The organism is Humibacter ginsengiterrae (assembly GCF_054780115.1).
Window position 1 is genome coordinate 57,470 of record NZ_BAAGWY010000002.1, and the last position, 230,686, is coordinate 288,155.

Genomic DNA, 230,686 nt, shown 5'->3' on the forward strand with positions numbered 1-230,686 from the left:
TCGCGCCCGCACTGGCGCTGGAGGCCATGCTCGTGACCGCGCGACGACCGCGATCCGCCGACGGGGCGAGAAGGGAGATCCGATGACGCGATCGAGGCGCTGGCGCCGCGTGGGGGTGGTCGCCGCGATCGCGGTGGCGCTGTCGCTGGCGCTGAGCGGATGCTTTCCCGCGCACCCGCCCGTCACCTCGACCCCGCGGCCGGAGAAGGTCTCGTCTGCGCTGGCACCGTTCTACGGGCAGCACGTGGACTGGAGCACGTGCGGCAAGTTCCAGTGCGCGAAGGTGAAGGTGCCGCTCGAGTGGTCGGATCCCTCGTCCGGAAGCATCGAACTGGCGCTGATCAGGCACTACGCCACCGGAAAGCGACTCGGTTCCTTGCTCGTCAATCCGGGCGGCCCCGGGGCTTCCGGCGTCGACTTCGTTCGCGACAGCCTGGACTACGCGGTCGACAAGAACCTTCAGGAGCACTACGACGTCGTCGGTTTCGACCCGCGCGGAGTGGGTGCCTCCACGGCGGTCAAGTGCTACGACGCCAAGCAGATGGACGACTACCTGTTCGGCATCACCCCGGGGCAGCGCGGATCCGACGCGTGGATCCAAGCATCCACGCGCGAAGCGACGTCGTTCGCCGCGGCATGCAAGCAGAACACCGGCTCGTTGCTGGGTCAGGTCGGCACGACGAGCGCGGCGCGCGACCTCGACGTGCTGCGTGCTGTGCTCGGCGACGCCAAGCTCAATTACCTCGGCTACTCCTACGGAACTCTGCTCGGGGCCACTTACGCCGGCCTCTATCCCAAACGGGTCGGCCGCATGGTGCTCGACGGCGCGCTCGATCCATCGTCGACGAGCTTCGACGTGAACCTCGGTCAGTCGAAGGGGTTCGAGCAGGAACTCAGCGCCTATCTGACGGATTGCCTCAAACGCAAGGGATGCCCGTTCTCCGGCTCGCTCGACGATGCCTTGTCGACCGTGTCGAACCTCCTGGCCTCACTGGATGCCAGCCCCATCCGCAACTCCGACGGCCGCGAGCTCGGTGCCGACACCATGGTCACGGCGATCATCTACCCGCTGTACGACGCATCGGCCTGGAGTGCCCTGGACAGCCTCTTCAAAGACGTCATGCACGGCAGCGCGCGGGCGGCGTTCATCCTCGCGGACGCGTATTACGACCGGAACTCGGACGGCACGTACTCCGACAACTCGACGGAAGCCTTCACGGCGATCAACTGCCTCGACTACTCATCGGATGCCAATCCGGCCACGATGCGCAAGCAAGCGGCCGAGCTGACGAAGGCGGCCCCGGTCATCGGCCCGTACATGTCGTACGGAGACATCGGGTGCGCGGTCTGGCCGTACAAGCCAACCCGGCAGGAAGCGCCGATTCACGCGGCGGGCGCTCCGCCGATCATCGTGGTGGGCACCACCGGCGACCCGGCGACCCCGTACCAGTGGGCGGTCAACCTGTCCCATCAACTCGAGAGCGGACACCTCGTCACGTATCACGGGCATGGACACACGGCGTACAACAAGTCGAACTCGTGTGTGAATGACGCGGTGGACGGGTTCCTGGTGAACGGCACGGTGCCGAAGAGCGACCCGGAATGCTGATGGCCCGGCGGCGGTCAGGCATTCTCGCCCGGACTTTGCACTGACTGCAATAATGGACACGTGATCGCCACCACCCCTGCCCCCGAGCGCAGCGGTGTGCGGGAGCGCAAGCGCCTCGCCACCCGCAACGCGATCCAGCGCGCGGTGCTGGCGCTCGCGCTGGAGCGTGGATTCGACGGCGTGACGGTCGAGGAGATCAGCCACGTGGCCGGTGTCTCGCCCCGCACGTTCTTCAACTACTTCCCCACGAAGGAAGCGGCCGTCATCGGCGACGTTCCAGAGATGCCCGATGAGGAGGCGATCGAGCGTTTCGTGGCGGCCGGACCGGAGCAGCCGATGCTGGAGGGCATCCGCGAGCTGCTGCTGTCGACCGTCGACCAGGAACCGAACCCCGACGGCGCCGACATCGAGACGCTGCGACGCAAGCTGTTGCGCGAGCATCCGCATCTCTTCAGCCTGCGCATGGCGAGCATGAAGCAGCTCGAGCTGGAGCTGGTCTCTGTGATGGAGCGGCGCCTCACGCGCGACGACGGGTTGCTGGCCGAGGACCCGGAACGCCTGCACAGCAGAGCGCGGCTGGTGACCTATGTGGCGTTCGCCGGCATCCGGCACGCGTGGACCTGCTGGGCAGAGACCGGCGGCCACGGATCGCTCGCCAACCGGCTGACGGACTCGTTCGGCGAACTGCACGAGCTGGTGAGCGACGAGTCGCGGTAGAGGCGATTGGGGTGAGAGCGATGCGAGCTTGCTCGCCTCGCCGAACCGATTGAGGCTATGAGCGGCGTCAGCCGCGATAGCCGGCCGCCCTTGATCACAGCGGTCGCCGAGATCTGCTCTGGCTGGTCTGAAGCGCCTTTGGTATCCGCTAAGCTTGTCTGCTGTGCGCGGGCGACCGTGCTACGCCGCCTTAGCTCAGTCGGCAGAGCGATTCACTCGTAATGAATAGGTCGTCGGTTCGATTCCGACAGGCGGCTCCCAGCACGAAGAGGGTCCCGGAAGGGGCCCTCTTCGTGGCTTTCGGCTCGAGCACGACGGGGGAGCGATGAGCGGCATCCGATGGGGCATCCTGGGCACCGGCGGCATCGCCCACACCTTCACGAAGGAGCTGCTCGACGACGAGCACGACGTCGCGGCGGTCGGATCCCGCACCAAGGAACGGGCGGATGCCTTCGCCGACGAGTTCGACATCCCCACCGCATACGGTTCGTACGAGCAGCTCGTCGCGGATGACGACGTCGACATCGTGTACATCGCCACGCCGCATCCCGAACACGCCGCGAACGCCGAACTGGCCCTGCGCGCAGGCAAGCACGTGCTCGTGGAGAAGCCGTTCACGCTCAACGCGGCGGAAGCGCAGCGGGTCGTGGACCTGGCGGCCGACCTCGGGCTCCTCGTGCTCGAGGCGATGTGGACCCGGTTCCTGCCACACGTCGAGCGCATCCGCGAGATCGTCGCGCAGGGCACGCTCGGTGACGTGCGCGAGGTCTGCGCCGACCACATGCAGCTGTTGCCGAGCGATCCGCTGCACCGCATCAACGCGCTCGAGCTGGGAGGCGGCGCGCTTCTCGACCTCGGCGTGTATCCGATCTCGTTCGCCTCGATGCTGCTCGGCGAGCCCGAGACGGTGAAGGCATCCGCTCGATTCGAGGCCACGGGAGCGGATGCCGCCACCGACGCGATCTTCGGCTACGGCGACAGGGCGCTCGCCGTGACGCGCTGCGCACTCGACCTGCGCGGCGTGAACACGGCGACGATCGTGGGAACGGATGCCCGCATCGAGATCGACCGCGTCTGGTACACCCCCACGAACTTCCGTGTCGTCGGCGCCGGAGACGAGGTCGTCGAGGAGTACAAGACGCGGATCACCGGCGCAGGCAAGCAGTTCCAGGCGCGCGAGGCGGAGCGACTGATCGCCGACGGGCGCATCGCGAGCGAGATCATGCCGCCCCAGGAGTCGGTCTCGATCATGCGAACGCTCGACGCGGTGCGCGCCCAGATTGGGCTGGTGTACCCGCAGGAGCGCTGACCGGCGTCCTCTGACAGCACACTCAGCGGGTGGGCGATCGGTCCCGAACTCTCTCAGGAGCCCTCGGTACACTCGGCGGAATGCACGACGAGTCCCCCCAGTCGCGCCGTGATCGTCGCCCTGGCGATCCCACCGAATCGGCCTTCGACGCGCTCGGTCTGAGCGAACTGTTCGGCGACCCGACACAGGAGAACCCTGTGGTCGAGCCCGCCGCAATTGCGAAGCCGGCGCAGCCTGCCACGCCGCCCGTTGAGTCGACAGAGCCCGCTACGCCGTTGATGTCGCCGCCAGGGCCGGCCACGCCGCCGGAGCAGCCCACCGCGCAGGAACCGGCGACGCCGCCGACCGGGCCCGACTCGCAGCCACCGGTTGAGCCGGCCTCGCCGTCGAACTGGCCGACCGCACTGCCGTCGGGCCGGCCGGCCGAGCACGCACCGGAACTGCACTCGTTCTCCCGGCTCGCATCCGATGCTCCTGCATCCGGCGACTCGCAGCCCGCGCATTCGGCCGACGTCGCACCGTCGTCGCCGCAGCCAGAGCCGGTCACCCATGCCGTACAGGTTCCACTCCGGGCGCGCGACATCGCCGCAGCGGAATCGGCTGCGCCGGATGAGGCGAACGACGCACCCGAGCGAGCAATGGACACCGGCGCAAGCAAGGGCTGGTTCGCACATGCCGTCGCCGCGACGGGTGCCGCGTTCGCCTCGATCGGCCGGAGTGCTGCGTCGGGCGGCTCGGAATCAGGCGGTTCGGGGGGCTCCGGCTCCGGCGGGTCAGGCTCGGCCGGTAGCGGCGCAGGCGCCGGTTCGGGCGGCCGGGGTTCCGGTGGGCGCGGTTCCGGCGGTCCCCGATCAGGCGGCACCGGGGGATCGGGACGCGGAGGCGGACCGCGGGCCGGCATCCTCGCCTGGATCCGCAACAACCCGCGCACCTCGCTCATCGCCGGCGTCGCCGCCGGGGTGGTCGTGCTCAGCGGCCTCTCGTTCGGCATCGGAGCTGCCACATCGCCCGCGCGAGCGGCCAGCGTGAACGCGTCGACGAAGCCGAGCCCCGCCCCGACCGTCAGGCCGACCGTGCGGCCGACGCCGAGTCCGGCGCCCGCGGCCAGCAAGATCCGCACCTGCTCCGTGGCGTCGTACGCCGGCGACAGCGGATTCGGAACGCTCGAGGCGCAGGTGATGAACGCATCCACCGGTGAGGTGCTGTTCGACCGCAATGGCTCGAATCCGGCCCCCACGGCCAGCGTGCTCAAGATGCTCACCGCCGCCGCCGCGTTCAGCGTGCTCGGTCCCGACTACCGCGTGCCGACGACCGTGGTGAAGGGATCGCAGCCCGGCCAGGTCGTCGTGATCGGCGGCGGGGACGTCACACTCACCCGGCTCCCCACCGGTGAGCAGTCGTTCTACACGAACGCGCCGCACCTCGACGACCTGGCGAACCAGGTGAAGCAGGCGTGGGCATCCGACCCGTCGAACGCGGGCCAGCCGATCACCTCCCTGGTCGTCGACACGTCGCTGTACTCGGGGCCCGTCTGGCTGCCGAGCTGGGACGAGCACGAAGAGCGGGTGGTCGAGGGATCCACGCCGTACATGACGTCGTTCATGGTGGACGGCGACCGCAACGATCCGACCGCGGTGGAGTCGCCGCGCAGCACCGACCCGGTGGGGCGTGCGGCGAACGCGCTCGCCGACGACCTGGGCGGCAACATCTCGATCAGCCAGGGCACCGCTCCCGCCGGTGCCAAGCAGCTGGGCCAAGTGCTTTCGCAACCGGTGTCGGCGCTGGCCGAACAGGCGCTGACGTACTCCGACAACACGATCATGGAGGAGCTCGCGCGACTCGTCGCGATCAAGACCGGTGCGGGCAACAGCTTCTCGGCGATCAACGCTGGCACGCTCAAGGGGCTGCAAGCGTACGGCATCTCGGAGAACGGGCTGTACTTCGCGGATGGATCGGGGCTGAGCGCCGACAACAAGGTTCCGGCGTCATATCTCACGCAATTCCTGGTGAAGGTGCTGAACCGGCAGGGCTCGCTCGGCGACATCTACGACGGGATGCCCATCGCAGGCAAGACGGGCACCCTCGGTCCCGGTTACGACCGGTTCGACGGTTCGTTCTCGTCGAATGCCGTCGGACACGTGAACGCGAAGACCGGGTGGATCAACACCTCCCGCACTCTCGCCGGCGTCATCCATGCGAAGGACGGCACCAACCTCACGTTCGCGATCTACGCGCTGAACTACGGCAGCGACGACGCGGCATTGAACGCGATAGACAACCTCACGACCGCTTTCTACGAGTGCGGCAACAATCTGTCGAACAACTGATTGAAGCGAGCTTGCTCGCTTTGCCGAGCCGATTGAAGTTGTTGAGCGGCGAGGCCGCGAACACAACTGATTGAGGCTGCATCCCCATCCTGTTCAAGTCGCACAGATGGTCCTTTTGGACGCTCCAAAACGGCCATCTGTGCGACTTGCGGTGACTGACTGTCGATCGACGGCGAGAGCGATCGTCACCACCATGAACGGCCGCAGCCCGTGGCCGGATGAGAGGATGACGAAATGCGGTACGCACTGCTGTTGCACAGCCTGGAAGCCCAGGATGCCGGCATCTCCGAAGAAGACATGGCGCCCTTCAGGGTCGCATTCGACGAGTACGGCAAGGCGCTCGCGAAGGCGGGCGTTCTGGTGGCAGGCGAGATCCTGCGTCCGGTCGCCGACACCACGCAGGTGACGCTGCGAAACGGCGGGCTGACCGTTCAAGACGGCCCGTTCGCCGACACGAAGGAGAAGCTCGCCGGAACCTTCGTGATCGATGTGCCCGACCTCGACGCCGCGCTCGCCTGGGCGGAGAAGTGCCCCGGGGCGCAGTACGGGGTGATCGAGGTGCGACCCTCCGCGATCTCGCTCGTGGACGGCCAGTGGGTGTGGCCGAGCTGAGGGATCCTGGGGCGGGCGGCGACGCCGCGAGCGACGTCGCCGGTCGCACTGCCGACACCGCGGGCAGCGCGGCGCAGGCATCCGCCCGAGAAGCACTCGACGTTACGGTGCAGGAGTCGTACGGGCGGATGCTCGCGGTGCTGGCCGCCGGCACACGCGACATCGCGCTTGCGGAGGATTGCCTGCAGGATGCCTTCGAGCGGGCGCTGCGCTCCTGGCCGGTCGAGGGCGTGCCCCGCAATCCGGCCGGCTGGCTCGTCGTGACGGCCAGGCGGAGGATGCTGGACCGCTTCCGATCCGCGGAGCACCGCAACGCCTCGCTGAACACGGGCGTCGATGGGGAGCCTCGCCACGAACCGGCGACGCTCGAGCCGGACGCGCCGGAGCCGGACGAGATCCCGGATCGCAGGCTTGCGCTGCTGTTCGTGTGTGCGCATCCGGCCATTGATCCAGCGGCCCGCACACCACTCATGCTCCAGACCGTGCTCGGGGTGGACGCCGAGCGCATCGCTCGTGCGTTCGCCGTTCCGGCGCCGACCATGGCGCAGCGTCTCGTGCGGGCGAAGCGGCGCATCAAGGAGACGGGCATCCCGTTCTCCGAGCCGAACACCGACGCGCTCGCCGATCGGCTGCCGGCCGTGCTTGAGGCGATCTACGGCGCGTACGCGATCGATTGGCCGCTCGTCGCGGGCACGGCCGAACGCGACACCGAGCGAGGGGGAACAGGCTCCCTCGGCGATTCGCTGAGCGCCGAGGCGCTGGCGCTCGCCGAGATCGCCGTGCGGCTCCTGCCACGCGAGCCCGAGGTGCTGGGACTTGCGGCGCTGCTCTGCCTGTCGCTGGCGCGGGCATCCGCTCGGCTTGATCGCCGCGGTCGTTTCGTGCCGGTCGACGAGCAGGACGTCGACCGGTGGGATGCCGACCTGATCGCCCGAGGAGAGCGGCATCTGCTGACCGCCAGCCGCCTCGTGATCGACGAGCACGGACAGCTGCGAACCGTGGGGCGGTTCCAGCTCGAGGCGGCCATCCAGTCGGCGCACGACGACCGTGCTCGTAGCGGACGCGTTGACCGCCGCACCCTCGTCACGCTGCACAGGGCTCTGGTCGCCGTCGCGCCCACCCTTGGCGCCCGGGTGGCGCTCGCCGCGTCGATCGCCGAGGTGGACGGTCCGGGCGCCGGCCTCGTCGAGCTCGATGCGATCGACGACCCGGCAGTCGCGCGATTCCAGCCGGCCTGGGCGACCAAGGCGCACCTGCTGGCACGTGCGGACCGGCTCCGCGAAGCAGATGCCGCATTCGAGCGAGCGATCACCCTCACCCTCGACCCGGTGCTGCGCGCTCACCTCGAACGGCGTCGCGCGGAGATCGCAGCCGCGACCACCTGTGTCGACCTGCTCGGCCATGCCCTCCGGGTCGCGGTCGCGGAACTCGACGAATACGTCGCGGGCATACCGGCGAACGTTCCGGATGCCCTGCACCAGGCGCGCACACGCATTCGCACCGTGCGCAGCATCCTTTCCGTGTATCGGTCCGTGTTCGACAGAGACGCCGTCCGTGCGGTCGGCCCGTCGCTTACGGCACTCGGGACTGTTCTCGGGACCGCCCGCGACGCCGAGGTGAGAGTCGGGGCTCTGCGCGAACGCTCGGATGCGTCGCCCGACCACGAGCTGCGCTCGACGCTGGCGGGCGTCGTGGCAGAGGCGGAGAGATGGGCTGAGGAGTCTCGGGCGCGCGCGGCCGCGCACCTGGACTCCTCGAGCGGGCAAGCGGACCTGCGCTGTCTTCGAGCCTTCGCGGAGCATCCGGAGCCCGGATCGGATGCCGGCGCCAGGCCGCTCGGCGTGGTGAGGCCGGCACTGGCCAGGGCCGCCGACGAGGTCGCCCGGGCCTCGCGGCGGGCGAAGCGGCGCGGGCTCGACGAGCTGCACGCGCTGCGCAAGGCGGCGCGGCGCCTGCGGTACGCGGGTGAGGCCGTGGAAGGACTGCGCCACGTGCATCCGGAAGCGCTGGACGGAATCGAGGCTCGGGCCCGAGCGGCCGAGGCCGTACAGGACCTGCTCGGCACCCACCGGGACGACACCCTTCTCGCGCTGCAGCTGCAGGAGTGGTCCGACAGTTCCCCGGAGCCGGCGGCCGCGCGGCTCGCGGCGCTGGCGCGAGACATCCGGCTCGAGGCGGAACAGCGACTGGCCGACCTCGACGACCTCGTCGACGCGGTGTCACGCGCCGCGCGAACGACGCTGTGAACGCATTGCGCGTTTCACACCTCCGTTCCGCGGTCACGAATTGCGGGTCGCGGTGCGACGAACCCGCAACACGTGACCGCGGAGTGAGGTGGATGCCGTGCCTGGGACGCGGCAAGGTCGAGCGGGGGCCCATCGCTAGTCTTGAGGGATGAGCGTCGAAGAGGCCGTCATCGTCGATGTTGTGCGCACCCCGAGCGGGCGCGGCAAGCCTGGAGGTGCGCTGAGTGGCGTGCATCCGGTGGATCTGCTGGGCGACCTGCTCGCCGAACTCGTGAGGCGCAACGACCTCGACCCAGGCACAATCGACGACGTGATCGCCGGATGCGTCGGTCAGGTCGGTCAGCAGTCGTACAACACCGCGCGCAACACGGTACTCGCCGCCGGATTCCCCGAGCATGTGCCGGGCACGACCATCGACCGGCAGTGCGGATCGAGCCAGCAGGCCGCGCACTTCGCCGCGCAGGCGATCATGGCCGGCGTGCAGGACGTCGTGATCGCGTGCGGGGTCGAGTCGATGAGCGCCGTTCCGCTCGGAACGTCCACGCTGGGCCGCGACCCACGCGGCAGCCGCGTCGCCGCCCGCTACCCGGACGGCCTCGTAGGGCAGGGCGTCTCGGCCGAGCTCATCGCGCAGAAGTACGGTTTCGGGCGCGACGAGCTCGACGAGTTCAGTGCCAGGTCCCACCAACGGGCGGCCGAGGCGGCCGAGTCGGGCCGGTTCGACCGCGAGCTCGTCCCGGTGCAGGTGACCGATGCCGACGGGGGCGCTCGAGAGGTCGCCGCCGACGAGACGGCGCGGCCAGGCACGACGGTAGAGGGTCTCGCCGGCCTGAACCCGTCATTCCGCACGGATGCCCTCGCCGACCGCTTTCCCGATGTGGACTGGAAGATCACGCCGGGCAACTCGTCCCCGCTCACCGACGGGGCATCCGCGGCGCTCATCATGAGCGCCCGTCGCGCCGAGCAGCTCGGGTTGACGCCCCGGGCCCGATTCCACGCCTTCGCGGTGACCGGGAGCGACCCCCTCTACATGCTCACCGGCGTGATGCCGGCTACCGAGCGCATCCTGAAGCAGACCGGTCTGAACCTCGACGAGATCGACGCGTATGAGGTGAACGAGGCGTTCGCGCCGGTGCCGCTGGCATGGTTGAACGAGTTCGACGCTGATCCCGAGCGGCTGAACGCCGACGGCGGGGCGATAGCGCTCGGGCATCCGCTCGGGGCCACCGGCACTCGGCTGCTCGGCACATTGCTCGCGCGGCTCGAACGCACCGGCGGCCGCTACGGGCTGCAGACCATGTGCGAGGGCGGCGGCATGGCGAACGCCACCATCATCGAACGGCTCTGACGCGGAACACGGCTTCGGCCGCCCGGTAACACACCACGGAGGGATATATGCGGATTCAGGAATGCAGTGCGATCGTCACCGGCGGCGCATCCGGACTCGGCAACGGCACGGCGCACGTGCTGGCCGAAGCAGGAGCGAAGGTCGTCATCGTCGATCTTCCGTCGTCGCGCGGCGAGGAGGCCGCTGCGGAACTCGGCGGAGTGTTCGCACCTGCGGATGTGACGGATCCCGAGCAGGTGCAGGCAGCGGTCGAGACCGCCCAGGCACTGGCGCCCCTGCGCATCACCGTGAACTGCGCCGGTATCGCCACGGCGGGTCGCACCGTGGGGCGCGAGGGAGCGCTCGGCCTCGACGGATTCGAGCGCACCATCCGCATCAACCTGATCGGCACGTTCAACGTCACGAGACTGGCGGCAGCGGCGATGGCGCAGAACGACCCCGTCGACGCGCAATCGCTTCCCGGTGTGCCCGCCACGAACGAGCGCGGCGTGATCGTGAACACCGCATCCGTCGCCGCCTACGACGGGCAGATCGGTCAGGCTGCATATTCCGCGTCGAAGGGCGGGGTCGCATCCATGACCCTGCCGATCGCCCGCGACCTCTCCAAGCTGCTCATCCGCGTGATGACGATTGCGCCGGGCATCATGAAGACGCCGATGATGGCCGGGATGCCCGAAGACGTGCAGCGCTCGCTCGAGGAGCAGATCCCGCACCCGTCACGCATGGGCACGCCCGCCGAGTACGCAGCGCTCGTTCGGCAGATCGTGGAGAATCCGCTGCTGAACGGCGAGGTGATCCGGCTCGACGGCGCCATCCGCATGCAGCCGAAGTAGCGCTACGCTCCCAGAGGCCCCGGTCGTGACAGCAGGTCTACTCTCCGAGGGGGCCGGAGTGCGCGTCCAGGAACGCGTACAGCTCCGCGTCGTCGACGCCGGGAAAAGCGCCGGTGGGCAGCGGCGACAGGATGTGCGCGTGCAGCCTGGCGCTCGGCCACGCGTTGTCGGCCCAGGACGACTCGAGTGAGGCATCCGGAACCCGGCAGCACGACGGATCGGGGCACGTCGAAGCCGCACGCTGCGTCGTCTCCCGCCCGCGGAACCACTTGGCGTCCGCGAAGGGCACGCCGATCGTGATCGTGAAGCTCCCGTCGTCGCCGCGCCCGGTCTGGGTGGCGCACCAGTACGTGCCTGCAGGGGTGTCGGTGTACTGGTACAGCTCCGTGGTGCGGTTCGTCTGCGCGAACGCGTCGCGGGCGCTCCACTTCTTGCACACCGGCTGGCCTTCGATCGCCCCGGTGACGTCTTTCGGCAGCGGCAGTCCGTCGTTCTCGTACCCCTTGTAGAGCGCGCCATCCTCGCCGACGCGCAGGAAGTGCATCCGCATCCCCAGGTGCACGGTGATGAGGTTCGTCAGGCGCAGGGATGCCGCTTCGTGCGTGACGCCGAACGCGTCGCGGAAGTCCTCCACGGCAAGATCGCGGTCTTTCTTCGCCTCCTGCAAGAACGCGACTGCGGCGCTCTGCGGCATGAGACAGCAGGCCGCGAAGTAGTTGATCTCCAGCCGCTGGCGCAGGAACTGGGCGTAGCTGTCCGGCCGCTCGTGACCGAGCAGCCGGTGTGCCAGCGCCTGCAGGGCCATCGACCGCAGACCGTGGCCGCCAGGAATGGATGCCGGTGGCAGGTAGATGCGCCCGTTCGCCAGGTCGGTGATCGAGCGGGTCGAGTTCGGCAGGTCGTCGACATACACCAGCTGAAAGCCGAGCCGCTTGGCCATGACGCTCACCTCGCGGTGGGTGAGCGCGCCGGAGACGTGCCCGGATGCCTTCACCTGCTCCTCGGCGAGAAGCTCGATCTCGGGCAGATAGTTGTCGCGGCCGCGCATCCATTCGCGCAATTCGGTGTTCGCACGCCTGGCCTCCTCGGGCGTCGCGATCGCCTTGCTCGCCTGCCGTGCGAGCTCGCGGTGCAGGCCGACGAGTGCCGCCAGCGTCTCGGTCGGCGTGCCCTTCGTGGGTTTCACGGAGGGGAGCCCGAGCGCAGTGTAGAGGGAGGATTCCTGGGCGCGGCGCAACTCGAGTTCGTAGGCCGTGCGCTCGTCCGGCGGCTCGGCGACGAGCAGTGTCGCGAGGTCCACGCCGATCGCGGTCGCGATGGACTGCAGCACGGTCAGCTTCGGCTCACGCTTGCCGTTCTCGATCATTGACAGCTGGCTCTGCGAGAGCCCGACGAGGTCGCTCACGCGTTCCAGGGTGAGGCCGGAGCGGGTGCGGAAGTGACGGATTCGGTGACCGATGGTGGCGATGTCGGCGGTGTCAGCATCCATTCGTTCACGGTAGCAAAAGAATCGCGATTCTTTAGTCCTCGTACCCGCTGCGGAGTCGTGGATGTGGCGTGAGAGTGAAGAGGAAGGCCAGACAGGGCCACAGCAACAGCGCAACGGAGCACGCCGACAGCGTGCTTCACGACACGAGCTGAGACGAGGACGAGCGGGCATGACCATCATCCAGCGGCCGAAGAAGGCGCAGAACTCGACGGCACAGAACTCGAAGACGCAGATCTCGACCGCGCCGGACTCGGCAAAGCCGCGGAACTCGTACGCGTCCGCGCCGCGACTCAGCCAGACCACACAGACCAGCCGGGCGGATGGCGAGGGCACCGACATCCGCCCGGCTTCACCATCGACGGGCAACGGGTCGGCCGCTTCGGCCGGCGCGGCGCGCGCAGGCGAGGCCACGGGCACGACCGACCCCGCGCTCGCCGCCTGGGTCGCCGAGATCGCGCAGCTGACGCAGCCCGACGAGATCGTCTGGTGCGACGGGTCGCGCGCTGAGGCCGACCGGCTGTTCCGGCTTCAGGTGGAGAGCGGCCAGCTCATCAGGCTGAACCCCGAATGGCGGCCCGGCAGCTACCTCGCCCGCACCGACCCCGGCGACGTGGCCCGGGTTGAGACGCGCACCTTCATCTGCTCTGAGCACGAGCACGACGCGGGACCGACGAACAACTGGCGCGAGCCCGCCGAGATGCGCGAGGAGCTGCGCGGAGTGTTCGAGGGCAGCATGCGGGGCCGCACCATGTATGTCGTGCCGTTCTCGATGGGCCCGCTCGGCGGCTCGATCTCACAGCTCGGGGTCGAGATCACCGACTCCCCGTACGTGGTCGTCTCCATGGGCATCATGACCCGCATGGGCAGCCGCGCCCTCGAGCTCATCGAGGCCGGGCAGCCGTGGGTGCGCACCGTGCACAGTGTGGGGTACCCGCTCGTGGATGCCACGGGCATCCGCCGCGAGGATGTCCCGTGGCCGTGCGACGACACGAAGTACATCGTGCACTTCCCGCAAGACCGCGAGGTGTGGTCGTACGGCTCGGGATACGGCGGCAACGCGCTGCTCGGCAAGAAGTGCTTCGCCCTGCGCATCGCCTCGCAGCTGGCACGCGAGGAGGGCTGGCTGGCCGAGCACATGCTCATCATCAAGGTGACCTCTCCGGCCGGGCGTCAGCACCACATCGCGGCTGCGTTCCCGTCCGCGTGCGGCAAGACGAACCTCGCCATGCTGCGCTCGCAGCTGCCGGGCTGGACGGTCGAGACCATCGGCGACGACATCGCCTGGCTCAAGCCCGATGCAGACGGCCGGCTTCGCGCGATCAACCCGGAGCGCGGCTTCTTCGGCGTCGCACCGGGCACGGGGGAGTCGACCAACCGATCGGCCGTTGAGACCATGTGGGGCAACACGATCTTCACCAACGTGGCGCTACGCGACGACGGTGACGTGTGGTGGGAGGGGCTCACCGACGAGCCGCCCGCGCACCTGATCGACTGGCGCGGCGAGGACTGGACGCCGGACTCCGGGCGCCCTGCAGCGCATCCGAATTCCCGGTTCTGCGTCGCGGCCGAGCAGTGCCCGACCATCGCCGACGACTGGGAGGACCCGGACGGCGTGCCGATCGACGCCATCGTCTTCGGCGGGCGCCGAGCATCCAACGTGCCGCTCGTTCTGCAGGCCAGGGACTGGAAGCACGGCGTGTTCCTCGGCGCGACCATCGCGTCGGAGCGTACCGCCGCTGCGGAGGGAACCGTCGGCGAGTTGCGCCGCGACCCGTTCGCGATGCTGCCGTTCTGCGGCTACAACATGGCCGACCACTGGGCGCACTGGCTGAACATCGGCGAGACGCTCGGCTCCGGCGCACCGGCGGTGTTCCAGGTGAACTGGTTCCGCAAGGGACCGGACGGCTCGTACCTGTGGCCCGGATTCGCCGAGAACATGCGTGTCGTCGCGTGGATCGTCGGTCGGCTCGAGGGCACTGCGGGCGCCGTGGACACCCCCGTGGGCCGGGTTCCTGTGCGGGCTTCGCTCGACGTCGACGGGCTCGATCTGGCACCGGATGCCCTCGACCGCCTGTTCGAGATCGACCCGGACGCCTGGCTCGCCGAGTGCGACCTCACCGAGCACTTCTTCACCCGGTTCGGCGGCCGTGTGCCGGCCGCATTGACGGCCGAGCTGGAGTCGCTGCGCTACCGCCTGCGGCACTGACGGCCGCTCCCCCTAGCCGGTGACGTCGTCGAGCACCTGCAGAACGTGGCGGTACTCGCGACCGGTCGCGCGGGTCATCCCGAGCTCGCAGGTGCGGTTGAGGGACGCGTGCTCCGTGCTGCCGATGCGGGCGACCTCGGCCGCCTCGGCCCGGGTGGCGCTGGCGGTGAGTTCCGGATGCAGCATGCCCCGGTCGCCGGCGAACGCGCAGCATCCCCAGTCCTCCGGCACGGTCACCCGCTCGGCCGCCGCCTCGGCGACGCGCACGAGGGCCGTGTTCGCGCCGATGCGGGTCGATGAGCAGGTGGGGTGAAGGGTGAGGGAGTCGATCTTCTGCCCGGCCGGCAGCTTCGGCAGCACGTGCTCGTCGACGAACTCCACCGCATCGACGACCCGGATGCCGTTCGCCGCGGCAGCGGACAGCATGACGTCGAGACCCTCGCTGCACGAGGACGCGTCGCACACGACCGGCAGCCTGCCGGCATCCGTCGCCGTCAGCAGCGCCGCGACCACGCGTTCCGTCATGGACGCGTAGCCGTCGGTGAGGCCCTTGGACTTCCACGGCGTTCCGCAGCACAGCGAGGGGATGCCCTCGGGCGTCGCCACCTGCACGCCGGCGCGCTCGCACAAGCGCAGGAACGACTCGGAGACCCCGTCGCCTCCCACGGGACCGAACATGGTGTTGGTGCAGCTAGGGAAGTAGACGGCCGCGGGGTCCGCGCTTTGGACAGGTCGCCGCTGGCTACCGCCACCGGGGAGCTCGGGAGAGTACTGCGGCACGGTGTCGGTGCCGAGCACCGATCGAGCGGTCCGGGTTGCCAGCTCGGGGAGCACAGCGGGCATCGCCTTCGCGACCGACAGCGCCGCACCGCCCGTGCGGGAAATCGTGCCCCAATGCTTCGCCGTCGTCGACCACATGGCCTGTTCCACGCGACCGTTCGCTTCGGCGCGCAGGTGGCGCACGAGGTCGCCGGTGTTGATCAGCACGGGACACGCGGTCTGGCACATGCCGTCGACCGCGCAGGTCTGCACGCCCTCGTACCGGTACTCGCGCTCGATCGTGTCGACTAGCTCGGCATCGCCCGCAGCACGTGCCCGCTGCAGCTCGCGGCGCATGACGATGCGCTCCCGGGGGGTGAGCGTGATGTCCTTGCTCGGGCAGACGGGTTCGCAGTACCCGCATTCCACGCACCGGTCGACCTCGGGCTCGACGGTGGGCGCCACCTTCAGGTGCTTCAGGTAGCCCTCGGCTTCATCCGTCAGCAGCACCCCGGGGTTCAGCGTCATGCCTGGATCGATGAGCCGCTTCAGCTCCCACATCACCTCGTACAGCTCATCGCCGTATTGGCGCCGCACGAACGGCGCCATGATGCGGCCGGTGCCGTGCTCCGCCTTCAGCGTTCCGCCCTGTGCGAGCACCAGGTCGACCATCTGCTCGGTGAACGCGCGATAGCGCTCGATCGCCGCCGGCCCGTCGAAGCGCTCGTTCACCAGGAAGTGGATGTTGCCGTCTTTCGCGTGCCCGAAGATCACCGATCCCTCGTAGCCGTGCTCCTCGAACAAGGCGATGAGACGAGTGCAGGTCTCGTTCAGCCGGTCGACGGGCACCGCGATGTCTTCGAGCAGCGCGGTCGTACCGGAGGGCCTGGCCCCCGCCACAGCCGTGTACAGACCCTTGCGGATGTGCCACAGATCGGCGCGGGCACGGGCGTCGGTGGTGAGGGCCGCCGGGTGATCCAGCGGTAGACCGGCCAGGAGGTCACGAGACCGCGCGATGCGGGCATCCAGTGCCTCGGCTGTCTGCTCCTGGAACTCCACGAGCAGCGCGGCGTGGTCGACGACGTTCAGCTCTCGCAGCTCGTCGGTCGCCTCGGGGTCGCGCTGTGCGACGCGGAGCGAGGCGGCGTCCAGCAGCTCGATGGTCGCGAATCCTGCATCGACCAGCGCGGGCAGCGCCGCGGTCGCCTGGGCCAGCGAGGGGAACACGAGCAGCCCCGTCGCCGCGTGCGGCAAGACGGGAACCGTGTGGAACGTCGCCTCGGCGACGAACGCGAGCGTGCCCTCAGAGCCAACGACGAGGTGCTCGAGGATGTCGACCGGCTCGTCATGGTCGAGGAACGAGTTGAGGCCGTAGCCCATCGTGTTCTTGATGGAGTGCAGCCTGCGGAGCGTCGCGACCGACTCGGGGTTGCTCCGCACCCGGTCGCGCAGTTGCCACAGTCCCTGCTCGATGCGCGGCTCCTCCGCGCGCAGAAGCTCGGCCGCCTCCGGCGCGGACGTGTCGATGACGGTACCGCTGGGCAGAACGAGCACCGCGCTCTGCAGGGTGCGGTACGTGTTCGCGTGGATGCCGCACGACATCCCGCTGGAGTTGTTGGCGACGACGCCGCCGATGGTGCACGCGATCTCGCTCGCCGGATCAGGACCCAGCCGGCGGCCGTGCCGCGCCAGCCGAGTGTTGACGGCCCTCACGGTCGCTCCCGGTTGCGTGCGCACGCGCTCGCCGTCGTCGAGCACCTCGATCGCGCGGAAACGCCGTCGGGTGTCGATGACGACGCCCGCGCCGCCGGCCTGACCAGACAGGCTCGTGCCGCCCGAGCGGAACGTCACGGGAACCCCGTGCGCGCCGCAGACGGCGAGGATGCCCGCCACCTGATCCGCATCACCCGCGAGCGCGACGGCCTGCGGCACCAGCCGGTAGTGGGATGCGTCGTGCGCCGCGGTGAGCCGATCTGTGGCGGTGATGCCGACGTGTGCGGAGACCCTCCCCAGGCTGCTCAGCAGGCCGGGGGCATCCGGCACGGTCTGCGGCTTCCTGCCCAGTGACACGTCAACCTCCACGCTCGTGTTGTGCGATCCGAACCCATCGTCTACCCGATCGGGGGCGTCGTAGAATCGCCGAGACGACGCACCCGTTCGAAGAGGTCGTCGCTGCCGACCTGGCCGCCCTTGAGGAGCAACTCGACGCCATCGATCGCGGAGCCCGGCGCGTGGCCTCGGAGGAGCACGATGTTGCCCCACGGGTTCGCGGCGATGGAAAGCGACCGGATGCCGAGCATCCTCGTCACGCGGCTCGACGTATCGCCACCGCAGACGATCACGCGACTCGTCGCTCCGGCTTCGGTCGCCGCCGTGACGATGGCGGCTGCGCTCTCTGCGATCGACCCGAGCGCATCCTCCACGGGTTCGACGTCGCTGTCGTGCGATGTGAGGGCGACGCTCTCGCCCGCAGTCAGGGCAGACACGACCCGATCGGAGGTTCGTGCGATCGCGTCGGCGTCGCCGAGCGGAAGCGCGAAAACCTGCCACCCGGCAGCGTGCGCGGCCTGCAGCTGACGTGCAGTCTGAGCCGACCTGCTTCCGGAGACGGCGAGCGTGGGCCCAGGGGCAGAGAGCTGGCCGGCGATCGGTTCGTCATCGATGTGATGCTCGGAAGTGAGCGCTTCGGCCAGCGCCCGGCTGAGTCCTCCGGATCCGAGTGCGAAGACGGGGCGCGGCAGCGCGAGCACCGCTTCGCCGAGCAGACGCAGCTGGTCGTCGCTGAACGCATCGAGCACCACGGCACCGGCAGGAGACGTGGCGAGCCGGACATCCAGCGCCGACCCCGAGGCATATTCCGTGAACGGAATATGGGCGACCTGCAGCTCGGTCTGTTGCGACAGGTGAAGCGCCAGGTCCGACTCGTGCATCGGGGTCGATGGATGACTCGACATCGTCGGCTGCCGGTCCAACCGGTAGACCGTCCCGCCCTCGGTGGCGAAGTGATGTCCGAAGACCGTGTAGCGGCCGAAGTCGGGCTGCGCGAAGAGCACCGGAACGGGGCGCGATGCCACGAGCATCCTGCCGAGTTCGATCACGCGCCCCAGGCTCCCGATGGCCGGTGAGGAGTCCGCCGTCGAACACGCCTTGTACTGCACGACGCGCGCTCCGAGGGCGACGAACGCCTCGAAGACCGGGGTGAGCTCATCCGCCAGCAGTCCGGTCGGCAGCGACCGTGCGATACCGGCGACGCCCACGACGTCGCAGGCGGTCGCGGCGTCCGTCAGCTCGTTACGGGAGGGCAGACCGACGAAGAGCCGTCCGCTCAACCCGCGCCGGGAGAACTGCAGCAGCGCGTCGACGCTTCCGGTGAAGTCGTCGCCGTAGAACGCGATCAGGTCGTCAGACACGCACCGGCCCGAACGTCTCCGTCGCCCGCCGCAGCGGTGTCGACCGCTCGAGCGCGCTAGTCACGTCGTCGCCGCGCGCTGCCGACTCCCAGGCATCCCGCATGCTGGCGACGCCTGCCGCGACGCCGTCCGGGTGTCCGTGGATGCCGCCGCCGGCGAGCACCAGCAGGTCTGTGGTGCCGACCTCGCGGAATGTGGCGTGGGCCAGGCCGCCCCACTGCCCGGACGACAGCACGGGGACCATCGAGGTGAGCCCGAGCAGCGGGGCCCGCACCGCCGCGATCGAGTCGAGCACCTGGTCATCCGTCTCGTAGAACTTGTTGCTGATGCCGTTGGTGTGAAGGTGGTCGGCGCCGCACAGCCGCACCAGCTTCTGCCACGCCCGAAACCCTATCCCAAGCTGGTCCGAGCGCGAGAAGGCGCCGAACATGGCGCGGTGCCCGTGGATGGGGACCTGTGAACGACGCCGCAGATAGTCGAGGCCCGCGAGCCCGATCATGTTGACGCACGTCATCACACAGGTGCCGCCTGCCGCGACGACGAGATCGTGATTGGCCTCGAGCCGGTCGATGTCGTCGGTGATGTTGAAGGCGTACATCGGTTTCACGCCCGTGCGATCGGCGTGTCGTTCGAGCACGGGCATCACGGCCCTGACCCGCTCCGCCAGCGGCGCCTTGCGACCGTTGCCCTGTAGCTCGTCGTCCTTGATGAAGTCGATGCCGGCACCGGCAAGCTCGTCGACCACCTCGGCGAGCTCCTCGGGCGAGAGCCCGATGCTCGGCTTGATGATCGTGCCGAGCATCGCGCCCTGCGGTCGGCTGACCAGTCGCCGGGTGCCCTCGACGCCGAACTGCGGTCCCCGGTACCGTTCGGCGAACTCCTGGGGCAGTTCGAGGTCGACCAGCTTGACCGCCGCCAGTTCCTTGATCTCGAAGAGGTTCCCCGCCACCGCGGCGAGCAGGTTCGGAATCGACGGGCCGAAGTTGTCGAGCGGAAAGCGCACGACGACGCGTGCTCTGCGGCGATCGGCCGGGTCGCCTACTGTGCCGGGCAACGGCGAGGATCCGGTCAGCGGCAGCTCCGTGACCTCGACGGCCGTCGCGGCGAACTCGGCGCGTAGCTCCGCGGATTCGCGGCCGACGCGCACGAAGGTTCCTGTCGACTGTTCACCGGCGAGCACATCCACGGCGCGCTGCAGGGGAAGACAGGTCTCGACGACGTACGTCGCCGTCACGAATCGTTCGTTCGCCATCTCACCACACCACCGGGAGCCAGACCGACATCTCCGAGGGGCCGCGATTGCCCCAGGCGAAGTACGGGATGAGCCGAGACCGCGTCGACGTGAGTTCGGCGCCGTCGATGTCTTCGTAGAGACCGCCATTGCCGCCTTCCGGCAGCACGGTCAACTCGAGGGGGATGACTCGCAATTGATGTCCTTCGACCTCGCCTTCGACGGCCTCGAGTCGCGCATCGCGACGCAGTGCGAGTCGCTCCAGCGGGATGTCTCCCACGACGTCCGTGCTCTCCAGGCAGTACACGACGGGACCGCGCTGCACGGCCACCTGGTTCGTGATCTCTTCGGCCAGCCGGTTGGCGCGCAGGATGCGAACCGGCATCGGGAGCAGCAAGTCGATCGTGTCGCCGACCCGCCATTCGCGGTCGATCACGGTGTAGCGCCCCGCCTTCGGGTCGGGAACCGTTTCGCCGTTGACGCTCAGCCGGGCCGAGCGAGCCCAGCCCGGGATGCGCACGTGGAAGGGCATCCCGCCGTCCACGACCTCGGTGACGGTGAACGTCACCGATTCGTCCCACGGATAATCGCTGGTCTCGCTCACGGCCAGTACCCGGGAGCCCTGCTCGAAGCGCAGCTCGGCTCCGCCGTACAGGTGCACGTACGCGCCGCCCTCGGAGACCGAGCCGGCGAGTTCGTGAAGCCGGGCGAGCGTTCTGGCCGTGTTGGGCGGGCAGCAGAAGCAGCTGAGGTACTCCTGCCGGAGACGCGCATCGGAGGGCGGCGGAGCCGGCGTCGGATGCAGCGCGGTGTCGCCCGGCCTGCGCAGCGGATACGGCAGCGCGCGAACCTGCCGGAGCGGGTTCGTGTAGAAGTGGTCGGTCCCCGAGAGCCCGACGCCCGCGAGCAGGCTGTTGTAGGCGACGAGCTCGACGACGTCGGCGTAGCGGGCGTCGCCGGTGATCGCGAGCATCCGCTCGCTCCACAGGATCATGCCGATGTTGGCGCACGACTCGTTGTGCGCCGTCGTGTTCGGCAGCTGGTAGGCGCGGCCGTACGCCTGATGGACGCGACTGATCTCGGATTGCCAGGGCGAGGCATCCGGTGATGCGCCGTCGTAGAGGGCGCCGCATCCGCCGGTGACGTACAGCTTCGAGTCGACGACATCGTTCCAGAGCGTCTGAAGCACCCCGACGAGTTCGTCGTCTCCGGTTTCGATGGCGAGGTCGGCGAGCCCGGCGTACAGATAGTTCGCTCGGACCGCGTGCCCCGCGACGGTGCGCTGTTCGCGCACGGGCAGGCGGTCCTGGTTGTCGTCGCCTCCCTCGTCGAATTCGTCGCGCACGCGCACGAACGCCTCTGCCAGGCGCAGGTACCGGTCGTCGCCCGTCTCGCGGTACAGGTCGATCACCGCCATGTAGTGGGAGGGGCAGATCGCGCTGCGCGCCAGTTCCAGGGGCTTGTCCGCTGCCAGGTGCTCGAGGAAACTTGCGGCTCTGCGTGCGACGGCGAGAAGCGTGTCGGACCCTGTAGCCCGGTGATGCCGTACGCCCGCCGTGATGAGGTGGCCGAGGTTGTAGGTCTCGAACTGGAATCGGTCGGCGAGCTCGACGGACTGCTCGCGATTCAGGGCAGCGATGAGCGTCGGCGTGTGCAGGTATCCGTCTTCGCGCTGCACGGATGCGATCAGTCGCGCAACGTCGTCGACCAGCGTCGCGAGCTCCGGGTCCTCCTCCACCTCGAGCCGGGTGATCGCCGCCTCGAGCCACTTGTAGAAGTCGCCGTCCATGAACGGCGGACCCTGGTGCTCGCCCTTGATCTCGCCGGCGGCGATACGGAAGTTCTGCAGTCCGGGGCTCACGGCCGGATCGCTGAGCGAGCGCCACATCGCAGGGATGCTCGCGTCGAAGGTGCGCCGCTGAATGTCATGCCAGAACCCGCTGGTCCAGCTCGCGTCACGGGCGTGCAGGGGCCGCAGAGGCGGCCTGTTGAGGGTACTGGTCGGCATGGAGGTCTCCCGTGCATCGGCGCTGGTCGAATCGAGCTCGCGAAAAAGGTCACGCGGCTGCATGGATGTGCATCGTAGCGCGATTCGCCTGTGAAGTGAATAGAATTTCAAGCCTGAGTATTGACACGACGCCGGGTCGTGCCTAATGTCGCTGTCAACAGACCCCCATGCCTGATTCACCTCGTCAAGGAGGACGTCATGATCAATCGACGACACCGCCGCACCGCCCTGGCGGCCGGTATCGCCCTCGCCGCGGCGGTTTCGCTCGCCGCCTGTTCGAGCGGCGCCTCGAACGCCGGTTCGACCTCCGGTGGGGGCGCCACGGGCAAGGACCCGGCGAAGTTCACGGTGCTCACTGCGAACGAGAATCCCGCCCTGGCCACCGAACTGAAGAACCTCGCGGCGGGCAAGTGCAAGGCGGAGAACACCGCACTCCCGTTGGTCGACCAGACCGTCGCACAGGCCGACGTCGTGCAGAAGATCACGCTTCTCGCGAGCCAGAACGCGCTTCCCGTGCATTTCATCGCGGGAACCTCGATGGTGCGGCCCGACGGCGATCTCGGCAAGAACGGCCTCGTGCTGAACTACGAGACCGCGCTGAAGAAGCTCGGCGCATGGGACGACATCCTCCCCGCCGCCGCATCCACCGTGAACTCGGTCTACGGGCAGATGGTCTCGCTGCCGTACCAGTACAACATCGAGGGCATCTGGTACAACAAGGCGATCTTCGACAAGCTTGGCCTCTCTGAGCCGACGACGTTCGACCAGCTGTGTCCGACGCGGCCAAGATCAAGGATGCCGGCTACACGCCGTTCGCTACCGACGGCGCCGACGCGTGGCCGGTCACCCGACTCATCGGCATGTACATCTTCCGAAGCCTCGGTCCTGACGCGATGAAGAACATCCAGAGCGGAAAGGCGAAGCTCACCGACGCGAAGTACGTGAAGGCCGCGCAGGAGGTCCAGGACATGGCGAAGAACGGATACTTCGGCACCGGGTTCATCTCGACGAACGCGGCTCAGGCGAACAACCTCTTCCTGACCGGCAAGGCCGCGATGATGTACGACGGTTCGTGGCTGCTGAGCAACATCAACGACAAGTCGCAGGACGTGATCGGCGCCGACAACGTCGGGCTGATGCCGTTCCCGGCCGTTTCCGGTGGTGCGGGGAGCATTGACCAGTGGCCGGCGAACGCCGGTGCGGCGATGGCGATGACGCCGAAGTCGTACGGACCCAAAGTGGCCGCGTGGCTCAAGTGCATCGCGCAGAACTACGGTTCGCAAGCGCTGCAGGATTCGGGGATCGTCTCCGGCTTCAAGATCAACACGCCGGTGAAGAACATCGACGCGCCGACCAAGATGGTTCAGCAGAAGGTCTCCGGCATCAAACAGACTGTTCTCTGGTTCGAGGCACTGATGGATGCCAAGTCCACGGCACTGGCGCAGTCGAACGTCTCGCTACTGACGACGGGGCAGATGTCGGCGCAGACCTACATGTCCCAGTTGCAGTCGAGCATCGAGGCCAACAAGTAGGACCGTTCAGTCGTGCCCGGCCCGGACGATCGCCGTCGGCGAGAATCCGGGCCGGGCAAGTGTAAGGGAAGCGAATGAAACGCGTGTTCGGCGATCGCAAGACGATCGCCATCCTGCTCGGGCCGACGCTGATCGTCTACGTTCTGCTCAAGCTGGTGCCGGTGTGCTGGTCCCTTGGGCTCTCGTTCTTCACCGGCAATACCCTGAGCGGGTTCACGTTCATCGGCTTCGCCAACTTCGTGAAGTTCGTCGGCGACCCGGCCGCGATCCAGTCGCTCATCGTCAGCATCGTCTTCGCTGTGCTGGCGACGGTCGGCCAGATCGTGCTCGGCTACCTTCTCGCGCTGCTGTATGTGTTCGTGCTGCGGAAGGGATCGGCGTTCGTGCGCACGGCCGTGTTCTTCCCGATGGTGCTGCCGACGGTCGCGGTGGCGCTGCTGTTCCGCAACTTCGTGTCGGTGGGTGCCAACCAGGGGCCGATCAACGACATCATCAACTTCTTCGGCGGCAAGAGCGTCGAGTTCCTCGCCTCCACGATCGGCACGATGGGCGTCGCGCTGGCGATGACGCTCTGGAGCTCCATGGGCTTCTACGCCGCGCTGCTTTACACCGGGCTGCTGGACATCCCCGACGAGATCATCGAGTCCGCGCGCCTCGACGGTGCCAACGGACCGCGCCTGGTGCGGCACATCGTGCTTCCGCTCTCGATGCCGATTCTGCTGTCGTCCGTGATCTTCAGCCTGAACTCGACGCTCAAGGTCTTCGACAGTCTCCTCGCGCTGAACAACGGCGGCCCGGGCACGTCGACGTCACCGCTGACGCTGTACATGTACCGCACGGCCTTCGACTACGGCGACTACGGCTACGGGAGCACGATCGCACTGGTGCTCACGCTGCTCTGTCTCGCATTCACCTTGACGGTCTTCCGTTCCTCGAGCCGGAAAGCGGATGCCTGAGATGACGTCGACGCAGCAACTCGTCGCTCCGAGCGCAACCGGGCGTTCGCGGGTCAAAACGACAGCATCGCGCCGAGCCGTGCGCATCCTTCGCCGCATCCCGGTCTGGATCCTGGTGGCGGTGCTCCTGATCGTGGTGCTGTACCCGCAGTTCTGGGTGCTGATGGGCTCGTTCAAGTCGCAGACCGAGTTCCTCTCCAGTCCGACCTGGAGCCTCCCGACGCATTTCGACCTCAGTAACTACGTCGAGGCGTTCACCCGCGGAAACGTCGCCGTCAACTATCGCAACAGCATCCTCGTCACCATCCCATCGGTTGCGCTCATGATCGCGCTCGGCGTCGCCGCGGGCTACGCGCTGGAGATCATGATCTGGCGCGGACAGAAGGCGCTGCTGCTGCTCATCCTCGGCGGCATCATGGTTCCCGGGCAGATGATCCTGGTGCCGCTGTTCATCGTCTACTTCAAGGTCGGCATCACCGGCTCGCTCTTGCCGATGATCCTCACGTACACGGTCATGGGGCTGCCGCTGACCACGTTCCTGATGGCCGCGTACTTCCGATCCGTGCCGCGCGAGCTGTTCGAGGCCGCCACGGTCGACGGCTGTGGCCCACTGAAGTCGTTCTTCCTGATCGGCTTCCCTCTCATGCGCAACGCCATTCTGACCGTGGCGCTGGTCGAGTTCTTCAGCGTGTGGAACGACCTGCTCGTGGCGCTGACGTTCACCACCGATCCCTCGCTGGCCACCATTCAGGTGGGCCTGCTCAGCTTGAACGACCAGTATGGGTCGACGCAGTACGGACCGCTGTTCGCGGCGGTCAGCATCAACATCATCGTGTTGATGATCGTCTTCATCTTCCTCAACAAGAAGATCATGGCCGGCCTCGCCGCTGGCTCTCTGAAGGGATGAGAAACGTGACACGAGTCGCCTTCCTGCACACCGGAGCCGTCGTCATCCCCCCGGTGATGGAGCTGGCCGGCCGGCTTCTTCCGGATGCCACGGCGATCAACTACCTCGACGACCGCATCGTGGCCGACCTTTCTGACGCCGAGCGGGCGGCGTCGGTTCCCGAGCGCGTGACAGACCTGGTGCAGGCGGCGCAGAGCGCGGGCGCCGAGGTCGTGATGCTCACCTGCTCCTCCATCTCCCAGCTGGCCGGTGCCGCCGCCGAGCGGGTGGGCATTCCCGTGCTGCGCATCGACGAGGCGATGGCCGACCAGGCGGTGCAGGCGGGGGAGCGGATAGCCGTGCTCGCGACGCTGCCGACCACCTGCGAGCCGACGGTCGCGCTGATCCGCGAACGTGCGGAGCTCGCCGGGGTCGAGAGAATCGTCATGAGCGAGGTCATCGACGGTGCCTTCGCCGCGGTGTCCGGCGGCGACCGGGAGACCCACGATCGCCTGGTCGGCGAGGCGATCGAGCGGGTTGCGCCGCACGCGGACGTGGTCGTGCTCGCCCAAGCGTCGATGGCGAGCGCGGCGGGTGCGGTGAAGGTCGACGTGCCGGTGCTGACGAGCCTCGAGCCGGGCATCCGGCGTCTCCGCGAGCGGCTCGCCGCCGGAAAGGGATGAGTGGCTACTGGGAATCGTTCGCTCCTGGCGCCGGAAGGCGCGAACCGCGAGCGGATGTCGTAAGCGACGCACGCAGGTTGTCCCTGAACGGCACCTGGACGTTCCGGCTGTCTGCGACCGCCGCGGGCAGCGGCGACGAGTTCATGCTCGACGGCTTCGACGACTCCGCGTGGGACCGCATCTCGGTTCCGTCGCATTGGGTGTTGCAGAAAGTGACGCCGCCGGGTGAGAGTTCGCCGTGCTCGCTGCTCGGTACCGCTGACGGGCCTCGGTACACGAACACGGCCTATCCGATGCCGATCGATCCGCCGCGGGTGCCCGACGAGAACCCGACGGGTGACTACCGGCTGCGCTTCACCGTTCCGGACGACTGGACGAACGCGGTTCTGAGGTTCCAGGGCGTGGACTCCTGCGCGAAGGTGTGGCTGAACGGCGAGGAGCTGGGCTGGTCGACCGGCAGCCGACTGCCCTTCGAATTCGACGCACCGATCGCGCGGGGCGAGAACGTGCTCGCGGTGCGAGTGCACCGGTGGTCCGCAGGAAGCTACCTGGAAGACCAGGACATGTGGTGGCTCCCCGGCATCTTCCGCGACGTCGAACTGATCGAGCGAACCGCTGCATCGATCGACGATCACACCGTGCACGCCGCGTTCGATCACGAGACCGGCATCGGAATGCTCCGGGTCGACGCGAGCGTTCCGGCCGTCGTCGAGGTGCCCGAGCTCGGGATCCGGATGCCTGCGGGAGAGCCGGTAACGGTGCCCGTCGAGCCGTGGAGTGCGGAGCATCCGCGCCTCTACCGCGGCACTCTGTGCTCGGCCACCGAGACCGTCGAACTCGCCATCGGCTTCCGAACTGTCGCGATCGTCGACGGCGTGCTCACCGTCAACGGATGCCGGGTCTTCTTCCGCGGCGTCAACCGGCACGAATACGACTGGGAGACGGGGCGCACGCTCGAGCGGACGACGATGATCCGCGACATCGAGCTGATGAAGCGGCACAACATCAATGCGGTGCGCACGTCGCACTATCCGCCGCATCCGGAGTTCCTGCGGCTGTGCGACGAGTACGGGCTCTGGGTGGTGGAGGAGAGCGACCTCGAGACGCACGGCTTCATCTACTCCGGTTGGGAGGGCAATCCACCCCGCGATCCCCGGTGGGAGGATGCCTTCCTCGACCGCACCCGGCGCATGGTGGAGCGGGACAAGAACCGGCCGAGCGTCGTGATCTGGTCCCTCGGCAACGAGAGCGAGGGCGGTGAGAACTTCGACGTCGCGGAGAGGTGGATCCGTGAGCGCGACCCGTCACGACCGATTCACTACGAGCGCGACCGCACCTACCGCAACTCCGACGTCCACTCCGTGATGTACCCGTCCCTCGACGACCTCGAGGCGATCGGCCGGCGCGAGGAGGAACCCTACGAGGGGGTGAGCGAAGCGGATGACCGTCGTCGCCGAGGCCTGCCCTTTCTGCTCTGCGAGTACGCACACGCGATGGGGAACGGACCGGGCTCCCTCGTCGACTACGTCGGCATCCTGTCGTCGTCGGACAGGTTCTGCGGCGGCTTCATCTGGGAGTGGATCGACCACGGCTTCCGCGCGGTCGACGAGCACGGCCGCGACTTCGTGATGCACGGTGGCGACGTCGCCGCGACGCCGAACGGCGGACGATACTGCCTCGACGGCCTGCTCTTCGCCGATCGAACGGCCTCTCCGGCCTTGGCGGAGGTCAAAAAGGCGTACGAGCCGATCGCCATAACCGTGACCGACGTCATCGAGATCCTGAACAGGTTCGACTCCGCGTCGACGCAGCGGCTCGAGTTCGCGTGGCGGCTCGAACGCGATGGGGAGCCGTCGGAGTCCGGCGTGCTGCACGTGCCGGCACTTGCCCCCGGTGAATCCGTCGCCGTGCCGCTGCCCTGCGCGCCCTGCAAGGTCGACGGAGAGTGGTGGCTGACCGTCGAAGCACGCCTCGCTCACGACACCGCATGGGCATCCGCCCGCCACGTCATCGCCTGGGGGCAGGGATGCCTGCAATCAGGCACCCCGCCGGCGCCCCTGGAGCCGGTCTCGGCGGGCGTCTGCCCTGCGGCTCCGCGCCCGACATCTGCGCATGGCGATCGTCTTCGTGTCGGCGACGCGCTGTTCGACGCCGCGACGGGACGCCTGCTTCGCTTCGGGCCGGTCGAACTGAATGGCCCGGACCTCGACCTGTGGCGCGCACCGACCGAGAACGACCGCGGCCAGGGCGGCAGGAACGACCTCGCGGCCGTCTGGCTCCGCACCGGCCTCGACGACCTGGTCACCACCACCCGGTCGGTGACGCACGAGGGGAACAAGGTCACCGTCACCGGACGCGCGGCGCCTGCCTCGCAGCCGTTCGGGCTGCTGTACCGGCTTGCCTGGCGGGTGGAGAGCGAGGCGGTCGAGCTGAGCGTCCACGTCGCCTTCGACGGGCCCTGGTCCGACACTCCGTACGGGCACCACGACGTCGTTCCGCCGCGGCTCGGCCTGCTGTTCCGGCTGCCGGGGGAGTACCGATCAGCGGCATGGTTCGGGCGCGGACCGCACGAATCGTACGTCGACTCCTGCGCGTCGGCAGCGGTGGGCTGCTTCGCAGCCGAGATCGACGAGCTGCAGACGCCCTATCCGTATCCACAGGAGAACGGCAACCACCTCGACACCCGCGCGCTCGAACTCACCGGGAGTGGATGCCCTGGCCTGCGCGTCACGGGCGACCCCACGTTCGCGTTCACCGCCAGGCGGTGGTCGAGCAAGGCGCTCGCCGAGGCGGAGCATCCCGCCGACCTGGCCGACTCGGGGCAGATCTGGCTGAACCTCGATCACGCCCAGCAGGGGCTCGGGTCCGCATCGTGCGGGCCGGCTCTGCCGGCGCGCTACCGCATCCCGCTCGAACCCGCATCGTGGCGGCTGCGCTTCAGTTCGTCTGCGTTGTGATCGTCTGCTGGGCTCGTCCTGTCTTCTGGGCTTGCTCCGTCTGCTGGGCCGGCCCTGCCAGCTCCTCCGCGGTCTGCAGGTCGGTGACCAGGGCGTTGACCCACCCGCCGGACAGCGCCCCCCTGATCGCCTCCCGCTTGCGCTTTCCGCCCGCGATCCCGATGCGACGGGCGATCCGGCGAAGATCCTCGACCGGGATCGCGATGATGCGGTCATCCACTGCGCCGGTGATGGCGGTGCCGTCGGCGCGGAAGATGCGGTGACAGATGTCGCCGACCGCGCCGTCGGCGATAAGCCGTTCGCGATCGGAAGCGGCGAACGCGTTGCCGCTCACGGCGAGGATGTCCGACGGTTCGATGCTGCCGATCCCCATCACCGCCATCGTCAGGTCGCGCCAGTGGCGGGCGACCTCCTGCATCGAGGGATCGCCGAGAAGGCTGTCCCGGATGGCGGAGCTGGCCACGACGCCCGGCGCCTGCACGTACACCGGATCGGCGCCGAGGATGCGCGCGAGGTCGCCGAGTAGGCGGTGCGAGTGGCTCTGCACCTCCGGCGACCCGACCCCGCCGAGCAGCTGGACCACCTCCGTCGCGCCGCCCGTGGTGAACGGCCGCATGTGCTCCGTCATGGCCAGCAGTGTCTGACTCCACGATGAGACGCCGATGCGGTCGTTCCCGCTCAGCGTCGCCTCTAGGTAGGCGGCCGCGCCCGCGCCGAGTGCGCCGATCGTCTCGTGCTCGTCGGCGTCAGGGTCCACGTCGACGACGACGGCTTCGGCAATGCCGAAACGCTGCTCCAGCCGTTCCTCCAGCTCGGCGTGCACACCGGGCGCGACCGTGACGGTGGTGCGGATGATGCCGACGGTCTCCGCGCGCTTGAGCAGGCGCGACACCTTCGCCTGAGAGATGTTGAGCGAAGTGGCGATGTCCGCTTGCCGGATGCCGCGCTCGTGATACATGCGGGCTACCTTGGTCATGAGTCTGACCTGGCCGTCGGCGGCTCGCCCGTAGTGAGGCACTGACACGAGGGCTCCGTTCGGATCGGCGGATGCCTGCTGGATGCGCATTCGCTTACGAAAGGATATTCAACCCCGGCCCGTGGCGCCAGCCTCCCGTGCCAGTTGCGGCATTCTGCTAGAGCTCGGGCCGGATCGACACGGATCGCCGGTGCGTTCCCGGCTCGAGTTCCTCGGGCTCTGCGATGCCGGAGTCGAACACCGCCCGAGTGCCGAACGGCACGGTCATCGTCGCCTGCAAGAGGTCGCCGTCGAGTGACCACGAGATCGCCGTCTCGCCGTACGGGGTGGTGTGCCGGGCGCTCGCCGAGGTGAGTCCTCCGCCGGGGCGAGGAGCGAAGTGGATGCGCCGGTAGCCCGGCTCTGCAGGCGCGAGCCCGCCCACGACGCGGTACATCCAGTCGGCTACTGCACCGAGTGCGTAGTGGTTGAACGACGTCATCGTGCCGGGGTTCACCGTGCCGTCCGGCAGCAGCGAGTCCCAGCGCTCCCATACCGTCGTCGCGCCCATGTCGATCTGATAGAGCCAGGACGGACATCCGCGTTCCAGCAGCAGGTCGTAAGCGGTGTCGAGGTGTCCGGTCTCGCTCAGGGCATCGCTCACCAGAGGCGTTCCGACGAAGCCGGTCGCGATGCGGTTGCCGGCCTCCGCGACCAGCTCGGCGAGCCGGTCGCCCGCTGCTGCGCGCCTGCGGGCATCCGGAATCAGATCGAACCTCAGCGCCAGCGCGTAAGCGGTCTGCGCGTCGCTCGACATGCGGCCGTTCTCGCCGAGGTACGCCTCGGCGAACGCGGCGGCCACCTCGTCCGCCACTCGGTCGTACGTCGCCTGGTCTTCCGGCAGCTCGAGCACCTCCGCCATACGCGCGACGACGCGTGCCGAGCGCGCGAAATACGCGGTCGCCACGAGGTGCCTGTCCGTTCTGGCGTCGGCCGGATCGTGCGGGGGAGCCGCGGGATCGAGCCAGTCGCCGAGCTGGAAGTCCGAGTCCCACAGCCGGGATTCGCCCGCACGCCTGGCCATCAGATCGACCCAGGCGCGCGCGCTCTCGTACTGGTCGGCGAGGACGCCGACATCGCCGAACCGCTGATACAGCGTCCACGGCAGCAAGGTAGCCACGTCGCCCCACGCGGCGCCCGGCCGGATCGGTGTCCACATGTGGTGGGCGGGGATCACCGGCACGTACCACGGCACGGTGCCGTCGGGCAGCTGCTCGATCGCGACATCGCGCAGCCAGCCGGCAAGCATCCCGGACACATCGAAGAGCGTCGACGCGGTCGGGCCGAACACCTGAATGTCGCCGGTCCAGCCGACTCGCTCGTCGCGCTGCGGGCAGTCGGTGGGGATATCGACGAAGTTGCCGCGCAGGCCCCAGACGACGTTCTCATGCAAGCGATTGAGAGAGGGGTCGGATGTCTCGAGCCAGCCCGTGCGTTCGAGATCCGTGTGGTAGACCCGCGCAACGACCGCCCCGTACGCCACGTCGGCCCGCAGGTCGCCGGGCCAGCCGCTCACCTCGACGTATTGGAAGCCGTGGAAAGTGAACCGTGGCTCCCATTCCTCGCCCTGGTCGAGTCCGGCGAGGGTATAGCTGTCCGACGACCTCGCGCCGCGCAGCGGGCGGGTGTAGAGCTCGCCGTCTTGCAGCACCTCCGCCGTGCGCAGCGTGACGGTCTGTCCACGGGAACCGTGCACGCGAATCCGCACACGGCCGACGAGGTTCTGCCCGAAGTCGATGACGAGCTTGCCCGACGGTGTGGTGGCCACCTCGACGGGCAGCACCTCCTGAGTGCAGCGCACCGGCGGAGCGGTCGGTGCCACGAGGGTAGCCGGGTCGCGGCGGCGCACGGCCACCGGCTGCCAGGAGGAATCGTCGAAGCCGGCGGTGCTCCATCCGCTCTGCTCCTGACGGGCGTCGTAGTCCTCCCCGTCGTAGATGCCCGAGCGCAGGATCGGACTCTCGGCGCAACGCCAGGACGTGTCGGTGGCGATCGTGTCCCGTGACCCGTCCGCGTACTCGAGCTCGAGCTGGGCCAGGAACGAGAGGTCGTCGCCGAAGACGTTGCGGAATCCGCCGCGCCAGCCGAGGCGCCCTCGGTACCAGCCGTCGCCGAGCCACGCGCCGATCGCATTGTCGCCGGGCGCGAGCAGGCCGATTACGTCGTAGGCGCGGTACCGCAGCCGCTCCCGGTAGACGGTCCAACCGGGGGAGAGCGCGTCGTCTCCCACGCGCCGGCCATTGAGCTCGGCCTCGTAGAGCCCGTGAGCCGTGGCATAGAGCCGGGCGCCAACGAGGCCCTCGCGCACCGTGAACGTGCGTCGCACGAGCGACGGGCGGCGGTCATCCGAATCGGGATCCTCGTTCCAGAACGCGCCGACCGGGAGTGCGGACCAATCGCCCGGCGTAAGGAGGCCCGCCTCGAGGTGGACGACGGGCGACCACGCGGACCACTCCGCGTCGCCGCCACGAACGGACACCCGCAGGGCTGCCCGCTCCCGGGAGGCGAGCGCCGGGCCTGGCCAGGGCACGAGGATCTGATCTGCGGAGTCGACCTCGTACACTTCCTCCACCTCCCCGCGCGTGACGCCGAGGCGATAACTGTGTTGCGTCCACCCGATAGGAGCGGTACGGATGGCCCAGGAGATGCGCGGTCGGTCCTCGCCGATGCCGAGTGGATGACGGTGGTGTTCGATCCGAGGAGTAGCGATGGCGACCGACATATTCCTACATTTCTTGCAGTGTCGAATGAATATGCAATAGCCTAGCGGGCATGATCATCGGGGTCACGGGCAGCGGCGGCAAACTCGGGCGAGCCACCGTTGCGCGTCTTCGCGAGGAGGGCCATCGCGTCGTGGGGTTCGATCTCGCAGGACCCGTCGGTCCGGGGTTCACACGTGTCGACCTGGGTGACTACGGCCAGACGCTCGACGCCCTGCTGTCGGTCACTGCGCGACACGATGGCCTCGACGCTCTCGTGCATCTCGCTGCCGTTCCGGTGAACGGCATCGTGCCCGACGCGACGACGTTCCACAACAACGTGACGGCATCCTTCAACGTGATGTTCGCGGCGCATCGTGCCGGCATCGACCGCATAGCGTTCGCCTCCAGCATCACGGTGATGGGCTTCCCGTTCGATGAGGCGCCGCCCGCGCTGCCCGTCGAAGAGACGTTCACGAAGGCGAACAACACGTACGGACTGGGCAAGGTCGCCGAGGAGGCCATCGCCGCGCAGCTCGCCGGATGGCGTGAGGATGCCGCCATCACGGCACTGCGGTTCACCAACGTCGTCGCCGAAGACGAGTACGGCACCTTCGAGCGGGCCGCCGACCCTGGCTATCGCCGCGATCTGATCGGTACGTGGGTCGACGCGCGCGACGGTGCGAAGGCGGTGGCGCTCGCGCTGGCCAAGCCGGAGCCCGGATTCCGGGTCTACAACGTCGCGGCCCCCACCTCCGCGTCGCGCATCCCTTCGCGGCAACTCGCGGCCGCATGGTTCCCGGGTACGCCGGTGCCCGACGATCTCGGCGAGTTCGAGTCGCTCGTCTCCACGCGCAAGATCCAGCGGGAACTCGGCTTCTCCGCCGACCACGACTGGCGCTGAGCGCAGACGAGCCGTCTCAGCCGGCGGTGCGCCACGATCCGGCGTCGACGACCACGCTCGTGCTCGCGGAGTCGGTGACGACCGCCACCTCGCGTCGCCGATCGTCGAGATTCGCCACGAGGAGCGTCTCCCGCTCGCCTGAGCGCGCGCCGATCGCCCAGATAAGGCCGTCGGCCGAGTCGCCGTGCAGAAGCTGCGCTCCGGAGAGTTCCGCGAGAGAACGCACCGCGGCCGCCACCGGGTATTCGGTACCACCGGCATCCGTGATGCCGCGCGGGCCCCACTCCTCGTAGTACGTGAGGCTCGCCACGCCCGGCACGGCGAGGGCGGCGGCGCTGGCGATCGTCCAGGCGGCCAGTTCCGGCGCGGTCTGACGCGGATCGTCCGCGTGAGCGAACTGGGCGCCGTAGCCGTCGCGCAACGTCGTGCCGGTCGCGTGCGGCTGAGGCGAGGTGGCCACGTCGTTGAACCGCGGACGCAGGGTGACCGGGCCGACGTGAACCGGCGCATCGGCGTTCTCCGCCACGGCCTGTGCAGCGACGATGCGCTGCATGGCGAGCGAGCGCACGAGCTGACGGGTGCCGAGCTCGTGGAAGAGGGGAGTGGTAGCGAACACCACGCCGTCGAGGTCGCGCGGCAGGCGATGACGTTCCCGGTTCAGTTCGGTGAAGTGCGAGCGGGCACCTCCCACGACCGGGCTGCTGACGCCGGCCTGTGCGAGGGCGTCGCGGAGTGCGGCCACCGCGGGAGCGTCCGAGACGTGACGCGCGGGCCCGGCGCGGTTGAACGCTGCGACGCGCACCAGACGTAACCCGGCGAGCATCCGCGCGGCGTCGTCGAGCGAGTGCGGATGGTCATCGTCGAGCACAATGCGCGCGTCGAGGGGGAGGCCGCTCGACGCGGCACGATCCAGCGCGGCCGGCCAGTTCGGGGTCGCGAGGTCCAGCTCGACCACGCGGAACGATCCGATCGGGACGTTCGCCCGCGGCGCGGGATCGGGTGCGGTGGATGCGCCGAGCCCGATCGCTGGAAACGTGCCATCTGCGTCGAGCACGATGCGGTCACGCGAACTCGAGTGCGGCCCTACCGTTGCGACGGCTCGCTGGGGCGAGCCCTCTTCCACCTCGAGCCGCACGGTCTGCCGCACACGTGAGCCGGCCCCGAGCAGGTACGGGAAGGGGAGAGCCAGCGGCCTGCTGTACGTCTTGAACGAGGCATCCGTCCAGTTGCGCTGGTCTTCCATCTCGAACACGTCGCCGTCGAATCGCAGCGCCGCGTCCAAGTCGCCTGCACGCCAGGCCAGCGTGGCGATGTCGAAGACCGGCTGGTGAGGGCTGACCGCGACCGGGAATGCGGTTCGCTGCACGGAGCCGTCGGTGTGCTCGACCGTGAGCTCTGTGCCGCTCAGCGAGGCGGAATGCAGCACCACGAGTCCGACGCGGTTCGTCTCGAAGTCGGAGCCCACCGTGAGGTCGAGCGCGACGCTCAATGCTCGACCCGAGGCATCGAACTCGAGCGAGCCCTCGAGCTGCACGCCCGGTTCGGGGCATCGCAGCGTCAGGCGCAGGGAGCTCCCGATCTGCTCCTTCGCGTCGACCTCGAGAGCACACGTGTTCCAGTCGTGATCCCGGACGACGGCGCGGACGCCGGTCAGCACGAGCGTGTCGCGGAACCGAACTCCTGCGATCCCCGCACCGTCGAGCTCAGCCGACCATTCGCCGCTGCCCCAGAGCGCGCCCGCGACGACCCAGGGCGCTGACCCGTTCTCGGATGCCGCCACCGTCATGCCGTTGTCAGCGCTCGATGTGGTCGAGGTGCAGCATCTTGGCAAGATTCTTGTCGAGCTCGTCGTCGCGGAAGATCTTCTTCCAGTCCTCCTTGATGATGCTCTGGCGGCCGTAGTCCATCGCGATAAGGCACGCGTCGCTGAAGGGATTGTCACCCCGGAGACCGTTCGCGAGGGCGACCTGGGTGTGGCCATAGAGGATGCTGCGCGCCGCCTGTTCCGGAACGCCCATCGTGTTCACAGCCTCCTGCAGCGCCTCGTTGAGGAGCGAGCCGATCATGCAGGCCACGGTCTCGACGAGCGTCGGCTCGAGCTGGGCGAGCTGCTTCACTGTCACGTAGTGCACGTCGACGACGGGGGCGTAGATGGCGCGCACCGTCGCATCCAGCACCGCCTTCTTCTCCGGGTCGTCCGACTCGATGGCGGCGATAGCATCCTGCGGGGCGGCGATGCCGCCGAACGTGTCGGCGTACTCCTCCTCCGTCGTGCGCTTCAGGAAGATCGACGGGTGGCACGGATGCGCGACCGCGCGCACGACGTCGTCGCGCTCTGTCAGCAGCCCGGCGTACGCGGCGGCGGGGTCGAGCGTCAGCGCGATCGAGCCCGGTTTCATCTGCGGAACGAGCTCAGCGGTCACCGACTGCAGAGCGAGGTCGGGCACGGCGAACACGACGATGTCGGCGTCGGCGACGGCGGTCGGGGCATCCGTCAACTCGCGACCGGCGTCGAGGGTGCGTTGCTGCCCTGCGGGGGAGTTCTCCACGTACCGGACCGTGTGGTCGGTGCGCGCGAGGTTGTTCGACACCCGCATGCCCATCTTGCCGCCCGCTCCGATGACGGCGATGGCGTGGGTGCTGGTCGTGGTGGTCATGTGGTGCTCCTCAGGTATTCCACGGCGGTGCGGGTCCAGTCCCGCTCGGTTCGGATGGTGGTCTCGGCGTCGCCCTGCCAGGGCAGCCAGTGCTCGACGATCTCGTCGATACCGCGGTCTCGCGGCCTTACCGTGCGCAGCAGGTGCGGATAGTCGTGCAGCCCGGCTCCCAGCGGCGCGCCGGAGTAGGTGAATCCGACCCAGCCGGGCTGACGGTCGAACGCGAAGTCCTTGGCATGCACGTTGTTCACGTGCGGCGCCGTGAGCTCGACGCACTCGCGGGGAAGTTCAAGCCGAGCGACCACGTTGGCTGGGTCGAGGCAGATGCCGAGGCGCGGGCTGCCGATCCCCTCGACGAGCGAGACGAGCTCCGCGGTCGCGACCTGTTCGTAAGTCTCCAGCGCGAGCGAGACTCCGGATGCCTCGTAAGACGGCAGCACTCGCCTGAGCTGCTCAGCGGCTTCGGCGGCCGAGGGCCGGGAGTCCGGGCCGAACAGCATGCTGCGCACGAGCACGGCATCGAACGCGTTCGCCAGCCGGAGGTAGCGGTCGAGCCGCTCGGTGTCGACACCCTTCGTGCCGAGCTGGACCGTCAGACCAAGATCCCGTGCCGCCGCGGCGGCGTTCGCGATCTCGCGCTCGGACATCGTCTCCAGCGGTGCGTAGTCGCAGATCTGAAACAGCTCGACGCCGAGTTCGCGGGTCGCCTCGAAGGCGCCGACGAGCGAGAGCGGCTCCGGGGCGCGGTCCGAGTGCTGCCAGAAGAAGGCGTATGTGCCCAGGCCGATCACGCGGCGCTCCTGCCTTCGGAGAGCGCGGCCGCCTCGTCGATGACGGCGACCAGCGCATCGGGGTCATGGGCGAACCGGCCGAGGAAGAGGCCGTCGACGTCGTCGCCGAGCCGGGCGAGCAGGCCGGGCCCGGCGGATCCGCCGTAGATGACGACGCTCTCGGCCCTTGCCGGTTCGTCGAGTTCCGCCATGAGCGCGCGAGTGACGGTGCTGATGTGGTCCGGGTCGGCCGGTTCTGGTGCACCGATCGCCCACACCGGTTCGTACGCCACGACGACAGGGCCGGCCGGGGCGGGTTCGAGGTCGGCGCGCAGCTGGGCGACGGTCGTGGTGGCCGCGGTGCGGGCATCCGCTCGTTCCGTCTCGCCGACGCACAGCACGGGAACGAGCCCCGCGGACAGGGCGGCAGCGGCCTTCGCCGCCACGACCTCGTCGGTCTCGCCGAAGAGCCGGCGCCGTTCCGCGTGGCCGACCTCGACGCAGGTGACGCCGGTCTCCGCGAGTTCGGCGGCCGTGATCTCGCCGGTATACGCGCCGCGAGGATGCGCAGAGACATCCTGCGCGCCGACGGCGACGCCCGTCCCGGCGAAGGCGGCGAGGGCATCGTCGATCTGCAGGTAGCTGGGGATGACGAACATCTCGACGAGTCCGTCACGCACGGCGGCGTGGCTTCGAACGCGCCCGGCGACGTCGTCGAACCAGTCGCGTGCCTGCTGCCGCCCGAAGTACGCCTTCAGGCTGACCCCCACCGTAACCCGTCGCATCCGCTCAGCAGCTTCCCGTCGACTCGTACTCCGTGAGCACGGCCACCTTGTCGGCAGAGGCCGACGACGTGTCGAACCGGTACGTGAGCCACTCGCGCACGAGCCGGCGGGCGAGCTCGATGCCCACGACTCGCTGACCCATCGTGAGCACCTGCGCGTTGTTGGAGAGCACGGAGCGCTCCACCGAGAACGAGTCGTGCGCAGTGACGGCACGGATGCCGGGCACCTTGTTCGCGGAGATCGCGACTCCGAGCCCGGTTCCGCAGATCAGCAGGGCACGGTCGGCCTCGCCGGCGGCCACCAACTCCGCCGCGGCGATCGCGACCTTCGGGTACGGGGTGTGACCGTCGGCATCCACCCCTACGTCCACAACGGATGCGACGCCCGGGTTGCCCTCGAGGTCGCGCTTCAGGATCTCCTTGTAGTCGAAGCCGGCATCGTCGGCTCCGACGACGATGCGCAGGGGCTCGTTCGTGGTGCTGGACTTGCTCATCGGTCACCTTCCTTCCGGTCGCGGTCACGGAGTACATCGCCGATCGCGGTCGCGATCAGCGCGAGGGAGTGGGCGCCCGGGTCCGGAACGCCGAGAGCGTGCTCACCGTGCGTGCGGGCTCGTCCCATGCGCGGCAGGAGGTCGGCTGTGGCGGCGGCAGAGCACGTGGCGAAGTTCGCGGCATCGCGCCAGGCATCGGGCAGGGTCTCCCCGGCTCCGACCCCAGCATTCAGCTCCCTGGCGAACGGAACCAGCGCATCGACCATGGTCTTGTCACCGATTTCAGCCTTGCCATACGCCATCACGCCGGAGGCGCTCGCGGCGACTCCGGCGACAATGTCGCTCGGAGCCGGCGTCCCGTTGTCGCCCAGCCGGGCGGCGACGGAGTTCAGGATGACGCCCCACAGCGCGCCGGAGGTCCCACCCGCCCGATCGGCCCACGCATCGGCTGCCCGGCTCAGGGCCGTGCCGGCTCCGGCTCCAGCCTCGACGGCCGCGGTGGCGGCGGCCAGGGCAGCATGGGCGCCGCGCTGCATTCCGATGCCGTGATCGCCGTCGCCGGCGATCGCATCGATGCGGCCGAGCTCGTCCGCGTTCGCGTCGATCGTCGTGACGATCGTCTCCAGCACGGTCCGAACGGTGGCGGCGCACTCCCGGGAGGCGTCGTCGGCGGGAGGGACGGCCTCTTGTTCATCGACGGCCCGGTCCTCGGTCGCGCGTTGCGCGCGGGGTGCGACCGCACCGCGGCGATACGCGGGCGTGTCCACGGGCGTCTCCCACAGTCGGGCGAGCTCATCGTTCAGCCAGTACAGGGTCAGCGAGGTTCCCGCCATGTCGAACGAGGTGCAGTACTCGCCCACGTGCGGGTCGACGATCTCCAGCCCCGCGTCGCCGAGGAGTTCGGCGATGCGGCGGTAGACGACGAACAGCTCCTCGTATTTCAGTGATCCGAGCCCGTTCAGGATCGGCACGACCCGTCCGTCCGCGCCGTCCGGCCGCTCGGCCAGCAGCCGGGCCACGAGCAACTCGGCGAGGCCGTCGGCGGTCGGGATGTCCGTCTCATCGATCCCGGGCTCGCCGTGGATACCGAGGCCCACGGCCATCCGCCCCTCCGGAACACTGAACAGCGGCGCTTCAGCGCCCGGCAGGGTGCATCCGGTGAAGGCCACGCCGAACGACCGGGTGCGCTCGTTGGCCAGTCGTGCGACGCGCGCCACTTCGGCGAGGTCGTACCCAGCCTCCGCGGCGGCTGCGGCGGCGCGGAACACGGTCAGATCGCCCGCGATGCCGCGACGCTTGTGCCGTTCGGATGCCGGTGCCGACGAGACGTCGTCGGTCACCGTGACCGTCTCGCACGCGATCCCTTCGGAACGGAGGCGCTCCTGCGCCGCGTCGAAGTTGAGCACGTCTCCCGCGTAATTGCCGTAGCTGTAGAGCACGCCGGCACCGGCATCCGCGGCGCTGGCGACGGATGCCACCTGCTGGGCCGACGGCGACGCGAACAGGTTGCCCATCGCCGCGCCGTGCGCGAGACCCTGCCCGACCAGTCCGCCGAACGCCGGGTAGTGGCCGGAGCCACCGCCGATCACGACGGCTACCTGGCCGTCCGGGACGACGGTCGAACGCACCACGCCGCCCGGCACCCGCCGCACGTACCGCGCGTTCGCCGCGACGAAGCCGGCGATCAGCTCGTCGGTGAAGTCGGCGGGGTCGTTCCAGAGCCTGGTCATGACGCAGCCGTCTCCAGGTCGGCAGCGGCGGGTACGGCATCCCGCTGCCTGCCGCTGCGTGCCAGCAGCACCATGAGCACGGCCGACAGCAGCATGAACGCGCCCACCACGATCATCGGAACGACGTACTGCGGCTCGCCCTTGCCGTTCTTGGTCAGGTCGGCCAGGAGGCCAGTGATGTACGGCGCGCTGAAGCCCGCCAGGTTGCCGATGGTGTTGATGAGCGCGACGCCCGCTGCCGCAGCGACGCCGGTGAGGAACCGCGTCGGGAGCGTCCAGAAGTTGGGCAGGGCGGCGAAGATGGCGCACGCCGTGACCGTGATGACCGCGATCGTGGCCGCGGGGGAGCCGGTGAAGAGCGCCAAGGGGATAGACACCGCGCCGGCGATCGCCGGTACGACAATGTGCCAGGTCTTCAGCCCGCGCCTCGAGGCATCACGTGACCAGAAGTACATGACGATCGCGGCGGGCAGATAGGGGATGGCGGTGATGAGGCCCTTCTGGAAGACGTCGAACGAGGTGCCGAACTCCTCCTGGAAGCCCCCGATGATGGTCGGCAGGAAGAAGGCCAGTGCGTAAAGGCCGTAAATGAACCCGAAGTAGATGAACGACAGCAGCCAGACGCGTCCGCTGGAGAAGGCCATGCGGATCGACGGATGCTTCTCCCTCGCCTCCGTCGCGACCTTCTCCTTTTGCAGTGCGTCGGTGAGCCAGGTCTGCTCGGCCGGGGTGAGCCACTTGGCGTCGGCCGGCTTGTCTTTGAGGTAGAACCAGGCGATGACGCCGATCACGATCGCCGGGATGGCGACGCCGAAGTACATGAAGCGCCATCCCTCGAGGCCGAAGAAGACGCCGTGCTGCCCGATGAGCCAGCCCGCGAGAGGAGCACCGATGACCGTCGTGAGCGGCTGCGCCAGGTAGAAGAGCATGAGGATGCGCCCGCGATACTGCGAGGGAACCCAGAGGCTGAGGAAGAGGATGGCTCCGGGGAAGAACCCGGCCTCGGCCACGCCGAGGAGGAAACGCAGTAGGGTCAGCTGCTCGAAGTTCTGAACCCAGGTGAAGAGCAAGGCGACGATGCCCCAGCTCACCATGATGCGGGCGAGCCAGCGGCGCGCCCCGAACTTGTGCAGTGCGATGTTCGACGGCACCTCGAGCAGGATGTAGCCCACGAAGAACACGCCCGATGCGAAGCCGAACTGGGCGGCCGACAGTGCGAGGTCGCCGTTCATGCCGTTGGGCGCCGCGAAGCCGATCGCGGTGCGGTCGAGGTAGTTGATGAAGAACATCAGGGCGACGAAAGGCACGAGACGAACAGCGACCTTGCGGATCGCGGAGCGCGCTACGGGCGAGGTGTCGAGCTGGTTCTGGTCCACATTGACTCCTGGAAGCGGCGGTGGTCGTGAGGTACGGCAGGCGCCGTCCGCCATTCCCAGTGTGACAAACCGGTTGACCAATTGCAAGGCGAGCGCGCTTGCTTCCATCCAGCTGCAGGACCGCTGTTAGGTTGTTCGCATGCCCGCGTATTCCGATGGATCCGCCGTCGACATCGCTGCGGCGCTCGGCCAGCTGCCCAGCGGAACGCCGGTCTCCGAGGTCGCGCGTCGGCTGCTCGAGCTCTTCACGAGTGGGTCGATCGAACCGGGAACTCGACTCCCGCCGGAGCGACAGCTCTCCGAAAGCCTCGGCGTCGGACGCTCGGCGGTCAGGGAGGCGCTCGCCGCACTGGAGATCCTCGGCATCGTCGACGTGAGGCCCGGCTCGGGCACCTACCTGCGTGGTACGGCGAGCGAATTGCTGCCGCAGACCCTTCGCTGGGGTCTGCTGATCGGCGAGCGCAACACCGGCGAGCTTCTCGAGCTGCGCTCAGGGCTGGAGATCTACGTGGCGCGACTGGCCGCCATCCGCGCTGACGATGCGGCCAAGGCAGCGCTGTCCGCTCAGCTCGAGCGGATGCGCGTGGCGACGCACGACCTGAAGAAGTTCGCCGCAGCCGACCGCGAGTTCCATCAGGGCCTCGCGAACGCGGCGGGGAACGCGGCGCTCATCGACATGCTGCACGTCGTGCGATCGCTTCTCCAGGTCTATGCGGATCGCGCGGTGTCGAGCGAGGACGAGGCCGAGGCGGCGGTCGTGGAGCACGACCGGATCTTCCGCGCCATCCAGTCCTCAGACGACGACGCCGCGGCATCCGCGATGGCCGCCCACATGGTGACCGCGGCGTCCCGCCTGTCGGCGGAAGCCGTCGAATAGGGCGTCACACCAGCAGCTGGTGCTTCGCCAGCTCCCGGTACAGCGGCGTGGACTCCACGAGCTCCGAGTGCGTGCCGACACCCACGACGCGTCCCTTCTCGAGCACCACGATCTGATCGGAGTCGACCACGGTCGAGAGGCGGTGCGCGATGACGATCAGCGTGCGGTTCTCCGCGACAGCGTCGATCGCGTCGCGCATGAGCTGTTCATTGCGGCCGTCCAGACTCGAGGTGGACTCGTCGAGCAGCAGGATGGGCGGTGCGGCCAGCAGCGCCCGGCCGATCGCGAGCCGCTGGCGCTCGCCGCCCGAGAGCATGACGCCGTCCTCGCCGACCGGCGCGTCCAGGCCGAGCGGGCTGCGCTCCAGTACCTCGGTGAGGTTCACCGCGTGCAGCACGTCGATGCATTGCGCGTCGGTCGCGTTCGGCGTCGCGAGCGTGAGGTTGTCGCGGATCGAACCGGCCAGCACCGGCGCATCCTGCTCCACGTAGCCGATCTGCGCACGCAGCTCCGTGCGGTCGAGCGTGCGGATGTCCAGGCCGCCCATCGAGATCACGCCACTCTCCGGGTCGTAGAACCGCTCGATCAGTGCGAGGATCGTGCTCTTGCCGGCCCCGGACGGGCCGACGAGCGCGGTGCGCTTGCCGCGCGGAGCCGCGAAGCTCACGCCATGCAGCACGCCCTCCTCCGGAACGCTGGTATCGGATGCCGTCAGTCCGGTCACCGAGACGCCGCCCGCGACGGCTTCCGCCTCCGCGACGACGTCGCGTCCCTCGAACGCCTCGAGTGCGTCCTCGGCCACGGGCGCGGCGCGTCGACCTCGTTCGCGCCCGGATGCGCCTTCTGCCGACTTCTCTGCATCCTTGACGTCGTCGCGCGAGCTCCGGGCCGCGACGACCGCGTCGGGGTACGCGAACCGCACGTCGTCGAAGGCGATCGCCGGGGCATCCGGATTCACGGCGGCATTCGCAGGTCCGACCATCACGGCACGCTGCTCGGGCGGCAGGTCGCTCGCGTCCTCGCTCGGCAGGTCGACGATCTCCTGGATGCGCCCGAGCGCGCCGAGCGCCGAGTTCACCGACGTGAACGCGCCGAACGCCTGCCCGAGCGGCAGGATCATCATGAACAGGAACAGGATGAACGCCACGAGGTTCGCCACGGTGATGGCGCCGGAAGCGACGCGGTATCCGCCGACGCCGAGCACCACGAGGAACGACACCTGCATCGCGATGCCGGCCACCGGAACGACGAGCGCCGAGATCTTCGCGACCTTCACGCCCATGCGATAGGCGCCCGCGGCATCCTCTTCGACGCCCTCGATCTCGCGATCGGTGGCTCCGGCGGCGCGGATCGTGCGCACCGAGCTGATGGCCCGCTCGACGGATGCCGCCAGGTCGCCGACCCGCTCCTGCGCCTTGCGGCTGGCGACGCGGATGCGTCCGGACAGCAGCACGACCACAGCGATCGAGACCGCGATCACGAGAACCGTGAGGCCGAGCAGCACGGGGTCGATGATGAGCATCGCGATCAGCGCGCCGATGAACGTGAGCGTGCCCCCGATCGCCTCGACGAGGCCCTGCGTCAGAACGGCGCGCAGCAGGGTCGTGTCGCTGCCGACACGGGAGACGAGGTCACCGGTGCGGCGCGCATCGAACTCGCTGATCGGCAGGTTCAGCATGCGGGCGACGAGACGCTTGCGCGAGGAGAGCACGACGCTCTCGCCGGTGCGCTGCAGCAGGTAGTGCTGGTATCCCGAGATCAGTCCCGAGATGACGACCAGGGCGACGAGTGCCCAGACCAGGCCGCCGAGCGCCTTTCCACCCTGCACGATCCCGATCACCTGGCTGACCAGCAGCGGCTGGGCGAGGCTGGCGGCCGCGCCGAGCACACTGAGCACGACGACCACCGTCATGGATGCCTTGTGCTCGAAGATGTAGGGCAGCAGCTGCCCGAAGGTGGCGCGGGGGCCGTCGTCCTTCTCCGGACGGCCGAACCGGCGGCGCGTGGTGGCGGGTGAGCTCATGAGGGACTCCGAATCGGGGGTGGCGGCGAAAAGGGTACCAACGCCGCCTGCAGGAACCCCGCGCCACTGTCACCCGTGCGCGTTACGTTGGTGAGCGTGTCTTCGCCGGTGATCGTCGCATCCGACCTCGTCAAGCAGTACGGGGAGGTGACTGCCGTCGGCGGCATCAGCTTCGAGGTGGCGCCGGGGGAGTCCTTCGGCCTGCTCGGCCCGAACGGGGCGGGCAAGTCGACGACGATGCGCATGATCGGCGCGGTCTCCACGCGCACGAGCGGACGGCTGGAGATCCTCGGCCTCGACCCCGACCGGTTCGGGCCGGAGATCCGGTCGCAACTGGGCGTCGTACCGCAGTCCGACAACCTCGACGAAGAACTCCGGGTGCGTGAGAACCTCGTCGTCTACGGTCGCTACTTCGGGCTGCCGATGGCGAAGGTGAAGACGAAGGCAGACGACCTGCTCGCGTTCGCACAACTGCAAGACAAGGCGAAGGCGAAGGTCACCGACCTCTCCGGAGGCATGAAGCGCCGGCTCACGATTGCGCGCGGTCTCATGAACGATCCGCGCATCCTGCTGCTCGACGAGCCGACGACGGGACTCGACCCGCAGGCGAGGCACATCCTGTGGGATCGGCTGTTCAGGCTCAAGGAACAGGGCACAACCCTCGTGCTCACCACCCACTACATGGACGAGGCGGAGCAGCTCTGCGACCGTCTGATCGTCGTCGACAAGGGCACGATCATGGCCGAGGGCACTCCGGCCTCACTGATCAGGGAGTACTCGACGCGCGAGGTACTCGAGCTGCGCTTCGGTGCCGACCGCAACGCCGAGATGGCGGAGCGGCTGCAGGATGCCGGCGACCGGGTGGAAGCACTTCCCGACCGTGTTCTCGTGTACACGGCCGACGGCGAGGCCGAGCTGGCGCGGCTCACCGAGGCGGGCATCCGTCCGCTCACCTCGCTCGTGCGCCGTTCCAGCCTGGAGGATGTCTTCCTGCGGCTGACCGGAAGGTCGCTGATCGAATGACCGCCGTCGAGACAGCGCAGGGGGCGCTTGAGAGCAGCGCACGAAAGCCGCGCCGGTTCGGTGCATGGTATGTGGCGGAGCACCGCCTGCGCGTGATGCGTTCCTACGTCTCCACCGTTCTCATCGGCGCCGTAGGGACGCCGCTGCTGTACCTGTTCGCGATGGGGATCGGCCTCGGGGCCCTCGTGAGCGCAAACCTCGGGCCGCATGCGGTCGACGGCGTGAGCTACCTGCAGTTCGTCGCGCCCGCGCTGCTCTGTACGGCGGCGGTCACCGTGGCCTCCGAGGAGTTCACCTACCCGGTCATGCTCGGGTTCAAGTGGAATCCCACGTTCCTCGGCATCAGCGCATCGCCGATCACTCCGGGGCAGATCATCGACGGCATGGTGATCTCCGTCGTCGTGCGCCTGGTCGCCTCGAGCGTCGTCTACTGGCTGTTCATGCAGCTGTTCGGTGCGACGCCGTCGGGCACGGCGTTCCTCGGCGTGCTCATCGCCACGCTCGTCGGGCTCGCCTTCGGTGCTCCGATCATGGCGTACGTCGCCACCATTCAGACGGACTCGGGGCAGATCGCCATGCTGATGCGCTTCGTGCTGCTGCCGCTGACACTGTTCTCGGGCACGTTCTTCCCGCTGACGTCGATGCCGATCTACCTGCAATGGATCGGCTGGCTCTCGCCCATCTGGCACGGCACGCAACTGGCGAGGATCGTCTCCTACGGTGCTCAGGTGCCGCCGTGGCTGATCGTCGTGCACGTCCTCTACCTGCTCGTGCTGTTCGTGCCCAGCTGGCTGCTCGCCCGCCGTATCGCGAGGCGGAGGCTCTACACATGACCGGCGTCGATGTCGAGGCGCCCGTGCAGGTATCCGGCCGCCGCAGAGGGGTCGGATCGCTGTACGCGGGCAACGCGCGGTCCGTCGTGTACCGCGGATGGCTGGCCACCAAGTCGACGAACTGGCTGGTCGTGGTCTCCGGCGTCTTCGAGCCGGTGTTCTACCTGCTGTCGCTCGGCATCGGGCTCGGCGCATTCGTCGGCACGGTGTCGGCCGGTGATGGAAGGCACATCTCGTACGCCGCGTTCATCGCGCCGGCGCTGCTGGCGACCGCCGCGATGAACGGCGCCGTGTACGACTCCACCTGGAACGTGTTCTTCAAGATCCGCTTCGCCAGGCTCTACGAAGGGATGCTCGCCACTTCGCTCGGTCCGCTCGACGTGGCGTTCGGCGAGATCGCCCTCGCCCTGCTGCGAGGCGCAGGCTACGCCGTCGCGTTCATGATCGTCATGCAATTCGTCGGGCTGAACCTGTCGTGGTGGGCGCTGCTGGCGTTGCCCGCAGTGCTGCTGGTGGCCTTCGCGTTCGCCAGCTTCGGCATGGGTATCACGAGCTACATGAAATCGTTCCAGCAGATGGACATCATCAACTTCGTCATGCTGCCGATGTTCCTGCTCTCCGGCACGTTCTACCCGCTGTCGGTCTACCCGCAGGGTGTGCAGGTGGTGATCCAGGCACTGCCGCTGTGGCAGAGCGTCGACCTCGTGCGCTCGCTGACGACGGGCGCGGTCGGCGCAGGCGTCTTATGGCACGTGCTGTACCTCGTGGTCATGGCCGTGCTCGGCATGATCCTGACCACCAGGCGGCTCCGCGCCCTTTTCCTCGACTGACAGACACCGCTTCTCTACCGCTCGGCGTGCACGTTCAGCGAACTCACACCTGCCGATAGTCTGGAGCCATGGACGTGGCGAACGTGATTCTGGGCATCCTGCATGTGGCGGCGGCGGTCTTCATCGTCGGACCGATGGCCATTCTTCCGATGACCGCGATGCGTGCGATCAGGGCAGGCTCCCCGAACCAGGTGCGAACACTGGCGCGGTCGACGAATGTGTTCAGCCTGCTGTCGCTCGCGGTCTTCATCTTCGGATTCGGTGCTCTCGGCACCTCGGACCCCAAGTACCACACGAGCATCTCGTCGACGTGGATCTGGCTGTCCATCGTTCTGTACGTCATCGCGCTGGGTCTCACCCTGTTCGTGGTCGTGCCCGCGATGCGGCGCGCCGCAGACGCGATCGAGGGCGAGGAGGCCGTGGAAGAGGAGGACCCGGCCGCCAAGCCCGCCCCGCCGGCGGCGAACGGCGGCTATGGTCCGCTGGCCGCCACGAGCGGCATCTCCAGCCTGCTGCTCCTCGCCGTCGTCGTGCTCATGGTCTGGAAGCCTTGACGGCTCAGTCCGCGGCGCGCCACGACGAGACGAGCCGCGTGACGTCGGCGGTCAGGCGGTCGTTGCTGTTGCCGCACTGGTAGGTGTCGAGCTTCGCAGACGACCCGTCGCCGAGCCGCATGGCGAGGTGCGTGGTGACCCCACCGGCGCAACCGTTGCCGGATGCCTGCCTTGCGTCGCCCGGATGCCATCCGTCGTCGTGCAGTACCCGCTGCAGGGCCGCGAGCCGGTCGGCGTCTGTCGTGGTGCGGGTCGAGTCGTCGAAGTTCGGCTCCGCCTGCGACTGGCTGTATGCGACCGAGGTCAACGTGCCGTTCCAGGCACCCGGGCGTGCGACGACGATCACGATGACGACGACGATCGCGACCGCGACCACCGCCCCACCGACCCAGAGAACGAACTTGCGCGCGTTGCTCACATGCTCAGCATAAGCGCGGCTCTCAGGTTCCTTGCCGCAGCTCCCGCAGGGCGATCGCGGTGGCGATCGCGGCGTGCGCGGCCTCCGCGCCCTTGTCCTCCTTCGAGCCGGGCAGCCCGGCGCGATCGAGGCCCTGCTGCTCGTCGTCGAGCGTGAGCACGCCGAATCCGACGGGTTTCCCGGTGTCCAGCGCAACCCGGGTGAGTCCATCGGTGGCCGCCGACGAGACGTACTCGAAGTGCGGAGTCCCCCCGCGGATGATCACGCCGAGTGCCACGACCGCGTCGGCGCCGGCATCCAGTGCAGCCTTGCTCACCACCGGCAGCTCGAAGCTGCCGGGAACCCGCACCAGCTTCCAGTCGGCTCCTGATGCCGTGAGCTCGCGTTCGGCCCCCGCGACGAGTCCGTCGCCGATAGCCTCGTGCCACGTTCCCGCGATCACCACCACCCGCAGGCCCTCGGCGTTCAGGGTCTCGTGGTCGGGTGCGCCGGCTCCGCTCATCGGGTCGCGCCTTTCTGCTCGGGGGTCGGAATCGTCTTCGTAGCGACGTGGTGTGCGATCAGTTCGTCATCGGAGGCGGCGGCATCCTGTTCGAAAGCGCCGTCCAGGTCACGCAACTCGGCGTCCGTGACGGGCAGAAGGTGTCCCAGCCGGTCGCGTTTCGTCTTGAGGTACTGCTCGTTCAGCGCACCGAGGCCGACGACGAGCGGCACCCGCTCCTCGACGACGACGCCGTGCTCGTTGAGCTGGTTGACCTTGTCGGGGTTGTTCGTGAGCAACCGCACGGAATGCATCCCCAGATCCGAGAGGATCGCGGATGCCGCGCCGTAGTCCCGTGCGTCGATCGGCAGTCCGAGCGCGAGGTTGGCGTCGAGGGTGTCGAGCCCGTCCTCCTGCAGCCGGTACGCGCGCAGCTTGTTGATCAGGCCGATGCCTCGGCCCTCATGGCCGCGCAGGTAGATCACCACTCCGCCGTCCCGCTGGATCGTGTCGAGTGCGGCATCCAGCTGCGGACCGCACTCGCACTTCAGGGAGCCGAACGCCTCGCCTGTCAGGCACTCGGAGTGCACCCGCACGAGCGACCCGGATTCGCGGGGTTCGCCCGCGATGATCGCGACGTGGTCGGCACCGGTCATGCGGTCGCGGTAGGCGCGCACCCGGAACGGCCCGTGCGTCGTCGGAATGGTGGTCTCGACCTCGAAGATGACGCGCGAGCTCTCGGGAACCGGGGCGACTGCCTCGAGAGGCGTGTCGCAGTGGAACTCCTGCAGGTAGGCGATCAGCGCCTCGATCGTGATGACCGGCACGTTCTCGCGAGCGCCGAATTCGATCAGCTCGGGCAGGCGCATCATCTCGCCGTCGTCGGCGACGACCTCACCGATCGCGCCGACCGGTGTCATGCCGGCGAGCTTCAAGAGGTCGACCGTTGCCTCGGTGTGCCCGTCGCGCTCCCGCACTCCGCCGTCGACGGCCCGCAGCGGAACGATGTGGCCGGGGCGATGCAGGCTGCGAGCGGTTGACGACGGGTCCGCGAGCACGCGGAGCGTGTGCGCGCGGTCCGCCGCGCTGATGCCGGTGGAGAGCCGGTCTGCGGCGTCGACCGTGATCGTGTAGTTGGTGCCCCTGGAGTCCTCGTTGTCCACGACCATGACCGGGAGCTCGAGCTTGTCTGCGAGCTCGTTAGTCAGCGGTGCGCAGATGAAGCCGGAGGAGTGCCGCACCAGCCAGGCAACCCATTCCTGCGACGCGGTCTCGGCGGCGAGCACGATGTCGCCCTCGTTCTCGCGGCTCTCGTTGTCTGCTACCAGTACCGGTCGTCCGGCGCGCAGAGACTCCAGCGCCTCGGGGATCGTCGCCAGTGTCATGCTTCGCTCCTCACAGCGGTGTCCCGGTTCGCACCGGAGACGCGACTCGTATCTGCGTCGCGACGTTCATCGGAGACGCGGTGCCGGGGGGATGCCTGCTCGAGTGCGAGCATCCGCTCGACATGCCTCGCCAGGATGTCCGTCTCGACGTTCACCCGATCGCCCACCTCCCTGCCGCCCAGGGTGGTCGCCGCGAGGGTCTCCGGGATGAGGGAAACCTCGAACCACTGCTGCGGGGCGCCTGGGTCGCTCACGGCGGAGACGGTGAGTGAGACACCGTCGACCGCGATGGATCCCTTGCGTGTGACGAGGGAGGCGATCTCGGGGGAGAGACTGAATCGCACCACTCGCCACGCCTCACCCGGCGTCACGGCCAGAACGGTCGAAATGCTGTCGACGTGGCCCTGCACGATGTGTCCGCCGAGCCGATCGCCGACGAGTGCGGCGCGTTCCAGGTTGACCGGGATGCCCGCTGCCGCGTCGTCGAGCGTGCTCACGGCAAGCGTCTCGGCCATCACGTCGGCGGTGAAGGAGTCCTCCGTCTGGTCGATGACGGTGAGGCAGACACCGCTCACGGCGATCGAGTCGCCGTGCCGGGCGCCCTGCACGGCGAGTGGGCCGCGCACCGTGATGCGTGCCGCGTCGGCACCGCGTTCGACGGCCGTGATCACGCCGAGTTCTTCGATGATTCCAGTGAACATCCTCACGCTCCTTGGGTGGGCAGTTCGGGGGTGGGCAGTTCGGGGGTTGGCGGTTCGGGGAAGCGCGTGCGGTCGGGCCGCGCCTGCTGCGTCGCGTCGTCGACGTGCCGCGGATTGAGCGTGCGTGCTGCAGGGTTGGTCGCCACGACGAGCAGGTCGTTGCCGAGCCGCTGAAGGCCGTGCAGGCACAGATCTCGTTGCTCCGCGATGGAGTGCACGCCGATCTCGTCGAGGGCAGTGCGAGGGCCACCCAACAGCGTGGGAGCCAGGTAGACGTGGAACTCGTCGACGAGCCCCTCGCGCACGAAGGCGCTGGCCAGCATCGGCCCGGCCTCGACATAGGCGGTGCGCACTCCGCGCTCCCGCAACTCGAAGAGCGCGCGGGCGAGATCGTGACCGGACAGGAAGATCGGTGGATTCGGATGCCGCCGCACGGCCGCGTCGTCCGGCACAACGCGGTCGCCGAGCACGACCGGTACCGGCTGGTGCGACAGCAGCTCGCCCGCGTCGCCGCGAGCCGTGAGACTCGGGTCGTCGGTGAACACCGTCCCGGTACCGACGATGATCGCGTCGGATGCCGCTCGCCGTTCGTGCACGTGCTGCCGCGCCGCGGAGCCCGTGATCCACCTGCTGGTGCCGTCGGATGCGGCGACGCGGCCGTCCAGGCTGCTCGCCCACTTCAGCGTGACGTACGGGCGGCCGAGGCGCGCGGCCACGAGCCAGTCCTGCAGGAGCCGCGTCGCGGCATCCGCTTCGACACCGGCGATGACCTCGACGCCGGCCTCGCGCAGCCGCTTCGCACCGCCGTGCGAGGCGTGACCCGGGTCGTCGACGGCGTAGACCACGCGCGCGATGCCGGCGCCGATGAGTGCTTCACTGCACGGCCCGGTGCGGCCGGTGTGGTTGCAGGGCTCGAGGGAGACGACGGCCGTCGCTCCGGATGCCTGCTCCGGCGTGAGCTTCGACAGTGCGTCGACCTCCGCATGGGGCGTGCCGGCCCCGCGGTGCCAGCCTTCGGCCAGCACCTCGCCGCCGGGGGAGAGAATGACGCATCCGACCCGGGGGTTCACCCCGCGTGCAGGACCGAGAGCGGCCAGTTCGAGCGCGCGGCGCATCGGCGCCTCGAAGCTCTGCGCCTCGAACCCGATGTCGGTCATCCCGGTCTCCGTCTGTCCTGCTCCGCCTATCTGGCGGTGGGCGGACCCCGGGGTTTCCTCGGATACATGCCGACGGCACGGATGCTGACGCAACCGTGCGTGTGCTGCCTCCCATCCGGACTCTGTCGCGTTGGGCTTCCACTGCCGAAGCAGCCGAAGCTCAAAGCGACATCACCGTCGGTGCCGGGATTCCACCGGCTCAACCTCGCCGCCCGCTGTTGCTTTCACACAACGACTGACGCCTCGGCTCGCGGACTTTCACCGCCGGTTCGGACTCTCACCGACCCCGGAGCACTGCCTACATGCTACCAACGCGTGCTCGGCCGCCGTATTCCCACGTCACTCGGCGACGCGGGGCCGGCGCCGTCGCCCGGGCCCAACCGCCCCTGGGGTCACTCGCCGGCACGCCCAGTCCACCGGTTCGTAACTCCTGCAGATTGTCGGCAAGGAGGCGGCAACTGGCGAGTCTGCGCCTGTGCAGTTGAGGATCTGCAGGAGTTACGAACGGTGGGATGGCGTGGGCGCATCGCGCGGGTCGCTTACTCTTGTCCTCCCCAGCGGTATCTCCGGCGGTTGTTTTCACAGTTCTGCTTCGTCGCGAGCCACCATGTCGTTCGCCCGTCAAAGCTGGCGCGATGGGTTGGGATGACGCGTTCCGAATGACGGGCCGAGACGTGCTGAGTCGAGCAGAACTCATCGGCTTGGGTGCGACCAGTCGCTCGCTGACCGCCGCCGTTCGCGGCGGCGCTCTACGCCGCCCTCGGCGCGATCACTATTGCCTTCCATCGCTTGACGCGGACGGCCGTTCAGCGGTTCGCATAGGCGGCCGGCTCACCTGCGTCTCGGCGCTGAGGAGCTATGGTGTTTTTGCGGTGAAACCTCGTGCACCGCACGTCCACCTGAGCCGAGCCGCGAGTCGGCTACGGGCGCCCGACGAGAAACGTCAGCGCCTGACGAAGGAGAACCGCGGCGGAGCTGTTCTGCACTGGCAGCCGCTCATAGTCTCCACAGCAGGTGACGATCATCGCGTAGGGCTTCTAGATGCTCTTGCACACGTCGTTCGCTGTCAGCAGTCGTCCCTCGCGATCGCATCGATCGACAACGCATGGCACCTCGGCCTGATCGATGAGGACGCGATCGCCGAGCTATTCGCTCGGCTGCCGCAGTGCTACGCGTGGATGCGATCACGACTCAATCCCCTTGCCGAGGCAGGACAGGAAACTGTCTTGCGTCTCATCGTCGAGGGCCTTGGGCTGCGCTACGAGATTCAAGTTCACTTGGACGGCCTTGGCCGGGTCGACATCGTGGTCGAAGACGTGCTCGTACTCGAAGCGGACAGCCGTGCTCATCATGACGGCTGGTCGCTACATGTACGAGACCGTGAGCGAGACCTTCAAGCGGCGCGTCTCGGCTACGCGTCGCTCAGGCCGGCGTACCAGCACACGATGGAGCAGCCTGAACTGGTGAGCGCAGCCATCGAACGCTTGGTCGCCCTGCTGAAGCGGTAGCCGAATTGCCGATTCGCCCGACGCTCGCCCTCTGCTGGGTTCGTAACTCCTGCAGAATGGCCTTGCCTTCCGCCAGATCCGGATATCCAGGACGCGAAGCGCAGTGCCCAGACCAATTCGCAGGAGTTACGAACCTGAGGACGCGATGCGAATGCGGGAATAGGGCAGGCAGATGATCCGTCAGAGGTCCAGCGCGGCGGGCAACGCCGGGAGGCCGGTGATGCGCGCCACGCCGAGCTGCTCGGCCGCTGCGTGTTCGGACTCGGACACCTCGGCGCCATACCGATCGATCCACACGCCGGTGAGGCCCGCGCGGGCCGCGCCGATCGCATCGGTGCCGAGCCGGTCGCCCACATACGCGGCCTGCTCCGGCTCCACTTCGAGCCGGGTACACGCCAGCTGGAAGATGCGCACGTCCGGCTTCGTGATGCCTACGTCGCCCGAGGCCACGATCGCATCGAATCGATCCCGGATGCCGATCGCGTCGATCTTGCGCAGCTGGTAGTCCAGCTCGCCGTTCGTGACGATACCGAGACGCACACCGGGCAACCGGGCACGAAGGGAGTCGAGGCAGGGGAGCGCGTCGTCGAACAGGCCCCACTCGTCCGTGTAGTGCTCGAAGTAGTCCGAGAACCATGCAGCGGCCGCCTCCGGCGTGAGCGTCACGCCGTGCCGCGCCGCATACTCCCGCGCCCTCGCCCGCCGCTGCTCCTCGTGGCTGAGCTCGCCGCCGAGATACCGGTGGTAGTGCTGCTCCTCGAGGCGGCGCCAGAACGCGGTCTCGGCGTCGGCGTCCGACGCATCGTACGGATGTCCGAGCCCGCGCACATACGCCAGCAGACCGCGCTCGACCGCGTCTCGGTGCGCGAACAGCGTGTCGTCGAGGTCGAAGAGCACGGCACGGGTGCTCGTCGCAGCAGGCATCCGTCTCGTCAGAGCCGCACGCGACGCAGGAATCCGACCCGCTCGTACGCCTTCGCCAGTGTCGCCTCGGCAACCTCGGATGCCCGCTGTGCGTTCGCCGCCAGCAGTCGGTCCAGCTCCGCCGGGTCGCCGAGCAGCTCGAGAGCGCGCGCACGTACCGGCTCGAACTCGCCGATCACGACCTCCGCGAGCCCCTTCTTCAGGTCGCCGTAGCCGCGCCCGTCGTACTCGTTAGCGACCGCCCCGATGCTCTGTTCGCTGAGCGCCGCGTAGATCGCCAGGAGGTTGGAGACGCCGGGCTTCTCCCCCCGGTCGAAGCGCACGACGGAGTCCGTATCGGTCACCGCGCGCATGATCTTCTTGCGTGTGACGCTCGGCTCGTCGAGCAGCAGGATGAGCCCGGCCACCGAATCGGACGATTTCGACATCTTCGACGTCGGACTCTGCAGGTCGTAGATGCGGGCGCTGTCCTTCTGGATGATCGCCCGCGGCACCACGAACGTCTCACCGAATCGCGAGTTGAAGCGCTCCGCCAGGTCGCGGGTGAGCTCGACGTGCTGCCGCTGGTCGTCGCCGACCGGCACGTCCACGGCGTCGTAGAGCAGGATGTCCGCAGCCATCAGCACCGGATACGTGAACAGGCCGACGCTGGTCGAGTCCGTGCCGTACCGCGAGGACTTGTCTTTGAACTGCGTCATGCGCCCGGCCTCGCCGAACCCCGTGATGGTGTTCAGCACCCAGGCGAGTTCGGCGTGCGCGGGCACGTGCGACTGCACGAACAGCGTCGAAGCCGTCGGGTCGATGCCGGCGGCGATGTACTGAGCGGCCGTGCGCCGGGTCTTCTCCGCCAGTTCCTTCGGGTCCTGCGGTACCGTGATGGCGTGCAGGTCGACGACGCAGAAGAACGCGTCGTGGCTGCTCTGCAGCTCACGCCACTGCAGCAGCGCGCCGATGTAGTTGCCGAGGTGCAACGAATCGCTCGACGGCTGGATGCCGGAGAAAAGGCGTGGCTTGCTCATGGGTTCCTTACGTGTGGTGCTGTCTTCAGAGCGCGTAGTCGACGACGACGGGGGTGTGATCCGACCATCGTTCCGCGTACGACGGCGCCCGGTCGACGTGGTAGTCCACGACCTTGCCGGCGAGCTTCGGCGTCGCGAGCTGGTAGTCGATGCGCCACCCGGTGTCGTTGTCGAACGCCTGGCCACGCCAGGTCCACCAGCTGTACGGGCCGTCGACCTCACCGGCCCACTTGCGGCCGACGTCGACCCAGCCGTACCCGGCGCCGTCGTTGTAGTGCTCGTCGTCTTCCGCACCGAGGATCTTGTCCAGGTACGCGCGCTCCTCCGGCAGGAACCCGGCGCGTTTCACGTTGCCCTTCCAGTTCTTGATGTCGAGGGTGCGGTGGCCGATGTTGAGGTCGCCCATCACTGCGGCCAGCTCGTTGTGCTCGGGCAGTGCCTTCATGCGGGCATCCATCGCGTCGAGGAACCGGTACTTGTAGACCTGCTTCTCGGTGCCCGCCTCTCCGGAGGGCACGTATGCGCTCACCACCGTGACGATGCTTCCGTCGACCTCGTAGTCCGCCTCGAGCCAGCGCCCGGCGGTGTCGAAGTCCTCGTCGCCGAGTTCGACACGGTGAATGGATGCCTTGCCCCGGCTCGCCAGCGCAACCCCGGCTCGCCCCTTCGCGGTGGCCGCATCGTGCAGCACATCCCACTCCTCACCGAGCAGGCCGGTCAGGTCGTCAGTGGTGGCGCGCACCTCCTGCAGAGCGAGGATGTCCACACCGCGCTTGTCGAGCCACGCGCCCATTCCGCGCCGGAATGCGGCTCGAATGCCGTTGACGTTGACCGTGGCGATGCGGAGCGTGCGGCGGGAAGGCATGCGTAAAAGATTAGCCGGGGCCGCCGACATCCTTCGTGCGGTGATCGTCGACGGCCTCCGGCCGCTCCGCCTTGCCGTCGGCGGTGTCCATCCACCAGCTGCGCTTCTTCGGCGGCGTCGGCGCTGGTTCGCGGGCGGTGTGTTCCAGCCGCTGGCGTGCGTCGCGCACCGCCCGGTTCGCGAACCACTTGGCCAGACCTCGGGCTGTCGCAGCCTTCCGCTCGGCGTCCTCCACCCCGGTCTGGGCGACCAGCAGCCTCGCCGACCATTCGGCCAGCGCCTTCTCATAGGCGAGCTGCTCCTGCGTGCGTCTTCGCGGCTCGATGCGGTGGTCGGACATCCCGACCGCGATCCATGCCGCGGAGAGCAAGATCATCCGGCAGATCATGTTGAACCACAGCAAGAGCCCGACGAACACGGCGAACGTCGCCAGCAACGGGTTGCGGGTGACGCCACCGATCAGCAGGCCGCCCAGAACGCTGAGACCGCTGAGCGCGACAGCACCGAGCAGCGGACCGAGCACGAGGAACCGCCACGGGATGATCACGCGGGAGAGCACGCGGTACATCGCCACGAGCACGAAATAGTTCAGTGCGATCGAGACCGCGAAGCCGACCACCCGGGCGAAGAAGTTCGGCCAGAAGCCGCTGTCGATGCCGAACAGGCCGAGCACGAACGTGATCGCCTCGGTGGTGATCAGGGTGATGGATGCCGAAACGATGAGCACCACACCGAACACGATCGCCAGGCCGAGATCGGTGATCTTCTGCAGGGCGTAGTTGCGTTCGTCGCGCTCGAGGTCGAACATCGCCCGCACGGCCTGGCGGGTGTAGTACAGCCAGGCGATCGCGGTCCAGAGCAAGCCGATGAGCGCGATGATGCTCGTCCAGCCGAAGGTCGTACCGAGCGATTGAAGCGCATCCTGGCTGATCACGCCCTCGTGCCCGTCGGTCCCGATCAGGCCTGGCACGGCCTCGTTGATGATCTTCACGAGCGCCCGGAAGAGGTCCGTGTTGCTCGTGAGCCAATATCCGGCGATGGAGAAGCCCACCCAGAGTGCGGCGAAGATCGCGAACAGCGACTGGTACGACATGCCCGCCGTGCGGAGATTGCCGTCGTTGTGCGAGAACTGGATCCACACCCGGTACGGCTTCAGCGCGGTGACCCAGCGCCACCAGCGGTTGACCTTCCGCACGGGCCTGGCCAACCTGTCGCGCAGCGGGTCGGCGAACTCCTCCAGCCGTTCCGTGAGTTGTTCCCGCTCGTGCTGGGCCTCAGCGCGGAGCCGCTCGATGCGGGCGTGCTCGGCTGGATCCGGATGAGCGACAACGGATGCCTGTGCCCCGGCTCCCGCGCCCGTCCCGCGTCCCCCGGGCGGAGCATCCGTCGACTTCGCGTTCCGCCGCGCCACGGCCTCAGCCTACGGGCGATCGAAGGTCGGCGATGGGAGCGAGCGGCGACGATCCACCGGATCGTCGCTTATAGCTCCACGGCGCGCGGCATAGGCTGGGACCCGTGTCGATCCAGATCGCGGGCATCGGCGTTGGCCGCGGCGTCGCCGTCGGCCCCGCCCTGCGCATGCCCGACCCGATCGGCGAGCCCGACGACGTGGAGTCTCACGCGGAGGCATCCGACGAATACCGCCGGGTCGTCTTGTCGTTGGAGGCGGTGACGGGCGAACTCGTCGAGCTCGGGCACCAGGCCGGCGGTGACGCCGAGGAGATCCTCGAGGCGCAGTCGCTGATGGCGCAGGATCCGGCGGTGGTGGATGACATCCGGCAGCGGATCGGCGACGGCAAGACCGCCGAACGCGCCGTTTTCGAGGCCTACGAGGAGTACGCGAAGGTGCTCGAGGGCCTGGGCGAGAACCCCGCGGCTCGCGGCGCCGACGTGCGCGACGTCGCCAGGCGTGTGATCGCTAGGCTGCGCGGAGTCGCCCTCCCCACGGTTCCGCGCTCTGACGCACCGTTCGTGCTCGTGGCGCACGACCTCGCGCCGGCCGACACGGCCACTCTCGACCTCAGCAAGGTGCTCGGGGTAGTCACACGCGACGGCAGCAACTCGTCGCACACGGCCATCCTCGCCCGCAACAAGAACCTCGTCGCCGTCGTCGGAGCCGCGGGCAGCGACGCCATCGTCAACGGCCAGACGGTGATCGTCGACGCCGAACACGGCCGGGTGGTGATCGATCCGGATGAGCAGTCCGTCGCCGCCGCCGCGGAGCGGGGCGGCAACGTCGCGGCCCCCCGCCCTCTGACCCCCGGCGCGCTGGCGGACGGCACACCCGTTCCGCTCCTGGCCAACGTCGGCGCCCCGGAGGAGGCCGCGCCGGCCGTCGCGCTCGGAGCCGAGGGCGTCGGACTGTTCCGCACCGAGTTCCTCTACCTGGATGCCCGCAAAGCGCCGCCCGTCGACCTCCAGCGGTCCCGCTACCGCGACCTCATGGCCGCGTTCAGGGGTCGCAAGGTCGTGGTGCGTGTGCTGGATGCCGGCGCCGACAAGCAGCTCGCCTTCCTCGGACACACGCACGAGGAGAATCCCGCGCTCGGGCGCAGAGGCATCCGTGCCCTGCGAGAGCACGAGGGCGTGCTGCGCGACCAGCTCGCGGCGCTCGCCGGCGCCCAGGAAGACACCGGCGCCGACCTGTGGGTGATGGCACCGATGGTCGCGGACGTCGCCGAGACGGCCTACTTCGTGGAGCTCGCCCGCTCACTCGAACTGAGCACAGTGGGCATCACGGTAGAGGTCCCCTCCGCGGCGGTGCTCGCCGACCAGCTCGTGCCCCTGTGCGACTTCGTCAGCATCGGCACGAACGACCTCACGCAGTACGCGCTGGCCGCCGACCGAATGCTCGGATCCGTCGCGCAATACCAGAATCCCTGGCATCCCGCCGTGCTCCGCCTGATCAAGATGATCGGGGATGCCGGCCGCGCATCGGGCACGCCCGTCGGCGTGTGCGGTGAGGCAGCATCCGACCCGCTGATGGCCGTCGTGCTGGTCGGGCTCGGCGCAGAAGACCTCTCCATGTCGCCCGGCGCGCTCGCCGACGTGCGGGCCACGCTCGCCAAGGTCACCCTCGAGCAGGCCCGCGGTCTGGCCGCACGCACACTGGCGCAGACGAGCGCAGCGGATGCTCGTGCCGTCGTCGCCGAGGCCCTCGCCTGACCATCGCGCCCATAGTCTGGATCGATGGACGCCAAGCAACAGCCCCTCGACCGCACCTCCGCTGACGCATTGCGCGCCGAGGGCCTTCGTCTCGGACTCGTCGACGGCAGTGACCGCGCCGCGCTCGCCGCGTGGGACGAGGCCGACTACCGAGGGTTCCACGACCGTCGCCCGGAGCCGGAGACGGTCGACGAGCACGTGCGGCACACGGCGTACCGCCGCATCGTGGGCGTGTGGGACGACGGCATCCCGGAGTCTGACGTTCCGGTCGCGACGGTCTCCACGTGGGTCGGCGATCTCACGGTGCCCGGCGGCGCGGTGCTGCCTTCCTGGGCGGTCAGCTCCGTCACCGTTGCCCCGACGCATCGCCGCCGCGGCGTCGCCCGCGCGATGCTCGAGGGAGAACTGCGCACCGCGGCGGCGGCCGGAGTTCCGATGGCCTCGCTCACGGTGTCGGAGGCGACCATCTATGAGCGCTACGGATTCGGGCCGGCCACGCAGACGGCCGACCTCACGATCGACACGCGGCGTGCAGGGTGGGCGCATCGGCAGGCATCCGCCGGCCGGCTCGCGTTCGTGTCGTTGCAGACGATCGCCGACACCTGCCGCGACGTCTTCGAGCGCGCCCGGCTGAAGACCCCGGGCGAGATGACGCTCGACGACTTCATCTGGGGCCAGCGTGCCGGAGTCCTGGGCGACCGCGACAAGAAGAGCGCTTCGCTGCGAGCGGTGCGCTACGACGACGAGCACGGTGTGCCGCAGGGCTTCGTCGTGTACTCGCTCAAGGCGGACAGCAGCGACTTCGCGAACCACACGGTCGACATCCGCTACCTGCGTGCGGCGACCGACGAGGCGTACGCGGCGCTCTGGCGCTTCCTCCTCGAACTCGACCTCGTCGGCACGGTCAACAACGAGGTCGCAACCGCTGACGAGCCGGTGCTGTGGATGATCCGCGACCAGCGGGCCGCGACCGTCGTGCTCCGCGACCACCACTGGCTGCGTGTCCTCGACGTGAAGACCGCGCTCGAGGCACGACGTTACGGCCGGCCAGGATGGCTGACCCTCCGCATCGAGGACCGCCTCGGCTTCGCGTCCGGCACGTACCGTGTCGATGTGCAGGCCGACGGCTCGGCGGCCGTCGAGCAGACGGATGCCGCACCCGACCTCAGCATGGATGTCGCGACGCTCTCTGCGCTCTACCTCGGCGCGTGGCGCACCTCGACGCTCGCCCGTGCCGGACGCGTGACCGAGCTCACACCGGGCGCGGCCCAGCGCTTCGATGCGGCATTCCGCGCCGACGAGGCGCCCACGCTGAGTTTCTGGTACTGAGTTTCTGGTACTGAGTTTCTGGTACTGCGGGCTGCCGCTCAGCGCTTCCCGCGCATGATCGCCTGCTTCACCTCGGCGATCGCCTGCGTCACCTGGATACCGCGGGGGCAGGCATCCGTGCAGTTGAAGGTCGTGCGGCAGCGCCACACGCCTTCCTTGTCGTTGAGGATGTCCAGGCGCACCTGCGCGGCGTCGTCGCGCGAGTCGAAGATGAAGCGGTGTGCGTTCACGATCGCGGCCGGACCGAAGTACTGCCCGTCGGTCCAGAACACCGGGCACGACGACGTGCACGCCGCGCAGAGGATGCACTTCGTGGTGTCGTCGAAGCGCGCCCGGTCGGCGACGGACTGGATGCGCTCCTTGCCCTCCGGCGGAGCCGAGTTGGCCTGCAGGAACGGCTGCACCTCGCGGTAGGAAGCGAAGAACGGCTCCATGTCGACGACGAGGTCCTTCTCCAGCGGGAGTCCCTTGATGGCCTCGACGTAGATCGGTTTCTGAACGTCGAGGTCTTTGATCAGGGTCTTGCAGGCGAGCCGGTTGCGGCCGTTGATGCGCATGGCATCCGACCCGCACACACCGTGCGCGCAGGAGCGACGGAACGTGAGCGAGCCGTCCTGCTCCCACTTGATCTTGTGCAGCGCGTCGAGCACGCGGTCGGTCGGATACACCTCGACGTCGAAGTCCTGCCAGTGCGGCTCGGTGTCCACATCAGGGTCGAAGCGCCGCACGATCAGCGTCACGATGAACGACTTGATTGCGTCGGACGAGTCGGATGCCTGTGCCTTCTCGGGCGCGTCGGTCGAGGCGTCGGCCACGGCGGTGGACATCAGTACTTCCTCTCCATCGGCTGGTAGCGCGTCACGACGACGGGTTTCCAGTCGAGCTTGATGTGGTCTGCCGCGTTCGACGAGTGCGGGTCGCCGGTGAGGTAGGCCATGGTGTGCTTCATGTAGTTCTCGTCGTCGCGCTTCGGGAAGTCGTCGCGCATGTGACCGCCGCGGCTCTCCTTGCGGTTGCGCGCCGAGAACACGACGACCTCGGCGAGGTCGAGCAGGAATCCGAGCTCCACGGCCTCGAGCAGGTCGGTGTTGAACCGTTTGCCCTTGTCTTGCACCTGCACGTTCCGGTAGCGCTCGCGGAGGGCGTGGATGGTCTCGGTCACCGCGGCCAGGGTCTCGTCGGTACGGAAGACCTGCGCGTTGCGGTCCATCTGGTCCTGGAGCTCCTTGCGGATGGCTCCGATGCGCTCGGTCCCGCTGGAGTTCCGCAGGCCCTCGAGCATGTTCCGCACGTCGGCGGCCGGGTCATCCGGAAGCGGAACGAAGTCGGCCGTCTTCACGTACTCGACCGCGTTGCGGCCGCTGCGCTTTCCGAACACGTTGATGTCCAGCAGCGAGTTCGTGCCGAGGCGGTTCGATCCGTGCACAGACACGCACGCACATTCGCCGGCGGCGTACAGACCCGGCACCACCGTGGTGTTGTCGGCGAGCACCTCGGCGTTGTTGTTGGTCGGGATGCCGCCCATCGCGTAGTGCGCGGTCGGCATCACGGGAACCGGCTCGACGACCGGGTCCACGCCCAGGTAGGTGCGGGCGAACTCGGTGATGTCGGGCAGCTTCGTCTCCAGCACCTCGGCACCGAGGTGCGTGCAGTCCAGCAGCACGTAGTCCTTGTGCGGCCCGGCGCCTCGGCCCTCGAGCACCTCCTGCACCATGCTCCGGGCGACGATGTCGCGCGGCGCGAGGTCTTTGATGGTGGGGGCGTACCGCTCCATGAACCGCTCGCCAGAGGCGTTGCGAAGGATCGCGCCCTCGCCACGAGCGCCCTCGGTGAGCAGGATGCCCAGACCGTACAGCCCAGTCGGGTGGAACTGGAAGAACTCCATGTCTTCCAGCGGCAGCCGCTTGCGCCAGATGATGCCGACGCCGTCGCCGGTGAGCGTGTGCGCGTTGGATGTCGTCTTGTAGATCTTGCCGAAACCACCGGTCGCGAAGATCACGGCCTTCGACTGGAACACGTGCAGCTCGCCGGTGGCGAGCTCGTACGCGACGACACCGGCCGGACGGCGCTTGCCGTCGACCTCGTTCATGACGAGGTCGAGCACGTAGAACTCGTTGAAGAAGTTGATGCCGAGCCTGACGCAGTTCTGGAACAGCGTCTGCAGGATCATGTGCCCGGTGCGGTCTGCGGCGTAGCACGCGCGGCGTACGGCGGCCTTGCCGTGGTCGCGGGTGTGGCCGCCGAAGCGACGCTGGTCGATCTTGCCTTCGGGCGTGCGGTTGAAGGGCAGACCCATGTTCTCGAGGTCGATGACCGCGTCGATGGCCTCCTTCGCGAGGATCTCGGCGGCATCCTGATCGACGAGGTAGTCACCGCCCTTGACGGTGTCGTAGGTGTGCCACTCCCAGTTGTCTTCCTCCACGTTCGACAGCGCGGCGGCCATGCCGCCCTGCGCAGCACCGGTGTGCGACCGGGTGGGGTAGAGCTTGGAGATGACGGCCGTCTTCGCGTGCGGCCCGGCCTCGATGGCCGCGCGCATGCCTCCGCCTCCGGCGCCGACGATGACGATGTCGAACTGGTGGTAGTGCACGCCGTCGATCACGGCTCCGTCTGCGATCTGTTCAGTCACGTGGATGTCCGTAGCTTTCGGTTCTCTTGCGCCGTCGCGGGCTTACTTGGTGATGGTCGAGCAGAACTGCGGCAGCAGGTGCGCGGGCGTGCCGCTCGGGCACGGGTTGAAGACCGTCACCGTGTACGTGCCCAGCACGATCAGAACGATGACCGCGAGCAGGATCAGCACCTTCAGCGTGCGGTTCACGGTCTTGCCGCGCGCGTAGTCGTTGACGAGCGTGCGCATGCCGTTGCCGCCGTGGATGAGCGCCAGCCACAGCATCAGGCCGTCCCAGACCTGCCAGAACGGGTCGGCCCACTTGCCGGCGACGAACGCGAAGTCGACCGCCTTGATCCCCTGACCGAGCACGAGGTTGACGATGAGGTGCCCGAAGATGAGCACGACGAGCAGCACGCCCGAGACGCGCATGTACACCCATCCCCATTTCTCCCAGTTCACGCCCTTCGAGCGCACGGGACGGGACGGGGAGCGGGGAGCCTCGATGGTGGTCACGACGCGGCCCCCTCGGTGAAGACGTTGTGCAGCTGAACGGGCACGAAGCCGATCATGAGGATGACCCACAGCACGATGACGGTCCAGAACATGAACCGCTGGTACTTGGCGCCCTTGCTCCAGAAGTCGATCAGGATGATCCGGATGCCGTTCAGCGCGTGGAACGCGATCGCCGCGACGAGCGCGGTCTCACCGAGGCCCATGATCGGGTTCTTGTACGTGCCGATGACGGCGTTGTAGGCCTGGGGGCTGATGTTGAGCACGACCGAGTCGAGGATGTGCACCAGCAGGAAGAAGAAGATGGCCACGCCGGTGATGCGGTGCAGCACCCACGACCACATGCCTTCCCGACCCCGATACAGCGTTCCCCCGGGCCGATGAGTGGTCGGCTCGAGAGTGTCTGCCGTTTCTGCCGACACGGACAACCCTCCCTGGTAGGTAGCTTGTGAGCGCTTCTCGCGGCATGGATGCCCGCGGATCCGGCGCGCAGTCAGTTTACGTCCCGCGTCCGCCGCCTCGCTCCTAAGGCCAGCCTAACTGTCTCGACGTCGAGACACTTTCCCAGCATCCCCGGTGGCACGCAGCCCAGACCGCCGCCGCCGGCGCATCTGGCCATTCAAGTCGCGAAGTCGGTCGCTATGAGCGCTCATAACGACCGACTTCGCGACTTGAACCGGGAAGCGTGGTTCGGTCAACGCGCCAGCGCGCGGCGCACCCGGTCCACGAGTTCGGCGGGCTTCGCCAGGAGCGGTGCCGTCACCTCGATGACCTCCCAGCCGGCGGCGCGCAACGCTGCGAGGCGCTCGACGTCGCGCGCCCAGGATGCTCCATGCAGCATCCCGAGGTACTCGATGGCGACCTTCTTCTCCCGGTAGACCATGTCGACGCAGCCGAGGAACCTTCCGGACGCATCAAAGACGTCCACGTTCAGTTCCGGCTCGGGCAGACCGGCGCGAACGAGTTCGAAGCGCACCGCCGACTCCCGGGGCGACCAGGAGTCGAGGCGTATGAACGTGAGCGCCTCCCTGAGGTTCGCAGCGCCTCTGCGACGTCCGGCTGCAGCCGCTGCCCGGAGCTGGTCGAGTGTCGTCAGCGGTGCCTTGCCCACGTCCGGTCGCCCGATCCCCGGGCGCCAGACCCGGCAGAAGTAGTCCCCGAGGGCGATGAGGTCTCGGAGGCCGAGAGTGCCGAGGCTCGCCCATGTGGTCGCCGGTGATGAAACCGGCAGACCGTCCACTTCGCGCATGGTCGCCATCTTCGGCTCAGCGCGGTGGCGCACGATTCCCTGCGTCCGTGGCACCGGACCCGAGCCGAGCACGCTGACATGGAGGTCGAGGTCGCAGCCGTCGGCAGGGTCGCCGAACTCGGTGAAGACCAACGGCAGGGGAGCGCCGTAAGCCGACGCGGCGGTCTGGTGGCTGAAGAAGTGTCGTGGCCGCATGAGCGGCAGGTACTGCCTGGCACGAGCGAGCCGTGCTCGCCTCTGCAAGGCATAAGGGTCGAGTTCCTCCTCCTGTGGGTCGTCCTGAATCAGACTCCGTACTCCGTAGAACGGCCGTGACAGGTCCGACCCGCGCAGGCGCCTGAGGGACGCTCCGGCATGCACCGCCTGCGCGACGCTGAACTCCGCCGCGATGCCGTCTGGAAGCGCGCCTCGGGTCCTCATCGCTCCACCATGGCCGAATGCCTGCTCGCCCACCCGGGTTATCCACCGACCACCGCGGTCAGCGCCGACCCGACGGGTTCAAGTCGCGAAGTCGGTCGTTATAAGCGCTCATAACGACCGACTTCGCGACTTGAACCGGAGGGACTCAAGCGCTGGAACGGCGGCACCGTCGGCACAATGGGGACATGGCTCTTGCGGATGTCTCCATCGGCATCGCCGGCGCGCTCGGTCCCGAGGCGCTTGCGCGGCTCGCACCGGTCGTCGAACGCTGCGGCTTCCGGTCGCTCTGGGTGAACGACACCCCCGGCGGCGACTCGCTGGCAGCGCTGGCGGCGGCAGCGGATCCCACGAGCCGGCTCACGCTCGCAACCGGCGTCATCCCGGTCGACCGCAGGCATCCCGACGAGGTCGTCGGCGCGGTGAAGCGGCTGCAGCTCCCCGAGGATCGACTGGTGCTCGGGATCGGCGCCGGCGCGGCGCGGAACGGCGCGCTCTTCCTGGTGGAAACCGCGGTCGCCGAACTCCACGAGGGAACCCGGGCTCCCGTGCTGGTCGGTGCCCTCGGGCCGAAGATGCGACGGCTCGGAGCGGAGCGGGGCGACGGCGTCCTGCTGAGCTGGCTGACGCCCGAGGTCGCGGCCGAGCAGGCGTCGACCGCACGGTCGTCCGCCGCGGCGAACGGAGCATCCGGATGCCGCGTCGCGCTCTATGTGCGCACCGCCCTCGATGCGTCGGCCGATGACCGCCTGGCTGAGGAAGCCGGTCGATACGCCGGATATCCGGCGTACGCGGCGAACTTCGAACGGTTGGGCATCCGTGCGCAGGACACCGTGCTGGACGCCTACACCTTCGGTGATCGCATCGGTCGCTACCGGGACGCGGTCGATGAGGTCGTGCTGCGGGTGATCGCGCCGTCCGATTCGGTCGACGATCACATCCGATTCGTGGAGGCGGCAGCGGACCTGCTCAGCTGACAGCTCCGCCGCACACCTATCCTGAGAGGCATGAGCGCGCTGCCCCTGCAGGACTTCTACTGCATCATTCCCGCCGGCGGTGTCGGGTCTCGGCTCTGGCCGCTGTCCCGCGCCGACGCGCCGAAGTTCCTGCACGACCTCACGGGTTCGGGCTCGACGTTGCTGCGAGCCACGTGGGACCGGCTCGCGCCGTTGAGCGGCGCACAGCGGGTCATGGTCGTCACCGGCCGAGCGCACCGCGCCGCGGTCGAGGGGCAGATCCCCGCGCTCGCCGACGCGAACATCGTGCTGGAGAGCGAGCCGCGTGAGAACACCGCGGCCATCGGGCTCGCCGCGGCCATCCTTGAGCGGCGGGAGCCCGGCGTGATCATCGGCTCGTTCGCCGCCGACCACGTGATCGGCAACGAGCCGCTGTTCCGGGCTGCCGTCATCGAGGCGGTCAAGTCGGCCCGCGCCGGATACATCACCACCATCGGCATCACGCCGACCGAACCGGCGATCGGCTTCGGCTACATCCACGTCGGCGAGCCGCTCAAGATCGAGGGCGCCACATCGGCCCGGCAGGTGATCTCGTTCGTCGAGAAGCCGAACCTGAAGACGGCCACGAAGTACCTGAAGAGCGGCGACTACCTCTGGAACGCGAGCATGTTCATCGCGAAGGCGTCGGCGCTGCTCGATCAGATCGGCTCATCGCAGCCGGAACTCCTGGCGGGATTGCTCGAGCTGGCCGAGGCCTGGGACGACCCGGCCACGCGCGGACCGGCCGTCGACCGCATCTGGCCCGGCTTGAAGAAGATCGCGATCGACTACTCGGTTGCAGAACCTGCCGCCGCGGCGGGCAAGCTGGCCGTCATCCCCGGTCACTTCGCGTGGGACGACGTGGGCGACTTCGCCTCCCTCGCCAAGCTGAACAGCGGCGGCCGGGCGACCGACCTGGCCATCCTCGGTGAGAACGCCCGTGTTCTCTCGGATGCCTCCAGCGGCATCGTCGTCAGCCAGACCGGCCGCGTGATCAGTCTGATCGGCATCCAGAACGTGGTCGTCGTCGACACCCCGGATGCCTTGCTGGTGACGACCAGCGAGAACGCGCAGCGCGTGAAATCGGTGGTGGAGGCGCTGCGCCTGACCGGTTCGACCGAGGTCTTGTAGCCGGCACTGCGTGCACTTTTGAGCATCAGATTGGCTGTCGCTGCTCAAAAGAAACAAGATGATAACGGCGGCGGCAGGAACTCCATACCGGAATCCAAGGCGTTCGTAACGTTGAGTAACGTCGCTTGGGCGGCGTCTCGCGCGCACGCGCATCTTCTTCTACGTGGAGGACAACGTGACATTCAAAGTACGCAAGGTAGCGCTCGCGGGACTCGCCGCAGCCAGCGCGCTCGCGCTCCTGGCCGGCTGCGGTCAGGCGCCGTCGTCGAGCAGCACGACGAAGGCGGCATCCAAGTTCCTGCCTTGCATGGTCTCGGACAACGGCGGGTTCAACGACCACTCGTTCAACCAGCTCGGCTACGAGGGACTGGTCGACACCGCCAAGAAGCTCGGCACCACGTACAAGAAGGCGGAGTCGAAGACCGCCAGCGACTATGCGCCGAACATCAACAGCATGATCGACCAGAACTGCAACCTGATCATCACCGTCGGCTTCAACCTCTCCGATGCCACGAAGAAGGCGGCTGCGGCAAACACCAGCACCGACTTCGCGATCATCGACGACAACGAGTTCACCGCCCCGAACGTGAAGTCGATCATCTTCAACACGGCGCAGGCGGCATTCCTCGGCGGCTACGCTGCGGCCAGCTACTCCAAGACCGGAGTCGTCGGCACGTTCGGCGGCATGCAGATCCCGACCGTGACCATCTTCATGGACGGCTTCGTCGACGGGGTCAAATACTTCAACCAGCAGAAGGGCAAGAACGTCCAGGTCGTCGGCTGGAACGTCGACAGTCAGAAGGGCTCCTTCACCGGTGGATTCGACGCCAACGACACGGCGAAGCAGGTCGCGCAGGGCATCATCGACCAGAACGCCGACGTGATCCTGCCGGTCGGTGGTCCGATCTATCAGTCGGCCGCACAGGCGATCGACGAGGCGAACAGCTCTGGCAAGAGCATTGCCATGCTGGGCGTCGACGCGGATGTCTACAACACCGACCCGAGCGTGCGCTCGATCCTGCTGACCTCGGTCATGAAGGGCATCAAGCCGTCGACGTCCGCCGTGATCGAGCAGGCCGCCGCCGGCAAGTTCTCGAACGCTCCTTACGTCGGAACCCTGAAGAACGACGGCGTTGGCCTCGCACCGTTCCACGATTTCGCGTCGAAGGTCGACCCGAACCTGAAGTCCGAACTCGACAAGATCAAGTCCGGCATCATCGATGGTTCGATCAAGGTCACCTCGCCGGCGTCGCCGAAGTCCTGATCGGCACCTTCGTCAACCAGGCCGGGAGGGCCTCGATAACGAGGCCCTCCCGGCGCTTACGTCGCACCCCAGGACTGAGGGAGCGCCGTTCTTGCGGTCGCAACGGAGCGACCCCCGAAAGGTAGATTGACCCCATGAAGCTCGAACTTCGCGGCATCACGAAGCGATTCGGCTCCCTCACCGCCAACGATCACATCTCGCTCACCGTCGAGCCGGGTGAGATCCACTGCATCCTCGGCGAGAACGGCGCGGGCAAGTCCACGTTGATGAACGTGCTCTACGGTCTGCTGCAGGCCGACGAGGGCGAGATCCTCCTGGACGACGTCGTGCAGCACTTCGACGGACCGGGCGACGCGATGAAGGCCGGCATCGGCATGGTGCACCAGCACTTCATGCTCATCCCGGTGTTCACCGTCGCCGAGAACGTGATGCTGGGCAACGAGAGCACCGGTTTCGCCGGCTTCCTCAACCACAAGGATGCTCGCACGCGCGTGCAGGAGATCTCGTCGCGGTTCGGTTTCGACGTCGACCCGGACGCGCTCATCGAGAACCTGCCGGTCGGCGTGCAGCAGCGTGTGGAGATCATCAAAGCGCTCTCCCGTGACGCGAAGGTGCTGGTCTTCGATGAGCCGACTGCGGTGCTGACTCCGCAGGAGACCGACGAGCTCATGGCCATCATGAGGCAGCTGAGAGACGCGGGCACCGCCATCGTCTTCATCACCCACAAGCTCCGCGAAGTGCGCGAGGTCGCCGACCGCATCACGGTCGTGCGGCTCGGCAAGGTGGTGGGCGAGGCATCCCCGGCCGCGAGCAACGCGGAGCTCGCCTCGCTCATGGTCGGCCGGACCGTGGAGCTGAAGGTGCAGAAGGAGGCGGCGAAGCCGGGCGCGGCCGCTCTGCAGGTTCGCGGCCTCACGGTCGTCGACCATCTCGGCCAGCTCGTGGTCAACGACGTCGACTTCGAGGTGCGCGCCGGCGAGATACTCGCCATCGCGGGTGTGCAGGGCAACGGCCAGACCGAGTTGACCGAGGCGCTGCTCGGACTGCAGGAACACGTCGAGGGCGAGATCGTGCTGGACGGCAAGAAGATCAGCGGAGAGGGCGTACGCAAGGTGCTGGAGGCCGGCGTCGGCTTCGTGCCAGAGGACCGCAACGAGGACGGCCTGGTCGGCGGGTTCTCGATCGCCGAGAACCTCATGCTCGACCGTTCCGACTCCGCGCCGTTCGTCAAGGGCGGCGGGCTCCAGCTCGGCTACCGCGCCAGGTTCGCCGCCGAGAAGGTGCGTGAGTTCGACGTGCGGGCGCAGGGCATCGATACGCCGGTCGGCACGTTGTCCGGCGGCAACCAGCAGAAGGTGGTGCTCGCTCGCGAACTGAGCCGCGACCTGCGTCTGCTCGTCGCCGCGCAACCGACCAGAGGTCTCGACGTGGGATCGATCGAATTCGTGCACAAGCGCATCGTGGAGGCTCGCGACTCCGGCATCCCGGTCATCGTCGTCTCCACCGAACTCGACGAGGTCGACGCCCTCGCCGACCGGATCGCGGTCATGTACCGGGGTGGCATCGTGGGCATCGTCCCTGCCGGGACCGATCGTGAGACGCTCGGCATCATGATGGCGGGCGAGCATCCGGATGCTCCGCACGAGCCTCCGCCCGCGCCGCGCGATCTGGACGACGCGAGCGACGACGCCGGGTCGAGAGGAGAGGCCGCGTGAGCGACCAGAACGCGGCGGACGCCGCGGGCAGAGCGGATGTCGCACTCGAGACGGGTGCGCGGGTTGCGCCCGACGACCAGCAGCCGAACCGGTGGAACGACGCGCTGCGACAGATCGTCGGGGGAAGCGTCGTCATCTCGATTCTTGCCGTCGTGCTCGCCCTCATCGTCGGGGCCATCCTGATCGCGGTCACCGATCCGGGAGTGCAGAAGGCCGCCGGCTACTTCTTCGCCCGTCCGGGCGACACCTTCCAGGCGATCTGGAACGTCGTCTCCGGCGCCTACACCTCGCTCTTCCAGGGAGCGATCTACAACTTCGGGCGGCCGACGTTCGCGGCGGGCATCCGTCCGTTCATGGACACGCTCACCTACGCGACGCCGCTCATCGTCGCGGGGCTCGGCGTCGGGCTCGGGTTCCGTACCGGCATCTTCAACATCGGCGGCCAGGGCCAGATGCTGATCGCCGCGGCGTTCTGCGGGTGGATCGGCTGGTCGTTCCAGCTGCCCCCGGTGCTGCACCTGATCGTCGCGATCGCCGCCGGCTTCGTCGGCGGAGCGTTCTGGGCTGCGATAGCCGGTGTGCTCAAGGCACGCACCGGGGCGCACGAGGTGATCGTCACGATCATGCTCAACTGGATCGCGTTCTACCTCATCTCCTACCTTCTGCGCACGCCCGGCGCGCTGCAGGCGTATGGATCGAACAATCCGAAGTCGCCCGCGATCCTGCCGAACGCGGTGCTCCCGCCGCTGTTCGGCCCGCAATACCAACTGCACTGGGGCTTCGTGATCGCCATCGCAGCGACCGTCGTCGTCTGGTGGCTGCTCGAGCGATCCAGCCTCGGATTCAAGTTCCGCGCAGTCGGCGAGAATCCGAACGCGGCCAGGGTCGCCGGAATCAGCGTGAACGCCGCCATCGTCTGGTCGATGGTCATCGGCGGAGGCCTCGTGGGACTCGCCGCCGTCGACCAGGTGCTGGGCACGACCAGCGGTGGCTTCGGATCATCCATCGACGCCGGTATCGGTTTCGACGCCATCACCGTCGCGCTGCTCGGTCGTTCCCGTCCCCTCGGCATCTTCATCGCCGGCGTGCTGTTCGGCGCGTTCAAGGCGGGCGGGTTCCTTATGCAGGCCGCCAACGGCATCCCGATCGACATCGTGCTCGTGGTGCAGTCGCTCATCGTGCTGTTCATCGCAGCCCCGCCGCTGGTGCGTGCCATCTTCCGACTTCCGACTCCCGGTAGGCGACCGCCGCAGAAGAAGGCGCCGGCGACGCCGGCCTCCCTGGCACCGAAGGAGGTGGCAGCGAAGTGACGACCACCGTCGACCACACGATCCCGGATGCGTCTCCGATCGTTCTCGAGAAGAAGGTCGTGCGCAGCTTCAAGACGCCGATCATCCTCACAGTCGTGACCGTGCTCGCGATCGTGCTCTTCGTGATCTTCCGCCGCGGCGGTGACACAACGTTCACGTTCGCCGGAGGGCGGATCGCGCCGAGCCTGCCGGAGCTCGTGCTTCCCACCACGCTGACGTGCGTCATCCTCACTCTCGTCCTGGCGGTGATGGCGGCTGCGAGCTGGTGGCTCCTCGTGCGCTTCGCCAGGGTGCCGTTGTGGTACTCCGCGGTCTTCTCCTTCTTGTTCGTGGTCTCGTTCCTCACCTGGGCGGCCGGTGACAACTCCAGGCCGCTGCCGATCACGAGCCTGTTGCTCGGAACGGTCAGCCTGAGCGTGCCGTACATCTTCGGCGCGCTCGGCGGGGTCATCTCCGAACGCAGCGGCGTCGTCAACATCGCTATCGAGGGTCAGCTGCTCGGCGGTGCGTTCCTCGGAGCGGTCGTGGCGAGCATGACCCGTTCGCTGTGGCTGGGTCTGCTCGCGGCGCTCGTCGCCGGCGTGCTCGTATCGTTCGTGCTCGCGGCCTTTGCGATCAAGTACTACGTCGATCAGGTGATCGTCGGCGTCGTCATCAACGTTCTCGTGCTCGGTCTGACGAACTTCTTCTACAGCCAGGTGCTCACGAAGGATGCGAGCCTCCTGAACGATCCACCGTTGTTGCCGGCCATCCCGATTCCGGGGTTGAGCGCGATCCCGGTGATCGGTCCCGTGCTCTTCGACCAGTCGATCATCGTTTACCTGATGTACATCGCGGTGGCCGCGGTCTACGTCGGCCTGTTCCACACCAGGTGGGGGCTCCGTCTGCGGTCGGTGGGCGAGCATCCGCAGGCCGCCGACACGGTGGGCATCAACGTGACGGGCACCCGGTTCTGGAACGTCTCGCTGGCCGGCGCCATCGTCGGCCTCGGCGGTGCGTACTTCACGCTCGGCTCGGTCGGCTCGTTCAGCCAGGACATGACGGGAGGCCAGGGCTATATCGCGCTCGCCGCCGTCATCTTCGGCCGCTGGGATCCGATCCGCGCCACCCTCGCCGCCCTGCTATTCGGTTTCGCGAGCAACCTGCAGTACACGCTCGCGGCGGTCGGATCGCCCGTGCCGAGCGAGTTCCTGCTCATGCTGCCCTACGTGGTCACGATCCTCGCGGTCGCGGGCTTCGTGGGATACGTGCGCGGGCCGGCGGCATCCGGAAAGCCCTACATCAAGTCGTGAGCGACGAGGCACGAGGAGTGACCAAGCAATGAGTGACGATACGACGCCCTTCTCGGGCGATATCGACTGGGGCGCGCTGCGCGCCGAGGCCGAAGAAGCCATGAGGAGGGCGTACGTTCCGTACTCCCGTTTCCCGGTGGGGGCCGCGGCACTCGCCACGGATGGCCGCGTGATCGCCGGCTGCAATGTCGAGAACGCGAGCTACGGGCTCACGCTGTGCGCGGAGTGCTCGCTCGTCTCGATGCTGCACATGACCGGCGGCGGCCAGCTCGTCGCGTTCACGTGCGTGAACGGCGAGGGTGAGGTCATCATGCCGTGCGGCCGGTGCCGTCAGCTGCTGTACGAGCACTCGGTGCCGGGCATGCTTCTGGAGACCGTGTCGGGCATCCGCTCGATCGACGAGGTGATCCCGGATGCGTTCGGTCGCCGGGACCTCGAGGAGTTCCATGGCTGAGCGGTTCGACGCTGCGCGCTGGAGCTTGGAGCGACGGTCCGGTGGACCGTCGCCGCGACGCCAGCGCCTCGACGGCTATGCCGGAGAGGTGGTACAGAAGTGAGCGAGCGGTTCGACGCAGTCGACGTCATACGCGCCAAGCGCGATCACGGCGAGCTCTCCACCGCCGAGATCGACTGGCTGGTGGATGCCTACACGCGCGGCTTCGTCGCCGACGAGCAGATGTCTGCATGGGCGATGGCCGTGCTGCTGAACGGGATGTCGCGGCGCGAGATCCGCGATCTCACGCTGGCGATGATCGCCAGCGGCGAGCGGATGAGTTTCGCCGACCTCGGCAAGCCGACCGTGGACAAGCACTCCACGGGCGGTGTCGGCGACAAGATCACGCTTCCGCTGGTGCCGCTCGTGGCATGCTTCGGCGTCGCCGTGCCGCAGCTCTCCGGCCGTGGCCTCGGGCACACCGGCGGCACGCTCGACAAGCTGGAGAGCATCTCGGGGTGGCGGGCATCCCTCAGCAATGAGGAACTCATGGCCCAGCTCCGCGACGTCGGCGGCGCGATCTGCGCTGCTGGCGCCGGTCTCGCGCCGGCCGACAAGAAGCTGTACGCGCTGCGCGACATCACCGGAACGGTCGAGGCGATCCCCCTCATCGCCTCGTCGATCATGAGCAAGAAGATCGCGGAGGGAACCGGCTCGCTCGTGCTCGACGTCAAGTTCGGCGCTGGTGCGTTCATGCGTGATCTCGACAAGGCCCGCGAACTGGCGCGAACCATGGTCGGACTGGGACAGGATGCGGGCGTCGCCACCTCCGCGTTGCTCACCGACATGAACGCGCCGCTGGGCAGGGCGATCGGCAACGCGAACGAGGTGCGCGAGTCGGTCGAGGTGCTTGCCGGCGGGGGACCTGCAGACATCGTGGAGCTCACGCTCGCACTCGCGCGCGAGATGCTGCTCCTGGTCGGCCAGCCCGATGCGGACGTCGAGGATGCGTTGAAGTCGGGCCGGGCCATGGATTCCTGGCGCGCGCTCATCCGTGCGCAAGACGGCGACCCGGATGCCCCGCTGCCGCACCCCAGGGAGACACACACGGTCACGGCGCAGCGGTCCGGTGTCGTGGCGCGGCAGGACGCGCTCGCGTTCGGCGTCGCCGCCTGGCGGCTGGGCGCAGGACGCGCCAGGCAGCAGGATCCCGTGCTGCACGCGGCCGGCATCGACCTGCACGCGCAGGTCGGCGACCGGGTGTCGGAAGGCGACGCGCTCTTCACACTCGGCACGGACGACCCGGTGCGCTTCGAGCGGGCACTCGAAGCGCTCGAGGGTGCCTGGGACATCGCGGACATCGACCCCGGCCGAGCCGCACCGCGACGCGGCCCGCTCGTGGTCGAGCGGATCGGATGACCGCCTATCCAGCGATGCCAGCGACCCATAATCTGGAGCAATGAGCGAACAGCCCGCCCCCACGGACAGTCCCAACGCCCACCACGTCGTCGACGGTGTCGACGTGCAGACCCTCCCCAAGGTGTCGCTGCACGATCACCTCGACGGAGGCTTGCGGCCGCAGACCATCATCGAACTGGCCGACGACATCGGCCTTGACCTTCCGGAGACGGATGCCGATGCGCTCGGCGAGTGGTTCACCGGGCAGTCGGACTCGGGCTCGCTCGTGGAGTACCTGAAGACGTTCGACGTCACGACCGCCGTCATGCAGACCCGTGACGGGTTGGCGCGGGTCGCGCGCGAGTTCGTGCTCGACCTCGCCGCCGACGGCGTGGTCTACGGCGAGATCCGCTGGGCGCCCGAGCAGCACCTGGGTCGTGGCCTCAGCCTCGATCAAGCCGTCGAGGCGGTGCAGAGCGGCCTGGAGCAGGGCGTGGCGGATGTGCGTGCCAGCGGTGGGAGCGCAGGTGCGAGCATCCGAGTCGGTCAGCTCGTGACGGCGATGCGCCACGCGGATCGTGCGCTGGAGATCGCTCAGCTCGCCGTGCGGCACCGCGACGCAGGGGTGGTCGGCTTCGATATCGCCGGTGCCGAGGCGGGCTTCCCGCCGAGCAATCATCGGGTCGCGTTCGACTATCTCGCCGAGCAGTACTTCCCCGCGACCGTGCACGCGGGCGAGGCGGACGGGCTGGCGAGCATCCAGAGCGCTCTCATCGACGGTAGGGCGCTGCGACTCGGGCACGGCGTGCGGCTGGCGGAGGACATCACGATCGAACGTCAGGACGACGAGAACATCTACGTCTCGCTCGGGCGGCTGTCGCAATGGGTGAAGGACCGCGAGATAGCGCTCGAGCTGAGCCCGTCGTCCAATCTGCAGACCGGTGCCATCGCTGCGTGGGGCGACGAGCTCATCGACCACCCGTTCGACCTCTTGTACCAGCTCGGATTCCGGGTGACCGTCAACACCGACAACCGGCTGATGAGCCACACCACCCTCAGCCGCGAGCTGGCCATCTTGGCGGATGCCTTCGGCTACGAGCTCGACGACCTCGAGACGTTCCAGCTCAACGCGGCACGCTCGTCGTTCCTCCCGCTGGAGGACCGGGAAGACATCGCCGAAGCGATCTCCGCCGGATTCGACGCAGCGTAGAAAATCACAGCGTCCTCGCAGGCACGTAACGCTCAAACCCGGCGGGCCTTGACGGAGGGTCGCGATACGCTTGTGATCATGTCGCTTCCGCCGCTGCCCGACTCTGCCATCGACCTCGGTGTGCACGCAGCGGATTGGCGCGCCGCCGTGCGGTTCGCGGGCAACGCACTGCGTCGTTCCGGAGCCACACGCGACAGCTACACCGAACGCATGATCCAGGTCATCGACGAGTTCGGCGCCTACATCGTGATCGCTCCTGGCCTCGCGCTCGCGCATGCGCGACCGGGTCCGGATGTGCTCGCCGACGGGCTCTCGGTTGTCACGCTCGCGACTCCGGTGACGTTCGGGCATCCGCACAACGATCCGGTGAGCGTGGTCCTCGGCTTGGCCGTGGAGACGCCGGATGCCCACGTGCACTCCGTCGCGGAGCTCGCCAACGTGTTCAACGATCCGGAGGCCATTCCTGCGCTGGCCAGCGCATCCAGCGCGGACGACGTGTGGCGGGTGATCGGTGCATCCGATCTGCCGAGCGACGTCAGCGCTGCCCGGTGAAGCGGGCTGCCCGGTGAAGAAGGCGAAGGGCTGATGAAGATCGTCGCGATCTGCGGTGCAGGCGTGGGAACATCCGCGATCCTGAAGGTGAACGCCGAGCGGGCGCTCGAGCGCCTGGGGCTCACGGCCGACGTCAGCGCGTCCGACGTCGCGAGCCTCACGACGACGGGATCGGATGCGCAGGTCATCCTCACGTCCCCCGAGCTCGTCGAGCGCATCCCGCGCACGAACGCGGACATCGTCGTGATCGACAACTACTTCGACGTCACAGAGCTGGAGCGCAAGCTCGAAGAGGCCATCGGCTGAGGGCCGCGCATCGGTGGGTCGGGCGCGCTGTAGTAGGTTTGTAGTCGTGGAGGCGGTAGACACTGGCAGCATTGCGCTGAGCACATGGGGGGAGCGTCACCAGATCACTGTTTCCGAGGCGAACGAAGCGCTCGCAGACGTCGATGCGGTGTGGTTCGATCCGGATCCCTCAGCCGATCTGGGCGCGGCGTTCGCGTTCTTGGTTATAGGCACAGCAGACGCCCAGTTCTCACGGTCATCCTTGTGCGTCGCGAGAATGGTGCGGGCTACTGGGGAGCGAACGGGTGGGCAGCTAACAGCTCCGATCGGCGCCGGTACGAAAGGGGCGAGTGATGAGCGCTAAGGGTGATGTGGAGGCGGTACAGGCGGAGTCCGAGGTGAACCGGGATCTCGCGCTGCCCGATCAGGTTCATGGACAGCGCCGCGGTCGTTCGGTGGTGCAGTCAGTGCGCCTGCCAGAAGCCGAGTTCGCCGACATCGAGCGCCTTGCTGGTCAACTCGGCGTACCGGTCAGCGCGTTGATCCGCGGCTGGGTCTTGACCGGGCTTGCCGAGGAACGCAGCACATCGTTGCGCAGCGCTATCGAGCGTCTGGCTGGCGATGCCGACCGACTTCGCCGACTGGCAGCCAGCAGTAACGTTGCCTGAACTCAAACGCGGTCGGTGAGGGTGCGTATCGCTGCGCCCAGCGTCGCAACGCGCGCTTGCGCAGCAGATCGGCGGCCGGCCACGTTCGGCGCGGCGTCGTCGAACGCGTCGATGTAGATCTTCAGCTTCGGCTCGGTGCCGCTGGGGCGCACCATGACGCGCGATCCGTCCTCGAGCACGATGCGCAGCACATCGCTCGGCGGCAGGTCGGCCGATCCGTCGCGCAGGTCGTCGATATGCGACACCGCGACCTCGCCGAGCACTGCCGGTGGCTGGGCGCGCAGACCGGCCATGACGCGCCCGATGCGCTCGAGGTCGGTGACACGGATCGAGATCTGGCCGGACGCGTACGCGCCGAAACGTTGCGTGAACTCGTCGAGGCGGCCTGCGATCGTCCTTCCCTCCGTGTGCAGTTGCGTCGCAAGCGCGATAGCCGCCGTGGCAGCCGAGATGCCGTCCTTGTCGCGCACGGTGTCCGGGTTCACGAGGTATCCGAGCGCCTCCTCGTAGCCGAAGACGAGCCCCGGAACGCGGCTGACCCACTTGAATCCGGTGAGCGTCTCCGCGAAGCCCAGGCCGTAGGCATCCGCGATTACACGCAGTGCGGGGGAGGAGACGATGGATGCCGCCAGCACGCCGTTCACGCCCGCCGCGTGCGCCCGTTCCGCGGCGGCCCATCCGAGCAGCGTTCCCACCTCGTTGCCGCTCAGCCGCCGGTACCCCTGTTCGGATGCGTCCGGGATGCCGATGGCGAGCCGGTCCGCGTCGGGGTCATTGGCGACCACGAGGTCGGCCTCTGTCTCGCGGGCGAGAGCGAACGCCAGGTTGAGCGCGCCAGGCTCCTCCGGGTTCGGGAACGACACGGTGGGGAAGTCCGGGTCGGGCTCGGCCTGCTCGGCGACCGTGACGGGCGCAGGAAGATGGGCCGCCTCGAACACCGCGCGCGCCGTGGACCATCCGACGCCGTGCATGGCCGTGTACACGACACGTAACGGCGACGAGGCGGATCCGGCCGTCGACGGCGGCCCGGCGACCGCAGCCGTAGCGGCGATATACGCGTCGACCAGGGACTCATCGGCTAGCTCGTAGGCATCCGATCGTGGCAGGTCGGAGACGCGACCCTGTGCCACCCGGTCGATGCAGGCTGCGATGTCGGCATCCGCAGGCGGGACGATCTGCGAGCCCTCGTCGGCGCCGCCGAGGTACACCTTGTAGCCGTTGTCCCTTGCCGGGTTGTGGCTGGCGGTGACCATGACACCGGCGGATGCGCCGAGGTGCCGCACGGCGAACGCGAGCACCGGCGTGGGCAGCAGACGGGGGAGCAGCACCGCGCGAACGCCGGCGCCCGCCATCAGCTCCGCCGTGTCGCGTGCGAAGACGTCTGAGTTCTTGCGTCCGTCGTAGCCGATGACTACCGATGGCTGCATGTCGTCGCCGGAAGCGGATGCCTGCTCGTTCAGGTACGCCGCCAGCCCGGCCGCAGCCTGGGCGACGAGCACCCGGTTCATGCGGTTCGGCCCGGCAGCGATCTCACCGCGGAGGCCGGCCGTGCCGAACGCGAGGCGGGTGTCGAACCGCGAGTGCAGGTCCTCGAGCGCGTCGGACGACCCGGTGGCCGCGTCATCCACGATGGCCTGCAGCTCGGCGCGCGTCTCGGCATCCGGATCGTCCGCGATCCAGGCGCGCGCCGCCTCGACGACGTCGACGGCGGCCGTGGTCTGCGCCGCCGCAGATCGCGCCGCCGCGTTCTGCCCCACCCCGCTCTGCCCCGCCGCGTTCACAGCCGCTCCACGATGCGGGCGAGCAGGGCGCTGATCACCGGCTCAGCTGCCTGACCGGCCTCGATGACCTCGGCATGGCTGAGCGGCTGGTCGGAGATGCCCGCCGCAAGGTTCGTGATCAGCGACATGCCAAGCACCTCCATGCCGGACTGCCGCGCCGCGATCGCCTCCAGCGCTGTCGACATGCCCACGATGTGGCCGCCGATGGTCTTCGCCATCTGCACCTCGGCCGGCGTCTCGTAGTGCGGACCGCGGAACTGCACGTACACGCCCGTCTCGAGTGAGGCATCCACCTCGCGGGCGAGGTCGCGCAGTCGCTTCGAGTAGAGATCCGTGAGATCGACGAAGGTCGCGCCCTCCAACGGTGACGATGCCGTGAGGTTGATGTGGTCGCTGATCAGCACCGGAGTGCCGGGCCCCCACGTCTGCTTGATGCCGCCCGCGCCGTTGGTGAGGATGATCGTCTTCGCGCCGGTCGCGGCCGCCGTACGCACGCCGTGCACCACGGAGCGAACGCCATGGTCCTCGTAGAAGTGCGTGCGCGCACCGAGCACGAGCGCATGCTTGCCGTTCGGCAGCCGCACCGACCGCAGCGTGCCGACGTGCCCTGGCACGTCCGGCGGACGGAACCCGAGGATGTCCGTCGCCGGCACCGTGGCCACTGTCTCGCCGACGAGGTCGGCGGCTTTGCCCCAGCCGCTGCCCAGTGTCAGGGCGATGTCGTGGTGCTCGACGCCGGTGCGTTCCGCGATCTGCCCGGCCGCGATGCGCGCGATCTCGAACGGATCGGCCGCCGGGTCGTCGAAAGGATGAGCTGCGTCCTCGGATGCCATTGCACCACTCTAAACAGCGCCGGAGGTCGACCCGTGCGACCCGCTCACCTGCGCGCATCCGTCCGGGCGCCGCCAGGGCGTCTGAGAGAATGGATGCCATGGCCTTCGAGTTCGAGCGCAAGCAGAGTATCGCCGTTCTCGGGGGCGGCCCCGGCGGGTACGAGGCGGCGCTCGCCGGTGCGCAGCTGGGCGCCGAGGTGACGCTCGTCGAGCGCAGCGGCGTGGGCGGCGCCGCCGTGATGACGGATGTCGTGCCCTCGAAGACCCTGATCGCCACCGCGGACGCGACGCGCGCGATCGGCGACGCGGCCGACCTGGGCGTGCAGTTCTTCGGACGCACCGAGACGGGGCGGCCCATCCGCCCCGAGGTCGCGGTCAACCTCTCCGCCGTGAACAAACGGCTTCTCGGCCTGGCGAGGCAGCAGTCCGAGGACATGCGCAGTGAGCTCGTGCACGCCGGCGTGCGCATCGTCACCGGTGAGGGACGGCTGGACGGGCCGGGCGCGGTCATCGTCTCCACCTCGAAGGAGAACGGCACAGACTTCGACCGCGTCGAGGCCGACACGATGGTGATCGCGGTGGGCGCCAGCCCGCGACTGCTTCCGTCGGCGATGCCGGACGGGGAGCGCGTCCTCACCTGGACCCAGCTCTACTCGCTGAACTCCGTTCCGGAGCACCTCATCGTGGTCGGTTCCGGCGTCACCGGCGCCGAGTTCGCCAGCGCCTACACCTACCTCGGCGCCAAGGTCACGCTCATCTCCAGCCGCGACCGCGTGCTGCCCGGCGAAGACGCGGATGCCGCGACCGTGCTCGAGAAGGTGTTCCGCCGCAACGGCATGACCGTGCTCTCCAAGTCGCGCGCGGAGTCCGTCGAGCGCACCGAGAACGGCGTGGTCGCCACACTCACCGACGGCCGCACCGTCGAGGGCTCCCACTGCCTCCTCGCAGTCGGCTCGATCCCGAATACGGCAGGCATCGGACTCGAGGAAGCCGGCATCCAGCTCACCCCGAGCGGTCACATCCGGGTCAACCGGGTCGCACGCACCTCGATGCCGAGCGTCTACGCGGCGGGGGACTGCTCGAACGTGCTGCCACTGGCATCCGTCGCGTCGATGCAGGGCCGCACCGCGATCTTCCACGCGCTGGGCGACTCGGTGACGCCGATCGAGTTGCGGAACGTCGCATCCAACATCTTCACCACGCCCGAGATCGCCACGGTCGGCTGGAATCAGCGCGAGATCGAGGAGGGCATCGCACAGGGCGACATCTACAAGCTGGCGTTGAAGTCCAACCCTCGCGCGAAGATGCAGGGCATCAAAGACGGGTTCGTCAAGCTGTTCGCCCGCACCGGGAGCGGCACCGTCATCGGCGGCGTCATCGTGGCGCCGCGGGCGAGCGAACTCATCCTCCCTGTCGCGCTCGCCGTGGAGCACCGGCTCACCGTCGACCAGGTGGCGAGGGCGTTCTCGGTGTACCCGTCGCTGTCGAACTCGATCACAGACGCCGCACGGGCGATGCACATCGTTCTCTGAAGCCTGTTCGTATCCTGTGCGCTGCCTCAGCGCAAGCGCGTGAAAAAAGCGTCGCCGGAGGAGTAACGTCCGAACCGGGACGGCGCGTTCTCTCGTGAGCGCGGGCGTCCGTATGCGCAATCCGTGAGGATCCGTACGTGAGGAGACGACGATGTCGAGCACACTGAATCAGCCGAAACCGCCCACCGAGGAGGTGAAGCTCAAGCGACATGTCGGCCCGATCGGCCTGCTGTTCGCGGCGATCGGCTCCATCATCGGGTCGGGGTGGTTGTTCGGAGCGTTCAACGCCTCCGTGATCGCCGGCCCTGCGGCGATCTTCTCCTGGCTCATCGCCGGGGTGATGATCATGCTGATCGCCCTCTGCTACGCTGAACTCGGGCCGATGTTCCCGATCTCCGGTGGTGTGGTCAGGTATCCGCACATGGTGTGGGGCTCGTTCGGCAGCTACACGATGGGGTGGATCACCTGGATCGCCTCGGCGGCCGTTCCGGCGATCGAGGTCGAGGGGGCGCTCACCTACGGCACCCAGTACGCGCCGTTCACGGTTCTCGCGAAAGACAGTGGGGCATCCGCTCACGTGCTGACCCCGCTCGGCATGGTGGTGGCGATCATCCTGCTGGCCGTGTTCGCGGTGATCAACTACTTCGGCGTTCGGCTGTTCGCCCAGGTCAACACGGTGGTCGTGTGGTGGAAGGTGTTCGTGATCTGCCTGGTGGTCGTGGTGTTCATCATCACAGCGCTGGCCACCGCATCGTCGCAGGCGATCGGCAACTTCGGCTCGCACGGGTTCGCTCCTAAGGGATTCGCCGCGATCTTCGTCTGCATCGCCACCGCAGGCATCACGTTCTCGTTCCTCGGCTTCCGGCAGGGCATCGAGCTGGCCGGTGAGACGACGAACCCGCGGCGCAACATCCCGTTCGCCGTGATCGGGTCGGTCGGCATCACCGCGATCCTGTACGCGCTGCTGCAGGTGGCGTTCACCATGATGGTGCCCGCCTCCGCGCTGTCGCACGCGGGCGGATGGATGGGCCTGTCGTTCAAGAACGACTTCGGCCCGCTGGCGGCTCTGGCGACCATCGCCGGGCTCGGGTGGCTGGCGTACATCCTGTACTTCGACGCGATCATCTCGCCGCTGGACACCGGCCTCATCTACACCACGGTGACCTCTCGCGTGTCCTACGCCGTCGGGCGCAACGGCAACGGGCCCCGGTGGCTGGCCACGAACAACAAGCACGGCGTTCCGTACTGGAGCCTGCTGCTCTCGTTCCTGGTGAGCATCGTGCTGCTGCTGCCGTTCCCGAGCTGGCAGCAGCTGGTGGGCTTCATCACCAGCGCCACCGTGCTCTCGTTCGGCACCGGTCCGCTGGTGCTGGCCGTGATGCGGCGCAAGCTGCCCGACCATGAGCGGCCGTTCAAGCTGCCGGGCGGTCACATCATCCCGTTCCTGGCCTTCTATTGCACGAACATGATCGTGTTCTGGGCCGGCTGGGCGACGAACTCGAAGCTCGCGATCTCGATCGCCATCGGGTACGTGTTCCTCATCATCTACGAACTGGTCGCGTGGAGGCGTCCGAACCGGCCCAAGTTCGACTTCAGGGCGAGCGTGTTCTGGGTGATCCCGTGGCTCATCCTGATGTTCCTGGTGAGCTGGCTGTTCGACCCGACGACGCCCGTCATCAAGGGCGGGTTCTTCTGGGTGTTCCTGATCAACGCGGTGATCGCCGCGGTGATCTACGTGGTGGCCGTCACGATCACGCTGCCGACCAAGAAGATCGAGGAGTACATCGAGGAAGCCGCGAACGAGTCGGAGATCGAGGAGGAGACTCTCGCCGGCGGTGCCATCGGCTGAGCCTCTCACGCGATCGGCTGACCCGTTCTGGCGAGGTCGGCCGGAAATCGAACAATGCGCCGGAGAGATCGCAAGATCATCTCCGGCGCATCGTTCGAAATGCGGTGAAGCGTGTGCCCCGTCAGACGATGTTCAGCAGCAGGTGGCCGCTGGAGACCGTGGCGCCGACCTGCGCGTTGACATCCGTGACCGTGCCGTCCTTGTGAGCGGTGAGCGGCTGCTCCATCTTCATGGCCTCGAGCACGAGGATGAGATCGCCCTTCACCACCTGATCGCCCTCGCCGACCGCGAGCTTCACGACGGTGGCCTGCATCGGAGCGGTCACCGAGTCGCCGGTCGCCGTGGCGATCGCGTGCGAGGCGCCCTTGCGCTTCGGCGCGTGCCCGACCGTGGCTGTGCCGCCGCCCGCGATGAGCAGCTTCGTCGGCAGGCTGACCTCGACGCGCTTGCCGCCCACCTCGACGACCACGCTGTGCCGCGCCTCCGCCTCGGCCGGCTCCGTGGATTCGCCGCTCCACGGCTCCAGGTCGTTCACGAATTCGGTCTCGATCCAGCGCGTGTACACGCCGAACGGATGCCCGCCCTCTGGCGCGAACGCCGGGTCGCGCACGATCGCGCGGTGGAACGGCAGCACGGTGGCGAGGCCCGCGACCTCGAACTCGTCGAGGGCGCGACGTGACCGCTCCAGCGCCTCCTCGCGGGTGGCACCGGTGACGATGAGCTTGGCGAGCAGCGAGTCGAACGCGCCGGAGATCACGTCTCCGGACTGCACGCCGGAGTCGACCCGAACGCCCGGTCCAGACGCGGGCTTGAACACGTGCACCGGTCCGGGTGCCGGGAGGAAGCCCCGTCCCGGGTCCTCGCCGTTGATGCGGAACTCGAACGAGTGCGCGCGCGGCTCCGGGTCGTCGTAGTCGAGAACCCCGCCCTCAGCGATGCGGAACTGCTCGCGCACCAGGTCGATTCCGGTGACCTCTTCGGAGACCGGATGCTCGACCTGCAGTCGCGTGTTCACCTCGAGGAACGAGACGGTGCCGTCCTGCCCGATGAGGAATTCGCAGGTGCCGGCACCGAGGTATCCGACCTCCTTGAGGATCGCCTTCGACGAGGTGTACAGCTTCTCGCGCTGCTCGTCCGTGAGGAACGGCGCGGGCGCCTCCTCCACAAGCTTCTGGTGGCGACGCTGCAGGGAGCAGTCACGGGTGGAGACCACGACGACGTTGCCGTGGGCATCCGCGAGGCACTGCGTCTCGACGTGCCGGGGCTTGTCGAGGTACTTCTCCACGAAGCACTCGCCCCGCCCGAACGCCGCGATCGCCTCACGGGTGGCGGACTCGAAGAGCTCGGCGACCTCGTCGCGCTCGCGGGCCACCTTGAGACCGCGACCGCCGCCGCCGAAGGCGGCCTTGATGGCCACGGGGAGTCCGTGCTGGTCGACGAAATCGAGCACCTCGTCGGCGCCGCTGACCGGGTTCAGCGTTCCGGGGGCGAGCGGTGCGCCCACCTTCTCCGCGACGTGGCGGGCGGACACCTTGTCGCCGAGCCGCTCGATCGCCTCGGGACCAGGGCCGATCCAGATCAGGCCGGCATCGATGACGGCACGAGCGAAGTCGGCGTTCTCGGACAGGAACCCGTAGCCGGGGTGCACGGCGTTCGCGCCGGAGCGACGGCATACCGAGAGCAGCTTCTCGATGGAGAGGTAGGTCTCGGCACTGGTCGACCCGTCGAGCGCGTAGGCCTCGTCGGCGAGGCGCGCGTGCACGGCGTCCCGGTCCTGGTCCGCATACACCGCGACCGACGCGATTCCGCTGTCTCTGGCCGCTCGGATGACTCGCACAGCGATCTCGCCGCGGTTGGCAATCAGGACCTTCGAGATGTGTGGCACAGTCTTCAAGCCTATTGACGGCCCCCCTCGCGGTTTTGAATGCAGTCCACAAACCTCGCCCTCAGGGCTTTCGGATGCCTACAACACGCGGCCCCACGGGGCTCAGCTCCAGAGGTCGGTCCACTCGTAGCCGAGACGCTTCACGAGTGACCGAAGCGTGGAGAGCGAGAGTCCTACGACGGTGCTCGGATCGCCGTCCACCCTCGTGATGAACGGACCGCCGAGGCTGTCGATGGTGAACGCGCCCGCCACCTTCAGCGGCTCGCCGGTCGCGACGTAGGCGTCGATCTCCGTGTCGTCGATGTCGTCGGCGAACGTGACCGATGCCTCCGCCACCGCGCCAGCGGCCCCGTTCACCTTTCCGCCACTGTGGTCGATCAGCCAGTGCCCGGAGTGCAGCACGCCCGTGCGCCCGCGCTGCGCGCGCCACCGCTCACGCGCGACGGATGGCTCGTGCGGTTTGCCGTAGATCACCCCGTCGACCTCGAACGCCGAGTCACCGCCGAGGATGAGACCGTCGATCGGCTCGTCGTCGACCAGCGCTCCGACGACCGCCTCGGCCTTGGCCCTGGCGAGGAGCTGCACCATGTCTGCCGCGGCCAGCGGACCCTGCTCGGCCTCCGCCTCGGCGACCGTGGCCGGCTCGTCGACGCCGGGCGCGATCGTGAGCGGTTCGACGCCGGCCGATCGAAGGAGCGTCAATCGGGCGGGCGAGGTGGAGGCGAGGTAGAGGCGCACCCGACCATTGTGCCCGGCTCAGGCATCCGTCCGCGGCACCCTCAGTTCACGCAGGGAATGCCGGCCGACGACATCACGCCGTTCGTCCCGAACGTGTTCGAGGGCGTTGGCGTCGACCCCGATGACGACCCGGACGACCCGGACGACGCCTTCGGCGAGCCGGAGGAGCCGGACGAGGGCTTCGGGCTCGGCGTCGATGAGGCATCCGATGCGGCGATGAGCTGCGCTGTCGTGGTGCGCACCTGGTTCAGGTCGACGAGGTTGACGTCCTGGCCGTCCTCCACGCCGAACGACGAGATCGGCAGCGTCTCGAAGCTCACTCCACCGCCGCCGAACTTCTTGGCGTCCGACGCGAGGCTGAGCAGGTCGAGGTTCGAGTCCACGGCGATGTCGTTCTTGACGGTGCCGAGCATCTTCTCCATCACGCTGAAGTCGTCGAACACGTTCTGGTGCTCGAGCTTGTTCGCCAGCGAGATGATGAACGCCTGCTGCCGCCGCTCCCTGTCGAGATCCGTGAGATTCACGGGCGAGTTCGTCGTGTCGCGCCGTTGACGCACGAACGCCACCGCCTGCTGCGCGTTGATCTCCTGGAGGCCCTTAACGAACTTCGCACCGGAGTAGCTGTCGGCCGTAGCCTCGTTCAGGCACACCTGAATCGGCTGCACCGCTTCGGCGAGCTGGTAGAACGCGCCCATGGTCACCTCGACGAAGTGGTTGATCTTCACGTTCAGGAACTGCTCGACCGTCTTCACCTCCTCGACGCGCGCTGCGGAGCGTGCCTGCTGGTAGGCATCCGCACGCGAAAGACTCGGCTGCGTCTGCGTCAGATGGGTGAGCGTCTGGTCGAGCTGCAGGCCGTACGCCTGCTTGATCTTGCCCATGGATGCGCCGTCCGGCGCCCCCGGCAGGCTCACCCAGTCATCGCGCGGAATGGAGATGCCCACCGGATGCCCGCCACCAGCGGGTATGTGCAGCAGCATCAACACGTTCGAGTTGTATCCGCCGTCGTCCGCCGTACCGGCGTGCAGGGCGTTGTAGACGTCGGCGGGCAGCGGATTGCCGTTCTCGTCGAGCCGGCTGTCCAGCCCCATCACGAGGATGTTCGTCTCCGCGGTGTTCTGCACCGGACCGAGGCTCGTGCGGCGGATGCCCGTTGACAGCTGCTGGTACTGCGTGAACACGAAGATGCCTCCCGCGACGAGCACGGCCACGACTGCGGCGGCGATTCCGGCGATGATGCGCCGGCGCCGGAACGTGCGCTTGCGGCGGTCGGCGGGCGGCTTGGCCGGGTGGCCGGGCGACGGTTCTCGCGACGGGTCATCGGCAGCGTAGGCACGCGTCGCCGAGCGCCGACGCGGCCCGTGGAAGGGCTCGAGATACTCGTAGGGATCGCGAGGGCGTGGTGCGGGCGGCTGTCGCGGCGTTTCAGCGGGGGCGTTCGGCGCCTGCCGATTGCGAACCGGCGACGATGCCCGGCCCGAATCGGGCTGCACCGCCTGCTCGTCCCCGGATTGCCCGGACCTCGATTGCTTCGACCCGGAGACTCGCGCGATCTTGCGCGGGTCGATCGGCCGGCCGTTCTTGTAGTAGGTCACGCGCCTCCTCTCGTTCGACGCAGATTCCGACGGTAGCGGCCGCTTCTGGGCGCGCGGTGAACCGCGATGAGCGAACTCGCAGTGACGCATCGCGGCTCGCCGGGTGGATGTGCGGGCTCTCGCCTCGATGCGGCGTAGGCGGGGCATCGCGTGCCGTATGCGACCATCGAAGGATGCCTCGACCTCCTCGCCGCCCCGCCCTGCGATCCTCCGCCGGCCGGCCTGCGCAGACCCAGCGGCCCTCGAGATCGACAACCGCTGTGCGCCGGGTCGCCAGCGATCCGGTCGAGTTGGAACTCGAGATCACGGGCGTCGCGCACGGCGGCGTGTTCGTCGCCCGGCACGAGGGCCGGGTGGTTTTCGTGAGCGACGCGCTCCCCGGTGAGCGGGTGCTCGCCCGGGTCTCTGACACCCGCCACGACCGGTTCTGGCGAGCCGAGACGGTGCGGGTGCTGCAGGCATCCGAGCATCGACGGCCGCATGTGTGGCAGTCGGCATCGGTGGAGCGGGATCCAGACGACCGCGCAGGCGGCGCCGAGTTCGGGCACATCGACCTGCCGCATCAGCGCGAGCTGAAGCGGCAGGTGATCGCGGACGTGTTCTCCCGCATGGCCCGGCTCGACGAGGCTCCTGTCGTGGAGGCCGTGACCGGATCGGGCAAGCGGGTCGATGACGATCAGGAGGGCATCCGCTGGCGCACGAGAGTGCGGCTGCAAGTGGATGACGAGGGCAACGTCGGACCCTACGCGGCCCGCTCGCATCGCGTCGTGCCGGTCACCGATCTTCCGCTGGCGATCGAGGCGGTCGAGCGTGCAGCGCCGCTCAGTGAGTGGCAGAACCGCGGTGGAACGATCGACATCGCGGTCACGAGCGAGGGTTTCGTCTCGGTGATCCGCCGGGATGCAGCGGGTGACACGGGCAGACGCCAGCAGACGGTGCACGAACGGGTCGGAGACCGCCGCTTCGCCCTCGACTCGACGGGGTTCTGGCAGGTGCACCGCAAGGCGCCGGAGGTGCTGACGCAGGCGGTGCAAGAGGCGGTCGATGAGTCGCTCTTCGACCCGCGCGCGTACAACCTCGACCTCTACGGCGGAGTGGGCCTGTTCGCGGCCGCCGTCGCCGACCGCTTCGGTCCGACCACGCGCATCACGAGCGTGGAGTCCGACGAGAGCACCACGGATCACGCGGCATCCAACCTCGCCGAATGGATCGGCGCGCAGACCGTGACGGCACGTGTCGAGAAGTACCTGCGCGGCCTCGCCGACCGGGCATCCGCGGGGGAACGCGCCCGCCTGCGCGCCGGAACTGTCGTGCTCGACCCGCCGCGCAGCGGAGCTGGGCGGGAGGTTGTCGGCCTGCTGGCGTCGTTCGAGCCGGCACAGCTGGTGTACGTGGCGTGCGATCCGGTCGCCTTGGCACGTGATCTGGGCTGGTTCCGCGAACGCGGTTACGAACTGCGCACGGCACGCGCGTTCGACCTCTTCCCGAACACGCACCACGTCGAAGTCGTGGCGTCGCTGGTTCGCACGACCTAGGTCGGGGACCGGGCGCTCTACGTCGCTAGCATGAGTGCCATGGTGCGCGTGGGGATCGTCGACGACCATGAGTCCGTGCGCCTCGGTCTGCAAGCCGCCTGCCTTCAGGCCGGATACGACGTGCTGGCCGCCGGACCCACCGTGAGCGCCGTTCTGGATGCGCTGGCGGACGCCGATCCCGATGTGATCGTGCTCGATCTCTCGCTCGGCGACGGGTCGAGCATCACCGAGAACGTGAAGCGGGTTCAGGCCACCGGCGCGGGCGTTCTGGTGCACAGCATCGCCGACCAGGTGGCGAGCGTGCGGGAAGCTCTGGCCGCCGGCGCGGCAGGGGTCATCCCGAAATCCGCTCCCACCACAACCCTGATGGCGGCGATCAAGTCCGTCGCCGCAGGCGACGTGCTGAACAACCTGGAATGGGCCAGCGCGATCGACGCGGACAGCGAGTTCGCCAAGGCGCAGCTCGGGCGCCGCGAACGCGACGTGCTGCACCTGTACGCATCCGGCCTGCCGTTGAAGGCGGTGGCCGAGCAGCTCGGTGTGGCCCACTCGACGGCTCGGGAGTACCTCGACCGGATCCGCACGAAGTACGTTCAGGTCGGACGCCCGGCGCCGACCAAGATGGACCTGCTGCGCCGTGCCGTCGAAGACGGCATCCTCCCCGGGCTGGCGCCCGAGTCATCCGGCGCATCGGGCGAGGCGGATGGCCGCCGCTGACCCTGCGGCCATGCCGGAGCTGCTGCCGGCAGCAACGCCGAGCCCGCTGACCAGGGCGCGAGTCGAACGTCTCGCGGCACGCGCCGTTGCCGGTTTCAGCTGGGTGTTCGCGCTGCAGGTCATCCCGGTCGCTATCGCGCAGTCGTCGCACCTGCGTCCCGCCTACACCACCGCGGTCGCCGCGGTGCTTCTGGTCTCGCTGGCCTGGCTGGGCATCGCCTCCATCGTGGGCCGCACCGTGCGCGTCGCCGCGATCACCCTGTGCGTCGGCTACCTCCTGGCGCTCGTGTTCTGGGAGCAAGGCATCGCCGATGCCTCCTACTTCGACGGCGTCCGGCCGTGGCTCTGGTATCTGCTCACCGTGTCGACCGCGTGCGCGGCGTTGGCCATGCCGTTCCTCCTCGCCGCCGTCTACACGATCGTCGCGCCGCTGCTCTACGGCGTCGTGCTCGCCCTCTCCGCCGGGGCCGGCGCGATCGAGACCGCCGTGCTGGACGGCCTCTACGCCGCGCTCTTCGCCTCGATCCTGCTGGCGATCATGACGATGCTGCGGCAGGCGGCGAGTCAGGTGGATGCCCGCCAGTCGACGGCCCTCGAACGTTACGAGGTCGCGGTGCGGGCTCACGCCCTCGAGGCGGAGCGTGTCGAGGTCGACGCCATCGTGCACGACAGCGTGCTCACGACCCTGCTCTCCGCGGCGGGCGCCCGCACGCCGGAGGCGATGGCCATCGCGGCGTCGATGGCGCAGGACGCGCTCGGTCACCTCGACACGTCCGCGCCGCTGGCGAGGCCCGGGCGTGCCCTCGATTCGATTCTCTGCAGCAGGCTTCGTGACCGCATCATCTCGGCCGCGCGATCGTTCACCGTGCCGTTCTCGATCGTGCCGCGCGGCCGGGGCGACGTGCTGATCCCGGTCAGCGTCGCCGAGGCGCTCTACTCCGCAACCGTGCAGGCCATGGTGAACAGCGCGCAGCACGCCGGGGGAGTGCTGGTGCGACGCAGTCTTCGGGTTGAGGCGACCGACGACGGCGGCGTGCTCATCGTGGTGGCGGATGACGGCCACGGCTTCGAGCTCGACTCCATCCCGCCCGAGCGGCTCGGCCTGGAGGTCTCGATCAAGGAGCGCGTGGCGCTCGCCGGCGGCGTGGCATCCGTGGAGTCCGCACCGGGTGAGGGCACCAGCGTGCGGTTGGTGTGGCATCCGGAGCCGGATGTCGCGGGAGAGGAGCGTCTGTGATCGCCGTCTCCCGTGGCGTGCTCGTCACCCTGGCCGCGCTGTTCTCCGCCTACCACGTGGTGCTCGGCATCACGTCGATGTCGATGTATCGGCATCCGGCTCCGGTGATCGTCGCCATCGCGCTCTATGCCGCGGCGACAGCGCTGTCGCTGGCGAGACCCTCCCGCATCGTGCTACCGGCGTGGGTCGCCGCCTTCGATCTTGCCGTCTGCGTCGCCGTGCCTGTGCTGGTCGCCAGCCAGCTGGACCTCGCACGCGAAAACGGATACGCCACCTGGTACGTGGCGGCCATCGGCACGCTCATGACGATCGTGGTGGTGCGCAGGCGTAACGTCTTCGCCTGGGTCGGCATCGCCTTCCTCGTGGCGCACACCGTCGTCGTCGCCGGATTCGCCGCGCTCGCCGCCCTCGGCGTCATCGGAAGCGTGGTCTGGGTGGCGGCCGCGGCCGTCGTCACCAGGGCGCTCGGAAGCATGGCCCGGGATGCCTCACGGTTCGCCCGCGCCGAGCGCCAGGTCGTCGAGTGGCACGCGGAGCAGGAGGCGCACGTCGTGGAGCGCCAGCGCCGCCTGGACGAGACGTATCAGCGTGCCGCCCCTCTGCTCATCCGCATCGTGGAGAGCGGTGGGATGCTCACCGAAGACGAACGCGCGGAGTGCCTGCTCCTGGAGGCGGGGATGCGCGACGAGATCAGGGGCCGCGCACTGCTCGACGATGGAGTGCGCGAGCAGGTGCTCGCAGCGCGGCGACGTGGCGCCAACGTCGTGCTTCTCGACGACGGCGGACTGGACGGCCTCGACGAGCAGGAGCTGCAGCGCATCCACACCCGTCTCGCCGAAGCCCTGCAGGGTTCCCTGGCCGACAAGTTCGTGGTGCGTACCGTGCAGACCGGGTCACCCGTCGCCGTGACGGTGGTCGGGCTGCGTTCGGGCCCGCCGGATGCCGTCCCCGGCGATGGAGTGGGACCGCGCGACGCCCACGACACGGCCTCCGCAGAGTCGGAGGGCGCCGACGACGAGGTCGAGCTGTGGCTGGAGATCCCGCGTCGCGAGGGCGCCGCCGCGGAAACATCGGAGGGCGCCGGTCCTTGACCGACGCCCTCCGGAAGCCCCGAGTCGGGGCGACAACCCGAATATCGCCCCGACTCGCCCCCAAAACACTCGCCCGCTTACCCTAGTCGGCGAATGAATGGCGGTGAATCTCAGATGAGAGACACCTAGCAACATCAATAATGTGCCCGATCCCGCAAGAGGGAAAGTCGTCATTTAGGGGGACAATCGGGGGACAAAATCGCCGGGATCATGGGAGCAGACGGGCCCTCGTGCCCCATTTCGGGGTACAAGTCCGATGCGCGAGGCACGTAGGCAGGCCGTCGGGGCGCTTCAGCCCCAGCTCCGCCACGCGCCAGGGCCGCGCACCAGCGGCTGGCGCAGGCCACGCTGGCTGCGCTGCCACCCATTCGTGTCGGAGTCCGGCGTCGGCTGCTGTGCGGCGGCCTGCTCACGCAGAGCGGACGTCAGCACGGCAGTGACGGCGGCGATCTCGTCTTCGGAGAGCCCCTTGGTGTGGAACACGAACTGCGAGGCATCCACCTCGGGCTGCGTGCTGTGCTTGGCCATGGACGCCTCCTCTCAGTCCCGGCCCACGGCGGCGGCCGATGGTTTCGCGATCACAGCGGGATGTTTCCGTGCTTCTTCGGTGGCTGCGTCGCGCGCTTGGCGCGCAGCGCCCGCAGGGACTTGATCACCCCGATGCGTGTGGCGGCCGGTTCGATGATGCCGTCCAGCTCGCCGCGCTCGGCTGCGAGGAATGGGGATGCGACGTTGTAGAGGTACTCGTTCGCGAGCTTGGTGCGCACGGCCGCGACATCCTCGCCGGACTCCTCCGCCTTCTTGATCTCGCTGCGATACAGGATGTTCACCGCGCCCTGCCCGCCCATCACGGCGATCTCCGCGGTCGGCCAGGCGAGGTTGATGTCGGCGCCGAGCTGCTTGGAGCCCATCACGATGTAGGCACCGCCGTAGGCCTTGCGGGTGATGACGGTGACGAGCGGCACCGTCGCCTCCGCGTACGCGTAGAGCAGCTTGGCGCCGCGACGGATGACGCCGGTCCATTCCTGGTCGGTGCCGGGCAGGTATCCAGGCACATCGACGAGCGTGAGGATCGGGATCGAGAACGCGTCGCAGAACCGCACGAACCGTGCGGCCTTCTCGCCGGCGTCGATGTTGAGCGTGCCCGCCATCGCGTTCGGCTGGTTCGCGATGATGCCGACCGAGCGGCCCTCCACCCGGGCGAAGCCGATCACGATGTTCGGCGCGAACAGCGGCTGGATCTCGAGGAAGTCGCCGTCGTCGACGATGTGCTCGATGATTGAGGTCACGTCGTACGGCTGGTTCGGGGAGTCGGGGATGATCTCGTTGAGTCGGCGGTCGGCATCCGTGATCTCCAGCTCCGCCTCTGCCTCGTAGACGGGCGGATCGGTGAGGTTGTTGTCGGGCAGAAAGCTGATCAGTGCACGACCGAACTCGAGGGCATCCTGCTCGTCGGACGCCAGGTAGTGGCTCACGCCCGAGATCTTGTTGTGCGTGAGGGCGCCGCCGAGCTCTTCGAAGCCGACGTCTTCACCGGTGACCGTCTTGATCACGTCCGGTCCGGTGACGAACATATGGCTCGACTTGTCGACCATGATGACGAAGTCGGTGAGCGCGGGGGAGTACACCGCACCGCCGGCGGCGGGCCCCATCACGATGGAGATCTGCGGGATGACACCGGATGCCTGCGTGTTGCGCCGGAAGATCTCGCCGTACTTGCCGAGTGCGACGACACCTTCCTGAATGCGTGCTCCACCCGAGTCGAGGATGCCGATCATGGGCACGCCGGTCTTCAGAGCGTGATCCATGACCTTGATGATCTTCTCGCCTGCGACCTCGCCGAGGGACCCGCCGAAGATCGTGAAGTCCTGGCTGAACACGGCGACGTTGCGCCCGTGGATGGTGCCGATGCCCGTGATGACCGAGTCGCCGTAGGGGCGCTTGTTCTCCATGCCGAACGCATGAGTGCGGTGACGCACGAATTCGTCGAACTCGACGAACGAGCCGGGGTCGAGAAGAAGCTTGATGCGCTCTCGTGCGGTCAGCTTGCCTTTGGCGTGCTGCTTCTCGATGGCTGCCTGCCCGCTAGCCGTCACGGCCTCGTGATAGCGAACCTTGAGGTCAGCGATGCGGCCGGCGGTCGTCGTGTCGACGACGCTCTCGTTCTGTGTCGTGTCGTTCTGGGCCTCGGCGGCACCGGTGGCGTCGGAGGTGGAGATGTCGGTCACCCGTTCACTTTACAAGCAGGGGTTCGGGCAACGATGGCGTAAATCTACAGTGCAGCGATGGAACTCATGGTGCTTTCATACTGAAGAACCTCGTGGGATGTCACCGAGTCCACCCGCCGTGGTCGTCAGATAGTCGGGTACTGTCCCGCCATTCAACTGAATGAGGTCGGTCCAGCTGGAGACAGGGTGTTTTTGGCCACCGCTGATCATATAGATGGTCGGGCTCCCTGACTCCGTCGCGAACACCTTGCTCCGCGATGCAGCAGTGGAGAACGAGAGTTGGCTACACACGGCCGGGTCGAGGGTAGTAGGGCTGATGCCTGTCACCGACGATGAAGTGAGCGGATACAGGGTGCCTGCAATCCCGAAATACGCAGTCGACCCGCAGACCACAACACGAGTGATAGGAGCCGCTGCGGCTGTGTAGTTCGACAGGGTGGTCGGATCGACGTAATTCCAGTTCGGCAGGCCCAGTTCTGCCGTTGTGGTGAGCGAGTAGACAGGGATGCGCTGCTGCTCGCCGAATACGTACACACTCGGATTAGACACGGAGCGACCGACCGTCCCCGGCTGCAGCGAATACGGCGTCAACGGGATACTTGCTACGGTTCCCGGATTCAACGGGACTATGACAGGGACGGTCCCTCCTGTGACAGCCATCAGTTCTGTCCACGAATACATCGGAATCTTTCGTCCGGCGGACACTTCGTAGACGGTGCTGCTGTTTGTCGGCTTGACGAATAGTGTGCCGCTGAGGCTGCCGCTGTGCGGGATGTATGCGCATGTGACCGGGTCCAGCGCCGTCGTCGGAAGCCCACCGGCGTTCGCCGAGGAATTCCACTGGATCAGAGTGCCCTGAGAGGCGACGTACTGCTGTCCCGCGCATTGTGCGGCGACAGAGAGATATCCGCTTCCCGTCGCATATCCGGAAACTACCGAGTCCGGTACCGTGCGATAGCCCGACGACCCGAAGTCGGCGGCGATATCGAATGATGTGATCTGGTACTTCCGGCCGTAGCCGTCTGTGAAGTAGATCGCGTCATTGGTAGCGGTCTTCAGCAGCGAAGCGGGCGCGACAATCGTGTTTCCGATCGGTATCGCTTGTGCCGCTGTACTCGCCATCGTCGTCACGAAAGGCGATGTGCCGCCGTCGAGCTGAACGACGTCGGTCCAGCTATACACCGGGTACCGAGTCCCGGAAACCAGGTCGTATACCGTCGGATCACCGTTCGTGACGAAGAACGGTGTGATAGCCGGTCCTGTCGGGAACATCGCATATTCAAAGGAAGGGAGATCGGTTGTCGCTGCGCACTGATAACCGTACGCGGCGACGAGATCACATGTTGCGAAATGATGGAGCTGACCGTTCTGGATCAAAGATATCGCTCCACTGCTGATGTCCCGAACGGCCAGAGAGGCGTTGGCATTAGCCGTTGGAATGGAGTCCAGGTATGACTGCGGCACGTAGGACACCGAACCTAGAGCGGCGTATTGGTCGGCGATGTCCATCGATGGGACGTAATACTTCTGGCTGCCGGCATAGAGGTAGAGACTGCTGCTCGTCGTCGACCGGATGAGGAAGCCGTTCTCTGTGGCGAAATTGGTCAGGTCACTCGTGGTTCCGGGGAACGCGTCCTGGTCGACCCTTATCTGGGATCCTGAGGCGTCGGTCACAGTTCCGGAATCCGTCCATTGCCACAGAGAGAGTGACGGCCATCCCCCGGGAAGCGTGCCCGGGCCGCTCGAGATGCTGGATACCCAGCGTGCCAGGTACAGCGGGTTGGCCGTGAATGCGCTCGAATTGCCGGTGCATTGGCTCCACCAGCTGGGGTTCGTGTAAATGCCGGGCAGCCGGCCGACCAACTTCATCACCGTGCTGGAGAAGTCGGCGATCCAGGCGACCATGGCGCTCTGGCTCAAACCGTAACAAGTGCTAGACCCTTCGCTCTCCAGGTCGACCACCGGCGGCAGGGTCCGACCGTCCGGAGTCCAGCCGCCGCCGTTGTTCACGAAGAAAGTCGCCTGTGCTGCGCCCGATGATGAGTCCGGGTTGGCGAAATGGTAGGCGCCATGCGTCATTCCCGCGTTGTACGAATCGGTGTACTGCTCAGAGAATTGACTGCTCTTGTAGGTGGTGCCCTCCGTGGCCTTTACGTAGACGAACCTGACGCCGGCGCCGTACATCGCTACCCAGTTGCCCGCGTTGAAGGTTTGATAGCCACTGACGTCGATGCCTGTCGTGTACGTCGTCGTCGCCGCGGCGAACGACCTTATCTGAGGTGCTGCAGTCACGGATGCCTGGCCGACGAGGGAAGAACCCATGGTGTGGTTGTGCGTCGCGTCCATCTCCGCCTCAGTCGGCCCGGTGCCGACAGAGGAAGGTGATGTTGCCTTCGGCGCAGGACTGGAATCTGGCGTGGGCGTCGGCGTGGGCGTGGGCGACGAGGTCACTGTAGGGAGTGCCGTCGAAGACGGAGCAGGAGTCGAGATTGGGCCAGGAGCTTGGGACGGCGCAAGCGTTGCTGATGGTGCGCGTACGGTGGATGTGCGGACGGGCGTCCTCGTTTCGGCCGACGCAGGTTCGGCGGTCGTCCCGGGTGCGCTCAGGGATACGAACAGAGCGACGAGTGCGATGGAGAGAGCGAACCAGAGTCGCGAACGGGCCGCGCCCCCGTTTTTTCGCCTCGTCTCCCGTTTCTGCGAGATCATTGCCCACCCCCGAGTCATTCATCAGAATCCTGGTCAAGGCTAGACAACGCACGGCGAACTGGCTTCCCGGCGCGCGAAAAGAGTGGAGACTATGTTTTTCCCCAGAAGCTCGGCCGAAGCCGCGCGGCTGCTCGTCCTTGAACACGCTGGATCGACCAATGACGAGTTGGCCGGACGCCTCGGTGTATCTTCCGCCGCCGATCTGCCTCCGTTCACGGTCGTCGCGTCACTCGACCAGACGGATGGGCGCGGGCGTCTCGGCCGTAAATGGTCGGCGCCGCCCGGTACGATGCTCGCGGCATCGGTGCTCGTGCGCCCAGGGCGAGACGGAATCGCGGTGGAGTCCGTAGCGTGGCTGCCACTCCTTTCCGGCCTTGCCATGACGGAAGCGCTCCGATCACTCGGTGCAGGCGCCGAACTCAAGTGGCCGAATGATGTGCTCATCAGAGGACGAAAAGTGTGTGGCATTCTCGTTGAGGCGCTGTCGCCCGACGCAGTCGTGATCGGATCTGGTGTGAACCTTTCGATCGCGCCCGAGGATCTGCCCGTCCCAAGCGCTACCTCGCTGCAGATCGAAAACACGCTGGTCGATGCGGACACGGTTCTCGCCGCCTATCTCAAGAGTCTTCGTGCACGCTATGAACACTTCGTGTCGTCGGGCGGCGACGCCGTCGTGTCAGGGCTGCGGGCGCGCGTCGCAGCGGTGTGCAGCACCATAGGACGAACGGTTCGCGTAGAACTGCCCGCCGGTGACGCTCTGACTGGCGTCGCCGAAGAACTCGATGACAGCGGACGCCTCGTTGTTGAGGCGAGTGGGCGCCGCACGGCGGTCTCGGCGGGAGATGTGACACACCTGCGGTATTAATGACCCTATGGCGCTGACCGACGGATACGGAGTGCCGCCAGCCGAGCGTGTGGTGGTGCGGCTGCGCCAGCATGCGCGCAGGATGTTCTGGCCGTCCATCGCGCTCATCGTCATCTGCGGCGCCGCCGCATACTTCGGTTCCACCTTCGGCGGATGGATCCGCCTCGCGATCTGGGCGGCGGCGCTCCTCCTCGCGATGTTCCTGTTCCTGCTGCCTTTGGTTACCTGGCTTACAACGCGCTACACGGTGACGACGCGTCGGCTCATCGTGCGAAGCGGGCTCTTCGTGCGAGAGCGTCGCGAACTACCTCACAGTCGTGGCTACACGGTGACCCTGCGTACTTCATGGCTGCAGGGACTGTTCCGGAGTGGAACGATCGTCATCGGCGCGATGGACCAGAAGACCATCGCCCGTCTACGAGATGTTCCGCATGCCTCCATAGTCGCCGAAGCACTACACGACCTGATGGAGAACAGCCAGCGACTTCACGCAACCGGATGGGCGACCACGTCGCCCGCGCCGGGTCGGGCCGAACAGCGTCGCTAGGTCGCACCTCCGGCCCTCAGGACGGTCGAAGCGGCATGGCGAGGGGGAGCGTACGAGTGTGTGGCAGGCAGTTGGAGACTTGACTGTCCATGGGTGCTCCGAACTGGGAGACTGTGCTTGCTTTGCTCGTCGAGGAGGGACCGCTGGATCGTGAAGAGAATCTTGCTCGCAGCCGCTGTTGTCGCTGCCTTTGTCACGTTGGGCGCGAGCAGTGCCGCGGCGGATTCCTCCACGTATACCTATGAACGCGTTCCTTGGCTTGGTGCGATCATTCAGGTGGCGCCAGATGGGACGACTACGCAATTGAGTTATTCGCAATGGCAGCAGCTTGGATTCCCGACTTTCACCGATGCTCCAACCGAATACATGAAATACTCGTGGTCCTCGTTTATCTACGCGCGCACGACGGTGACGGCGTCGGACGTTGTCCAGGACCAGATCGGATACGGCCAGTGGGCCAACGTCGGATTTCCGTCGCCGACGACCGTTGCATGGATTCCTGGGTCGAGCGTTGTCGCCTGGGCGAACTCGCCCGTGTTGTTTCTTCACGAGCCTTACGGCGATTACCACGCACTAAGCTACGGGGAGTGGCAAGCTGCTGGGTTCCCCTCCTACACCCGAAGTACTAATGAGGGCTTTTACCATCTCAGCTGGAGCGGAACTCCTGATATTGCCTTCATCTGCGATTGGGCCGGCGGTCACGGGGTTCCTCTTACGTACCAGGAATGGCTCGCCGCGGGAGCGCCTTCGCCGATACAAGTCGAATCGATACCGAACGCAATCTTCTACAAGTCGCATGTCAACGAACTCGTTTGGTACCTGAACCCGATCGACGGTGGGGACGCACTCAGTTACCAGCAATGGCAAGCCTTCGGCGCCCCGCCACCAACTTATGATGATAGCGGTCTTCAATATCAGGAAACATGTGTGAACTACGGCAACGTGCCGGGGCGTGATAATGCGCTTATCCCGTAGCGGCTGGAGTGAGATGACACAACGCTCCGGAGACGGTACGTTTGACCGCCTCATGCCGGAGACGCGGTCGCTGGCCTCGCCGCTAGGACCTGAATTCGACCAACTTGATCGGACGGTCAGCCATCTAACGCGAGCTCAACTCGCAGTTGCACCGTCTCCCGCGGAATCGCCTGACAACTCGTCGCTACGTCGCGTCACATCGCGACGGGACGAGTACACCCAGAACTTGTAGAGCGCATAACGCACCACGGTGCCGAGCACGAGGCCGACCACATTGCTCGCGATATTGTCAGCGAGCAGTGAATGGAACCCGAGCACGTAGCGCGAGACACCGATGCACATCAGCGGGATGAGCATGCCGAGGAGGCTCGCCGCGAAGAACTCCAGTCCCTCTCGAGCCGTGTTCCGCTGTCGCTCGGCGGCGAAGGCCCAGTACCGGTTGCCCAGCCAGTTGACGAGGATCGCTGCCAGCGTGGCGACGACTGTGGCCAGCAACGGGCCGTGAGGCATGACGGCCGGATTGAAGACCGTGAGCCAAAGACCATTGAAAACTGCGAAGTTGACGACTACGCCCACGCCGCCGACCGCGCCGAACTTGATCAACTGAAACAGCTGAGGAAGCCAACGAGCACGGAAGCTCGAATCCGCCCGGGCGCTGCCGGTATCGGTCTCTTCGGTCTCACTCATGAGGCGACGCTTCCTGCTCGCGGTTCGTCGTTAGCCCGACGGCTCCTGAGAACTCGAAGGGTGCACCCCGAGCGTAGTCAAAGCAATTGTGAGCGACCTAGCACTTGGCGAGGGACTGTGAATAGGCATACAGACTGGGTGTGCAGTGCGCGGCTCCACCGCCTCGACCGCGAGAGCGAGCTCCCGCTGTTCTCGGTTCAATCACGGTTAGGCTTTCACGGTGGCCAAGACAGTCGGTGTGATCGGTGGCGGGCAGCTCGCACGGATGATGATCCCCGCAGCGCTCGAGCTGGGCGTGAGCATCCGCGTTCTCGCCGAAACAGAGGGCATGTCCGCGTCGATCGCCGCTTCGGCCGTCGGTGACTACCGCGATCTCGACACCGTGTCGGCGTTCGCGCGCACGGTCGACGTCGTCACCTTCGACCACGAGCACGTTCCGCAGCCGGTGCTTCGAGCGCTAGTCGAGGATGGCATTCCTGTTCACCCGGGTCCCGACGCGCTCCAGTACGCCCAGGACAAACTGCTCATGCGGCAGAAGCTGTCGGAACTCGGGGTCCCGGTGCCCGACTGGGCGGCCGTCGAGAATCCGGAGCAGCTCGACGCGTTCCTAAAAGACCATGGCGGCCGGGCGGTCGTCAAGACGGCCCGCGGAGGATACGACGGCAAGGGCGTTCGGGTGATCGGCGGTCCGACCGAGGCCGACGACTGGTTCACCGCGCTCGCCGAAGACGGGAACGGTGGCTCACTGCTGGTCGAGGAACTCGTCGATTTCCGCCGCGAGCTCGCGCAGCAGGTGGCGCGCCGGCCGTCGGGCGACATCATCCCCTGGCCCGTTGTGGAGACGGTGCAACGCGACGGTATCTGTGCTGAGGTGGTGGCGCCCGCACCCGGATCCGCGGGTCGCGTCGGGGAGCTCAGCGAAGACATCGCGTTCCGCATCGCCGAGGGCCTCGACGTGACGGGAGCCCTAGCAGTCGAACTCTTCGAGACTCGCGACGGCCGTGTGCTCGTCAACGAGCTAGCCATGCGCCCACACAACAGCGGCCACTGGACGATCGACGGCTCGACCACGAGCCAGTTCGAACAGCACCTGCGCGCCGTGCTCGACCTGCCGCTGGGTGCGACGGGCACTCTGCGACCGTGGTCGATGATGATCAACGTGCTTGGAGGGCCGGAGGGTGCGACTATGCCGGACCGGTACGCGGAGGCCATGCGCGAGCATCCCACCGCGAAGTTCCACAGCTACGAGAAGGAGTCACGGCCGGGCCGCAAGGTCGGGCACGTTACCGTGTGCGGAGACGACCTCGACGAGGTCGCGTACCAGGCGCGTGGCGCAGCGGCGTTCTTCGACGAGTGACACCTAGCCTGGATTTCATGCCCAGCGTGAACTCCACTGAGCCTCCAGTCGTCTCGATCGTGATGGGGTCCGATTCGGACTGGGCCACGATGAAGGCAGCGGGGGAGGTGCTCGCCGAATTCGGCGTGCCGTACGAGGTCGAGGTCGTATCGGCTCACCGCACGCCGGAGAAGATGATCGGGTTCGGCAAGGATGCCGCGTCACGTGGCATCAAAGTGATCGTTGCCGGAGCGGGTGGCGCCGCCGCGTTGCCGGGGATGCTGGCCTCCGTGACGACTCTGCCGGTCGTCGGCGTTCCCGTCCCGCTCGCCAAACTGGACGGCCTCGACTCACTGCTGTCGATCGTGCAGATGCCCGCAGGGATCCCGGTCGCCACCGTCGCCATAGGTGGAGCGAAGAATGCGGGCATCCTCGCTGCTCGCATCCTGGCCACCAGCGACCCGGCTCTTGCCGACCAGCTCGCCGATTACGCCGCGGGTCTCATCGACCTCGTCGAACAGAAGAACGCCGACCTGCACAGCACGCTATGACCATCGCGAACCCTATCCGGTATCCGAATGCCGGCTCCCGCGACCTGATGACACGCAGGGGCTGGTGGCTCGTCGCGCTCAATCTGCTCATGCCGGGCAGCGCCCAGGTGCTCGCGGGTAGCCGAAAGCTCGGACGATTCGGACTTGTCACCACGTTCCTCCTATGGCTCGGCGCGCTCACGATCTTCATCATCTACCTGGTCAAGCCGACGGCCGTCGTCGGGTTCTTCACCCAGACCTTCGCGCTCTGGGTTCTGCAGTTCGTGCTCGGCCTGTACGCGATTCTCTGGGTACTGCTCACTCTCGACACGCTTCGGCTCGTGCGCCTGGTAAGAGCGCACCCGCCGGCGCGCGCAGGCATTGCGGCATTCGCCGTACTGCTCCTCGTCGTGGTATCGGGAACAGCGGCATACGGCGCTGTGCTCGCGGGATCCGCGCGAGGCGCCCTGTCCGGGATCTTCTCCGCGGCGGCATCCGAACCACCGGTCGACGGCCGGTATAACATCATGCTGCTCGGCGGCGACGCCGGACCGGGTAGGGACGGGATGCGACCGGACAGCATGTCGGTGCTCAGCATCGACGCGAACACAGGACAGGCGGTCTCCATCGGTGTGCCACGCGACCTCGACCCTGTGCCGTTCAGCGATGGATCGCCGATGCAGAAGATTTACCCGGACGGATACGGATACAACGGCAACTGCGATGTCGACGTCTGTCAGCTCAACTCCATCTACACCGAGGTCGAGCTCTACAAGGCGAAGCTGTATCCCAAGGCCACGAAGCAGAACAGCCAGCCCGGCATCGACGCCATGCGCGATGCGTTGGAGGGCGTGACCGGGCTCAAGATCCAGTACTACGTTCTGATCGACATGGAGGGCTTCGCCCAGCTCGTGGATGCGCTCGGCGGCGTGCAGATCGACGTGAAGGAGAAGCTGCCTATCGGTGGCGACGCGCAGGGCAACGGCGTGACCGGATGGATTTACCCGGGCGATCAGCATATGAACGGGTACACGGCTCAGTGGTACGCCCGCTCGCGTGAGTCGACGAGCGACTACGACCGCATGGCCAGACAGCGCATCCTCGAGGACGCCATTCTCAAGCAGTTCACCCCGATCAACGTCGCGACGAAATTCCAGGACATCGCCAAGGCCGGGCAGCAGGTGATGAAGACCGACATCCCGCAATCGATGCTCGGGTACTTCGTGGACTTGGGAATGAAGACACGGCAGCTGCCGGTGCAGAACCTGGAGTTGGTGCCGCCGACGGTCGATCCGACCGACCCGAACTACGACGAGATCCACTCGCTCGTGCAGAAGGCGGTCACGCCGCCGACGGCGACGCCGAAGCCTTAGGTCTCAGTTAATCTGCCGCGGCGCGTCCGTGACCGTGTGCTTCGGCACGAACAGTAGCAGGACCGCGCACGCCACAACCGTCGCCGGGTTGCCGATGAAGCGTAACTGACATCGAGTCAGTACGCAGCATCGGCGTGCGAAGGTGGTGAATCACTCCCTGGTAGGGGTCTTCAGGTACCGCAGGGTGACGCCGTGGGGGCTTCGATCCCGAAGGCTGGTGATGTCGCCGAGAGGCGGCAGACGAGGGGAGAGAATCATCGACGCCGTGAACGCCTTCATCGCCGCCGTGGTTTCCACGCCGTGGATTCCGATCGTGATCGTGCTGGCCGTGCTCATCGACGCGTTCTTCCCGCCGGTGCCGAGCGAGTCGATCGTGATCGCCGCCGCAGCTGCGGCGGTTTCGGTCGGGCAACCGAACATCGCGCTTGTTGTCGCGTGTGCCGCGGCGGGCGCGATCGCCGGGGACAACCTCACCTTCGCCATCGGCCGAAAGGTCGGCCTGGAGCGCTTCGCGTGGATGCGACGCCCGCGGATGCGGGCCGCGCTCGACTCGGCGGGCCGCGGAATCGCCAAACGTCCGGCGATCTTTCTGATGTCGGCCCGGTACGTGCCCGTCGGCCGTGTCGCGGTCAACCTCGTGACAGGGGCATCCGGATTTCCGCGGCGGAAATTCTTCCTGCTCTCGGTGCTCGCCGGGATGAGCTGGGCAGCGTACTCCGTGGCGATCGGGCTCCTCGCCGGGCATCTTCTCCACGGGAACGCGCTGCTCGGTATGCTCTTCGGGATCGCAGGAGGACTCGCATCCGGAGTGATCGTCGACCAGGTGATGCGGCTCGTCAACAGGCGCGAGTCCAGAAACAGGGCGGGCGGGGCCGATCACGAGTCGGCGGAAGCGGAGTCACGGGAATCCGAGTGCATCGGAGCGGAATGACGGAATCGACGGAGCCCGCGCGGGAGCCGGTGCCGCAACTGGCAGCGGCTTCTGCCGGACGGATTGCGTCAAAACGGTTGCGTGTGGGGCGGATCGCGCTCTGGATCGTTGTCGGATTCGGCGCGGTCACCGTTCTGACGGTGGGCTCATCGCTTTCGTCGGCCGCACTGGGCGTACCGGTTGTTGTCGCGCTGCTCCTGGCGGCCGCCCAGGCAGTAGCCATGGTTCTCGCGCTGGTGCATCCGCCGGTAGCTTCCGTGATCAGCGTCATCGGGCTCCTTGGCTTCGCGTTGGTCACGCGCCCCGAAGGACCGTGGCCGGTCATGGTGACCTCGATGATCGCTCATGCCAGCGTGGTGCTTCTCGTGTCCAGAACGCAGTGGATCAGCGGGCTTACCGCGGCGGCCGCAGGCGGCCTCGGCGCAGTCGTCGTCGCCTTCACCACCCCGGTGCCCGAATCGGAGCAGGGCGCTGCGACGGCTGACCTGATCGTCTTCGTCTCGCTCCTCACTGTCGCGTGGCTGATCGGACTTCTTTTCGGTAGGTGGGCAACGGTGCGCGCGCAGCTGGTGCGCGAGCGCGAACTGTCCGCTGCCGAGCTCGCCCGAAGGCAGGCGGCTGAGGAGCGCACCCAGCTCGCGAGAGAACTCCACGACGTGGTCGCGCACGGCATGAGTGCCATTCAGGTGCAGGCATCCTCCGCTCGATATCGGCTCGCGTCGTTATCGCCGGATGCCGTCGAGGAATTCGATGGGATCGCCGCTCTGGCGCGGGCGTCCATGAGCGAGATGCGAGCACTTCTCGCCCTCCTTCGGAACGACGGAGTCGAGGCGGAAGCGGTGCCGCAGCCGACCGCGGCTGACATTCCACGGCTCGTGGCATCCGCGACCAGAGCGGGTTCGCGCGTGGAACTGGATGACCGGCTGCCGGCCGCCGACCTCGCCGCGCTGGACCCGGTGCTCTCGCTGACGGTGTATCGCATCGTTCAGGAATCGCTGAGCAACGTCGCCAGACACGCCACGGGCGCCGACGTTCTTGTCACACTCGAGCGCAGCGGCGGCGTACTGCGGGTGGAAGTGCGTAACGCGGTTCCGGTCGGGTCACCGACAGGGCAAAGCATCGCGGACGCCGGTGGCCACGGCATCCGCGGAATGCGCGAGCGTGCCGCTCTGCACGGTGGCACGCTGGAAGCGCTGCGCACAGACGACGGCGGCTTCGTCGTGCGCGCTGCCATCCCCATACCGAAATCGTGAAGGACAGCCCATGACGGTCACTGTGCTCGTCGCCGACGACCAGGCGATGGTGCGCGCCGGCTTCTCGGCGATCCTGGATGCCCACGACGGCATCCACGTGGTGGGCCAGGCGGCCGACGGTGCCGAAGCCGTGCATCTCGCCAGAAGCCTGCGACCGGATGTCGTGCTCATGGACATCCGTATGCCGAACTTGAACGGCATCGACGCGACCAAGGAGCTGGTCAACCCCAGCCGTGGCGAGCCGCACGTTCCCCGTGTACTGGTGCTCACCACCTTCGATGCCGACGACTACGTGTACGACGCGCTGGCTGCAGGAGCGAGCGGATTCCTCCTCAAAGACGCTCTGCCTGAGGAGCTCGTGCAGGCGGTGCGCGTCGTCGCGGCCGGGGACGCTCTGCTCGCTCCGAGCGTGACCCGACGGCTGCTGGAACGCTTCGCGACGCAGCGGCCGGCGGCGCCGCGCAGGACGCAGGCGCTGGCCGACCTCACCGAGCGTGAGCGGGAGATCTTGGTGCTGATCGGGCGTGGGCTCTCGAACGGCGAGATCGCATCGGAGCTGTTCATCGCCGAGCAGACCGTCAAGACACACGTGAGCCGCATCTTCACGAAGCTCGGCGTGCGGGACCGCGTACAGGCGGTCATCCTGGCCTTCGACAGCGGGCTGGTCGAACCCGCCTCCTGAGCGCAACGCCTCCAGCACACTACCGGCGTACGGGAGCGGAATGGCTCTCGGCGGTGACGCGGCCGCCTGCACCGTCTCCCTACCGTCGCCTGGACGGCCCGATCGGGTCGCTCAGGAGGGGAGAAGCCCGTGTCCGTCGACATACAGCCATCGGTGCGATCAGAACAAACCGCCGTACCTCGCAGGCGGGATGGCGCTATCGACCTGGCGCGTGCATGGTGCCTCACGCTCGTCGTGGTGCTGCATGCACTCATGGTCGGCGTGTGGATCGGCGCGCACGGTCCTGTCCTGCAGAACGCGCTCGAGGGTTGGGCGGGCTTCGCGCCGTTCACCTGGCTGGTGCAGATCATGCCGCTGTTCTTCGTGATCGGCGGGTTCTCGGCTTTCACTCAATGGACTGCGCTGCGCGGTCGCGGCACGACGTCGTCCGAGTACGTCGGGATGCGCATGCGCAGATTGCTCCGCCCGGCCGTCGCGGCCATCGGAGCGGTGGTGATCGTGCTGGCCGTTCTGAGCATCCTGCACGTTCCGGCCGACATCGTGACCGTCGCCGGGTTCAGGCTCAGCCAGCCGCTGTGGTTCCTCGGCGTTTATGCCCTCACCACGTCGCTCGTGCCGGCCATGGTCGCAGCACATCGACGTGCGCCCATCGCGACGGTGTGTGCACTCGCGCTCGCCGTGGTCGCCGTCGACATCGTCAGAGCCTCGACGGGCGTGGCCGCCGTCGGGTATCTGAACTTGGGGTTCGTATGGCTTTTGGTGCAGCAGCTTGGATTCTGGCTGGCCGACGGCCGGATGCCGCGCTGCAGAGTGCGCCAATGGATGCTCGCCGTCGGGTCGTTCGGCACGCTTGCGCTCCTCTGCACCACTGGCGCGTACTCGTTCGATCTGCTGGCAGACCTCAACCCGCCATGCGGCGCCCTCGTGCTGCTCGGTATCGGCCAGCTGGCCATGTTCGACCTCGCACGTCCTGCGCTGCGCAGGATGGATGCCGCACGCGTCGTGCATGGGATCAGTACCTGGATCAACGCTCGCGCGATGACGATCTACCTCTGGCACATGCTCGTGCTCGTGCTCCTGGCGGGCGTGCTCCTCCTCACCAGCGACCGCCTGCCGGTGCCGCTCGATGCTGCGTGGTGGACGACGCGACCGATCTGGCTCGCCAGCGTGATTACCGCTGTCGCTCTGGTAACGCGAGCAGCCGGGCGATGGGAAGTGAAACCGACGCCTACCCTGAACGCGGAGCGGCGCACGGGTCCGCTGACGGCGCTCGTGTCGACCGCGCTGGCGATCGGCGGCGTCGTGATCCTTCTCGCCACGGGCATCACGGTGGTCGGAGGAGTCGTGGGTCTCGCCTGCATCGGCACCGCGCTCGCCGCGGTCATGCCGCGGCCGGACGACTCGGACGTTCTCGTGCCGAGGCTCAGCCCCGCTGCGGCGTCAGCTGCGGAATGAGCTCGTCGAGCACGTCGACCGTGTGTTCCCAGCCGGTGACAGCGAGCGTCGGCACGCCGAGGGCGAGCACGGGGTAGTCGTTGCCGTCCGGATCGAGGCGGTCCCCGATGAACAGCATGTCGGTGAGGCGGATGCCGGTCAGCTCGGAGAGCCGTCCGATGCCGTATGCCTTGTCGATGCCTCGTCGCGTGATGTCCACGGATGTCGACCCGCCGGAGCGCGCCTCGAGGTCGGGAAGCAGCTCCTGCACGGCGGCACGGAGGGTGTTCTTCTTCTCGCCGCTGGGGTCCCACGCGGACTTCACGTCGACCGGGGCCGATTGCCCGAGCGCCGAGAACGTGATCTGCGATCCTCGATCCTCGAGGATCGGACCCCAGGTCTTCTCCTCCCAATAGCCGAGCCGGCGAGCCTCGGTCTCTACCGCGGCGAGAGCCCGCGACTTCTCGTCGTCGCTGAGGTCCTGTGCATACACCTTCGTCCACTCACCACCCACGAACCGGAAGTACTGGGTCCCGCACGTTGGCATCAAGTGCAGCCGCTCGAGGGCCGCGGGGGAGGCATCCGTCAGCCTGCCGATCACCTGCTTCGAGAACTGCCCGAATTGGCCGCCGGAGATGACGCACACGGGCACGACGTCAAGCAGTGCGGTGAGGCGCTCGGCCATCGACGGATCGAGCGGTGACTTGGATGCCGCGAGTGTGTCATCGAGGTCGAAGGCGACAAGGCGGGGGTGATAGCTGATCGAAGGCATGGGTCCTGAACGGTCGGGCACGTCGTGCCGGGAGGGATGGATGGTCACAGTTCGGCGTGCAAGCGCCATACCTGTTCGGCCGAAGCCTGCCAGCTGAACGCCGCCGCTCGGTCGGTGCCAGCGAAACGCAGTCGTTCCCGAAGGGCGTCGTCGGCCAACACCGAATCGATCGCCTCAGCGAGCCGGGCCGGGTAGCGTTCGGCGTCGTCCTTCGGGACGGTGACACCGGCACCGAACGCAACCTCGCTCACGGCGGGATCGTCGGAGTGCACCACGGGGGTGCCGAAACGCATAGCCTCGATGACCGGCAGGCCGAAGCCGGACGACAGGTTCGGGTACACGAAGACCGCCGCACGGCTGAGGACCACGGCGAGGTCCGGATCGCCCAGGGTGCCGAGCGCACGCACCCGTCCTTCGGGCAACCCGGCCTCCATGGCCACAGTCGACACGTGCTCCCCGTGGAACTCCTCGGGGCCGACGACCACGAGAGGCAGACCGGCCACCGACGGATGCGCCATCGCCGAGATCAACGGGCGAAGACCCTTGCGTGGATCAAGGCTAGAAACGGTGGCGATGTAGCGTTCGGACAGACGGAGAGCTTCGGCACGGGCATCCGCGTCCGAGGGAACGCGAAGTGTGTCGGAGGGGGCGCCGCCGATCACCCGGATGCGGTCGCCGAGCTTCGCAACATCGTCCAGCTGCTCCGCGACGGCGTGCGTCGGCACGACGACGGCGTCGGCGAACTTGCGCGCCCGCTTCACCATCGCCTTCTGCCATGCCGCCTCGACCACACCAACCGAGTCCGGCGACGTCCACGCCGAGACGTCATGCACGGTCACCGTCGTCTGATCGAGCGACTCCGACACGTCGTGCTTGAAGAGCGGGGCGAGCAGGCTCGGGGCATGGATGAGGCCGCCGCCCAGAGGGAGTTTCACGCCCATCTGCCAGGCCAGCGCGAGTTCCCGCGATCCGACCGGCAGTGCGTGCACGCCGACCAGGCCGGGCAGGAGCTGCTGCAAGAGGCGACGATCCGTCTCACCTCGCGCGGCGACGATTCCCTCCACGACGCAACCGCGGGGGGCCGTAGCGATCAGCTGGCGCGTCAGTTCGAGGCTGTACCGGGAGATGCCGTCTGGCACGTCCGTGAGCACATCGTCAACGATCACCCGCAGGGTTGTCATCGAATGCCTTTCGGTCGAACGCCTCGGCCAGCGCTTCTCGCCAGTCTCGCATCACGGCGAGCCCGGCCGCACGCCAGGCCTCATGGCCGAGCACGGAGTATGCAGGGCGAGCGGCGGGTCGTACGAACTCCGCACTCGTGGTGGGCTGCACTCGCGCCGGATCGAGGCCTGCCTGCTGGAAGACTTCGCGTGCGAAGCCGAACCATGTCGTCTCACCGCTGGCAGTGCCGTGGTAGATGCCGGAGACGGCGTTCGAATCGGCGAGGCGCAGGAGCTGCTCGGCGAGGTCGCCGGTCCACGTCGGCTGACCGCGCTGGTCGTCCACCACGGTCACCGTGTCGTGCGTAGCAGCCAGGCGCAGCATGGTCTTGGCGAAGTTCGGCCCGTGTTCCCCGTAGAGCCAGGCGGTGCGCACGATGTACGTGCCCTCCGGATGCGCCGCAAGGGCGAGTTCCTCGCCGGCGGCCTTCGTGCGACCGTATGCGTTGAGGGGGTCACGCTCGGCGTCCTCCGCATATGGCGCGGTCGCATCGCCCTTGAAGACGTAGTCCGTGGAGATAGTGACGAGCTTCGCGCCTGCCTCTCGAGCCGCGATGGCGAGATTCTGCGTGCCCAGCGCGTTCACGGCGTACGCGGCATCTTCGTGCGATTCCGCGTCATCCACCTTCGTGTAGGCCGAAGCGTTGAACACGACATCGTGACCTTTCACCGCTTCGCGCACGGCGTCGCGATCGGTGACGTCAAGGTCGGCCCGGGACAGCGCCGTGACCTCGCGTTCGGCGAGGGCGGCCTGCAGGTCGCGGCCGAGCATTCCGGATGCACCGGTGATCAGGTAACGCACCGCTACTGTCCCTGTGCCGCGTAACGGTCCTCGGTTGCCTGCTTCTGCGGGACCCACCAGTCCTCATGGTCCTTGTACCACTGGATCGTCGCGGCGAGCCCCGCAGCGAAGTCGCCGTATTGAGGCGTCCAGCCGAGCTCCGAACGCAGCTTCGTGGAGTCGATCGCGTAGCGCAGGTCGTGGCCAGGCCGGTCGGCGACGAGGTCGTAGGCATCCGCTGGGTGCCCCAGCTCAGTGAGTATCAACTCGACGACCTGCTTGTTGTTCCTCTCACCGTCGGCCCCGATGAGGTAGGTCTCGCCGATGCGGCCCTTCTCGAGGATGGTGAGGACGGCGGAGGAGTGGTCGTCGGCGTGGATCCAGTCGCGCACGTTCTCGCCCGTGCCGTACAGCTTGGGGCGCTCGCCGCGCAGCACGTTGGTGATCTGGCGCGGGATGAACTTCTCGACGTGCTGATAGGGCCCGTAGTTGTTCGAGCAGTTCGAGATCGTCGCCTTCACGCCGAACGATCGCACCCAGGCGCGAACCAACAGGTCGCTGCCGGCCTTGGTCGAGGAGTAGGGACTGGAGGGGTTGTACGGCGTCGACTCCGTGAACCGTGCCGGATCGTCGAGTTCGAGGTCTCCGTAGACCTCGTCGGTGGAGATGTGGTGGAACCGCGTGCCATGACGGCGAGCGGCCTCGAGCAGTGTGAACGTGCCGATCAGGTTGGTGTGAACGAATGGCTCCGGCTCGGCGAGCGAGTTGTCGTTGTGGCTCTCGGCCGCGTAGTGCACGACGGCATCGTGTTCGGCAACGAGACGATCGACCAGTTCTGCGTCCGCGATGTCGCCCTTGACGAACGTGAACCGGTTCTCGGGGAGGCCGTCCAGGGACGCGAGGTTGCCGGCATAGGTGAGCTTGTCCAGCACCGTGACGTCGTGATCGGTGTTGTCGAGCAGATAGTGGACGAAGTTCGAGCCGATGAAACCGGCGCCGCCGGTGACGAGGATCTTCATGGGTGCCGGGTGCTTTCTGGTCGTGAGACTGCCTACGAGTCTACCGAAGGGTGGTTGGTAGACTCTGCCGGTGCAAATCCGAGAGCTTTCTGTTCCCAATGCGTATGAGATCAGTCCGATCCAGCACCGGGACGACCGCGGCGTATTCCTAGAGTGGTACCGGTTCGACCGGCTCGAGGAGGTAGTCGGACATCCGCTGAACTTGCGTCAGGCGAACACATCTGTCTCGCGCAAGGGATCAGTTCGGGGCATCCACTTCGCCGATGTCCCGGTCGGGCAGGCGAAGTACGTCACCTGCACCAAGGGAATTGTCTTGGACTTCGCCATCGATATCCGTGAGGGCTCGCCAGCTTTCGGTACGTGGGATACCGTTTTGTTGGATGACGTGGACCGTCGGGCGGCGTACCTTGCCGAGGGTCTCGGCCACTGCTTTATCGCTCTCACTGACGATGCGACGGTCAGTTATCTGGTCTCCGACGTGTATAACCCGACCCACGAGCATGGGATCAGTCCACTCGATGCTGATATTGCTCTGAAGTTTCCCTTTGACGTCGATGAGCTCTTGCTATCGCCAAAGGATACGGAAGCTCCGTCCCTCGCCGAGGCTCGTGAAATGGGCCTGCTTCCCGATTACGGGACGGCGATCAGCTTCTACGAATCGATGAGGGGAGCGAGCTGACGTGCGCGGCATCATCCTTGCAGGCGGGTCTGGGACTCGACTTTGGCCAATCACGAAGGGCATCTCGAAACAACTGATGCCCATCTATGACAAACCAATGATCTACTATCCACTTTCCACGCTCATGATGGCGGGAGTGCGAGAGATACTCATCATCACGACGGAGGAGTACGCCGGACAGTTCAAGGCGCTCCTTGGCGACGGGTCCGCGTTGGGTCTTCGCTTGGACTATGCCGTGCAGCCATCTCCGGACGGCCTTGCCCAGGCGTTCCTTATCGGCGAGGAGTTCATCGAGGACGAGTCGGTTGCCCTCGTTCTCGGTGACAACATCTTCCACGGAACCGGCCTAGGAACGGCATTGCGTCATGTGACCAATGAAGACGGCGCGACGATATTCGCATACCACGTCAGTAATCCACGGGCATATGGAGTAGTAGAGTTCGATGCGAACCTCAAAGCCGTCTCGATCGAAGAGAAGCCGGTACGGCCAAAGAGCAACTATGCAGTTCCGGGCCTCTACTTCTACGACAACGATGTGGTCGAAATCGCGAAGATGATCGAGCCCAGCGCTCGAGGCGAACTCGAGATCTCAACTGTAAACGAGCGATATCTGCAGGCAGGTAAGCTGCGCGTCCAGGTTTTGGATCGCGGCACGGCTTGGCTTGACACCGGGACGTTCGAGTCGATGATGCAGGCGTCAGAATACGTTCGGGTAATCGAGGACCGGCAGGGAACCAAGATCGGTTGCATCGAAGAGATCGCTTGGCGTGCCGGATGGATCGACACCACGCAACTCAAGAATCTCGCTGCTCCACTCCTGAAGAGCGGTTACGGCGCCTATCTTGAGCAGCTGGTCGCCGAGCAATGACTGGCGGGGCGCTGTTCGGACGAAACGCGGTGAGGCACTAAGCAGGATTGGCGCTAACTGGCTCCTCGGCCGCGTCAAGGCGAGCTCTGTTGATAGTATTCCGCCACGTTCCGATCGAAGTTATCTCGGGCAGGGCTTCACGGTACTCACGGGCAAGTCGGTCCCACTCTCGCCTGTAAAGAAGGTTCAACTTCACCGCCTCGCGCAGGAGCTTGCGGAACGCGCGGGGGTTCCGTACGTGCCAGGTGGCGCCGGATCCTTCCGCTCGGCTGATGAGAACGCTGTCCCAATTCGGAACGTCAAACCAGCGGGCGTCCTGGAAGGCGAGGTGCCCGTGCGGCGCGCTGACATCAGTGGTTACCTTGCGACTGTGCCTAACAACTTGACGCAGCAACCAGAGGACGAAGCGAGCACCGTGAGGGCCGGGATCGGACTTCCCGGTTGTCACTGACATGATTTCGCGGGCTGGGAAATGGGGAATTTGCTCGGCGTCCTTGATAATGGTCGACTCCCGGAATTGCTTGCCTAATTCCCGCACCCGCGATAGACGACCGAGCATGTCCGCATGGAGTTGACCCGGGCCTTCGAGCACGTTGCGGATGGCTTCCATGCGCATGGCCACTGTGTAGTAATCCATCGTCAGAAGATTCTTCACGTCACCTGCGAGATTGGATCGCCATAGCAGACCGCCGCGCTTTTCCGGCGAGTGCAAGAGTGCCGTGACGATGCGGTTGCGCGCATGAAAGAAGGCCTGCCAATCGTGCGAGTCGTCCTTGTCCACCCACGAGACGTGCCAGACTGCGGCGCCTGGCATGGTGACCGTGGGAACGCCATGTTCACGGGCACGCAGCGAATACTCTGCGTCGTCCCATTTGATGAATACAGGGAGCGAGAGGCCGATCTCCTTGAGCGTCGAGACCGGGATGAGTGACATCCACCAGCCGTTGTAGTCCACTTCATAGCGACGATGAAGCCATGCCGTCTGCCGCAGGTTGGAGCCGCCAAAGTCGTGGCGTCCCGGCGTGAACGGCCCCCACATGAAAGGCTTCCAGTGAATGCCTTCAGCGAATGCATGTAGCGTCGCCTTGTCGTACATGTCGAACATATGGCCACCCACGATTGCGGGTGCGATGCAGTGATTCGCGAAGGTCACCATGCGTCGAATGCTCTCGGGCTCGACCTCGACATCGTCGTCTAGGAGCAGGACGTAGTCGGACTCGTCGTTCTCGATCGTCTCGAGCATCCCACGGGAGAAACCGCCTGAACCGCCGATGTTGGCTTGCTCTATCACCGAAAGCTTTCCAGCGAGACTCTTCTCGGCATCAGAGAAGTTGGCAGCCTCCCGAATCTTCTCTGTGCCCTGGTCAATCACCAGAACTTTGTCAAGGAGCCGAGTAGTCGGCTCGTCACCGCCTATTTCAGCCAAGAGGCGCGTGCAGTATTCTCGGCGATTCAGCGTAGTGATCGATACTGTGGCCGTGCCGTCGGAGATGGGCGCAAACTCTTCCGGTGCCAGCCAATCAGCGTGTACAAGCTCGAGCGGACGGTCGCCTGCAATCAGGTCGAACCAGAGCCAGCCACCATCGACGAAGGAGGTCAGCGGGACGCGGAAGACAGTCGTCGTCTCGTTCGCCCCGCCGACCTCGACACCGTCCACGCGCTGCACAACAGCCCGGGCATTCGAGCGAAACACAACGATGCGGCCCTCACCCTTGGTAACAACCCGCAAATCTACTTCCGCTACGTTCGTCCATGCTTTCCAGTAACTGGCAGGGAAAGCATTGAAGTACGTAGCGAGGGACACCGCTTTGTGGGCGGGTAATTGGAGACCACGGCGCCCACGAAGCCACGCGAGGCCGACCCTGCTCGTGAGCCGCGATGCGAGTCGATTGTGTCCGTCACCGAATACTCCGCGGACCTTCGCGAGCCAATCGGATTCTGAATCCGGGAGGAATGACCAGCCCCAGGTTTCAGGGTCCAGATAAAGAGGTAGAGATTGCGGATCCCCGTGTACCGGGAAGATCACCCGCTGAAGTATGCTGCCCGAGTTCTCACGGCTCACCTTGTCATCCATTCGATCATTCACCCCAGTCATCGTCCCTCCGCCGCTGTCAGCTCTCGTTCGCGCGCATGCGAACCACGGCCTCATGAGAGGGTCCATCGAACGTCATGCGTCCCTTTTGTAAGAGGATGCCGCGTTCGCACAAATCGGCGACCATGTTGAGGTCATGGCTCACGACGACGAGGGTCTTGCCCTTCGCATGAAGCTCGCGGATCTTGGCCAGGCACTTCCGTTGGAACGGCTCGTCGCCCACGGAAAGGATCTCGTCGACCAACAGAATATCGACCTCGGTGTGGATGGCCACGGAGAACGCGAGCCGCAAGAACATGCCCGAGGAGTAGTGCTTGACCTCGGTGTCGATGAATGCCTCGATCTCCGAGAACGCGACGATCTCGTCGAAGCGCGCCTCGATCTCCTTGCGTGACATGCCGAGGATGGCGGCATTGAGGAACACGTTCTCCCGGCCGGAAAGATCGGGATGGAAGCCCGCACCGACCTCGATCAGCCCTGCAACTCGGCCACGGGTGAGCACCCGACCGCCATCCGGCTGGAACACGCCGGAGACAAGCTTGAGCATCGTCGACTTGCCGGAGCCGTTGAACCCCAGCAGCGCCACCGACTCACCCTCGCCAATCGTGAAGGAAACTTGGTCGAGCGCATTGAACGTGGATGAGATCTGCTTGCGGCGCACCGCGGCAATGAACGTCTCCTTGAGGGAGTGGGTATGGCGGAGCTTGAAGGTCTTCCGCACTTCATCGACGACGATCCTTGCGTCGATCGCCGGTTCAGAGATCTTGGGCAAATCGACCCTCCAGCCGGCGGAAGAGGAACTGACCGGCCACAATCACGATGGCCGAGATCAGCAAGGCAATCAGCGCGTGCAGGGTGATGCTTGGGGGCATGGGGGAGGAACCACTCGTGGTAGGGAACCAGAACGACGCGTGAAACATCTCGACGGCCGCGGTCAGAGGGTTGATCTGATAGATGAACATCAACCACGGCGGCAGCACCTTCGCCACCATCTGCCACTGATAGAGCACTGGAGAGGCCCACGTGGCGACCAACACGATCAGCTCGACGAAATTCTGGGCATCGCGGAAGAGCACGTTCACCGAGCCGAACAGCATGCCGAGCCCGGTTGCGAACAGAAGGATGATGACCGTACCGAGGATGAACGCGAGGGCTTGGAGAGGATCTGGATGCCATCCCACGATGAGACAGACGCCGAAGAGCACCACGATCTGCGGAAGGAAGTTCACGAACGCGACCAGAGTGGAGGCGACCGGGAACATCTCTCGCGGGAGATAGATCTTCTTGATCAGCGGGGCATTGTCGACGAGGGATCGCGTGCCATTGCTGAACGCCTCGCTGAAGAGGTTCACCACAACCAGACCGCTGAACATGTAGATCGGGTAGTTCGCGATGCTCCTGTTCTGCTGCAGGAAGATGCCGAGCGCGATGAAGAAGACTGCGAACTGCGTCAGCGGTTTGACATAGGACCACAGCCAGCCGAGCACGGAGCCCCGGTAGCGCACGCGAACCTCTTTGCGCACAAGGAGGCCGAGAAGGTATCGCCGTTTGAAGACGTCGAAGAGCCCAGCACCATGTCCGGGCTGTACGAAGTCGCCGCGCGCGGTTTCTGCGAGTGTGCGGCTCACGACGCTCAGCCTTCGCCGCCCGCCAGCAGCGGCTGCAGTTTGTTCGTGTACATCGAAAGCGCCGAACCGATAGCCATGTGCATGTCCAGATACTGGTACGTACCTAGGCGGCCGCCGAAGAAGACGTTCGGTTCGCCCGCCTGCAGGTCGCGGTATGCGAGGAGGCTCTCGCGGTCCGCCGGAGTGTTGACGGGGTAGTAGGGCTCGTCTCCTCGTTCCGCAAACCGCGAGTACTCCCGCATGATGACCGTCTTGTCCGCCGGGTACTCACGCTCTGGGTGGAAGTGCCGGAACTCGTGGATGCGCGTGTACGGCACCGTGGCATCCGCGTAGTTCATTACCGGCGTGCCCTGAAAGTCTCCGATCGGGAGCACCTCTTGCTCGAAGTCGAGAGTGCGCCACGACAGTGTTCCGCCCGTGTAGTCGAAGTAGCGGTCAACAGGCCCGGTGTACACCACCGGGATTCTGCCGACGACCGCCTTCTTGTTCACCGGCTGGGACTCGTCGAAGAAGTCCGTGTTCAACCGCACCTCGATGTTCGGGTGATCTGCCATGCGCTCAAGCCATGCCGTGTAGCCGCCGACGGGCAGGCCCTCGAACGTGTCATTGAAGTAGCGGTTGTCGTAGTTGTATCGCACCGGGAGACGGCTGATGACCTCGGCCGGGAGCTCCTCGGCTGGGGTCTGCCACTGCTTCGCCGTGTAATCGCGGATGAACGCCTCGTACAGCGGACGTCCGATCAGCGAGATGCCCTTCTCCTCGAGGTTCGCTGCGTCGCGAGTCGAGAATTCGGATGCTTGCTCCGCAACGAGCGAACGGGCCTCGCCGGGAGAGTACGCGGAGCGGAAGAACTGATTGATCGTCCCGAGGTTGATTGGAAGCGGATAGACCTCGCCGCGATAGGTCGTGTACACGCGGTGCACGTAGGAGGTGAATTTCGTGAACCGGTTGACGTACTCCCACACCGGGACATTTGAGGTGTGGAAGAGATGGGCACCGTACGTGTGGACCTCTATACCAGTCTCAGGGTCTGGCTGGCTGTACGCGTTGCCTCCGATGTGTGGCCGGCGGTCAATCACTAGGACCTTCAGCCCGAGATCATCGGCAACGCGTTCAGCGACCGTTAGACCAAAAAAACCTGAGCCAACGACGATGAGATCTGGATTCACGGAGTGGGACTTTCTGGATCGACATCACGAGTTGCAGATCGGCTGAGCGATCAGCCTCTGATTCTACGGGACGCGAAACCTCGCTCCACACGACGGCTTCATCCTCCCTACGCGTCGGCAGCGAGACTAGTGGCGTCCATGTATCGCACCGGCTTGCACCATACGGAGGATGTCGTCGATCGTGGCCTTGATTCCTACCGGAAGTGGCGTCATCTGCCGTTGGTCAAGAGCTGGCCAGACCTCGGATCGGAGTCGGAGATCTCGCGCCTGGAACGCGCTAACGGGTGACGACCCCACCATGACATTCGGGTGGCCGTGGCTTAGCCGACTGAAGTGGCCCAGTAGTTCGGCTATTGAGGCAGCATGACCGGTCGCCATAACTTTGGTCGCTGACACAGCGCCGCTTTGGGAGGCCTTGTTCAAGGTAAGAGACATTGTGTCGAGGATCAGGTCGGCGCAGTCATCCACGTAGATGTAGTCCCGCAGCGTGTCCAGTGGTACGAAGATGGATGCTGGCGACGGGCTGAACTGCGCAAGCGCAAGGTGGGAAATCAACCCCTGCATCTTGTCCATCCGTTGCCCGGGCCCGTACAGATTCGCGATTCTGCCTACTACTGAAGATGCTCCGATCGAGCCGACCGACTCTTCGACGAGCTGCTCGGCTGCAAGCTTGAACTCTCCGTATGGCGAGATAGGTGCCGGCACCGTGCGTTCGCTGAAGGGTGGTTGCTGTGAACCGGCATAGACACCTCCTGCGGACGAGGCGTAGAAGAAGCAGACCGAAGCCTTCACAGACGCAATCGTGTCGGTAATTTCCGTGAAGGCTTTGGCGAGTTCGTCCAGTTCGCGCTGAATCATGAATTGGGTGGCCGCGGTGACGGCCGCACCGGCCGCCCAGAGAATTGCGAATCGGTCCCCTTCCTTGGCTTCGCCGATCAGAGCGTCAGCCCGAGCCCGGGCCGCACGGGCCAACTCGCTCGACCCCCAAGGCAGCGGTGCTAGTGAAGCGTCGAGCCAGTCGCGGCGTTCCGCGATCGAACGACGAAGCGCACTCCCAAGAAGGCCCGTTCCCCCGATTACCCAAGCCCTCGTTGTCATGGGCGAGGTCTGCGGCCCAAGGGGCCAAGGCCTGGATCGCTGACCACTAGATAGGGCGGCTTGCCCATGGCCATGTTCACGTTGATACCGATGTATTCGGCAATTATTCCGAGCGAGAAGAGGACCGCTCCGGAACTCAGAAGGAGTATGACGATGGTGGAAGCCCAGCCTTCGATTGCTATGCCGCCGGCCAAACGCTCGATGAAGACAATGATCGCGAGCACTACTCCGAAGGCGGCGAACACTAGGCCGAGGAATGCAACGAGCCGGAGAACTCGGGTTCCGCTTGACAACACGAGCCTCAGAAAATGGCCGAAAAGTCGGCGCGCCGAGTACCCAGAACGTCGGTCGCCCTCTTCGCGAAGCGCCACCGGCGCCGTGACGACCTTGCCAGCCACCCAACTCAATGCGATGTCAAGGTACACGCCCGAACCTGAGTACGCGGCAACGCTTCGGCCGACGTTGCCGAGAACGAGCCGAAAGCTTTGGAAGTCGACTGCCTGCGAAACGCCTGCCACACGAGCGAGCAGCCACTTCGCCGTCTTCGAGGCACTGTTCCGAAGAGCACCGTGCGGAGCCGAATTCGTGGGACGCGCATATACGACCGCAGCCTGCTCTTGCATTGCCGCGTCGAGCAGCGTTCCTATAGCCGAAGGATCGTGCTGCCCGTCTTCGTCTAGCGTGACGATCCAATCTGATCCGGCAGAGGCCATGCCTGCAAGCGTTGCCGCGTGCTGCCCATAATTGCGCGACAACCAGATGCATCGCACGAAGTCGTTCGTCGCTTCCAATTCTCGGATGACGGCCGCAGAACCATCGGGACCATTGTCGTAGACCAAGATGATCTCCGACACAACGAAGGCGTGTCTCTTCTGGCTCAATTGAGGTGACGTCAGAACGCGAATCTCATCGATCAGACCCCGAAGCGTGGACTCGCCCTGATACACCGGGATAACCACCGATATGGAGTGGTCCGCCGCGATGGGGTCTTGCTGTTCGACGGCTGGCACGGAAGGCGAATCTACCATAGCGCCTACCTTGCGCTCTTGGATCGATGGCTGGGATTGCTCGTGCCCCGCTCCTTACGGGGCGTTCGTGCGCCGACGTATAGATAAGCGAGCCGGCGCCCCCGGGCCGTCCTCCGGGCGCGCGTGTTACCGCGCTTGAGATCCGCACTCGTGATGATGTCTGGTCGCTCCTCGTGCAAGGCGTCGTGGAATCCCACGGTCTGCGCTGCCTGCTCGTGGATGAGCCGAGCGCTCCACTGTGTCTCCGAGAGGCGAAACGCGGCAAGGGGCCCCGGGACCGCTGCCAGATCGCCAGACATAAGCACTCGGACGTAGGTGGCTTCGTCGATCAGGTACGGGAACCGTGCGTCCCAGAAACCGACCCGCGCGAGATGTTCGCGTACGAACATCACACTGCCAGGCTCGCCGAGCAGGTTCGTGCCAGCGACCACGGTCCTCCTGATCGCCTCGTGGCCGGGCACCACACCACGCAGCCCCTTGAGTCCGCGATTGCGCACGACCACCCTCCCTCGAGAGTTGACCACGTCGCGCGAGGACGCTGCGACCGAGGCCGTGGGAGACGACTCGAGAGCTGATGCCTGTTCGCCAACAATGTTGGGATAGAGGAGGTCGTCCCCGCACAGCAGCTTGATGTACTTTCCGCGTGCCGCTTCGCTCACCCTGTTCCAGTTACGAAGTGCGCCTCCGCCTGAAGGCGTTGAGAGCAGTGTGACACGTTCGTCTCGTTCAAAGCCACGCATGACTGCGAACGTGTCATCGGTAGAGCTGTGGTCCGAGACGATCAGTTCGATGTTTCCGTACGACTGCCCGAGAGCGGACTCGATGGCTTGCGCCAGGTACTCCGCGTTGTTGTAGGCGGGGATCACTATCGACACGAGAGGCTGCACGCGTTCCATTGTCCATGACAACGTCCGTGTGCTCCCCAATCGCATGTCAGCGCGGCCCGATCTGGCGTAGTAGATAATTCTCGGGTGCGTTCGAGAATCCTTTGGCTCAGCGGCGTCGTAGCTGCAGTGGTTGTGGGCACCCTGATACCGGTGGCCATCAATCACACCTACTACTACGTGGACGACACGCAGTCCGGCGCTTTCGGCCAGTGGTGGAAGATCGGTGACCGGCTGCTGTCGTGGGACTGGTCGCTAGTGAACCCGACTGTGTGGCAGTCGGGAAACTATCTGGCCGAGGGCGCATGGGGCATCTTCAGCCCGGTCCTCTGGATCGTCGGAGTTGGCAGTCATTTAGTCAGCAATGCCGTTGTGTACGTGACGATCGTGAAGGTCGGCTTCTTCGTGGTGGCGGCACTCGGGACATGGCTTCTTCAGCGAACGTTCAAGGCATCGGCGGCGTTGGCGTCGGTGGGAGCTGTCGCGGTGGTGCTGACAGGTTTCAGCCTCTACGTGGACGGGCCATCGTGGGTCAACGGTCTGATGGCGTGGGCACTCTGGCCTCTGGCATGGGCTTTGACACGGCGAGCGGTCCTCGAAGGCAAGTCGCCTCTCCTTGCTGGTCTTGCCAGCGTCGGAGTCGTCGGTATCGGTTATGTGCATGCAACGTTGATGCTCGCCGTGACACTCATCGCGACGATCATCGAGGCCTATTTGCGACGTTCACGCGGAGCGGTCACTAGAGCATGGGCGCTGGCGGTGTTGGCTGGCCTGTTCGCGATAGTGGTGCACCTCCCCAGCCTTCTGATCGCTCCGGTAACGGGACGAACCGCGGGGATCGGGAACACGGGGCTTCTCACCGTGAATCTGAGTGGACTCGCGGCTTCTGCGGTACCGGCAGGATCGCCGGAAATCAACTTTTTCGGCGCGCTCTTTCCCGGAGTTCCGCTTCTCTATATCGCTTGGTTCCTACCATTCGCTGCGTTCATCGCGTGGAGACGATTCATCCCCTTCCTCCGTACGCAAACAAGCCTCATCGTCGTGTTCGCCATCGCTCTGGCGGCGATTGTCCTACTCCCCAGCGACTTCGGGCCTCTACGGTTTCCTGTACGCCTCATGCCGTACCTGTCGGTTGGAGCGATCGTGATCGTTATTGTGGGGCTCTCGGTGGCGCGGGCCCCTGTGATCTCGCCGGCGCGATACCGCATGAGCGCTATTCTGATGCTTGGGGCGGCGCTCGTGGCGCTGGGAACGTCCCCGCACTATTGGAAAGTCATCGTTGCCGTCACCGTGGTCGCCATGGTCGCGACATGGCTCTCATATCGTCTATTGTCGCGGCGCCTTCCCCACTGGCTTGGCGGCGGTGTCCCGCTCATTCGTGATCCGCTGGCGGCGACCAGCTTGGTGGCGGTCGTGGTGATCGTCATCTCCGTGATCCTTGTGATACCGCAACATGTGGCCCACCCCCGATCTCCTTTGCGGGATTATGGTGTGCCGTCGGTGGTCTCCGACCTTCAGCGCCCTTTATCTCATGCAGTCGGAGATGTGATCGTTGTCGGGGCAATGGACGATGGTGTAAGCCATCCGGACGTGTGGCGGGAGACGTTGGTCGGCAATCTCTTCTACCTGACGAAGGCGAGTGTGCAGAACGCGTACTCCTCCGTGTACTACCCGGGATACCAAAACAACGTCTGTATGGAGTACAACGGGTTCACGTGTGGGCAGCTCTACACGCGGTTGTTCCAGGAGCAGCCGAAGACACATCTGGACTTGGCAACGCTCATGGGCGTGAGCACAGTGCAGGTGATCAAAGCACAGGTGCCGAAGGCAATTTGGGCACACGTCCCCAATGGCTGGCAGATTGTGAGCGACACTTCGGCCACGCGTGTTCTCGAGCGGAAGCACCCGATCGCGGGAGCCGGAGGCGTCGCGTGGTCATCAGGGGGAACGGAAGTCACGCAGCTCCGTGAAGACGCGATGGGTCTCGCCTTCCGGGTGGACCAGGTTCCGGCCGGTGGGGGCACCGTCGCGCTCAGCAGAATCGACTGGCCCGGATATAGCGTGACGAACGCGAACATCGACAAGACGCCCGTTGACGGGTTCCTTATGAACCTCCACATCGATGCCTCTGCACAGGGAAAGGTTGTGACCGTGGCATACCGCAGCCCCGGATGGCAACTGCAAACACTGGCGGGCTTGCTTTGGGTCGCACTCATGATTGTGTGGATAGTCGCGCGACGACTTGGAGTGTTCGTCCAGCGGAGCCCGGTCCTGCGGCAATTGATCAGTGTCGACGATGGATCGGTACCGGATGCGTGAGTCGAAGGACACTATGCGCGTCGCAGGGCACCCGCGTGTCATTGCCGTCGTAGTCGCATACAACCGTGAGGATCTGCTCATCGAGTGCCTTGAGGCGTTACGTGCGCAGACTCGGCGCCTGGACGGCGTTGTCATCATTGACAATGCATCCACCGACGCATCCGCAGATCGCGCCCGCGCTCTTCTCCCTGATGCTCACGTGGTCACGCTCAGGCGGAACCTCGGTGGTGCAGGGGGTTTCACTGCGGGCATCGCCCTGGCGATTAGCGAAGCGAACGCCGATCTCGTCTGGCTGCTCGACGACGACACGGTCCCTACCGAGGGAGCTCTGGCCGCTTTGCTGGAAGCCCGTCGGCTGGCTCCTCCTGAGACGGTATTGGTGGCGTCTCGAGTCGTCTGGACCGATGGGCGGCCGCATCCGATGAATATGCCCAGAGTTCGCCCCTGGACATCAAAGGCTGCCCTTCGCTCCGCGAACGAACATGGATGCTATCCGGTGCGTTCGACGTCATTCGTCTCGGTCCTGATCGAGGTATCGGCCATTCGTGTATGTGGCCTGCCGGTCGCTGGGTACTTTCTCTGGAATGATGACTTCGAGTACACAGCGCGCCTGCTTCGCTATTCACGCGGGTACATCTGCAACGGTTCGCTGGTTGTTCACAAGACCAAGGTCTACGGATCCACCGATGCTGATCCGGGCCCGCGGTTCAGCCTTGAAGTGCGTAACAAAGTCTGGCTGATGAAGAAGTCCCGCTCCCTTGCCCTGCCGGAGAAGGTCCTCTACTGCGGTGCGACCGCGGTGCGTTGGGTACGCACATGGAGAGTGTCGCGCGACCGAAGAACCATCACCAGGAGCCTGCGAGAAGGTCTTCGCGAGGGTCTTTGGTCTGCTCCCGCGACCAACGGCGCCATTTTCAAGTCCATGCCTGAGATAGCCGAAAGCATTGCGCACATCGAACCCGTGTCGCGGCGATTGCAGGTCGAGCGTGTCGGCTGATGGGCAGGTGAAGTTCTCTCTTCTCCTTCCGGTCTACATGAAGGACGACCCAACTCATTTTGAGAGGGCGTTCAAGAGCGCAGTAGAGGACCAGACCCGTAGGCCGGATGAAGCCGTCATTGTCCAGGACGGCCCGGTTCCGGATTCGCTTGCGCGCGCAATCAGGACTGTCTTGGTGAACTCGTCGGTCCGAGCGAGGCTGATTTCTCTTGATAGCAATGTCGGCCTTGCCAAGGCTCTCACGGAAGGCCTGGCCGCGTGCTCATTCGATGTCGTGGCAAGAATGGATGCTGACGATATTGCGCTCCCGCACAGGTTCGAAACGCAATTGTCGATCATCGAAAAGGGATACGACCTCGTTGGAAGTGGCATGTTCGAGTTCGACGCCTCCGGGGCAATCCTAGGAGTTCGCAGGCCGCCCACCGATGACGATGCGATTAGGAAGGCGGCCCGGCTCCACGACCCGTTCAACCATCCCACGGTGGTCTATCGCCGGTCTGCCGTTCTTCGCGCTGGCGGCTATCGCGATCTTCCGCTGATGGAAGACTATTGGCTCTTCGCTCGAATGATTCAGTCGGGCGCCCGAATGACAAACGTCGCCGACCCCTTGGTGATGTACCGCGTGGACGCTGGCGCCTACGCTCGTCGGGGTGGAAGCCAGCTCTTCAGGAGCGAGTGGCGCCTTCAGCGTGCGTTGCTCGCCGACGGTTTCGTGTCACGCGGCTTGTTCGCGCGCAATATTCTCGTGCGCGGAGCGTACCGCTTCATCCCCACGCCGATTCGCCGGGCGTTGTATCGCAAAGCTCTCGTCTTACGCCACGTGCCCGAAATGCGTTGATTCGTCCAGGGCGGTCCCGGTCTCTAAGAGAGGGCTTTTTCTGACCGAGCCGAGACCACGAGGTAAGTCAGGAAGACAATCAGCCCTGCGGACGGGCCTATGGCCAGCGCCACGATCGTCCGCACATCGAGCGGCAGCGGTACCAACAAGCCGAGAACGGTTCCGACCGCGGCCACCAGCCAGCCGACGCCGAAAACAGTATGTGCTCCACGGGCAAGCACTGCCGGTGCTGCAACGCATAGGCCACCTACCAAACAGGACGTGGCGACTAGCGACGCAATGAACCACGCCTGAGGCATGGTGTCGTGGGGAAATAGGAAGTGCAGAATGGTTGGGCCCAACCACCAGGCCAGTACCGTGAGCAGGCCACCGAGGACGAGGAGTCCGACGAGCAAGAGGAGGAGGATCCTCCACATCGACGTGGCGTGCGCACGGAAAAGATGAACGAAATAGCTCTGAAGTGCCATCCCCACGACGATTAATGGTGCTCGCGTAAGCGTGGCGGTGAGGATAACCGTGCCCAGTTGGGCTGTTGGTACGCCGTGGCTTGTCAGTTCGAGGAGCAGGGGAAATCCGCTGACGAGCATTCCCATCGATGCTGCGGCCGTGACTGTGCGCAATACGTTCAGGACCAATCGGCGATAGCCGACGTCGAGCACGGTTCGGCCTATCCGCGTTCGACCCAGGATGTAGACCACAGCGGCCGTGGCAGGAAACGGTGCGACGACTGCCCAAGCCAACCACGTCACATCCGACGTGAACACAAGTGTGAGGCTCACGAGAACAAGACGAAGTACGCCTTCTGTCACGATCATGACGAAAACACCGGGCCACCACGCGATCCCATAAAGTGTCCCGCCGATCGTTGCGAGCAATACGTATGCGGCGCATCCGAGCGCCAGAGGTACCACAAGCGCACCGTTCGGGCCGAACACGGCAGCAGACCACAATGGTGACGAAGCGGCGACGACGGTTCCGCAAACAAGGGCCGCGACAATAGCGAACTTCATTGCTCGAGTCGCTCGTGCGAACTCGTCGGTTTCCACGCACGTAGTGGCGCGTGTGATCTCCTGTTGGACTCCCGACAGCGCCGCCGCGACGAGAAAGATCGCTGCCCAGAAGACGGCAAAGGCCGCGTACCTGTCGACGCCGATGGCCCGAGGCACAAGCCATGTGACGAAATAGCCGATCAGTCCGACGACCGCTGTCCCAGCGAGCACCAGCACAAATCCCTTGCCGCTGCTTTGGGTATCGCGAGCCAGTGGCTCGCCGGGATTAGCAGTCTTGCTAGTGGTCGGTTTTGATGGTTGCGTCATATTGTGGCTCGCCCGCCGATACGGGCGAAGGAGTCCTTCTCATCGAACGCGGCCGCGACGATGACTCGCTGACGGGGCATGCCGCAAGTCTAGGCTGCCGCCTGAGGTTGCCATCGCCCACGGTCTCAGATCAGCCTGGCAGACTTGGCCGGCGCCTGATCAGGCGGGAATGCTTCATCGGAAGGATGCGTGTGAGTTCACTCGAGTCGACGTCCAGGATCCATGCGCGACGCTGGATCGCGCGATCATCCGTCGTCCTCATTGCAGTCGTCGTCTACCTGATCGGCCAAGTCAGCGTTGTCGTCATGCGCTCGGGCTGGTCCGTTGCCGACTTTCGGGACTTTTTCTCGTATGACGCGTATGGCTACATGGCAATCGTCAAGGATGTCGCTGACGGTCAGGTGCTCACCGGGGAGCCCACAACTGAGACTGGCCAGAATTTCTATCCGCACGCCTACTACACGTTTCTCGGACTTATCGCTCGCACCTTCAACGCCAACCCGATCGCTGTTTGGAACGTCGTCGGCATCATGGTGCAGGTCGGCCTCATTGTGGTGATAGCCCTCGTGCTCATCGGCTTGTCTGGACGTTGGTGGTGTGGGCTCCTGGCACCTATCCCGCTTATGCTCGGAACCTTTTCGTGGATCTGGGATCCGGGTTCGTGGTACGTCACGCTCGCCTCGCACGCAGTGTTGTGGGGTCCGTTCGCAGTTCTGTTCACACTCAACGGGGAGGCCTTCGCCCTGTCGGCCGGGGCAGCCATGCTTCTTGCTCTGATGTGGCTCTGGGGGCGTTCGCATCCCAAGCGAAGCCGACTCGTTTTTACCGTCCTCATCTGTTTGGGTATTGGTTGCCTCGCCAACGTACAAACCTATTCGTTCCTCACGACGGTGTACGTGCTGGTTTTCGTTGTCAGCGTGTGGGGAGTCATGGCAACGAGAAATTGGTGGTTGGTTGGAGCGAGCGCTGTCCTCGTTCCAGTCGTGTTCTTGCTCGGCCCCTTGGTGAACACCCATTTCGGTCAGCTCCCGACACTCGTTTTCGGATTGGTCCCGGCGGCACCCGGTGTTGCGGTGCTTGTCATCCGGGCACCGAAGACGCTGCTGATCCCGATGGGCGCACTCGTGCTCGGTGCGGCCCCCCAGGTCGTGTGGACGGTCTACGGCATCGCCTCTCATGACCCGTTTTTGACGTACCGAGTCGCCTCGAACAGTCAGCTCGGCGTGCACTATGTGCAAGGACTCATCAGCGCGCTTGCGCTGGTTGTTCCCTTGATTGCTGTATTCGGCGCAGGCCTACTGTTCCGGAACCCCAGCTGGGCTGCCTACGGAATGGGTGCGTCTGTCGCTTGGTTCCTGCTTGCCTTCAACGATCGATGGGGAGCGAATGCTGAACCGTATCGTCTCTGGATAGACGGATTCACGGTCGTTTCGATTCTCAGTACCGCGATGCTTGTCGACGTCGCTGTCGGTCGATCGGGGGCGGCATATGGGTCGGCTGGTGCAAAAAGGCGGTGGGCTAACGTGGCGACCATTACCGCCCTGGTTGTTTGCGCATGCGTCGCGGTGACTTCTTCGATCGATTGGTTTCGCTTCTTCCGGAACGACGCGTTCCACACATCATCAAACCTCAGCGACCCGAGAGACTCCGTTGCCAGCGCGCTCGCGGAAGCGAAAGTGGGCACTTCGCCTGGGCCGCTCGTCCTTACGGATCCGTGCATCGATCCGCGTGTCCTCAAGATCAACTCAGGCGTACCTGTTGCCTACTATTACATCGGTATGGCCTGGCCCCGCGAACGTGATGCCGTGCAAGCCGTGATGGACGCTCGGACGAGGAACTCGATCGACTTCGCTGCGGCGCGAGCTGCGAACGTGAAGTGGGTGGTTACGGACTCCCGATGCAGAGCGGACTGGCCCTCCAAGTATGCGGGAAAGCTCGCGCTCGTATCTTCGTCGTCGTATGCGGACGGGAAGGTTTTCGGGCGCATGAGCCTTTGGAGTATCGTCGGCGCGTCGTGAGGATGCGAGAGATCTAGAAGAGGCCAGATGCGCGGATGTGGCGCCGATCATGCCCGCGTCTGGCGCTGCTGCAACCGACCCCGCCCACGTGGAGACGGCGAAGCGACTGAGGGAGCAGTTCCAGCAGTCCCGCCGGTCGGTGTCGGAGATGACCTGTCCAGGGACCATCGGACTACGATCGGGCGTTCGGGATCGAAGGGGTTGCCTTACGGGCGCCGCGAAGAGCGCGAGTCGGTCAAGCAGATCATCTATCTCGCGGGCGCGCCCACAGTACTCGGCGCTAGCGAAGCCGCCTCCCGCGCGAGCTTGTCCGGCTACGGCACTACGGGCTGATCATCGTCGACGAAGTCGGCCATCTCCCGTTCGAGCAAGACGCCGCGAATCTCTTCTCCCAACTCGTCTCATCTCGCTACGAACACGCGTCTCTGATGCTGACCTCGAACCCGCCGTTCTGGGCGAATCGACGAAATGACGGTGGAGAACGACCGTCTCCACAAAAGATCGACGAGTCGCGGCGCAATGGACGCTACGTTGCAGAGCTGTATGACGTGGTAGAACGTGTGCGATCGGACGCAGCCTCTCGATAGACGCGGAGCTCACCTGGCACCGGGCCGTACATTGTTGGTGCTTTTTCAGCGCCCGGTGCCCTCCAATGATCCGTCGCCCCGCTCAGGCGCCGCAGGCAACGCCTGCCGCCACGACATGCCCTGCGACGCCTTGACGGTGCAGATGACCGTCAGCATCCAGCCGCTCTCGTAGAGCATCGTGCTCTCGGCCATCGCGGTGCCGATCAGGGCGATCAGGATGAGCGGTGGCCACGCGTAGATGACGCTGCGCTTGTTCGAGCCGAGCAGCCACGAGCGTCCCATGGCGAGTCCGAGCAGCAGCAGGAAGAGCAGGAAGCCGACGAGACCGACCTGCAGCCAGACATCCAGGAACGCATTCAGCCCGTTCGCGTGGGGAGCGCCGGTCATGGCGTTGATCAGCGAGTACGGCGGAAGCGAGCCGCGCCAGAAGCCGATCCAACCCCAGCCGAGCAGCTCGTTCACCGGGATCAGGTGCCACATCTGCAGCCACACCTCATAGCGCACCGTGATGACGGAGCGGCCGTGCAGCAGTTCGATGATCGGCGCCCTGAAGATGAACCCCAGCACCGCCAGCGCGAGCGTGACGGCTCCCAGCGAGACCTGCACCGCGAACTTCCATCGTTCGCGACGGATGTGCCGGATGCCGAACAGAGCCGCCGCCGCCAGCAGGATGATCACGATCATGATCGCGATCACGGGGGAGTTCGCGAACAGCAGGCAGAGCAGTGCTACCGCGACGGAGAAGACCGCCACACCGAGGGTTACGGACTTCGTGCGCCACTCGATGATGAACGTCACGACCGCGATCAAGGCGACGAGACCGAGCTGGTTGCGGCTGCCGAACAGGCCGGAGATCGGGCCGCCCTCGGCAAGGTTTCCTGCGATGCCGAGGAACTTGATCGGCGCGTCGATGAGCAGTCCGCTGAGTACCTCGAGCGCGAGGGATGCCGCCAGCAGCACACGCAGTACGTCGCCGATGACCCGCACGATCTGGATGGAGTCGCGCACGAGCGCCAGATACAGCGCGAGGAACGTGAAGATCCCTTGGTAGATCACGGCCGCGAGTGTCGCCCACTGGTACGTGCTCCACACGACCGAGACGGCGCACCAGCCGACGAACACGAGGAGCGAGACCGGCAGAAGTCCATGCCACTCGATGACGTCCCAGTGGGCGATGAACGAGCAGATCGCGACCGCCGTGACGGCGGCCAGCACGCCGATCAGGCCCGGCCATCCGATGACGTCCTTGATCGCGGTCGTGAGGAAGGCGGAGCCGACGACGCACAGCGAAAGCGCCCGGGAGAACTTCGCCGACTCGAAAAGTGCCCTGGTGAGGGCGAACCACCGCGGCACGCGCCGTGCTGTGGAGGTCACTGCGACGCGGACCCGAGGTCAGAGACGTAGACGGGCGAGGCGGGCATGCTTCATCTTAACGTTGAGGGTCTTGACCCTACGGCCGCTCGAGCTTCGTCTTGATGCTGAACATCGCCAGCAGCGCGAAACCGGCCTCGATGAGGAGCCTGCTCTCGGTGAACGACTGCGCGATGAGCGCGGCCATGAAGAGCAGCGGGAGCAGCGTGATCGCCGTGTAGGGAACATCCGCCCGCACGACGCCCTGCTCGTCGAACGGGGCACGGTCGACCGCCTTGAACCAGGAGCGTCCGAAGACCGTGAGCACCAGCAGCGCGAAGATCACGAGACCGAGGATGCCCAGCTGCAGCCAGACATCCAGATACGCGTTGTGCGCCTGCAGGTACTCCACCTTGTTGCGGATCGCCAGCCCCTTGAACGGCTCGACCCAGGGCGCCCAATAGCTGATCCAGCCCCAGCCGAAGTACGGCTTCTGCTGCGCCAGGTGGATGACCTTGTCCCAGATGTCGGTGCGTCCGGTGAGGTCGGCGCTCTTGCCGAGGATCTTCGTGATGGTTCCCCAGAAGAGCATCACGGATGCCGCGCCCACCACGATCACGGCGGCGGCCGTCACGTAGATGGGAACGCGTCGGCTCTGCGGAACGCTGCGCCCCCACCAGGCGAAGAGCAGGACGACGATGACCGCGGCCAGGGCGACGATCACGGTCGAGGAGCGGGTGAGCAGGAACGTGATGCCGGCGAGCACGAGCCAGACGATTCCTGCCGTGCGGTTCACGGTGCGGTCCGCTAGCTGGATGCCGAACACGATGAGCGCGAACAGCGTGATCATGCCGAGGATGTCGCTGTTGCCGACGATGCCCTGGATCTGACCGCCGTGAAAGAGCAGGTCGCGGCTCCAGTAGAACGCGTTCGGCAGCTTGCCCGACGGGTACTGATAGGTCGTGAAGATCGGCAGGATGTGATGCCGGATGATCAGCGAAACGATCAGCTCGAAGAGGAGCGAGAGGCCGATGATCCACCGGAACGCGGCGCCGAGCGCGCGGAGGATCTGCTCCCAGCTCAGGCACAGCGCGAAGAAAGCTGCTGCGGTTGTCGTCGCCAACTGCGTGACGGCGGCCTCCACCGACTCGAGGCGGTATGCGGACCAGGCGATCGAGACGATGCACAGCAGAAGGAACAGCAGCAGCGTCTTCGGCCACTTGCGCACCGGCACGCGCGGCTTCGCCCGCACCAGGAACACGATGCTGCCGATCAGACCGATCAGCGCCGCGACGCCCCAGCCGTACCAGCTGATCGAGTTGCGCCAGAAATCTGGCGCGAACAGCGTGAAGAACGTGAAACCCGCGAAGGCGAGCATCCAGCCCTGACCTGTCGGCACGGTGCGAGGCGCCGTCGCCGGCGAGGTCTGCGTCATGGGGCTACTTTAACCGGGCGCGGGTGGCCCGAATCGCACTACACGAACGCGCCGAGGCCCGTGATCGCCCGGCCCACGATGAGGGTGTTCATCTCCTGGGTGCCCTCGTAGGAGTACAGCGCTTCGGCATCGCTGAAGAACCGGGCCACGTCGTACTCGAGCACGATCCCGTTGCCGCCGAGAATCTCGCGCGCCCAGCCGACGGTCTCGCGCATCCGGGAGGTGGTGAAAGCCTTGGCGAGCGCGGAGTGCTCGTCGCGCTGGGTGCCGGCGTCGAGCATCCGTGACACCTGCACGACGAGCGCGAGCGACGACGTGATGTTCGCCAGAGACCCGGCAAGCATGTCCTGCACGAGCTGGTGCGCCGCGATCGGCTTGCCGAACTGGATGCGCTCGCCCGCGTACTTCACGGCCGCCTCGTACGCGCCCACCGCCACTCCGACCGCCGCCCAGGCGACTTCGGCGCGCGTGGCACGCAGCACCCGGGCTGTGTCGCGGAACGAGTTCGCGTTCTGCAGGCGCAGCCGCTCGGGCACGCGCACGTTGTCGAGCGTGATGTCGGCGTTCTGCACGGCCCGCAGCGCCTGCTTGCCGTCGATCTTCGTGGCGTGGTAGCCGGGCGTCTCGGTGGGGACGATGAAGCCCTTGACCTGGCCGTCGGCGACATCCTTCGCCCAGATGACAGTGATGTCGCTGAAGGTCGCGTTGCCGATCCAGCGCTTGGAGCCGTTGATGACCCACTCGTCGCCCTGCCGCTCGGCCGTCGTGCGAAGACCCTGAGCCGAGTCGGATCCGGAGAGCGGCTCTGTCAGCCCGAACGCGCCGATGATCTCGCCGGAGGCCAGCTTCGGCAGCCATTCGTCGCGCTGCTCCTGCGAGCCGCACGCGCTGAGCGAACCGGCGGCCAGTCCGTTCTGCACCCCGACGTAAGTGGCGACCGAGGCGTCGATGCGGGCCAGCTCCAGGGCGACGAATCCGCGGAACACGGCCGAGTTCGGGAACGGCTTCGTCTCGTCCCACGCGAATGCGGCGACGCCGAGGCGGTGCAGGTCGGGGATGATCTGCTTCGGGAACTCCGCCCGCTCCCAGTACTCATTCGCGATCGGCTTCACCTCGGTCTCGAGGTACTCCCGCAGGTTCGCGATCGCCTCCTTCTCCTGTTCGGTGAGCTCGTTCGAGAAGCCGTAGAAGTCTGCCGCGAGAGGCTCGAATGCCATGTCTGCTCCGTTGAACGTGATTCGGGTCGCGTGCGGTCGTCGCCGACAGCGCACGCTGCCGCGCAGTGAAGACCGGTGGAATGCGGTCAGCCTAGGCAGCGGCATCCGGCCACCCCAAGGCCGTTGGTACTCTGCGACTAACCGGAAGAAAGGGCGGGCACGGATGTTTGTGCGCATCGACAACGTTCCTCGCGATTACGCGTGGGGGTCCTCGCACGGCATCGCCGACTTGCTGGGCAGGACTGCCTCCGGAGAGCCTGAGGCGGAGCTGTGGCTGGGGGCGCATCCCGGCTCGCCGAGCCGGCTGCGCGAACCGGTCGAGGGCGCCGAGACGCTCGCCGAGCTCGTCTCGGAAGACCCCGACGCCACGCTCGGCGCTGCATGGCGCGAGCGCGACTCGTATGAGGGAGCGCCACGCCTCGGATTCCTGCTGAAGGTGCTCTCGGCCGCCGGCCCGCTGTCGATCCAGGCGCATCCGTCGTCCGAGCAGGCGCAGGCTGGATTCGACCGCGAGAACGCGATGGGCGTTCCGCTGGACGCGCCCGAGCGCAACTACAAGGACCCGTTTCACAAGCCCGAGCTGATCTACGCCGTCACTCCGTTCGATGCGCTGTGCGGGTTCCGCGATGTGGGCACGTCGGTCGCCGTCTTCGATCGGCTGATCGCCACGGGCAAGGCGAGCGGACTGCCGCACGACGAGCTCGACGTGCTGCACGGCATGCTGGTTTCGGGGGAGGACGAGGAGGCCGCACTCCGAGCCACGGTCGGGCTGCTGCTCGGCGGCGGAGAGGCCGCAGAGGAGATCGTGGCGCAGGCGACCGCGATCGCGCGCTCGCCGACGGGTGAGGGCATCCGGGAGCTCGGCATCGTGCGGCTGCTGGCGGATGCCTACCCGGGCGACCCGGGAGTCGTGCTCGCACTGCTGCTGCATCGCGTCGCCCTCGCGCCGGGGGAGGCGCTCTACCTGCCGGCCGGCAACATCCACGCGTACCTCTCCGGCACAGGCATCGAGCTGATGGCCGCATCGGACAACGTGCTGCGCGGCGGACTCACACCCAAGTACATCGACGTGCCCGAGCTGCTGCGCGTGCTCGACTTCACCCCCGTTCCCGCGCCGCTGCTGGCGCCGTCTCGCGTCGGTGCCCTCGAGCTCTTCACCCCTGACGTACCGGACTTCAAGCTCGCCCACGTGACGGCGGATGCCTCGCTCGAGCTGACCGGGCCGGCGATCGTGCTGTGCACGGCCGGCTCGGCATCCGTGGCGGGGGAGCGGTCGAGCGTGGAGGTCTCACGCGGCGACGCGGTCTTCGTCTCGCCGGACGAGGGCACGCTGCGGTTCGTGCCGCACGACGACGCCGTGCTGTTCGTCGCGACCGACAACCGCTGAGCTGGCGCGGGCGGGAGGCCCCCACAGCGGCCGATGTTCGCGCTTCGCGCTCAATAGGCTCCATCGGCTCGGCAGAGCGAGCAAGCCCGCTCTGCTCTCACCTCAGTCGCCTATAGGTTGGACTCCATGGCTTGGTTGGTGACCGGCGGCGCCGGGTACATCGGCGCGCACGTGGTGCGCGCCTTCGCGGAGGCGGGCATCGACGCCGTCGTGATCGACGATCTCTCGAGCGGACACGAGGACTTCGTTCCGCCCGAGGTGCCGTTCGTGCGCGGCACGATCCTCGACGGCGGGCTGCTGACCGAGGTGTTCTCGCAGCATCCGATCGACGGCGTCATGCACATCGCCGGATTCAAGTACGCCGGTGTCTCAGTGCAGCGTCCGCTGCACACGTACGAGCAGAATGTGACGGGAACGGCGACCCTGCTGGCGGCGATGGAGAAGGCGGGGATCGACAAGATCGTGTTCTCCTCCAGCGCTGCCGTGTATGGAACGCCGGACGTCGACCTCGTCACCGAGAGCACGCCGAAGGCGCCCGAGTCGCCGTACGGCGAATCGAAGCTGATCGGCGAATGGCTGCTGCGCGACCAGGGCGTCGCGCGCGGGCTGCGGCACACCAGCCTGCGGTACTTCAACGTGGTCGGGTCTGGATATCCGGATGTCTACGACACCAGCCCGCACAACCTCTTCCCACTCGTGTTCGACGCGCTGCTGGCCGGTCGCACCCCGCGCATCAACGGTGACGACTACCCCACACCCGACGGCACCTGCGTGCGCGACTACCTGCATGTCTCCGACCTCGCGCACTCGCACGTGGTGGCGGCTCGGCGGCTGCAGGAGGGTGACACGCTCGAGCCGGCGTACAACCTGGGCAGTGGCGACGGAGTCTCCGTCGGGCAGATCATGTCGACGGTGGGGGACGTGACCGGCATCCGATTCACGCCGGAGATCGCACCACGACGCCCGGGCGACCCAGCCCGCATCGTCGCCTCTGGCGAGCTCGCCGCCCGGGATCTGGACTGGCGGATGCGTCACACCCTGGCCGACATGGTCGATAGCGCGTGGCAAGCCCGGCAAGGGGCGTCCTGATCGCCACCGGCACAAATCGTTGTCGAACTTCGGCGCGTCGCGAACCCTCGAGCACCGCTTGAGCCTTTACGATTCGCGACTTGACGCAATCGAACTACACCGGTGTAATTAGTGAAACGCCTCGTGCAGGGAACACGGCACGTCAAGGCGTGGCAACACAGGTGGGGAGATCGATATGGCGATGAGCGAATATCGACCGGGGGTACCCGAAAACTGGTTCATCGATCCCGTGCGGCTTGGGGTGCCGGGGGTTCGATCGGTCGATGAAGACGAAGACGGCGCGTTGTCGTGGCAGTCGGATGCGCTCTGCGCGCAGACCGACCCCGAGGCGTTCTTCCCTGAAAAGGGCGGATCGACACGGGACGCCAAGAAGATCTGCGCCTCGTGCGAGGTGCGGGCGCAGTGCCTGGAGTACGCACTCCAGAACGACGAGCGCTTCGGCATCTGGGGAGGGCTCTCGGAGCGCGAACGCCGCAAGCTGCGCAAACGCGCGGTCTGATGGCGCCGCGATTCTGACGGACCAATTCGCGGAGCACGCGACGGTGGTGCCCGGGATTCCGCGTGCACCTGCCTAGGCTGTCCGCGATGCCTCCGACAGTCACCGCCATTCTCGTCGCGCACCGCGGCAGCGAGCATCTCAGGCGCAGCCTTGATGCCCTCGCCTCCCAGACCCGACCCGTCGACTCCCTCGTGGTGATCGGCGTCTCCTCCGACGACGCGACGACCGCGGAGGCCGCAGCCGCTTCCCCCGACCAGCTGCTGGCATCCACCGAGAAACTCCCGTTCCCCACGGCGCTCGGCGTGGCCGCGCGCGTGGTTCCGCCCGCGACATCCGACGACGAGTGGCTGTGGTTCCTCGGCCAGGACACAGCGCCGGAGCCGGATGCCCTCGCCCACCTGATCGACACCGTGGCGGTGTCGCCGTCGGTGGCGATCGCAGGACCCAAACTCGTCGACTGGGACGAGGCATCCGTCATCCGGGAGCTCGGCCTGTCGATGACCCGTCTCGGCACGACGATCGTGCCCGTCGAGGACGAGTTCGACCAGGCACAGCACGACCGCACGAGCGACATGCTCGGCGTGCCCGCCGCCGGCATGCTGATCCGGCATTCGGTGTGGGAACGGCTCGGCGGATTCGACCCCGCGCTCCCCGCGTTCGATACCGGACTCGACCTGTGCGTGCGAGCGCGCCTTGCCGGCCATCGCGTGGTCATCGTTCCCGGCGCTCGGGTGGCATCGGCGGGCGACGGCGTCAGCGTGCAACCGCGAACGCCGCGCGGCAGGCAGCGCCGAAGGCAGCACCGGCTGCGCCGCGCCGCGCAACTGCACAGGCGCATGACGTACGCGCCGGCGTTCGCACTCGTCTTCCACTGGCTCTCGCTGGTGCCGCTCGCGGTCATCCGCTCGCTCGGGTTCTTGCTCGGCAAACAGCCGGGCGCCATCGGCGGCGAGTTCGCGGCGGCCTTCGCGACCGCGTTCGGCGGCAGCCACATCGGGCAGGCGAGGAACGCGCTGAAGCGGGCACGCACCGTGAAGTGGAAGGCGATCGCGCCGCTGCGCATCCCGCGCGTCGAGGTGCGGCGGATGCGCGCACTGCGTCGCGAGGCGAGCCTCGTTCGCCAGCACGGCGAGCGTCGCGAGCTCAACTTCTTCAGCGGCGGAGGCGCCTGGGTCGTGCTCGCGGTCGCGCTGATGAGCGTTGCCCTGTTCGCGCCGCTGCTCGGATCGTCGCAGCTCGGCGGCGGGGGACTGCTGCCGTTGAACGACATCGGCACCCTCTGGGCGAACCTCGGCTACGGATGGCGCGACATCGGAATCGGCTTCGCGGGCGCTGCCGATCCGTTCACCGCTGTGCTCGCCGTGCTCGGCTCGCTGACGTTCTGGCAGCCGTCGTTCGCGATCGTGCTGCTCTGGTTCGCCGCTCTGCCGCTTGCGGCGCTCGGCGCCTGGTTCCTCTCCACCCGGCTCACGCATCGCGCGGTGCTGCGCGCCACGTTCGCGATCGTGTGGGCTCTGGCGCCGATGCTGTTCGACGCGCTGCAGCACGGGCGTCCGGCCGCGGTGATCGTGCACATCCTGCTGCCCTGGCTGTTCTTCGCCGGCACCGCCGCGCGGCGCTCGTGGGCGACAGCGGCGACCACGGGCATCCTCGCGGCGGCCGTGCTCGCGTGCGCACCCCTGCTCGCGCCGGCGCTGCTGGTCGTCTGGGTGATCGGATCGGCACTGGCCGGACGCGGCGTTGTACGCGTGCTCCTCGTCCCGATCCCGGCTCTCGCCCTGTTCGCGCCGCTGGTGGTGCAGCAGGTCATGCGGGGAACGCCCCTGGCGGTGTTCGCCGACCCCGGGTTGCCGGTAGCTGCAGCGACGGCGCATCCGTTGCACGTCGCCCTCGGGTTCTCCGACGGCGACCTCGGCGGCTGGCAGACGCTCGCCGGCGTGTTCGGCTTCAGCGGGATGATCCCCTCGATCGTGGTGCCGATCCTGATGGCGCCGGTGGCCATCCTCGCGCTGCTGTCGCTGTTCCTGCGCGGCACGATTCGGGCGACGCTGTGCCTGGTCGGTGCCCTGCTCGGCTTCGTGACCGCCATCATCGCCACGCACGTCTCGTTGTCCACCCAGGGGTCGGCGGCCGTTCCACTGTGGCCGGGCACGGCGCTCAGCCTGTACTGGCTCGGCCTGATCGCAGCGGCGACCATGGCGCTGGTCGCGCTCGGCAGGTTCGCGATCGTGCCGGCGACGGTCACGGTGGCGTTCGTGGCGGTCGCGATCGCGCCCCTGGCGATCGCGGTGCCGTTGCAGACATCGGCGATCGTCCCGGGCCCAGCGACCGCACTTCCGGCGTACGCGACGGCGCAGGCGCAGACGCATCCGCGTATCGGCACGCTCCGGCTGTCGCCTCAGTCCAACGGCTCGCTCGGCGCACAACTCGTCCACGGGCAGGGCGCGACTCTTGACGAGCAGAGCACGCTGAGCGCGACGAGCCGTGGGCTCACCGCCGACGAGCGCCGGCTGGCGACTCTCGCCGGCAACCTCACCTCGACGAGCGGCATGGATGCCTCGTCGCTGCTGAAGCACTTCGGCGTCTCGTTCGTGCTGCTGGACACCGGGGCGGGCGAGGGACTATCGCCGGCATCGGCGACCCAGTCGCGGGCCGAGACGGCGCTGGACAGCAACCCGCTGCTCACCCAGGTCGCGTCGACCGACGACTCCGTGCTGTGGAGCGTTCCGGCGCAGACCCACAGCGTGCCGATCCCGCCGGATGCCGGTGGCTGGGAACGCCTCGTCGCGCTCATCGCGCTCGGCGTCGTGTTCGGCCTCACGCTTCTGCTCGCACTGCCCACCGGGCGCACAGAGCGCGGCACCCTGCGGCGGCCTACTGCTGCCGAGGTTCTCGGCAGGCAGGCGAAGCGTCGCTGGGCAGCGAAAGGCGCCGCCGGCGATGAATCGACGGGCGCGGAGGAACCGGACAGCGGGCCGACGGGGGATGCTGCGACCGACGCGGCGGCAGCGGTCGCCGGAGGCGACGGATCCGCGAGTCCGGACAACGCATCGACAGAGCCGAACGACACGTCCGCAGAGCCGGGCGACGCGGGCGCGGACGTGTCCGCAGAGCCGGGCGACGCGGGCGCGGACGTGGACGACGCATCCACAGGTCAAGCCCCGACCGACAAGGACGAGCGTTCGAAGGGTGAGATCGAGGAGATCACGGTGGAGCGGCCGCCCGTGCTGACCGGGCCGTATGCGCCTGCCGCGCCCTCGAGCTCCGGCGTCCACGGCTTCGAGGGAGGCTGCGATGTCCGCTGACCGCACCCGCAACACTCGGGCGATCGCCCGCGGAAGCGTGCGCATCGTTGCCGGAGCCATCGGCGTCGGCGTCGCTGTGATCGCGCTGGCCGGGGCGGCCCTGCTGCCGTTGCCGAGCTTCCATGTGACGCCTCCCGCGCAGACGGTCACGCCCGTTCCGGCGGACCAGGAGCGAGTCTGCCCAGGCGGACTGCTCGACCAGGGAGACGCCACGGATGCGTCATCGCTCACCTCGATCGGATCACCGTCGCTCGTGACGACGGCCACCACCTCCGTCGTTCAGCGCAGCCTGCAGGCACCGAGCGTGCACGGCGGCGGAGGCGCCCCGCGCGTCATCAGCACGCAGTCGCAGGCATCCGCGACACGGCCGTTGATCGCCGGCGCTCAATCGCAGAAGGCGAGCGAGTCGGATGTCGCGGGGCTCGCGGCCGCCGCGTGCGGCGAGGCGACGTCTGACAGCTGGCTCGTCGCCGGCGCGACCACACTCGGATCGACGAGCCTCGTGTTGCTGAGCAACCCGTCGAAGGTGCAAGCGACCGTCGATCTGACCGTCTACACCGAGGGCGGCCGAGCAGAGGCACCCGGCGCACGCGGACTCGTCGTGCGCGCCGGCTCGCAGCTCGTGGTGCCGCTGGCCGGAATCGTGCCGAACGCGCAGGCATCCGTCGTGCATGTGCAGGTGGGGGGTGGCAGGGTCTACGCCTCGTTGCAGCAGAGCAGCGTGCAGGGTCTGGCTCCGCAGGGTGTCGAGCTGGTCGGGCCGACCGCCGAGCCGGCCAAGAACCTCGTCATCCCAGGGATGACCGTGGCCAACATCGCCCGGCTGAGCGCCGGCGCCGACGGCGGCTCGAACCAACTGCCCGCCGTGCGCCTTCTCGTACCGGGCACGACCGCCGCGCATGTCACCGTGACCGCCACATCCGAGACCACCGCCGGCGTGGGCGGCACCTCGCGGATCACGCTGCAGGGCGGAACCGTGCGCGAGGTGACGTTCGACCACCTCATCGATGGCGCCTACACGGTTCAGGTCACCTCGGACGCCCCGGTTCTCGCCGCGGCCCGTACCGTCGACGTCGGCGCGGCACCCGGTGCGGACGAGTCGGCGACGGCTCAGGCTGAGGCCGCCACGCAGGACTTCGCCTGGTTCGTGGCCAGCGCGCCACTGCCGCAGAAGACGATGCTCGCGGTGCCGCCCGGTTCGGCACCGACGCTGCATCTCGTCAACGGGCGCAGCACGGATGCCTCCGTCACGTTGACTCCGAAACACGGCGCGACCATCAAGGTGTCCGTGCCGGCGGGAAAGGCCGTCGCGGTGCCGGTGACCGCGCGTAGCACCTACACGCTCGACGGCGTCGACGGGCTGCGGGCATCCGTGAGCCTGACGGCGGATGCCTCGTCATCGTCGTTCGCACTGAACCCGCCCGGGCCGCTCGCGCAACCCATCGCGGTGTACCCGAAGTAGCGCCGCTCGTGCACCCCGTTCGGGTCGCACTTTATGTCGTCTCAGGTCGCTTGAGGCGACAAAAAGTGCGACCTGAACCGTGGTAGATGCGAGCCGGAGTGATCGCGGCGTCGCCAGGCGGGGACGCGGCGTCAGAAGTGCCCGAAATGGCCGGGCGCGAGGTCCCAGGGGTCGCGGCCGAGCAGCTCGGCGACGGCACGGAAGACGCAGCTTTCCACGAGCAGCTTGCGGTGCAGGTCGTCGTTGCGGTGCAGCTTGGCCAGCCGCTCGATCGGCACCCGGTAGAGCGTGATCGCCTTGTGCGCGGGGTCGACGCCCCAGCGCTCCACCTCGTCGTAGCCGAGCGCTCCGGCCGGTGCAGCCGCGATCTGCACGCGCATGTCCGAGAGCTCATCAGGCCAGAGCCCCTTGAGGAAGTCGGCCGTGCTCGCCACCGTCATCTCGAACACGTCGATGCGGTCCTGCAGCAGGGGCAGGTGGGGACCGGTGACCGGGCCACGCGCACCTCGACCGTGGCGGTCCGAGCGGCGCGCCGGTGTCGCGTAACGCACCGGCCGGGATCGAGGCATGTCGTCCATACTAGGCTGCGGCGCCCGGCCGGATCGCGGCTCGGATCGCCGCTGTGGAAGCTCTCCCCGCAGCCCGCCGGCGAGTAATGTGGTGCCCTGATGGTGGCCAGAACGTGCTCGAAGGTCGCGTGCTCGCGAGACGCGGTGGCGACCCTGACGTACGACTACGCCGACTCCATGGTGGTGCTCGGGCCGCTTTCGCTGACCCACGAGCCGCACACGTACGATCTGTGCGCGATCCACGCCGACCGGCTGTCTGCTCCGCAGGGCTGGCAGGTCGTTCGTCATCAGGTGATCGGCGAGCCGCAAGGTCTCGGTCTCTGATTCCGCGCTCGCTCGTCGGGTTTCAACATCCTCCACCGGCGGTGCGGACCTGCGCGAAGCCGGGATTCCCCGAGGGTATGGCTGCCCGAGGCCGCCTGCGACAATGGTGCACATGACTTCCCTGAGTTCCACCGGTGTCGAAGCGCGAACCGAGGCCGCGGCGGCACCCGACTCCCGCCCGTTCGAGTACAAGGTGCGCGACCTCGCGCTCGCTGAGGCGGGACGGCACCAGTTGCGCCTCGCCGAGCAGGAGATGCCCGGCCTGATGGCGCTTCGTGCCGAGTTCGCGGATGCCCAGCCGCTCGCCGGTGCACGGATCGCCGGCTCCCTGCACATGACGGTGCAGACTGCGGTGTTGATCGAGACGCTCGTGGCGTTGGGCGCGCAGGTGCGCTGGGCGAGTTGCAACATCTTCTCGACGCAGGACGAGGCGGCCGCCGCAGTGGTCGTGGGCCCGAACGGAACACCGGAGCATCCTCAGGGCGTGCCGGTGTTCGCGTGGAAGGGCGAGAGCCTCGAGGAGTACTGGTGGTGCACCTCCCGCGTGTTCGACTGGAGCGCGGAGGCACAAGCGTCACGACAGGCAGGGTCATCCGGTGGCGACTACATCGGGCCGAACCAGATTCTCGACGACGGAGGCGACGCGACGCTTCTCGTGCACCTCGGCGCGCAGTTCGAGCGGGAGGGCCGGGTTCCGGATGCCGGGCCGGGCGACTCGCACGAGTATCGGGTGATTCTCGACGTGCTGCGGGCAGCCATCGCGGAGTCGTCCGACCGGTGGACGCGCATCGCCGGCGAGATCGTCGGTGTCACCGAGGAGACGACGACCGGCGCGCACCGGCTGTACGAGCTGGAGCGCGACGGAAAGCTGCTGTTCACCGCGATCAACGTCAACGACTCGGTGACCAAGTCGAAGTTCGACAACAAGTACGGCATCCGTCACTCGCTGCCCGACGGGCTGAACCGCGCCACCGACGTGCTGATCGGCGGCAAGGTCGCTTTCGTCGCAGGCTATGGCGACGTCGGCAAGGGTGCGGCGGAGGCGCTGCGCGGGCAGGGCGCTCGCGTGATCGTCAGCGAGGTCGATCCGATCAACGCGCTTCAGGCGGCGATGGACGGGTTCCAGGTGTCGCGGCTGGAGTCGGTGATCGGCGAGGTGGACATCCTGATCACCGGCACCGGCAACAAGGATGTCGTGCGTCTCGAGCACCTGCTGGCCATGAAGCATCTCGCCGTGGTCGCCAACGTCGGGCACTTCGACAACGAGATCGACATGGCGTCGCTGGAGTCCCTCGAGGGTGCGGAGAAGGTGGAGATCAAACCGCAGGTGCACGAGTGGCGGCTTCCGAACGGGCGCAGCGTGCTCGTGCTGAGCGAGGGCCGCCTGATGAACCTGGGTAACGCGACGGGGCATCCGTCGTTCGTGATGAGCAACTCGTTCACGAACCAGGTGCTCGGGCAGATCGAGCTGCGCACGAACCTCGACGCGTACCCGCTCGGCGTGCATACGCTGCCGAAGGTGCTCGACGAGAAGGTTGCGAGGCTGCACCTGGATGCCCTGGGCGTGGAGCTCACGACGCTCACCCCCGAGCAGGCCGACTACATCGGCGTCCCGGTGGAGGGCCCCTACAAGTCGGACCAGTACCGCTATTGACCTCGCCGGGCCACCCCCGAACTGCCGAGCCACCCGCTACTTTGCGCGGTTTTGCGGGTGGTTGGGCAGTTCGGGGGTGGCTGGGGGCAGAGGGCAGCAGGCAGAGGCGAGAGGGCAGAAAGCAGAGGCGTCAGTATTCAGCGCGACCGCGGCGCCAGTAGCCCATGAACGAGACTGCCCCGCGGTCGAAGCCGACGTCGCGCACCAGGTGGCGGCGGATGCGCTTGATCGCCGCAGCCTCGCCCGCGAGCCAGATGTAGGTGGATGCCCGCCGCACGTCGCCGTCGATGCGGCCGCCGGTGAGCGGGTCGGTGCCCGGCACCTCCCACAGAACCTGGGTCTCGATGTCGACGTCGTCCGGCTCGGTGCCGCGCATGCCGGACGAGCCGACCGGGAAAGCGGCGCACACGGCTTCGGCCAATGCCTGACCAGGCTCCGTCCCGCGCGGCACGTGCCTGAGGTCGACGTGAGCCGGCGCGTCCAGGGCGGCCAGGTCGGCGGGGTGGCGAAGCTCCGCGAACACGGTGATAGCGGCATCCGCCGGGAGTGAGGCGAGGATGCCCGCCATCGCCGGCACCGCCGTCTCGTCTCCGGCGATCACGAACCGTCGTACGCCGGCGGGAGGTATCCACCCGATCGCGCCGCGGTCGCCCTCCGCCCGCGCGTTGGGCCCCAGAATGCGCAGCGGCATCCCTGCTCGTGCCCGGAGGGCCCACGTCGCCGCGGGCCCGGCCGTCTCCTCGTGCAGCGCGAAGTCGACGTCGACCTCCGTTCCCCGGAACCCGTCGCGGCGGTCGCGGATCGTGTAGGTGCGCATCGGCGGTCGCACGTCGTCGGGCAGTGCCGACCACTGGGCGTACCACGAGGGATCCTTGGCGCGCATGGCCGGGTATCGGTCCAGCGCGTTCGGGAAGAGCAGTTTGATGCGCTGATCGAGGCCGTCCCAGGCGAATTCGTCGAGCGAGGCGCCGCCGAACGTGATGCGCACGAAAGTGGGGGAGATCCGCTCCATGGCGACGACGGTGACGTCGAACAAACGGAAAAGCGGTTCGCTCGCCGCGTCAGCATTGATGACGCGCCCGTCTCCGCCGGGCGCGTCGCGGTCGGCCGAACGCACGGTTGCGTCCGGCGCCGTACACGCCGCCTCTGCGAGCGTGTCGCGTTCGGCAGACATCGGCTGGTCGTCGGTCCCGGGCGTGTGCAGTTCAGCGGCCGACATCAGCCACCACCATCTCGGCCGACGTGAGCGGGACATCCGTTCTCGTGCGGTGCCTTCCGATCGGCACGACCAGTGGTGTCGCCGACACGGGATCGTCCACGATGGCCGCGTCGAGCCCGAAGACGTTACGGACCAGCTCGCTCGTGACGATCTCTCTCGGCGGCCCTGACGTGACGACGGCGCCGTCTTTCATCACGATCAGGTGGTCCGCGTAACGGGTGGCGAGGTTGAGCTCGTGCATCACGACCACGACCGCCGTGCCGTGATGCGCGAGGTCGGTGAGCAGGTCGAGCACGTCGATCTGGTGGGCGACGTCGAGGTAGGTGGTCGGCTCGTCGAGCAGCAGGATGTGCGGCTCCTGCGCGAGCGCCATCGCGATCCACACGCGCTGCCGCTGACCACCGGACAGCTCGTCCACACGGCGCTGCGCCAGCTCGGCCATGCCCGTAGCGGTCAGGGCGTCGGAGACCGCCTCGTCGTCGGCTGCGCTCCACGGCCTCGCCCAGGACTGGTGCGGGTAGCGGCCTCGACCGACCAACTCGGATACGGTGACCCCTTCCGGTGCGACCGGGCTCTGCGGCAGGAGCCCGACGACCCGGGCGACGGCCTTCGTCGGTGTGCGACGGATGTCTGCGCCATCGAGCAGCACGGCTCCCGACTTCGGAGCGAGCAGGCGGGCGAGTGCGCGCAGCAGGGTCGACTTGCCGCATCCGTTCGCCCCGACGATCATCGTCACGCCGCTCTCGGGCAGCCGCAGCGTGAGGTCGTCGACCACGACGCGGTCGTCATACGCGAGCGTGACGTGGTCGGCGACGAGGGTGTGCGTGGTCACGAGACTCCTCCGGAGGATGCGCTGCGGCGCCCGCCTCTGGCGAGCAGCCAGAGCAGGTAGGGGGCGCCGATCGCGCCGGTCACGACGCCGACCGGGAGCGCGACGCCGGGAATGAGGTGCTGGCCGACGAAGTCGCCGCCGAGCATGATGACGGCGCCCATCAGCGCGGACGCGGGCAGGATCAGGTGGCTCGAGCGGAGCATCCGTGAGGCGATGGGGGCTGCGAGGAACGCCACGAACGCCACCGGACCGGTCAACGAGGTGCCGACCGCGACGAGTGCCACGGCGAGCAGGATGAGCAGCACGCGGTCGCGACCCGCCTTGGCGCCGAGCGCCCTCGCGGGGTCGTCGCCGAGGCGGAGCACTTCGAGCGTTCGTCCGGAGAACAGCGCGAACGGGAGCAGCACGACGATGGCGATCGCGACGGCCGGAAGCTGATCCCACAGGCTGCGGCTGAGGCTGCCGGTGAGCCAGACCATGGCCTGTCGCGCGTCGGCGATGTCGGCGCGCGAGATGACGTAGCCGACCACCGCCTGGGCGGCCGTGCCTACGGCGATGCCGATCAGCACGAACCGGTAGCCCGTGGTGGAACGTGCGGCTGCGAGAAGGAAGATCGCTCCTGCTGTGAGCAGTGCGCCGGCGAGTGCGGCCACCGAGACGACGAATCCGGATGCCCCGAACACGGCGATCGCGATCACCGCGGCAAGGCCCGCTCCCGAGCTGATCCCGATCACATCGGGGCTGGCGAGCGTGTTGCGCAGCACCGACTGGAACAGGCATCCGGCCGCGCCGAACGCGAGCCCGACCAGCAGCCCGCCCAGAGCACGAGGCAGCCTGAGCTCGCCGACCGTGAAGCTCGCGCCAGGGACGTTCTGGCCGAGCAGCACGCGCAGCACGTCGCCGATCGGCGTGATCGTGGCGCCGATGCACAGTGTGAGCGTGACGAGCGCGAGAGCGGCAACTGCGAGGGCTGCCACGACGACCGCGTCGCGTCGCACCGTTGACCGACGGGCGCCGCGGATGCCCGCCGCCGCGGCATCCCGTGCCCTCGCGTCGAGCGGGTACCCGGCTCGTGTCTGCGCGGGGGAGGTCGCGGAGGTCGTCGTCTGCACGCTCACAGCGCCACCGCCTTGGTGCGACGAACGAGCGCGATGAGCACGGGCGCCCCGATCACGGCGACGACCACGCCGACCTCGATGGTGGACGGGCGGGCGACGAGCCGGCCGATCACGTCGGCGACGAGCAGCAGCACGCCGCCGAGCAGCGCGGATGCCGGAAGCACCCAGCGGTAGTCCGGGCCGAAGACGAGGCGGGCGGCGTGCGGAACGGCCAGGCCGACGAACGCGATAGGACCGCACATCGCGGTGGCGGCGCCGCACAGCAGCACCACCGCGATCGCCGCCAGCACTCGGGAGAGGCCGACCCGATGGCCGAGGCCGCGCGCTAGGTCATCGCCCAGCGCGAGCGCGTTGAGCGCCGGACCCTGCAGCAGAGTCAGAACCACGCCGGCCACGATGAACGGGGCGAGCAGCACGATCGTCGGCCACGATGCTGCCGAGATCGACCCGATCTGCCAGAACCGGTAGGAGTCCAGCGAGTCGACGTGCGTGAGAAGCACACCGAGCGTCAGCGACGAGGCGGCGGCGGTGACTGCGGCGCCGGCGAGAGTCAGCCCGAGCGGCGTCGCCCCCTTCCTCCCGGCCGACGCGACCGCGTAGACCACGAGTGCGGCCGCTGCTGCGCCGGCGAATGCGAACCACACCGTGCCGATAGCGCTACTGACACCGAGGAAGGTCATGCCGAGCACCACGAACAGGGCGGCTCCCGAGTTGATGCCGAGCAGTCCGGGGTCGGCGAGCGGGTTGCGGGTCACGCCCTGCATGAGCGCGCCGCCGATCCCGAGCGCGGCTCCGACCAGGATGCCCGCGACCGTCGTCGGCACTCGGCTGAGCGCTGCGGCCGCATTCATGCCCTCGTGCGCAACGTTCCGCGGTCCGGCCAGTGCCTGCCACACCTCGTGCAGCGGCACGTCCCGCACGCCGAACACGAGCGATGCCGCCGCTGCGGCCGCCAGCGCGAGCACGCACGCCGTGATCCCCGCGATCCGTACCGTGCGCGTGCGCCGCCTCACCGGGCGGCCGTGAACTGGGACGCCGGCGCGTGTTGCGGCGAGATCCGCGGCGCGTTCGGCCACGCTGGCGCCGCTGCGCCGTTCCGCGCGCGTTTCATGCACTGAAGCGGTCATCGTTCCGGTCGTCGTGTGCGGTGTGCGGACATCCGTCGCTGTCCTACCGGACCTTGTCGGCGGCTTGGGCCAGCTCAGGCACGAACTTCGGCAGCACCCACGGAATGGAGAGCACGGATGGCGCCGAGGTCGCCATGATGTCGGTCGTGTTGCTCAGCTCGACGACGGAGCCGCGCTTCACAGCCGGGATCTTGCTGAGCAGCGGGTCGTTCTTGATCAGGTCGAACGAGCCGCCGTTGTCGACGTAGATGACCGCGATGTCGGCATCCAGTGTGTCGGCCTCCTCGCTGCTGATCGTGCCGAAGAACTGCGAGCTGCCCTTCGACAGTTTCTGAATCGCCGGCGCATTCTTCAGGCCGAGGTCGTTCAGGAACCGCACGCGGGCGTCGTTCGGCGTGTAGTACGTGATGGTGCCGAGGTTCTTCGGGTCGACCCAGACGTACATGACGGTCTTGCCCTTGATCTGCGGGTACTTCGAGACCGCCGAGGCGATCTTGGCGTCGGTCTGATCGATCAGCTTCTGCGCCTGAGCCTTCTTGCCGAGCGCCTCGCCGTCGATGAGTGTGGTCTCACGCCATGGCGTGCCCCAGGCATCCTTCGGGTACGACACCGTCGGGGCGATCTTGCTGAGCGTCGTGTACTCCTGCTTCGTCAGGCCCGAGTAGGCGCCGAGGATGACGTCGGGTGCGGAGTCTGCGATCTTCTCGTACGGGATGCCGTCGCTCTCGTCGTTCAGCTGCGGCGTCTTCGCACCAGCCTTCTTCAGCGCCTGCGCCGTCCAGGGCAGTACGCCGTCGCCGTTGTCGTCGCCGTAGGTGGCCTTCGACATCGACACCGGGATGTCGCCGAGCGCGATGGCGGCGTCCTGGTTCGTCCAGCTGATCGTCGCCACCCGCTTCGGCTGGGAAGGGATGACCGTCGTGCCGTACGTGTTCTTCAGCGACACCGGGAAGGGACCGGATGCCTTCTCCGCCTCGTTCGTCGCGTTGCCTGCGGTCGCGGAACAGCCGGTCAGCACGAGGGCGGCCGCGGTGAGCACGCTGGCGACGGCGAGCCGCGATCCCCGCCGAGGCGCGCTGGAGCGGGCAGACGTGCGATTGGCGAACGGGGCGCGGAGGGTCATGCTGTCCTTCGGGTCGTGAATGGGGTCGGGCCGGCCGGTCGATCGACCAGAGTCGGCGCGCCAGCCGGCGGCAGCACGGATGCCCGCCCACAGGAGGGCGCCGAAGATGCCGTCGGCGGCGATGCCCGTTTGTCTCGAACTCTCGCCTTGCTCAGCGAAGCTCGTAGTAGGTAAGGCTTACCTAACTCGCCTAAGCCTAACTCAGGAGATGGCGGGCGGTCCAGCCCCGCAGGCCTCTCGGGTGTCCGGCGTCCGGCGTAAGTTCCTGTCTGTCCGCGGTTGCCGTTACCGCCCGCGGAAACGACAACCGCGGACAGGAAAGCGTGGATCACGCGAAACCTCCTGTCCGAATGTGTCGCTATCCCTGAGCGTGAGCGACCGCTTCGGACGGGAATTCCTGTTCGCGCTCGGGAGAAGGCTCAGTCGCGGCGGTGGAAGCCCGGCGGCAGCGCGGTGAGAGCCGGCTCGACGCGCTCGAGCCGGGCACGCTCGCCCATCAGTGCGGCGTACTCGCGGTCGCGGCGGAACGCGGCGACCGCGACGAGAAACGACTCCGCATCGGTGTTCGGCAGGGGGGAGACGAAGGGGGATGCCTCGCGGGCGAGATCCGTGGCGACGCGGGCGCGGGCATCCGGTGTCAGGGTCGCGGCGTGCCGGAGGAACTCCGCGATGCGCCGAGCTAGCCGGGGTGGCAGGGCCGCGACATCCGCAACCGTCGCCCAGGCCGCCAGGTACGCGGGCAGCGGGAGCGGCGGGGGAGGAGGCGCTGGCATCCGTTGCAGCTGTGAGTACGTTCCGGCGAGGAGGTCGCCGATGCGCTTCGAGCGCGGGCTGAGCAGGCCTGCCACGGCGGCGACGCCGCCGAACGTGAGGTAGATCTCGATGGATCCGGCGAGCGAACGTACGAACGCGTGCCGCAGCTGTTCGGCTGCACCGTCGTCGCGCACGATGCGGGCGCCGATCGCCAGCTTGCCCAGGCTGCGGCCGTGGCTGAGCGTCTCGACGGTCGTGGGCACGATCACGAACATCACGGCGACGATGACGACCTGGATGGCTGCCGTCGCCGCCGCGTCAAGCACCTTGCCGGCCGCGGCGAGCGCCCAGAACAGCAAGAGCACGACGGCGTACGTGGCGAGCGCGTCGATGATGAGGCCCGCCGCCCGCAGCACGAAGCTGGCCGCGCGGGCATCCACCCCGACGGCCTCACCGATGAGCTGCCGGTCGTCGTCGCCGTACTGCGTCAACGCCGTGTCGGCGTAGCGGGCCGGTGCCGGAGCGGCGGGTCGCGCACTGCTCGCCGCCTTGCCCGTCATGGCTACCATCTAAACAGCATGGATGCCGACGCGTACGCCACAGCCCACAGCGCCGAATGGGATCGGCTCGGCGCGCTCGCGCGACGGCGGCGGCTGGACGGCGAGACATCCGATGAGCTGATCGCTGCCTACCAGGTGGCGACCACGCAGCTGTCGGCGCTGAGCTCGGCGGATGGCGACAGCGCGTACACCGACCGGCTCGCCACCGTGATCGCGCGGGCGCGGTTGCGGTTCACCGGCGCGCGTTCCGGTGCGGCCGGTGCGATCGCCCGGTTCTTCGTGATGTCGCTGCCCGCGGCCCTGTACCGGGTGCGCTGGGTGACGCTGTGCGTCGCGCTCGGGACGGTGCTGGTGGCGGCGCTGGCCGCGTGGTGGCTCGTCGGCGACCCTCGCGCGCTCGCCGCGGTGGGCAGCACGACGGACCTGAAGCAGTACCTGAATCACGACTTCATCGACTACTACTCGCGCAACCCCGCCGCGTCGTTCGCCGGCCAGGTCTGGACGAACAACGCGTGGCTGGCGGCGCAGAGCATCGCCACGGGCATCCTCGGCGTGTACGTGCCGTACATACTGCTGCAGAACGCGGTGAACCTCGGGGTCGCGGCCGGCATCTTCGTGCACTACGACCGCACAGACGTGCTGTTCTCGTACATCCTGCCGCACGGGATGCTCGAGCTCACGTCTCTCTTCGTCGCCGCAGCCGCCGGGTTGCGCATCTTCTGGGCGTGGATCGCGCCCGGCGCCCGCACCCGCGGTCAGGCGCTCGCGCAGGAGGGCCGGGCGCTGTTCGCGATCGCGGTCGGCACCGCGATCAGCCTGTTCTGCTCCGGCCTCATCGAGGGTTTCGTGACGCCGTCCGGGCTCCCCGTGTGGGCGAAGATGGCGATCGGAGCGCTGGCGCTGGCTGCCTTCCTCGCCTACATGCTCGTGCTCGGGCGCCGTGCGGTTCTGGCCGGGGAGACCGGCGACCTCGACGACGCGGATGCCGCGACCCGCCGCCTCGTCGCCGGGTGAAACTCGTGAGCACTTCCATCGAGAGACTGCACGCCCGCCCCGAAACAGCGGGTGATTCCCACAGTCTCGGAGCGGGCGTGCAGTCTGGATGCGCAGGCGGTGCCGGTCAGCGCTTCAGGATGCCGTCGAACAGCGGCCGGAATGTGAAGCCGGCGATCAGCGCGCCGATGATGGGCGCGACGATCGTGACCCAGACCTGGGCGATGGCATCCGGACCGCCGTAGATGGCAGTCGCCAGAGCACGAGCCGGGTTGAACGAGCCGTTGGACACCGGGATGGCGATCAGCGCGACCAGCGTCAGCGTGAGACCGATGGCCAGCGGAGCGAAGCCCGCGGCCGCCCGCACATGGGTCACCCCGAGGATGACGTACAGGAAGAACGCGGTCGTCACGATCTCGATGATGAACACCGACCAGAAGCCGTACCCGCCGGGCGAGAGCACGCCGTAACCGGTGGACGCGCTCTTGAACTGCATCGTGAGGAAGTCGCCCTTCGCATCCTTCGCCCCGGTGAGGATCCAGAGGATGATGCTGGACGCCACGATTCCGCCGACGAGCTGGGCGATGATGTAGCCGATCACGTCCTGCCACGGGAACCGGCGGCCTGCCGCCAATCCCAGGGTCACGGCGGGATTGAAGTGGCCGCCGGAGATCGGTCCGAACGAGTAGGCGCCGACCACGACGGAGAGGCCGAGCGCGATCGCGACACCGAGGAATCCGACGTTCAGCCCGCCCTTGCCGGCGCTGAAGCCGGCCGCGAAGATCGCCGTGCCGACGACGGAGAACACCAGGAGGAACGTCCCGAACGCTTCGGCCGCGAGGCGAGCGCCGAGAGACGGAGAGACGGAGGCCTCCGGTGAGGCCGCCGCAGGAGTTGACTCAGACATCTTCTCTTTCCTTTGCGGTTCGAAACGGCCCGGGCAGACTCCACGCGAGGGCATGCGTCCCGGCGCCTACCAGCGACGCTAAGGGATCTCCCAGGTTCGCTGCGGCCGATTTCCCCGCATGTCGCGACACGTCGTATGACCGTTACAGACGCCCGGATGCCTTCAGCTGCAGATACCGGTCGGCCAGCGCCGGCGGCAGTTCGGCGGGCGGTGCGCTGACGACATCCGCTCCGCTGAGGCGTACCGCCTCTGCCACGCGCGCCGCGTCGAGCAGGGCGCGCTCAGCAGCGGCAGCACCGTAGAACGACTCGACGTCGGCGTGTTCGGCGGCGAGCTCGGCCACCCGGGGATCGCGCACGGATGCCACGACCACGGTGTGGGTGGCAGTGAGCTGCGGGAGTGCGGCGAGGAGGCCGGTGGAGGAGCCGGGAGCCGAGGCATCCGTGAGCAGTACGACGAGCGCGTGCCGGTGCGTGACAGCCCGCACCTGCGCAGGAGCGGCAGACCAATCGGTCTCGATCAGCTCAGGTTGCACGTCGGCCAGCGCCGTCACGAGCCGGGAGAGCAGCGCGGGTCCCTTGGCCCCCGTCACGCGGGCCCGTACGCGCCGGTCGAAGGCGACCACGTCGACGCGATCACCGCCACGATCGGCGAGAGCGGCGAGCAGCAGAGCGGACTCGAAGGCCGTGTCGAGGCGGGGTTCGTCGGCGATGCGCGCGGCCGAGGCCCTGCCGGTGTCGATCACGATCACGACGCGGCGGTCGCGCTCGGGGCGCCAGGTGCGCACCATGATGCCGGAGCCCGCACGGGCGGTGGTCGACGTGCGGGCCGTGGCACGCCAGTCGATCGACCGCACATCGTCGCCCGCGACGTACTCGCGAAGGGAGTCGAACTCGGTGCCCTCACCGCGAACCATGACCGGCGTCGACCCCTCGAGCTCACGCAGCCGGGCGATGCGCGACGCGAGGTGCTTGCGCGAATGGAACGGCGGCAGCACCCTCAGCTCCGCCTCGGACGCGAGGGTCGCCTGTCGCGACCACAATCCGAGCGGCCCGGCGGAGCGGATCGCGACGAACGCTACGCGTCGCGTGCCGCGGCGGCGGGGTGTCAGGGTGAGGGTGAGCATCCGTCGTTCGCCGGGCGGGATGTCCAGCGGTACCCGTGACGGAGACGCCCCGGCCGAGGGCTCCCAGCCGTCGCGAAGCCTGCCGCGCAGGCGGCGAGAGCCGAGATTGCTAACGAGGATCGCGCACGAAGTGGTCTCGCCCAGGCGCACGTTGGCGGGCAGGATCCTGGCCAGGATCACGCGTCGGGGAGAGGATGCTGCCAGCAAGTCGATGGCGCCCAGCACGCAGCAGAAGATGAGCCAGCAGGCGAGCGCGAGGTACGCCCCCGGCGCGGTCGCACCGAGCAGCACAACGGGAACCAGCCCCACGGCGAGGAGGGCGGCGAAGCGCCCGCTGACGGCCATCCGATTCGTCCTACAGCGGAACCTGCACCTGCTGCAGCACAGAGCGCAGGATGCCGTCGGTCGTCACGCCCTCCAGCTCGGCCTCCGGCTGCAGCTGCATGCGGTGTCGCCAGGCGGCGGGCGCCATCGCCTGCACGTGGTCGGGCGTGACGCCGGCGTACCCGCCCAGCCAGGCGTATGCCTTCGCGGCCGCCAGCAGTGCCGTCGCACCGCGCGGGCTCACGCCGAGCCGCACCGACGGGCTCTGCCTGGTGGCCCTTGCCAGGTCGACGATGTAGGCCAGCACGTCGGCGCCTGCGGCCACGCGGCGCACGTCGGCGCGGGCGTGAAGCACGCCGGCGGCGTCGATGACGGAACGGATGCCAGCAGCATCCAGTGCCCGCGGGTCGAAGCCGGCCGAGTGCCGCCGCAGCACCTCGAACTCGGCATTGCGATCGGGCAGATCGAGCACGAGCTTGAGCAGGAACCGGTCGAGCTGGGCCTCGGGGAGCGTGTACGTGCCCTCGTACTCGATCGGGTTCTGCGTCGCGGCGACGAGGAACGGCTCCGGAAGGGGCATGGTCTCGCCGTCGGCACTGACCTGGCGCTCCTCCATCGCCTCCAGCAGGGCCGCTTGCGTCTTCGGCGGCGTGCGGTTGATCTCGTCGGCCAGGAGGATGTTCGTGAACACCGGTCCGTGCCGGAAGACGAACGCGGCCGACCTGGCGTCGTACACCACGGATCCGGTCACGTCGCCCGGCATCAGATCCGGCGTGAACTGCACCCGCTTCATCCCGAGCGACAGCGAAGCGGCGAGCGATCGCACCAACAGCGTCTTCGCGACTCCCGGTACGCCCTCCAGCAGCACGTGACCGCCGGTGAGCAGCGCCACCAGCAGGCCGGTGACCGCGTCATCCTGTGCGACGACCGCCTTGGCCACCTCGGACCGCACCGCAGCGAATGCGGCTCGCGCGTCGTCCCGGTTCGAGACGTCGGGGCTGGCGGTGGTGGGGTCGGTCATCGGCATCTCTCTCGCGCGGGTGGGGCGTTTCCGTTGCGAGCCTAGCCGGGGACGTCAGAACGAGGAGGGCATGAGACGGCGGCCCGACGTTCGGTCAGGAGGTGCGGGCGGCGGCGCGCACCGTCGCCTCCAGGTCGGCGAGGCGGGCCGCGTAGTGAAGGGCTTCGGCATCCGTCTGCGGGCGGCCGTCGAGCAGCACCTCGCGCACGCGTTCGGCGGGCCACCCGGTGAGTGCGGCAGCGGATGCCGCGACCTGCTCGGCGCGCGCGTTCCGCGGCAGTCCGCACACCGACGCGATACGGCGAAGCGCCCCGACGCGCAGCGAATCGAGCGCATGCGTTCGCGCGGCTGCGGTGCGATACAGCCGCGCCCGCCCCTCCATGGTCTCGCCGGCACGCACCACGACGGGCAGATTCTCCACGACCAGCGGCCCGAAGCGCCGTCCGCGCCAGATCGCGGCGGCGACGGTCACCGCGATGAGCAGCACGATCGCCGGAGTCAGCCACCCGGGCGTCAGCTCGGCGAGTGTCGGTGCGCCGGTGGCGCGGGCATCCGCTTCGGACGGCAGGTACCAGAGAAGCGTTCGATGCTGGCCGAGGAGCCCGATGGCGAGCGCCGCGTTGCCGGTGCGCGCGATGCCCTCGTTGTTGAACAGACCGGCACCGATGGCGGTCACCGTGGCGCCACCCGTGCGGGTCTGCGCGACGGCGTACGCGCGGCCGCCGACGGGGAAGCATCCGGTCGCAGCGCCGGTCACCCGGAACGCCGTGCGCACGCCCGAGACGGTCGAGGCGTTCTGCGCGGCCACGACCGAGCATCGGGGCGAGTCGGAGCTGGATGCCTGGTCGCCCGCGAGCGTCACGCCCGGCGCTATCGTCGTCAGCTGGTCGTATCCGGGGTCGATGGCGACCACCTCCGAACCGAGGCGGAGCACCGTTCGCAGCTGCGAGGCATCCAGGATGTCATTCGGATCCGAGAGCAGCACCGTGGTGTCGTCACGGGCGGATGCCGCCTGACGCGCCGCGTCGAGCGAGCCAGCCGGGCGCACGTCGACGCCGTGCTGCGCGAGCACGCGGGCGAGCGCCTGGCCGCCCTGCTGCGCCGGATTGGACGCGCTCATCGGGTCTGTCGACGTCGACGCCAACGAGAGCTGCACGGCCGCCGCGATGCCGGAACCGACGACGAGGATGAGAACGAGCACGATCCAGCCGCGCGCCCGTTTCAGGGTCTGCCGCGGCGTGCGCGAGAGCGCGGTGGCCGTCATCGTCCAGTCCCCGGCGAGCCGACCGGCACGTCCGCGCCGATCAGTGCGGCGTGCTGCGGTGCGGTCTTGGCGAGGTCGTGATCCAGCGCGACGAGCATCGTGTAGTCGTCTGCGTTCGCCGGGCGTCCCATATAGCGCACGCCGTCGAAGAGCACGGCGGCGCGATGCAACCGGTCGGCGAATGACGGCAGCGCCAGCGAGGCCTCTATCGCGAGCTCCTGTGCGGTGGTTCCCGGCAGAAGCAGCACGATGGTGCGCTCGCCCAGCGAGCGCGCAACGGCACGGAACAGGTCGCGCACCGCCTCCTCATACCGGCTCGCGCTCGCCGCGTCGGCGGCATCCCTGCGCAGGTCGGCGATGCTGCGGCCGTCGTCCTCGTCGAACACGACCGATGCCGGCTGCTGCCTTCGCAACCGCGGCAGGCCGAATACGACGAACGCGCCGACCAGCAGCGCGGCGATGACGGCGATGCCGACGCCGGCGAGAATCCAGCCGGCGTTGCCGGAGACGTTCGACCCGAGCGAGTTGAACCACTCCGCGATCTGCTGCGCCAGCCGGTCGAACCACGTCGGCTTCGCCGCCTGGTACTCCGGCTTCGCCAGCTCGTGCCGTAGCCACTGCTGCGCCGTTGGGCCGTCCGGGCTCAGTGGCGGGGCATCCGCGAGTCGCACCAGCACCGCCGCCGGCACGAACTGCACGATCCCGCCGATCACGGGCGTACTGCGGCCCAGGCGGGCGTCGCGAACGGGTCGCGGGCATCCGGGATGCCTCCGGCGCGCTCGTCCACCACCCGGCGCAGATCGGCGTCGAGGCCCTCGCGGCGCATCCGCAGGTCGAGGTACACGGTCGTCGCGGTCGCGGCCTCCACCACGGAGGTGACCGAGCCGATGAGGGTTCCGACGATGAGCGAGATCACGTAGTAGACGACGGTGACGACGATCGCGTTGCCGGTCTGGAGTGACCCGGTCGGGCTGATCACCGTGATCACGATGTAGTAGATGGCCTGCAGCGGAATCGTGACGATCGAACTGGCGACCGAGCACACGACGGTGACCAGGGCGAGCGTGCCGAACGTGCGCCAGAACGATCGCTCCGTGAGACGCCAGGAGCGCGCGACCGCGGCGAACACGTTCGTCTTCTCGATCACGATGACACTCGGGGTGAGCGCCGTCTTCGTTCCGATCCAGATCCAGAGCGCGGCGAGCCCGCACAAGGCGAACACGGCGAAGAGCACGGTCGCGAGCCAGCCGCCCGCTGCTGCAGAGGCCACGGCCGCCGCGGCGACGAGCGCGAAGGATGCTGTCACGGCTGCCGCCAGCAGCACCGTCCAGCCGATCAGTCGCCACCGGTGACCGCGGGTGGCGCGCCACAGTGCGCGCAAGGTCAGCCTCTCGCCGAGCGCGCCGCGTGACACCTCAGAGGCCACCAGCCCCTGCACCAGTGCCGTGCCTATCAGGGAGATCACCACGGAGACCAGCAGGGCCGCGATCAGCAGGGCGATGCTTCCCGCGGTGATCAGCTGCATGTCGGAGCGGGAGCTCTGATCGGTCGTCGCGATGCGCAGAACGGCGAAGACCGCCGTGAGCCCCACCACGAGCACGGTCGCGAACGTGGAGATGAGCCGCACGATAAGCGCGCCGCCCACCGTGGCGCGCGGGTTGTGCCGCAGCACCCGGAACGGTGTGCCGAAAAGCGTTCCGAACGGAAGCGGCCGCAGCGGGAAAAGGCCGGGTCTGGACGGCGGTGTCCAGCCGGCGGCGCCTGGCTGCTGCCACGCAGGCTGCTGCTGGCCGGCTGATTCGGTCTGCTGCCAGCCGGGTTGCCACGCGGGCCGTTGCCAACCCTGCTGGTCCCACTGGGGCTGCTGCCAGCTTTGCCGCCCATCGGGCTGCTGCCCGTTTTGCTGCCCGTACACCGGGGGAGCCGTCGGCGGCGCCCACGACGCAGGCGCCGTCCACGCTGGTCGCGATTCGCCCTCGGCCCCCGGGCGCTGACCATCCGGATCGGGTGCACCCGGATCGTGGGAGTCGCTCACCGCTGATTACCTGCCGCCGAAGTCGATGCTGGAGTCCACTCATCCTGGCACAACGCCCGAACAGGGGGCGACGGAACGGCGTGGAGCTCCGGGGAACCCCTGCACCGTGTCGACTACTCTTGTGCCATGGTCTCGCCCGCGTGGTCGCCTTCCGCGGGCACAGAAGAGGAATCAGGACCCCTGACTGGCATGAACGCGAAAATCCTGGTGGTCGACGACGACACCGCCTTGGCCGAGATGATCGGCATCGTGTTGCGCACTGAGGGCTTCGAGCCGAGCTTCTGCGCCGACGGAGCCATCGCGATCGACAGCTTCCACGCGACCAAACCCGATCTCATCCTGCTCGATCTGATGCTGCCGGGAATGGACGGCATCGAAGTGTGCTCGCGCATCCGGTCCGAATCCGGCGTGCCGATCATCATGCTGACCGCCAAGTCCGACACCGCTGACGTGGTCAAGGGCCTGGAGTCCGGCGCCGACGACTACATGGTCAAGCCGTTCAACCCCAAAGAGCTGGTGGCGCGCATCCGCACCCGGCTGCGTCCCTACGTCTCCGCACCCGCGGACGATACCCTGCGCGTCGGCGATCTCGAGATCGACGTGGCCGCGCACGAGGTGCGCAGGGGAGAGGCGCGCATCAACCTCACGCCGCTGGAGTTCGATCTGCTGATCGCGCTCGCCTCCAAGCCGCAGCAGGTGTTCACCCGCGAGATGCTGCTCGAGCAGGTCTGGGGCTACCACTACAAGGCCGACACCAGACTGGTGAACGTGCACGTGCAGCGGCTGCGGGCGAAGGTGGAGGAAGACCCCGACAACCCGAAGATCGTCATGACCGTGCGCGGTGTCGGCTACCGCGCCGGCGCCACACCCTGACGGTCGCCCCATGCTCTTCGGCGTCGACTGGCGACGGTGGCGGGAGTGGCCAGCCCGTTTCGCGCACGTGTGGCGCACCTCGCTGCAGTTCCGCACCGTGCTGCTGACCGTGGCTCTCACCGGGGCCGCGGTGCTGGTCGCCGGCTTTCTGGTCTCGTTCATCGTCGGCAACGGCCTGTATCAGTCCAGGCTCGACCAGGCCTACCACGACTCGGCTCGGGCCACGACGGAGGCGCAGAAGAAGCTGGATGCATCCGACGCCACCGATCCCGAAGCGATCGACAACCTGTTCCTCCAGGTGTTCGGCGACATCAAGAACTCGACGACGAGCGGTCTCGTGGCATCCTTCCGCGTCCCCGGCCAGGGGATCGACGCTGCGGCCCCCGTCGGCGTCTCGACGTTCGGCTCCGGTCGTGACGTGATCACCAAGGATCTGAGCAAGGCCGTGCAGTCGGCCCCGCACTCGGTGTTCGCGCAGTCGGTCGCCCTGCCGTCGTCCGACGGCTCGACGCATCCGGGAATCGTGGTCGGATCGCAACTGCAGCTGCCCTCCGCCGGCCGCTACGAGCTCTACATCGGCTACGACCTGTCGGACTCCGAGCAGACCCTCCTGTTCGTCCAGCACACTCTGCTCATCGTCGGGCTCGTGCTGCTGCTGCTCATCGCCGGCATCACCTACCTGGTGGTCCGGCTCATCGTCACCCCGATCCGCGTCGCCGCGCAGACCAGTCAGCGGCTCGCGGACGGCGACCTCGAGGTGCGTATGCCGATCGCGAACGAAGACGCGTTCGCGACACTCGCGCGCTCGTTCAACGGAATGGCGGATGCCCTGCAACGGCAGATCACGCAACTCGCGACGCTCTCGCAACTGCAGCAGCGTTTCGTCAGCGACGTCTCGCACGAACTGCGTACGCCGCTGACCACGATCCGCCTGGCCGGTGACGTGATCTACGACCAGCGCGAGGACTTCCCACCGGCCACGGCCCGCACGGCGGAACTGCTGCACGCGCAGGTCGAGCGGTTCGACCGGCTGCTCTCCGATCTGCTGGAGATCAGCAGGTATGACGCGGGATCGGTGGTGCTCGAGCTCGAGCCCACCAACCTCGTGCGGCTGGCCGAAGAAGCCGTCGACGACATGCGGCCGCTGGCGGTGACGAACGGTTCCGAGGTGCGCCTGGAGGCGCCCGGCGGCTACTTCGAGGTGGAGATGGACCCGAGGCGTGTTCGCCGCGTGCTGCGCAACCTGCTCGGCAACGCCATCGAGCACGGCGAGGGCAAGTCCATCGTCGTGACGGTGGACAGTAATCAGTCCGCGGTGGCGCTCTCGGTTCGCGACTACGGCCTCGGCATGACCGAGCGCGAGGTCGCGCACGTGTTCGACCGGTTCTGGCGCGCCGACCCGTCGCGCAAGCGCACCATCGGCGGAACGGGGCTGGGTCTTGCCATCTCGCTCGAAGATGCGGCGAAGCACGACGGGTGGCTGGATGTCTGGTCCAGCCCGCACGAGGGGTCGAACTTCCGCCTCACCCTGCCTCGTGTACCCGGGGAACCGATCGCGTCCTCTCCGATCCCGCTGGCACCGTCGGATGCCCCGCGCGACGCGGAGGACCGTCCGATCGGCCATGAGCTGATCGGTGCCCAGCACGACGGCGACGACAACGGAAACGGAACGTCGGGAGGCAACGGCCGGGCATCCGGCCGCGAACGCCGGAACGCTTGGTGGCGCGGTGACAGTCGCAAGCAGGACGCGCACGCCAACGGACGTGACGGGCGAGGAAACGGACGCGAGGGGACGGTGAAGGCATGAGGGGCGACGGCACGACGAGGGCGGCGAACGGAACGGGACGCAGGCGCGGGCTGCGGGCATCCGTCGTCGCCATGGCCGTGCTTGCGCTCATCGCCGGATGCGCACAGATACCGCGCACCAGTGCCGTCAAAGAGGTCGGTCCGATCAGCGCCCAGAACGACGGACTCGGCCAGGTGGACTTCCTGCCCAGCGGGCCAGCGCCAGGGGCGACACAGGACGAAATCCTGAAGGGCTTCATCCAGGCGCAGGTGTCACCGCAGAGCGACTACCAGGTGGCCCGCGACTTCCTCGCGACGAGCTTCCGCAGCAAGTGGAACCCCGACGCATCGGTCACGGTCGACACCGGCTCCGACCGCGACTATGAACCCGCCGGCGGCAACCAGATCATGCTCACGCTCACGCCGGTTGCGTTCGTCGACGCCGACGGCACCTACAGCAGGGCCGAGTCGTCCACGGGCATCCAGCAGCAGTACACGTTCGTCAAGAACGACGGGCAGTGGCGCATCGCCAAGGCGCCGAACGGTGTCATCATCGACAGCTCCCGGTTCCCGAGCGTCTTCGCGCCGCATCCGCTTTATTTCTTCAGCCCCGATCTCGCCTATCTGGTGCCCGACGAGCGCTGGTTCCCGAACTCACCCGCCTCGCTGCAGACGCGCGTGGTCAAGGAGCTGGTGCAGGGCCCGGCGAGCTGGCTGTCCGGCGCCTACGTCAGCGCGTTCCCGCAGGGATCGCAGCTCACCTCCGACTCGGTCACGGTCAACGGCGGCGAGGCCGATGTCGACCTGAACAGCACGGCCGGAGCGGTGGATGCCACCACCCTCGCGCGCATGCAGCTGCAGCTCTCGGAATCGCTGGCCTCGGTCGCCGGCATCAATAACGTGCGCATCTCGATCGAGGGCGTGCAGCGCCCGGTGTCGAACGCGCTCTCACCGCAACCCGTTCAGAATCCGGTGGTGGATTCCAACGCACTCGTACTTCGTGGCGGCAAGTTCGGGCTGCTCTCCGGGGCAACCGTGACGGAGATCCCGGATGTCTCGACCAAGGTCGAACAGCTCGCACCGCGTGCCGCGACGCTCTCCGCCGACCACCGAACGGCCGTGGTGCTGGGCCAGAACGCCAGCTGGGTGGTGCGGGCCGACACGGATGATCCGGTACAACTCGACACAAGGCCCGGCCTAGTGGCTCCCACGCTCGATCCGCAGGGGTACGCATGGAGCGCCACGAGCGGGGCGCCGTCCGAGTTCGTGGTGCTGGGAGCCTCGGGTACGCCGGTGACGCTCACGGCGACCTGGCCGGATGCCCGCTCGCTCGTGGCGATCGCGATGTCGCGCGATGGCACGCGGCTCGCGGCGCTCGTGCGCACCGACTCCGGAACCGACATCATGGTGGCCGGGGTGGTGCGCAGCTCCAGCGGCCGGCCTGAGAGCGTGGCCACCCCGATCGACCTGGGATCGGTAGCCGGCGGCTCCGCGACCTCCCTCAGCTGGTTGGACGACCTCACCCTCGGCGCCCTGGCCACCGGATCAGGCGGGGAGAGCTCGATCGATGTGCAGACCGTCGGTGGCGACTCGCAGCCGGCCCCCGGTCCCAGCAACGGCGTCAGCCTGGGCCCCGTCGGCTCCACGCCGTACTACTGGGTGCTCACCTCTGACGGCTCGCTGCAATGGCCGCGCGGAACCGGCTGGCAGCAACGCGCGGACGGCGTGCAGTTCATCGGGCAGCAGCTCGGCAAACCGCAGTGACGCTGGGCGACGGCCGGCTGCGGTTCCTCGCCGTCCGTCCGCTCTCCGTCCCCAGTCTCGGCACCGGATCAGCTCTGCGCCGAGGCGGCTGCGCGCCAGTGTGACGCACGCATCGTCGTCCACGCTGGACGAATGCCGATGCAGACAGGAATCAGGCTGAGGTCCGCTCTGCTCGACGCGCTCGCCGTCGTCGCGCCCACGACGTGCGCGGGCTGCGGCGAGCACGACCGCTCGCTCTGCGACCCGTGCGCAGCCGCGTTGCGCCCTGCCGCGCGCGAGGTCGATCTCGACGGCCTGCGCGTCGTCTACGCGAACGACTACGACGGCATCGTGCGTTCCGCGCTCGCCGCCTACAAGGACGGTGGCCGAACGGATGCCGGCGCGCACCTTGCGCCGTCTCTCGCGTCGGCGGTCGCGCACGCTCTCGGTTCGACACCTTCCACGGGCTCCGTGCATCTCGCGACCGTCCCGTCGTCTCGCGCCGCGTTCCGTGCCCGCGGCTACACCCCGGTCCGACTGCTTCTGCAGCACGCCGGGCTGCGGGCCGAGCCCGCGCTGAAGGCGAGGCGCCAGGCCGCGGACCAGTCGGGACTGACGGCGGCGTCGCGTCTTCAGAACCGCTCGGGGTGGCTGGAGCCGCGCGGCTGGATCGCGGGACGCCGTGTGCTGCTCGTGGACGACATCCTCACCACGGGAGCCACTCTCCTGGAGGCGAGGCGGGCACTGGCATCCGCGGGCGCGCACGTCATCGGGGCCGCTGTGCTGGCCAGAACACCGCGTCGTCACCCTGGCCCCATCAACGGGCGGGGGTGATCGTCGTCACAAACCGCGCGCTTGCTGGACACCCGTGAAGTCGTCCGTGACATCCATCGAGGCCCGGTCTACGGTTAGGGGAAAGGTGTCGGTCCAGCCGCCCCTTCCGTACGGGCGACGGCCGCACTGGAAGCAGGAGGTCGCCATGGAAATCAACATCTTCGGACTCGGCGTAGGCATCACCGATCGCTTCCGCGAATATGCGACGGAGAAGGCCGCGAAGGTCGGCTCGCTCGCCGAGCGAGCTCTCTCGCTGGAGATCAAGGTCTCCCGCCACAACGAGAAGTCCGGAGGTCAGAACGGCGACGACCGAGTCGAACTGACGCTCGTCGGCCCGGGACCCGTCGTTCGCGCCGAGGCCACAGCCGCCGACAAGTACGCGTCGTTCGACCTGGCGATCGGGCGGCTGCTGGAGCGCGTGAGACGCGCTAAGGACCGCCGCAAGATCCACCGGGGCCTGCACAGACCGCCATCGGTGCGCGAGGCGTCCACGGTGGGTCTCGGCCGGGTGGATGTCACGCCCGCCCCGGTCACGGTGCTCGAGCAGGTGCGCACCGGCGCCGTTCCCGTGGTGGAGGAGGCAGCAGCGGCGGAGGAAGCCGATGAGTACTGCCCCGTGGTCATCCGCAAGAAGGTGTTCGCCTCCGTTCCCATGTCGGTCGACGACGCGCTCTACTACATGGAGCTGGTCGGCCACGATTTCTACCTCTTCATCGAAGAGGAGTCCGGGCGCCCCTCCGTGGTGTACCGCCGCAAGGGCTGGGACTACGGCGTGATCGCGCTCGATGAGAACGCCGACGAGTTGCAGGAGGTGGCCACCGCCTCGCGCAAGCTCGGCCGCGTCTGATCGATTCAGGCGAGGGAGGGCGCGCGCCGACGCACGCGCCCTCCCTCGCGTTCACGCGTGGACGGGTTGCGGCGAACCTCCAGCGACCGCCCAGAGGTCATCCGGCATCGCCAGGTCACAGCCCGGTAACATGAGTGGCGTTGCCGTCCGGCGGGCCGGCACCGTCAACCCGGGACGACGGATGCCTCGAGGCATCCCCCGCGAAAACACTTGGAGTGCATCAGTGGCCTCAGTTCTCGAAAAGGTGCTGCGTGTCGGCGAGGGTCGCACGCTCAAGCGGCTCGAGGCATACGCCCGAGCCGTGAACGCGCTCGAGGAAGACTTCCAAGCCCTCACCGACGAGGAACTGCGCAACGAGACCGCGGAGCTGCGCGAGCGTTACGGCAACGGAGAGTCGCTCGATGACCTGCTGCCCGAGGCGTTCGCTGCGGTGCGCGAGGCCGCTGTGCGAACGCTCGGCATGCGGCACTTCGACGTGCAGATCATGGGCGGCGCGGCGCTTCATCTCGGCAACATCGCCGAGATGAAGACCGGTGAAGGAAAGACGCTGGTCGCCACGACGGCGGCCTACCTCAACGCCATCGCCAGCCGTGGTGTGCACATCGTCACCACCAACGACTATCTGGCCAGCTACCAGGGCGAGCTGATGGGTCGCGTGTTCCGCGCCCTCGGCATGACCACCGGCGTGATCTTGGCCGGGCAGACGCCCGACGAGCGCCGCGAGCAGTACCTGGCAGACATCACGTACGGCACGAACAACGAGTTCGGATTCGACTATCTGCGCGACAACATGACGTGGCAGGCATCCGACATGGTGCAGCGGGGCCACTTCTTCGCGATCGTCGACGAGGTGGACTCCATCCTCATCGACGAGGCCCGCACCCCGCTGATCATCTCGGGTCCGTCCAGCGGCGAGGCGAACCGGTGGTTCAACGAGTTCGCCAGGCTTGCGACACGGTTGCAGCCGGATGTGGACTACGAGGTCGACGAGAAGAAGCGCACCGTCGGCGTCCTCGAGCCGGGCATCGAGAAGGTCGAGGACTATCTCGGCATCGACAATCTCTACGAGTCGGCCAACACGCCGCTCATCTCGTTCCTCAACAACGCGATCAAGGCGAACGCACTGTTCAAGCGCGACAAGGACTACGTCGTGATGAACGACGAGGTTCTGATCGTCGATGAGCACACCGGCCGCATCCTGGTGGGCCGGCGCTACAACGAGGGCATCCACCAGGCCATCGAGGCCAAGGAGGGCGTGCCGGTCAAAGCCGAGAATCAGACGCTTGCCACGGTGACGCTGCAGAACTACTTCCGCCTCTACAAGAAGCTGTCCGGCATGACCGGTACTGCCGAGACCGAGGCGGCCGAGTTCATGTCGACGTACAAGATCGGCGTCGTGGTCATCCCGACGAACAAGCCGATGATCCGCAAGGACATGTCCGACCTCGTCTACAAGAACGAGGAGGCCAAGTTCCTGCAGGTCGCCGAAGACATCCTGGAGCGCAACAAGAAGGGCCAGCCGGTTCTCGTAGGCACGACCAGCGTCGAGAAGAGCGAGTACCTTTCGCGCCTTCTGGCGAAGAAGGGCGTACGGCACGAGGTGCTGAACGCGAAGAACCACGCGCGTGAGGCTGCCATCGTCGCGCAGGCCGGAAGGCTCGGCGCCGTCACTGTGGCCACGAACATGGCCGGCCGTGGAACGGACATCATGCTGGGCGGCAACGCCGAGTTCATCGCCGTGGCCGAGATGAACGCCCGCGGCCTCAACCCGGTCGAGACTCCCGAGGAGTACGAGGCGGAGTGGGACGCCGTCTTCGACCGCGTCAAGGCGACGGTGGCCGAAGAGGCGGAGAAGGTCATCGAGGTCGGCGGACTCTACGTGCTCGGCACCGAGCGACACGAGTCCCGGCGCATCGACAACCAGCTGCGCGGACGTTCCGGGCGTCAGGGCGACCCGGGCGAGAGCCGCTTCTACCTCTCGCTCACCGACGACCTGATGCGGCTGTTCAACGCGGGTGCCGCCGAAAGCCTGATGGGGCGCAGCAACGTGCCCGACGACCTGGCGATCGAGTCCAAGGTCGTGAGCCGCGCCATCCGTTCCGCCCAGGCACAGGTGGAGGCGCGCAACGCCGAGATCCGCAAGAACGTGCTCAAGTACGACGACGTGCTCAACCGGCAGCGCGAGGCGATCTACAACGACCGGCGGCACATCCTCGAGGGCGACGACCTGCACGAGCGGGTGCAGCAGTTCCTCGAAGACGTGATCACCGAGGTCATCGACCAGCACACTGCAGAGGCCAGCGCCGACGACTGGGACTTCGACGCGCTGTGGGCCGATCTCAAGGTGCTCTACCCGGTGGGGATCTCCATCGACGAGGTCATCGCCGAGGTGGGGAACAAGGGCAGGGTCAACCGCGAATACATGAAGCGCGAGGTGCTCTCGGATGCCCGGCTCGCCTACGAGCGTCGCGAGGAGCAGCTCGGCTCCCCGGCCATGCGCGAGCTCGAGCGCCGGGTCGTGCTCTCGGTGATCGACCGCCGCTGGCGCGACCACCTCTACGAGATGGACTACCTGAAGGACGGCATCGGCCTGCGTGCCATGGCGCAGCGCGACCCGCTCGTGGAGTACCAGCGCGAGGGCTTCGCGATGTACCAGCAGATGATGGGCGCGATCCGCGAGGAGTCGGTCGGGTTCCTGTTCAACCTCGAGGTCGAGGTCACGCAGGCGGCAGGTGAGATCACCGAGGTGGAAGCGAAGGGCCTCGCACCCGCCGCGGACGAGCAGCAGCGGCTCAGCTACTCTGCTCCGAGCGACGACGGCAGCGTGGAGGTTCGCAACCAGCGTGGACAGGTGGAGCGTGCCGCAACTGAGCGTGCTGAGCGCGCGCGGCGCCGCCAGATCGCCGCGCAGGAGGAGGCCGTCGCCGAGCAACAGCAGCAGAGCGCCTCGCGAGGCGCGTTCGGCCAGCGTGCGGAGACGGACCAGGAGCCGATGAACCGTGCGGAGCGTCGCGCGCAGGAGCGCCGCCGCCGCTGACCGTGTAAGCGCGTCAGAGCACGCTGATGGCAGAGGCGCGCCAGCGCCGGTCCAGCCCCTCGAGGCGGATGGCCACGGCCCGCACCCTGACCGGATTGCGCACGACGACCGTGGCCTCGACCACACCGTCGCGCGGTTCGCTGATGTGCGTGCTGAGCACGCTGAGCGCGGGCCGCACCGCCTTCAGGCCCTTCACCCGCCGGGCGCGCTCGGCCAGCACCGTGCGGTGCAACAGCGTTGCATAGACCTCGTCGGTGACCCAGCGGTTCAACTGTTCCAGTTCGCGTGCGCCGGCCAGCACCTCGAGGATGCATCGCGCGAGGTTCGTCAGCAGCGGCTCGGGATCGGGCAACTCTGCTCGGCGCGACGGCTGCGCCATGAAGAAGTCGTCGCCGAGGCCGTGACTGAGCGGCACCCGGCTGTGCGACGTCGTGCCTCCCGACGCCTGCCGCACATCCCCTGGGTCGTCGTGCGACGGAAGCGGCAGCGTTGCCTGGCTCATCGGTACTCCCTGCGGTCGGGTGCCTTGGCGGTCGCGAAGGCAGGCGTACACGGCGCTTCGGATGCGCCACCACCCCGCCTTCGGGGGTGTTTGGCATGTCACTCAACCAGCGGCCAGACAATTCGGTCCACGGCGTTGGTGCCCTGTTGATAATCCCTTCGCGTATGCGCTTCGCCGCACTACGTTGGCTTCTCATGCGCTGGGACAAAGTATGCTCAAGCAAGTGACGAGAAGGAGGCAACGTGTCGCAATCTGAAACTCAGTACGCCGAGCCCGTAGTGCTCGATCCCGAGACCTCGCCGCTCCTTGCTGTGCAAGCGGTCGGTCGCCTCGGGCGATGTGTTGAGATACGCCAACTCGACGCAACGATCGTCCTTACGCCCACCGAGATTGAAGCCCTCGCGGCGTTGGTGAACGCGTGACTCGGCGCCGCGCAGCCATCTACTGCCGAATCAGCAAGAAAGACCCGAATGTCCCGAGCGTCAAGAACCAAGAGGCGGACTGTCGGCGGCTGGCCGATCAACTCGACGCCGATGTCATCGCAGTATTCGTTGACGACGGAATCAGCGCCACCAAGGGCGAGCGTCGACCAGACTTCGAAGACCTCCTAGAACGCACCAAGGCCGGCGACTTTGACCTTCTCATTGCGAAGGAACAGAGCCGGTTCGAGCGCTCACCGATGGACCGCGAACGGCTCGCTATCGCATCGGTGGCAAACGATATCGTCTGGCACACAGAGTATGAGGGCGAGATCGACCCTGCCAACGACGATGACGACTTCATGAGCCTTGTCCGCTCTGGCATGAACAAGCGGGAGTCACGCCGCATCGCTCGCCGCGTTCGCTCGGCAAATGATCACATCGTGGCGAAGGGGCGCCCGATCGTCACCAAGCGCCCGTTCGGATGGGAGCCGGATGGCGTTACCGTGCGCGAGGACGAAGCCGAAGCGCTTCGGTGGGCCGTCGATCATGTTCTCGATGGCGGTTCGCTGTGGTCCGTCGCAAAGCAATGGAACGCGGACGGCATCACGCCCGTGATTCCCCGGAAGGAGTTAGAGGCGGCGGAACGCGAGGACCGGACGCCGGTAGCGGCTCGCTGGACGGCGGGATCTACACTCAACCTCCTTCGTCGCCCTCGTAATGCTGGCCTGATCGTCCATCGGGGTGAGGTCGTTGGAAGCGGTGACTTCGGCATCATCGACGCCGCAAAGTTTGATCTGCTCATGGCAGTCCTCAACGATCCTGGACGACCGAACACGTTCAGCCGTGAGGTCAAGTACCTCATGACCGGTATTGCCGAGTGCGGCACGTGCGGCGCTGCCATGCGACCTACCACGACGCGCACGGCCGTGCGGGGCGGTGGCTGGAGGCATTACGCGGTCTACCGGTGCGGCGCTGTCGAGAAAGAGCCGGGATCGCACCACGGAACGGTGCAATGCGACGTGCTCGACAATCTCGTACCGGGTGAAGTGCTGAGCGTCCTCAGGCATCGAGCGGAACAAGGGGACGACGATGAGGCTCCGACTGAGCGTGTCGCGCCGCTTATCGCTCAGCGAGCCGAACTTGAGGCGCAGCGCATTCAAGCACAAGAGATAGCGCTCATGCCGGGCGCCAACCTCACGCACATCCGGCAGAAGCTCGCGAAGATTTCCAACGATATTGACGAACTTGGCACACGCATTGAGCAGGCCAGAGCATCCAGCTTGGGTGCAGTTACGGGCATCGCGAAGGAACTAGCGGAAGAGGTAGCGCGGTTCGCATATGCCGCGATGGAAGGTCAGCGGAATAATGCCGATCTCATATCGGCCTCTCTTTCGGCTAGTGAGACATTCCGTGAGCGATGGGATGCCTTGCCGCTAGAAGATCGGCGCAATCTCGTGCGTGCAACCGTGCATGTCGTTATCAATTCAACGCGAGGTCAGCCGCGCAAACCTCTTTGGCTGACAGATCCCGATAACCCGCGAGCGTTCGGCGGAAAACGGAAGATCGAATTCCACCCTATCGAGCGCTCTTAGCAGAAACTGGAGAATCAATAATGCTCACTGCAATCATCGCTGCAGCATGCGGTGCCATCTTCTGGGCCGTCATCCGAGCCTCACGGGGCAAGCGGTGACCGCCGAGGAACACGCGCAGTCCCATGGAGCGGGCTGGCACATCATCGAGCCTGACTTGGAGTGCCAGCGCTGCCAGGCGGGGGAGTTGCCGACGGTCTATGAACTCGCCCGCGCGCTGACCTTTGAACGTTCGCAGCACATGAAGGGCGACTACCGGAAGCGACTCCTGGAGTGGCTTGACGCGGAACACTTCGCCGAACTCGTTTGGGCGGGGGAGCGTGTGTGAGTAGTCGATGAATCGCAAGTAGGATGGAGTTAGTTGGATTCCTAACATCCTTCTTTTTCTCCCACATGGAGAACCCCCGAGTTTGCTGGCGCGCTCGGGGGTTCTTTCATATTTCAGCCATGTGAGTAACCGCACTCCCGGCAGTAGCCTTGACATGGGAGAACCAATGGAAAAAGCAAACAAGAGATGTTAGGAAAACAATTGCCGTACCGAGGCGAAGGATCTTTCCAGACCCTAAGCGCGGATATCATCCGCGTAGCATTCACCGACCAAAGCGACGCCATCCGTGCGTGGCTGCCACTCTCACGATTCCTCGAGCGGGCAGCCACTCAGCTGGAGGTCATCGGCGCGCATAAGGCCCTCTGGCGGAACAGCCGCGCCGATACCCTCATGCGCGCCTCGCTCGAAGCCGCAGCACATGATGAGTTCCCGGATGCACCCGAGCTCTGGGCGCTGACAGCCAACGCCGTGATGAACATACTGCACGAGGACGGGCACGCGCAGCGCACGCCCGAGCAGGTCGCTCAAGATGAGCGGGACGCAGAGACCTCGGCACGGCAGCATGCGGCCTGGGCTGAAGAGGAACGAAAGTCAGACGATGCCATATGGCTCGCTCGCCAGAACCGGAAGTTCCTCAACCGGCTTGGCGCGCCGGGCACCGTTGACCGCATCGCGGCTCGCATCGTCCTGGGCGGCGCGGAAACAGAGTGGGTGAAGTGATGGGCGACATTATCGACTTCATCCCGGCTGGACTCCGGCACACGATCGCAGCGGCGAACATGGCGCGCGGCGAGGCACCGAACCCCGAAGCTGCACTAGAACTCCAGCGCCTCAAGAATCGGCAATGGGCGCAGCGTGAGATCGACCAAGAGACCGCAGCTGACATCGAGATCCCGCTGCACTCAGTGGCCGAGATCCGCGCCCGCAAACGCCCCGAATGGCTCGTGGAAGACATCATTCCCGAGTCGTCCATCGTGCTCATGGCCGGACCGCCCGGAATCGGAAAGAGCTTTACGGCTCTGGGCATCAGCCTCTCGGTAGCCTCCGGCTCGTCGTGGCTCGGTCGGCCCGTCAAGCCCGCGCGGGTGCTCTACATCGCGGGTGAGGGAGTTAGCGGCTTCCCTGGGCGCGTAGAGGCGCATGAAGCGTTCCATGGCGTCACCGTGCCAGATGATGGCTTCATGCTCGCCGAGACGGGCGTGAACCTTTCGAGTGAGGCGAGCGTGGAGCGGCTAGCGGAGATCATCAAGCGCGAGAGATTCGGCCTCGTAGTGCTCGATACGTTCCGCAAGTTGTCAGCCGTGAAGGATGAGAACGATTCGGCGCTCGTCACTGAAGTCTTCCGTAACGCGCTGAGGCTCCGTCAGGCCGCGCCGGACTGCTCCGTCCTGATCGTTCATCACGCGAACAAGACGGGCGACGTGAATGGCTCCTTCGCCTTCCAGTCCGAGCCGGATGTCGTCTGGGTGCTCGAAGGCAACTCGGAGGGGTTCAGCATGTCGAGCCGGACGGAAGACCACGGCAAGATGAAGGACGCGCCAGGCGACCGCATCAAGGGTCTAAGACTGCGGCCAGCGCTCGATTCTGCGGTAGTCACGTCATCGCCCCGGCTCGTGGTCGATCCGCTCACAGGCTTGATTACAAGTCAGACGTACAAGACCGCCAAGCTTCGCGAGACCATCATGCTCAACGGAGAGTGCAGTCGCAATACGGCTCTGCGCACCATTGAGAATCTGATGGCGACCGGTCGGCTACTCAAGGTGGCACACGGCACCTACCTCGTCGCCGCCGAGTCCGAGGCACAAGCCGCCTGACCCATCACGACCAACGCCCCAGGATGCTCCAGAAGGAGCGCCGGGGCGTTCGTCGTCTCGCCGAAAGTCCCAAAGTCTCACGAGACTGAGACTATGGGGCATCTGGTCAAGAAAAATACCTGGTGAGAAGGCGATTCGACTTCGAAAATCTCAAAGTCTCAGCTCGTAGTACTTAAGTACGGAGAGTGAGACTTTGAACTGAGACTAAAGGCCGCTATCGCTGCCGTATAGCGTGAACGATGGCGGCAGCCGTGAGGGTGAAGAAGAGCCCGAGCGTGCCACTGCCAGCAATGCCCGCGCCGAGCGATGTCATCAGGACACCCGTAGAGACGTAGCTCGGAAAGATGGTCATGCTCGCGAGGTACATACCCCACAGCAAGAGAACCAAGCCGACCGCGAGTGCAGCAACCGTGATCCAGGTGAGCGCCACGAGTGGCTTGTTCGTCGTCCTCATGCTTCGTGAGGGTAACGGCGAGTGCCCGGCCAGCGCACTGCCCCATAACAAGGGGATGCGCACTCACTGAGAGTAGACTGTGAATATGTCATCACTCTCCTATGTGCGCCGGATTGGGCCAGTGACGTTCGACTGGTCTGGGCTATGCGGCGTTGCGTGGTGCGATGAGTGCGGCTCGCTCGGCGTGAGATTCCACCGTGGCGAGGTGACCGACTTAGCGGTGAAGCATGCAGCAAGGCACGGTGTGACTCGGTCATCCCCTGTGGATATTCCGGAGCCGTCGCGTCGGCTGTGCGCCAGGTGCCATCTGGAGGTTCCGGGGCGCGGAATCAAGAGCTATTGCCGTGAGTGCTTCACGGTGCTACGGCATGGCTACCGGCACGGCAAATACAGCGAGCGGACTCTCAAGCGGCTTGCTGGCGAGTGCTTCGAGTGCGGCGAGCCGATCCATAAGTACGGCCGGTGCTTAACCTGCCTCCGGGCGTACGAGGCGAGAAGGCAGCGCGAATCGTACGCGCGGCGTAGGGCGGCATGATGCAGCGCACATTGCACACCAAGCAGGATGCGCTGCTAGCGATGCTTGACCTCCAAGACGAGCGCAACGAACTCATGGCGCAGTTCGAGGAGGTGCGAGCACGAGCACTGTATCTGCGTGCTCCACTGGGGAGCGAGCTAGACGTGGCCTGGCATGAACTGCGGCGCTTGATCTATAAGAAACTCGCGGAGATGGATGCCGAGATGGAGCGAGTGCGAGCGTGGGGCGCTGCCCTGTGAGCAGGCATCATCGCGCCGTCAAGTGGACCTCGGTCAATGCCAAGCATCGGCAGCGCCTGGCGCGTACACTTCCAGCGCCCTGCATCCATTGCGGTGGCGTGGTCGATATCTCGATGTTGTGGGATGCCGCTCATGTCGTTGACCTGGCGATGGGTGGGCGTACTGATCATGTGGGCGTGGCACATCGGCGATGTAACCGTAGCGATGGCGGCAAGCGTGGCAACGCGAAGAAGAACGGCACTGACTGGCGAGAGCGCGAGCTATGGTGAGTGACGCCGAGCACCTGGCAGGGTGCGATTTTTCAATGCCGTTACTACCCCGGCCTGGTGGCAGCACCCCGTTTTTGTTCGATGGTCGAACTTTCGATTGGAACGCGATTCGGGACGCGGGACTTTCCCCGCGCGCGTTGTCAGACCTCGGCGAATCTGAGGATGATCGGCGTGAATTCCTGCACGGCTGCGAGCTTCTGAGACTGAAGAAGATTCACCCGCAACAGTTGCTTGTAGCGGACGTGCTCAGCGCGGATGGCGTGAACGCTGCCGCATTCCTTCTCCCTCGCCGCTCGTCTAAATCGACCTCGCTCATTGCGCTATCGCTGGGTCGCGCTGCGAATCGGGATGACTACCGCGTCGGCATCCTCACGATGACCTCGGGCAAGGCCGGGCGGTCGCGGTTCGCGAAAGACGTGGTGCCGGTACTGGAGCGCGCGTATCCGGAGAAGGATGAACGCCCGTTCAAGATTGTGAAGAGCGCGGGACAGGAGCGCGTGGAATGGCCCGCAGGCTCCTTCGTCCAGTGGCTCTCCTCCGTCAACGACCTTCGAGGCGAAGCCTTCGACCTCGTGATCCTTGACGAGGCGGGGGAGCCTGACCCCGGCAAGGTAGAGGACACCTTGGCGGCGGCGTTGCCGACGATGGACACGCGCCCCGGCTCACAGATCATCGTGGCCGGAACGGCAGGCGTTTACCGGCGGGGTAACTTGCTCTGGGATTGGCTGGAACGCGGGCGTAGCGGCTCCATCGGCATCATCGACTACTCGATTGCCGATGAACTCACCGTAGAAGACATTCCCGATTGGGGAGCCGTAGAGCCGTACGTACGGCACGTGCATCCCGGCGTGGACACGCTGACCACCATCGAGAGCGTGCAACGCAACTTCGAGTCGATGCCGCCTGACAGATTCCTACGCGAATACCTCGGGGTATTCGGCGACGAGGGCGGCAGCCCCGGCGTGATCCGCCCGCAGAAGTGGAACGCATGCGAACTCGCGGAGGGGCAGCCGGAGCCACCGAAGAAGTTCAGCCTCGGCGTCTCGGCGACCATCTCGCAGGGTTCAGCTGCGATCGTGGCCGCATGGCGTGACGATGACGGCAAGGCGCGTCTGCTGCTGCTCAAGCATCGCCCCGGCGTGGCATGGCTCGCCGGTGAAGCGGTGCAGCTGGCCGCGAAGTATCGCGCGCCGATCGCCCATGACACTCTCGGCGTCATCGTGCCCGAGGTAGAGGCGATGAAGACGATGCAGCCGCGCCCACGCTTCGCCCCGATGGGCACCCGAGACGTAACGGCCGCATCGGCGGCACTTGTGCGCGAGGTGGACACCGGGAATCTTGGCCACTGGCGCCAATCGGAACTCTCGGGCGCCGCATTGCGAGCGAAGAAACGCAAGGTGGGCGTGAACGGTTTCGCCTTCGGTCGCGCCAAGCCCGATGACGATATAGCGGCGATCGAGGCCGCTGCGCTAGCGTTGCGCGCCTACGACACGGAAGCCGGAAGAGTCTCCTTCGTACCCTTCGCTGCATAAGTCTGTGAGTATGCTATGAATATACCGTAAACTGACTGTATGGGTTTGCTGTCGTGGTTAGGCATCGGTTCTAAGCCGATCGACCTTGTAAACGGCGGCGTCAACATCGGCGACTTCGTTAGCCCGTGGTCTAATGGTTCGCTCTCCACGGTCGTCTTCAGTGACATCATCGGCGCGACGCCAGTTCAGCCGATGACGCGCATGGAGGCCATGACGATCCCGGCCGTCGCGAAGGCGCGGAACCTGATTCTTGGCACGGTCCCGACGTGGACTCTCGAAGAGGTCGATGCGGACGGCAATGTCGTTGACCCGGCCGCTGCGTGGATGGCCGACAAGTCGGGTGATATCTCGCCCTTCCAGAGGATGGCGTGGACGTACGACGATCTGATCTTCTACGGCATGGCGTTGTGGGAAGTCACCCGCGACTCGTTCGGCGGAATCCTCACGGCCAGTTATCGTCCGTTCGGCATTCGTGATCGCGGATGGGTGATTGAAGACGGCCAACTGCTCATCAATGGACAGCCCCGCCGCCCCGAGCAGTATGTGCTCTTCAATCCGCCGTACGACGGACTGCTCAATATTGCCGAGCGCACCCTGCGCGGCGCCATTGACACTGAGCGGGCTTGGACCGCTCGCATGAAATCACCAATTCCGCTTCTCGAGATCAACGTGGGCGCCGATGCGAACCTGACCACTGACGAGATGACTGCCATGGTGCAGGACTTCGCTTCGCGCCATGCGGCCGGCACGCTCTCCGTCGCCGCTACGCCTCAGGGCGTGACCCTGATCGATCACGGTCAGACCGCTACGGACCTCTATATCGAAGGTCGGAACGCTGTCCGCGTGGACGTAGGCGCTTTCACGAACATGCGGGCCACGTTGCTTGACGCGACTCTCAACGAGCGCTCGCTTCAGTACTCCACCAAGGAGGGCGAGCGGGAGCAGTTCTACGAGCTAGACGTGAACTTCTGGACCGCGCCGCTCGAGGCTCGACTTTCCCAGGACGACGTGACGCCGGAAGGTCGCACGGTGCGTTTCGTGCCTCCCGCAACGATCCGTGAGCCGAACGACAACGTTCCGCCTGCTCCGCTCACTGCTCCCGACACCTCGGGCGACTCTGCGCCCGTCGACGACATCGAAACGGAGACAACCGAATGACGCCCGAACAGATTCGCACGGAGGCGCTGAAGCTTTCGGCAGACGTGCTCACAAAAGCTCATGGCAACAACACGCGGGCTGACGTTGTGATCAGTCTTGCCGAGGTCTTCTCGGCGTACATCGCCAATGGCGCGCCAAAGAAGGCTGCCGATGCCTGACATCATCCTTGACGCCGGAACCCTCACGGCGAACGCCTCCGATCGGATCGTGTCCGGCCTTCTCGTGCCGTACGGCGAAGAGTGCCGTTCCAACCTCGGTCGGTTCAGCTTCGACGCCGGAGCGGTCGAGATTCCCTCGGACGTGTCCAACACTGTCTCTTTGAATGTCGAGCACGAGCGCGAGAGCCCCGTGGGCCGAGCCGTGACCGCACACGAGACCCCGGCCGGAATCGTCGCAACGTTCAAGATCGCCGAGACCCCCGAAGGCGACGCGGCACTAGAAGATATCGCAACCGGCGCTCGAAAGAACCTCTCGGCAGAGGTATCGGGGGTCCAGATCAAGGACGGCAAAGGCATCGCTGGGCGACTGTTCGCAGCTGCACTTGTCGCGAAGCCTGCATTCCCCTCCGCAACGCTTCTCGCCTCCGCTGTGGACACGGACGAGGCCGAGACCCCCGAGACTCCCTCGGAAACCCCCGAGGAGCAGGAACCGGCCACGCCGGAAACCCCCAAAATCCCTCAACCGGAAGGAAGTACCGACGTGGCAGACACTGAGGTTCTGAACACGCTGACCGCGAGCGCATCCGCGGAAAAGAAGCCGCTCACCAAGAAGCAGGTCTTCGAGATCATGGAGCGGGCGAACGTGGGCGATACCACGCTGCTCGCAAGCCTCACCGAGGTGCCGTACGACGGTACGGGCGGCGTGGGTGTCGATACTGTCGCCCCGCAGTGGATCGGCGAGCTGTGGGGAGACCTGGCTTACCGTCGCCAGATTTCAAACCTCATCTCGCACGCCAACCTCACCGCGACCCAGGTTGTCGGCTGGAAGTTCGAGGACGGCGGTCTTCCGACTGGCGGCAACTGGGCGGGCAACGGCGCGGCTGTAACGTCCGGCTCCGTCACGGTCACCCCGTTCACGCAGGGCATCCAGCGATTCGCTGGCGCCAACTCGGTCGCACGCGAGCACTTCGACTTCAACACGCCGGGATTCCTGGAGGCGTTCTACGCAGCACAGGCACTCGGGTATCAGAAGTGGGTGGATAACCTCGCGGCAACCTCGATCCTCGCTGGCGCGACCGCCGTTGAGGCGGACAACCCTTCGGGCATCGCCGCTGGCCCGGCCATGTCGGCGCTGATCGATGGCGCTACCGAGGTTTTCGCGAACTACTACACGCCGAGCTTCGCCGTGGTCGGTAAGGGCTACTGGAAGTCCATCGCGAAGACGCCGCAGGTGAACGCGCTCGCCTACCTGAACGCGGCGCTCGACCTGGATGGCACAGACTCGCAGATCGATGAGTTCAAGATCACGGTGTCGCCGCTCCTCGGGGACACGGATGTGCTCGTGGGTGCCTCACCGGCCGCGACACTGTACGAGTTGCCGGGGGTGCCGATCCGCGCCAACCTGGCGAACATCGCGAACGGCAATGTGGACTCGGGCATCTTCGGATACGCCTCGGTCGTCATCAACGAGCCGAAGGCGCTCATCAAGGTCACCCCCTACGTCGCCTGATGACTGACCCCACGATCCCGACCACTTGGCACGACACCACGAGTGCGCGTGCCGAGTGGTCGGGCGCGCCCGCCGATGACCTGACCCTGGCGACCCTTCTCGAATCCGCTAAGGGTCAGGTTGTCAGCTATGCGGGCGTGTCGGTCGATGATGCGGCCGTTCCCGTGAACATCCGGCTCGCGCAACTACTCCAAACCCGGAACCTCTGGAACGCATCCAAGGTGGATGCCGGTAACGGCCAGATGGGCGAAGACACCTTCGTCATCCGCCCGTTTCCGATGGACTGGACCGTCAAGGCGCTCATCCGACCGCCCGCAGCCCTGCCCGCGCTCTACTGAGGTGACAACGTGACGACCGCGCGACAGTACTTCATCGATGAGATAACGCCGCTTCTGCCCACAGATTGGCGCGTAGATCCCTTCGTGGACACACTCGACAACATGGACCGCATGACCGTCCTTCTGAAGATCACAGACCTTGAGAAGGCGATCGGCGTTCCGAACGGCTCATACCTGACCACCGCTGACGTGATCCTGATCGCTCCGCAATCCGGGAACATCGTCACCTCGGAAGACGCGCTAGATGAAGCGCTTCTAACCCTTCTCCCGGCCCTCGACTCGGCTCATGTGCGATGGACCAAGGCGAGCAAAGCCACCTTTACCGACCTCCAAGCGCTCGGCTACTCCATCGCCGTGCAATTCGTGACGAGCGCTGACACACCCGAATCCCCCACCCCCTAAGGAAAGCAGTCATGACAGCAACCGTGATCGGCGTTCAGCCGCTCTTCATGAACAATGTTTCGTTCGTTGTCGATACCGATGAGTTCGCAGCGGCCATTAGTTCCGTCACCTTCACTCCGAGCACAAAGAACGTCACCTTCCAGGGCGGAACCCCTGATGCCTCGTTCACGTTCCCGACTCCCGCGACCTGGACGGCTGACCTTGAGTTTGCCCAGGACTGGACCACGCCCAATTCGCTCTCGTTCTACCTCTACAACAACGCAGGTACGACGAAGAGCGTGACGTTCCTCCCTGTCGCCGGTGGCGCAACCATTACGGCGACTCTCGTCATCGCTGAGGGCGCCGTGGGTGGCGCGATCGGTACGGCCGTGCCCACGGCGAAAGTTTCCCTCGGCGTGAACGGTCGCCCGGTCATCACCCCGGCCGCCGTCTAGGCGGCGCGGCTCGGATGGGCATGCGAATTAGCGTTTGGGATTCGAAAGAGCTTCAGGCGACCGTTCTAGCCATCCGGGCCGCCAATCGCGAGCTTCGCGGCAACATCCGCAGGTTCACCCGCGAAGAAATCGCGAACGACTGGAGCCACGACCTCGCCGAGCAGGCTACGACGCACATAGAGCACCGCGTTCTCGTGGACTCAGCCCGCGTCACCGTGAGCAACCAGAACGTAACGCTGAAGTCTGGCGGCGTTGGTGGTCGACTCGGCGGCAAAGGCTCGGCCAAGCCCGCCGACATTGTTTCAGCGGTCGAGTTCGGAGCCGATCAGGGGCACGTGGCTACCTATGCGTCACGTCGACGCAAGGGTAAGGCGTTCGAGGTGAAGAACCGACACACGCACCACCAATTCAAGGCACCGAACCGGAAGGGCTACGTGGTCTATCCCGCCGCAGCTAGGGAGATTCCGCGCTACGCCTCATTGTGGGTACAGACCTGCATTCGCACGATCATGGACGCCGTAGACGGAGGCACCAAGTAATGGCCAAGGGCATCAACATCTCGATTGCTTCGGATGTTCGCGCCTTCCAGTCCGGCGTGGACGACGTTACGAAGTCGCTCGACAACGTAACGAAGGAACTCGACCAGGCCACACAGTCAGGTGACGCCGCTGGGCAGTCAATCCAGCAGGCCATGGAGCGCGCCCAGCAGGCGACTGCTGGCGAGAGCCGACAGGTCGAGCAGGCGGCGCGCACATGGTCTGACTTCCGCCCGGCAGTCCTTCAATCTGACGAGGCGTTGCAGCGTGCCACACACTCGGCGGAGAGGGCCGGGACCACCTACGAGACTGTCGGGCAGAAAGCCGCGCAATCCGGCGAGAAGATCCAGGAAGGCGGCAAGCTCGGCGAGGCCGCAATGATGAACGTCGGCTTCTCAGCGATGCAGGCGGGAACGCTGTTCACGGGCGGCGTCTCCAGCATGACGGAACAGGTGGGCACCTTCGCCGCGTTCATGGGGCCAAGCATGGCCGGTATTGAGGGCGCAATCGGCGGGCTCGCTTGGCCTATTACGATCGCCGGTGTCGGACTGGCCGCGCTCGGCGGCATCATCGGGCAGACCACGGACGACACCAAGGGTCTAACGCAGGCAACGAACGACCTCGTAAACGAGTTCGAAGGCGGCATCAAGGGCATCAACGACTACGACTCTGCACTGCGAGCCTGGGCGAAGGATTCGACCGACTACGGCGGCGAAGGACTCGCAGAGACCGCGCGGGACGTGAAGAGCATCGGCCTCGGCTTCAACGACGTTGCCGGAACAATCACCGGCAAGAGCATCCCCGCCATTAATCAGATGTTGCGCACCCTCGACAACATCAAGGAGATGGACGACAAGCTAGCCGAGTCGCCGCTAGGTACGGCCAAAACGATCAAGGCCGCCGAAGACGAGGCGGCGGCAAACGACCGCGTGCGCGAAGCGCTTTCGAAGCGGCGCCAGGCGCTCCAGGACGCCGAGAACGAAGAGAAGGTCATGGCCGAGGCCATGGGCATGACCGTGGCTCAATACCAGGCATACGAACAAGCCGTTCAGCAGGCACAGACCGATCAGGACAACTGGACTAGCGCCGTCTCTCAGTCCTTCTCTCAGGCGGCCACGGCCAGCGATGACTACCTGAAAGGCCAAGCGGTCAACTGGCAGCAGGAACAGACCAACCTGCAAGAGGTCATCGACGCATACAACAAGTTCCCGGTAACTATCTCCCAGCTGACGAAAGACGGCTTGGATGCGGCGGGCAAGGAGTTCGCCGAATCGAACTTCACCCCGGCTCAGCTCGAACAGTTCATGACGCTTCCTCCCGATCAGCGGGCAAAGATGGTCAGCCAATGGAACGAAGCCGGTAAGGACGCAAAGAAGGGTCTGGCGGACGGCATCAGTGCAGGCGACCTGTCGTCAGTCACCGTGCCAGTCAAGGCGGACACGTCGGCGGCAAAGAGCGAGATCAAGAAGACGGCCGACGAGAAGCACACGTCAACGATCGACACCAAGCTCGACACGAAGGGCGCCGACAACGAGCTCGACTCGATCGCTACCAAGAAGCGCACGGCAACCATCCGAGCGACGGCTGACACCAAGAGTGCTGACGATGGCCTCGATGCCACGGCCTCCAAGAGGCGCACGGCGACGATCAAGACGAAGGCTGACCTCGGCGACGCGACTGCCGCACTCGACGCACTCGCTCGGCGCACGTTCCAGCCCACCGTCAAGCCGACCATCGACATGTCCAGCGTGAATCACGCTCTCGACTCAATCCCTCGGTCGATCACGGTGACTCTTCACGCGCAGCGCGGAAAGGATCTCCAGTAATGACAGTAAGTATCTCCACGACAGACGGAAGCCGTACGGTGTCGGTTGTTCTCGCTAACGGGTACAGCACTCAACAGACGCCCGGCAACATCGTTCACAACATCATCGGTGGGCCGCCTGTCGTCACACTTCGCCCCGCGCAGCCCCGGCAGGGCACACTCAATCTGCTATTCGAGGATGAGCAGACCGCCGAGGCGGCCCGCGCCCTCCTTGTCACCCCCGCACTGTTCGTCTACCGCGATACCGACCTACCGACCGTGGGTATGACCTTCGCCCTTGATGGCCAAGGTGTAGGCCCCGCGCTTGAGAATGAAACCCGCCAATGGTGGACCGTCAGCGTCGGGTACCTCGAGGTGACCGCGTGAGAATCGACTCCATCACCGCAACGCTCGGCGATACGCCTCTACCGCTCATTTCCGGCACGATCACGTTGGACGCGACCCGTGTGCCTTACGCGCAAGGCACCCTAACGACGCCGCTGCCGAATACCGCCGTGCTCGACGCGCTGAATCCGATGGACGCGCCACGCGTGACCGTGACCACCTCAGTTGCGGGTACAGACCGCATGTTCAGTCTCCGCCTCCAAGCTCGCAGCCTCGACACGGCCAGCGATATCGCGACCCTCACCATTGAGTCAGACGAGGGCGCGCTTATGAACCTCGTACTTGTGCCCGAAGTTACGCTGACGCCGTTAGTTGCCGATCCTTTGACAGCCGTGGCCCATGTGCAAGCGCAAGTCGACGCGCTCAATATGGCTACGACGAAAGATCGATCTCGCAACGCACTTGCCAATGCTGTATTGACATCTGCACTGGATGATCTCGTGCCCGAAGTGGCCAAGCATTCGGAAGCGCTACAACCACAGCGTCTCGCCGCCACCGTATCCAAAGTCACGGAGCTATCCGCATTCAGGAATGCAGGATGACCACGCCAAGCGACTACACGAGCCTCCGTCAACTCATCAAGGAGTGGGCGCTTCCGCAGATCGGCGCAACACTCGCCGATGACGACGGGGCGGACGCTGACATTACCCCGTACACCACTGTTCAGAATCTCTTTCCATATCCGGATGCCGCACTTGTCAATCAATATGGATTTAGCGGCCTTAGCTTGCCATCGAATCTTGACGTTGGTGAACTGACTTCCGAATTGATCGGCAGCGCGCCAAACGCAAACGCGTTGCCCTTCGGCATGAGGGCCGGAGGTACATACACCTTCGCCGCCACGGCCCCGGGTGGGGCAACGCAGGCAATTGCGGTCATCGCGTTTGCACCGTCCCTCGGCTCGGATCTCCCCGCCGACTACTCACTCATAAACGAGTCGGCGGGAATCGCCAGCGCAAGCGGAGTCGGCCGCGTGACCGTCACCTTTACCATTCCTGCCGACGCCTACGCATTGAACTTCGAGATGACCGCCGACGCAACCGACACGGATTTTCAATGGTCCGAGTTCATGCTCGCCGAAGGTGACACGGCGCCCGATTACTTCGACGGGAACACGCCCGTCGATGAGCACTACACCTACGCATGGGACGACACGCCCAGCGCCTCCAGTTCGACCCGCACGCCGATCAATCCCCGGTCGGCCGACTCCTTGACGTGGAGCGTTGGTCAAACGCTCTGGGATTTCCTGCAACCGCTCTTCACCGTCGCGGGTCTCCGGCTCTACTGCGACGAGGCCCGCGTATGGCACCTCGTGGACCCGGATGCAGTGAGCCCCGGCGAACCCTTCACGATCGCCCCCGCCGTGAACCTCATCAACGAATCCGACACGCTCGCAGCGGGTGACCCGTCCAACTCCTTCGATGCGGTGCTTGTTACGTACACGTGGAGCGACGCCACTGGACAACACACCGCATATGACTACGCCGGACCGGACGGCACACCCGCCACCACTACATACCAGGTCACTTATCAGCGGCCTTACCCCGGCGCCGGTGCAGCCGCGTACATTCTCGGCCGCGCCGCACGCCGAGCAGGCTCACGGCAGTACGCCGCGCTGACCGATTACGGCGTGCAGCCCTACCGGCAGGTCACGGCGAATGGGCGGCAAGGAGTCGTCGCCTCTGTGTCATTCGACCTCGCGAAAGACGAGATGACCGTGACCACCGAGGCAGCTGCATAGGTTCTTTGCCATCGGCGCCGACACTGTACGGCACTCGATTACCTGCCGATGGATTGACAATCGGCGTGTCGTCACGCTGAGCTTCGAGCGCAGGGTGTGAAGTGAACTCACTCAGGTGGCGCATCCCGTGCTACCTACCCGAGAGAAATGAGCCATTGTGGCTAAGTTCACAGTCAAATTCCGGGCGAACTACGACGGAGTGAAGTCGATCGTCGTCAACGCCAACCGCTTCGAATTGCAAAACGGCACTTACGTGTTCATTGGCCCAGGTGAGGGGACCGTAACTGGCGTCTACTCGGTCGCTCAGGCCGACGTGTTCTCGGTCGAGCGTGAGGGCGCCATAGGGTGACCCGCACTGGGCTGCTCGAACCCCGCACCGTAGCATCGGATCGGTGACAGACAACGACGATTTGCCTCTTGACGGTTTGCGCTGGGACAACCTGTTCGACGACCTGGAGAGCCAGCTCGAACACGAACTCGGCGTTGAAGACCTCGAGCTGCGGGTCGAAGAGGAACGGCTGAGGCTCGGGCGGCTGTCGCTGCGCAACCGGATGCGCGCGGCATCCGGCATCGATGAGGGACGACACGCACCGCTGAGCCTCTGGCTGGCCGACGGAAGCACCGTCCGCCTGCTCCCGGTGACGTTCGGCCGGGACTGGGTCTCCGGCGACCTTGTGGCGGACGAACGAAACGGGACCGGCGTGCGCGCGGCATCCACTCGGGCGCTCGTGCCGCTGGAGGCCATCGCCTCCGTGGGGCTCGACGACGGTCAGGTCGCCGACAGTCTGCACGCTGAACCGGACCCGGATGCCTCGCGCACGCCGGATGCCGCCCCTCGCCTGATCGACAGGCTCGGCCTCGCCTTCCCGTTGCGCGACCTCGCCAGGCGACGCAGCCCGCTCACCGTCACCACGCGGTCGGGGGTGTTGCACGGGACGATCGACCGGGTGGCGAGGGATCACTTCGATCTGGCGCTGCACGATCCCGGCTCGCCGCGGCGCCCCAGCAACGTGCGCGGGACGCGCATCGTCCCGATGGCCTCGCTGATCCTGCTACGGGTCTGACGCGCACCAGCCGGGGCGATGTCAGTCCCGGTCGGGCCAGATGACGCGTCCGCCGGAGAGTTCAGGAATCGACGCCAGATCGGACTGCTCCCACGCCGCACGCCGCCGCGTCTCCTCATACATCGCTGCGATGTATTCCTCGAGCTGCACGCGCTCGATACGCCACGCCCCAGGACGGCCGACGCGGATGGCAGGCAGTTCGCCGGTCTCGATGAGGCCGACGACGTCGCCTGGCGCCACCTTGAGCAGTTCGGCGGCGTCGCCGACCGTCAGGAAGCGCGTCACATCATCCGATCGGTCGGCGGTCATGCCTTCGATTATGGCGGGACCGGCTTTCCCGCCCCGACCGTGTGGATAACTTTCCTACGACTTGTCCAGGATCGGCACGATGGACTCACGCGCGGCCGCAGAAACCCGGTTCCGACGACTGTGAAGACGTTCAGGAGACCCGTGCTCGGCAGGTGGGAAACGTGGTGGACGCAGGCGCCGGAAGGCGCGGATGAACGGAAACAGGAAGCGGGGAGACGCATGGTCGCGGGAGCGGACGGCAAGGCGAGGAGGTTCTGGGTCGATCCGAGGTTCGCGGTGGGCATCCTGCTCATCGTCGCGTCAGTGGTGGGTGTCTGCGTTCTGCTCAGCGCGCAGAACCGTAGCGTGCAGGTGTACGTCGCCCGCACCACGCTCGTGGCCGGCGACCGGGTGGCACCGGGAGACGTGGAGCTCGTGAGCGTGCGGGTGCCGCAATCCGATCGCTACCTCGCCGCGGGCGGGCTGCAGCGCGACGAGGTGGTGGTGCGCTCGGTGCCCAAGGGCGAGCTCGTGCCGGCATCGGCGCTCAGCGGCGCGTCGGACGTCTCGCTGACCAGTGTGGTGGTGAAGGCATCCGGCCCGGTGGCAGCCTCCGTCACGGCCGGCACGACGGCGGATGTCTGGGCCGCTCACCCTGCGAACGACAAGAACTACAAGCCACCGGCCGTGCTCGTCTCCGGCGCCGTCGTCGTCTCGATCCTGCACGACGATGCCCTCGTCGCCGACCGCGGTTCCGTCTCGGTCGAGTTGCGTGTGCCTTCTGGGCGGGTGGCGTCGGTTCTGCAGGCGATCGCCGACGGGCAGGTGATCTCGGTGGTGCCCGCGAGCCCCGAGGCCGCTTCGCGCACGGCGCCGGAGAAGTCCAGCACGCCACCGGCCGGTACCGGAGACGCCGCCGACCCTGCCGCTCCTGCGCGAGGTGACGGATGACCGCCATCGCGCTCTGCCTCGACCGCCGTACTCAAGAGCGCGTCAGCGCCGAGGCGACGGCATCCGGGCACCTCGTCACCGTGCGCACCACAGTGGGCAGGGAACTCCTCGCGGCCCTTGCCACGCGCGAGGTCGACGTCGCTGTCGTCGGCGCCGGACGCGGGCGCCTCTCGGCCGAGGTGGTCGCTGCATGCGATCGCGCGGGCATCCGGCTCGTCGTCCTGGCAGCGGGGGAGTCCGAGCGAAGGCACGCCCTGGCGCTCGGCGTGTACGACTCCCTGGATGCCACGGCCGACTGGACCGAGCTCGAGCCGAATCTGCGGGGCGTGCGGGTCCCTTCCCGAGCGGGCGGGCCTCTTGGCGGAGAGGATGCCTCGCGCGTGATCGCCGTGTGGGGGCCGGCAGGTGCACCAGGGCGCACATCAGTCGCCGTCACGATCGCCGCCGAGCTCGCGGCATTGGGCCACAGCGTGGCACTCGCGGACGCGGATCCGTACGGCGGGGCGACGGCACCGGCGCTCGGCCTGCTCGACGAAGCGCCCGGCTTCGCCGCTGCCTGTCGTCTCGCGGCATCCGACTCACTCACTCACGACGAGCTCGTGCGCGTCGCTCAGCGATACGCGAGCCCCCGTGGCGCCTTCTGGGTGCTGACCGGCATAGGCCGGGCCACGCGCTGGCCGGAGCTCACGTCGGAACGCGTGCAACGGGTGCTCGCCCAGTGCCGCACCTGGGTGGACTACACGGTGGTCGACGTGGGGTTCAACCTCGAGACCGACGAGGAGATCACAAGCGACATGTTCGCGCCGAGGCGAAACGCGGCGACGCTGGCCGCCTTGCAGGGGGCCGACGACGTCATCGCCGTGGGCCTGGCCGACCCGGTGGGGCTCTCCCGGTTTCTGCGCTCGTTCGGAGACCTGGTCGAAGCGACACCGGAGACGCCGTCGCACGTACTCGTCAATCGGGTGCGGGCATCCGCGGTCGGGGCGAATCCGTTCGCCCAGGTCGCCTCGACGCTGCTGCGTTTCGGCGGACTGGAGCCCGCCGCTCTGATCCCGGACGACCCGGCCGGCTTCGACCTCGCCCTGCTCACCGGGCGCACGCTGCGGGACGCCTCGCCCAAGTCGCCCGCGCGAGCCGCCGTGCGCAGATTCGTCGAGCGCGAGCTGGCGCCAGAGCCCGAACCGCAGCACGGGCGCCGAAGGCACGCCGCGCGGCCGCGACCTGTGAGCGAGCCGGCGTGAATCGGTACGAGTATGCACGCCTATCTCGCGGCGTTGCCGCTCACGGGCTCAGCCGGGTCGGCAGCCGGATCGAGCACCGGCTGCCGACCCTCCGTCGCCCATAGACTTAGGCGATGTCCACGCTCAGTGATCTCGTCGTCGCGCACGGCCGTTCGACCCCAGAAGACATCGAATGGCTGCACCTGCTCGTCGGCGATTGCCAGTTGCTGGCCGACCTCGCGTTCGCGGACATCGTGCTCTGGGTGCCGACAGACGACGGATTCATCGCCGTGGCGCATTCGCGCCCCTCCAGCGCGGCGACGCTCTTCTATCGGGACTTCGTCGGCCAGCCCATCCGTGCGGAGTGGCGCGGCCTGGCGACCGAGGCCTTCGAGACGGGCGCGATCGTAGACTCGCACGCTCCTGACTGGTACGAGGAGATGCCGACTCGTGTGCGAGCCGTTCCGGTGTTCCGCAGGGTGTCGGCATCCAGCGCGCAAGTTGTGCCCGCCCCGATCGCCGTCATGACGAGACACTCCAACCTCAGCGAGGCGCGCACGCCCAGCCGCCAGGAGCTCACGTTCAACGCCTGTGCGAACGACCTGTTCGGCATGATCGCCACGGGCGACTTCCCCGACCTCGGCGCGCCGGCCGGGCCGCGCAGGGGCGCGCCGCGGGCATCCGACGGGCTGATCCGCCTCGACGTGGACGGGGTGACGACGTTCGCCAGCCCGAACGCGCTCTCCGCCTTCAACCGCATGGGCTTCACCGAGGAGCTCGAGGGGGAGTCCCTGGCGGAGGTCACCACGCGCCTTCTCACGGGCAACTCCGTCGTCGACGAGTCGTTGCCGCTCGTGGTGACCGGGCGTGCGCCGTGGCGCACCGACATCGAGGCGCGCGGGGTGACGGTATCGCTGCGCACCATCCCGATCCGCACCCACGGCGAGCGCACCGGGGCGATCGTGCTGTGCCGCGATGTGACCGAGATGCGGCACCAGGAGCAGGAGCTCATCACCAAGGATGCGACGATCCGCGAGATCCATCACCGCGTGAAGAACAACCTGCAGACGGTGGCGTCGCTGCTGCGCATCCAGGCCAGGCGAACGCACTCCGAGGAGGCGCGGGATGCCCTCGGGCAGGCCATGCGTCGTGTCTCGGCCATCGCCGTCGTGCACGACACGCTCTCCGAAGGCCTCGCCCAGATCGTGGACTTCGACGACGTCTTCGACCGGGTGCTGCTGCTTGTTGCCGAGGTGGCGAGCACGCACAACACGACGGTGCACCCCAAGTCATCGGGCAGCTTCGGGGAACTGCCCAGCGAATACGCCACCCCGCTGGCGCTGGCGCTCACGGAACTGGTGACGAACGCCGTCGAGCACGGGCTCGCCGGCCGTTCCGGCGAGGTGGAGATCATCGCGCACCGTTCGCCGGAGACGCTCACGGTGAAGGTCAAAGACAACGGCTCCGGCCTGCCGGAGGGCAAGGTCGGCGACGGGCTCGGCACGCAGATCGTGCGCACGCTCATTCAGGGCGAGCTGAGTGGAACGATCGACTGGCACACCATGGTCGGCACGGGCACCGAGGTGACGATCGAGGTGCCGCTGCGCTACCTGCGCAAGGCCTGACGAACGCGCCGACAGCCTCGGTCGGGAGGCGCGACGCGCTCGTTCGATCGCGACCGAAAGTCAGGAGGCGCGACGCGCTCGCGCGGCGCGTCGTTTAAGCGCGCGGCGCTCGTCTTCGGAGAGACCGCCCCACACGCCCGAGTCCTGGCCGGTCTCGAGGGCGTACTGCAGGCAGGTCTCGGTCACGGTGCACCGGGCGCAAACGGCCTTCGCCTTTTCGATCTGCTCGACAGCCGGTCCCGTGTTGCCCACCGGGAAGAAGAGTTCCGGGTCGGCTGTCAGGCAGGCGGCTTTGTCGCGCCAATCCATGGGGGTGCTCCTTAAATAGCGTGCGTCGTGTGACGCCCGGGCACGACCGAATGGTCGTGAATTCGGGTAAACGACGAGTCAGGGTGATGATCGTGGGCGGATCCGGTACCGACGGGCGCGGTACCTGGTGGACCGTTATGCCTGGTGGATTCGTGTTCCTTTTCGGATAACACCTGCCCACCACCCTGTGAGCGACAACTCGACCAAGAAATGCTCGCATACTGGTAGTGGCAAATCAAGAGTTTCGATTGGGATAACGCTGTGAACACAGACCGGAAACAAACGCCCGATATCGGCGTTGACCGGCCCGAAAAGTCGTTTCCTGTGCTACTCGGATGCCTGGTGGCACTTCTCGCGCTGGAGTCTCTCGCGCTCGTAGCCCTGGTGATCTGGCTGGGCGTCCAGGCCGCGGAGGCCACCGCATCCGATGTCGCGAGCGGCATCGCACTGCTCATCATCGCCGCTCTCTGCGCCCTCTGGCTCGTGCTGACGACGGTCGCCGCGGCCCGCAGGAGGTCGTGGATGCGGGCATCCGTGATCACCTGGCACCTGCTCGTACTCGCCATCGCGGTCGGCTGCTTCACGGGCATCACCGCGGTGCCGCAGGCGGGCTGGGTATTGCTTGTGCTGGCCGCGGTCGGCATCGGCCTCGTAGTGGCTCCGCAGGTGACGCGGGCGACGGCACGCGAGTCCGCTCCGGCGGAGGACTCGAAGGATTCCGAGGCGCCGGCGGAATCCGCGTCATCGCCGGACGGCAAGAAGGACTGACGTTTCGAACCCGTCAGGCGGCGAGGCCGAGCTTCTTCCGCAGCGAGGCGACGTGTCCGGTGGCCTTCACGTTGTAGAGCGCGAGACGGATGCTCCCGTCCTCGTCCACCACGAACGTGGACCGCAGCACACCGGTGACCACCTTGCCGTAGAGCGACTTCTCGCCGTAGGCGCCGTACAGCTTGTGCACCGTGAGGTCGGGGTCGGACAGCAGCGGGAAGTTGAGGCTGTCGCGGTCGCGGAACTTGGCGAGCGTCGCCGGGTCATCCTTCGAGATGCCCAGCACCTGATAGCCGGCCGCGGCGAGCGAGTTCAGGTTGTCGCGGAAGTCGCACGCCTCCTTGGTGCAGCCGGGCGTCATCGCGGCCGGGTAGAAGTAGACGACGACGTTCCGGCCCGCGTAGTCGTGCAGCGACACCCGGTCGCCGTCCTGGTCTTCCAGTGTGAAGTCCGGGGCGGCATCGCCGGCAGTCAGTCGGGAGGGCGGGGTGGGGGAAGCGTCGCTCATGGCTTCACGGTATCAATGCCCCGCGAGCCTGACAGCGAGAACCGTGTCGACGGAGTCAGGCAGCGGGTAGGTGGAGGTCTGATCGGGCCCGAACGCGACGAGCGCGTTCTCGGCCCGTTCCGGCGAGTGCCACCCGCCCGCCAGCGGCAGATCGGTGCCGTCGGCGACCAGCCGGATGTCGGCCACCTGGTCCGGACGCAGCGGAGTGAGGGCGAGCGGCCCGACGGGCGCTTCCAGGACATGCGCGTACACGGTGTCGTCGCGTCGCGTGTAGCGACCCCATTCCGGTTTCGGCAGCGTGCTGGCGCCCGCGCCATACACGCTCTCGCCGTTCTCACGCAGCCACGCGCCCACTTCGTGCAGGATGTCGACCGCCGGCTTCGGGAACCGGCCACGGGCATCCGGCCCCACGTTCAACAGCAGGTTTCCTCCCTTCGAGACGCACTCCACCAGCTTGCGCACGACGAGTTCGGACGGCTTCCACAACGTGTCGAACGCGTTGTACCCCCAGTGATTGTTCAGCGTGATGCATGCCTCCCAGGGAACGGCATCGCCGCTGCCGGTGCGAACGCCCTCGGTGGGGATGATCTGCTCGGGCGACGCGAAGTCCCCGCTGAAGGGAGTGGGGGAGTCCGTGACGATGCTGCCCTTCTGCGACCCGGATGCCTCGAGCCGGTTGTCGATGAGCACTCCCGGTTGCAGTTCGCGCACCATCTCGACGAGCTCCTTCGCTCGCCACTTCTCGGCGGTCATGTCGTCGTAAGAGAAGTCGAACCACAGGATGTCCAGCTGTCCGTACCGCGTGCACAGCTCACGCACCTGGCCGTGCAGGTACTCGAGGTAGCGGTCGAAGTCGTGAGTGCGGCCCTGCCACTCCGGGTTCTCTCGCATCGGATGATGCGCATCGCCATACGCCGGGTAGTCGGGGTGGTGCCAGTCCAGAAGCGAGTAGTAGAGCCCGACCTTGAGGCCGCGGGATCGGAACGCGTCGAGGAACTCGGCCACGACGTCTCGACCCAACCCGTTGTGCGTCGTGCTGTAATCGGTCAGCTGCGAGTCGAAGAGGCAGAACCCATCGTGATGCTTCGCCGTAAGCACCGCGTATTTCATGCCGGCGGCCACAGCGGCATCCGCCCACGCGCCGGGGTCGAACGAGTCGGGCTGGAACGCGTCGACGTGCTGCTGGTAGTCCTCGACACTGATCCGTTCGACAGAGCGCACCCACTCGCCCCGCGCCGGCACGGCATACGCGCCCCAATGGATGAACAGACCGAACCGGTCGTGACGGAACCACTCGGACCGGGCGAAGCGCTCGTGCATGACACTCCTCGTGCGGAGATTGATCGGATGTTTAGGCATCAATCCTGCCATGAACTTCGTGGGCGCGCCGAAGGATGGCCAGCGTCATCTGATGTCTTTCCTGCACTTGGCTGCCGATGCAAGGAAGACGAAAGAAACCCGGGCGGCGGCCGCAAGACCGCTGCCCGGGCTTCATTGGGCGAAGACTTCCGAGCTAGTCGTTGCTTCCGGACGATTCGACGACGGAAGCGCTGTCGGGAGTGCTGAAGGCCTGGATCTCAGCCAACGACATCCGGTAGCTGCCTCCATCGTTGGTGAGGTCGGTCCCCTCGACACGAATGTAACGGGCTTGCACGGGATGCTCGAACGCGAACGACTCGCCCGTGCTCACGCTTGTCGGTCTCGGGTAATCCGTTTTGCTGACCTCGGTCGTCCACGTCTTCCCATCCGCCGAGGTTGCGATGGTGAAATCACTCGGGAAGTTCGCGCCGATCGACGAGGCCTTGGCGTCGTAGTCGTCCGGCCACAGCGTGACATTTCCAACCTGCTGCGTCGATCCGAGATCAACGATGGCCGATTCGGTGTGATTCTGGGTCAGATCGGAATTGCTTGCCCATCCCATCGAGCCATCGACGCTGTACGGCATGCCGTCGACGAGCGATGCCGCGCTCCACGCCTTCGAGGGCGGATCGCCGGGCAGCGGGCCCTCAAGGCTGCTGGACGTGCTCACCGACTTGCCGTACGCCAGGTCGTCCGGTGCGCTGGGAAGCGTGTACCCGGCGGCGTTTCCGCCCATGAGGACGACGGTGTGCTCTCCGCCGGCCGCAAAGCGATATTCGACGGAACCCATGCTGTCCGCGGTCACAGTGTGCCGAGCTCCGTTGTCCGAGACGACATAAGTGGCGTTCGCTGACTGTCCAGACCATTGCATCGTCACGAACTGGCCGGGCGCGTCGTATCGCACGGTCTGCTCCAGTTCGCTGCGGTAGTCGACGGTGAGCTCTCCCTGACTGTGGATCGTCTTCGTGACGCGGGTTCCGTCCATCTGCTTGGGGATGTTCGGCGCGATCCTGACGCCATCTGCGGTCGGCTGGATGCCCAGCATGTCGCTGAAGAGGCCCGCAGCGCCGTTCGCGTTCGACGGGAACCATGCCTCACCAGTGCTCGGCGTCAGTGAGACCGAGTGGAGGAAGCTGAAGCCGTTGAACCCGTCCTTCGTGTAACGGGCGGCTGTCCGGTCCAGGTACGCGAGCGACTGGTTGCGCTCGCCCACGATCGCCGCGGCGCGCATGTATTCCTCGGTCATCAGGGGGTACACGGATCCGTCTTCGATGCCGTCGCTGAAGTGGTCGCCGGTCCAGTCCTCGGTGGTCGGCGCGAGTGGAACGAAGTTCTCCGGAAGCAGCTGGAGATGCTGCAGTGCCATCTCGCGGTCGATCCCGTCGAGGATCTGCCGTGCACGGTCCAGGCTCACCATGCCGAACGATATTGCCTGCAGGTTGATCTGGGTCTGCTCCACGTTTCCCTGCACCGTGCCATCCGGGCAACGCCAGTAGGCGAACATCCCCGTCGAGGGTTCCCAGAGTCCGCCGGAGTCGGCGTCCTTGTTGAAGGCGGTCTTGAGATCTGCGGCCAGCGAAGCGTAGTGATCGGCGAGGGTCGGGTCGTGGAATGTCGTTGCCTCGAGTGCAGACCAATCAGTCAGCGCCTCGTACATCAGCTCGTTGACGTATCCGCTCTCGTACTTCACGTAGATGCCGTCATTCCACTCACGCGCACCCTTCGTGGATGTGCAGCTCGTGATGTCGTTGTGGAACAGCCCGTCCTGGGCCGCGTACTGGTTGTCGATCATGTAGGCGAGCGACTTCTCCACCGACGACCTCATCGAGGTGAGCCAGGACTTGTCGGCCGAGTATTGGTACATGTCGGCCACAGCCATCGCGTAGGACGGGTCCGCATCGTAGAGGCTGTTCGTGCCCCAGGGATGATCGAGGTGGAAGGTTCGTCCGTCCATGTGACCGTCGGAGTTCTGCGCATCGTCCTTGAAGTAGGTGAGCAGATTCTCCTGCGACTTCGTCATCGGCGGGTCGAAGTATCCCTCGACGGTGCGGTCCGCGTAGACCATGTCATACGGGCCGACGCCCGGATACCGCAGTCCCACGGTCGACATCCCGTAGCCCTTGTCGATCACCCCCGAGCGTCCGAAATCGTTGAGCAGGGATGAAACGGCGGCGGTGTCAGCCAGTCCGTTCACGGTGCCGCCCAACGAGTAGTACTTGGCATAGTCGTCGGTTTTGAATGTGTAATCGATCGAGTCGGTCTGTTTCTGCGCGACGGCCACGGGAGCGTAGATGTACGCATCCGTGCCGTTCGACGAGTGCCCGCCGTAGACGAGCCCACTTGCCGCCATGCCCGCCGTGTAATCCCACGTAGGTGCGGCCGACAGCTGTGTCTCCTGGTATGTGTTGCCGTCACCGGTGTATGCGAACTCGGTCGCGATGTTCCGGTTGCTGGTCGCATTGACATCCAGAGCCTGTTGCGAGGAGTTCTTCAGCATCACGAAGTCGGACTCCTCGACGCCGTACCTGTCGTTCGGTTGCGAGAGGAAGAAGTTGTTGCTGCCGGTGTACGCGTTCCCGATGGGCAGGTCTCCGCCGTCCTGCGGGCGACGGATGTTGTCCCAGATGCGTGCCCACCCGAACGTGAGCATTCCGTTATGGCGCACCTTGGGGTCGGCCGCGTTCGTCCAGTCGTAGGTGCGGCTTACCTGCAGGTGCACAGTGTCCCGGGTGACGACGAAATTCCAGCGTTCCGAGACGGACAACGCGTCGTCGCTCATCACGAACGATGCCATCACGTTATCGCCACGCACTTTCACCTCGGGGCTCGAACTGAGGGCACGGCTGTCCAGGGTCGATCCGTCGCCGTCGAGTTGAACGGTGCTATACATGCCGCCGTTCATCAGCTGTGTGCCGTTCATCGTGAACGAGGAGACCTTCGACTGACCGTCGTAGTCGTAGACCATCGCGAAGTCGCCTCCCCTCATCGTGATCGTCTTCGCCGTCGTGTCGTTCTGAATTGCGATCGGCGAGTCCGCCCGAGCCGAAGCGGGCGTGGATGCGAGCCCGCCGCCGATCGCGGCCACCGTAGTCGCCACCGCGAGCGCGGCCAGAGCGCTGCGACGACGCCGTCGCCGAGGAGTTGTCATCGTTCTGTCCTTCTTCCTGTCGACGACGTCGTCTCCCGTCGACGACGTCGGTCCGAGCTTCTGCATCGAGTGGGTCGTGATGACAGCCGTGTGCATGCCGACCTCGCCGGAGCGTTAGCGGGAAAACCCGAGTCGGACCGGGGGCCGATCCGCGGGTTCATCGCCAAATATGGCAACCGTGGTGAATCTCGGGCAACAAGTTTCCGGATCTTTCCGAAATGTGCTGTCCAGTGCTCTTCGGCCGGGCGGACTGATGGGTGCTGTCTAGCAGTGCGCCCGGCTTGCGTCAGAACGGTGCGGTGGACTCGCGAATGATGAGCTGGCAGTCGACGTGCCGGACCCCCGGCTCGAGGTGGCCCTCTTCTATCGAATCCAGGAGGAGCCGGGCAGCGATGTTCCCGACTTCGCGAAGGCTCATGTCGATGGTCGAGAGTCGAGGTCGGCTCGCCTCGACCATCACGTCCCAGTTGTCGAACCCGATCACGCCGACCTCGCTGGGCACCTCAATCCTCTGCTCGCGCAGTGCTTCGGTGACCCCACGAGCGATCTGATCGTTGGCACAGACCACGCCATCGAATTCCACGCCGGACTTGACGAATTGGGCAGCCGCCTGCCTTCCCCACCGCTCGCTCCACTCTCCGAACACGGGCGGGGATGCGAGAGCTAGCCCGTTGCGCTGCAGCTCGTCTTCGACAGCGGCGCTTCGCGACCGGGAGGCGTCGTCCTTCTCCGGCCCTGAGATGAACACGATGTGCCTTCGGGAGGTCGATAGCAGGTGCCTGGTGGCCATCCGCGCGCCTTCGGCGTCGTCCGGAACGACCGAGGCGTCGGCGGGATTTGTCGACCACGCCATGGCATATACGACGGGAACCGGCACGTCGCCGCGCACGGGTTCACGAGAAAACTCGCCGGCACCAGTCATGAGGATTCCGTCGACATCGCGCTTCAGAAGGGACGCGATGAACTGCTGCTCTCTGATGGGGTCTCCTCGCCCGTCGAGAAGAAGGAGCGCGTAGCCGTCGGCGGCCAAGGTCTCCGTCGCTCCGAGAAGTACCGGTACCGTCAGACGCCCGACGTTGTCGCTGGTGATCACGCCGATCGTCTCGGTTCGCCGCACCTTCTGGCTGGACGTCGAGGCACGTGGGATGAAGCCGATCTGCTTGGCTGCCGCAAGGATCCGATCGCGGGTCTCCCGGCTCACCGCTCCGTTGCCCGAGAGCGCCTTCGACACTGTGCTCACCGATACCCCTGCACGGGCTGCCACGTCTGCGCTCGTGACCCGCTTCTCGGGCTTGAACCGTGCCATTCTCGTGAGCGTATACCGCCTCGGAGTCGTCATGAGCAGCTAGCTCATGGCGGTCGACTCGCGTGGGACCAACTGACAGTCGATCCGGTGGATGCCCCTTGCAACGTTCGGCTCGCCCTTCATCGCGTGCAGAAGGGCGAGGCCGGCGGCCACGCCGACGTCGTGGAGGCTCAGATCGACGGTCGTCAACGGCGGTCTGCTCGCCTCCACCATCACGTCCCAGTTGTCGAAACCGGTGACTGCGACGCTTTGAGGCACCCGGATCTCGTTCTCCCGCAGCACCTCGAGCGCGCCCCGGGCGATCTGATCGCTCGCACAGGCGATGCCGTCGAACGGCACACCGGAATGGATCAACTGAGTTGTCGCTTGACGGCCCCAAGCCTCACTCCACTGACCGAACAGCGGCTCGTGCGACAGCTCCGAGCCGTTGTCGCGCAGCACCCGCCTGATCTCAGCGAGCCTGACCTGCGACGCGGTGTCGCGCTGCGGCCCGGCGACGTAGGCGATGCGGCGCCGACCGGTCGCCAGCAGGTGCTCGGCGACGGCGGCGGCACCCCCGGCATCGTGAGGAACGAACGACGTGTCGTGCTCGTTGTTGGACCAGGCGAGCGCGTACACGATGGGAACCGACCCTTGGGTCTGGAGCGCCGGCCTCGGGAACGCGCCGCTGCCCGCGACGAGGATGCCGTCGATCCGCCGTCGCTGGAACATCTCGACGAAATACTGCTCGCGGATCCGGTCGCCGCGCCCGTCGCAGAGAAGTAACGCGATCTCGTGCTGTGCAAGGGCTTCGAAGGCGCCGAGGAGCACGGGCACAGTGAGTCGGCCGAATCGGTCGTTCGTGATGACCCCGATCGTGCGGGCCTTAGTACCATCGGATTCGCCTTCGCGCAACGGCGGGCGATAGTGCAGCTCCTTCGCCGCTTCCAGCACGCGAAGTCGCGTCTGCCTGCGGACGGGTCCGTTTCCGGACAAGGCCTTCGAGACGGTCGATGTCGACACGCCCGCGAGCCGAGCGACATCGCTCGCTGTGATTCGGTGTTCCGTCCCCCGGTCCATGACGACACCCTAGTGTAAGCCGAGGCATTTCGGAAAGAAATGGAAACTAGTGGAAACGTTCGCCAACTTTCCACTAGCCTCCCGGAGACAAGTCAATCGTCCTCAACAAGGGAGTTCGAGATGTTACGGCGCATCAGGATGGTCGGGGCAGCGGTAGCGGCGGCGGCGGCACTCAGTCTCTGCATGAGCGGCTGCAGCAGCGGATCCGGTACGGGATCGTCGGCGTCCGGCAGCATCGTGGCCAAGAACGACGGCGCGAAGCTCACGATGTGGGTACGCGCCGGCAATTCCGCAGTAACCGCGGCGGTGGTCGATGCGTACAACAAGACGCACAAGAACCAGGTGCAGCTGACTCAGGTACCTGCTGACCAGTACGTCACCAAATACGCGCAGGCGGCGCAAGCCGGATCGCTTCCCGATCTCCTCGGGTCCGACCTGGTCTTCATGCCGCAGATCGTGAAGAACAAGACGGTCATCGACCTGACCGGTCTGTTGAAGACATCCGGAGCGTACGGGCACCTCGCTGCCGCGCACGAGCAATCGGCCACAGCGGACGGCAAGGTGTACGGCGTTCCGTTCGACACGGACACATCGCTGTACCTCTACAACAAGACGCTGTTCGAAGAGGCGGGATTGGATCCCAACACACCGCCGAACACCTGGGCGGGCTTAGTCAAGGCAGCGGACGCCATCACGGAGCTCGGCAACGGCATACACGGTGCGTATATCAGCGGTGACTCGCCCGGCTCGCTGGCCTACGACGTCACCCCGCTGATCTGGGCCCAGGGTCAGCAGGTGGTCACCAAGAGCGGCAGCTTCGACTTCTACAACAGCGCTACCCAGAAGGCGCTCGGATTCCTGCAGACGCTGTACCAGCACGGCGATATCCCGACCTCCTCGAAGACGGACCAGGGGAACGGCTTCTTCGCGGAATTCGCGTCAGGCAAGATCGGCATCAACTTCTCCGGCGCGAACGGCATCAACACCGCCGGCATCGGGACGAACCCGAAGTTCGATTGGGGTCTCGCCAAGATTCCCGGTCCGGAGGCCGGCCAGTGGGCGACGTTCTCGGGCGGTGACACGGCAGCGATCACGACCCAGTCTCAGCACAAGAACGAGGCATGGGACTTCATCGACTGGCTGACGTCGAAGCAGACCAGTGAGAAGGTGTTCCTCGGACTGCCCTCGCTTCCACCTCGGACGGACGTGACCATCCCCTCGTCCCTGGGCGACTCCGTCAGCGTTCCTTCCGCCATGCTCAGCAAGGGCGAGACATACGACTCCGTCTACTACAACGACGTCGTGTCGAGCAATCAGGGGCCGTGGCTTCAAATGATCCAGTCCGTCGTCTTCGACGGTGCGTCGCCCGTCGAGGCGACGGAGACCGCTCAGAAGGCGGCCGACGCGATTACCTCGCAGAAGCAGTAGCGGTCGGTTCGAGGGAGGGACGGATGAACGCCATGCTCCAAGTCCGTGTCGCCGGCCGGCACGAGACCCGTGCGAAGACGAAGGCCAAGAGGCACGCCGCCTTCGCACGGGGAGAGACCGCGGCCGGATGGCTGCTGGCCTCTCCGGCGGCGGTGCTCGTCGTGCTGTTCTTCGCGCTGCCGTTCGTGCTGACGATCTACATGTCGTTCTTCGACTGGCCGACGTTCGGAACCCCGAGCCCGGTCGGGCTGAGCAATTACGAACACGCGCTGAGCGATCCGGCATTCGGTCGGGCCGTCTTGTTCACGGTCTCGTACACCGTCATCGCTTCAGCGTTGGGAGTCGCGATCTCGCTCGCTCTCGCGCTGTTGGTCCGGCCCCGATTTCCCGGTCGGACGGCGGTGCGTGCACTGCTGTTCGCACCGGTCACCATCGGGTTCGCCCCTGCGGGTCTGCTGTGGCTCTCCATGAGTAACTCTCAGACCGGTGTACTCCCCGCGATCGCGATGTCGTGGGGGATCGCGCCCTCGGGCACCGACTGGTTCGCGCACACGAACTCGACACTGGTCCTGGTCGTCATCATGACGATCTGGAAGACGGTGGGTCTCGCCATGCTCGTGCTCCTCATCGGAATGGACTCCATCCCGTCCGAGATCTATGAGGCAGCCAGGCTCGACGGCGCTCGCTCATGGGCGACCCTCACGCGCATCACGCTGCCGCTCATCTCGAAGCCGCTGTCTCTGGTCGTGCTGCTCACCGTCACGCAGACGTTCCTCGCGTTCGACCAGTTCTTCACAATGACGAAAGGCGGCCCGAACAACTCCACCGTCACGGTCGTCTACTACCTCTACAACGCGGCGTTCGTCGCGCTGAACCGTGGTTACGGGGCGTCGATCGCCGTCATCATCGTCGTCATCATGGCAGCGATCTCGATCTTCCAGGTGCGACTGCAACGAGGAAAGGCCTGAACATGACCGCTCAGCACACGATCTGGCCGGCTCCAGCTCGTCACAGCCGTCGTCGCACCGCTCAACGCGAATCCTCGCGGAGCCCGCTCCGCATCGGGATCTCCGTGGCGCTGGCTCTGATCTTCGCGTTCCCTATCCTGTGGACCTTGATCGGGGGCTTCAAGCCAACCGGCGAGGCCAACGCCTCGCCGCCGGTCTGGTGGCCGTCGCAGTTCTCCATCGAAAGTTTCACGAAGCTGAACGGTCAGGGATCGTCGCTCTGGAACTACGTACTCAATTCGGCAACGGCCACGTTGCTCACGGTCGCCATTACGACGGTCGTGGCAGTTCTTGCGGGCTATGCCGTCTCGCGACTCCGATTCCCTGGGCGAGCCGCCTTCTTCGCCGTCACCGTCGGAATGCTGCTCGTCCCGTATCCGGCTCTGCTCGTCTCACTCTTCCAGGTCATGATCTGGTTCCACCTGACGAACTCGCTGTTCGGGCTGTCGCTGATCTACTCGACCTTCCAGCTTCCCTTCGCCATCTACATGATGCGGAACTCGTTCGATTCGCTTCCGGCAGAGCTCGTCGAGGCGGCGGAGATCGACGGATGTACGAAGATCACGGCTCTGCCCCGCGTCCTTCTACGCCTCGTCTCACCCGGCATCGTCACGATTGCTCTGTTCGCATTCGTCGCAGCGTGGAACGAGTTTCTGGCGGCGCTCGTGCTTTTGAACAACAACCCCGATTTCACGTTGCCCGTGGCACTGATGAACGCGCAGTCGGGCCCGATGAACACGATCGACTGGGGAGCGCTCCAAGCAGGCATCACCGTGATGATGCTTCCCTGCGTTCTGCTCTTCATCCTGCTGCAGCGCTATTACGTGTCCGGACTGGTGTCGGGATCGGTCAAGTGACGTCCGCGGAGCCGAGCAGCACCGATCGAGTGCGCACTCCGGTACGCAACGACACCCTGGAGATCGCACCTTCGTTCCAGGAATCGAGGTTCGACGCGCTCGCCGTGGACTGTCCCTTCGTGTTCTCGCTCAATGGGCGCCAGGGCATGACCTTCGTCGGTTGGGACGGCATCGGCTACCAGACAGCGATGACGTGGAAGGACGCGGATGGCTGGCGGAGCCCCGAGGTGGTCCTCCCGCGAGATCCAGAGAGCGAGGCCCGCAAATACAACTCAGCATTGACCTGCATCGTTCGTGACAACGATATGGGCTCGGCGGGGGAACTCCGATTGTTCGATGGATGGTATCTAGGCACGTATCACGCGTACCCGGCTCCCGGGTACGAGGCCGGCCCCGGAGTCATCGGATTCGTGCGCAGCCGAGACCTGGTGCACTGGGAGGAGACCGGAGCAAGGCTGAACCCGGCGGATGGCGGCGCCTGGGAGCATGGCGGGTTGTACAAGTCGTGGCTGATGGAGCACAACGGACTGTTCTACGTGTTCTATAACGCGAAGAACCGGGATGTCTTCGGAACGGTCGCAGTTCCACCGCCGTGGATCGAGCAGACCGGGGTGGCGGTCTCGAGCGATCTCGTCAACTGGCGACGACTCCAGGACGAACCGGTCCTACGAGTCGGACGCCCGGGCGACTTCGATGAGATCTTCGCATCCGATCCATGCGTTCTCCGCGACGGCGATCACTGGGTCATGTTCTACTTCGGACTCGCGGCCGACGGGCACGCGCGGGAGGGGTACGCCACTTCCGACGACCTCATCCACTGGGAAAAGCCTGGCGAGATCCTCGTCGATGTCGGGGTGGCTGGGAGCATCGACGCGACACACGCTCACAAGCCCGCCGTCATCACCTGGGACGGTCGCCTGGAACACTACTACTGTGCAGTCGCGCCGCGACGTCCCGTCCTGGTGGGCGGTTTCGAACAACGCGAGCACCGGGGAATCGCGAAAGCCGTGGCTTCCGTGCCCACTTTCGGTGTCGAGAGACCAGCGGTAGACATGGCGGCGAGCTGAGCGCGACCAACCGGCGACCTGCTCAGCGGAACGTCGCCAGCAGACGCTGCAGGGAGTCGAGGCGTGCGAGGCCGCGATCGCCGAGCTCGCCGGCATCCACCGCCTCGATGATCGCGCAGTCCGGCGCATCGGGGAGGTGCGTGCAACCGCGCGGGCAGTTCTCGGCGATCGCCGCCAGGTCGGTGAATGCTCGCAGGATGTTGGCGGGATCGACGTGCCCCAGTCCGAACGAGCGAACCCCCGGGGTGTCGATGATCCAGCCGTCGCCGTATGGCGAGCGCATCCTCAGAGAGACCGTCGACGACGACGTGTGCCGCCCGCGACCGGTCACCTCGTTCACGTGACCCGTCGCGCGGTCGGCGCCGGGCACGAGCGCGTTCACGAGCGTGGACTTGCCCACTCCCGAGTGCCCTACAGCGACGGTGTCGTGGCCGGCCAGCGCGAGGAACAAGTCGTCGAGCGGGATGCCCACGGCGCTCGTGGCGGCCTCTTCGGCGGTTTGCGCGTCGCCAGCTCGTCGGTCCGGCGCCCCGGCGGCCGAGCTGAGGAACACGGGCAGATCGAGCCCGGCGAAGTTCGCGAGGAACGGAGCCGGATCGGCGAGATCCGTCTTGGTGACCACGAGCAGGGGAGCGATGCCGGCGTCGTACGCCGCCACGAGATACCGATCGACCAGCCGGGTTCGCGGCTCCGGGTTGGCGGCGGCCACCACGATGAGCATCTGGTCGGCGTTGGCGACGACGATGCGCTCCACGGCATCCGTATCGTCCGCGCTACGACGCAACAGTGTGGCGCGGTCGCGGATGCGCACGATGCGGGCCAGCGTCCCCTCATCGCCTGTGGCGTCTCCGACCAAGTCGACGCGGTCCCCGGTGACGACGGCATGCTTCCGCAGCTCGCTCGCGCGGGCGGCTGTCGCTTCGTGCTCGTCGGGTGTGCCCTCGTCGACCAACACGGTGTAGCGGCCCCGGTCGACGCCCAGCACCCGGCCGACGACCGCGTCCTCGTGCTCCGGGCGGGTCTTCGTGCGAGGACGGCTTCCCTTCGGGTTGGGCCGGACACGCACCGACGACTCGTCGTACTCGCCGTACGGCTCATCCTCGTCGTCGTCCGTCTCCCACCAGCTCACGCGGCGTGCACTCCGCTCACGTCGCCGGCCGGGCGTCGGAGACGACGGCGCGGCCGACCATCGCCTGCCACAACTCGGTGAACTGCGGCAGCGTCTTGTGCGTCGCCTCGACGTTCTCGATCCGAATACCCGGCACCGCCAGCCCGATGAGGGCACCGCTGGTCGACATGCGGTGGTCCTCGTAGCTGTGCCAGACGCCGCCGTGCAGGGGGCGTGGCGTGACGCGCAGCCCGTCGTCCAGTTCGTCCACCTCGCCGCCGAGCGAGCGGATCTCGGCGGCCAGTGCGGCGAGCCGGTCCGTCTCGTGGTGACGGATGTGCCCGATCCCGGTGATGGTGCTGGGTGAGTCTGCTAGGGCGGCCAGGGCAGCGACGGTGGGCGCGAGTTCGCCTCCGGTCGTGAGGTCCAGCTCGACACCTCGGATGCCATCTCCGCCGTGGACGGTCAGGGCGCGGTTCGCGCGCTCCACGCTGGCGCCGAACGCTGGAAGGATGCCTGCAAGGTCAGCGCCGACCTGCGTCGTGGCATCCGGCCAGCCGGTCACCGTGACACTGCCGCCTGTGACGAGCGCGGCGGCGAGGAACGGTGCGGCGTTGGAGAGGTCCGGCTCGATGTCGACCTCACGGCCGCCGATCGAGCCGGGTTCGACGATCCATTCGCCCACTCCGGGGCTCTGTACCGCCACCCCTCGATGCGCGAGAGCGTCGATCGTCATCTCGATGTGCGGAAGGCTCGGCAGCCGGTCGCCGACGTGCGTGAGCCGGAGGCCAGCGTCGAAGCGCGCGGCCGACAGCAGCAGCGCCGAGACGAACTGGCTGGATGCCGACGCATCGATCTCGATCGCGCCCCCGGCAACGCGGCCCGTACCGTGCACGGTGAAGGGGAGCCCGCCGCGGCCATCGTCGTCGATATCGACGCCAAGGGCACGCAGAGCTGCGACGATGCCGCCCATGGGACGCCCGCGTGCGGAGTCGTCTGCGTCGAACGTGGTCGGGCCGAGCGCCAGCGCGGCGACCGGGGGCACGAAGCGCATGACGGTGCCGGCCTGTCCGCAATCGATCGTGGTGCTCCCGGTGAGTTCGCCGGGCGTGACGAGAAGATCGGGACCGAACGAGCCCGCGCCCTCGCGCTCCTCGATGCGGGTGCCGAGGGCACGCAGAGCGCCGATCATGTTCGCGCTGTCGCGGGAGTGCAGGGGCGCACGCAGCAGCGACGGGGCATCCGCAAGGGCCGACAGTACGAGCTCCCGGTTCGTGATGGACTTCGAGCCGGGCATGGCGAGGCGCGCTCGCAGGGGACCGGCCGCCGTGGGTGCCGGCCAGAGCGCATCCGGTTCCTCAGGTTTCTTGTCGCCGTAGGGATCGAAGTCCGGCGCGGAATATTTCGAGATCAACATCGCTTGTCAAGAGTATCGATCGACCGGACGACGCGGAGGTGAATGCACGGATGGCCCAGGCGCTGCTCGAAGCCCCGCTGACGACCCCGTCGCTCCGCCCCGTGACCCTTCGGCGCGGCCTTCGCACGACGCGGCCCGGCCTAGACTGGGCCGTGATGTCGACTCCACACGAGGAAAACACGCGCGACGAATCAACCCAGGACGTCGGCGCGCTGTTCGAAGAGCAGGCGCTCCCGTTCATGGACCAGCTGTACGCAGCGGCGTTGCGCATGACGCGCAACCCGGCGGATGCGCAAGACCTCGTGCAAGAGACGTTCGTCAAGGCGTACGCGGCGTTCGGTCAGTTCAAGCAGGGCACGAACCTGAAGGCCTGGCTGTACCGCATCCTGACGAACACCTTCATCAACACATACCGCAAGAAGCAGCGCGAACCGTACCAGAACCCGATCGACGAGCTCGAGGACTGGCAGCTCGGCGGCGCTGCATCCGCCACGTCGGCGACATCGCGTTCGGCCGAGGCGGAGGCGATCGATCACCTCCCCGACTCCGACGTGAAGGACGCGCTGCAGGCGATCCCCGAGGACTTTCGCCTCGCGGTGTATCTCGCCGACGTCGAGGGCTTCTCCTACCAGGAGATCGCCGACATCATGAAGACACCGATCGGCACCGTGATGAGCCGTCTGCATCGTGGCAGGCGGATGCTCCGGGAGCTGTTGACGGACTACGCGCACGAACGCGGCCTCAGCGCTGTCAGGAACGACAGTGCTGTCCGAAACGATAAGGCCGACGCCGTGCACAACACCGGGAGCACCACATGAGCGACTGCGGCTGCGACAAGGCCAAGAAGGACATCGAGGAATACCTGCACCACGAGCTGCAGGCTGACGATGCCGCGGACATCCGCGAGCACCTGGAGAACTGCAGCGACTGCCAGGGCGAGGTGCACGTGGGCATGGTGCTCACCGAAGTCGTGCAGCGGGCGTGCAAGGAGACAGCACCGGAGGAGCTGCGCGTGCAGGTACTGGCGCGACTGCGGAGCATTCAGTCGACTCATCTGTGAGGGTGCGCGGCACGGGCATCCGTCTTCCAGGAGACATGCCCCTGCGGCGCTTCGCGTCGCTCCTGCCAGACCCGATGCCAGCTCCTGGAAGACGGATGCCCGAGCCGCTTTGCCGTGCACGTGTCAGACCCAATGCTCCCTATCGCTCGGCCGGACGATGCGCTTCGAGCCCCGTCCGCAACCGGCGACGGGGGCCCAGTCTCTCGGGCGAGGCACGCCTGCGCCCGGCATATCCCATAAAGGCCTGCTCGCTCTTCGCGTGAGGGGTTAAAGAAGGGGGACCGCGGCCGTTCGGCGCGGTCCCCCTTTCTGTGGTTGAGCGGTCAGAGCGTGAGGGAGCGCTTGATCAGGTCGGACTGCTCCTGGGCGTGGCGCTTGGCCGAGCCGGTTGCCGGCGATGCGGACGCGGCGCGCGAGAAGACGCCGAACGGCGGCAGCCCCGCCTTCGCGGCCGACAGTGCCATGTAGATCCAGGCGCCCTGGTTCTCCGGCTCGTCCTGCAGCCAGAAGAACTCGGCATTCGGATACGAGGCCAGCACCGACTTCAGCTCGTCGCCCGGGAACGGGTAGTACTGCTCGACCCGCACCAGCGCGACGCGGTCGTCAGGGTTCTTGTCGAGCTCCGCCTTGACGTCGTAATAGACCTTGCCGGCCATGAGCAGCACACGCTTCACCGCGTTCTTGTCGCCGCCGCGCGGATCGTCGATCACCGGACGGAACGAGCCCGACGTGAATTCGGACACCTCGCTCGTCGCGCCCCGCAGACGCAGCATCGCCTTCGGGGTGAACACGATGAGCGGTCGGCGCGGGCGTGAATAGGCCTGTCGGCGCAGCAGGTGGAAGTACGACGCCGGCGTCGAGGGGCGCGCGACCGTCATGTTGTCCTCGGCGCACAGCTGGAGATAGCGCTCGATGCGCGCCGACGAGTGGTCGGGGCCCTGACCCTCGTAGCCGTGCGGAAGCAGCAGCACCAGGGAGGATCGCTGACCCCACTTCTGCTCGGCCGAGGAGATGAACTCGTCGATCACCGTCTGGGCGCCGTTGGCGAAGTCGCCGAACTGCGCCTCCCAGGCCACCAGGGCATCCGGCCGCTCCACGGAGTAGCCGTACTCGAAGCCCATCGCGGCGTATTCGCTGAGCAGCGAGTCGTAGATCCAGAACTTCGCCTGGTTGTCGCTGAGGTTGGCCAGCGGCAGCCATTCCTGGCCATTCACCCGGTCGTGCAGAACCGCCTGGCGCTGCACGAACGTGCCTCGGCGCGAGTCCTGGCCGACCAGACGCACCGGCGTGCCCTCCAGCAGCAGCGAGCCGAGTGCGAGCAGCTCGCCCATGGCCCAGTCGATGCCGCCGTTCTTCGTCATCTCCACGCGCTTGCCGAGAAGCTGCTTCAGCTTGGCGTGCACGGTGAAACCGGCGGGCGGGTTGTCGAACGCCTGCCCGATGGTCTGGATGACCGCATCCGAGACGCCGGTCGTCGCCAGTTCGCCGCGCGCGGCATCCTGCTGCGAGTCCGGGCGCTCCAGATCGTTGATGGCATCCGGGTCGCCGGAGACGACGGGGATGGAACCGGTCTGCGCTGCGTGGGTCTCGGCGAACGCACGCTCCAGGCGCTCCTGGAAGTCCTTGTGCGCCTGCTCGTACTCCTCCTCGGAGATGTCGCCGCGGCCGACCAGCGCCTCGGTGTACAGGCGGCGCACGGAGCGCTTCGCCTCGATGAGGTTGTACATCAGTGGCTGCGTCATCGACGGGTCGTCGCCCTCGTTGTGCCCGCGGCGGCGGTAGCAGATGAGGTCGATGACGACGTCTTTCTTGAACTCCTGCCGGAACTGGAAGGCCAGTTGGCCCACCCGCACGACGGCCTCGGGGTCGTCGCCGTTCACGTGGAAGATCGGCGCCTGGATCGCCTTCGCGACATCGGTCGCATACACCGACGAACGGCCCTCGCTCGGCGGGGTGGTGAACCCGACCTGATTGTTGATGTTGATGTGGATGGTGCCGCCCGTGCGGTATGCCCGCAGCTGCGACATCTGCATCGTCTCGATGACGACGCCCTGGCCGGCCATCGCGGCATCGCCGTGGATGAGGATCGGCAGGGTGAGGAACGTGCCGGCCGGGCGGCGATCCTGCTTCGCGCGGGTGATGCCCTCCAGCACGCCATCGACCACCTCGAGGTGGGACGGGTTGGCGGCCAGGTACACCGCGATCTCCTCGCCGTTGGCGCCCGTGAAGGTGCCCTCGGTGCCGAGGTGGTACTTCACGTCGCCGGATCCGCCTACGGTCCGCGGGTCCAGGGCTCCCTCGAACTCGCGGAAGATCTGGCCGTACGTCTTGCCCGCGATGTTGGTGAGCACGTTGAGACGGCCGCGGTGCGCCATGCCGATGGCCACCTCGTCGAGTCCGTCCTGCGCGGCCTCCTGCAACACGGCATCCAGAAGCGCGATGGTCGACTCGCCGCCCTCGAGACTGAATCGCTTCTGCCCGACGTACTTCGTCTGCAGGAACGTCTCGAACGCCTCCGCCTCGTTCAGCTTGCCCAGGATGCGCAGCTGCTCGTCGTGCGTCGGCTTCTCGTAAGGCACCTCGACGTGATCCTGGATCCACTTGCGCTGCGCCGGGTCCTGGATGTGCATGTACTCGATGCCCACTGTGCGGCAGTACGAGTCGCGCAGCACGCCGAGGATGTCGCGCAGCAGCATGGTGCGCTTGTCGCCCCCGAAACGTCCGGTGACGAACTGCCGGTCGAGGTCCCAGAACGTGAGGCCGTGGGTGGCGATGTCGAGGTCGGGGTGGGTGCGCTGCTTGTACTCCAGCGGATCGATGTCGGCCATCAAGTGGCCGCGCACCCGGAACGAGTTGATCAGCTCCTGCACTCGCGCGGTCTTGTCGACCGAACTGGCCAGGTCGACGCTGATGTCCTCGGCCCAGTGAATCGGGTCGTAGGGGATGCGCAGCGCGGCGAAGATGTCCTCGTAGAAGTCGCGCTGGCCGATGAGCAGCTCGTGCACGACCTTCAGGAACTCACCGGATCCCGCGCCCTGGATGACCCGGTGGTCGTAAGTGCTGGTCAGCGTGATGGTCTTGCCGACGCCGAGCGTGGTGAGGGTCTTCAGTGACGAGCCCTGGAACTCAGCCGGATACTCGAGAGCGCCAGCGCCGATGATGCAGCCCTGGCCCTTCATCAGGCGCGGCACGGAGTGCACGGTGCCGATGCCGCCCGGATTGGTGAGCGAGATGCTCGCGCCGCTGAAGTCATCGGCCGTCAGCTTGTTGGCCCTGGCGCGCTTCACGAGGTCTTCGTAGGCGGCGAGGTACTCGCCGAACGTCAGCGACTCCGCACGCTTGATCGCCGGAACCAGCAGGGCGCGCGAGCCGTCGGGCTTGGGCAGGTCGATGGCGATGCCGAGACCGATGTGCGCGGGGGAGACCACCGACGGCTTGCCGTCCACGACGTCGTAATAGACGTTCTGGCTCGGGAAGTCCTTGAGCGCCTGGATGAGCGCCCAGCCGATGAGGTGCGTGAAGCTGACCTTGCCGCCGCGCGTGCGTCCGAGGTGGTTGTTGATGACGATGCGGTTGTCGATCATCAGCTTCGCCGGGATGGTGCGAACGCTCGTCGCCGTCGGCACGGTGAGGCTGGCATCCATGTTGGTGGCCAACGTCTTGGCCATGCCGCGAAGCGGCGTGACGACCGGCTTCGGCTCCACGGGAGCCTCTTCGCCCTCGCGCACGACGCCCTGCGGCGCGGTGACCGGCGCGTCGGCGGGCACGGGTGCCGGACGTGGCGCGATCGAGGTGGTGCGGGCGACGGGCTGCGTGGGAGCGGGTGCGGCGGGAGTTTCCGCGGTCGGAGCCTGAGCGGGCACCGCCGTGGGCTCGGCCGGTGCCGCGGCCGGCGGCTGAGGCGCTGCCGGAGCCTGCGGGGCTACGGCCTGCTGCGGCGCAGCAGCGGGAGCCTGCGCCGCGGCGGTTTCAGCGATGCCGTCGGATTCCGTTTCGGGAGTGGCCACGGCGCTCTTGCCGGGTGTGTAGGTCTCGAGAATGGGCCACCAGGACTTGTCCACCGAGTTCTTGTCGGCGATGTACTGCTCGTACAGTTCGTCGACGAGCCACTCGTTGGCTCCGAATTCTCCTGACGCTCCCTCGTCTGTTCCTACACCGGTCAACTGGCTCGACACAGCCGTTTCGCCCACTCTCTTCGTTGATGGCAATCTGCAGCGGAACAGCAGTCGCTGAGGGCACATACGACGGCCGTTCCGGCCAGGGATCAAGCCTAATCGAATCGTCTCAGTGCCGCGTCTGCCCGCGCGGCGGGCTTGGAACGACGATCCGGTGGATCCTCGCAGTGCTGGCAACACGTCGAGCGGGCCAGTGCGGCCCGCTCGGGCACCGCATAACGTTGGCTCCATGCAGTTCTATGGAACGGCGCCGACGCACGACCTGACCTACTCGGACGTGTTCCTGGTGCCCAGCCGCTCGAATGTGACAAGCCGCCTGGATGTCTCACTCGCTCCCGAGGACGGGACAGGCGCGAGCATCCCCATCGTCTCCGCCAACATGAACTCCGTCACCGGGCCGCGCCTTGCAGCAACGCTCGCCAGGCGGGGAGGGCTCGGCGTACTGCCGCAGGACATGCATCCGCAGGATCTCGAAGCGGCCATCGATTGGGTGAAGACGCAGCCGACGGTCTTCGACTCGCCGTTCGCGATGAGCCCGGAAGAGACCGTCGAGAAGGCGCTCACCGTCGTGCCACCACTGCCCGGTCGCGGCATTGTTCTGCACGATGACACCGGCAAGTACATCGGATGCCTCGCCGCCCGCGACCTGGCAGGCGCGCTTCCCGACGCACGCCTGGGCGAGTTGCTGCACGGATCGCTTCCCTCGATCGATGCCGAAGACGTTCCGGATGCCCGTGCGGCGTTCGATCTGCTCGAGGCGGCCGACCTGGATTTCGCGCCGGTGCTCGATCACGGTCGTGTGGTCGGCACCCTGAGCCGTACGAGTGCGCTGCGCTCCACCATCTATCAGCCGGCGCTGGATGCACACGGCAGGCTCCGCGTGGCCGCCGCGATCGGCATCAACGGCGACGTCACGGGCCGGGCACGTGCGCTGGTGTCGTCGGGCGTCGACGTGCTGGTGCTCGACACGGCGCACGGCGACCAGGACGGAATGCGGCGGGCCATTCATGCCGTCGCGAAGCTCCACCTCGGTGTTCCGATCGCGGCCGGCAACGTCGTGACCGACCAGGCGGTGCGCGACCTCGTCTCGGCGGGTGCAGACATCCTCAAGGTCGGCGTCGGTCCTGGCGCGATGTGCACGACGCGGATGATGACGGCGGTCGGGCGGCCGCAGTTCTCCGCTGTGCTCGAGACGTCGGAGACGGCACGCGAGCTCGGCGCGCACGTCTGGGCGGACGGCGGCGTGCGGTATCCGCGCGACGTGGCGCTCGCGCTCGCCGCCGGTGGGGCATCCGTCATGATCGGATCCTGGTTCGCGGGCACGGTCGAGGCGCCAGGGCGCCTTCAGACGGATGAGACGGGCAGGCTCTACAAGGAGAGCTGGGGGATGGCGTCGACCAAGGCGGTTCAGCAGCGCTTCGAGCGACTGGACCCGTACGAGCGTGCCCGCAAGGAGCTGTTCGCGGAGGGCATCTCGAGCTCGCGCATCTACCTCGACCCGTTGCGCCCCTCGGTGGAGGATCTGCTCGACATGATCACGACGGGTCTGCGCAGCTCGTTCACGTATGCGGGTGCGCGCACGCTGAAGCAGTTCCACGACCGGGCGCTGGTGGGCATCCAGTCCGCCGCCGGGTACGAAGAGGGCAAGGCGCTGCCGGTCAGCTGGTAGCGCCGGTGCTGTCGGTGCGAGCCTTCGCGCTACACGTATCGGCATCCGCCACAGAATTTTCCTGTGGCGGATGCCGATTTCTGTGGCGGATGCCGATATGTGTAGCGCCAAGCATCATCAAGGCCGCGGCTTGAATGAGCGAAGGCCGTCTTGGGTGAGGATGTCGTAGATGTCTCGCGGCCGGTCGGCATCCATCGCCTCCCAACGGGAAAAGCCGCGGACCTCGCGGCGGATCTCGTTCTCCCGGTTCTTCTCGTCGATCACGATCTGAGCGGGATCGCGCTCCGCTCCGAACTCCGGGCTGAGGTACTTGCCGTGGCCGTCGATCTCGCACCAGTGGTCCTGCTCCTCGAAATAGAGGTCGGCGATCGCGAGCCGACCGCTGCGGAGGATGCGCCGATACTGCACGAGCGGCCGGGGAAACCCGAGAGACACGACGACGACGAAGTTCTGTGACTCGCGCACGTTCGACGACTCCGGGTTGGCGAATGCAACAACCCGCCGCGCCTGAGCGTCTCCGCGCCGCGGTCGATTGACATCCAGGAGCCCGGCGATCTCCTCGAGGGTCGTCAGAGCGCCGCCTGGCCGCCCCGTCCAGATCGCCTGGTCGACGGCCGTCACCGCGACGACGAACGGGAGCGTGCGAGCCAGATCGAGTGCGGTCTGAGCCGGCGTGGTCACCTCGTGGTCCCCCAGCGATTCTCGCTGTACGCCGGCGAGGCCCGTTGCGTGCCGACGTATCGCGCCCGTCGACCGACCGCCGGAAGCGTGATCAACGATGACGTCGACGTAATCCGGCCAAGCGCCGAGCACATCGATGTCGTGGTGTGCGGCGGCGGCCCTATGAGAGATCACCGCACCCGGCTGGATGCGCCGCAGTGCTTCGCTCACGCGTACCCGGTGCTGCTCGATGGGGCTTAGCACACGCCACTCGGCCGTGCGGACGTAGCTGCCGGAAGCCACGCGGAACCATACGCCCGACGCGACCGAGCGCCGACGACGGCGATCGTCCACCGGGTCGAGTTGCTCGCGGCGTCGAACGATCGTCAGAGACGTTGAGTCGGTCGGAGACATGTCCCGCATGGTGTCTGACTCGGCGGCGGTTTCGCCTCGAGCGACGTAGCACTGTGGAAGCGGAGCGATCTCGCTGACCTGGGCACGGACAGGACGACAGGGCAGGCTTGCGTCACAGAAGCCGACATCCGCTACACCTTCCGGCATCCGCTACTGAAACTTCGTGTAGCGGATGCCGGAAGGTGTAGCGCCTCGAGAAGGGACGGCCGCTCGGGCCGGGAGCGCGCGGGAGCCGGGGCAGCCGGATGCCCGCCGGTATACTTTCGAAGACAATGGACGACCCTCCTTCTGCCAGTTCGCCCACGTTGTCGAGTCACCGGACGTCGAGTGCCGGTGAGTGGCGCAGCCGGAGGCGGTGACGACCGTGACGGAATGGCTCATGCTCGTCGCCGGCCTGGTGCTCACCGTCGGCACAGGGTTCTTCGTCGCCAGCGAATTCGCGCTGGTGAACCTCGACAGGGCCGATCTGGAGGCGCGGCGGAAGCGCGGCGAGACGCGGCTGGCGATGACGATCGCCGCTCTCAAGATCACCTCGACGCATCTCTCCAGTGCGCAACTCGGCATCACGCTCACGACGCTGCTCACCGGCTACCTCATGGAGCCGTCCATCTCATCGCTGCTGACCGTGCCGCTGGAGTCGATCGGGCTTCCGGGTGCCGCGGTGCCGCCGATCGGCACGGTCGTGGGCATCCTGGTCGCCACACTCGTATCGATGATCCTCGGCGAGCTCGTACCGAAGGGTTTCGCACTCGCCCTGCCACGGGCCACGGCCAAGATCGTCATCCCGTTCCAGACCGTGTTCACCACCGTGTTCCGGCCTGCGGTCTTCGTGCTCAACGCCAGCGCCAACGGCGTGCTGCGGCTGCTCGGGGTCGAACCGAAGGAGGAGCTCTCCGGCGCCCGCAGCGCCGAGGAGCTGGCATCCCTCGTGCGGCGATCCGCGAGCGCCGGTCTGCTCGAATCCGACACCGCGACGCTGCTCGGCCGCACGCTGCGGTTCTCCGAGCACACGGCATCCGACGTCATGACTCCGCGGCCTCGCGTCGCGAGCGTACATCGGTCAGATCCCGCCACCGAGGTTCTCGCACTCGCGCGACGCACCGGGTTCTCGCGGTTCCCGGTGATCGATGACGACATCGACGACATCGTCGGCATCGTGCACGTGAAGCAGGCGGTCGCGGTGCCCATCCAGCGCAGGCCGCTCGTGCCGGCATCCGCTCTGCAGACGGACGCGGTGCGCGTGCCGGAGACGATGACCCTCGACACCCTGCTCGGCGAGTTGCGCGGCAAGGGCTATCAGATGGCCGTCGTGGTCGACGAGTACGGCGGAACAGCCGGCGTCGCCACATTGGAGGACCTCGTCGAAGAGCTTGTCGGCGACGTGGCGGACGAGCACGACCGGGCTCGAGCGGACATCGTGCGCGGCGCCGGATCGATCACGATCTCCGGGATGCTCCGACCCGACGAACTGGAGGACCGCACCGGCATCGAGATTCCGGAGGAGGGGCCGTACGAGACGGTCGCCGGGTATGTGATGAACGAGCTCGACCGGCTGCCGGTCGTCGGCGACGAGGTGCACGTCGACGGCGGAACGCTGCGCGTCGAGCGCCTCGACGGCAGACGCGTGGACCGGCTGAGGTTCACTCCCGACCCCGACACCGATCCGGCTCGCTACACCGAGCGCCGGAATGCGGCCAGGTCGACGGAACACGCCTCCGAGCACGGGCAGGAGGCGGACCGTGCCTGACTGGGTGGGCATCCTGCTGCTCTTCGTGCTCCTGGCGGGCAACGCATTCTTCGTCGGCGCGGAGTTCGCCGTCATGTCGGCGCGCCGCTCGCAGATCGAACCGAAGGCCGAGCACGGCGGCCGTGCCGCCCGCACCGCGCTCTGGGCGATGGAGCACGCGACGCTCATGCTGGCCACGACCCAGCTCGGCATCACCGTCTGCTCGCTGCTGATCCTCAACGTCTCCGAGCCGGCCATCCACCACGTGCTCGAGGCGCCCCTGAAACTCACCGGATTATCGGATGACTGGATCGCCGGAATCGCGTTCGGCATCGCGCTCGTGCTGGTCACGTTCCTGCACGTCGTCTTCGGCGAGATGGTGCCCAAGAACCTGTCGTTCTCGCTTCCGGACAGGGCCGCGCTGTTGCTGGCCCCTCCGCTGGTCGGAATCGCTCGCGTGCTCAAACCCATCGTCGCCGCGCTCAACGCCATGGCGAACGGCATCGTGCGCATCTTCGGCGTCAAGCCCGTGAACGAAGCCGTCAGCACGTTCACCCTCGACGAGGTGGCGACCATCGTCGACCAGTCCACCAGGGAAGGCGTGCTCACCGACCGCACCGGCACGCTCAGCAACGCCTTCGAGTTCTCCGCCAAGAAGGTGACGGATGTCGCACTCGACCTGCAGACACTCGTGTGCCTTCCCGAGACGGCGACTCCGTCGGATGTCGACCGCGCTGTGGCGAAGCACGGCTTCTCCCGCTACGTGATCGTGGACTCCACCGGCGAGCCGATCGGATACGTGCACCTCAAGGACGTGCTCGACCTCGAACGCGACGGGCACAACGAACCGATTCCCGCGTGGCGATTCCGCAGGCTCGTGCCGTTGGAACCCGAATCCGACATCGAAGACGCGCTCGCCGTGATGCGCCGCTCCGGAGGACACGTCGGCCGCACCGTCGGACAGGACGACGAGACGCTCGGCGTCGTGTTCCTCGAAGACATCATCGAGGAGCTCGTGGGGGAGGTGCAGGACGCTACGCGCCGGTCGTGACGTGGATGCGCCGCCGGGACGTCAGCGCCAGCGGGCCCTGAGGTACTGGCCGGGCCAGTAGTCGAGGTCGACACCGAGTTCGTAGGCAGCGCGCAACGGGAAGTGCGGATCTCGCAGCAGCTCGCGGGCGAGGGAGACGGCATCCGCCTGCCCGGACGAGACGACCGCGGATGCCTGCCGTGGCTCCGTGATGATCCCGACCGCCGACACAGGCAGACCGGTGAGCTCCTTGATGCGGGCAGCGAACGGCACCTGGTAGCCGGGGCCGACCGGGATCTCCGCGCGTACGTTGCCGCCGGAGGAGATGTCGAAGAGGTCGGCGCCGGCATCCGCACACCAGCGGGCGACGGTGGCGCAAGCATCCACATCCCAGCCGGTTGGCGCCCAGTCGCTGGCGGAGAACCGCACGAAAAGCGGCAGGTCGCCGATCGCCTCCCGAACGGATGCCACCACCCGCAGAAGCGGCCGGGCCCGGTTCTCGAGGCTGCCGCCGTACGCATCCGTGCGGAAGTTGCTCACGGGCGAGAGGAACTCGTGCAGCAGGTAGCCGTGCGCCGCGTGCACCTCGACCATGCCGAAGCCTGCATTCACCGCTCGCCGGGCCGCCGCGGCGAATGCGCCGACGATGCGGTCGATGCCTTCGGAGTCGAGGGCGCCCGGAACGGCAAGGCCCTCGTACGGAACCTCCGACGGTGCGACCGTCGGCCACCCGCCCTCTCGCGGCGGGATCGTGCCGTGGCGGCCGTCCTCGCCCCACGGAGCCCAGGTCGAGCCCTTGCGACCGGCATGCGCCAACTGGATACCCGGCACGGCGCCCTGGGATGCGATGAACTCGGCGATGGGCCGCCAGGCGTGCGCCTGTTCGTCGTTCCAGATGCCGGTGTCGCCGTCGGAGATGCGTCCCTCAGGGCTCACCGCTGTCGCCTCGGCGATGACCAGCGAGCTTCCGCCCGCCGCGATCGAGCCGAGGTGCACCAGATGCCACGGTGCAGGCACCCCGTCGCGGCGCATCACGGAGTACTGGCACATGGGCGCGGTGAAGATGCGGTTGCGCAGCCGCGTTCCGCGCACCTCGATCGGGTCGAACAGGCCGGGCAACGCCAGCCGCCCTACGCGAGCGACTCGAGGAACGCGCGCAGACCGCTCGCGCTCGTGAAGACGTGACCGGTGATGCCGAGCGTCTCGGCGCCCAGGACGTTCTCGGGCTTGTTGTCGATGAACACGGCGTCAGCGGCGGGGACGCCCAGTTCGTCGAGTACATGCTGGAAGATCGCGGCATCCGGCTTCACCAGCAGCAGCTCGCCGGAGACGAACACGCGCTCGAACAGCGATCCGATGAGTCCCTGTCGGAAATAGCTGCCGAAATCGGCGCCGGCGTTCGACAGCAGGGCGAGTCGCGTGCCGCCGTCGCGCAGGTCGACGAGCACGTCGATCGTTCCGGTGTCGACACTGAGCCAGCCGCGGAAGTCTGTCACCCACAGCAGGTGCAATGTGCTCTCCGACCAGCGGGCGCCGGTATCGGCCTCGACCCGACGCCAGTAATCGTGGATGCTCAGCGTGCCCTGGTCGAGCTCGGCGCGATGCTTCCAATACGACGCCCAGAACGCGTCCCGGTCGACGTCGGCGATCTCGATGAGCGCCTCGCGGTCCGCCTCGGTCGGCGTGAGGGAGATGACCTCGCCGTAGTCGAAGATGACCACTCGGCCTGGAAGCGAAAGGGACACTCGGCTCTCCTTGGCTGTTTATTCAAACGCCTGCCAACCTATCGTGAAGGCATGAGCGACGACGGGGAATCGGTGTCGGGAGCGCGCTGGTGGCTGAAGGACTGCAAGCAGTGGATCGCGGTGCCCGGCGTGGGGGACGACAAGTACAGCAGGGGAGTGCTCGGCGTCGTGACGGGGTCGGACGAATACCCGGGCGCGGCGGTACTGGGCGTCGAGGCGGCATCCCGGACCGGGGTCGGAATGGTCCGTTACGTCGGCGACGACGTTCCGGCGCGTCTCGTGCTGCAGCACCGCCCTGAGACGGTGACCGCCCCTGGCCGGGTGCAGGCATGGCTCCTCGGCTCCGGAATGGATGCCGCGCACCGCGACCGCGCCAACACCCACCGGCTGCACTCCGCGCTCGAGCAGGATGTTCCCGCCGTCGTCGACGCCGGCGCACTCGACCTGATCGGCTCGGCGGCAGGCCCCGTCGTGATCACCCCGCATTACCGAGAGCTCGCAAGGGTGCTCGAGGCTCACGGCCTGACAGCATCCGCAGACGAGATCGCGACGGATGCCCGTGCCTGGGCCGTTCGCGCCGCCGAAGCCACGGGCGCCACCGTGCTGCTGAAGGGACACCTCACGCACGTGGTCGCTCCGGGAGGTGACCCGATCGATGTCTCGACGGGACCGGATGCCGGATGGCTGGCCACGGCGGGGAGCGGCGACGTGCTGGGCGGCATCCTGGGCGCGCTCGTGGCGACACATGCTGATGCCGTCGCCCGGGACGGACACGATGCACTCGCGGCGCTGGCAGCGACGGCGGCCGCCCTGCATGGAGCGGCGGCGAAGGCTGTGGTCGGCGCACACAACGGTGGCCCGCTGATGGCGCTCGACCTCGCCGAGGCCATGCCGTCGGTCGTCGGTCGTGCGCTGCGCGGCGAGGACCCGCGGGGCCGGCACACCTCCGATCGATAGCATGAGTCACTATGGCGACCGACACCGCGACCGATGCCGCAGGCCATTCCTTCGACGAGGCGCCCGGTGACGAGCGGGGCCTCGAGCCCCGCAATGGCCGGCGGAGTCGCGGGCAGGCGCTGCTGCGGATCAGGGGCAACGTGTACGCGCTCTGGGGCAACGTGTACGCGCTCTGGGGCGCGTTCCTGCTCGTCCACGTGGTCCTGTGGCTGCTCGCCCTGTTCGGCGACGGCATGCCGCTCGGCGACGTCACCATCGTGTACCTGCCGTGGGCGCAGCTCGCCCAGCACGGCTACGCATTCATGGGTGTGACCGCGCCGTGGGTGTATCCGCTTCTGGCCATGGTGCCGGTGCTCATCCCGTTGATCGCCGGCGCGGGCGACTACGTCGTCGCGTGGCTCGCGATGGTGACCGTCTTCGATGTGATCGCCTTCGCCGTCCTGACAGCCCGCGGGCGCCGTCGTGCTCTGAACGCCGCCTGGTGGTGGCTCGCGTTCCTGCTCCTGCTCGGGCCGATCGCTGTCGGCCGGTTGGATGCCGTGTCGGTGGCGATCGCGATCGTCGCAGTCGTGTGGCTCGCGGCCAGGCCGCGTGTCGCGTCAGTGCTGCTCGCGGCGGCGACGTGGATCAAAGTGTGGCCGGCCGGGATCGTGCTGGCCGCCGTGGTCGCGATGCGGCGGCGCTGGCTCGTGGCCGGCTATGTGCTCATCACGAGCGCGGTGATCTCGATCGTGGGTATCGCGTTCGGCGGCGCATCCGACCTGTTCGGCTTCGTGACGCAGCAGACCGGTCGCGGTCTTCAGATCGAGGCGCCGGTCAGTGCGCCGTGGCTCTGGGCTGCCGCGCTGCACGCGCCCGGCATCATCGTCTACTACGACCAGCAGCTTCTGACGTTCCAGCTCACCGGAAGCCGCTGGATCACCGCGACGAGCGCGGCCATGACGCCCGCTCTCGCGATCGCCGTGATCATCATCGCCCTGATCGGCGTTCGTGCCGTGGTGCGCAAGGCGCCGTCGGCCCTCGTGCTGCCTCAGCTGTCGCTGGCGATCGTCACGGGACTCATCGCGTTCAACAAGGTCGGCTCGCCGCAGTACGTCGACTGGCTGGCGGTGCCGGTCATCCTGGGCATCCTGACGGCCGGCCGTCGCTTTCTCACGCCGGCCGTGCTCGTGGCAGTGACGGCGGCGCTCACCCAGCTGTTCTATCCGTATCTGTACATGCAGGTGCTCTACCTCAACGCCTGGATGATCGCGGCCGTCACGGCGCGCAACATCATGCTGTTCGTCGTGCTCGGCTGGGCGATCGTCGCATTGTGGCGTACCGGAAGCGCGCGCAGGAGGGATGCCGGCCCGCAGCGCGCACACGCCGCCGCTGAAGAGACGGCCAGAACCGGCTCATGGCCGCTCGCCGACGGCGTGAATGCACCGCCGCCGGATGCCTCGGCCGCCCCGCCGGCCGAGGAGCTCTTCCCCGATCAGGCCAAGTGAAAGGAACCATCATGCTCGTCGCATTCTCCGTCGCACCCAGCGGAACCGGTACGGAAGGCGACTCGGTGCACGACGCCGTCGCTGCCGCCGTCCGCGTCGTGCGCGAGTCCGGACTCCCGAACCGCACCGACTCCATGTTCACCACGATCGAGGGTGACTGGGACGAGGTGTTCGATGTGGTCAGACGCGCGACGGATGCCGTCGGCGCGTTCGGCTCGCGCGTCTCGCTGGTGCTGAAGGCGGACATCCGTCCCGGTCACACCGGCGAGCTGACCGGCAAGGTGGAGCGGCTGGAGGCCGCCCTGAAGGCCCAGGACCGCTGACCGTCAGTCGTTCTGCAGCAGGATCCCGTCGAGGATCGCACGCTTGCGCAGCGCTACCTTGGTGCCCACGTCGAAGCCGGCGACCCGGTACTTCTCGCGAATGCGCTTGAGGTAGCTCTTCGCCGTCTCGTCGGAGATGCCGAGCTTGAACGCGACCGACTTGACAGGCTCGCCCGCGCCGTACAGCGCCATCACGCGACGCTCCTGCGCGCTCAGCTTCGGGGATCCGGTCGTGGTCTGGCTGAGGGCCACATCGAGCTCCTCGGAGATGAACGAATCCCCGCGCATCGCCGTGCGGATCGCCTCCACGATCATGTCGGCCGTCTCGCTCTTCACGATGTAGCCCTGAGCGCCGGCGGCGAGCGCCTCCCGCACCACGTTCGGGTCGGAGTACGCGCTCATCAGCATGGTGCGCACCCCTGCCGCCTTGAGGGCCTGCAGCTTGATCGACACCGGGATGTTGTCTTTGAGGTCCAGGTCGAGCAGCACGACATCGACCGGGAACCGCTCGTGCGTGAGCAGTTCGGGCCACGTGGCGACGGCGGCGACCATCTCGATGTCGTCGGCGGCGCTCCTGATCCATTCGGTGAGCGCAGCCAGGAGCATCCGGTGATCGTCGACGATGGCGATCGTGATCGGACCTTCTTCGGTTTGGTTCACCTGTACTACCTTCTTCCGGCTCGGCGGGCGCTCCCACCCATGAACTTCACTCATCGATCGGCCGAAGCGTCGACAAGGCAGTCCACCTCAATGCGCACCATAGCCGATTGCCCGGTCTCGGTGTATCGCCCCACTCTCCGAATAGCTTGCCACGCCGCGGGGTCGATCAGGCGTCGCGGGATGCCCGTGGCCTCGATCCGGATCTGAAGGCCGTGCACGTGCGGGCCGGCATCCGATCCTCTGGTGATGTGTATGAGCAGCGACTTCGCCTTCGTCGTACTTCCGACGAGGAGCCAGATGGCTGAGAACAGCCCGTCCCGCTGCCGGGAGGAGAGCGACGCCGCAAGGCCGTCCGGGTCGTCGATCCGGGTCACGGGGTCGAGCACGGCCGACTCGGTCACGGCGTGGTGCAGCCACGTCTGCCTGCGATCCTCGACGAGGTGCAGCCGCAGCTGCATCGCCAGAGAGGATGCCCGTGCTGCTGTGGCCTCGTCGAGCGGGAGCGTCTCACGCCCAGCAGCGACGTCGTCGAGCAGGCGTTCGGCCGCGAAGTCGAGCCGCTCGAGTTCCTCGGACGCGAGCATCCCGACCGCGTAATCGCTGCTCGTGGTGCTCTGCGTCTGGGCGATCTCGGAGTGGAACTGAACGATCGACCGGAAGGAGCGCACGAGGGCCACGCCGATGAGCGGCGGCGCGCAGGCGATGGTCACGAACGCGAGGCGAGGTGCGATGTCGAGCGGGTCGCGCACCTGGAGTGCGAGAACGACGAGCAGCGTGAGCGCGAAGACGCCGGTGGCGAGCAGGATGTCGCGCGGGGGCCGTGTGGTGACGGCGGCGGCGAGCAGGCCGCCCACTCCGATGCCGGTCACCGGGAGCACGCTCGTGGTGCCGGGATCGAACGAGCCGGCGAGGTCGAGTCCCACGATGACGGCGCATGCGATCATCAGCGCGGCGAACCGGCTCTGTTCGACCTGCGCCTCGCTCGCCGCGGGCATGACCCACATCAGAACGGCGACCAGTACCAGCAGTGCGACGGCCGCGATACCGAGTCCCATCACCGGGTAGAGAGATCCCCAGCTCAGGAACCGAAGAACCGACGCGCCCACCAGCACGTCGGCGACGACCAGCGTTCCTGCCCGAAGACGGCTCACCCCGGTATAGACGTGGGTTGCACGGGCATCGAGTCTGCTGCTCATGCCTTGGGCACCTCCAGCACCACGGTGGTACCGGAACCGGGGGCGCTGAACAGGCGCGCGTTGCCCCCGACGTCGCGCACGCGAGCGACGATCGACTCGGTGAACCCGAGCCGTGCTGGCGAGACCGTGCCCATGTCGAAGCCCACCCCGGAGTCCGTGACCATGGCACGTACGGTGACGTCGTCGTCGGTGATCGTGACGTGTGCCTGCGTCTCGCCGGAGTGCCTTCGCACGTTCTCGAGGCATTCGGAGAGCGCGAGCAGGAAGGCATCCAGGGTCTCGGTAGGCAGCAGCACGTGGCCTGTGCCGTGCCAGGCGACGTCGAGCCCCATGCGCTCGAAGCGCTGTTTGACGGTTTCGAGCGTGTTTCCGAGCGTGGACTCCTGAACCTGCTGCAATCGGTAGTCGCCGGATGCGGCGGGATCGGGCGTGTAACCGAGGCGCAGCTGACGCAGCAGCGCGGCATCCTCCGCGGCCTGTGCGCGCAGCGCCTGCTCGCCCACACCACGTCCCGAGTGTGCGAGCAGGGTCAGCGTGGCCAGAACCGTGTCGTGCAGCAAGCGGGCGCTCTGCCGCCGCCTGGCTTCCAGTTCCGTCGCCTGGCGTTCCATGCGGTAGGCGTCGCTCATGCCTTCGATCCGCTCGACGGTCTGCGGCACCAATCGGGTGACCCACACCGAGATGCCCGTGCAGAACGCCCAGCTGCCTGTGGTGATCAGCAGGGCCGCGACGAGCTGCCCGTGCACAGACAACAGGGTCGGCACGGTGACCGCTATGACGATCACGAATCCGATGCCGAGGATGACGCGGCGCTGCGGTTCTGCGCCGAGGAGGAACGCGCTGCTCCCCGACGCGGCGGCGAGCATCGAGACGACGGCCGTCGCGGCAAGGCCATCCGCCTGGGAGTTCAGGCCGACGACGCCGATACCGATCGCCGATGCGGCGAGCGTGACCACGACCGGTATCGGCGATGTGCGCCGTTGCATCGCGAACGCGGCCGCGAGGATGAGCAGGCAGAGAACGACGACGCAGATCTCGTCTTCGAAGCCGCCCAATGCCCCGGGCACGAGGGCGCAGACAAGCGCGACCGATGCGGTGAGACCACTCGCCGTGCTCGACGCGACCCCGAGCATCCGGTCGCGTTCTTCGACGGTACGCGTCATCGATCCTCCGGTCGGGGCGTGCCCGAGATGCGCCACACCCGGCAGCGCCCGTTACGCGACCGGGCCTGCTACAGACAGATTAGGACAACGCAAGACTCGTCGAGCCGCACACGGGTCGAGGAGGCCCGACCATACGAGCGTTCAGGACTCGAGCAGGCGTCGTAAGGGCGGCCCGATGAGATCGTCTTCGATGAGGAACGCGTCGTGTCCGAACGGCGAATGGATCACGATGGGGTGCGCGCTGTGGATGCTGTTCTGCAGGCCGGCAGCGATGATGCGCTGACCGTCGACGGTGTACAGCCGGTCGCTGTCGATGCCGAGCACCAGCGAGCGGGCCGTGACCCGGGCCAGGGCGGCATCCACCCCGCCCCTGCCGCGCCCGATGTCGTGCGAGGTCATCGCGTTCGCCACCGTGATATAGCTGTTCGCGTCGAAGCGGCGGGTGAACTTGTTGCCGTGGAAGTCGAGGTACGACTCGACGGCGAAGCGTCCTCCCGCGCCGAGCGGGCTGATGCCGCTCTGCCAGCTGCGCTGGAATCGTTCGTTGAGCTCGTTCGCGCTGCGGTAGTTCAGCAGCGCCATGCGCCGTGCCAGCGCCAAGCCTGCATGCGGGCCGTCCCCGTCGTCGGCGTCGTAGTACCTTCCGGCACGGAACAGCGGATCGGTGCGGATCGCCTCGATCTGCACCGAGTTGAGCGCGATCTGATCCGCGGTGGAGAACGGGGGAGCGGCGATCACCGCAACCCGTTCCATGCGCTCGGGAAACGCCACGGCCCATTCGAGGGACTGCATGCCGCCCATCGAGCCGCCGATCACGGCTGCCCACCGGTCGATGCCGAGCTCGTCGGCGAGCGCCGCCTGCGCGTTCACCTGGTCCCGGATGGTCGTGAACGGAAAACGGGGACCCCACTCGAGTCCGTCGGGGGCGAGGGATGCCGGCCCCGTCGAGCCCTGGCATCCACCGATCATGTTCGGCGCCACGACGAACCACTCATCGGTGTCGACCGCGAGCCCCGGCCCGACGATGCCGTTCCACCAGCCGGAGGTCGGATGCCCCGGCCCTGCCTCACCTACCACGTGGCTGTCTCCGGTGAGCGCGTGCAGCACGAGCACGGCGTTGCTGCGGTCCGCGTTGAGCGTGCCCCACGTCTCGTACGCCACGACGCCGCCCGAGATGCTGCGTCCGCTTTCGAACGACACCGTTCCGATACGGGCGAAGCGGCGTTCGCCGACGGGGTCGCCCTCACGCCAGGCGCCGGTCGCGCGGGGCTTGCCGAGCAGCGATCGCGCCTGCGCGTCGGTGATGAAGCTCGACGGCACGGTGTCTTCGGAGGTCTGCCAGTCCATGGTGGGTCAATTCTCGCCTGTGCCGAGGCCTCGGCCGCACCGTGTTACGACACGGTCTCCGCCGTTCAGGTCGCTCAGACGGCCCTTATTGGCGCTTCTTAAGGGCCATCTGAGCGACTTTAACGGAAGGGGAGTGGCGCCGTAACGAGCGAAGGGACCCGGCGGTTGCCGGGTCCCTTCGAATCGATGGCGCGATCAGGCCGTGACGGTGTCCGCCTGTGTGACGGCGCGGGCCGCGGCGAGACCGGCCTCGAGGTCGGCCTTGAGGTCGTCGATGTTCTCCAGGCCGACGGAGAGGCGAACCAGGCCCGGCGTGACGCCCGCACTGAGCTGCTCCTCCGGAGACAGCTGCGAGTGCGTGGTCGAGGCCGGGTGGATGACGAGCGAGCGCACGTCGCCGATGTTGGCCAGGTGGCTGAAGAGGCTGAGGTTGTCGACCAGCGCGCGGCCGGCATCCACTCCGCCCTTCAGCTCGAACGACAGCACGGCTCCGACGCCCTTCGGCGCGTACTTGTTCGCCGCCGCATACCAGGGGCTGGTGGGCAGGCCGGCGTAGTTCACCGACGCCACATCGGGGTGGCTCTCCAGGAACTCCGCGATCTCCTGCGTGTTCTGCACGTGGCGCTCGACGCGCAGCGACAGCGTCTCGATGCCCTGGATGAGCAGCCAGGCACTGTTCGGCGCGATCGCTGCACCGAGGTCGCGCAGCAGCTGCACACGGGCCTTGATGATGTAGGCGAGACCGTCGCCGACCGCCTGCGTGTAGCTGACGCCGTGGTACGACTCGTCCGGCTCGGTGAGGCCAGGGAACTTGTCGACGTGCTTCGACCACTCGAAGTGCCCGCCGTCGACGAGCACGCCGCCGATCGTCGTGCCGTGGCCGCCGAGGAACTTCGTCGCCGAGTGGATGACGATGTCGGCACCGTGTTCGAAGGGGCGGAGCAGGTACGGCGTCGCGATGGTGTTGTCGACGATGAGCGGCACATCGTTCTCGTGCGCGATGCCGGCCACCGTCTCGATGTCGAGGATGTTCACCTTCGGGTTGCCGACCGTCTCGGCGAAGAACAGCTTCGTGTTCGGCCGGACGGCGCGCCGCCACTCCTCGGGGTCGTCCTGGTTCTCCACGAACGTCGTCTCGATGCCGAGCTTGCCGAGCGTGTACTTGAAGAGGTTGTACGTTCCGCCGTAGATCGAGCTGGACGAGACGATGTGGTCACCGGCCTGGGCGATGTTCAGCACGGCGAAGGTGGAGGCCGACTGGCCGGATGAGAGCAGCAGCGCTCCGGTTCCGCCTTCGAGTGCGGCGACGCGCTCTTCCACGACGGCCTGGGTCGGGTTCTGGATGCGCGTGTAGATGTTGCCGAACTCGGCCAGCGCGAACAGGTTCTTCGCGTGGTCGGAGTTGTTGAACACGTACGACGTGGTCTGGTAGATCGGCGTCGCCCTGGCGTTGGTCACCGGGTCGGGCGCGGCACCGGCATGGATCTGCTTGGTCTCGAACTGCCACTGCGCGGAGTCGGTCATGTTTCTCATTCCGATCGGTACTCGGGTGTGCCATTGGCACGACGTGAGGGTTTGTGTTGGTTCGGCACGCCTGACGCGCCGGTGATCTGTACAGGCTAGGCGCCAGGCATCCGCGGCCCAAGGCAAGTGCAACACGACGTAACCGCGCGCTGGAGCGACGGCCGTCTCGGCCGTCGGTTGCAGACGTCGGTGTTCCGGCGGCCAGAATGGTGGGCATGGCATCCAGACGGGCAGTGGTGACGGGAGCGAGCACGGGAATCGGCGAGGCGACGGTTCGCCTGCTGCGAGCGCACGGATGGGAGGTGGTCGCCGTCGCGCGCCGCGCAGAGCGTCTCGAGGCCCTCGCCGAGGAGACCGGAGCCGAGGCGTTCGCCGCCGACATCACGGTGCAGGCTGACGTCGATGCGCTGCGCAATCACGTGGCATCCGTCGGCGGTGTGCACGCGCTCGTCAACAACGCGGGCGGCGCCCGGGGGCTCGACTCGATCGAGACGTCGTCTGTGGATGACTGGGCGTGGATGTACAACGTGAACGTGCTGGGCACCAAGCGCGTGATCTCCGCCCTCCTCCCGTTGCTGCGCGAGGCAGCGGATGCCGACGGGCACGCAGACATCCTCAACGTCACGTCGATCGCTGGGCACAACGTCTACGTCGGCGGAGGTGGCTACAACGCCGCGAAGTTCGCCGAGCACGCACTCACCGAGGTGCTGCGGCTGGAGCTGAACGGGGAGCCGCTGCGCGTCATCGAGGTCGCGCCCGGAATGGTGCAGACCGAGGAGTTCTCGCTGTCGCGGTTCGGCGGCGACAAGGAGCGCGCGGATGCGGTCTACGCGAACGTGCCTGAGCCGCTCACTGCCGATGACGTGGCCCACACGATCGTCGACGCGCTCGAGCGGCCGCCGCACGTCGACCTCGACCTGATCGTCGTCAAACCTGTGGCGCAGGCCGCGTCGTACCGTTTCCACCGCGGTCCCTTGCGCGTGGCGGGCAAGGACGACGAGAAGGGAAGCCGATGAGCGTGTTCCTGGTCGGCGGCGGCTTCCGAGACGGATCGGAAGAAGCGGTCTACGGGGGCTTCGTGTCGGAAGCGCTCGCGAGAGCCGCATCGGCCCACCGTACGGCGCAGGCATCCGACGGCGACGCACGCCCGGCCCGCATCGTGGTCCTCACGGTGCGCGAGGATGCTCACCCGGGTCACGGCATCACGCTGGCATCCGTCGTGCAGAGCGTGGCGGGCGAGCGGCCGGTCGAGCTGACGGCCACGGTCGTGGCTGAGGGCGAACTGATGCCGTCGTCCGCCTTGGACGGTGCCGACGGCATCCTGGTCGGCGGCGGCCTCACACCCGCTTACCTCAGCGCGTTCGCTCCGCTGGCGTCGCACATCCGTCGCCAGGTGGAATCGGGCGTGCCCTACCTCGGGTTCTCGGCCGGCGCGATGATCGCTCCGGATCGCGCGCTGCTCGGCGGATGGCTGATCGGCGGCATCGAGATCGTGGATCAGGATGCCGCCGAAGACCTCGACGAGCTCACGATCGAGGAGGGTCTCGGGCTGATCGACGTCACGGTCGACGTGCACGCCGTGCAGTGGGGCAATCTCTCCCGCGCGATCGCCGCCGTGGACTCCGGAGCGGTCGACGAGGTGATCGCCATCGATGAGGCCACGGTGCTCGCGGTGGGATCGGGGCCGCTGCGCGCCAGCGGTGCCGGGACGGTCTGGGCGGTGACCAAGGACGACCGCGGCGTGCTCGTGCGGAGCATGCGGTGACGGGCACGACGGGCAGCGCAGCGGGGAGCCCCCGGTAGATGGCGAAGACACTCGCCGAGCTGGCCACGGACGGCTCGATGGATCCGGGGTGGGCCGAGGCGCTCCAGCCCGTCGCGGCCGATATCGCCGCGATGGGTGACTGGTTGCGCAACGAGGTGGCATCCGGGCGTCAGTATCTGCCCGCCGGGGCGAACGTGCTGCGTGCGTTCCGGTATCCGCTCGCCGACGTGCGCGTGCTCATCGTCGGGCAGGACCCGTACCCGACGCCCGGGCATCCGATCGGCCTCTCCTTCGCCGTCGAGCGGCACGTTCGGCCGATACCACGCAGCCTGCAGAACATCTACCGCGAGCTGCGCAGTGACATCGGACTGCAGACGCCCGACCACGGCGACCTCACCGCGTGGAGCGAGCACGGCATCATGCTGCTCAACCGAGTGCTCACCGTGCGTCCCGGAGCGCCTGCGTCGCACCGCGGCGTGGGCTGGGAGCGCGTGACCGAGCACGCGATCCGTGCGCTCGTGGCCCGCGGCACTCCGCTGGTGGCGATCCTCTGGGGGAGGGATGCCGGGGGTCTGCGGCCCCTGCTCGGCACCACCCCGGTGATCACGTCTCCCCACCCCAGCCCGCTCTCGGCCGACCGAGGGTTCTTCGGCTCGAAGCCGTTCAGCCGGGCGAATGAGCTGCTCGTGCGGCAGGGCGGACAGCCGGTGGACTGGGCGCTGGGATGAAGCAGACCTGAAACAGAGGTGCAACAACCGGCGGTTACGCTGGTCGCCGTGCTGGAAGAGGAATACGAGACCCGCCGGGTGCTGCCGCCGCACCTTCGGAGGCCCGAGGCCCCGGAGCCCCCGTTCACGTATGAGCTGCGGGATGCCCGGCCGAGCGACCTTCCGCACGTGCGCGAGATCTACAACTACTACGTCACCAACAGCACGGTCACCTTCGACGAAGACACCATGTCGCTGAAGGAGTGGAAGTCGAAGTACGCCTACCTGACGAAGCTCGGCATGCCGTTCCTCGTCGCCGAGTCGCCGAACGGGCAGATCCTCGGCTACGCGCTCGTCACGCCGTGGAAGCAGAAGAAGGCGTACCGATTCACGGTGGAGAACTCGATCTACCTGGGGCAGGCATCCACCGGCAAGGGGCTCGGCACGGTGCTCATGCAGGCGCTGATCGAGCGGTCGAAGCAGGCGGGTCTCAAGGAGATGATCGCCGTGATCGCCGACCAGGGAGCGGATGCCTCCATCGCCATGCACAAGGCGTTCGGCTTCAAAGAGATCGGCAGCATGGGCCACGTGGGCTACAAGTTCGGCAGATGGCTGGGCACGGTCCTCATGCAGAAGAGCCTCAAGGACTAGCTTGTGCACGCCGTTCCTATGGATTCGCCCCATCGTCGTTATCAATCCGTGACAACCCCCTGACGGATGCCGGTGGCCGGTCATACAGTGATCTCACCTCCGCCGATGGTCGCCCGAACGGGTGGTCGATAAGGCGCTGTACGAATCGAGGCCTGCCGGCATCCGGGATGGATGCGGCAGGCCTCGTCCAATTCGCAGCGGTGGATGCCTGTCAGGCCCGGGACGGCGCCTTTCGCAGCACGAAGTATCCAGCGACTCCGGCGATGACGGTGGGAATAAGCGACCACGCGACCACGCCGACGGTGCGCATCTGCAGGAACCATTGGCCCACCGCGGGCCATGAGCCGGCCAGCGTCGCAGTGGCGACGAACGCCACGCTGAGCACCGCAACGATGGCGCCGAGCAGGTAGAGCCCGTTGACCCGCCACCGTACGAATACGCTTCCGGCAATGGACCCGAGCGCGAAGCAGAACAGGAACGCGCCGAAGCAGGTGAACAGCCGTTGCCATAACGGTCCCGAGCCGAAGTACACGTTACTGAACATGTGCCCGTTCATGCCGAACCCGTGTGTCCACTCCTCCACATACGAGAGCACGGTGCACACGATCGTGATCATGGCGCCCAGGATGACGAACGCGAGCAAGGTTCCCAGGAAGTAATCGCGTCTGGTGGCCGACAGGCCCATCGCGAAACGGAAGGTCAGATTCATTGCCTGGACCGCCACGACACCGAAGTAGACGTAGAAGTAGAAGGTCGAGCCCGACCATTGCGTGCCTTCCAGCGGCTTCCCCGTTGCGGAGAATATCGAGATCCAGATCACGATGTTCACCAGGTAGATGAACCCGAGGACCATCCACGGCAGCGCGATCATGCTGAACCGGTTCGCGAAGTGCAGTCGCGTGACATTCCAGACGCGCCGACCCGCGCTGGGCACGGCGGCGCCATCCACGAGGGCCGCGGGCGAGCTGATGACGGTCATGACCGGACTCCATTCATGGCCGAAGCGGATTCGGCGAACTCGGTGGCGGTCGAGTTGGTCGTACGAACGATGAGCTGCTGCAACGAGACGGGGGCGAGCTCGAGACCGGCGGCGACGGCATCCCGGCGCTCGTCGGCATCCAGTCGCTCGACAGTCACGGATGCCAGCCCGCCGACGCCTTCGCGATGCAGCACCTTGCGGGTCGCGACGAACGCGTCGACGGCCGCACGCGGACCCACGACGGTCGTCGCCGATTCACGGGCCGACTCCGCAGACTCGTCCATGATGATGCGGCCCTTGTCGATGACGACGACGTGCTCGAGGATGTTCGCCACCTCGTCGATCAGGTGGGTGGACAGGATGATCGTGCGCGGGTGCTCTCCGTAGTCGGCGATGAGACGGTCGTAGAAGATCTGCCGCGCGACGGCATCCAGCCCGAGGTAGGGCTCGTCGAAGAACGTCAGCGGCGCCCGGGCGGCGAGCCCGACGATGACGCCGACCGCCGAGAGCTGTCCGCGGGACAGCTTCTTGATGCGGCGGTTCACCGGAAGCTGGAAGTCGTCGATGAGCTGAGCGGCGAAGTCCGCGTCCCAGTTCTCGTAGAACCAGGGCGCGCAGGCGAACACGTGCTTCGGCTTGAACTCGTCGGGGTACTTCTGGCTCTCCTTGATGAACGAGATGCGCGAGAGCACCTTCGCGTTCTCCACCGGATGCTCGCCGAACACGCGAATCGTGCCCGAGCTCGCGAAGTCCTGCCCGGTGATGGTCTGCATGAGTGTGGTCTTGCCGGCGCCGTTGCGCCCGAGCAGGCCCGTGATGGCGCCCGATCGCACGCTCAGCGTGACGTCGTCGAGTGCGACGACGTCACCGAAGCGCTTGGTGAGGCCGTCGACCTCGACCACGGGGGTGGCCGTATCGGTCACGATGCTTCTCCTTCTTGAGTGATCAGGTTGTTGAGTTCCGCCGGCGAGATGCCGAGCTTCTTCGCTTCCGAGACGAGCGGAAGCACGAAGTCGGCTCTGAAGCTCTCGCGTCGCTTCGCCAGCAGCTGTTCGCGAGCACCGGACGACACGAACATGCCGATGCCCCGCTTCTTGTAGAGGATGCCGTCGTCGACGAGCATGCCGACACCCTTGCCGGCCGTCGCCGGGTTGATCCGATGGAACGCTGCGAACTCGTTGGTCGACGGCACCTGGCTCTCCTCCGGCAGCGCGCCGGAGATGATGTCGTTCTCGATCTGCTCAGCGATCTGCTGAAAGATCGGCTTGCCCTCGTCGATCACGGCGCTCCTTGTTGGTTCACTAGTACAGTAACTAACCCACGAAGCGTTGTCAACGCTCCGTTCATAACTCCTGCAAAACCGGCGCCAGTCTCGACGGCTGCGCGCGAACGCTGGGTGATGCACGACCCCGGCGACGTTCTGCAGGAGTTATGAACCGGGGAGGCCGGCCACCATAGGCTCGGGGGATGACCGAGCTGCACGAGCTGACCGCTCTCGACCAGTGGAACCTGCTGCAGCGCGACAAGATGACGCCGCTCGAACTCGCCGACCACTACCTGGCGCGCATCGAGGCGTTGAACCCGGTGGTGGGAGCGTTCGTGACCGTCACCGCGGATGCCGCGCGCGAGCGGGCGGAGCGGG

At 66.9% G+C, this 230,686-nt stretch carries 203 protein-coding genes, 1 tRNA gene, 1 pseudogene and 1 riboswitch (2 of these 206 cut by a window edge); of the genes and pseudogenes, 116 read left to right on the forward strand and 89 right to left on the reverse strand.

Annotated features, from left to right (window positions below):
* The 10 genes from ACYVII_RS02820 to ACYVII_RS02865 all read left to right on the forward strand — a co-directional run.
* Positions 1-86 carry the final stretch of a DNA polymerase III subunit delta' gene (locus tag ACYVII_RS02820; RefSeq protein WP_460530680.1) on the forward strand. The gene continues 1,132 nt to the left of window position 1, outside the view, so only the last 86 of its 1,218 coding nucleotides appear in the window; its start codon lies beyond the left edge, outside the window; it ends in the stop codon at positions 84-86.
* Positions 83-1,609 carry an alpha/beta hydrolase gene (locus ACYVII_RS02825; protein WP_460530683.1) on the forward strand — a complete coding sequence of 509 codons (1,527 nt, stop codon included), beginning with the start codon at positions 83-85 and terminating at the stop codon, positions 1,607-1,609. Before ACYVII_RS02820 ends, ACYVII_RS02825 begins: the two co-directional genes overlap by 4 nt.
* A gap of 60 nt (positions 1,610-1,669) precedes the next feature.
* The gene (locus ACYVII_RS02830) at positions 1,670-2,326 is read left to right on the forward strand and encodes a TetR/AcrR family transcriptional regulator (RefSeq protein WP_460530686.1); all 657 of its coding nucleotides are present in this window, start codon (positions 1,670-1,672) and stop codon (positions 2,324-2,326) included.
* A 184-nt stretch (positions 2,327-2,510) separates the two neighbouring features.
* Positions 2,511-2,583: transfer RNA gene (locus ACYVII_RS02835), tRNA-Thr, on the forward strand.
* A gap of 68 nt (positions 2,584-2,651) precedes the next feature.
* A complete protein-coding gene (locus tag ACYVII_RS02840) occupies positions 2,652-3,635 on the forward strand; it encodes a Gfo/Idh/MocA family protein (protein WP_460530689.1) in 984 nt (327 codons plus the stop codon).
* Between the two features lie 80 nt (positions 3,636-3,715).
* Positions 3,716-5,962, forward strand: a complete 2,247-nt coding sequence (locus ACYVII_RS02845) for a D-alanyl-D-alanine carboxypeptidase/D-alanyl-D-alanine-endopeptidase (protein WP_460530692.1) — start codon at positions 3,716-3,718, stop codon at positions 5,960-5,962.
* A gap of 234 nt (positions 5,963-6,196) precedes the next feature.
* Positions 6,197-6,574 (forward strand): YciI family protein, encoded by a 378-nt coding sequence (locus tag ACYVII_RS02850; protein WP_460530695.1) that lies wholly within the window; start codon positions 6,197-6,199, stop codon positions 6,572-6,574.
* Positions 6,562-8,820, forward strand: a complete 2,259-nt coding sequence (locus ACYVII_RS02855) for a CHAD domain-containing protein (protein ID WP_460530698.1) — start codon at positions 6,562-6,564, stop codon at positions 8,818-8,820. Before ACYVII_RS02850 ends, ACYVII_RS02855 begins: the two co-directional genes overlap by 13 nt.
* Positions 8,821-8,968: 148 nt before the next feature.
* Complete coding sequence (locus tag ACYVII_RS02860) at positions 8,969-10,168, forward strand: thiolase family protein (RefSeq protein ID WP_460530701.1); 1,200 nt, start codon at positions 8,969-8,971, stop codon at positions 10,166-10,168.
* A 47-nt stretch (positions 10,169-10,215) separates the two neighbouring features.
* A complete protein-coding gene (locus ACYVII_RS02865; RefSeq protein ID WP_460530704.1) occupies positions 10,216-11,001 on the forward strand; it encodes a 3-hydroxyacyl-CoA dehydrogenase in 786 nt (261 codons plus the stop codon).
* Between the two features lie 37 nt (positions 11,002-11,038).
* On the opposite strand, the gene ACYVII_RS02870 is transcribed toward ACYVII_RS02865, so the two are convergent.
* Complete coding sequence (locus tag ACYVII_RS02870) at positions 11,039-12,490, reverse strand: helix-turn-helix domain-containing protein (protein WP_460530707.1); 1,452 nt, start codon at positions 12,488-12,490, stop codon at positions 11,039-11,041.
* 169 nt (positions 12,491-12,659) lie between these two features.
* Here ACYVII_RS02870 and ACYVII_RS02875 point away from each other — a divergent pair, with 169 nt between their 5' ends.
* On the forward strand, positions 12,660-14,696 hold the full coding sequence (locus ACYVII_RS02875) for a phosphoenolpyruvate carboxykinase (GTP) (RefSeq protein WP_460530710.1): 2,037 nt from the start codon (positions 12,660-12,662) through the stop codon (positions 14,694-14,696).
* 12 nt (positions 14,697-14,708) lie between these two features.
* Here ACYVII_RS02875 and ACYVII_RS02880 read toward each other — a convergent pair whose 3' ends face one another.
* The 4 genes from ACYVII_RS02880 to ACYVII_RS02895 are packed head-to-tail and all read right to left on the reverse strand — an operon-like array spanning position 14,709 to position 22,104.
* Positions 14,709-17,525 (reverse strand): FAD-binding and (Fe-S)-binding domain-containing protein, encoded by a 2,817-nt coding sequence (locus ACYVII_RS02880; protein WP_460530713.1) that lies wholly within the window; start codon positions 17,523-17,525, stop codon positions 14,709-14,711.
* Between the two features lie 41 nt (positions 17,526-17,566).
* Positions 17,567-18,865 (reverse strand): four-carbon acid sugar kinase family protein, encoded by a 1,299-nt coding sequence (locus ACYVII_RS02885; protein WP_460530716.1) that lies wholly within the window; start codon positions 18,863-18,865, stop codon positions 17,567-17,569.
* Positions 18,858-20,117, reverse strand: coding sequence for a RuBisCO large subunit C-terminal-like domain-containing protein (locus ACYVII_RS02890; RefSeq protein ID WP_460530718.1), 1,260 nt, complete (start codon positions 20,115-20,117; stop codon positions 18,858-18,860). Before ACYVII_RS02890 ends, ACYVII_RS02885 begins: the two co-directional genes overlap by 8 nt.
* Before the next feature lies 1 nt (position 20,118).
* Positions 20,119-22,104 carry a glycoside hydrolase family 127 protein gene (locus ACYVII_RS02895; protein WP_460530721.1) on the reverse strand — a complete coding sequence of 662 codons (1,986 nt, stop codon included), beginning with the start codon at positions 22,102-22,104 and terminating at the stop codon, positions 20,119-20,121.
* 198 nt (positions 22,105-22,302) lie between these two features.
* On the opposite strand from ACYVII_RS02895, the gene ACYVII_RS02900 reads away from it, so the two are divergent.
* The 6 genes from ACYVII_RS02900 to ACYVII_RS02925 all read left to right on the forward strand — a co-directional run bounded on the left by ACYVII_RS02900 (position 22,303) and on the right by ACYVII_RS02925 (position 29,118).
* On the forward strand, positions 22,303-23,001 hold the full coding sequence (locus tag ACYVII_RS02900) for an extracellular solute-binding protein (protein ID WP_460530724.1): 699 nt from the start codon (positions 22,303-22,305) through the stop codon (positions 22,999-23,001).
* Positions 22,893-23,636 (forward strand): ABC transporter substrate-binding protein, encoded by a 744-nt coding sequence (locus ACYVII_RS02905; protein WP_460531836.1) that lies wholly within the window; start codon positions 22,893-22,895, stop codon positions 23,634-23,636. Before ACYVII_RS02900 ends, ACYVII_RS02905 begins: the two co-directional genes overlap by 109 nt.
* A 74-nt stretch (positions 23,637-23,710) precedes the next feature.
* Positions 23,711-24,592 carry a carbohydrate ABC transporter permease gene (locus ACYVII_RS02910; RefSeq protein ID WP_460530727.1) on the forward strand — a complete coding sequence of 294 codons (882 nt, stop codon included), beginning with the start codon at positions 23,711-23,713 and terminating at the stop codon, positions 24,590-24,592.
* Positions 24,585-25,499 (forward strand): carbohydrate ABC transporter permease, encoded by a 915-nt coding sequence (locus tag ACYVII_RS02915; RefSeq protein WP_460530730.1) that lies wholly within the window; start codon positions 24,585-24,587, stop codon positions 25,497-25,499. The genes ACYVII_RS02910 and ACYVII_RS02915 overlap by 8 nt, the downstream gene beginning before the upstream one ends.
* Before the next feature lie 5 nt (positions 25,500-25,504).
* Positions 25,505-26,161 carry an aspartate/glutamate racemase family protein gene (locus ACYVII_RS02920; RefSeq protein ID WP_460530733.1) on the forward strand — a complete coding sequence of 219 codons (657 nt, stop codon included), beginning with the start codon at positions 25,505-25,507 and terminating at the stop codon, positions 26,159-26,161.
* Positions 26,158-29,118, forward strand: a complete 2,961-nt coding sequence (locus ACYVII_RS02925; protein ID WP_460530735.1) for a glycoside hydrolase family 2 TIM barrel-domain containing protein — start codon at positions 26,158-26,160, stop codon at positions 29,116-29,118. The genes ACYVII_RS02920 and ACYVII_RS02925 overlap by 4 nt, the downstream gene beginning before the upstream one ends.
* Here the strand turns inward: ACYVII_RS02925 and ACYVII_RS02930 are convergent.
* Together ACYVII_RS02930 and ACYVII_RS02935 are read right to left on the reverse strand one after the other, a co-directional pair.
* Entirely contained in the window at positions 29,099-30,184 is a 1,086-nt protein-coding gene (locus ACYVII_RS02930; protein WP_460530738.1) for a sugar-binding transcriptional regulator, read from the reverse strand. The genes ACYVII_RS02925 and ACYVII_RS02930 overlap by 20 nt on opposite strands.
* Before the next feature lie 67 nt (positions 30,185-30,251).
* Positions 30,252-32,855, reverse strand: a complete 2,604-nt coding sequence (locus ACYVII_RS02935; protein ID WP_460530741.1) for a family 78 glycoside hydrolase catalytic domain — start codon at positions 32,853-32,855, stop codon at positions 30,252-30,254.
* Between the two features lie 50 nt (positions 32,856-32,905).
* Between ACYVII_RS02935 and ACYVII_RS02940 the strand changes: the two genes are divergently transcribed.
* Positions 32,906-33,736 carry an NAD-dependent epimerase/dehydratase family protein gene (locus tag ACYVII_RS02940; RefSeq protein WP_460530744.1) on the forward strand — a complete coding sequence of 277 codons (831 nt, stop codon included), beginning with the start codon at positions 32,906-32,908 and terminating at the stop codon, positions 33,734-33,736.
* 16 nt (positions 33,737-33,752) lie between these two features.
* On the opposite strand, the gene ACYVII_RS02945 is transcribed toward ACYVII_RS02940, so the two are convergent.
* Genes ACYVII_RS02945 through ACYVII_RS02975 form a run of 7 tightly spaced genes read right to left on the reverse strand, consistent with a single transcriptional unit; the run spans position 33,753 to position 41,547 of the window.
* Complete coding sequence (locus tag ACYVII_RS02945) at positions 33,753-35,522, reverse strand: hypothetical protein (RefSeq protein WP_460530747.1); 1,770 nt, start codon at positions 35,520-35,522, stop codon at positions 33,753-33,755.
* 7 nt (positions 35,523-35,529) lie between these two features.
* A complete protein-coding gene (locus tag ACYVII_RS02950; protein WP_460530750.1) occupies positions 35,530-36,393 on the reverse strand; it encodes a phosphogluconate dehydrogenase C-terminal domain-containing protein in 864 nt (287 codons plus the stop codon).
* The gene (locus ACYVII_RS02955) at positions 36,390-37,184 is read right to left on the reverse strand and encodes a sugar phosphate isomerase/epimerase family protein (RefSeq protein ID WP_460530753.1); all 795 of its coding nucleotides are present in this window, start codon (positions 37,182-37,184) and stop codon (positions 36,390-36,392) included. Before ACYVII_RS02955 ends, ACYVII_RS02950 begins: the two co-directional genes overlap by 4 nt.
* Complete coding sequence (locus ACYVII_RS02960) at positions 37,181-37,948, reverse strand: triose-phosphate isomerase family protein (RefSeq protein WP_460530756.1); 768 nt, start codon at positions 37,946-37,948, stop codon at positions 37,181-37,183. The genes ACYVII_RS02955 and ACYVII_RS02960 overlap by 4 nt, the downstream gene beginning before the upstream one ends.
* Before the next feature lie 4 nt (positions 37,949-37,952).
* A complete protein-coding gene (locus ACYVII_RS02965; RefSeq protein ID WP_460530759.1) occupies positions 37,953-38,441 on the reverse strand; it encodes a ribose-5-phosphate isomerase in 489 nt (162 codons plus the stop codon).
* Complete coding sequence (locus tag ACYVII_RS02970) at positions 38,438-40,171, reverse strand: dihydroxyacetone kinase family protein (RefSeq protein ID WP_460530762.1); 1,734 nt, start codon at positions 40,169-40,171, stop codon at positions 38,438-38,440. Before ACYVII_RS02970 ends, ACYVII_RS02965 begins: the two co-directional genes overlap by 4 nt.
* Complete coding sequence (locus tag ACYVII_RS02975) at positions 40,168-41,547, reverse strand: MFS transporter (protein WP_460530764.1); 1,380 nt, start codon at positions 41,545-41,547, stop codon at positions 40,168-40,170. Before ACYVII_RS02975 ends, ACYVII_RS02970 begins: the two co-directional genes overlap by 4 nt.
* A gap of 139 nt (positions 41,548-41,686) precedes the next feature.
* Between ACYVII_RS02975 and ACYVII_RS02980 the strand changes: the two genes are divergently transcribed.
* Complete coding sequence (locus tag ACYVII_RS02980; RefSeq protein ID WP_460530767.1) at positions 41,687-42,424, forward strand: FadR/GntR family transcriptional regulator; 738 nt, start codon at positions 41,687-41,689, stop codon at positions 42,422-42,424.
* 4 nt (positions 42,425-42,428) lie between these two features.
* On the opposite strand, the gene ACYVII_RS02985 is transcribed toward ACYVII_RS02980, so the two are convergent.
* The gene (locus tag ACYVII_RS02985; protein WP_460530770.1) at positions 42,429-44,447 is read right to left on the reverse strand and encodes an ABC transporter ATP-binding protein; all 2,019 of its coding nucleotides are present in this window, start codon (positions 44,445-44,447) and stop codon (positions 42,429-42,431) included.
* Positions 44,448-44,543: 96 nt separating this feature from the next.
* On the opposite strand from ACYVII_RS02985, the gene ACYVII_RS02990 reads away from it, so the two are divergent.
* The 4 genes from ACYVII_RS02990 to ACYVII_RS03005 all read left to right on the forward strand — a co-directional run bounded on the left by ACYVII_RS02990 (position 44,544) and on the right by ACYVII_RS03005 (position 47,687).
* Positions 44,544-45,470: an ABC transporter ATP-binding protein gene (locus ACYVII_RS02990; RefSeq protein ID WP_460530773.1), complete on the forward strand. Its 927-nt coding sequence runs from the start codon at positions 44,544-44,546 to the stop codon at positions 45,468-45,470.
* Positions 45,467-46,303, forward strand: coding sequence for an ABC transporter permease (locus ACYVII_RS02995; protein ID WP_460530776.1), 837 nt, complete (start codon positions 45,467-45,469; stop codon positions 46,301-46,303). Before ACYVII_RS02990 ends, ACYVII_RS02995 begins: the two co-directional genes overlap by 4 nt.
* Complete coding sequence (locus tag ACYVII_RS03000) at positions 46,300-47,133, forward strand: ABC transporter permease (protein ID WP_460530779.1); 834 nt, start codon at positions 46,300-46,302, stop codon at positions 47,131-47,133. Before ACYVII_RS02995 ends, ACYVII_RS03000 begins: the two co-directional genes overlap by 4 nt.
* A gap of 68 nt (positions 47,134-47,201) precedes the next feature.
* Complete coding sequence (locus tag ACYVII_RS03005) at positions 47,202-47,687, forward strand: DUF2269 family protein (RefSeq protein WP_460530782.1); 486 nt, start codon at positions 47,202-47,204, stop codon at positions 47,685-47,687.
* A gap of 4 nt (positions 47,688-47,691) precedes the next feature.
* Here the strand turns inward: ACYVII_RS03005 and ACYVII_RS03010 are convergent, their stop codons facing one another.
* The 5 genes from ACYVII_RS03010 to ribD are packed head-to-tail and all read right to left on the reverse strand — an operon-like array spanning position 47,692 to position 51,829.
* On the reverse strand, positions 47,692-48,105 hold the full coding sequence (locus tag ACYVII_RS03010; protein ID WP_460530785.1) for a hypothetical protein: 414 nt from the start codon (positions 48,103-48,105) through the stop codon (positions 47,692-47,694).
* A 22-nt stretch (positions 48,106-48,127) separates the two neighbouring features.
* Positions 48,128-48,607: a 6,7-dimethyl-8-ribityllumazine synthase gene (gene ribH / locus ACYVII_RS03015; RefSeq protein WP_460530788.1), complete on the reverse strand. Its 480-nt coding sequence runs from the start codon at positions 48,605-48,607 to the stop codon at positions 48,128-48,130.
* Complete coding sequence (gene ribB / locus ACYVII_RS03020; protein ID WP_460530791.1) at positions 48,604-49,971, reverse strand: bifunctional 3,4-dihydroxy-2-butanone-4-phosphate synthase/GTP cyclohydrolase II; 1,368 nt, start codon at positions 49,969-49,971, stop codon at positions 48,604-48,606. The genes ribH and ribB overlap by 4 nt, the downstream gene beginning before the upstream one ends.
* Complete coding sequence (locus tag ACYVII_RS03025; protein ID WP_460530794.1) at positions 49,968-50,672, reverse strand: riboflavin synthase; 705 nt, start codon at positions 50,670-50,672, stop codon at positions 49,968-49,970. The genes ribB and ACYVII_RS03025 overlap by 4 nt, the downstream gene beginning before the upstream one ends.
* Before the next feature lie 2 nt (positions 50,673-50,674).
* Positions 50,675-51,829 (reverse strand): bifunctional diaminohydroxyphosphoribosylaminopyrimidine deaminase/5-amino-6-(5-phosphoribosylamino)uracil reductase RibD, encoded by a 1,155-nt coding sequence (gene ribD, locus ACYVII_RS03030; protein ID WP_460530797.1) that lies wholly within the window; start codon positions 51,827-51,829, stop codon positions 50,675-50,677.
* A 99-nt stretch (positions 51,830-51,928) separates the two neighbouring features.
* A riboswitch (FMN riboswitch) is annotated at positions 51,929-52,126 on the reverse strand.
* 338 nt (positions 52,127-52,464) lie between these two features.
* Here ribD and ACYVII_RS03035 point away from each other — a divergent pair.
* The gene (locus ACYVII_RS03035) at positions 52,465-53,337 is read left to right on the forward strand and encodes a hypothetical protein (protein ID WP_460530800.1); all 873 of its coding nucleotides are present in this window, start codon (positions 52,465-52,467) and stop codon (positions 53,335-53,337) included.
* A 180-nt stretch (positions 53,338-53,517) separates the two neighbouring features.
* On the opposite strand, the gene ACYVII_RS03040 is transcribed toward ACYVII_RS03035, so the two are convergent.
* Genes ACYVII_RS03040 through ACYVII_RS03055 form a run of 4 tightly spaced genes read right to left on the reverse strand, consistent with a single transcriptional unit; the run spans position 53,518 to position 57,556 of the window.
* Entirely contained in the window at positions 53,518-54,261 is a 744-nt protein-coding gene (locus tag ACYVII_RS03040; protein WP_460530803.1) for an HAD family hydrolase, read from the reverse strand.
* An 8-nt stretch (positions 54,262-54,269) separates the two neighbouring features.
* Positions 54,270-55,280 (reverse strand): tryptophan--tRNA ligase, encoded by a 1,011-nt coding sequence (trpS, locus tag ACYVII_RS03045; RefSeq protein WP_460530805.1) that lies wholly within the window; start codon positions 55,278-55,280, stop codon positions 54,270-54,272.
* A 25-nt stretch (positions 55,281-55,305) separates the two neighbouring features.
* Positions 55,306-56,145: an exonuclease/endonuclease/phosphatase family protein gene (locus ACYVII_RS03050; protein ID WP_460530808.1), complete on the reverse strand. Its 840-nt coding sequence runs from the start codon at positions 56,143-56,145 to the stop codon at positions 55,306-55,308.
* A gap of 10 nt (positions 56,146-56,155) precedes the next feature.
* On the reverse strand, positions 56,156-57,556 hold the full coding sequence (locus ACYVII_RS03055) for a YihY/virulence factor BrkB family protein (protein WP_460530811.1): 1,401 nt from the start codon (positions 57,554-57,556) through the stop codon (positions 56,156-56,158).
* Positions 57,557-57,666: 110 nt separating this feature from the next.
* Here ACYVII_RS03055 and ptsP point away from each other — a divergent pair, with 110 nt between their 5' ends.
* Both ptsP and ACYVII_RS03065 read left to right on the forward strand, forming a co-directional pair.
* On the forward strand, positions 57,667-59,310 hold the full coding sequence (gene ptsP / locus ACYVII_RS03060; RefSeq protein ID WP_460531838.1) for a phosphoenolpyruvate--protein phosphotransferase: 1,644 nt from the start codon (positions 57,667-57,669) through the stop codon (positions 59,308-59,310).
* 24 nt (positions 59,311-59,334) lie between these two features.
* The gene (locus ACYVII_RS03065; protein ID WP_460530814.1) at positions 59,335-60,639 is read left to right on the forward strand and encodes a putative GNAT family N-acetyltransferase; all 1,305 of its coding nucleotides are present in this window, start codon (positions 59,335-59,337) and stop codon (positions 60,637-60,639) included.
* Between the two features lie 38 nt (positions 60,640-60,677).
* On the opposite strand, the gene ACYVII_RS03070 is transcribed toward ACYVII_RS03065, so the two are convergent.
* The 5 genes from ACYVII_RS03070 to ACYVII_RS03090 all read right to left on the reverse strand — a co-directional run bounded on the left by ACYVII_RS03070 (position 60,678) and on the right by ACYVII_RS03090 (position 65,429).
* Entirely contained in the window at positions 60,678-61,466 is a 789-nt protein-coding gene (locus tag ACYVII_RS03070; protein ID WP_460530817.1) for a succinate dehydrogenase iron-sulfur subunit, read from the reverse strand.
* Positions 61,466-63,268 carry a succinate dehydrogenase flavoprotein subunit gene (gene sdhA / locus ACYVII_RS03075; RefSeq protein WP_460530820.1) on the reverse strand — a complete coding sequence of 601 codons (1,803 nt, stop codon included), beginning with the start codon at positions 63,266-63,268 and terminating at the stop codon, positions 61,466-61,468. The genes ACYVII_RS03070 and sdhA overlap by 1 nt, the downstream gene beginning before the upstream one ends.
* Before the next feature lie 42 nt (positions 63,269-63,310).
* Positions 63,311-63,763, reverse strand: a complete 453-nt coding sequence (locus tag ACYVII_RS03080) for a succinate dehydrogenase hydrophobic membrane anchor subunit (RefSeq protein WP_460530823.1) — start codon at positions 63,761-63,763, stop codon at positions 63,311-63,313.
* On the reverse strand, positions 63,760-64,182 hold the full coding sequence (gene sdhC / locus ACYVII_RS03085; RefSeq protein WP_460530826.1) for a succinate dehydrogenase, cytochrome b556 subunit: 423 nt from the start codon (positions 64,180-64,182) through the stop codon (positions 63,760-63,762). Before sdhC ends, ACYVII_RS03080 begins: the two co-directional genes overlap by 4 nt.
* A gap of 272 nt (positions 64,183-64,454) precedes the next feature.
* Positions 64,455-65,429: an endonuclease domain-containing protein gene (locus tag ACYVII_RS03090; protein WP_460530829.1), complete on the reverse strand. Its 975-nt coding sequence runs from the start codon at positions 65,427-65,429 to the stop codon at positions 64,455-64,457.
* 185 nt (positions 65,430-65,614) lie between these two features.
* Between ACYVII_RS03090 and ACYVII_RS03095 the strand changes: the two genes are divergently transcribed.
* From ACYVII_RS03095 to ACYVII_RS03150, 12 genes are all read left to right on the forward strand, one after another.
* Positions 65,615-66,403, forward strand: a complete 789-nt coding sequence (locus tag ACYVII_RS03095) for an LLM class oxidoreductase (RefSeq protein ID WP_460530833.1) — start codon at positions 65,615-65,617, stop codon at positions 66,401-66,403.
* A gap of 30 nt (positions 66,404-66,433) precedes the next feature.
* The gene (locus ACYVII_RS03100) at positions 66,434-67,552 is read left to right on the forward strand and encodes a mannose-1-phosphate guanylyltransferase (protein WP_460530836.1); all 1,119 of its coding nucleotides are present in this window, start codon (positions 66,434-66,436) and stop codon (positions 67,550-67,552) included.
* Between the two features lie 175 nt (positions 67,553-67,727).
* Positions 67,728-68,816 (forward strand): BMP family lipoprotein, encoded by a 1,089-nt coding sequence (locus ACYVII_RS03105; protein ID WP_460530839.1) that lies wholly within the window; start codon positions 67,728-67,730, stop codon positions 68,814-68,816.
* 134 nt (positions 68,817-68,950) lie between these two features.
* Positions 68,951-70,531 carry an ABC transporter ATP-binding protein gene (locus ACYVII_RS03110; protein ID WP_460530842.1) on the forward strand — a complete coding sequence of 527 codons (1,581 nt, stop codon included), beginning with the start codon at positions 68,951-68,953 and terminating at the stop codon, positions 70,529-70,531.
* Positions 70,528-71,841, forward strand: coding sequence for an ABC transporter permease (locus ACYVII_RS03115; RefSeq protein ID WP_460530845.1), 1,314 nt, complete (start codon positions 70,528-70,530; stop codon positions 71,839-71,841). The genes ACYVII_RS03110 and ACYVII_RS03115 overlap by 4 nt, the downstream gene beginning before the upstream one ends.
* Positions 71,838-73,133, forward strand: a complete 1,296-nt coding sequence (locus tag ACYVII_RS03120; RefSeq protein ID WP_460530848.1) for an ABC transporter permease — start codon at positions 71,838-71,840, stop codon at positions 73,131-73,133. The genes ACYVII_RS03115 and ACYVII_RS03120 overlap by 4 nt, the downstream gene beginning before the upstream one ends.
* A 28-nt stretch (positions 73,134-73,161) precedes the next feature.
* Positions 73,162-73,587, forward strand: coding sequence for a cytidine deaminase (locus ACYVII_RS03125; RefSeq protein WP_460530851.1), 426 nt, complete (start codon positions 73,162-73,164; stop codon positions 73,585-73,587).
* A 99-nt stretch (positions 73,588-73,686) separates the two neighbouring features.
* Complete coding sequence (locus ACYVII_RS03130; protein WP_460530854.1) at positions 73,687-74,985, forward strand: thymidine phosphorylase; 1,299 nt, start codon at positions 73,687-73,689, stop codon at positions 74,983-74,985.
* 40 nt (positions 74,986-75,025) lie between these two features.
* Positions 75,026-76,174, forward strand: a complete 1,149-nt coding sequence (locus ACYVII_RS03135; RefSeq protein WP_460530857.1) for an adenosine deaminase family protein — start codon at positions 75,026-75,028, stop codon at positions 76,172-76,174.
* Positions 76,175-76,252: 78 nt separating this feature from the next.
* The gene (locus tag ACYVII_RS03140) at positions 76,253-76,726 is read left to right on the forward strand and encodes a PTS sugar transporter subunit IIA (protein ID WP_460530860.1); all 474 of its coding nucleotides are present in this window, start codon (positions 76,253-76,255) and stop codon (positions 76,724-76,726) included.
* Positions 76,727-76,759: 33 nt separating this feature from the next.
* Positions 76,760-77,032, forward strand: coding sequence for a PTS sugar transporter subunit IIB (locus ACYVII_RS03145; RefSeq protein WP_460530863.1), 273 nt, complete (start codon positions 76,760-76,762; stop codon positions 77,030-77,032).
* Positions 77,033-77,364: 332 nt separating this feature from the next.
* Complete coding sequence (locus tag ACYVII_RS03150) at positions 77,365-77,679, forward strand: hypothetical protein (RefSeq protein ID WP_460530865.1); 315 nt, start codon at positions 77,365-77,367, stop codon at positions 77,677-77,679.
* A 2-nt stretch (positions 77,680-77,681) separates the two neighbouring features.
* On the opposite strand, the gene ACYVII_RS03155 is transcribed toward ACYVII_RS03150, so the two are convergent.
* Both ACYVII_RS03155 and ACYVII_RS03160 read right to left on the reverse strand, forming a co-directional pair.
* A complete protein-coding gene (locus tag ACYVII_RS03155; protein WP_460531841.1) occupies positions 77,682-79,436 on the reverse strand; it encodes a phospho-sugar mutase in 1,755 nt (584 codons plus the stop codon).
* 20 nt (positions 79,437-79,456) lie between these two features.
* On the reverse strand, positions 79,457-80,293 hold the full coding sequence (locus tag ACYVII_RS03160) for a purine-nucleoside phosphorylase (protein WP_460530868.1): 837 nt from the start codon (positions 80,291-80,293) through the stop codon (positions 79,457-79,459).
* A gap of 98 nt (positions 80,294-80,391) precedes the next feature.
* Between ACYVII_RS03160 and ACYVII_RS03165 the strand changes: the two genes are divergently transcribed.
* Positions 80,392-81,825, forward strand: coding sequence for an NAD(P)H-quinone dehydrogenase (locus tag ACYVII_RS03165; protein WP_460530871.1), 1,434 nt, complete (start codon positions 80,392-80,394; stop codon positions 81,823-81,825).
* Positions 81,826-81,976: 151 nt separating this feature from the next.
* A complete protein-coding gene (locus ACYVII_RS03170; RefSeq protein ID WP_460530874.1) occupies positions 81,977-83,674 on the forward strand; it encodes an APC family permease in 1,698 nt (565 codons plus the stop codon).
* A gap of 121 nt (positions 83,675-83,795) precedes the next feature.
* Here ACYVII_RS03170 and ACYVII_RS03175 read toward each other — a convergent pair whose 3' ends face one another.
* The 3 genes from ACYVII_RS03175 to ACYVII_RS03185 form a co-directional block, all read right to left on the reverse strand.
* On the reverse strand, positions 83,796-85,559 hold the full coding sequence (locus ACYVII_RS03175) for an acetyl/propionyl/methylcrotonyl-CoA carboxylase subunit alpha (RefSeq protein WP_460530877.1): 1,764 nt from the start codon (positions 85,557-85,559) through the stop codon (positions 83,796-83,798).
* Positions 85,560-85,661: 102 nt separating this feature from the next.
* Entirely contained in the window at positions 85,662-86,297 is a 636-nt protein-coding gene (locus tag ACYVII_RS03180; protein ID WP_460530880.1) for a Maf family protein, read from the reverse strand.
* Positions 86,298-86,338: 41 nt separating this feature from the next.
* Positions 86,339-87,892, reverse strand: a complete 1,554-nt coding sequence (locus tag ACYVII_RS03185) for an LCP family protein (protein ID WP_460530883.1) — start codon at positions 87,890-87,892, stop codon at positions 86,339-86,341.
* 260 nt (positions 87,893-88,152) lie between these two features.
* On the opposite strand from ACYVII_RS03185, the gene ACYVII_RS03190 reads away from it, so the two are divergent.
* Genes ACYVII_RS03190 through ACYVII_RS03205 form a run of 4 tightly spaced genes read left to right on the forward strand, consistent with a single transcriptional unit; the run spans position 88,153 to position 92,472 of the window.
* Positions 88,153-89,427: a class I SAM-dependent RNA methyltransferase gene (locus ACYVII_RS03190; RefSeq protein WP_460530886.1), complete on the forward strand. Its 1,275-nt coding sequence runs from the start codon at positions 88,153-88,155 to the stop codon at positions 89,425-89,427.
* Positions 89,428-89,466: 39 nt separating this feature from the next.
* Positions 89,467-90,144 (forward strand): response regulator transcription factor, encoded by a 678-nt coding sequence (locus ACYVII_RS03195; RefSeq protein ID WP_460530889.1) that lies wholly within the window; start codon positions 89,467-89,469, stop codon positions 90,142-90,144.
* Between the two features lie 10 nt (positions 90,145-90,154).
* Positions 90,155-91,381, forward strand: coding sequence for a sensor histidine kinase (locus tag ACYVII_RS03200; protein WP_460530892.1), 1,227 nt, complete (start codon positions 90,155-90,157; stop codon positions 91,379-91,381).
* Entirely contained in the window at positions 91,378-92,472 is a 1,095-nt protein-coding gene (locus ACYVII_RS03205; RefSeq protein WP_460530895.1) for a hypothetical protein, read from the forward strand. The genes ACYVII_RS03200 and ACYVII_RS03205 overlap by 4 nt, the downstream gene beginning before the upstream one ends.
* Positions 92,473-92,763: 291 nt before the next feature.
* Here ACYVII_RS03205 and ACYVII_RS03210 read toward each other — a convergent pair whose 3' ends face one another.
* The 3 genes from ACYVII_RS03210 to ACYVII_RS03220 form a co-directional block, all read right to left on the reverse strand.
* Positions 92,764-93,000 carry an acyl-CoA carboxylase subunit epsilon gene (locus ACYVII_RS03210; RefSeq protein WP_460530898.1) on the reverse strand — a complete coding sequence of 79 codons (237 nt, stop codon included), beginning with the start codon at positions 92,998-93,000 and terminating at the stop codon, positions 92,764-92,766.
* Between the two features lie 50 nt (positions 93,001-93,050).
* Positions 93,051-94,601 carry an acyl-CoA carboxylase subunit beta gene (locus ACYVII_RS03215; RefSeq protein ID WP_460531844.1) on the reverse strand — a complete coding sequence of 517 codons (1,551 nt, stop codon included), beginning with the start codon at positions 94,599-94,601 and terminating at the stop codon, positions 93,051-93,053.
* Positions 94,602-94,775: 174 nt separating this feature from the next.
* Positions 94,776-97,046 carry a glycoside hydrolase family 25 domain-containing protein gene (locus tag ACYVII_RS03220; RefSeq protein WP_460530901.1) on the reverse strand — a complete coding sequence of 757 codons (2,271 nt, stop codon included), beginning with the start codon at positions 97,044-97,046 and terminating at the stop codon, positions 94,776-94,778.
* 454 nt (positions 97,047-97,500) lie between these two features.
* On the opposite strand from ACYVII_RS03220, the gene ACYVII_RS03225 reads away from it, so the two are divergent.
* The 3 genes from ACYVII_RS03225 (at position 97,501) to ACYVII_RS03235 (ending at position 99,796) form a co-directional block, all read left to right on the forward strand.
* The gene (locus ACYVII_RS03225) at positions 97,501-98,274 is read left to right on the forward strand and encodes a biotin--[acetyl-CoA-carboxylase] ligase (protein ID WP_460530904.1); all 774 of its coding nucleotides are present in this window, start codon (positions 97,501-97,503) and stop codon (positions 98,272-98,274) included.
* Positions 98,275-98,281: 7 nt separating this feature from the next.
* Complete coding sequence (locus ACYVII_RS03230; RefSeq protein ID WP_460530907.1) at positions 98,282-98,821, forward strand: PH domain-containing protein; 540 nt, start codon at positions 98,282-98,284, stop codon at positions 98,819-98,821.
* A gap of 150 nt (positions 98,822-98,971) precedes the next feature.
* Entirely contained in the window at positions 98,972-99,796 is an 825-nt protein-coding gene (locus tag ACYVII_RS03235; protein WP_460530910.1) for a hypothetical protein, read from the forward strand.
* 135 nt (positions 99,797-99,931) lie between these two features.
* Here the strand turns inward: ACYVII_RS03235 and ACYVII_RS03240 are convergent, their stop codons facing one another.
* A complete protein-coding gene (locus ACYVII_RS03240; RefSeq protein WP_460530913.1) occupies positions 99,932-100,483 on the reverse strand; it encodes a GtrA family protein in 552 nt (183 codons plus the stop codon).
* A gap of 220 nt (positions 100,484-100,703) precedes the next feature.
* On the opposite strand from ACYVII_RS03240, the gene ACYVII_RS03245 reads away from it, so the two are divergent.
* From ACYVII_RS03245 to ACYVII_RS03275, 7 genes are all read left to right on the forward strand, one after another.
* On the forward strand, positions 100,704-101,840 hold the full coding sequence (locus ACYVII_RS03245) for a 5-(carboxyamino)imidazole ribonucleotide synthase (protein ID WP_460530916.1): 1,137 nt from the start codon (positions 100,704-100,706) through the stop codon (positions 101,838-101,840).
* A gap of 17 nt (positions 101,841-101,857) precedes the next feature.
* The gene (purE, locus tag ACYVII_RS03250; RefSeq protein WP_460530919.1) at positions 101,858-102,370 is read left to right on the forward strand and encodes a 5-(carboxyamino)imidazole ribonucleotide mutase; all 513 of its coding nucleotides are present in this window, start codon (positions 101,858-101,860) and stop codon (positions 102,368-102,370) included.
* Entirely contained in the window at positions 102,367-103,722 is a 1,356-nt protein-coding gene (locus ACYVII_RS03255; RefSeq protein WP_460530922.1) for an LCP family glycopolymer transferase, read from the forward strand. The genes purE and ACYVII_RS03255 overlap by 4 nt, the downstream gene beginning before the upstream one ends.
* A 265-nt stretch (positions 103,723-103,987) precedes the next feature.
* Complete coding sequence (locus ACYVII_RS03260; RefSeq protein ID WP_460530925.1) at positions 103,988-104,653, forward strand: DedA family protein; 666 nt, start codon at positions 103,988-103,990, stop codon at positions 104,651-104,653.
* Positions 104,650-105,906: a sensor histidine kinase gene (locus ACYVII_RS03265; protein WP_460530928.1), complete on the forward strand. Its 1,257-nt coding sequence runs from the start codon at positions 104,650-104,652 to the stop codon at positions 105,904-105,906. The genes ACYVII_RS03260 and ACYVII_RS03265 overlap by 4 nt, the downstream gene beginning before the upstream one ends.
* Positions 105,907-105,916: 10 nt before the next feature.
* Complete coding sequence (locus tag ACYVII_RS03270) at positions 105,917-106,588, forward strand: transcriptional regulator (RefSeq protein WP_460530931.1); 672 nt, start codon at positions 105,917-105,919, stop codon at positions 106,586-106,588.
* 129 nt (positions 106,589-106,717) lie between these two features.
* Positions 106,718-108,043 (forward strand): acyltransferase family protein, encoded by a 1,326-nt coding sequence (locus tag ACYVII_RS03275; protein WP_460530934.1) that lies wholly within the window; start codon positions 106,718-106,720, stop codon positions 108,041-108,043.
* Here the strand turns inward: ACYVII_RS03275 and ACYVII_RS03280 are convergent.
* Genes ACYVII_RS03280 through rfbB form a run of 4 tightly spaced genes read right to left on the reverse strand, consistent with a single transcriptional unit; the run spans position 108,012 to position 111,814 of the window.
* Positions 108,012-108,794 carry an HAD family hydrolase gene (locus ACYVII_RS03280; RefSeq protein ID WP_460530937.1) on the reverse strand — a complete coding sequence of 261 codons (783 nt, stop codon included), beginning with the start codon at positions 108,792-108,794 and terminating at the stop codon, positions 108,012-108,014. The two genes, ACYVII_RS03275 and ACYVII_RS03280, sit on opposite strands and share 32 nt — an antisense overlap.
* Positions 108,795-108,838: 44 nt before the next feature.
* A complete protein-coding gene (locus tag ACYVII_RS03285) occupies positions 108,839-109,975 on the reverse strand; it encodes a glycosyltransferase family 4 protein (protein ID WP_460530940.1) in 1,137 nt (378 codons plus the stop codon).
* Positions 109,950-110,816 carry an SDR family oxidoreductase gene (gene rfbD / locus ACYVII_RS03290; RefSeq protein WP_460530943.1) on the reverse strand — a complete coding sequence of 289 codons (867 nt, stop codon included), beginning with the start codon at positions 110,814-110,816 and terminating at the stop codon, positions 109,950-109,952. The genes ACYVII_RS03285 and rfbD overlap by 26 nt, the downstream gene beginning before the upstream one ends.
* 2 nt (positions 110,817-110,818) lie before the next feature.
* A complete protein-coding gene (gene rfbB, locus ACYVII_RS03295; RefSeq protein WP_460530946.1) occupies positions 110,819-111,814 on the reverse strand; it encodes a dTDP-glucose 4,6-dehydratase in 996 nt (331 codons plus the stop codon).
* Positions 111,815-111,884: 70 nt separating this feature from the next.
* Here rfbB and ACYVII_RS03300 point away from each other — a divergent pair, with 70 nt between their 5' ends.
* Both ACYVII_RS03300 and rfbA read left to right on the forward strand, forming a co-directional pair.
* Positions 111,885-112,493 (forward strand): dTDP-4-dehydrorhamnose 3,5-epimerase family protein, encoded by a 609-nt coding sequence (locus tag ACYVII_RS03300; RefSeq protein WP_460530949.1) that lies wholly within the window; start codon positions 111,885-111,887, stop codon positions 112,491-112,493.
* A 1-nt stretch (position 112,494) separates the two neighbouring features.
* The gene (rfbA, locus tag ACYVII_RS03305) at positions 112,495-113,361 is read left to right on the forward strand and encodes a glucose-1-phosphate thymidylyltransferase RfbA (RefSeq protein WP_460530952.1); all 867 of its coding nucleotides are present in this window, start codon (positions 112,495-112,497) and stop codon (positions 113,359-113,361) included.
* A 37-nt stretch (positions 113,362-113,398) separates the two neighbouring features.
* On the opposite strand, the gene ACYVII_RS03310 is transcribed toward rfbA, so the two are convergent.
* The 7 genes from ACYVII_RS03310 to ACYVII_RS03340 all read right to left on the reverse strand — a co-directional run bounded on the left by ACYVII_RS03310 (position 113,399) and on the right by ACYVII_RS03340 (position 121,428).
* Positions 113,399-115,435, reverse strand: a complete 2,037-nt coding sequence (locus ACYVII_RS03310; protein ID WP_460530955.1) for a glycosyltransferase — start codon at positions 115,433-115,435, stop codon at positions 113,399-113,401.
* Between the two features lie 37 nt (positions 115,436-115,472).
* Positions 115,473-116,201: an ABC transporter ATP-binding protein gene (locus ACYVII_RS03315; protein WP_460531847.1), complete on the reverse strand. Its 729-nt coding sequence runs from the start codon at positions 116,199-116,201 to the stop codon at positions 115,473-115,475.
* 7 nt (positions 116,202-116,208) lie between these two features.
* A complete protein-coding gene (locus ACYVII_RS03320; protein WP_460530958.1) occupies positions 116,209-117,081 on the reverse strand; it encodes an ABC transporter permease in 873 nt (290 codons plus the stop codon).
* A 5-nt stretch (positions 117,082-117,086) separates the two neighbouring features.
* Positions 117,087-118,250: a UDP-galactopyranose mutase gene (gene glf, locus ACYVII_RS03325; RefSeq protein WP_460530961.1), complete on the reverse strand. Its 1,164-nt coding sequence runs from the start codon at positions 118,248-118,250 to the stop codon at positions 117,087-117,089.
* A 126-nt stretch (positions 118,251-118,376) separates the two neighbouring features.
* Positions 118,377-119,348, reverse strand: coding sequence for an NAD-dependent epimerase/dehydratase family protein (locus ACYVII_RS03330; protein ID WP_460530964.1), 972 nt, complete (start codon positions 119,346-119,348; stop codon positions 118,377-118,379).
* Positions 119,345-120,358, reverse strand: a complete 1,014-nt coding sequence (locus ACYVII_RS03335) for a glycosyltransferase (RefSeq protein ID WP_460530967.1) — start codon at positions 120,356-120,358, stop codon at positions 119,345-119,347. Before ACYVII_RS03335 ends, ACYVII_RS03330 begins: the two co-directional genes overlap by 4 nt.
* 23 nt (positions 120,359-120,381) lie before the next feature.
* A complete protein-coding gene (locus ACYVII_RS03340) occupies positions 120,382-121,428 on the reverse strand; it encodes a glycosyltransferase family 2 protein (RefSeq protein WP_460530970.1) in 1,047 nt (348 codons plus the stop codon).
* Between ACYVII_RS03340 and ACYVII_RS03345 the strand changes: the two genes are divergently transcribed.
* The 3 genes from ACYVII_RS03345 to ACYVII_RS03355 are packed head-to-tail and all read left to right on the forward strand — an operon-like array spanning position 121,414 to position 125,414.
* Positions 121,414-123,579: a hypothetical protein gene (locus ACYVII_RS03345; protein WP_460530973.1), complete on the forward strand. Its 2,166-nt coding sequence runs from the start codon at positions 121,414-121,416 to the stop codon at positions 123,577-123,579. The two genes, ACYVII_RS03340 and ACYVII_RS03345, sit on opposite strands and share 15 nt — an antisense overlap.
* Positions 123,572-124,576 (forward strand): glycosyltransferase family protein, encoded by a 1,005-nt coding sequence (locus ACYVII_RS03350; protein ID WP_460530976.1) that lies wholly within the window; start codon positions 123,572-123,574, stop codon positions 124,574-124,576. The genes ACYVII_RS03345 and ACYVII_RS03350 overlap by 8 nt, the downstream gene beginning before the upstream one ends.
* 7 nt (positions 124,577-124,583) lie before the next feature.
* Positions 124,584-125,414: a glycosyltransferase gene (locus tag ACYVII_RS03355; protein ID WP_460530979.1), complete on the forward strand. Its 831-nt coding sequence runs from the start codon at positions 124,584-124,586 to the stop codon at positions 125,412-125,414.
* Positions 125,415-125,437: 23 nt separating this feature from the next.
* On the opposite strand, the gene ACYVII_RS03360 is transcribed toward ACYVII_RS03355, so the two are convergent.
* Positions 125,438-126,730: a hypothetical protein gene (locus tag ACYVII_RS03360; RefSeq protein WP_460530982.1), complete on the reverse strand. Its 1,293-nt coding sequence runs from the start codon at positions 126,728-126,730 to the stop codon at positions 125,438-125,440.
* Between the two features lie 191 nt (positions 126,731-126,921).
* Here ACYVII_RS03360 and ACYVII_RS03365 point away from each other — a divergent pair, with 191 nt between their 5' ends.
* Together ACYVII_RS03365 and ACYVII_RS03370 are read left to right on the forward strand one after the other, a co-directional pair.
* On the forward strand, positions 126,922-128,748 hold the full coding sequence (locus ACYVII_RS03365) for a hypothetical protein (RefSeq protein WP_460530985.1): 1,827 nt from the start codon (positions 126,922-126,924) through the stop codon (positions 128,746-128,748).
* Between the two features lie 287 nt (positions 128,749-129,035).
* Positions 129,036-129,200 (forward strand): annotated as a pseudogene (locus ACYVII_RS03370) (ATP-binding protein); the annotation flags it as partial.
* A gap of 180 nt (positions 129,201-129,380) precedes the next feature.
* Here the strand turns inward: ACYVII_RS03370 and ACYVII_RS03375 are convergent.
* The 3 genes from ACYVII_RS03375 to ACYVII_RS03385 all read right to left on the reverse strand — a co-directional run bounded on the left by ACYVII_RS03375 (position 129,381) and on the right by ACYVII_RS03385 (position 133,337).
* Entirely contained in the window at positions 129,381-130,709 is a 1,329-nt protein-coding gene (locus tag ACYVII_RS03375) for an O-antigen ligase family protein (protein ID WP_460530988.1), read from the reverse strand.
* A 76-nt stretch (positions 130,710-130,785) separates the two neighbouring features.
* Entirely contained in the window at positions 130,786-132,120 is a 1,335-nt protein-coding gene (locus ACYVII_RS03380) for an O-antigen ligase family protein (RefSeq protein ID WP_460530991.1), read from the reverse strand.
* Between the two features lie 38 nt (positions 132,121-132,158).
* The gene (locus ACYVII_RS03385; RefSeq protein ID WP_460530994.1) at positions 132,159-133,337 is read right to left on the reverse strand and encodes an acyl-CoA dehydrogenase family protein; all 1,179 of its coding nucleotides are present in this window, start codon (positions 133,335-133,337) and stop codon (positions 132,159-132,161) included.
* A 163-nt stretch (positions 133,338-133,500) separates the two neighbouring features.
* Between ACYVII_RS03385 and manA the strand changes: the two genes are divergently transcribed.
* The 5 genes from manA to ACYVII_RS03410 all read left to right on the forward strand — a co-directional run bounded on the left by manA (position 133,501) and on the right by ACYVII_RS03410 (position 141,079).
* Positions 133,501-134,724 carry a class I mannose-6-phosphate isomerase gene (gene manA, locus ACYVII_RS03390; RefSeq protein ID WP_460530997.1) on the forward strand — a complete coding sequence of 408 codons (1,224 nt, stop codon included), beginning with the start codon at positions 133,501-133,503 and terminating at the stop codon, positions 134,722-134,724.
* Positions 134,725-134,850: 126 nt separating this feature from the next.
* Complete coding sequence (gene galE / locus ACYVII_RS03395; protein WP_460531000.1) at positions 134,851-135,813, forward strand: NAD-dependent epimerase/dehydratase family protein; 963 nt, start codon at positions 134,851-134,853, stop codon at positions 135,811-135,813.
* A 175-nt stretch (positions 135,814-135,988) separates the two neighbouring features.
* Positions 135,989-136,312: a WhiB family transcriptional regulator gene (locus ACYVII_RS03400; protein WP_460531003.1), complete on the forward strand. Its 324-nt coding sequence runs from the start codon at positions 135,989-135,991 to the stop codon at positions 136,310-136,312.
* A gap of 86 nt (positions 136,313-136,398) precedes the next feature.
* Positions 136,399-139,617, forward strand: coding sequence for a glycosyltransferase (locus ACYVII_RS03405; RefSeq protein WP_460531006.1), 3,219 nt, complete (start codon positions 136,399-136,401; stop codon positions 139,615-139,617).
* Complete coding sequence (locus ACYVII_RS03410; protein WP_460531009.1) at positions 139,607-141,079, forward strand: DUF5719 family protein; 1,473 nt, start codon at positions 139,607-139,609, stop codon at positions 141,077-141,079. Before ACYVII_RS03405 ends, ACYVII_RS03410 begins: the two co-directional genes overlap by 11 nt.
* A 131-nt stretch (positions 141,080-141,210) precedes the next feature.
* Here the strand turns inward: ACYVII_RS03410 and ACYVII_RS03415 are convergent, their stop codons facing one another.
* Positions 141,211-141,648: a metallopeptidase family protein gene (locus ACYVII_RS03415; protein WP_460531012.1), complete on the reverse strand. Its 438-nt coding sequence runs from the start codon at positions 141,646-141,648 to the stop codon at positions 141,211-141,213.
* A gap of 99 nt (positions 141,649-141,747) precedes the next feature.
* Here ACYVII_RS03415 and ACYVII_RS03420 point away from each other — a divergent pair, with 99 nt between their 5' ends.
* Both ACYVII_RS03420 and ahcY read left to right on the forward strand, forming a co-directional pair.
* Positions 141,748-141,972, forward strand: coding sequence for a DUF3499 family protein (locus tag ACYVII_RS03420; protein ID WP_460531015.1), 225 nt, complete (start codon positions 141,748-141,750; stop codon positions 141,970-141,972).
* A gap of 112 nt (positions 141,973-142,084) precedes the next feature.
* Positions 142,085-143,626, forward strand: a complete 1,542-nt coding sequence (gene ahcY / locus ACYVII_RS03425; protein WP_460531018.1) for an adenosylhomocysteinase — start codon at positions 142,085-142,087, stop codon at positions 143,624-143,626.
* 130 nt (positions 143,627-143,756) lie between these two features.
* Here the strand turns inward: ahcY and ACYVII_RS03430 are convergent, their stop codons facing one another.
* From ACYVII_RS03430 to ACYVII_RS03455, 6 genes are all read right to left on the reverse strand, one after another.
* Complete coding sequence (locus ACYVII_RS03430; protein WP_460531021.1) at positions 143,757-144,845, reverse strand: siderophore-interacting protein; 1,089 nt, start codon at positions 144,843-144,845, stop codon at positions 143,757-143,759.
* Positions 144,832-145,677 (reverse strand): ABC transporter ATP-binding protein, encoded by an 846-nt coding sequence (locus ACYVII_RS03435; RefSeq protein ID WP_460531024.1) that lies wholly within the window; start codon positions 145,675-145,677, stop codon positions 144,832-144,834. The genes ACYVII_RS03430 and ACYVII_RS03435 overlap by 14 nt, the downstream gene beginning before the upstream one ends.
* The gene (locus ACYVII_RS03440; protein WP_460531027.1) at positions 145,674-146,795 is read right to left on the reverse strand and encodes a FecCD family ABC transporter permease; all 1,122 of its coding nucleotides are present in this window, start codon (positions 146,793-146,795) and stop codon (positions 145,674-145,676) included. The genes ACYVII_RS03435 and ACYVII_RS03440 overlap by 4 nt, the downstream gene beginning before the upstream one ends.
* Positions 146,792-147,910 (reverse strand): FecCD family ABC transporter permease, encoded by a 1,119-nt coding sequence (locus ACYVII_RS03445; RefSeq protein WP_460531030.1) that lies wholly within the window; start codon positions 147,908-147,910, stop codon positions 146,792-146,794. The genes ACYVII_RS03440 and ACYVII_RS03445 overlap by 4 nt, the downstream gene beginning before the upstream one ends.
* A 55-nt stretch (positions 147,911-147,965) precedes the next feature.
* Positions 147,966-149,045, reverse strand: coding sequence for an iron-siderophore ABC transporter substrate-binding protein (locus ACYVII_RS03450; protein ID WP_460531033.1), 1,080 nt, complete (start codon positions 149,043-149,045; stop codon positions 147,966-147,968).
* Between the two features lie 419 nt (positions 149,046-149,464).
* A complete protein-coding gene (locus ACYVII_RS03455; protein ID WP_460531036.1) occupies positions 149,465-150,367 on the reverse strand; it encodes an RDD family protein in 903 nt (300 codons plus the stop codon).
* A gap of 9 nt (positions 150,368-150,376) precedes the next feature.
* On the opposite strand from ACYVII_RS03455, the gene ACYVII_RS03460 reads away from it, so the two are divergent.
* Positions 150,377-151,372, forward strand: coding sequence for a stage II sporulation protein M (locus ACYVII_RS03460; protein WP_460531039.1), 996 nt, complete (start codon positions 150,377-150,379; stop codon positions 151,370-151,372).
* Positions 151,373-151,478: 106 nt separating this feature from the next.
* On the opposite strand, the gene ACYVII_RS03465 is transcribed toward ACYVII_RS03460, so the two are convergent.
* The 6 genes from ACYVII_RS03465 to ACYVII_RS03490 form a co-directional block, all read right to left on the reverse strand.
* A complete protein-coding gene (locus ACYVII_RS03465; protein WP_460531042.1) occupies positions 151,479-152,258 on the reverse strand; it encodes an MIP/aquaporin family protein in 780 nt (259 codons plus the stop codon).
* Positions 152,259-152,400: 142 nt separating this feature from the next.
* Positions 152,401-153,729: a DUF58 domain-containing protein gene (locus ACYVII_RS03470; RefSeq protein WP_460531045.1), complete on the reverse strand. Its 1,329-nt coding sequence runs from the start codon at positions 153,727-153,729 to the stop codon at positions 152,401-152,403.
* A gap of 10 nt (positions 153,730-153,739) precedes the next feature.
* Complete coding sequence (locus ACYVII_RS03475) at positions 153,740-154,729, reverse strand: AAA family ATPase (protein ID WP_460531048.1); 990 nt, start codon at positions 154,727-154,729, stop codon at positions 153,740-153,742.
* A 94-nt stretch (positions 154,730-154,823) separates the two neighbouring features.
* The gene (locus ACYVII_RS03480) at positions 154,824-155,993 is read right to left on the reverse strand and encodes a DUF4350 domain-containing protein (RefSeq protein ID WP_460531051.1); all 1,170 of its coding nucleotides are present in this window, start codon (positions 155,991-155,993) and stop codon (positions 154,824-154,826) included.
* On the reverse strand, positions 155,990-156,706 hold the full coding sequence (locus ACYVII_RS03485; protein WP_460531054.1) for a DUF4129 domain-containing protein: 717 nt from the start codon (positions 156,704-156,706) through the stop codon (positions 155,990-155,992). Before ACYVII_RS03485 ends, ACYVII_RS03480 begins: the two co-directional genes overlap by 4 nt.
* Complete coding sequence (locus tag ACYVII_RS03490; RefSeq protein WP_460531057.1) at positions 156,703-158,028, reverse strand: hypothetical protein; 1,326 nt, start codon at positions 158,026-158,028, stop codon at positions 156,703-156,705. The genes ACYVII_RS03485 and ACYVII_RS03490 overlap by 4 nt, the downstream gene beginning before the upstream one ends.
* Before the next feature lie 189 nt (positions 158,029-158,217).
* On the opposite strand from ACYVII_RS03490, the gene mtrA reads away from it, so the two are divergent.
* From mtrA to secA, 6 genes are all read left to right on the forward strand, one after another.
* The gene (gene mtrA, locus ACYVII_RS03495) at positions 158,218-158,901 is read left to right on the forward strand and encodes an MtrAB system response regulator MtrA (protein WP_460531060.1); all 684 of its coding nucleotides are present in this window, start codon (positions 158,218-158,220) and stop codon (positions 158,899-158,901) included.
* Between the two features lie 10 nt (positions 158,902-158,911).
* Positions 158,912-160,708 (forward strand): MtrAB system histidine kinase MtrB, encoded by a 1,797-nt coding sequence (gene mtrB, locus ACYVII_RS03500; protein WP_460531063.1) that lies wholly within the window; start codon positions 158,912-158,914, stop codon positions 160,706-160,708.
* Positions 160,705-162,450 carry a GerMN domain-containing protein gene (locus tag ACYVII_RS03505; protein ID WP_460531066.1) on the forward strand — a complete coding sequence of 582 codons (1,746 nt, stop codon included), beginning with the start codon at positions 160,705-160,707 and terminating at the stop codon, positions 162,448-162,450. Before mtrB ends, ACYVII_RS03505 begins: the two co-directional genes overlap by 4 nt.
* A 132-nt stretch (positions 162,451-162,582) precedes the next feature.
* Complete coding sequence (locus ACYVII_RS03510) at positions 162,583-163,263, forward strand: ComF family protein (protein WP_460531068.1); 681 nt, start codon at positions 162,583-162,585, stop codon at positions 163,261-163,263.
* Between the two features lie 145 nt (positions 163,264-163,408).
* Complete coding sequence (hpf, locus tag ACYVII_RS03515; RefSeq protein WP_460531071.1) at positions 163,409-164,110, forward strand: ribosome hibernation promotion factor; 702 nt, start codon at positions 163,409-163,411, stop codon at positions 164,108-164,110.
* Positions 164,111-164,333: 223 nt separating this feature from the next.
* Positions 164,334-167,147, forward strand: coding sequence for a preprotein translocase subunit SecA (secA, locus tag ACYVII_RS03520; protein WP_460531074.1), 2,814 nt, complete (start codon positions 164,334-164,336; stop codon positions 167,145-167,147).
* A 13-nt stretch (positions 167,148-167,160) separates the two neighbouring features.
* Here the strand turns inward: secA and ACYVII_RS03525 are convergent, their stop codons facing one another.
* Positions 167,161-167,649: an Rv3235 family protein gene (locus ACYVII_RS03525; RefSeq protein WP_460531077.1), complete on the reverse strand. Its 489-nt coding sequence runs from the start codon at positions 167,647-167,649 to the stop codon at positions 167,161-167,163.
* 242 nt (positions 167,650-167,891) lie between these two features.
* Between ACYVII_RS03525 and ACYVII_RS03530 the strand changes: the two genes are divergently transcribed.
* The 5 genes from ACYVII_RS03530 to ACYVII_RS03550 all read left to right on the forward strand — a co-directional run bounded on the left by ACYVII_RS03530 (position 167,892) and on the right by ACYVII_RS03550 (position 171,802).
* The gene (locus tag ACYVII_RS03530) at positions 167,892-168,071 is read left to right on the forward strand and encodes a hypothetical protein (protein ID WP_460531080.1); all 180 of its coding nucleotides are present in this window, start codon (positions 167,892-167,894) and stop codon (positions 168,069-168,071) included.
* On the forward strand, positions 168,068-169,663 hold the full coding sequence (locus ACYVII_RS03535; protein WP_460531083.1) for a recombinase family protein: 1,596 nt from the start codon (positions 168,068-168,070) through the stop codon (positions 169,661-169,663). The genes ACYVII_RS03530 and ACYVII_RS03535 overlap by 4 nt, the downstream gene beginning before the upstream one ends.
* 94 nt (positions 169,664-169,757) lie before the next feature.
* On the forward strand, positions 169,758-169,988 hold the full coding sequence (locus ACYVII_RS03540; RefSeq protein ID WP_460531086.1) for a hypothetical protein: 231 nt from the start codon (positions 169,758-169,760) through the stop codon (positions 169,986-169,988).
* 186 nt (positions 169,989-170,174) lie between these two features.
* Positions 170,175-170,708 carry a hypothetical protein gene (locus ACYVII_RS03545; RefSeq protein ID WP_460531089.1) on the forward strand — a complete coding sequence of 178 codons (534 nt, stop codon included), beginning with the start codon at positions 170,175-170,177 and terminating at the stop codon, positions 170,706-170,708.
* A 59-nt stretch (positions 170,709-170,767) separates the two neighbouring features.
* Positions 170,768-171,802, forward strand: coding sequence for an AAA family ATPase (locus ACYVII_RS03550; RefSeq protein ID WP_460531092.1), 1,035 nt, complete (start codon positions 170,768-170,770; stop codon positions 171,800-171,802).
* Positions 171,803-172,016: 214 nt separating this feature from the next.
* Here the strand turns inward: ACYVII_RS03550 and ACYVII_RS03555 are convergent, their stop codons facing one another.
* A complete protein-coding gene (locus ACYVII_RS03555; protein WP_460531095.1) occupies positions 172,017-172,256 on the reverse strand; it encodes a hypothetical protein in 240 nt (79 codons plus the stop codon).
* Between the two features lie 531 nt (positions 172,257-172,787).
* Between ACYVII_RS03555 and ACYVII_RS03560 the strand changes: the two genes are divergently transcribed.
* The 15 genes from ACYVII_RS03560 to ACYVII_RS03630 all read left to right on the forward strand — a co-directional run bounded on the left by ACYVII_RS03560 (position 172,788) and on the right by ACYVII_RS03630 (position 184,381).
* Positions 172,788-173,030 (forward strand): hypothetical protein, encoded by a 243-nt coding sequence (locus ACYVII_RS03560; protein ID WP_460531098.1) that lies wholly within the window; start codon positions 172,788-172,790, stop codon positions 173,028-173,030.
* 265 nt (positions 173,031-173,295) lie between these two features.
* Positions 173,296-174,831, forward strand: a complete 1,536-nt coding sequence (locus ACYVII_RS03565) for a hypothetical protein (protein ID WP_460531101.1) — start codon at positions 173,296-173,298, stop codon at positions 174,829-174,831.
* Positions 174,832-174,870: 39 nt separating this feature from the next.
* Positions 174,871-175,989 (forward strand): hypothetical protein, encoded by a 1,119-nt coding sequence (locus ACYVII_RS03570; RefSeq protein WP_460531104.1) that lies wholly within the window; start codon positions 174,871-174,873, stop codon positions 175,987-175,989.
* Positions 175,986-176,147, forward strand: a complete 162-nt coding sequence (locus ACYVII_RS03575) for a hypothetical protein (RefSeq protein ID WP_460531107.1) — start codon at positions 175,986-175,988, stop codon at positions 176,145-176,147. The genes ACYVII_RS03570 and ACYVII_RS03575 overlap by 4 nt, the downstream gene beginning before the upstream one ends.
* The gene (locus tag ACYVII_RS03580) at positions 176,140-177,657 is read left to right on the forward strand and encodes a hypothetical protein (protein ID WP_460531110.1); all 1,518 of its coding nucleotides are present in this window, start codon (positions 176,140-176,142) and stop codon (positions 177,655-177,657) included. Before ACYVII_RS03575 ends, ACYVII_RS03580 begins: the two co-directional genes overlap by 8 nt.
* Complete coding sequence (locus ACYVII_RS03585) at positions 177,657-177,995, forward strand: hypothetical protein (protein ID WP_460531113.1); 339 nt, start codon at positions 177,657-177,659, stop codon at positions 177,993-177,995. Before ACYVII_RS03580 ends, ACYVII_RS03585 begins: the two co-directional genes overlap by 1 nt.
* 9 nt (positions 177,996-178,004) lie before the next feature.
* Positions 178,005-178,397 carry a hypothetical protein gene (locus tag ACYVII_RS03590; RefSeq protein ID WP_460531116.1) on the forward strand — a complete coding sequence of 131 codons (393 nt, stop codon included), beginning with the start codon at positions 178,005-178,007 and terminating at the stop codon, positions 178,395-178,397.
* 11 nt (positions 178,398-178,408) lie between these two features.
* Positions 178,409-178,831: a hypothetical protein gene (locus ACYVII_RS03595; RefSeq protein ID WP_460531119.1), complete on the forward strand. Its 423-nt coding sequence runs from the start codon at positions 178,409-178,411 to the stop codon at positions 178,829-178,831.
* Positions 178,832-178,845: 14 nt separating this feature from the next.
* The gene (locus ACYVII_RS03600) at positions 178,846-179,370 is read left to right on the forward strand and encodes a hypothetical protein (protein WP_460531122.1); all 525 of its coding nucleotides are present in this window, start codon (positions 178,846-178,848) and stop codon (positions 179,368-179,370) included.
* Complete coding sequence (locus ACYVII_RS03605; protein WP_460531124.1) at positions 179,370-181,193, forward strand: hypothetical protein; 1,824 nt, start codon at positions 179,370-179,372, stop codon at positions 181,191-181,193. The genes ACYVII_RS03600 and ACYVII_RS03605 overlap by 1 nt, the downstream gene beginning before the upstream one ends.
* Positions 181,193-181,558 carry a hypothetical protein gene (locus tag ACYVII_RS03610; RefSeq protein WP_460531127.1) on the forward strand — a complete coding sequence of 122 codons (366 nt, stop codon included), beginning with the start codon at positions 181,193-181,195 and terminating at the stop codon, positions 181,556-181,558. Before ACYVII_RS03605 ends, ACYVII_RS03610 begins: the two co-directional genes overlap by 1 nt.
* Positions 181,555-182,118: a hypothetical protein gene (locus ACYVII_RS03615; protein WP_460531130.1), complete on the forward strand. Its 564-nt coding sequence runs from the start codon at positions 181,555-181,557 to the stop codon at positions 182,116-182,118. Before ACYVII_RS03610 ends, ACYVII_RS03615 begins: the two co-directional genes overlap by 4 nt.
* The gene (locus ACYVII_RS03620; RefSeq protein ID WP_460531133.1) at positions 182,115-183,317 is read left to right on the forward strand and encodes a hypothetical protein; all 1,203 of its coding nucleotides are present in this window, start codon (positions 182,115-182,117) and stop codon (positions 183,315-183,317) included. The genes ACYVII_RS03615 and ACYVII_RS03620 overlap by 4 nt, the downstream gene beginning before the upstream one ends.
* A 157-nt stretch (positions 183,318-183,474) precedes the next feature.
* Positions 183,475-183,666: a hypothetical protein gene (locus ACYVII_RS03625; protein ID WP_460531136.1), complete on the forward strand. Its 192-nt coding sequence runs from the start codon at positions 183,475-183,477 to the stop codon at positions 183,664-183,666.
* Positions 183,667-183,709: 43 nt separating this feature from the next.
* The gene (locus ACYVII_RS03630; protein WP_460531139.1) at positions 183,710-184,381 is read left to right on the forward strand and encodes a hypothetical protein; all 672 of its coding nucleotides are present in this window, start codon (positions 183,710-183,712) and stop codon (positions 184,379-184,381) included.
* A gap of 21 nt (positions 184,382-184,402) precedes the next feature.
* Here ACYVII_RS03630 and ACYVII_RS03635 read toward each other — a convergent pair whose 3' ends face one another.
* On the reverse strand, positions 184,403-184,690 hold the full coding sequence (locus ACYVII_RS03635; protein WP_460531142.1) for a helix-turn-helix domain-containing protein: 288 nt from the start codon (positions 184,688-184,690) through the stop codon (positions 184,403-184,405).
* A 219-nt stretch (positions 184,691-184,909) separates the two neighbouring features.
* On the opposite strand from ACYVII_RS03635, the gene ACYVII_RS03640 reads away from it, so the two are divergent.
* From ACYVII_RS03640 to ACYVII_RS03650, 3 genes are all read left to right on the forward strand, one after another.
* A complete protein-coding gene (locus tag ACYVII_RS03640) occupies positions 184,910-185,620 on the forward strand; it encodes a hypothetical protein (protein ID WP_460531145.1) in 711 nt (236 codons plus the stop codon).
* Positions 185,617-186,861 carry an AAA family ATPase gene (locus ACYVII_RS03645; RefSeq protein ID WP_460531147.1) on the forward strand — a complete coding sequence of 415 codons (1,245 nt, stop codon included), beginning with the start codon at positions 185,617-185,619 and terminating at the stop codon, positions 186,859-186,861. Before ACYVII_RS03640 ends, ACYVII_RS03645 begins: the two co-directional genes overlap by 4 nt.
* A 113-nt stretch (positions 186,862-186,974) precedes the next feature.
* Positions 186,975-188,465, forward strand: coding sequence for a sensor histidine kinase (locus ACYVII_RS03650; protein WP_460531150.1), 1,491 nt, complete (start codon positions 186,975-186,977; stop codon positions 188,463-188,465).
* Positions 188,466-188,525: 60 nt separating this feature from the next.
* On the opposite strand, the gene ACYVII_RS03655 is transcribed toward ACYVII_RS03650, so the two are convergent.
* Complete coding sequence (locus ACYVII_RS03655) at positions 188,526-188,774, reverse strand: WhiB family transcriptional regulator (RefSeq protein ID WP_146322482.1); 249 nt, start codon at positions 188,772-188,774, stop codon at positions 188,526-188,528.
* A gap of 342 nt (positions 188,775-189,116) precedes the next feature.
* Here ACYVII_RS03655 and ACYVII_RS03660 point away from each other — a divergent pair, with 342 nt between their 5' ends.
* A complete protein-coding gene (locus ACYVII_RS03660) occupies positions 189,117-189,542 on the forward strand; it encodes a hypothetical protein (RefSeq protein WP_460531153.1) in 426 nt (141 codons plus the stop codon).
* A gap of 13 nt (positions 189,543-189,555) precedes the next feature.
* Here ACYVII_RS03660 and bcp read toward each other — a convergent pair whose 3' ends face one another.
* The 5 genes from bcp to ACYVII_RS03685 all read right to left on the reverse strand — a co-directional run bounded on the left by bcp (position 189,556) and on the right by ACYVII_RS03685 (position 196,922).
* Complete coding sequence (bcp, locus tag ACYVII_RS03665; RefSeq protein ID WP_460531156.1) at positions 189,556-190,050, reverse strand: peroxiredoxin; 495 nt, start codon at positions 190,048-190,050, stop codon at positions 189,556-189,558.
* Between the two features lie 12 nt (positions 190,051-190,062).
* Complete coding sequence (locus ACYVII_RS03670) at positions 190,063-191,370, reverse strand: alpha-L-fucosidase (protein WP_460531159.1); 1,308 nt, start codon at positions 191,368-191,370, stop codon at positions 190,063-190,065.
* A 193-nt stretch (positions 191,371-191,563) separates the two neighbouring features.
* Entirely contained in the window at positions 191,564-194,557 is a 2,994-nt protein-coding gene (locus tag ACYVII_RS03675) for a discoidin domain-containing protein (RefSeq protein WP_460531162.1), read from the reverse strand.
* Between the two features lie 286 nt (positions 194,558-194,843).
* The gene (locus ACYVII_RS03680; protein ID WP_460531165.1) at positions 194,844-195,863 is read right to left on the reverse strand and encodes a LacI family DNA-binding transcriptional regulator; all 1,020 of its coding nucleotides are present in this window, start codon (positions 195,861-195,863) and stop codon (positions 194,844-194,846) included.
* A 39-nt stretch (positions 195,864-195,902) separates the two neighbouring features.
* Entirely contained in the window at positions 195,903-196,922 is a 1,020-nt protein-coding gene (locus ACYVII_RS03685) for a LacI family DNA-binding transcriptional regulator (RefSeq protein ID WP_460531167.1), read from the reverse strand.
* Between the two features lie 120 nt (positions 196,923-197,042).
* On the opposite strand from ACYVII_RS03685, the gene ACYVII_RS03690 reads away from it, so the two are divergent.
* The 4 genes from ACYVII_RS03690 to ACYVII_RS03705 are packed head-to-tail and all read left to right on the forward strand — an operon-like array spanning position 197,043 to position 201,281.
* Positions 197,043-198,350 carry an ABC transporter substrate-binding protein gene (locus tag ACYVII_RS03690; protein ID WP_460531170.1) on the forward strand — a complete coding sequence of 436 codons (1,308 nt, stop codon included), beginning with the start codon at positions 197,043-197,045 and terminating at the stop codon, positions 198,348-198,350.
* 23 nt (positions 198,351-198,373) lie between these two features.
* Positions 198,374-199,318: a carbohydrate ABC transporter permease gene (locus ACYVII_RS03695; protein ID WP_460531173.1), complete on the forward strand. Its 945-nt coding sequence runs from the start codon at positions 198,374-198,376 to the stop codon at positions 199,316-199,318.
* A gap of 2 nt (positions 199,319-199,320) precedes the next feature.
* A complete protein-coding gene (locus ACYVII_RS03700) occupies positions 199,321-200,214 on the forward strand; it encodes a carbohydrate ABC transporter permease (protein ID WP_460531176.1) in 894 nt (297 codons plus the stop codon).
* Positions 200,211-201,281 carry a glycoside hydrolase family protein gene (locus tag ACYVII_RS03705; RefSeq protein WP_460531179.1) on the forward strand — a complete coding sequence of 357 codons (1,071 nt, stop codon included), beginning with the start codon at positions 200,211-200,213 and terminating at the stop codon, positions 201,279-201,281. The genes ACYVII_RS03700 and ACYVII_RS03705 overlap by 4 nt, the downstream gene beginning before the upstream one ends.
* A 22-nt stretch (positions 201,282-201,303) precedes the next feature.
* Here the strand turns inward: ACYVII_RS03705 and rsgA are convergent, their stop codons facing one another.
* Positions 201,304-202,410, reverse strand: a complete 1,107-nt coding sequence (gene rsgA / locus ACYVII_RS03710) for a ribosome small subunit-dependent GTPase A (protein WP_460531182.1) — start codon at positions 202,408-202,410, stop codon at positions 201,304-201,306.
* A gap of 16 nt (positions 202,411-202,426) precedes the next feature.
* Positions 202,427-203,806: a 3-phosphoshikimate 1-carboxyvinyltransferase gene (gene aroA, locus ACYVII_RS03715; RefSeq protein WP_460531185.1), complete on the reverse strand. Its 1,380-nt coding sequence runs from the start codon at positions 203,804-203,806 to the stop codon at positions 202,427-202,429.
* A gap of 155 nt (positions 203,807-203,961) precedes the next feature.
* Here aroA and ACYVII_RS03720 point away from each other — a divergent pair, with 155 nt between their 5' ends.
* Both ACYVII_RS03720 and rsrA read left to right on the forward strand, forming a co-directional pair.
* Positions 203,962-204,624: a sigma-70 family RNA polymerase sigma factor gene (locus ACYVII_RS03720; RefSeq protein WP_460531188.1), complete on the forward strand. Its 663-nt coding sequence runs from the start codon at positions 203,962-203,964 to the stop codon at positions 204,622-204,624.
* A complete protein-coding gene (gene rsrA, locus ACYVII_RS03725; protein ID WP_460531191.1) occupies positions 204,621-204,866 on the forward strand; it encodes a mycothiol system anti-sigma-R factor in 246 nt (81 codons plus the stop codon). Before ACYVII_RS03720 ends, rsrA begins: the two co-directional genes overlap by 4 nt.
* Positions 204,867-205,189: 323 nt before the next feature.
* Here the strand turns inward: rsrA and ACYVII_RS03730 are convergent, their stop codons facing one another.
* Positions 205,190-209,041 carry a multifunctional oxoglutarate decarboxylase/oxoglutarate dehydrogenase thiamine pyrophosphate-binding subunit/dihydrolipoyllysine-residue succinyltransferase subunit gene (locus ACYVII_RS03730; protein ID WP_460531850.1) on the reverse strand — a complete coding sequence of 1,284 codons (3,852 nt, stop codon included), beginning with the start codon at positions 209,039-209,041 and terminating at the stop codon, positions 205,190-205,192.
* A 229-nt stretch (positions 209,042-209,270) separates the two neighbouring features.
* Between ACYVII_RS03730 and guaB1 the strand changes: the two genes are divergently transcribed.
* Complete coding sequence (gene guaB1, locus ACYVII_RS03735; RefSeq protein ID WP_460531194.1) at positions 209,271-210,710, forward strand: GuaB1 family IMP dehydrogenase-related protein; 1,440 nt, start codon at positions 209,271-209,273, stop codon at positions 210,708-210,710.
* Positions 210,711-210,827: 117 nt separating this feature from the next.
* On the opposite strand, the gene ACYVII_RS03740 is transcribed toward guaB1, so the two are convergent.
* Positions 210,828-211,784, reverse strand: a complete 957-nt coding sequence (locus ACYVII_RS03740; RefSeq protein WP_460531197.1) for a hypothetical protein — start codon at positions 211,782-211,784, stop codon at positions 210,828-210,830.
* Positions 211,785-212,163: 379 nt separating this feature from the next.
* Here ACYVII_RS03740 and ACYVII_RS03745 point away from each other — a divergent pair, with 379 nt between their 5' ends.
* On the forward strand, positions 212,164-213,531 hold the full coding sequence (locus tag ACYVII_RS03745; RefSeq protein ID WP_460531853.1) for a hemolysin family protein: 1,368 nt from the start codon (positions 212,164-212,166) through the stop codon (positions 213,529-213,531).
* Positions 213,524-214,561, forward strand: a complete 1,038-nt coding sequence (locus ACYVII_RS03750) for a hemolysin family protein (protein WP_460531200.1) — start codon at positions 213,524-213,526, stop codon at positions 214,559-214,561. Before ACYVII_RS03745 ends, ACYVII_RS03750 begins: the two co-directional genes overlap by 8 nt.
* A gap of 21 nt (positions 214,562-214,582) precedes the next feature.
* On the opposite strand, the gene ACYVII_RS03755 is transcribed toward ACYVII_RS03750, so the two are convergent.
* A complete protein-coding gene (locus ACYVII_RS03755) occupies positions 214,583-215,659 on the reverse strand; it encodes an NADH:flavin oxidoreductase/NADH oxidase (protein WP_460531203.1) in 1,077 nt (358 codons plus the stop codon).
* An 11-nt stretch (positions 215,660-215,670) separates the two neighbouring features.
* Complete coding sequence (locus ACYVII_RS03760; RefSeq protein ID WP_460531206.1) at positions 215,671-216,285, reverse strand: HAD family hydrolase; 615 nt, start codon at positions 216,283-216,285, stop codon at positions 215,671-215,673.
* Positions 216,286-216,336: 51 nt separating this feature from the next.
* On the opposite strand from ACYVII_RS03760, the gene ACYVII_RS03765 reads away from it, so the two are divergent.
* The 3 genes from ACYVII_RS03765 to ACYVII_RS03775 are packed head-to-tail and all read left to right on the forward strand — an operon-like array spanning position 216,337 to position 219,052.
* Positions 216,337-217,242, forward strand: a complete 906-nt coding sequence (locus ACYVII_RS03765) for an ADP-dependent NAD(P)H-hydrate dehydratase (protein WP_460531209.1) — start codon at positions 216,337-216,339, stop codon at positions 217,240-217,242.
* Between the two features lie 11 nt (positions 217,243-217,253).
* The gene (locus ACYVII_RS03770; RefSeq protein WP_460531212.1) at positions 217,254-218,729 is read left to right on the forward strand and encodes a hypothetical protein; all 1,476 of its coding nucleotides are present in this window, start codon (positions 217,254-217,256) and stop codon (positions 218,727-218,729) included.
* A gap of 11 nt (positions 218,730-218,740) precedes the next feature.
* Entirely contained in the window at positions 218,741-219,052 is a 312-nt protein-coding gene (locus ACYVII_RS03775; protein WP_460531215.1) for a thiamine-binding protein, read from the forward strand.
* Between the two features lie 3 nt (positions 219,053-219,055).
* Here the strand turns inward: ACYVII_RS03775 and ACYVII_RS03780 are convergent, their stop codons facing one another.
* From ACYVII_RS03780 to ACYVII_RS03800, 5 genes are all read right to left on the reverse strand, one after another.
* Positions 219,056-219,712 (reverse strand): response regulator, encoded by a 657-nt coding sequence (locus ACYVII_RS03780; RefSeq protein WP_460531218.1) that lies wholly within the window; start codon positions 219,710-219,712, stop codon positions 219,056-219,058.
* A 50-nt stretch (positions 219,713-219,762) separates the two neighbouring features.
* Complete coding sequence (locus ACYVII_RS03785) at positions 219,763-220,908, reverse strand: hypothetical protein (RefSeq protein ID WP_460531221.1); 1,146 nt, start codon at positions 220,906-220,908, stop codon at positions 219,763-219,765.
* Positions 220,905-222,071: a sensor histidine kinase gene (locus ACYVII_RS03790; RefSeq protein ID WP_460531224.1), complete on the reverse strand. Its 1,167-nt coding sequence runs from the start codon at positions 222,069-222,071 to the stop codon at positions 220,905-220,907. The genes ACYVII_RS03785 and ACYVII_RS03790 overlap by 4 nt, the downstream gene beginning before the upstream one ends.
* A gap of 141 nt (positions 222,072-222,212) precedes the next feature.
* Positions 222,213-223,418 (reverse strand): homoserine O-acetyltransferase family protein, encoded by a 1,206-nt coding sequence (gene metX, locus ACYVII_RS03795; protein WP_460531227.1) that lies wholly within the window; start codon positions 223,416-223,418, stop codon positions 222,213-222,215.
* Positions 223,419-223,613: 195 nt separating this feature from the next.
* Positions 223,614-224,942: an O-acetylhomoserine aminocarboxypropyltransferase/cysteine synthase family protein gene (locus ACYVII_RS03800; protein ID WP_460531229.1), complete on the reverse strand. Its 1,329-nt coding sequence runs from the start codon at positions 224,940-224,942 to the stop codon at positions 223,614-223,616.
* Positions 224,943-225,157: 215 nt separating this feature from the next.
* On the opposite strand from ACYVII_RS03800, the gene ACYVII_RS03805 reads away from it, so the two are divergent.
* The 4 genes from ACYVII_RS03805 to ACYVII_RS03820 are packed head-to-tail and all read left to right on the forward strand — an operon-like array spanning position 225,158 to position 228,065.
* Positions 225,158-225,958, forward strand: a complete 801-nt coding sequence (locus tag ACYVII_RS03805) for an SDR family oxidoreductase (RefSeq protein ID WP_460531232.1) — start codon at positions 225,158-225,160, stop codon at positions 225,956-225,958.
* A complete protein-coding gene (locus tag ACYVII_RS03810) occupies positions 225,955-226,707 on the forward strand; it encodes a type 1 glutamine amidotransferase family protein (protein ID WP_460531235.1) in 753 nt (250 codons plus the stop codon). Before ACYVII_RS03805 ends, ACYVII_RS03810 begins: the two co-directional genes overlap by 4 nt.
* 38 nt (positions 226,708-226,745) lie before the next feature.
* Positions 226,746-227,435, forward strand: coding sequence for a uracil-DNA glycosylase (locus ACYVII_RS03815; protein ID WP_460531238.1), 690 nt, complete (start codon positions 226,746-226,748; stop codon positions 227,433-227,435).
* A gap of 48 nt (positions 227,436-227,483) precedes the next feature.
* Positions 227,484-228,065 carry a GNAT family N-acetyltransferase gene (locus ACYVII_RS03820; RefSeq protein ID WP_460531241.1) on the forward strand — a complete coding sequence of 194 codons (582 nt, stop codon included), beginning with the start codon at positions 227,484-227,486 and terminating at the stop codon, positions 228,063-228,065.
* A gap of 211 nt (positions 228,066-228,276) precedes the next feature.
* Here ACYVII_RS03820 and ACYVII_RS03825 read toward each other — a convergent pair whose 3' ends face one another.
* The 3 genes from ACYVII_RS03825 to ACYVII_RS03835 are packed head-to-tail and all read right to left on the reverse strand — an operon-like array spanning position 228,277 to position 230,326.
* The gene (locus ACYVII_RS03825; protein WP_460531244.1) at positions 228,277-229,044 is read right to left on the reverse strand and encodes a hypothetical protein; all 768 of its coding nucleotides are present in this window, start codon (positions 229,042-229,044) and stop codon (positions 228,277-228,279) included.
* Positions 229,041-229,967, reverse strand: coding sequence for an ABC transporter ATP-binding protein (locus ACYVII_RS03830; RefSeq protein WP_460531247.1), 927 nt, complete (start codon positions 229,965-229,967; stop codon positions 229,041-229,043). The genes ACYVII_RS03825 and ACYVII_RS03830 overlap by 4 nt, the downstream gene beginning before the upstream one ends.
* Entirely contained in the window at positions 229,964-230,326 is a 363-nt protein-coding gene (locus ACYVII_RS03835) for a GntR family transcriptional regulator (RefSeq protein WP_460531250.1), read from the reverse strand. Before ACYVII_RS03835 ends, ACYVII_RS03830 begins: the two co-directional genes overlap by 4 nt.
* Before the next feature lie 185 nt (positions 230,327-230,511).
* On the opposite strand from ACYVII_RS03835, the gene ACYVII_RS03840 reads away from it, so the two are divergent.
* Positions 230,512-230,686, forward strand: the start of a protein-coding gene (locus ACYVII_RS03840; protein WP_460531253.1) for an amidase. 1,274 nt of this gene lie beyond the right edge of the window; only the first 175 of its 1,449 coding nucleotides appear in the window; its start codon is at positions 230,512-230,514; the stop codon falls past the right edge of the window.

Bases quoted from the DNA above. Each gene is read 5' to 3' on its own strand.
- ACYVII_RS02915 (WP_460530730.1), top strand. From the start codon at position 24,585: ATGCCTGAGATGACGTCGACGCAGCAACTCGTCGCTCCGAGCGCAACC.
- ACYVII_RS03560 (WP_460531098.1), top strand. From the start codon at position 172,788: ATGATGCAGCGCACATTGCACACCAAGCAGGATGCGCTGCTAGCGATG.
- ACYVII_RS02900 (WP_460530724.1), top strand. From the start codon at position 22,303: ATGATCAATCGACGACACCGCCGCACCGCCCTGGCGGCCGGTATCGCC.
- ACYVII_RS03680 (WP_460531165.1), bottom strand. From the start codon at position 195,863: ATGGCACGGTTCAAGCCCGAGAAGCGGGTCACGAGCGCAGACGTGGCA.
- ACYVII_RS02925 (WP_460530735.1), top strand. From the start codon at position 26,158: ATGAGTGGCTACTGGGAATCGTTCGCTCCTGGCGCCGGAAGGCGCGAA.
- ACYVII_RS03135 (WP_460530857.1), top strand. From the start codon at position 75,026: ATGAGCGAACAGCCCGCCCCCACGGACAGTCCCAACGCCCACCACGTC.
- galE (WP_460531000.1), top strand. From the start codon at position 134,851: ATGGCTTGGTTGGTGACCGGCGGCGCCGGGTACATCGGCGCGCACGTG.
- mtrA (WP_460531060.1), top strand. From the start codon at position 158,218: ATGAACGCGAAAATCCTGGTGGTCGACGACGACACCGCCTTGGCCGAG.
- ribB (WP_460530791.1), bottom strand. From the start codon at position 49,971: ATGACACTGGCGACGATCCCCGAGGCGCTGGAGTCTCTGCGCGCCGGA.
- ACYVII_RS03380 (WP_460530991.1), bottom strand. From the start codon at position 132,120: ATGACGCAGACCTCGCCGGCGACGGCGCCTCGCACCGTGCCGACAGGT.
- ACYVII_RS03360 (WP_460530982.1), bottom strand. From the start codon at position 126,730: ATGACGCAACCATCAAAACCGACCACTAGCAAGACTGCTAATCCCGGC.
- ACYVII_RS03805 (WP_460531232.1), top strand. From the start codon at position 225,158: ATGGCATCCAGACGGGCAGTGGTGACGGGAGCGAGCACGGGAATCGGC.
- ACYVII_RS03040 (WP_460530803.1), bottom strand. From the start codon at position 54,261: ATGCCTGCTGCGACGAGCACCCGTGCCGTGCTCTTCGACCTCGACGAC.
- ribD (WP_460530797.1), bottom strand. From the start codon at position 51,829: ATGACCGACATCGGGTTCGAGGCGCAGAGCTTCGAGGCGCCGATGCGC.
- manA (WP_460530997.1), top strand. From the start codon at position 133,501: ATGTTTGTGCGCATCGACAACGTTCCTCGCGATTACGCGTGGGGGTCC.
- ACYVII_RS03110 (WP_460530842.1), top strand. From the start codon at position 68,951: ATGAAGCTCGAACTTCGCGGCATCACGAAGCGATTCGGCTCCCTCACC.
- ACYVII_RS03650 (WP_460531150.1), top strand. From the start codon at position 186,975: ATGTCCACGCTCAGTGATCTCGTCGTCGCGCACGGCCGTTCGACCCCA.
- ACYVII_RS02985 (WP_460530770.1), bottom strand. From the start codon at position 44,447: ATGAGCTCACCCGCCACCACGCGCCGCCGGTTCGGCCGTCCGGAGAAG.
- ACYVII_RS03800 (WP_460531229.1), bottom strand. From the start codon at position 224,942: ATGACCGACTCCGCGCAGTGGCAGTTCGAGACCAAGCAGATCCATGCC.
- trpS (WP_460530805.1), bottom strand. From the start codon at position 55,280: ATGAGCAAGCCACGCCTTTTCTCCGGCATCCAGCCGTCGAGCGATTCG.
- ACYVII_RS03200 (WP_460530892.1), top strand. From the start codon at position 90,155: ATGCCGGAGCTGCTGCCGGCAGCAACGCCGAGCCCGCTGACCAGGGCG.
- ACYVII_RS02930 (WP_460530738.1), bottom strand. From the start codon at position 30,184: ATGCGCATCCAGCAGGCATCCGCCGATCCGAACGGAGCCCTCGTGTCA.
- ACYVII_RS03655 (WP_146322482.1), bottom strand. From the start codon at position 188,774: ATGGATTGGCGCGACAAAGCCGCCTGCCTGACAGCCGACCCGGAACTC.
- hpf (WP_460531071.1), top strand. From the start codon at position 163,409: ATGGAAATCAACATCTTCGGACTCGGCGTAGGCATCACCGATCGCTTC.
- ACYVII_RS03230 (WP_460530907.1), top strand. From the start codon at position 98,282: ATGGCGCTGACCGACGGATACGGAGTGCCGCCAGCCGAGCGTGTGGTG.
- ACYVII_RS03000 (WP_460530779.1), top strand. From the start codon at position 46,300: ATGACCGGCGTCGATGTCGAGGCGCCCGTGCAGGTATCCGGCCGCCGC.
- ACYVII_RS03195 (WP_460530889.1), top strand. From the start codon at position 89,467: ATGGTGCGCGTGGGGATCGTCGACGACCATGAGTCCGTGCGCCTCGGT.
- ACYVII_RS03240 (WP_460530913.1), bottom strand. From the start codon at position 100,483: ATGAGTGAGACCGAAGAGACCGATACCGGCAGCGCCCGGGCGGATTCG.
- ACYVII_RS03765 (WP_460531209.1), top strand. From the start codon at position 216,337: ATGAGCGACGACGGGGAATCGGTGTCGGGAGCGCGCTGGTGGCTGAAG.
- ACYVII_RS03410 (WP_460531009.1), top strand. From the start codon at position 139,607: ATGTCCGCTGACCGCACCCGCAACACTCGGGCGATCGCCCGCGGAAGC.
- ACYVII_RS02870 (WP_460530707.1), bottom strand. From the start codon at position 12,490: ATGGATGCTGACACCGCCGACATCGCCACCATCGGTCACCGAATCCGT.
- ACYVII_RS03720 (WP_460531188.1), top strand. From the start codon at position 203,962: ATGTCGACTCCACACGAGGAAAACACGCGCGACGAATCAACCCAGGAC.
- ACYVII_RS03825 (WP_460531244.1), bottom strand. From the start codon at position 229,044: ATGACCGTCATCAGCTCGCCCGCGGCCCTCGTGGATGGCGCCGCCGTG.
- ACYVII_RS03785 (WP_460531221.1), bottom strand. From the start codon at position 220,908: ATGAGCAGCAGACTCGATGCCCGTGCAACCCACGTCTATACCGGGGTG.
- ACYVII_RS03595 (WP_460531119.1), top strand. From the start codon at position 178,409: ATGACAGCAACCGTGATCGGCGTTCAGCCGCTCTTCATGAACAATGTT.
- ACYVII_RS03125 (WP_460530851.1), top strand. From the start codon at position 73,162: ATGAGTGACGATACGACGCCCTTCTCGGGCGATATCGACTGGGGCGCG.
- ACYVII_RS03700 (WP_460531176.1), top strand. From the start codon at position 199,321: ATGACCGCTCAGCACACGATCTGGCCGGCTCCAGCTCGTCACAGCCGT.
- ACYVII_RS03100 (WP_460530836.1), top strand. From the start codon at position 66,434: ATGAGCGCGCTGCCCCTGCAGGACTTCTACTGCATCATTCCCGCCGGC.
- ACYVII_RS03465 (WP_460531042.1), bottom strand. From the start codon at position 152,258: ATGTCTGAGTCAACTCCTGCGGCGGCCTCACCGGAGGCCTCCGTCTCT.
- ACYVII_RS02895 (WP_460530721.1), bottom strand. From the start codon at position 22,104: ATGCCGACCAGTACCCTCAACAGGCCGCCTCTGCGGCCCCTGCACGCC.
- ACYVII_RS03675 (WP_460531162.1), bottom strand. From the start codon at position 194,557: ATGACAACTCCTCGGCGACGGCGTCGTCGCAGCGCTCTGGCCGCGCTC.
- ACYVII_RS02960 (WP_460530756.1), bottom strand. From the start codon at position 37,948: ATGCGACGGGTTACGGTGGGGGTCAGCCTGAAGGCGTACTTCGGGCGG.
- ACYVII_RS03265 (WP_460530928.1), top strand. From the start codon at position 104,650: ATGACGGAATCGACGGAGCCCGCGCGGGAGCCGGTGCCGCAACTGGCA.
- ACYVII_RS02875 (WP_460530710.1), top strand. From the start codon at position 12,660: ATGACCATCATCCAGCGGCCGAAGAAGGCGCAGAACTCGACGGCACAG.
- ACYVII_RS03480 (WP_460531051.1), bottom strand. From the start codon at position 155,993: ATGACGGCCACCGCGCTCTCGCGCACGCCGCGGCAGACCCTGAAACGG.
- ACYVII_RS02860 (WP_460530701.1), top strand. From the start codon at position 8,969: ATGAGCGTCGAAGAGGCCGTCATCGTCGATGTTGTGCGCACCCCGAGC.
- aroA (WP_460531185.1), bottom strand. From the start codon at position 203,806: ATGTTGATCTCGAAATATTCCGCGCCGGACTTCGATCCCTACGGCGAC.
- ACYVII_RS03420 (WP_460531015.1), top strand. From the start codon at position 141,748: ATGGTGGCCAGAACGTGCTCGAAGGTCGCGTGCTCGCGAGACGCGGTG.
- ACYVII_RS03385 (WP_460530994.1), bottom strand. From the start codon at position 133,337: ATGGCATTCGAGCCTCTCGCGGCAGACTTCTACGGCTTCTCGAACGAG.
- ACYVII_RS03645 (WP_460531147.1), top strand. From the start codon at position 185,617: ATGACCGCCATCGCGCTCTGCCTCGACCGCCGTACTCAAGAGCGCGTC.
- ACYVII_RS03225 (WP_460530904.1), top strand. From the start codon at position 97,501: ATGTTTTTCCCCAGAAGCTCGGCCGAAGCCGCGCGGCTGCTCGTCCTT.
- ACYVII_RS03640 (WP_460531145.1), top strand. From the start codon at position 184,910: ATGGTCGCGGGAGCGGACGGCAAGGCGAGGAGGTTCTGGGTCGATCCG.
- ACYVII_RS03005 (WP_460530782.1), top strand. From the start codon at position 47,202: ATGGACGTGGCGAACGTGATTCTGGGCATCCTGCATGTGGCGGCGGCG.
- ACYVII_RS03330 (WP_460530964.1), bottom strand. From the start codon at position 119,348: ATGACAACGAGGGCTTGGGTAATCGGGGGAACGGGCCTTCTTGGGAGT.
- ACYVII_RS03165 (WP_460530871.1), top strand. From the start codon at position 80,392: ATGGCCTTCGAGTTCGAGCGCAAGCAGAGTATCGCCGTTCTCGGGGGC.
- ACYVII_RS03350 (WP_460530976.1), top strand. From the start codon at position 123,572: ATGCGTGAGTCGAAGGACACTATGCGCGTCGCAGGGCACCCGCGTGTC.
- ACYVII_RS03460 (WP_460531039.1), top strand. From the start codon at position 150,377: ATGGATGCCGACGCGTACGCCACAGCCCACAGCGCCGAATGGGATCGG.
- ACYVII_RS03310 (WP_460530955.1), bottom strand. From the start codon at position 115,435: ATGGATGACAAGGTGAGCCGTGAGAACTCGGGCAGCATACTTCAGCGG.
- ACYVII_RS03610 (WP_460531127.1), top strand. From the start codon at position 181,193: ATGACAGTAAGTATCTCCACGACAGACGGAAGCCGTACGGTGTCGGTT.
- ACYVII_RS03570 (WP_460531104.1), top strand. From the start codon at position 174,871: ATGGGTTTGCTGTCGTGGTTAGGCATCGGTTCTAAGCCGATCGACCTT.
- ACYVII_RS03685 (WP_460531167.1), bottom strand. From the start codon at position 196,922: ATGGACCGGGGGACGGAACACCGAATCACAGCGAGCGATGTCGCTCGG.
- ACYVII_RS03400 (WP_460531003.1), top strand. From the start codon at position 135,989: ATGGCGATGAGCGAATATCGACCGGGGGTACCCGAAAACTGGTTCATC.
- ACYVII_RS03090 (WP_460530829.1), bottom strand. From the start codon at position 65,429: ATGAGGACCCGAGGCGCGCTTCCAGACGGCATCGCGGCGGAGTTCAGC.
- ACYVII_RS03525 (WP_460531077.1), bottom strand. From the start codon at position 167,649: ATGAGCCAGGCAACGCTGCCGCTTCCGTCGCACGACGACCCAGGGGAT.
- ACYVII_RS03635 (WP_460531142.1), bottom strand. From the start codon at position 184,690: ATGACCGCCGACCGATCGGATGATGTGACGCGCTTCCTGACGGTCGGC.
- ACYVII_RS03035 (WP_460530800.1), top strand. From the start codon at position 52,465: ATGGGTTGGGATGACGCGTTCCGAATGACGGGCCGAGACGTGCTGAGT.
- ACYVII_RS03775 (WP_460531215.1), top strand. From the start codon at position 218,741: ATGCTCGTCGCATTCTCCGTCGCACCCAGCGGAACCGGTACGGAAGGC.
- ACYVII_RS02940 (WP_460530744.1), top strand. From the start codon at position 32,906: ATGATCATCGGGGTCACGGGCAGCGGCGGCAAACTCGGGCGAGCCACC.
- ACYVII_RS03270 (WP_460530931.1), top strand. From the start codon at position 105,917: ATGACGGTCACTGTGCTCGTCGCCGACGACCAGGCGATGGTGCGCGCC.
- ACYVII_RS03670 (WP_460531159.1), bottom strand. From the start codon at position 191,370: ATGCACGAGCGCTTCGCCCGGTCCGAGTGGTTCCGTCACGACCGGTTC.
- ACYVII_RS03510 (WP_460531068.1), top strand. From the start codon at position 162,583: ATGCCGATGCAGACAGGAATCAGGCTGAGGTCCGCTCTGCTCGACGCG.
- ACYVII_RS02910 (WP_460530727.1), top strand. From the start codon at position 23,711: ATGAAACGCGTGTTCGGCGATCGCAAGACGATCGCCATCCTGCTCGGG.
- ACYVII_RS02980 (WP_460530767.1), top strand. From the start codon at position 41,687: ATGCCCGCGTATTCCGATGGATCCGCCGTCGACATCGCTGCGGCGCTC.
- ACYVII_RS03555 (WP_460531095.1), bottom strand. From the start codon at position 172,256: ATGAGGACGACGAACAAGCCACTCGTGGCGCTCACCTGGATCACGGTT.
- ACYVII_RS03455 (WP_460531036.1), bottom strand. From the start codon at position 150,367: ATGGTAGCCATGACGGGCAAGGCGGCGAGCAGTGCGCGACCCGCCGCT.
- ACYVII_RS02890 (WP_460530718.1), bottom strand. From the start codon at position 20,117: ATGGCGAACGAACGATTCGTGACGGCGACGTACGTCGTCGAGACCTGT.
- ACYVII_RS02850 (WP_460530695.1), top strand. From the start codon at position 6,197: ATGCGGTACGCACTGCTGTTGCACAGCCTGGAAGCCCAGGATGCCGGC.
- ACYVII_RS03025 (WP_460530794.1), bottom strand. From the start codon at position 50,672: ATGTTCACTGGAATCATCGAAGAACTCGGCGTGATCACGGCCGTCGAA.
- ACYVII_RS03050 (WP_460530808.1), bottom strand. From the start codon at position 56,145: ATGCCTTCCCGCCGCACGCTCCGCATCGCCACGGTCAACGTCAACGGC.
- ACYVII_RS03585 (WP_460531113.1), top strand. From the start codon at position 177,657: ATGACTGACCCCACGATCCCGACCACTTGGCACGACACCACGAGTGCG.
- ACYVII_RS03430 (WP_460531021.1), bottom strand. From the start codon at position 144,845: ATGTCGGCCGCTGAACTGCACACGCCCGGGACCGACGACCAGCCGATG.
- ACYVII_RS03815 (WP_460531238.1), top strand. From the start codon at position 226,746: ATGGCGAAGACACTCGCCGAGCTGGCCACGGACGGCTCGATGGATCCG.
- ribH (WP_460530788.1), bottom strand. From the start codon at position 48,607: ATGAGCGGAGCCGGCGCACCCGACCACGAGACCCTGAACGCCGAGGGC.
- mtrB (WP_460531063.1), top strand. From the start codon at position 158,912: ATGCTCTTCGGCGTCGACTGGCGACGGTGGCGGGAGTGGCCAGCCCGT.
- ACYVII_RS02865 (WP_460530704.1), top strand. From the start codon at position 10,216: ATGCGGATTCAGGAATGCAGTGCGATCGTCACCGGCGGCGCATCCGGA.
- ACYVII_RS03220 (WP_460530901.1), bottom strand. From the start codon at position 97,046: ATGGACGCGACGCACAACCACACCATGGGTTCTTCCCTCGTCGGCCAG.
- ACYVII_RS03790 (WP_460531224.1), bottom strand. From the start codon at position 222,071: ATGACGCGTACCGTCGAAGAACGCGACCGGATGCTCGGGGTCGCGTCG.
- ACYVII_RS03695 (WP_460531173.1), top strand. From the start codon at position 198,374: ATGAACGCCATGCTCCAAGTCCGTGTCGCCGGCCGGCACGAGACCCGT.
- ACYVII_RS03810 (WP_460531235.1), top strand. From the start codon at position 225,955: ATGAGCGTGTTCCTGGTCGGCGGCGGCTTCCGAGACGGATCGGAAGAA.
- metX (WP_460531227.1), bottom strand. From the start codon at position 223,418: ATGGACTGGCAGACCTCCGAAGACACCGTGCCGTCGAGCTTCATCACC.
- ACYVII_RS03745 (WP_460531853.1), top strand. From the start codon at position 212,164: ATGCTCGTCGCCGGCCTGGTGCTCACCGTCGGCACAGGGTTCTTCGTC.
- bcp (WP_460531156.1), bottom strand. From the start codon at position 190,050: ATGAGCGACGCTTCCCCCACCCCGCCCTCCCGACTGACTGCCGGCGAT.
- ACYVII_RS03070 (WP_460530817.1), bottom strand. From the start codon at position 61,466: ATGTCCACCGCCGTGGCCGACGCCTCGACCGACGCGCCCGAGAAGGCA.
- ACYVII_RS03475 (WP_460531048.1), bottom strand. From the start codon at position 154,729: ATGACCGACCCCACCACCGCCAGCCCCGACGTCTCGAACCGGGACGAC.
- ahcY (WP_460531018.1), top strand. From the start codon at position 142,085: ATGACTTCCCTGAGTTCCACCGGTGTCGAAGCGCGAACCGAGGCCGCG.
- ACYVII_RS02825 (WP_460530683.1), top strand. From the start codon at position 83: ATGACGCGATCGAGGCGCTGGCGCCGCGTGGGGGTGGTCGCCGCGATC.
- ACYVII_RS02840 (WP_460530689.1), top strand. From the start codon at position 2,652: ATGAGCGGCATCCGATGGGGCATCCTGGGCACCGGCGGCATCGCCCAC.
- ACYVII_RS02970 (WP_460530762.1), bottom strand. From the start codon at position 40,171: ATGACCAGGCTCTGGAACGACCCCGCCGACTTCACCGACGAGCTGATC.
- ACYVII_RS03580 (WP_460531110.1), top strand. From the start codon at position 176,140: ATGCCTGACATCATCCTTGACGCCGGAACCCTCACGGCGAACGCCTCC.
- ACYVII_RS03150 (WP_460530865.1), top strand. From the start codon at position 77,365: ATGAGCGCTAAGGGTGATGTGGAGGCGGTACAGGCGGAGTCCGAGGTG.
- ACYVII_RS03740 (WP_460531197.1), bottom strand. From the start codon at position 211,784: ATGTCTCCGACCGACTCAACGTCTCTGACGATCGTTCGACGCCGCGAG.
- ACYVII_RS03575 (WP_460531107.1), top strand. From the start codon at position 175,986: ATGACGCCCGAACAGATTCGCACGGAGGCGCTGAAGCTTTCGGCAGAC.
- ACYVII_RS03065 (WP_460530814.1), top strand. From the start codon at position 59,335: ATGGACGCCAAGCAACAGCCCCTCGACCGCACCTCCGCTGACGCATTG.
- rfbB (WP_460530946.1), bottom strand. From the start codon at position 111,814: ATGAAGATCCTCGTCACCGGCGGCGCCGGTTTCATCGGCTCGAACTTC.
- ACYVII_RS03160 (WP_460530868.1), bottom strand. From the start codon at position 80,293: ATGGCATCCGAGGACGCAGCTCATCCTTTCGACGACCCGGCGGCCGAT.
- ACYVII_RS02965 (WP_460530759.1), bottom strand. From the start codon at position 38,441: ATGAGCAAGTCCAGCACCACGAACGAGCCCCTGCGCATCGTCGTCGGA.
- ACYVII_RS03405 (WP_460531006.1), top strand. From the start codon at position 136,399: ATGCCTCCGACAGTCACCGCCATTCTCGTCGCGCACCGCGGCAGCGAG.
- ACYVII_RS03605 (WP_460531124.1), top strand. From the start codon at position 179,370: ATGGCCAAGGGCATCAACATCTCGATTGCTTCGGATGTTCGCGCCTTC.
- ACYVII_RS03770 (WP_460531212.1), top strand. From the start codon at position 217,254: ATGGCGACCGACACCGCGACCGATGCCGCAGGCCATTCCTTCGACGAG.
- ACYVII_RS03545 (WP_460531089.1), top strand. From the start codon at position 170,175: ATGTTAGGAAAACAATTGCCGTACCGAGGCGAAGGATCTTTCCAGACC.
- ACYVII_RS03170 (WP_460530874.1), top strand. From the start codon at position 81,977: ATGTCGAGCACACTGAATCAGCCGAAACCGCCCACCGAGGAGGTGAAG.
- guaB1 (WP_460531194.1), top strand. From the start codon at position 209,271: ATGCAGTTCTATGGAACGGCGCCGACGCACGACCTGACCTACTCGGAC.
- ACYVII_RS03255 (WP_460530922.1), top strand. From the start codon at position 102,367: ATGACCATCGCGAACCCTATCCGGTATCCGAATGCCGGCTCCCGCGAC.
- ACYVII_RS03690 (WP_460531170.1), top strand. From the start codon at position 197,043: ATGTTACGGCGCATCAGGATGGTCGGGGCAGCGGTAGCGGCGGCGGCG.
- ACYVII_RS02845 (WP_460530692.1), top strand. From the start codon at position 3,716: ATGCACGACGAGTCCCCCCAGTCGCGCCGTGATCGTCGCCCTGGCGAT.
- ACYVII_RS03285 (WP_460530940.1), bottom strand. From the start codon at position 109,975: ATGACAACCCTGCGGGTGATCGTTGACGATGTGCTCACGGACGTGCCA.
- ACYVII_RS03280 (WP_460530937.1), bottom strand. From the start codon at position 108,794: ATGCCTTCGATCAGCTATCACCCCCGCCTTGTCGCCTTCGACCTCGAT.
- ACYVII_RS03450 (WP_460531033.1), bottom strand. From the start codon at position 149,045: ATGACCCTCCGCGCCCCGTTCGCCAATCGCACGTCTGCCCGCTCCAGC.
- ACYVII_RS03620 (WP_460531133.1), top strand. From the start codon at position 182,115: ATGACCACGCCAAGCGACTACACGAGCCTCCGTCAACTCATCAAGGAG.
- ACYVII_RS03140 (WP_460530860.1), top strand. From the start codon at position 76,253: ATGTCGCTTCCGCCGCTGCCCGACTCTGCCATCGACCTCGGTGTGCAC.
- ACYVII_RS02995 (WP_460530776.1), top strand. From the start codon at position 45,467: ATGACCGCCGTCGAGACAGCGCAGGGGGCGCTTGAGAGCAGCGCACGA.
- rsrA (WP_460531191.1), top strand. From the start codon at position 204,621: ATGAGCGACTGCGGCTGCGACAAGGCCAAGAAGGACATCGAGGAATAC.
- ACYVII_RS03095 (WP_460530833.1), top strand. From the start codon at position 65,615: ATGGCTCTTGCGGATGTCTCCATCGGCATCGCCGGCGCGCTCGGTCCC.
- ACYVII_RS03145 (WP_460530863.1), top strand. From the start codon at position 76,760: ATGAAGATCGTCGCGATCTGCGGTGCAGGCGTGGGAACATCCGCGATC.
- ACYVII_RS02945 (WP_460530747.1), bottom strand. From the start codon at position 35,522: ATGACGGTGGCGGCATCCGAGAACGGGTCAGCGCCCTGGGTCGTCGCG.
- purE (WP_460530919.1), top strand. From the start codon at position 101,858: ATGCCCAGCGTGAACTCCACTGAGCCTCCAGTCGTCTCGATCGTGATG.
- ACYVII_RS02950 (WP_460530750.1), bottom strand. From the start codon at position 36,393: ATGACCACCACGACCAGCACCCACGCCATCGCCGTCATCGGAGCGGGC.
- ACYVII_RS03470 (WP_460531045.1), bottom strand. From the start codon at position 153,729: ATGGCCGTCAGCGGGCGCTTCGCCGCCCTCCTCGCCGTGGGGCTGGTT.
- ACYVII_RS03550 (WP_460531092.1), top strand. From the start codon at position 170,768: ATGGCGCGCGGCGAGGCACCGAACCCCGAAGCTGCACTAGAACTCCAG.
- ACYVII_RS02935 (WP_460530741.1), bottom strand. From the start codon at position 32,855: ATGTCGGTCGCCATCGCTACTCCTCGGATCGAACACCACCGTCATCCA.
- ACYVII_RS03505 (WP_460531066.1), top strand. From the start codon at position 160,705: ATGAGGGGCGACGGCACGACGAGGGCGGCGAACGGAACGGGACGCAGG.
- ACYVII_RS03600 (WP_460531122.1), top strand. From the start codon at position 178,846: ATGGGCATGCGAATTAGCGTTTGGGATTCGAAAGAGCTTCAGGCGACC.
- ACYVII_RS03210 (WP_460530898.1), bottom strand. From the start codon at position 93,000: ATGGCCAAGCACAGCACGCAGCCCGAGGTGGATGCCTCGCAGTTCGTG.
- ACYVII_RS03415 (WP_460531012.1), bottom strand. From the start codon at position 141,648: ATGCCTCGATCCCGGCCGGTGCGTTACGCGACACCGGCGCGCCGCTCG.